227 protein-coding genes, 1 tRNA gene, 1 other RNA gene, 19 pseudogenes and 1 riboswitch (1 of these 249 running past the window's edge) are annotated in these 201,392 nt (G+C 39.1%); of the genes and pseudogenes, 66 read left to right on the top strand and 182 right to left on the bottom strand.

Annotated features, from left to right (window positions below; translation table 11 throughout):
- The 4 genes from KHQ79_RS22025 to KHQ79_RS22010 all read right to left on the bottom strand — a co-directional run.
- On the bottom strand, window positions 1-2,644 hold a 2,644-nt coding region (locus tag KHQ79_RS22025; RefSeq protein ID WP_225516925.1), incomplete at its 3' end, for a non-ribosomal peptide synthetase.
- A 369-nt stretch (window positions 2,645-3,013) separates the two neighbouring features.
- The gene (gene dacB, locus KHQ79_RS22020) at window positions 3,014-4,492 is read right to left on the bottom strand and encodes a D-alanyl-D-alanine carboxypeptidase/D-alanyl-D-alanine endopeptidase (RefSeq protein WP_225516924.1); all 1,479 of its coding nucleotides are present in this window, start codon (window positions 4,490-4,492) and stop codon (window positions 3,014-3,016) included.
- A 34-nt stretch (window positions 4,493-4,526) separates the two neighbouring features.
- On the bottom strand, window positions 4,527-5,504 hold the full coding sequence (gene galM / locus KHQ79_RS22015; protein ID WP_225516923.1) for an aldose 1-epimerase: 978 nt from the start codon (window positions 5,502-5,504) through the stop codon (window positions 4,527-4,529).
- Window positions 5,505-5,636: 132 nt separating this feature from the next.
- Window positions 5,637-7,028, bottom strand: a complete 1,392-nt coding sequence (locus tag KHQ79_RS22010; RefSeq protein ID WP_003241939.1) for an MATE family efflux transporter — start codon at window positions 7,026-7,028, stop codon at window positions 5,637-5,639.
- 287 nt (window positions 7,029-7,315) lie between these two features.
- Here KHQ79_RS22010 and iseA point away from each other — a divergent pair, with 287 nt between their 5' ends.
- Entirely contained in the window at window positions 7,316-7,861 is a 546-nt protein-coding gene (iseA, locus tag KHQ79_RS22005) for an IseA DL-endopeptidase inhibitor family protein (RefSeq protein WP_225516922.1), read from the top strand.
- A gap of 88 nt (window positions 7,862-7,949) precedes the next feature.
- On the opposite strand, the gene KHQ79_RS22000 is transcribed toward iseA, so the two are convergent.
- The 3 genes from KHQ79_RS22000 to KHQ79_RS21990 form a co-directional block, all read right to left on the bottom strand.
- Window positions 7,950-8,022: transfer RNA gene (locus KHQ79_RS22000), tRNA-Arg, on the bottom strand.
- A 52-nt stretch (window positions 8,023-8,074) separates the two neighbouring features.
- Entirely contained in the window at window positions 8,075-8,620 is a 546-nt protein-coding gene (locus tag KHQ79_RS21995) for a site-specific integrase (RefSeq protein WP_003241935.1), read from the bottom strand.
- A 315-nt stretch (window positions 8,621-8,935) separates the two neighbouring features.
- The gene (locus KHQ79_RS21990) at window positions 8,936-9,166 is read right to left on the bottom strand and encodes an excisionase family DNA-binding protein (RefSeq protein WP_225516921.1); all 231 of its coding nucleotides are present in this window, start codon (window positions 9,164-9,166) and stop codon (window positions 8,936-8,938) included.
- Between the two features lie 184 nt (window positions 9,167-9,350).
- On the opposite strand from KHQ79_RS21990, the gene ggt reads away from it, so the two are divergent.
- Window positions 9,351-11,114 carry a gamma-glutamyltransferase gene (gene ggt, locus KHQ79_RS21985; RefSeq protein WP_100274597.1) on the top strand — a complete coding sequence of 588 codons (1,764 nt, stop codon included), beginning with the start codon at window positions 9,351-9,353 and terminating at the stop codon, window positions 11,112-11,114.
- A gap of 191 nt (window positions 11,115-11,305) precedes the next feature.
- On the opposite strand, the gene yofA is transcribed toward ggt, so the two are convergent.
- Entirely contained in the window at window positions 11,306-12,163 is an 858-nt protein-coding gene (gene yofA, locus KHQ79_RS21980) for a LysR family transcriptional regulator YofA (protein ID WP_225516920.1), read from the bottom strand.
- Between the two features lie 128 nt (window positions 12,164-12,291).
- On the opposite strand from yofA, the gene KHQ79_RS21975 reads away from it, so the two are divergent.
- On the top strand, window positions 12,292-13,281 hold the full coding sequence (locus tag KHQ79_RS21975; RefSeq protein ID WP_225516919.1) for a zinc-binding dehydrogenase: 990 nt from the start codon (window positions 12,292-12,294) through the stop codon (window positions 13,279-13,281).
- Between the two features lie 56 nt (window positions 13,282-13,337).
- Here KHQ79_RS21975 and gltD read toward each other — a convergent pair whose 3' ends face one another.
- Entirely contained in the window at window positions 13,338-14,819 is a 1,482-nt protein-coding gene (gltD, locus tag KHQ79_RS21970; RefSeq protein ID WP_225516918.1) for a glutamate synthase small subunit, read from the bottom strand.
- A gap of 16 nt (window positions 14,820-14,835) precedes the next feature.
- Window positions 14,836-19,398: a glutamate synthase large subunit gene (gene gltB, locus KHQ79_RS21965; RefSeq protein WP_225516917.1), complete on the bottom strand. Its 4,563-nt coding sequence runs from the start codon at window positions 19,396-19,398 to the stop codon at window positions 14,836-14,838.
- A 146-nt stretch (window positions 19,399-19,544) separates the two neighbouring features.
- Here gltB and gltC point away from each other — a divergent pair, with 146 nt between their 5' ends.
- Entirely contained in the window at window positions 19,545-20,447 is a 903-nt protein-coding gene (gltC, locus tag KHQ79_RS21960) for a glutamate biosynthesis transcriptional regulator GltC (RefSeq protein WP_225516916.1), read from the top strand.
- Window positions 20,448-20,501: 54 nt separating this feature from the next.
- Here the strand turns inward: gltC and proB are convergent, their stop codons facing one another.
- The 4 genes from proB to KHQ79_RS21940 form a co-directional block, all read right to left on the bottom strand.
- A complete protein-coding gene (gene proB / locus KHQ79_RS21955) occupies window positions 20,502-21,617 on the bottom strand; it encodes a glutamate 5-kinase (RefSeq protein WP_225516915.1) in 1,116 nt (371 codons plus the stop codon).
- The gene (gene proC, locus KHQ79_RS21950; protein WP_080030916.1) at window positions 21,614-22,507 is read right to left on the bottom strand and encodes a pyrroline-5-carboxylate reductase; all 894 of its coding nucleotides are present in this window, start codon (window positions 22,505-22,507) and stop codon (window positions 21,614-21,616) included. The genes proB and proC overlap by 4 nt, the downstream gene beginning before the upstream one ends.
- A 148-nt stretch (window positions 22,508-22,655) precedes the next feature.
- The gene (rtp, locus tag KHQ79_RS21945; protein ID WP_003220337.1) at window positions 22,656-23,024 is read right to left on the bottom strand and encodes a replication termination protein; all 369 of its coding nucleotides are present in this window, start codon (window positions 23,022-23,024) and stop codon (window positions 22,656-22,658) included.
- A 298-nt stretch (window positions 23,025-23,322) separates the two neighbouring features.
- Window positions 23,323-24,039, bottom strand: coding sequence for a 3-ketoacyl-ACP reductase (locus tag KHQ79_RS21940; RefSeq protein WP_060398745.1), 717 nt, complete (start codon window positions 24,037-24,039; stop codon window positions 23,323-23,325).
- 150 nt (window positions 24,040-24,189) lie between these two features.
- Between KHQ79_RS21940 and KHQ79_RS21935 the strand changes: the two genes are divergently transcribed.
- The 3 genes and pseudogenes from KHQ79_RS21935 to KHQ79_RS21925 all read left to right on the top strand — a co-directional run bounded on the left by KHQ79_RS21935 (window position 24,190) and on the right by KHQ79_RS21925 (window position 25,913).
- On the top strand, window positions 24,190-24,495 hold the full coding sequence (locus KHQ79_RS21935) for a DUF948 domain-containing protein (RefSeq protein ID WP_003241913.1): 306 nt from the start codon (window positions 24,190-24,192) through the stop codon (window positions 24,493-24,495).
- A 68-nt stretch (window positions 24,496-24,563) separates the two neighbouring features.
- Window positions 24,564-25,336, top strand: a pseudogene (locus KHQ79_RS21930) (hypothetical protein).
- A 43-nt stretch (window positions 25,337-25,379) separates the two neighbouring features.
- Entirely contained in the window at window positions 25,380-25,913 is a 534-nt protein-coding gene (locus KHQ79_RS21925; protein WP_225516914.1) for a GNAT family N-acetyltransferase, read from the top strand.
- Window positions 25,914-26,099: 186 nt separating this feature from the next.
- On the opposite strand, the gene KHQ79_RS21920 is transcribed toward KHQ79_RS21925, so the two are convergent.
- From KHQ79_RS21920 to KHQ79_RS21905, 4 genes are read right to left on the bottom strand one after another with little or no spacing between them, the layout of a single operon-like run.
- On the bottom strand, window positions 26,100-27,092 hold the full coding sequence (locus KHQ79_RS21920) for an ABC transporter permease (protein ID WP_225516913.1): 993 nt from the start codon (window positions 27,090-27,092) through the stop codon (window positions 26,100-26,102).
- Complete coding sequence (locus KHQ79_RS21915) at window positions 27,086-27,832, bottom strand: ABC transporter permease (RefSeq protein ID WP_225516912.1); 747 nt, start codon at window positions 27,830-27,832, stop codon at window positions 27,086-27,088. The genes KHQ79_RS21920 and KHQ79_RS21915 overlap by 7 nt, the downstream gene beginning before the upstream one ends.
- A 9-nt stretch (window positions 27,833-27,841) precedes the next feature.
- On the bottom strand, window positions 27,842-28,780 hold the full coding sequence (locus tag KHQ79_RS21910; protein ID WP_225516911.1) for an ABC transporter ATP-binding protein: 939 nt from the start codon (window positions 28,778-28,780) through the stop codon (window positions 27,842-27,844).
- A gap of 13 nt (window positions 28,781-28,793) precedes the next feature.
- Entirely contained in the window at window positions 28,794-29,345 is a 552-nt protein-coding gene (locus KHQ79_RS21905; RefSeq protein WP_019258581.1) for a MarR family winged helix-turn-helix transcriptional regulator, read from the bottom strand.
- Between the two features lie 141 nt (window positions 29,346-29,486).
- On the opposite strand from KHQ79_RS21905, the gene KHQ79_RS21900 reads away from it, so the two are divergent.
- Window positions 29,487-29,630, top strand: coding sequence for a hypothetical protein (locus KHQ79_RS21900; RefSeq protein ID WP_225516910.1), 144 nt, complete (start codon window positions 29,487-29,489; stop codon window positions 29,628-29,630).
- Window positions 29,631-29,746: 116 nt separating this feature from the next.
- On the opposite strand, the gene KHQ79_RS21895 is transcribed toward KHQ79_RS21900, so the two are convergent.
- The 3 genes from KHQ79_RS21895 to KHQ79_RS21885 all read right to left on the bottom strand — a co-directional run bounded on the left by KHQ79_RS21895 (window position 29,747) and on the right by KHQ79_RS21885 (window position 33,601).
- The gene (locus KHQ79_RS21895; RefSeq protein ID WP_225516909.1) at window positions 29,747-30,991 is read right to left on the bottom strand and encodes an MFS transporter; all 1,245 of its coding nucleotides are present in this window, start codon (window positions 30,989-30,991) and stop codon (window positions 29,747-29,749) included.
- Between the two features lie 94 nt (window positions 30,992-31,085).
- Entirely contained in the window at window positions 31,086-32,549 is a 1,464-nt protein-coding gene (locus tag KHQ79_RS21890; RefSeq protein ID WP_225516908.1) for an FGGY-family carbohydrate kinase, read from the bottom strand.
- Window positions 32,550-32,566: 17 nt separating this feature from the next.
- Complete coding sequence (locus tag KHQ79_RS21885) at window positions 32,567-33,601, bottom strand: 2-hydroxyacid dehydrogenase (RefSeq protein WP_225516907.1); 1,035 nt, start codon at window positions 33,599-33,601, stop codon at window positions 32,567-32,569.
- 82 nt (window positions 33,602-33,683) lie between these two features.
- Window positions 33,684-33,775: riboswitch (SAM riboswitch) on the bottom strand.
- A 148-nt stretch (window positions 33,776-33,923) separates the two neighbouring features.
- On the opposite strand from KHQ79_RS21885, the gene KHQ79_RS21880 reads away from it, so the two are divergent.
- Together KHQ79_RS21880 and KHQ79_RS21875 are read left to right on the top strand one after the other, a co-directional pair.
- Window positions 33,924-35,966, top strand: a complete 2,043-nt coding sequence (locus tag KHQ79_RS21880) for a molybdopterin oxidoreductase family protein (protein ID WP_225516906.1) — start codon at window positions 33,924-33,926, stop codon at window positions 35,964-35,966.
- 109 nt (window positions 35,967-36,075) lie between these two features.
- Window positions 36,076-36,396: a hypothetical protein gene (locus KHQ79_RS21875; RefSeq protein WP_003241898.1), complete on the top strand. Its 321-nt coding sequence runs from the start codon at window positions 36,076-36,078 to the stop codon at window positions 36,394-36,396.
- A 69-nt stretch (window positions 36,397-36,465) separates the two neighbouring features.
- Here KHQ79_RS21875 and KHQ79_RS21870 read toward each other — a convergent pair whose 3' ends face one another.
- From KHQ79_RS21870 to KHQ79_RS21850, 5 genes and pseudogenes are all read right to left on the bottom strand, one after another.
- A complete protein-coding gene (locus tag KHQ79_RS21870) occupies window positions 36,466-37,920 on the bottom strand; it encodes a sugar porter family MFS transporter (protein WP_375294394.1) in 1,455 nt (484 codons plus the stop codon).
- A 39-nt stretch (window positions 37,921-37,959) separates the two neighbouring features.
- Window positions 37,960-39,125, bottom strand: a pseudogene (locus KHQ79_RS21865) (Gfo/Idh/MocA family protein).
- A gap of 17 nt (window positions 39,126-39,142) precedes the next feature.
- The gene (locus tag KHQ79_RS21860; protein ID WP_225516904.1) at window positions 39,143-40,072 is read right to left on the bottom strand and encodes a sugar phosphate isomerase/epimerase family protein; all 930 of its coding nucleotides are present in this window, start codon (window positions 40,070-40,072) and stop codon (window positions 39,143-39,145) included.
- Window positions 40,073-40,554: 482 nt separating this feature from the next.
- Window positions 40,555-41,550, bottom strand: a complete 996-nt coding sequence (locus tag KHQ79_RS21855) for a LacI family DNA-binding transcriptional regulator (RefSeq protein ID WP_225516903.1) — start codon at window positions 41,548-41,550, stop codon at window positions 40,555-40,557.
- A 228-nt stretch (window positions 41,551-41,778) separates the two neighbouring features.
- Entirely contained in the window at window positions 41,779-41,994 is a 216-nt protein-coding gene (locus KHQ79_RS21850) for a hypothetical protein (RefSeq protein WP_225516902.1), read from the bottom strand.
- Window positions 41,995-42,242: 248 nt separating this feature from the next.
- Here KHQ79_RS21850 and KHQ79_RS21845 point away from each other — a divergent pair, with 248 nt between their 5' ends.
- Together KHQ79_RS21845 and KHQ79_RS21840 are read left to right on the top strand one after the other, a co-directional pair.
- Window positions 42,243-42,365, top strand: a complete 123-nt coding sequence (locus tag KHQ79_RS21845; protein ID WP_003220370.1) for a hypothetical protein — start codon at window positions 42,243-42,245, stop codon at window positions 42,363-42,365.
- Between the two features lie 57 nt (window positions 42,366-42,422).
- Complete coding sequence (locus tag KHQ79_RS21840) at window positions 42,423-42,716, top strand: YozQ family protein (RefSeq protein WP_225516901.1); 294 nt, start codon at window positions 42,423-42,425, stop codon at window positions 42,714-42,716.
- Between the two features lie 111 nt (window positions 42,717-42,827).
- Here KHQ79_RS21840 and KHQ79_RS21835 read toward each other — a convergent pair whose 3' ends face one another.
- Window positions 42,828-44,513 (bottom strand): methyl-accepting chemotaxis protein, encoded by a 1,686-nt coding sequence (locus KHQ79_RS21835; protein WP_225516900.1) that lies wholly within the window; start codon window positions 44,511-44,513, stop codon window positions 42,828-42,830.
- Window positions 44,514-44,855: 342 nt separating this feature from the next.
- Here KHQ79_RS21835 and hpaB point away from each other — a divergent pair, with 342 nt between their 5' ends.
- Window positions 44,856-46,307, top strand: coding sequence for a 4-hydroxyphenylacetate 3-monooxygenase, oxygenase component (hpaB, locus tag KHQ79_RS21830; protein ID WP_225516899.1), 1,452 nt, complete (start codon window positions 44,856-44,858; stop codon window positions 46,305-46,307).
- A gap of 52 nt (window positions 46,308-46,359) precedes the next feature.
- Here the strand turns inward: hpaB and exlX are convergent, their stop codons facing one another.
- Complete coding sequence (gene exlX / locus KHQ79_RS21825) at window positions 46,360-47,058, bottom strand: expansin ExlX (protein WP_060398757.1); 699 nt, start codon at window positions 47,056-47,058, stop codon at window positions 46,360-46,362.
- A gap of 264 nt (window positions 47,059-47,322) precedes the next feature.
- Window positions 47,323-48,000 (bottom strand): YoaK family protein, encoded by a 678-nt coding sequence (locus KHQ79_RS21820; RefSeq protein ID WP_032732316.1) that lies wholly within the window; start codon window positions 47,998-48,000, stop codon window positions 47,323-47,325.
- Between the two features lie 173 nt (window positions 48,001-48,173).
- Between KHQ79_RS21820 and KHQ79_RS21815 the strand changes: the two genes are divergently transcribed.
- Window positions 48,174-49,211: a polysaccharide lyase family 1 protein gene (locus tag KHQ79_RS21815; protein ID WP_088112476.1), complete on the top strand. Its 1,038-nt coding sequence runs from the start codon at window positions 48,174-48,176 to the stop codon at window positions 49,209-49,211.
- Window positions 49,212-49,433: 222 nt separating this feature from the next.
- Here the strand turns inward: KHQ79_RS21815 and KHQ79_RS21810 are convergent, their stop codons facing one another.
- The 3 genes from KHQ79_RS21810 to KHQ79_RS21800 all read right to left on the bottom strand — a co-directional run bounded on the left by KHQ79_RS21810 (window position 49,434) and on the right by KHQ79_RS21800 (window position 51,719).
- Window positions 49,434-50,207, bottom strand: coding sequence for an acetoin reductase (locus tag KHQ79_RS21810; protein ID WP_003241875.1), 774 nt, complete (start codon window positions 50,205-50,207; stop codon window positions 49,434-49,436).
- 273 nt (window positions 50,208-50,480) lie between these two features.
- Entirely contained in the window at window positions 50,481-50,873 is a 393-nt protein-coding gene (locus KHQ79_RS21805; protein WP_225516936.1) for a hypothetical protein, read from the bottom strand.
- A gap of 126 nt (window positions 50,874-50,999) precedes the next feature.
- Window positions 51,000-51,719, bottom strand: a complete 720-nt coding sequence (locus KHQ79_RS21800) for an NPP1 family protein (RefSeq protein WP_225516898.1) — start codon at window positions 51,717-51,719, stop codon at window positions 51,000-51,002.
- Between the two features lie 263 nt (window positions 51,720-51,982).
- Here KHQ79_RS21800 and KHQ79_RS21795 point away from each other — a divergent pair, with 263 nt between their 5' ends.
- On the top strand, window positions 51,983-52,666 hold the full coding sequence (locus tag KHQ79_RS21795; protein WP_225516897.1) for an SOS response-associated peptidase: 684 nt from the start codon (window positions 51,983-51,985) through the stop codon (window positions 52,664-52,666).
- Between the two features lie 374 nt (window positions 52,667-53,040).
- On the opposite strand, the gene KHQ79_RS21790 is transcribed toward KHQ79_RS21795, so the two are convergent.
- The 3 genes and pseudogenes from KHQ79_RS21790 to KHQ79_RS21780 form a co-directional block, all read right to left on the bottom strand.
- Entirely contained in the window at window positions 53,041-53,343 is a 303-nt protein-coding gene (locus KHQ79_RS21790) for a hypothetical protein (RefSeq protein WP_003241865.1), read from the bottom strand.
- A 209-nt stretch (window positions 53,344-53,552) separates the two neighbouring features.
- Window positions 53,553-54,724 (bottom strand): annotated as a pseudogene (gene oxdD / locus KHQ79_RS21785) (oxalate decarboxylase).
- Window positions 54,725-54,821: 97 nt separating this feature from the next.
- A complete protein-coding gene (locus KHQ79_RS21780) occupies window positions 54,822-55,304 on the bottom strand; it encodes a DUF4944 domain-containing protein (RefSeq protein ID WP_225516896.1) in 483 nt (160 codons plus the stop codon).
- 235 nt (window positions 55,305-55,539) lie between these two features.
- On the opposite strand from KHQ79_RS21780, the gene KHQ79_RS21775 reads away from it, so the two are divergent.
- The 3 genes from KHQ79_RS21775 to KHQ79_RS21765 all read left to right on the top strand — a co-directional run bounded on the left by KHQ79_RS21775 (window position 55,540) and on the right by KHQ79_RS21765 (window position 57,321).
- Window positions 55,540-56,655 carry a Rap family tetratricopeptide repeat protein gene (locus tag KHQ79_RS21775; protein WP_225516895.1) on the top strand — a complete coding sequence of 372 codons (1,116 nt, stop codon included), beginning with the start codon at window positions 55,540-55,542 and terminating at the stop codon, window positions 56,653-56,655.
- The gene (phrK, locus tag KHQ79_RS21770) at window positions 56,652-56,774 is read left to right on the top strand and encodes a phosphatase RapK inhibitor PhrK (protein ID WP_019258603.1); all 123 of its coding nucleotides are present in this window, start codon (window positions 56,652-56,654) and stop codon (window positions 56,772-56,774) included. The genes KHQ79_RS21775 and phrK overlap by 4 nt, the downstream gene beginning before the upstream one ends.
- A 193-nt stretch (window positions 56,775-56,967) precedes the next feature.
- Window positions 56,968-57,321, top strand: a complete 354-nt coding sequence (locus KHQ79_RS21765) for a hypothetical protein (protein ID WP_225516894.1) — start codon at window positions 56,968-56,970, stop codon at window positions 57,319-57,321.
- A gap of 97 nt (window positions 57,322-57,418) precedes the next feature.
- Here KHQ79_RS21765 and KHQ79_RS21760 read toward each other — a convergent pair whose 3' ends face one another.
- From KHQ79_RS21760 to KHQ79_RS21750, 3 genes are all read right to left on the bottom strand, one after another.
- Window positions 57,419-57,613 carry a hypothetical protein gene (locus KHQ79_RS21760; protein ID WP_003241855.1) on the bottom strand — a complete coding sequence of 65 codons (195 nt, stop codon included), beginning with the start codon at window positions 57,611-57,613 and terminating at the stop codon, window positions 57,419-57,421.
- Between the two features lie 66 nt (window positions 57,614-57,679).
- The gene (locus KHQ79_RS21755) at window positions 57,680-58,174 is read right to left on the bottom strand and encodes a hypothetical protein (RefSeq protein WP_225516893.1); all 495 of its coding nucleotides are present in this window, start codon (window positions 58,172-58,174) and stop codon (window positions 57,680-57,682) included.
- Window positions 58,175-58,278: 104 nt separating this feature from the next.
- Window positions 58,279-59,190, bottom strand: a complete 912-nt coding sequence (locus KHQ79_RS21750; protein ID WP_225516892.1) for a VanW family protein — start codon at window positions 59,188-59,190, stop codon at window positions 58,279-58,281.
- A gap of 353 nt (window positions 59,191-59,543) precedes the next feature.
- On the opposite strand from KHQ79_RS21750, the gene KHQ79_RS21745 reads away from it, so the two are divergent.
- From KHQ79_RS21745 to KHQ79_RS21735, 3 genes and pseudogenes are all read left to right on the top strand, one after another.
- On the top strand, window positions 59,544-60,026 hold the full coding sequence (locus KHQ79_RS21745) for a DUF2975 domain-containing protein (RefSeq protein ID WP_225516891.1): 483 nt from the start codon (window positions 59,544-59,546) through the stop codon (window positions 60,024-60,026).
- Between the two features lie 10 nt (window positions 60,027-60,036).
- Window positions 60,037-60,293, top strand: a pseudogene (locus tag KHQ79_RS21740) (helix-turn-helix domain-containing protein).
- 91 nt (window positions 60,294-60,384) lie between these two features.
- Complete coding sequence (locus KHQ79_RS21735; RefSeq protein ID WP_225516890.1) at window positions 60,385-61,182, top strand: DUF817 domain-containing protein; 798 nt, start codon at window positions 60,385-60,387, stop codon at window positions 61,180-61,182.
- A 166-nt stretch (window positions 61,183-61,348) separates the two neighbouring features.
- On the opposite strand, the gene KHQ79_RS21730 is transcribed toward KHQ79_RS21735, so the two are convergent.
- A complete protein-coding gene (locus tag KHQ79_RS21730) occupies window positions 61,349-62,221 on the bottom strand; it encodes a LysR family transcriptional regulator (RefSeq protein ID WP_003241844.1) in 873 nt (290 codons plus the stop codon).
- A gap of 101 nt (window positions 62,222-62,322) precedes the next feature.
- Here KHQ79_RS21730 and KHQ79_RS21725 point away from each other — a divergent pair, with 101 nt between their 5' ends.
- Together KHQ79_RS21725 and KHQ79_RS22195 are read left to right on the top strand one after the other, a co-directional pair.
- A complete protein-coding gene (locus tag KHQ79_RS21725) occupies window positions 62,323-63,201 on the top strand; it encodes a DMT family transporter (protein ID WP_225516889.1) in 879 nt (292 codons plus the stop codon).
- A gap of 343 nt (window positions 63,202-63,544) precedes the next feature.
- Window positions 63,545-63,764: pseudogene (locus KHQ79_RS22195) on the top strand (hypothetical protein).
- A gap of 182 nt (window positions 63,765-63,946) precedes the next feature.
- Here KHQ79_RS22195 and KHQ79_RS21720 read toward each other — a convergent pair.
- The 3 genes from KHQ79_RS21720 to KHQ79_RS21710 form a co-directional block, all read right to left on the bottom strand.
- Window positions 63,947-64,399, bottom strand: a complete 453-nt coding sequence (locus tag KHQ79_RS21720) for a YoqH family protein (protein WP_019258613.1) — start codon at window positions 64,397-64,399, stop codon at window positions 63,947-63,949.
- 331 nt (window positions 64,400-64,730) lie between these two features.
- Window positions 64,731-65,636 (bottom strand): CPBP family intramembrane glutamic endopeptidase, encoded by a 906-nt coding sequence (locus tag KHQ79_RS21715; RefSeq protein ID WP_225516888.1) that lies wholly within the window; start codon window positions 65,634-65,636, stop codon window positions 64,731-64,733.
- Between the two features lie 270 nt (window positions 65,637-65,906).
- Window positions 65,907-66,539, bottom strand: a complete 633-nt coding sequence (locus KHQ79_RS21710) for a type 1 glutamine amidotransferase family protein (RefSeq protein WP_133489138.1) — start codon at window positions 66,537-66,539, stop codon at window positions 65,907-65,909.
- A gap of 372 nt (window positions 66,540-66,911) precedes the next feature.
- Between KHQ79_RS21710 and bla the strand changes: the two genes are divergently transcribed.
- Window positions 66,912-67,835 (top strand): class A beta-lactamase, encoded by a 924-nt coding sequence (bla, locus tag KHQ79_RS21705; protein ID WP_225516935.1) that lies wholly within the window; start codon window positions 66,912-66,914, stop codon window positions 67,833-67,835.
- Between the two features lie 52 nt (window positions 67,836-67,887).
- Here bla and KHQ79_RS21700 read toward each other — a convergent pair.
- The 7 genes and pseudogenes from KHQ79_RS21700 to KHQ79_RS21675 all read right to left on the bottom strand — a co-directional run.
- A pseudogene (locus KHQ79_RS21700) lies at window positions 67,888-68,144 on the bottom strand (SMI1/KNR4 family protein); the annotation flags it as partial.
- A 170-nt stretch (window positions 68,145-68,314) separates the two neighbouring features.
- On the bottom strand, window positions 68,315-68,935 hold the full coding sequence (locus KHQ79_RS21695) for a lytic polysaccharide monooxygenase auxiliary activity family 9 protein (protein WP_003241828.1): 621 nt from the start codon (window positions 68,933-68,935) through the stop codon (window positions 68,315-68,317).
- A 1,220-nt stretch (window positions 68,936-70,155) separates the two neighbouring features.
- Window positions 70,156-70,240: pseudogene (locus tag KHQ79_RS22460) on the bottom strand (PEP-utilizing enzyme); the annotation flags it as partial.
- A gap of 98 nt (window positions 70,241-70,338) precedes the next feature.
- Window positions 70,339-70,503: pseudogene (locus tag KHQ79_RS22475) on the bottom strand (Gabija anti-defense Gad2 family protein); the annotation flags it as partial.
- Window positions 70,504-70,954: 451 nt separating this feature from the next.
- Window positions 70,955-71,467, bottom strand: coding sequence for a GNAT family N-acetyltransferase (locus KHQ79_RS21685; protein ID WP_225516886.1), 513 nt, complete (start codon window positions 71,465-71,467; stop codon window positions 70,955-70,957).
- 307 nt (window positions 71,468-71,774) lie between these two features.
- Window positions 71,775-74,387 carry a phosphoenolpyruvate synthase gene (gene ppsA, locus KHQ79_RS21680; RefSeq protein ID WP_225516885.1) on the bottom strand — a complete coding sequence of 871 codons (2,613 nt, stop codon included), beginning with the start codon at window positions 74,385-74,387 and terminating at the stop codon, window positions 71,775-71,777.
- A 533-nt stretch (window positions 74,388-74,920) separates the two neighbouring features.
- A pseudogene (locus KHQ79_RS21675) lies at window positions 74,921-75,200 on the bottom strand (hypothetical protein).
- 100 nt (window positions 75,201-75,300) lie between these two features.
- Here KHQ79_RS21675 and KHQ79_RS21670 point away from each other — a divergent pair.
- On the top strand, window positions 75,301-75,651 hold the full coding sequence (locus KHQ79_RS21670; RefSeq protein ID WP_225516884.1) for a DUF2200 domain-containing protein: 351 nt from the start codon (window positions 75,301-75,303) through the stop codon (window positions 75,649-75,651).
- A gap of 379 nt (window positions 75,652-76,030) precedes the next feature.
- Here KHQ79_RS21670 and KHQ79_RS21665 read toward each other — a convergent pair.
- Together KHQ79_RS21665 and KHQ79_RS21660 are read right to left on the bottom strand one after the other, a co-directional pair.
- A pseudogene (locus KHQ79_RS21665) lies at window positions 76,031-76,311 on the bottom strand (T7SS effector LXG polymorphic toxin); the annotation flags it as partial.
- Between the two features lie 99 nt (window positions 76,312-76,410).
- On the bottom strand, window positions 76,411-76,965 hold the full coding sequence (locus KHQ79_RS21660; protein WP_225516883.1) for an SMI1/KNR4 family protein: 555 nt from the start codon (window positions 76,963-76,965) through the stop codon (window positions 76,411-76,413).
- Between the two features lie 143 nt (window positions 76,966-77,108).
- On the opposite strand from KHQ79_RS21660, the gene KHQ79_RS21655 reads away from it, so the two are divergent.
- Window positions 77,109-78,545 (top strand): flavin monoamine oxidase family protein, encoded by a 1,437-nt coding sequence (locus KHQ79_RS21655; protein ID WP_225516882.1) that lies wholly within the window; start codon window positions 77,109-77,111, stop codon window positions 78,543-78,545.
- 239 nt (window positions 78,546-78,784) lie between these two features.
- Complete coding sequence (locus KHQ79_RS21650) at window positions 78,785-81,205, top strand: peptidase G2 autoproteolytic cleavage domain-containing protein (RefSeq protein WP_225516881.1); 2,421 nt, start codon at window positions 78,785-78,787, stop codon at window positions 81,203-81,205.
- Window positions 81,206-81,869: 664 nt separating this feature from the next.
- Here the strand turns inward: KHQ79_RS21650 and KHQ79_RS22270 are convergent.
- From KHQ79_RS22270 to xynA, 3 genes and pseudogenes are all read right to left on the bottom strand, one after another.
- Window positions 81,870-81,998, bottom strand: coding sequence for a hypothetical protein (locus KHQ79_RS22270; RefSeq protein ID WP_258459135.1), 129 nt, complete (start codon window positions 81,996-81,998; stop codon window positions 81,870-81,872).
- Between the two features lie 929 nt (window positions 81,999-82,927).
- A pseudogene (adhP, locus tag KHQ79_RS21645) lies at window positions 82,928-83,074 on the bottom strand (alcohol dehydrogenase AdhP); the annotation flags it as partial.
- Window positions 83,075-83,500: 426 nt separating this feature from the next.
- Window positions 83,501-84,142: an endo-1,4-beta-xylanase XynA gene (gene xynA / locus KHQ79_RS21640; RefSeq protein ID WP_003241809.1), complete on the bottom strand. Its 642-nt coding sequence runs from the start codon at window positions 84,140-84,142 to the stop codon at window positions 83,501-83,503.
- 309 nt (window positions 84,143-84,451) lie between these two features.
- Between xynA and KHQ79_RS21635 the strand changes: the two are divergent.
- Window positions 84,452-85,056 (top strand): annotated as a pseudogene (locus KHQ79_RS21635) (ATP-dependent DNA ligase); the annotation flags it as partial.
- Between the two features lie 65 nt (window positions 85,057-85,121).
- On the opposite strand, the pseudogene KHQ79_RS21630 reads toward KHQ79_RS21635, so the two are convergent.
- From KHQ79_RS21630 to KHQ79_RS21595, 8 genes and pseudogenes are all read right to left on the bottom strand, one after another.
- Window positions 85,122-85,478 (bottom strand): annotated as a pseudogene (locus KHQ79_RS21630) (hypothetical protein).
- Window positions 85,479-85,702: 224 nt separating this feature from the next.
- The gene (csaA, locus tag KHQ79_RS21625; RefSeq protein WP_003241699.1) at window positions 85,703-86,035 is read right to left on the bottom strand and encodes a chaperone CsaA; all 333 of its coding nucleotides are present in this window, start codon (window positions 86,033-86,035) and stop codon (window positions 85,703-85,705) included.
- Window positions 86,036-86,099: 64 nt separating this feature from the next.
- Complete coding sequence (locus tag KHQ79_RS21620; protein ID WP_080030907.1) at window positions 86,100-86,825, bottom strand: AraC family transcriptional regulator; 726 nt, start codon at window positions 86,823-86,825, stop codon at window positions 86,100-86,102.
- 14 nt (window positions 86,826-86,839) lie between these two features.
- A complete protein-coding gene (locus KHQ79_RS21615; protein WP_225516880.1) occupies window positions 86,840-87,583 on the bottom strand; it encodes a GNAT family N-acetyltransferase in 744 nt (247 codons plus the stop codon).
- Window positions 87,584-87,660: 77 nt separating this feature from the next.
- Complete coding sequence (locus tag KHQ79_RS21610) at window positions 87,661-88,236, bottom strand: TetR/AcrR family transcriptional regulator (RefSeq protein WP_225516879.1); 576 nt, start codon at window positions 88,234-88,236, stop codon at window positions 87,661-87,663.
- Window positions 88,237-88,240: 4 nt separating this feature from the next.
- Window positions 88,241-88,942 carry an MBL fold metallo-hydrolase gene (locus KHQ79_RS21605; RefSeq protein WP_148981900.1) on the bottom strand — a complete coding sequence of 234 codons (702 nt, stop codon included), beginning with the start codon at window positions 88,940-88,942 and terminating at the stop codon, window positions 88,241-88,243.
- Between the two features lie 76 nt (window positions 88,943-89,018).
- Window positions 89,019-89,501, bottom strand: a complete 483-nt coding sequence (locus KHQ79_RS21600; RefSeq protein ID WP_225516878.1) for a GyrI-like domain-containing protein — start codon at window positions 89,499-89,501, stop codon at window positions 89,019-89,021.
- A 53-nt stretch (window positions 89,502-89,554) separates the two neighbouring features.
- Window positions 89,555-90,493 carry a helix-turn-helix transcriptional regulator gene (locus KHQ79_RS21595; protein WP_003241686.1) on the bottom strand — a complete coding sequence of 313 codons (939 nt, stop codon included), beginning with the start codon at window positions 90,491-90,493 and terminating at the stop codon, window positions 89,555-89,557.
- Window positions 90,494-90,701: 208 nt separating this feature from the next.
- On the opposite strand from KHQ79_RS21595, the gene csk22 reads away from it, so the two are divergent.
- Window positions 90,702-91,247 (top strand): mother cell-specific sporulation protein Csk22, encoded by a 546-nt coding sequence (csk22, locus tag KHQ79_RS21590; RefSeq protein ID WP_133487262.1) that lies wholly within the window; start codon window positions 90,702-90,704, stop codon window positions 91,245-91,247.
- A gap of 25 nt (window positions 91,248-91,272) precedes the next feature.
- On the opposite strand, the gene czrA is transcribed toward csk22, so the two are convergent.
- A complete protein-coding gene (gene czrA, locus KHQ79_RS21585) occupies window positions 91,273-91,596 on the bottom strand; it encodes a Zn(II)-responsive metalloregulatory transcriptional repressor CzrA (protein ID WP_019258638.1) in 324 nt (107 codons plus the stop codon).
- 234 nt (window positions 91,597-91,830) lie between these two features.
- On the opposite strand from czrA, the gene KHQ79_RS21580 reads away from it, so the two are divergent.
- Window positions 91,831-92,466, top strand: coding sequence for a lysozyme family protein (locus KHQ79_RS21580; RefSeq protein WP_225516877.1), 636 nt, complete (start codon window positions 91,831-91,833; stop codon window positions 92,464-92,466).
- Window positions 92,467-92,557: 91 nt separating this feature from the next.
- Here the strand turns inward: KHQ79_RS21580 and KHQ79_RS21575 are convergent, their stop codons facing one another.
- Entirely contained in the window at window positions 92,558-93,094 is a 537-nt protein-coding gene (locus KHQ79_RS21575) for a DUF420 domain-containing protein (RefSeq protein WP_003231280.1), read from the bottom strand.
- A 137-nt stretch (window positions 93,095-93,231) separates the two neighbouring features.
- Window positions 93,232-94,014, bottom strand: a complete 783-nt coding sequence (locus tag KHQ79_RS21570; RefSeq protein ID WP_225516876.1) for a VLRF1 family aeRF1-type release factor — start codon at window positions 94,012-94,014, stop codon at window positions 93,232-93,234.
- A 169-nt stretch (window positions 94,015-94,183) separates the two neighbouring features.
- Between KHQ79_RS21570 and KHQ79_RS21565 the strand changes: the two genes are divergently transcribed.
- The 5 genes from KHQ79_RS21565 (at window position 94,184) to desR (ending at window position 98,797) form a co-directional block, all read left to right on the top strand.
- Window positions 94,184-94,681 (top strand): N-acetyltransferase, encoded by a 498-nt coding sequence (locus tag KHQ79_RS21565; RefSeq protein WP_003241676.1) that lies wholly within the window; start codon window positions 94,184-94,186, stop codon window positions 94,679-94,681.
- Between the two features lie 63 nt (window positions 94,682-94,744).
- The gene (locus KHQ79_RS21560; protein ID WP_225516875.1) at window positions 94,745-95,722 is read left to right on the top strand and encodes a S66 family peptidase; all 978 of its coding nucleotides are present in this window, start codon (window positions 94,745-94,747) and stop codon (window positions 95,720-95,722) included.
- A gap of 164 nt (window positions 95,723-95,886) precedes the next feature.
- Complete coding sequence (gene desA / locus KHQ79_RS21555) at window positions 95,887-96,945, top strand: Delta(5) desaturase DesA (protein WP_225516874.1); 1,059 nt, start codon at window positions 95,887-95,889, stop codon at window positions 96,943-96,945.
- A gap of 121 nt (window positions 96,946-97,066) precedes the next feature.
- On the top strand, window positions 97,067-98,179 hold the full coding sequence (desK, locus tag KHQ79_RS21550) for a two-component sensor histidine kinase DesK (RefSeq protein WP_088110764.1): 1,113 nt from the start codon (window positions 97,067-97,069) through the stop codon (window positions 98,177-98,179).
- A gap of 18 nt (window positions 98,180-98,197) precedes the next feature.
- Window positions 98,198-98,797 (top strand): two-component system response regulator DesR, encoded by a 600-nt coding sequence (gene desR / locus KHQ79_RS21545; protein WP_060398819.1) that lies wholly within the window; start codon window positions 98,198-98,200, stop codon window positions 98,795-98,797.
- 972 nt (window positions 98,798-99,769) lie between these two features.
- Here desR and KHQ79_RS21540 read toward each other — a convergent pair.
- From KHQ79_RS21540 to KHQ79_RS21510, 7 genes are all read right to left on the bottom strand, one after another.
- Window positions 99,770-100,633 carry a LysM peptidoglycan-binding and 3D domain-containing protein gene (locus KHQ79_RS21540; RefSeq protein ID WP_003241667.1) on the bottom strand — a complete coding sequence of 288 codons (864 nt, stop codon included), beginning with the start codon at window positions 100,631-100,633 and terminating at the stop codon, window positions 99,770-99,772.
- Between the two features lie 247 nt (window positions 100,634-100,880).
- Complete coding sequence (gene recQ / locus KHQ79_RS21535; RefSeq protein WP_003241665.1) at window positions 100,881-102,656, bottom strand: DNA helicase RecQ; 1,776 nt, start codon at window positions 102,654-102,656, stop codon at window positions 100,881-100,883.
- A 141-nt stretch (window positions 102,657-102,797) separates the two neighbouring features.
- Window positions 102,798-102,984: non-coding RNA, 6S RNA (gene ssrS, locus KHQ79_RS21530), on the bottom strand.
- Window positions 102,985-103,216: 232 nt separating this feature from the next.
- Complete coding sequence (gene azoJ, locus KHQ79_RS21525; RefSeq protein WP_148981906.1) at window positions 103,217-103,843, bottom strand: FMN-dependent NADH-azoreductase AzoJ; 627 nt, start codon at window positions 103,841-103,843, stop codon at window positions 103,217-103,219.
- 150 nt (window positions 103,844-103,993) lie between these two features.
- Window positions 103,994-104,485: a TraR/DksA family transcriptional regulator gene (locus tag KHQ79_RS21520; protein ID WP_060398822.1), complete on the bottom strand. Its 492-nt coding sequence runs from the start codon at window positions 104,483-104,485 to the stop codon at window positions 103,994-103,996.
- A 241-nt stretch (window positions 104,486-104,726) separates the two neighbouring features.
- Window positions 104,727-105,071 (bottom strand): PH domain-containing protein, encoded by a 345-nt coding sequence (locus KHQ79_RS21515; RefSeq protein ID WP_003220141.1) that lies wholly within the window; start codon window positions 105,069-105,071, stop codon window positions 104,727-104,729.
- Between the two features lie 326 nt (window positions 105,072-105,397).
- A complete protein-coding gene (locus KHQ79_RS21510) occupies window positions 105,398-105,601 on the bottom strand; it encodes a DUF6501 family protein (RefSeq protein WP_003241656.1) in 204 nt (67 codons plus the stop codon).
- A 229-nt stretch (window positions 105,602-105,830) separates the two neighbouring features.
- On the opposite strand from KHQ79_RS21510, the gene dhaS reads away from it, so the two are divergent.
- The 3 genes from dhaS to KHQ79_RS21495 all read left to right on the top strand — a co-directional run bounded on the left by dhaS (window position 105,831) and on the right by KHQ79_RS21495 (window position 110,151).
- Entirely contained in the window at window positions 105,831-107,318 is a 1,488-nt protein-coding gene (gene dhaS, locus KHQ79_RS21505) for an aldehyde dehydrogenase DhaS (protein ID WP_003241654.1), read from the top strand.
- A 99-nt stretch (window positions 107,319-107,417) separates the two neighbouring features.
- Window positions 107,418-109,316 carry a terpene cyclase/mutase family protein gene (locus KHQ79_RS21500; RefSeq protein WP_225516873.1) on the top strand — a complete coding sequence of 633 codons (1,899 nt, stop codon included), beginning with the start codon at window positions 107,418-107,420 and terminating at the stop codon, window positions 109,314-109,316.
- Window positions 109,306-110,151, top strand: coding sequence for a superoxide dismutase (locus KHQ79_RS21495; protein ID WP_225516872.1), 846 nt, complete (start codon window positions 109,306-109,308; stop codon window positions 110,149-110,151). Before KHQ79_RS21500 ends, KHQ79_RS21495 begins: the two co-directional genes overlap by 11 nt.
- Window positions 110,152-110,183: 32 nt before the next feature.
- Here KHQ79_RS21495 and KHQ79_RS21490 read toward each other — a convergent pair whose 3' ends face one another.
- Entirely contained in the window at window positions 110,184-111,521 is a 1,338-nt protein-coding gene (locus KHQ79_RS21490; protein ID WP_088110760.1) for a sodium-dependent transporter, read from the bottom strand.
- Between the two features lie 230 nt (window positions 111,522-111,751).
- On the opposite strand from KHQ79_RS21490, the gene KHQ79_RS21485 reads away from it, so the two are divergent.
- Window positions 111,752-112,717, top strand: a complete 966-nt coding sequence (locus tag KHQ79_RS21485) for a bile acid:sodium symporter family transporter (protein ID WP_225516871.1) — start codon at window positions 111,752-111,754, stop codon at window positions 112,715-112,717.
- 50 nt (window positions 112,718-112,767) lie between these two features.
- Here KHQ79_RS21485 and odhB read toward each other — a convergent pair whose 3' ends face one another.
- The 8 genes from odhB to cdaS form a co-directional block, all read right to left on the bottom strand.
- Window positions 112,768-114,024, bottom strand: coding sequence for a 2-oxoglutarate dehydrogenase complex dihydrolipoyllysine-residue succinyltransferase (gene odhB, locus KHQ79_RS21480; RefSeq protein WP_225516870.1), 1,257 nt, complete (start codon window positions 114,022-114,024; stop codon window positions 112,768-112,770).
- 15 nt (window positions 114,025-114,039) lie between these two features.
- Complete coding sequence (gene sucA / locus KHQ79_RS21475; protein ID WP_225516869.1) at window positions 114,040-116,874, bottom strand: 2-oxoglutarate dehydrogenase E1 component; 2,835 nt, start codon at window positions 116,872-116,874, stop codon at window positions 114,040-114,042.
- A gap of 228 nt (window positions 116,875-117,102) precedes the next feature.
- Window positions 117,103-119,019, bottom strand: a complete 1,917-nt coding sequence (locus KHQ79_RS21470; protein WP_225516868.1) for a vWA domain-containing protein — start codon at window positions 119,017-119,019, stop codon at window positions 117,103-117,105.
- A 10-nt stretch (window positions 119,020-119,029) separates the two neighbouring features.
- The gene (locus KHQ79_RS21465) at window positions 119,030-119,920 is read right to left on the bottom strand and encodes an AAA family ATPase (protein WP_225516867.1); all 891 of its coding nucleotides are present in this window, start codon (window positions 119,918-119,920) and stop codon (window positions 119,030-119,032) included.
- A gap of 87 nt (window positions 119,921-120,007) precedes the next feature.
- Window positions 120,008-120,595 (bottom strand): superoxide dismutase family protein, encoded by a 588-nt coding sequence (locus KHQ79_RS21460; RefSeq protein ID WP_019258658.1) that lies wholly within the window; start codon window positions 120,593-120,595, stop codon window positions 120,008-120,010.
- Between the two features lie 93 nt (window positions 120,596-120,688).
- Window positions 120,689-121,924, bottom strand: a complete 1,236-nt coding sequence (gene cwlS / locus KHQ79_RS21455; RefSeq protein WP_225516866.1) for a D-gamma-glutamyl-meso-diaminopimelic acid endopeptidase CwlS — start codon at window positions 121,922-121,924, stop codon at window positions 120,689-120,691.
- Window positions 121,925-122,308: 384 nt separating this feature from the next.
- On the bottom strand, window positions 122,309-123,526 hold the full coding sequence (locus KHQ79_RS21450; RefSeq protein WP_225516865.1) for a macrolide family glycosyltransferase: 1,218 nt from the start codon (window positions 123,524-123,526) through the stop codon (window positions 122,309-122,311).
- Window positions 123,527-123,761: 235 nt separating this feature from the next.
- Entirely contained in the window at window positions 123,762-124,376 is a 615-nt protein-coding gene (gene cdaS, locus KHQ79_RS21445) for a cyclic di-AMP synthase CdaS (protein WP_225516864.1), read from the bottom strand.
- Between the two features lie 275 nt (window positions 124,377-124,651).
- On the opposite strand from cdaS, the gene KHQ79_RS21440 reads away from it, so the two are divergent.
- Window positions 124,652-126,010: an MATE family efflux transporter gene (locus tag KHQ79_RS21440; RefSeq protein WP_225516863.1), complete on the top strand. Its 1,359-nt coding sequence runs from the start codon at window positions 124,652-124,654 to the stop codon at window positions 126,008-126,010.
- 15 nt (window positions 126,011-126,025) lie between these two features.
- Window positions 126,026-126,874, top strand: a complete 849-nt coding sequence (gene rsbRC, locus KHQ79_RS21435) for an RsbT co-antagonist RsbRC (protein ID WP_003241625.1) — start codon at window positions 126,026-126,028, stop codon at window positions 126,872-126,874.
- 25 nt (window positions 126,875-126,899) lie between these two features.
- Here rsbRC and bshB2 read toward each other — a convergent pair whose 3' ends face one another.
- From bshB2 to rarD, 4 genes are all read right to left on the bottom strand, one after another.
- Entirely contained in the window at window positions 126,900-127,565 is a 666-nt protein-coding gene (gene bshB2 / locus KHQ79_RS21430; RefSeq protein WP_225516862.1) for a bacillithiol biosynthesis deacetylase BshB2, read from the bottom strand.
- Between the two features lie 18 nt (window positions 127,566-127,583).
- Window positions 127,584-127,934, bottom strand: coding sequence for a YojF family protein (locus KHQ79_RS21425; protein WP_019258663.1), 351 nt, complete (start codon window positions 127,932-127,934; stop codon window positions 127,584-127,586).
- Window positions 127,931-128,209: a hypothetical protein gene (locus tag KHQ79_RS21420; protein WP_060398833.1), complete on the bottom strand. Its 279-nt coding sequence runs from the start codon at window positions 128,207-128,209 to the stop codon at window positions 127,931-127,933. The genes KHQ79_RS21425 and KHQ79_RS21420 overlap by 4 nt, the downstream gene beginning before the upstream one ends.
- A gap of 75 nt (window positions 128,210-128,284) precedes the next feature.
- Window positions 128,285-129,181, bottom strand: a complete 897-nt coding sequence (rarD, locus tag KHQ79_RS21415; protein ID WP_060398834.1) for an EamA family transporter RarD — start codon at window positions 129,179-129,181, stop codon at window positions 128,285-128,287.
- 98 nt (window positions 129,182-129,279) lie between these two features.
- Between rarD and KHQ79_RS21410 the strand changes: the two genes are divergently transcribed.
- Window positions 129,280-129,738: an Hsp20/alpha crystallin family protein gene (locus KHQ79_RS21410; protein WP_003241616.1), complete on the top strand. Its 459-nt coding sequence runs from the start codon at window positions 129,280-129,282 to the stop codon at window positions 129,736-129,738.
- A 32-nt stretch (window positions 129,739-129,770) separates the two neighbouring features.
- Here KHQ79_RS21410 and KHQ79_RS21405 read toward each other — a convergent pair whose 3' ends face one another.
- Both KHQ79_RS21405 and KHQ79_RS21400 read right to left on the bottom strand, forming a co-directional pair.
- Window positions 129,771-130,007, bottom strand: coding sequence for a hypothetical protein (locus tag KHQ79_RS21405; RefSeq protein ID WP_003241613.1), 237 nt, complete (start codon window positions 130,005-130,007; stop codon window positions 129,771-129,773).
- Window positions 130,008-130,093: 86 nt separating this feature from the next.
- Window positions 130,094-131,428 carry a gluconate:H+ symporter gene (locus KHQ79_RS21400; RefSeq protein WP_225516861.1) on the bottom strand — a complete coding sequence of 445 codons (1,335 nt, stop codon included), beginning with the start codon at window positions 131,426-131,428 and terminating at the stop codon, window positions 130,094-130,096.
- 343 nt (window positions 131,429-131,771) lie between these two features.
- On the opposite strand from KHQ79_RS21400, the gene KHQ79_RS21395 reads away from it, so the two are divergent.
- Window positions 131,772-132,161: a tautomerase family protein gene (locus tag KHQ79_RS21395; RefSeq protein ID WP_084991920.1), complete on the top strand. Its 390-nt coding sequence runs from the start codon at window positions 131,772-131,774 to the stop codon at window positions 132,159-132,161.
- Window positions 132,162-132,220: 59 nt separating this feature from the next.
- Here KHQ79_RS21395 and KHQ79_RS21390 read toward each other — a convergent pair whose 3' ends face one another.
- Complete coding sequence (locus KHQ79_RS21390) at window positions 132,221-132,409, bottom strand: hypothetical protein (RefSeq protein WP_225516934.1); 189 nt, start codon at window positions 132,407-132,409, stop codon at window positions 132,221-132,223.
- A gap of 200 nt (window positions 132,410-132,609) precedes the next feature.
- On the bottom strand, window positions 132,610-132,948 hold the full coding sequence (gene yodB, locus KHQ79_RS21385) for a transcriptional regulator YodB (protein WP_019258668.1): 339 nt from the start codon (window positions 132,946-132,948) through the stop codon (window positions 132,610-132,612).
- Between the two features lie 129 nt (window positions 132,949-133,077).
- On the opposite strand from yodB, the gene KHQ79_RS21380 reads away from it, so the two are divergent.
- Window positions 133,078-133,686 carry a nitroreductase family protein gene (locus KHQ79_RS21380; RefSeq protein ID WP_084991922.1) on the top strand — a complete coding sequence of 203 codons (609 nt, stop codon included), beginning with the start codon at window positions 133,078-133,080 and terminating at the stop codon, window positions 133,684-133,686.
- A 42-nt stretch (window positions 133,687-133,728) separates the two neighbouring features.
- Here KHQ79_RS21380 and KHQ79_RS21375 read toward each other — a convergent pair whose 3' ends face one another.
- Both KHQ79_RS21375 and KHQ79_RS21370 read right to left on the bottom strand, forming a co-directional pair.
- Window positions 133,729-134,331, bottom strand: coding sequence for an alpha/beta hydrolase (locus KHQ79_RS21375; protein WP_100274535.1), 603 nt, complete (start codon window positions 134,329-134,331; stop codon window positions 133,729-133,731).
- Window positions 134,332-134,346: 15 nt separating this feature from the next.
- Window positions 134,347-135,258: a ring-cleaving dioxygenase gene (locus KHQ79_RS21370; protein WP_225516860.1), complete on the bottom strand. Its 912-nt coding sequence runs from the start codon at window positions 135,256-135,258 to the stop codon at window positions 134,347-134,349.
- Window positions 135,259-135,441: 183 nt separating this feature from the next.
- Between KHQ79_RS21370 and KHQ79_RS21365 the strand changes: the two genes are divergently transcribed.
- Window positions 135,442-135,642 carry a DUF3311 domain-containing protein gene (locus KHQ79_RS21365; RefSeq protein WP_003241600.1) on the top strand — a complete coding sequence of 67 codons (201 nt, stop codon included), beginning with the start codon at window positions 135,442-135,444 and terminating at the stop codon, window positions 135,640-135,642.
- Window positions 135,642-137,132 carry a sodium:solute symporter family protein gene (locus tag KHQ79_RS21360; RefSeq protein WP_225516859.1) on the top strand — a complete coding sequence of 497 codons (1,491 nt, stop codon included), beginning with the start codon at window positions 135,642-135,644 and terminating at the stop codon, window positions 137,130-137,132. The genes KHQ79_RS21365 and KHQ79_RS21360 overlap by 1 nt, the downstream gene beginning before the upstream one ends.
- A gap of 35 nt (window positions 137,133-137,167) precedes the next feature.
- Here KHQ79_RS21360 and ctpA read toward each other — a convergent pair whose 3' ends face one another.
- On the bottom strand, window positions 137,168-138,568 hold the full coding sequence (gene ctpA, locus KHQ79_RS21355) for a carboxy-terminal processing protease CtpA (protein ID WP_003241597.1): 1,401 nt from the start codon (window positions 138,566-138,568) through the stop codon (window positions 137,168-137,170).
- A gap of 153 nt (window positions 138,569-138,721) precedes the next feature.
- Here ctpA and KHQ79_RS21350 point away from each other — a divergent pair, with 153 nt between their 5' ends.
- Together KHQ79_RS21350 and KHQ79_RS21345 are read left to right on the top strand one after the other, a co-directional pair.
- Window positions 138,722-139,423, top strand: coding sequence for a class I SAM-dependent methyltransferase (locus KHQ79_RS21350; RefSeq protein WP_225516858.1), 702 nt, complete (start codon window positions 138,722-138,724; stop codon window positions 139,421-139,423).
- Between the two features lie 87 nt (window positions 139,424-139,510).
- Window positions 139,511-139,762, top strand: a complete 252-nt coding sequence (locus KHQ79_RS21345; RefSeq protein ID WP_019258673.1) for a hypothetical protein — start codon at window positions 139,511-139,513, stop codon at window positions 139,760-139,762.
- 82 nt (window positions 139,763-139,844) lie between these two features.
- On the opposite strand, the gene ldcB is transcribed toward KHQ79_RS21345, so the two are convergent.
- Window positions 139,845-140,666, bottom strand: coding sequence for an LD-carboxypeptidase LdcB (gene ldcB / locus KHQ79_RS21340; RefSeq protein WP_225516857.1), 822 nt, complete (start codon window positions 140,664-140,666; stop codon window positions 139,845-139,847).
- 82 nt (window positions 140,667-140,748) lie between these two features.
- The gene (gene deoD, locus KHQ79_RS21335; protein ID WP_003241589.1) at window positions 140,749-141,450 is read right to left on the bottom strand and encodes a purine-nucleoside phosphorylase; all 702 of its coding nucleotides are present in this window, start codon (window positions 141,448-141,450) and stop codon (window positions 140,749-140,751) included.
- A gap of 202 nt (window positions 141,451-141,652) precedes the next feature.
- Between deoD and KHQ79_RS21330 the strand changes: the two genes are divergently transcribed.
- Complete coding sequence (locus tag KHQ79_RS21330) at window positions 141,653-141,778, top strand: hypothetical protein (protein ID WP_003241588.1); 126 nt, start codon at window positions 141,653-141,655, stop codon at window positions 141,776-141,778.
- Between the two features lie 35 nt (window positions 141,779-141,813).
- Here KHQ79_RS21330 and yodL read toward each other — a convergent pair whose 3' ends face one another.
- From yodL to KHQ79_RS21315, 3 genes are all read right to left on the bottom strand, one after another.
- Window positions 141,814-142,131, bottom strand: coding sequence for a shape determination protein YodL (gene yodL / locus KHQ79_RS21325; protein ID WP_003241586.1), 318 nt, complete (start codon window positions 142,129-142,131; stop codon window positions 141,814-141,816).
- 60 nt (window positions 142,132-142,191) lie between these two features.
- Entirely contained in the window at window positions 142,192-142,803 is a 612-nt protein-coding gene (locus KHQ79_RS21320; protein ID WP_032732324.1) for a phosphatase PAP2 family protein, read from the bottom strand.
- A 79-nt stretch (window positions 142,804-142,882) separates the two neighbouring features.
- Window positions 142,883-143,059, bottom strand: coding sequence for a YozD family protein (locus KHQ79_RS21315; protein WP_003241581.1), 177 nt, complete (start codon window positions 143,057-143,059; stop codon window positions 142,883-142,885).
- Between the two features lie 120 nt (window positions 143,060-143,179).
- On the opposite strand from KHQ79_RS21315, the gene KHQ79_RS21310 reads away from it, so the two are divergent.
- Window positions 143,180-143,323: a hypothetical protein gene (locus KHQ79_RS21310; RefSeq protein WP_003241578.1), complete on the top strand. Its 144-nt coding sequence runs from the start codon at window positions 143,180-143,182 to the stop codon at window positions 143,321-143,323.
- Here the strand turns inward: KHQ79_RS21310 and KHQ79_RS21305 are convergent.
- The 4 genes and pseudogenes from KHQ79_RS21305 to KHQ79_RS21290 all read right to left on the bottom strand — a co-directional run.
- Window positions 143,320-144,000 carry a hypothetical protein gene (locus KHQ79_RS21305; protein ID WP_003241576.1) on the bottom strand — a complete coding sequence of 227 codons (681 nt, stop codon included), beginning with the start codon at window positions 143,998-144,000 and terminating at the stop codon, window positions 143,320-143,322. The genes KHQ79_RS21310 and KHQ79_RS21305 overlap by 4 nt on opposite strands.
- A gap of 150 nt (window positions 144,001-144,150) precedes the next feature.
- Window positions 144,151-144,375 carry a YozE family protein gene (locus tag KHQ79_RS21300; RefSeq protein WP_225516856.1) on the bottom strand — a complete coding sequence of 75 codons (225 nt, stop codon included), beginning with the start codon at window positions 144,373-144,375 and terminating at the stop codon, window positions 144,151-144,153.
- Between the two features lie 86 nt (window positions 144,376-144,461).
- Window positions 144,462-144,740 carry a YokU family protein gene (locus KHQ79_RS21295; RefSeq protein WP_019258677.1) on the bottom strand — a complete coding sequence of 93 codons (279 nt, stop codon included), beginning with the start codon at window positions 144,738-144,740 and terminating at the stop codon, window positions 144,462-144,464.
- Window positions 144,737-145,204 (bottom strand): annotated as a pseudogene (locus KHQ79_RS21290) (lysine 2,3-aminomutase); the annotation flags it as partial. The pseudogene KHQ79_RS21290 and the gene KHQ79_RS21295, both read right to left, overlap by 4 nt.
- A 93-nt stretch (window positions 145,205-145,297) precedes the next feature.
- Here KHQ79_RS21290 and KHQ79_RS21285 point away from each other — a divergent pair.
- Both KHQ79_RS21285 and KHQ79_RS21280 read left to right on the top strand, forming a co-directional pair.
- Complete coding sequence (locus KHQ79_RS21285; protein ID WP_225516855.1) at window positions 145,298-146,095, top strand: endonuclease/exonuclease/phosphatase family protein; 798 nt, start codon at window positions 145,298-145,300, stop codon at window positions 146,093-146,095.
- A 12-nt stretch (window positions 146,096-146,107) separates the two neighbouring features.
- Window positions 146,108-146,527 (top strand): hypothetical protein, encoded by a 420-nt coding sequence (locus KHQ79_RS21280; RefSeq protein ID WP_225516854.1) that lies wholly within the window; start codon window positions 146,108-146,110, stop codon window positions 146,525-146,527.
- Window positions 146,528-146,758: 231 nt separating this feature from the next.
- On the opposite strand, the gene KHQ79_RS21275 is transcribed toward KHQ79_RS21280, so the two are convergent.
- A complete protein-coding gene (locus KHQ79_RS21275; RefSeq protein WP_225516853.1) occupies window positions 146,759-147,346 on the bottom strand; it encodes a PDDEXK family nuclease in 588 nt (195 codons plus the stop codon).
- Window positions 147,347-147,420: 74 nt separating this feature from the next.
- Between KHQ79_RS21275 and KHQ79_RS21270 the strand changes: the two genes are divergently transcribed.
- Window positions 147,421-147,663, top strand: coding sequence for a helix-turn-helix domain-containing protein (locus KHQ79_RS21270; protein WP_225516852.1), 243 nt, complete (start codon window positions 147,421-147,423; stop codon window positions 147,661-147,663).
- Between the two features lie 2 nt (window positions 147,664-147,665).
- Here the strand turns inward: KHQ79_RS21270 and KHQ79_RS21265 are convergent, their stop codons facing one another.
- From KHQ79_RS21265 to KHQ79_RS21245, 5 genes are all read right to left on the bottom strand, one after another.
- On the bottom strand, window positions 147,666-147,851 hold the full coding sequence (locus KHQ79_RS21265) for a hypothetical protein (RefSeq protein WP_134818978.1): 186 nt from the start codon (window positions 147,849-147,851) through the stop codon (window positions 147,666-147,668).
- Between the two features lie 104 nt (window positions 147,852-147,955).
- Window positions 147,956-148,303: a hypothetical protein gene (locus KHQ79_RS21260; protein WP_225516851.1), complete on the bottom strand. Its 348-nt coding sequence runs from the start codon at window positions 148,301-148,303 to the stop codon at window positions 147,956-147,958.
- A 203-nt stretch (window positions 148,304-148,506) separates the two neighbouring features.
- A complete protein-coding gene (locus KHQ79_RS21255; RefSeq protein WP_225516850.1) occupies window positions 148,507-148,821 on the bottom strand; it encodes a hypothetical protein in 315 nt (104 codons plus the stop codon).
- Window positions 148,822-149,395: 574 nt separating this feature from the next.
- Entirely contained in the window at window positions 149,396-149,713 is a 318-nt protein-coding gene (locus tag KHQ79_RS21250) for a hypothetical protein (protein ID WP_225516849.1), read from the bottom strand.
- 319 nt (window positions 149,714-150,032) lie between these two features.
- On the bottom strand, window positions 150,033-150,872 hold the full coding sequence (locus KHQ79_RS21245; RefSeq protein ID WP_225516848.1) for a thymidylate synthase: 840 nt from the start codon (window positions 150,870-150,872) through the stop codon (window positions 150,033-150,035).
- Window positions 150,873-150,915: 43 nt separating this feature from the next.
- Here KHQ79_RS21245 and KHQ79_RS22190 point away from each other — a divergent pair, with 43 nt between their 5' ends.
- Window positions 150,916-151,278: a DUF1643 domain-containing protein gene (locus KHQ79_RS22190; protein WP_225516847.1), complete on the top strand. Its 363-nt coding sequence runs from the start codon at window positions 150,916-150,918 to the stop codon at window positions 151,276-151,278.
- Between the two features lie 226 nt (window positions 151,279-151,504).
- Here the strand turns inward: KHQ79_RS22190 and KHQ79_RS21235 are convergent, their stop codons facing one another.
- Window positions 151,505-151,801, bottom strand: a complete 297-nt coding sequence (locus KHQ79_RS21235) for a hypothetical protein (protein ID WP_225516846.1) — start codon at window positions 151,799-151,801, stop codon at window positions 151,505-151,507.
- A 4-nt stretch (window positions 151,802-151,805) separates the two neighbouring features.
- Complete coding sequence (locus KHQ79_RS21230; protein WP_225516845.1) at window positions 151,806-151,973, bottom strand: hypothetical protein; 168 nt, start codon at window positions 151,971-151,973, stop codon at window positions 151,806-151,808.
- Between the two features lie 133 nt (window positions 151,974-152,106).
- Here KHQ79_RS21230 and KHQ79_RS21225 point away from each other — a divergent pair, with 133 nt between their 5' ends.
- Complete coding sequence (locus KHQ79_RS21225; protein WP_225516938.1) at window positions 152,107-152,325, top strand: hypothetical protein; 219 nt, start codon at window positions 152,107-152,109, stop codon at window positions 152,323-152,325.
- 126 nt (window positions 152,326-152,451) lie between these two features.
- On the opposite strand, the gene dutA is transcribed toward KHQ79_RS21225, so the two are convergent.
- From dutA to nrdF, 3 genes are read right to left on the bottom strand one after another with little or no spacing between them, the layout of a single operon-like run.
- Window positions 152,452-152,880, bottom strand: a complete 429-nt coding sequence (gene dutA, locus KHQ79_RS21220) for a dUTP diphosphatase (protein ID WP_225516844.1) — start codon at window positions 152,878-152,880, stop codon at window positions 152,452-152,454.
- Window positions 152,881-152,925: 45 nt separating this feature from the next.
- Window positions 152,926-153,168, bottom strand: coding sequence for a thioredoxin family protein (locus KHQ79_RS21215; RefSeq protein ID WP_225516843.1), 243 nt, complete (start codon window positions 153,166-153,168; stop codon window positions 152,926-152,928).
- Window positions 153,165-154,208: a class 1b ribonucleoside-diphosphate reductase subunit beta gene (gene nrdF, locus KHQ79_RS21210; protein ID WP_225516933.1), complete on the bottom strand. Its 1,044-nt coding sequence runs from the start codon at window positions 154,206-154,208 to the stop codon at window positions 153,165-153,167. Before nrdF ends, KHQ79_RS21215 begins: the two co-directional genes overlap by 4 nt.
- 77 nt (window positions 154,209-154,285) lie before the next feature.
- On the opposite strand from nrdF, the gene KHQ79_RS21205 reads away from it, so the two are divergent.
- Window positions 154,286-154,720 (top strand): hypothetical protein, encoded by a 435-nt coding sequence (locus KHQ79_RS21205; protein ID WP_225516842.1) that lies wholly within the window; start codon window positions 154,286-154,288, stop codon window positions 154,718-154,720.
- Between the two features lie 51 nt (window positions 154,721-154,771).
- On the opposite strand, the pseudogene KHQ79_RS21200 reads toward KHQ79_RS21205, so the two are convergent.
- The 13 genes and pseudogenes from KHQ79_RS21200 to KHQ79_RS21140 form a co-directional block, all read right to left on the bottom strand.
- Window positions 154,772-156,162, bottom strand: a pseudogene (locus KHQ79_RS21200) (ribonucleoside-diphosphate reductase subunit alpha).
- A gap of 273 nt (window positions 156,163-156,435) precedes the next feature.
- Window positions 156,436-157,155 (bottom strand): annotated as a pseudogene (locus tag KHQ79_RS21195) (ribonucleotide reductase N-terminal alpha domain-containing protein); the annotation flags it as partial.
- On the bottom strand, window positions 157,118-157,513 hold the full coding sequence (gene nrdI / locus KHQ79_RS21190) for a class Ib ribonucleoside-diphosphate reductase assembly flavoprotein NrdI (protein ID WP_225516841.1): 396 nt from the start codon (window positions 157,511-157,513) through the stop codon (window positions 157,118-157,120). The gene nrdI and the pseudogene KHQ79_RS21195, both read right to left, overlap by 38 nt.
- Window positions 157,513-157,860, bottom strand: coding sequence for a hypothetical protein (locus KHQ79_RS21185; RefSeq protein ID WP_032721808.1), 348 nt, complete (start codon window positions 157,858-157,860; stop codon window positions 157,513-157,515). Before KHQ79_RS21185 ends, nrdI begins: the two co-directional genes overlap by 1 nt.
- A gap of 47 nt (window positions 157,861-157,907) precedes the next feature.
- Complete coding sequence (locus KHQ79_RS21180) at window positions 157,908-158,294, bottom strand: hypothetical protein (RefSeq protein WP_225516840.1); 387 nt, start codon at window positions 158,292-158,294, stop codon at window positions 157,908-157,910.
- A gap of 63 nt (window positions 158,295-158,357) precedes the next feature.
- Window positions 158,358-158,540, bottom strand: a complete 183-nt coding sequence (locus KHQ79_RS21175; protein ID WP_225516839.1) for a hypothetical protein — start codon at window positions 158,538-158,540, stop codon at window positions 158,358-158,360.
- 40 nt (window positions 158,541-158,580) lie between these two features.
- Window positions 158,581-158,775, bottom strand: coding sequence for a hypothetical protein (locus tag KHQ79_RS21170; RefSeq protein WP_213383928.1), 195 nt, complete (start codon window positions 158,773-158,775; stop codon window positions 158,581-158,583).
- Window positions 158,776-158,794: 19 nt separating this feature from the next.
- Window positions 158,795-158,929: a hypothetical protein gene (locus KHQ79_RS21165; RefSeq protein WP_114168545.1), complete on the bottom strand. Its 135-nt coding sequence runs from the start codon at window positions 158,927-158,929 to the stop codon at window positions 158,795-158,797.
- A gap of 31 nt (window positions 158,930-158,960) precedes the next feature.
- Entirely contained in the window at window positions 158,961-159,161 is a 201-nt protein-coding gene (locus tag KHQ79_RS21160) for a hypothetical protein (protein WP_225516838.1), read from the bottom strand.
- Window positions 159,162-159,243: 82 nt separating this feature from the next.
- Window positions 159,244-159,561, bottom strand: coding sequence for a DUF1653 domain-containing protein (locus KHQ79_RS21155; protein WP_225516837.1), 318 nt, complete (start codon window positions 159,559-159,561; stop codon window positions 159,244-159,246).
- A 17-nt stretch (window positions 159,562-159,578) separates the two neighbouring features.
- On the bottom strand, window positions 159,579-159,887 hold the full coding sequence (locus tag KHQ79_RS21150; RefSeq protein WP_225516836.1) for a hypothetical protein: 309 nt from the start codon (window positions 159,885-159,887) through the stop codon (window positions 159,579-159,581).
- Between the two features lie 100 nt (window positions 159,888-159,987).
- Window positions 159,988-160,149 (bottom strand): annotated as a pseudogene (locus tag KHQ79_RS21145) (hypothetical protein); the annotation flags it as partial.
- 427 nt (window positions 160,150-160,576) lie between these two features.
- Window positions 160,577-160,756, bottom strand: a complete 180-nt coding sequence (locus KHQ79_RS21140) for a hypothetical protein (protein ID WP_225516835.1) — start codon at window positions 160,754-160,756, stop codon at window positions 160,577-160,579.
- A 129-nt stretch (window positions 160,757-160,885) separates the two neighbouring features.
- Here KHQ79_RS21140 and KHQ79_RS21135 point away from each other — a divergent pair, with 129 nt between their 5' ends.
- Both KHQ79_RS21135 and KHQ79_RS21130 read left to right on the top strand, forming a co-directional pair.
- The gene (locus KHQ79_RS21135; protein ID WP_225516834.1) at window positions 160,886-161,026 is read left to right on the top strand and encodes a YjcZ family sporulation protein; all 141 of its coding nucleotides are present in this window, start codon (window positions 160,886-160,888) and stop codon (window positions 161,024-161,026) included.
- 481 nt (window positions 161,027-161,507) lie between these two features.
- Window positions 161,508-162,350, top strand: coding sequence for a glycoside hydrolase family 75 protein (locus KHQ79_RS21130; protein ID WP_225516833.1), 843 nt, complete (start codon window positions 161,508-161,510; stop codon window positions 162,348-162,350).
- Here KHQ79_RS21130 and KHQ79_RS21125 read toward each other — a convergent pair.
- The 4 genes from KHQ79_RS21125 to KHQ79_RS21110 all read right to left on the bottom strand — a co-directional run bounded on the left by KHQ79_RS21125 (window position 162,341) and on the right by KHQ79_RS21110 (window position 164,312).
- Window positions 162,341-162,538: a hypothetical protein gene (locus tag KHQ79_RS21125; RefSeq protein WP_225516832.1), complete on the bottom strand. Its 198-nt coding sequence runs from the start codon at window positions 162,536-162,538 to the stop codon at window positions 162,341-162,343. The two genes, KHQ79_RS21130 and KHQ79_RS21125, sit on opposite strands and share 10 nt — an antisense overlap.
- 14 nt (window positions 162,539-162,552) lie before the next feature.
- Window positions 162,553-162,780 carry a hypothetical protein gene (locus KHQ79_RS21120; protein ID WP_225516831.1) on the bottom strand — a complete coding sequence of 76 codons (228 nt, stop codon included), beginning with the start codon at window positions 162,778-162,780 and terminating at the stop codon, window positions 162,553-162,555.
- Window positions 162,781-162,819: 39 nt separating this feature from the next.
- Window positions 162,820-163,185 (bottom strand): hypothetical protein, encoded by a 366-nt coding sequence (locus tag KHQ79_RS21115; protein WP_225516830.1) that lies wholly within the window; start codon window positions 163,183-163,185, stop codon window positions 162,820-162,822.
- Window positions 163,186-163,760: 575 nt separating this feature from the next.
- The gene (locus KHQ79_RS21110; RefSeq protein WP_225516829.1) at window positions 163,761-164,312 is read right to left on the bottom strand and encodes a hypothetical protein; all 552 of its coding nucleotides are present in this window, start codon (window positions 164,310-164,312) and stop codon (window positions 163,761-163,763) included.
- A 142-nt stretch (window positions 164,313-164,454) separates the two neighbouring features.
- On the opposite strand from KHQ79_RS21110, the gene KHQ79_RS21105 reads away from it, so the two are divergent.
- Entirely contained in the window at window positions 164,455-164,883 is a 429-nt protein-coding gene (locus tag KHQ79_RS21105) for a hypothetical protein (protein ID WP_225516828.1), read from the top strand.
- A gap of 62 nt (window positions 164,884-164,945) precedes the next feature.
- Here the strand turns inward: KHQ79_RS21105 and KHQ79_RS21100 are convergent, their stop codons facing one another.
- From KHQ79_RS21100 to KHQ79_RS21010, 19 genes are all read right to left on the bottom strand, one after another.
- Window positions 164,946-165,443: a nucleoside/nucleotide kinase family protein gene (locus KHQ79_RS21100; protein ID WP_225516827.1), complete on the bottom strand. Its 498-nt coding sequence runs from the start codon at window positions 165,441-165,443 to the stop codon at window positions 164,946-164,948.
- Window positions 165,443-165,598, bottom strand: a complete 156-nt coding sequence (locus tag KHQ79_RS21095; RefSeq protein ID WP_225516826.1) for a tudor domain-containing protein — start codon at window positions 165,596-165,598, stop codon at window positions 165,443-165,445. Before KHQ79_RS21095 ends, KHQ79_RS21100 begins: the two co-directional genes overlap by 1 nt.
- Complete coding sequence (locus tag KHQ79_RS21090; RefSeq protein ID WP_019712328.1) at window positions 165,591-165,806, bottom strand: YorP family protein; 216 nt, start codon at window positions 165,804-165,806, stop codon at window positions 165,591-165,593. The genes KHQ79_RS21095 and KHQ79_RS21090 overlap by 8 nt, the downstream gene beginning before the upstream one ends.
- A gap of 11 nt (window positions 165,807-165,817) precedes the next feature.
- Window positions 165,818-166,534: a 3D domain-containing protein gene (locus KHQ79_RS21085; RefSeq protein ID WP_225516825.1), complete on the bottom strand. Its 717-nt coding sequence runs from the start codon at window positions 166,532-166,534 to the stop codon at window positions 165,818-165,820.
- On the bottom strand, window positions 166,531-168,255 hold the full coding sequence (locus tag KHQ79_RS21080; RefSeq protein WP_225516824.1) for a DNA polymerase domain-containing protein: 1,725 nt from the start codon (window positions 168,253-168,255) through the stop codon (window positions 166,531-166,533). Before KHQ79_RS21080 ends, KHQ79_RS21085 begins: the two co-directional genes overlap by 4 nt.
- A gap of 9 nt (window positions 168,256-168,264) precedes the next feature.
- A complete protein-coding gene (locus tag KHQ79_RS21075; protein WP_225516823.1) occupies window positions 168,265-169,326 on the bottom strand; it encodes a PD-(D/E)XK nuclease family protein in 1,062 nt (353 codons plus the stop codon).
- Between the two features lie 16 nt (window positions 169,327-169,342).
- Window positions 169,343-170,359: a hypothetical protein gene (locus tag KHQ79_RS21070; RefSeq protein WP_225516822.1), complete on the bottom strand. Its 1,017-nt coding sequence runs from the start codon at window positions 170,357-170,359 to the stop codon at window positions 169,343-169,345.
- Between the two features lie 21 nt (window positions 170,360-170,380).
- Window positions 170,381-171,862 carry a DnaB-like helicase C-terminal domain-containing protein gene (locus KHQ79_RS21065; protein WP_225516821.1) on the bottom strand — a complete coding sequence of 494 codons (1,482 nt, stop codon included), beginning with the start codon at window positions 171,860-171,862 and terminating at the stop codon, window positions 170,381-170,383.
- Window positions 171,859-172,410, bottom strand: a complete 552-nt coding sequence (locus KHQ79_RS21060) for a hypothetical protein (protein ID WP_225516820.1) — start codon at window positions 172,408-172,410, stop codon at window positions 171,859-171,861. The genes KHQ79_RS21065 and KHQ79_RS21060 overlap by 4 nt, the downstream gene beginning before the upstream one ends.
- 52 nt (window positions 172,411-172,462) lie before the next feature.
- Window positions 172,463-173,578 (bottom strand): AAA family ATPase, encoded by a 1,116-nt coding sequence (locus tag KHQ79_RS21055; protein ID WP_225516819.1) that lies wholly within the window; start codon window positions 173,576-173,578, stop codon window positions 172,463-172,465.
- A 59-nt stretch (window positions 173,579-173,637) separates the two neighbouring features.
- The gene (locus KHQ79_RS21050) at window positions 173,638-174,879 is read right to left on the bottom strand and encodes a hypothetical protein (protein WP_225516818.1); all 1,242 of its coding nucleotides are present in this window, start codon (window positions 174,877-174,879) and stop codon (window positions 173,638-173,640) included.
- Window positions 174,880-174,898: 19 nt separating this feature from the next.
- Complete coding sequence (locus KHQ79_RS21045) at window positions 174,899-175,273, bottom strand: hypothetical protein (RefSeq protein WP_225516817.1); 375 nt, start codon at window positions 175,271-175,273, stop codon at window positions 174,899-174,901.
- Between the two features lie 134 nt (window positions 175,274-175,407).
- Window positions 175,408-176,034, bottom strand: a complete 627-nt coding sequence (locus KHQ79_RS21040; protein WP_225516816.1) for an ETRAMP family protein — start codon at window positions 176,032-176,034, stop codon at window positions 175,408-175,410.
- Window positions 176,035-176,235: 201 nt separating this feature from the next.
- Window positions 176,236-177,927 (bottom strand): KAP family NTPase, encoded by a 1,692-nt coding sequence (locus KHQ79_RS21035; RefSeq protein ID WP_225516815.1) that lies wholly within the window; start codon window positions 177,925-177,927, stop codon window positions 176,236-176,238.
- Between the two features lie 96 nt (window positions 177,928-178,023).
- Window positions 178,024-178,404 (bottom strand): hypothetical protein, encoded by a 381-nt coding sequence (locus KHQ79_RS21030; RefSeq protein ID WP_225516814.1) that lies wholly within the window; start codon window positions 178,402-178,404, stop codon window positions 178,024-178,026.
- A gap of 179 nt (window positions 178,405-178,583) precedes the next feature.
- Window positions 178,584-178,979, bottom strand: coding sequence for a hypothetical protein (locus KHQ79_RS21025; RefSeq protein ID WP_225516813.1), 396 nt, complete (start codon window positions 178,977-178,979; stop codon window positions 178,584-178,586).
- 36 nt (window positions 178,980-179,015) lie between these two features.
- Window positions 179,016-179,288 carry a hypothetical protein gene (locus KHQ79_RS21020; RefSeq protein WP_225516812.1) on the bottom strand — a complete coding sequence of 91 codons (273 nt, stop codon included), beginning with the start codon at window positions 179,286-179,288 and terminating at the stop codon, window positions 179,016-179,018.
- Window positions 179,278-180,165, bottom strand: a complete 888-nt coding sequence (locus tag KHQ79_RS21015; protein ID WP_225516811.1) for a hypothetical protein — start codon at window positions 180,163-180,165, stop codon at window positions 179,278-179,280. Before KHQ79_RS21015 ends, KHQ79_RS21020 begins: the two co-directional genes overlap by 11 nt.
- Window positions 180,166-180,229: 64 nt before the next feature.
- Window positions 180,230-180,451, bottom strand: coding sequence for a hypothetical protein (locus tag KHQ79_RS21010; protein WP_225516810.1), 222 nt, complete (start codon window positions 180,449-180,451; stop codon window positions 180,230-180,232).
- 70 nt (window positions 180,452-180,521) lie between these two features.
- On the opposite strand from KHQ79_RS21010, the gene KHQ79_RS21005 reads away from it, so the two are divergent.
- Window positions 180,522-181,196 (top strand): SOS response-associated peptidase, encoded by a 675-nt coding sequence (locus KHQ79_RS21005; RefSeq protein ID WP_225516809.1) that lies wholly within the window; start codon window positions 180,522-180,524, stop codon window positions 181,194-181,196.
- Between the two features lie 69 nt (window positions 181,197-181,265).
- Window positions 181,266-182,078, top strand: a complete 813-nt coding sequence (locus KHQ79_RS21000) for an ATP-dependent DNA ligase (protein WP_225516808.1) — start codon at window positions 181,266-181,268, stop codon at window positions 182,076-182,078.
- Between the two features lie 65 nt (window positions 182,079-182,143).
- Here KHQ79_RS21000 and KHQ79_RS20995 read toward each other — a convergent pair whose 3' ends face one another.
- Both KHQ79_RS20995 and KHQ79_RS20990 read right to left on the bottom strand, forming a co-directional pair.
- Complete coding sequence (locus KHQ79_RS20995; RefSeq protein WP_225516807.1) at window positions 182,144-182,557, bottom strand: hypothetical protein; 414 nt, start codon at window positions 182,555-182,557, stop codon at window positions 182,144-182,146.
- An 849-nt stretch (window positions 182,558-183,406) separates the two neighbouring features.
- Window positions 183,407-183,538: pseudogene (locus KHQ79_RS20990) on the bottom strand (hypothetical protein); the annotation flags it as partial.
- Window positions 183,539-183,682: 144 nt separating this feature from the next.
- Here KHQ79_RS20990 and KHQ79_RS20985 point away from each other — a divergent pair.
- Window positions 183,683-183,907: pseudogene (locus KHQ79_RS20985) on the top strand (hypothetical protein).
- Between the two features lie 14 nt (window positions 183,908-183,921).
- Here the strand turns inward: KHQ79_RS20985 and KHQ79_RS20980 are convergent.
- Together KHQ79_RS20980 and KHQ79_RS20975 are read right to left on the bottom strand one after the other, a co-directional pair.
- A complete protein-coding gene (locus tag KHQ79_RS20980; protein WP_225516806.1) occupies window positions 183,922-184,212 on the bottom strand; it encodes a hypothetical protein in 291 nt (96 codons plus the stop codon).
- A complete protein-coding gene (locus tag KHQ79_RS20975) occupies window positions 184,209-184,769 on the bottom strand; it encodes a hypothetical protein (protein WP_225516805.1) in 561 nt (186 codons plus the stop codon). The genes KHQ79_RS20980 and KHQ79_RS20975 overlap by 4 nt, the downstream gene beginning before the upstream one ends.
- 120 nt (window positions 184,770-184,889) lie before the next feature.
- On the opposite strand from KHQ79_RS20975, the gene KHQ79_RS20970 reads away from it, so the two are divergent.
- Entirely contained in the window at window positions 184,890-185,264 is a 375-nt protein-coding gene (locus KHQ79_RS20970) for a YoqO family protein (RefSeq protein ID WP_216394154.1), read from the top strand.
- Window positions 185,265-185,277: 13 nt separating this feature from the next.
- Here the strand turns inward: KHQ79_RS20970 and KHQ79_RS20965 are convergent, their stop codons facing one another.
- Window positions 185,278-185,493, bottom strand: a complete 216-nt coding sequence (locus KHQ79_RS20965) for a hypothetical protein (RefSeq protein ID WP_101860478.1) — start codon at window positions 185,491-185,493, stop codon at window positions 185,278-185,280.
- A gap of 320 nt (window positions 185,494-185,813) precedes the next feature.
- Between KHQ79_RS20965 and KHQ79_RS20960 the strand changes: the two genes are divergently transcribed.
- Window positions 185,814-186,281: a hypothetical protein gene (locus tag KHQ79_RS20960; protein ID WP_225516804.1), complete on the top strand. Its 468-nt coding sequence runs from the start codon at window positions 185,814-185,816 to the stop codon at window positions 186,279-186,281.
- 116 nt (window positions 186,282-186,397) lie between these two features.
- On the opposite strand, the gene KHQ79_RS20955 is transcribed toward KHQ79_RS20960, so the two are convergent.
- From KHQ79_RS20955 to KHQ79_RS20835, 26 genes are all read right to left on the bottom strand, one after another.
- A complete protein-coding gene (locus KHQ79_RS20955; protein WP_217002414.1) occupies window positions 186,398-187,033 on the bottom strand; it encodes a DUF3920 family protein in 636 nt (211 codons plus the stop codon).
- A gap of 34 nt (window positions 187,034-187,067) precedes the next feature.
- A complete protein-coding gene (locus KHQ79_RS20950; RefSeq protein ID WP_225516803.1) occupies window positions 187,068-187,316 on the bottom strand; it encodes a hypothetical protein in 249 nt (82 codons plus the stop codon).
- A gap of 37 nt (window positions 187,317-187,353) precedes the next feature.
- A complete protein-coding gene (locus KHQ79_RS20945; RefSeq protein WP_225516802.1) occupies window positions 187,354-187,491 on the bottom strand; it encodes a hypothetical protein in 138 nt (45 codons plus the stop codon).
- Window positions 187,492-187,548: 57 nt separating this feature from the next.
- On the bottom strand, window positions 187,549-187,683 hold the full coding sequence (locus tag KHQ79_RS22265) for a hypothetical protein (protein WP_290368630.1): 135 nt from the start codon (window positions 187,681-187,683) through the stop codon (window positions 187,549-187,551).
- Between the two features lie 47 nt (window positions 187,684-187,730).
- Window positions 187,731-188,009, bottom strand: coding sequence for a hypothetical protein (locus tag KHQ79_RS20940; protein WP_225516801.1), 279 nt, complete (start codon window positions 188,007-188,009; stop codon window positions 187,731-187,733).
- Between the two features lie 57 nt (window positions 188,010-188,066).
- The gene (locus KHQ79_RS20935) at window positions 188,067-188,282 is read right to left on the bottom strand and encodes a hypothetical protein (RefSeq protein WP_225516800.1); all 216 of its coding nucleotides are present in this window, start codon (window positions 188,280-188,282) and stop codon (window positions 188,067-188,069) included.
- The gene (locus KHQ79_RS20930) at window positions 188,282-188,650 is read right to left on the bottom strand and encodes a YopX family protein (RefSeq protein ID WP_225516799.1); all 369 of its coding nucleotides are present in this window, start codon (window positions 188,648-188,650) and stop codon (window positions 188,282-188,284) included. Before KHQ79_RS20930 ends, KHQ79_RS20935 begins: the two co-directional genes overlap by 1 nt.
- Window positions 188,650-189,207 carry a dUTP diphosphatase gene (locus KHQ79_RS20925; protein WP_225516798.1) on the bottom strand — a complete coding sequence of 186 codons (558 nt, stop codon included), beginning with the start codon at window positions 189,205-189,207 and terminating at the stop codon, window positions 188,650-188,652. Before KHQ79_RS20925 ends, KHQ79_RS20930 begins: the two co-directional genes overlap by 1 nt.
- 35 nt (window positions 189,208-189,242) lie before the next feature.
- The gene (locus KHQ79_RS20920) at window positions 189,243-189,482 is read right to left on the bottom strand and encodes a hypothetical protein (protein WP_225516797.1); all 240 of its coding nucleotides are present in this window, start codon (window positions 189,480-189,482) and stop codon (window positions 189,243-189,245) included.
- 117 nt (window positions 189,483-189,599) lie between these two features.
- A complete protein-coding gene (locus KHQ79_RS20915) occupies window positions 189,600-189,839 on the bottom strand; it encodes a hypothetical protein (protein WP_225516796.1) in 240 nt (79 codons plus the stop codon).
- Between the two features lie 73 nt (window positions 189,840-189,912).
- Window positions 189,913-190,212 carry a hypothetical protein gene (locus tag KHQ79_RS20910; RefSeq protein WP_225516795.1) on the bottom strand — a complete coding sequence of 100 codons (300 nt, stop codon included), beginning with the start codon at window positions 190,210-190,212 and terminating at the stop codon, window positions 189,913-189,915.
- Window positions 190,213-190,631: 419 nt separating this feature from the next.
- Window positions 190,632-191,603: a phage lytic cycle repressor MrpR family protein gene (locus tag KHQ79_RS20905; protein ID WP_225516794.1), complete on the bottom strand. Its 972-nt coding sequence runs from the start codon at window positions 191,601-191,603 to the stop codon at window positions 190,632-190,634.
- Between the two features lie 18 nt (window positions 191,604-191,621).
- The gene (locus tag KHQ79_RS20900; protein WP_225516793.1) at window positions 191,622-192,968 is read right to left on the bottom strand and encodes a DNA sulfur modification protein DndB; all 1,347 of its coding nucleotides are present in this window, start codon (window positions 192,966-192,968) and stop codon (window positions 191,622-191,624) included.
- 84 nt (window positions 192,969-193,052) lie between these two features.
- A complete protein-coding gene (locus KHQ79_RS20895) occupies window positions 193,053-194,108 on the bottom strand; it encodes a tyrosine-type recombinase/integrase (protein ID WP_225516932.1) in 1,056 nt (351 codons plus the stop codon).
- Window positions 194,109-194,324: 216 nt separating this feature from the next.
- On the bottom strand, window positions 194,325-194,570 hold the full coding sequence (locus KHQ79_RS20890; RefSeq protein ID WP_225516792.1) for a hypothetical protein: 246 nt from the start codon (window positions 194,568-194,570) through the stop codon (window positions 194,325-194,327).
- Window positions 194,571-194,586: 16 nt separating this feature from the next.
- The gene (locus KHQ79_RS20885; RefSeq protein WP_225516791.1) at window positions 194,587-194,793 is read right to left on the bottom strand and encodes a hypothetical protein; all 207 of its coding nucleotides are present in this window, start codon (window positions 194,791-194,793) and stop codon (window positions 194,587-194,589) included.
- A gap of 150 nt (window positions 194,794-194,943) precedes the next feature.
- A complete protein-coding gene (locus KHQ79_RS20880) occupies window positions 194,944-195,099 on the bottom strand; it encodes a hypothetical protein (protein WP_225516790.1) in 156 nt (51 codons plus the stop codon).
- Between the two features lie 124 nt (window positions 195,100-195,223).
- Window positions 195,224-195,349 (bottom strand): lysogeny pheromone AimP family peptide, encoded by a 126-nt coding sequence (locus KHQ79_RS20875; RefSeq protein ID WP_142367098.1) that lies wholly within the window; start codon window positions 195,347-195,349, stop codon window positions 195,224-195,226.
- 30 nt (window positions 195,350-195,379) lie between these two features.
- Complete coding sequence (locus tag KHQ79_RS20870) at window positions 195,380-196,534, bottom strand: AimR family lysis-lysogeny pheromone receptor (protein ID WP_225516789.1); 1,155 nt, start codon at window positions 196,532-196,534, stop codon at window positions 195,380-195,382.
- 170 nt (window positions 196,535-196,704) lie between these two features.
- Window positions 196,705-197,307: a hypothetical protein gene (locus KHQ79_RS20865; protein ID WP_225516788.1), complete on the bottom strand. Its 603-nt coding sequence runs from the start codon at window positions 197,305-197,307 to the stop codon at window positions 196,705-196,707.
- Between the two features lie 49 nt (window positions 197,308-197,356).
- A complete protein-coding gene (locus KHQ79_RS20860; RefSeq protein ID WP_225516787.1) occupies window positions 197,357-197,695 on the bottom strand; it encodes a hypothetical protein in 339 nt (112 codons plus the stop codon).
- 62 nt (window positions 197,696-197,757) lie between these two features.
- Window positions 197,758-198,135, bottom strand: a complete 378-nt coding sequence (locus tag KHQ79_RS20855; protein WP_225516786.1) for a hypothetical protein — start codon at window positions 198,133-198,135, stop codon at window positions 197,758-197,760.
- Window positions 198,128-198,811 carry a hypothetical protein gene (locus KHQ79_RS20850; RefSeq protein ID WP_225516785.1) on the bottom strand — a complete coding sequence of 228 codons (684 nt, stop codon included), beginning with the start codon at window positions 198,809-198,811 and terminating at the stop codon, window positions 198,128-198,130. Before KHQ79_RS20850 ends, KHQ79_RS20855 begins: the two co-directional genes overlap by 8 nt.
- 52 nt (window positions 198,812-198,863) lie before the next feature.
- The gene (locus KHQ79_RS20845; RefSeq protein ID WP_225516784.1) at window positions 198,864-198,995 is read right to left on the bottom strand and encodes a hypothetical protein; all 132 of its coding nucleotides are present in this window, start codon (window positions 198,993-198,995) and stop codon (window positions 198,864-198,866) included.
- An 11-nt stretch (window positions 198,996-199,006) separates the two neighbouring features.
- A complete protein-coding gene (locus KHQ79_RS20840) occupies window positions 199,007-199,222 on the bottom strand; it encodes a hypothetical protein (RefSeq protein WP_160243827.1) in 216 nt (71 codons plus the stop codon).
- A 3-nt stretch (window positions 199,223-199,225) separates the two neighbouring features.
- On the bottom strand, window positions 199,226-199,477 hold the full coding sequence (locus tag KHQ79_RS20835; RefSeq protein ID WP_160243828.1) for a hypothetical protein: 252 nt from the start codon (window positions 199,475-199,477) through the stop codon (window positions 199,226-199,228).
- An 84-nt stretch (window positions 199,478-199,561) separates the two neighbouring features.
- Here KHQ79_RS20835 and KHQ79_RS20830 point away from each other — a divergent pair, with 84 nt between their 5' ends.
- Entirely contained in the window at window positions 199,562-199,741 is a 180-nt protein-coding gene (locus KHQ79_RS20830; protein WP_225516783.1) for a DUF8096 family protein, read from the top strand.
- A gap of 220 nt (window positions 199,742-199,961) precedes the next feature.
- Window positions 199,962-200,192: a hypothetical protein gene (locus KHQ79_RS20825; protein WP_225516782.1), complete on the top strand. Its 231-nt coding sequence runs from the start codon at window positions 199,962-199,964 to the stop codon at window positions 200,190-200,192.
- A 10-nt stretch (window positions 200,193-200,202) separates the two neighbouring features.
- On the opposite strand, the gene KHQ79_RS20820 is transcribed toward KHQ79_RS20825, so the two are convergent.
- The 3 genes in view from KHQ79_RS20820 to KHQ79_RS20810 are tightly spaced (at most 57 nt apart) and all read right to left on the bottom strand, a layout consistent with a single transcriptional unit that may run on beyond the window.
- Window positions 200,203-200,580 (bottom strand): UPF0715 family protein, encoded by a 378-nt coding sequence (locus tag KHQ79_RS20820; protein ID WP_225516931.1) that lies wholly within the window; start codon window positions 200,578-200,580, stop codon window positions 200,203-200,205.
- 57 nt (window positions 200,581-200,637) lie between these two features.
- A complete protein-coding gene (locus KHQ79_RS20815) occupies window positions 200,638-200,859 on the bottom strand; it encodes a hypothetical protein (protein WP_225516781.1) in 222 nt (73 codons plus the stop codon).
- A gap of 41 nt (window positions 200,860-200,900) precedes the next feature.
- A protein-coding gene (locus tag KHQ79_RS20810; protein ID WP_101501582.1) for a hypothetical protein crosses the window boundary here: on the bottom strand, window positions 200,901-201,392 show its final stretch. Its footprint extends 750 nt past the window's final position; the window shows 492 of its 1,242 coding nt (coding positions 751-1,242); its start codon lies off the right edge, out of view; its stop codon occupies window positions 200,901-200,903.

Raw genomic sequence — 201,392 nt, 5'->3', positions numbered from 1 at the left:
CTTCAATGCTTCTAAGCGCTGCTTCAATTTCTCCAGGCTCGATACGGTAGCCCCTGATTTTGACTTGATCATCCAAACGGCCGAGGAATTCAACATGTCCGTCAGGAAGCCAGCGCGCCAAATCCCCAGTTTTGTACATGCGTTCACTCGGGTAAAACGGGTCCTCAAGAAAACGCTCCTCCGTTAAGGCCGGCCGATTCAAATAGCCTCTGGCCACACCCGCTCCGGCTATGTACAGTTCGCCGGCGACACCGCAAGGCTGTACGGCTAAATGCGCATCTAAAACATACAAACGCGCACCGGGTACGGGCTTCCCGATCGGAATCCGCAAGCGATCCCTGTCCCGCTCTGGGTCCAACACGTAAAATGCCGCGTCAACCGTCGCTTCTGTCGGCCCGTAGCCATGAATCAGCGATACCTGCGGCAATAAAGAAGCAAAACGGGCTGCCACATGGGGCGCAAGCGGTTCACCTCCGGCGAATACACGCTTCAGGCTTGTCCCGTCACTCAGCCTTTCGATTTCCGCTTGATCGAGAAAGCTGTTCAGCATAGCCGGAATAAAATGGGCCGTTGTAATACTTTCCTGATGAATGGCTTGTACGATCAATGCCGGGTCTTTTTCCCATCCGGGCGGAAGCAGATAAGCCGAAGCGCCGGAAAGGGACCACCAAAACAGCTGCCACACAGACGCATCAAAGGAAAAAGAGGTTTTCACCATGACAATGTCATCTTCCTGAAGCGGAAACTGACGCTGCATGCCAGTCAGAAAGGAAACAGCCTGGCGGTGCTCAACCGCTACCCCTTTTGGCTGCCCGGTGGAGCCCGACGTATAGATGACATAGGCGAGAGAGCCGCTGTCAGCAGGAGCAAACACATGGCTTTCTGCTTCTTCGCTCGCAAGGGATGCCATGTCCACTTCAAGCGTCTCCCCGGAAAAGCTCGGTGCGGAACATCCCGGCTGCGTCAGCAAGAGCGCCGCCCCGCTGTCTTTCAGCATATAGCTCAGCCGTTCCTTTGGATATGCAGGATCAAGCGGCAAATACGCCCCGCCTGCCTTCAATACAGCAAGTACCGCTATCAGCATTTCAGGTGACCGTTCAGACAGGACACCGACGATGCTTTCCTTCGTGACGCCGCGTGCCGCGAGGCCCGCAGCCAGCCGGCTGGCATACATGTCAAGCTCAGCGTACGTCAGCGAACCGCTGGAAAAGCGGATGGCTGGCCGCTCCGGTGTGACAGCCGCCTGTCGTTCAAACAGACCGTGCAGGGTTGGGGCTTCAGGCGAAACAGCTTCCGTCTTATTAAACTCATACAACAATTTTTGTTTCTCTCTTATATTAGTCATATCTAATTCTTTTATGAAACTGTGCGGATGTTGAAGGGCGTTTTCCAGTAACGTAAGCAGATGGTTCTGTATTCGCTTAATATCCTCAAGAGAAAACAAGGTATTTTGATAGTCGAAATTTAATTGAATAGTTCCGGTGTCTGTCCGTTCCTGTATTTGAACAGAAAGCTCGTTCGCGGTGTATCCGCTGAAATAAAGCGCCGTTTCATAGTCAAAACCGTCTGCATTGTGCCATTGGAGCGGTTGATACTGCATAGATATACCGATAAGGTTGTGTAAATCCTTCTGTTCTTTTCTTAATTCATTTACAAGCAAATTATAAGGAAATCGTTGGTGACGCATAACGGAAAGCTGTTCCCTGCCTACTCTGCGGACAAAGGATAGAAAGTCCGCGTCAGGATCAACCGTTATTCTGATGGGAAGAGAACTGACGAACATGCCGAGCATTTCTTTTTCAGCCTTTGACCCTCTGTTGCCATAGTAGGTGCCGATGGCAAGGTCTTTTTTAGAAGTGATCCGGCTGATGCATATGTAAAATGAAGCCATAAATAAGGAAATGATATTGATCTTTTGTTCTTCGCAAAAGATTCGAATCGTTTGCCCTAGATGAGGTGAAAGGGTGATGGTGTCTCTGGATGCGGATGTGCTCTGTTTTTGTAAAGACGTCTGGCCGGCTAACGAGTGGTATCCCGGCGGATTCTGAAAGGTTTGAGTCCAAAATAAACGGTCCTTTGTAAAACGTGAAGACTGTAAATATTGACTCTCTTTTTCGATGTAGCTCAAGTAAGAAGGTTCAGGCTGATCGGGTAAAGGATCTTGCTTTTTCATTTTTTGATAAAGATCTATAATTTGATTTCCCATCACGTTTAAGGAGATGCCGTCCATTATAATATGATGGAATTTAGCAAACAGCCAAACCTCATGATTGTGGATTCTAAGGAGATAAAATTGATAAAGAGGCGAGTTAAATAGTTTAAATGGGATTCTCGCTTGTTCTTGTATCCATTGCTCTATTTCTATCATTTCAACATTTGAAAAATCTATTATTCCCAATGAAGTATATTTATATTCAGTAAGGTACAATCGCGGCTCAAGCTCTTCTCCTTCTAGCAGCTGAAACCTGATGGCATCGTTGCGGGAGATGGAATGATTCAGCGCGCCCTCTAGAACATCAAGATCAATATTGCCTCTGAATTTCACACAGGCCGTAAGATTGCAAATGCTGGTACCTGGCTCCAGCAGTTCGGTAAACCACACTCTCCTTTGGGCATGGGTTAAAGAATAAGTATGTTGGCTCAACGGATTCCCTCCAGTTCTCATAATAAGAGAGTAAGAAAAAAGTAAAAAAAGACAATAAAAGAAATTATATGACTATATAATCCATATATGCACTATATTAACGGATATTTTTTAAAGTACAATAAAAAATATTAAATTTTTATAACATTTTTTTGAATATAGTATTATTTCTTTAGTTTTGGTTTCTTTCTTCATCAAATTTTTTAATATAAAGTGATAAAAGTATCATTCTGATTCGGGTCTTACACACTAATTTTTCAATTGTGCTAATTTGCTGTTGCGCGTAATCTTTCTATTTGTTGGCAGATGCGACCGGAATATTATTGAAGACATAAAAAAACCTGTTTTCCTTGGAAAACAGGTCTGACGCTATGATTGATTTGCCAAGATGACAGCGATTTGATCCTCGATATCTTTTCCATCCTCGTCATCAATCAATCCGTTCAAAAGAATAGAAAAAACAAGGGTTTTTCCGCTCTTGGTTTCTGCGTACCCGGATAAAGAGCTGACTGTGCTTAACGATCCGGTTTTTGCCCTTACCTTTCCTTGTGCAGGAGTGTCTTTCATCCGGTTCCTCAGTGTTCCGCCTATCATCCTGTCACTATTGCCCGCAACCGGCAGAGAATTTAGATAAGCTGGGAACCATTTCTCATTTTGAATGTCATATAACAGCTGTGAGATTTGATCTGAGGATACAGCATTAATATGGGAGACACCTGATCCGTCTCTTAAGACAAGTGATTTGGGATCAACACCAAATTCCGGAAGCGCATTGTTTAATACTTCAAGTCCCTTTTCCCAGCTTCCTTCTTCTTTTTTCACTTTCCCCATCTCTTTTACGAGCACTTCGGCATGTCCGTTATTGCTTAATTTCATAAACGGCACAAATAGTTTTGACAGAGGCATTGAGCGATGAGAGATTAACACGTCTGAAGAACCGGGCGCAGCGCCTGTCTTGACGTGCCCCTTTACAGTAATTCCTTGTTTTTTTAGTGCCTGCTTAAATAATTCCAAAGCGTATCCAGCCGGCTCCCAGACAGCAATCCATTCCTTTGTCTTGCTTGCGTCAACCGGTACGCTCCCTTCAATTGTGATCGTGTTTGTTCCATGCTCTCTTTCGATCGTGAGGTCTTTCTTTTGGCCAGCCGCAGTCGTTTCGGCATCGTTCTTAATCGTTACATAATCCGTCTTCGGAGATACAGAAACGGCAGGCTTTTCCCCCTCTTTTTTACCCGGGGTGATCTCTACAATCACAGTGCCTGCATCATAATCTTCATTCGGAGACGCTGTTAAAGCGGAGATTTGCGCGCCGTAATATGTGTATTCATCACTCCACGGCATATCAGGCGATAATCGGATGTCATCATACCACGTATCATCACCGATCAGATTGCCTTTGATCTCTTTCACGCCGGATTGTTTCAATTTCTCAGCCATTTCTTCAAAATCAGATGGTAAAAGTGTCGGATCTCCTTTCCCTATCAAATAAAGGTTTCCATTCAGCTTTTTCCCTTTAAATTTGCCGTCCGTCCGGACCTCGGTTGTAAAGGAATAGTCCTCGCCAAGAACAGAAAGTGATGAGGCCGCTGTCAAAAGTTTTAAAGAAGAGGCGGGCCTCATTCGGATCTCTCCTGAATGCTCATATAGAACAGCGCCTGTTTCCGCAGAACGAACAGTGATGCCGGCCATTGCGCCTTCGAGTGCAGGATGATCAGCTAAAATCTTATCGATCTGCCCGGCAAGTGCACCTTGTTTTTCAGCCGCTTGCGCAGCCTGATGCATATAAGGGACCGAAGCAACGACGAAAAGCAGCAAAACAGCAACATAAAGCTTTATGCTTTTTTTCATTTTTTTACCCCGCCTCTCTGCGCCTCATCATGGGCTATTGATGATTCAGTTCAATGGTGATACTGCTTTTGGCTGTCGTTTCTTCTCCCGGCTCCAGCACTTGTACACCAGTGAGTGATGGAGACACATTAAGATTCACAGCGTTTGTCACCCATGTGTAAGGTTCAGGGCATAAATATCCCTGCTTTCCGTCCGCGTTGTATACAACCCAATGTTTAAATTGTTCATCTGCCTTATAAATAATGCTTATATGTGCATGCTGATGATAAATGACTGCCTGATTTTCTCCGCCCCTTTTCTGATAAGAAGATAAAAAGACATCATCCAGCTGCTGGCTGCGTAAATCCATCCCTTCATGCAAGGCTTCTTTATTCTGTACATCCATCAGTTTCCCGGTCGGCAGCAGGCGCTCATCCAACTCCCATTGCTGATCTGCTGTCAGGGAGAATAACGAGCTTTCTTCTGGAAATACAAATGTAGTATGATAGCCGATTCCCCAAGGAAACGCTTCCTTTCCTTTGTTCATGACCGTCGCATGTTTAAATAGAGTATTCCCCTTTAGCGTGTATGTCATCCGAACGACGGCATGATGCGGAAATTGCTTATACACATGGGGAAGCTCTGAAAGGTCAATTTCAGTTTCAACGATCACTTCTTCATCAGTTTGCTTCATGGTCACTACGTTCCATTTTTCCTGATAAAGAAACCCATGAAGATGGTTGTGTTTATCCTTTTCATTGATATCAAAATGATATGTTCTGCCCCGGAAACTGAATGTACCGTCACTTATCCGGTTAGGCGGAAACAGGATCGGAATGCCATACAATGTTGGTGTATCATGAAAGCTTTCTGCTGTTTCCGGTTCACGCAAAAGCTGAAGCTGTGTCGTTTTGTCCACAAGAGAAATGACGTTGCTCCCCCACTCGGGAACGACAATCATTTCTATATGTTCGTTGCCTGCTTTGATGGCAGGTGTTCCTAAATACGTAATCTTCTCAATATCGTTTGCCATGTGTACTCAACCTCTCCTTGATTCATTGCTTGTATAAGAATTCAATGTAATGTGCCATATTTCCTCCATTTATGTTTTCTCTTTATCAAACAAAAAACACCGTTCAAATGTTGAACGGTGTGATTCGGGATGCTATTGGATGAGACGTGTAATCTGTTTCTTTTTCCAAACGAATTGATAATACCCATAAATCAACAGCAAGCTGACGGCAAACGCAGCCGGATAGCCAACCCAGACGCCGAGTATTTCAAGATTTGTGTAGTGGGAAAGTACGAACGCGACAGGCACCTCTACTCCCCAGATGGCAAAAATACTGATAACGGTCGGCCATAAAACCGTTCCGCTTGCCCGCATCGTCGCAGAAATAATTTGGGCATTTCCAAAGAGTAAGTAACTCCACAATGTAATCATCAAGAGACGGTGCGCAATGTAAAGCGTCTCTTGTTCGGTTAAAAATAATCCTAAAATCTGATGTGAAAAAACATAGATCAGAATGATCAGCACACCGCCAATGATATAATTCAGCCAAATCCCGACACGAATTACCTGTTTTAGGCGGCCAAACTCGTTCGCTCCGATCGATTGCGCGGCGAATATAGACACCGCAATACCAAGGCTGACGGCCGGCATCTGCACATAGCTGGCTACCTGGTTGACCACGCCGTATGCAGCTGTCGCATTAGAGCCATAATGGTTGACGAATGAAATAACCGCTATCTCTGATAATGAGACGAGAATCATATTGATGCTTGATGGAATCCCGAGGCGCAGCAGGAGAGCCAGAAGTTCTTTATCCATTTTCAAATAACGGCGCACTGTTTTATCAAATTGCAGCGGATGGTTTCGTTTTCGCAAATACACCATTAACACAATAAAAGTCGCAATCGTGGAAATGACGGTTGCATATGCGGAGCCGTATATGCCCAGTTTCGGAAAACCGAACATGCCAAGGATCAAGACAGGCAAAAGCGCTATGTTAATGACCGTGCTCACAATCAGCGTATAAAAAGGTGTCTTAGAATCCCCAGTTCCGCGCAAAAATGTTGTATAAGCAAAATATAAAAACATAAACGGCATCGCGTAAAATAAAATACGTGCATAGCTGGCGCTGACATGAATTACATTTTCAGGCGTGCCCATTAAACGAAGAATATCCAAGGTGAAAATACTGCCGATGACGGCTAACACAACTCCTAATAAAAACGTAAACGTGAGCGTCGTCCCGACAACAGCCTTTAACCGTTCCTCATTTTTCGCCCCGTAGGCTTGTCCGATCAGGATTGAGCTTCCTGAACCGATCCCAATTGTAAATGAGATTAAAAGAAAAAATAACGGGAAAAAGGATGATACAGCTGCAACCGCATCAACACCAAGCCATCTGCCTACAGCCATCATCCCGACTAGCTGGCCGACTGATTGCAGTACATTGCTTAGCAGAAGCGGAACTAAAAAGAGTGACATAGACCGCCAGACAGATGGATTGCTTTTCTTCTGAGTTACAAGTTGTTCTTGTGATGTTTCCATATTGAAAGCTCCTTTATTTGAATTCGTTTGTAAACATGACCCTATTCTTTTGACAAAAACAGGATATGTAACATGTTATTATTCATCACTGTACATATGAAACCCTTCCCGATTCTTCTAATTTTACACATCTTTTTAGCTTATGAAGAATAAACTAGCAAGTAACAGCTTATTTTCTTGTGAGTAAAAGAATAAAAAAATAATTTATGCAAAAGTATTGTAATCTATCCGTAATTATTGTAACATTTGTAACATAAGAGAAAGAGATTTTGAAGGAGTGAACCACAATGAAAAAATGTTTTCTATTTCTAACAACTATTGCACTTATTCTGTCATTAAGCACAAATGCATTTGCGAAAAATACTTCAGGTGATTTATCACAAAAACAAGCACTGCAGCTGGCGTTATCAGCAAGAGAGCATTTTTGGAACACAATGAGCGGCCACAATCCAAAAGCGAAAAAAGCAGTTTGCCCATCAGGCACTTTTGAGTATCAAAATCTTCAATACGTGTACATGTGCAGTGACCTAGGCACTAAAGCAAAAGCAGTGAATTACTTAACTCCTATTTTCACAAAAACAGCAATCGAAAAAGGCTTTAAAGACTATCACTTCACTGTTTCAAAAGGAAAACTAGCCGTGCCAATCGGCGACGGTGACAACCTTTTAAATTGGAAAAAATCAACTGCTAAACTGATCTCTAAAAAAGGCGGCACAGTCACATACGAATTTACCGTTCCTACTTTAGACGGATCACCTGCAGCGAAACGGAAAGTGACATTTGTAAAAGAAAGTAAAAAATGGAAAGTCAATCAATTTGACGCAGTTATATAAGAAAAAACGCCCTGCATAAGCGGGCGTTTTTTTATTTGGCATAAAGAAAGACAACAGGCCAAAAGCCCATTGTCATTTTGTCATATAACGCTCTAGGAGAGATTCGAACTCCCGACCTGCAGTTTAGGAAACTGCTGCACTATCCGCTGTGCTACTAGAGCTTTTGGTATTTATATAGTAGCTCTGATGATAAATATTTTCAAGCGGTTTGTATTAAAGCCCTCCAAAAACCTTATACGCGGCCCTTGTCGTATCTTCATCAATACCGATATACCGCATTGTAATCGAGGGTGATGAATGATTCAGTATTCTCTGCAGCTCGGCAATGTCTTTTGTCCGCTGATAAAAATGATAGCCGAACGTTTTCCGCAGCGTATGGGTCCCTATCTCCTCGAGTCCGCACGCCGCGGCGGCCTCTCTTAAAATCCTGTAGGCCTGAATACGGGAAATCGGCTTCCTGGTCCGGACAGATTTAAAAAGATATTCGTTTTCCTTCATATTTTTCGTATACTCGTATATTTCCTGTTTCAGCGATTCTAAAATCAGTATCTTCCTTTTCTTTTTCGTTTTGCTTTCAGTCGCCCATAAATGATCTTTATTTTTAACGTCCTTCACTTGCAGCGGCAAAATATCAGAAATGCGGAGCGCGCTGTTGATGCCGAAAATAAACAGAAAATAATCCCGCTTGTTTTTGTTTAGCAAATACTGTTTTACATCTTGAATTTTTTCTAAACTGCGAATCGGCTGTACAATATGCATCCAAAAACTCCTTAAAAACCGTTATGTAACGTTTTGAGGTCTATGTTACTATTATAGCTGAAAAACGTTGAAAGTCAAAGTACGGCGGCATTTATGTAACATAATATACATAGTGTTACATAGGCGGGTGAAAAAGCTTTTCAGAACCTCCTCCCTCTTAAATGAGTTTTAAAGCCTCTTATAAAGCTTTTAACCTATTTGATACATATTCCCCTATCTATCATCAAAAAGCCTCTTAGAAAAAAATCTGACGCTTCGGTTTTTTCGCTGTTTTGAAAAAGATATACAAAAAAAGACACAATTTGAAATTGTGTCCTAGTCCTCATCCTTTACATCGATATCTTCCGGGATTGGTTCATTTAAGATTTCCTGCACGAGTGCTCTGTAATTCTCTAGCTGTTCGAGATGCGTTTTGAACTGTCCCTTATAAATCAAAAATTGCTCACCGTCATGAACGGCTCTGATTTTTCCTCCCTGCACCAAACTTTTAATATAATCCTCTGAAAGATTTGTATATTCTGCTGTTTCTTTAATCGTTAAATACATATAGCAGTCCTTTCTTAATCCGTATGCTGATTCTAATATAGCACATGGCTCATAACAATATAATCAATTTCACACAGAAAAGCGGGTGAATGTTCTATATAATATACCATTTGTCACTTGTGAAAACGCTGTAATTTTTTTACGCTAAGATTGTAACATAACAGCTTCATATAGGAGGGAGAACATGAAAAGAACGTGGAACGTCTGTTTAACAGCTCTGCTTAGTGTTCTGTTAGTCGCTGGAAGTGTCCCTTTTCACGCGGAAGCGAAAAAGCCGCCCAAAAGCTATGACGAGTACAAACAAGTAGATGTTGGGAAAGACGGCATGGTTGCTAGCGCACATCCTCTCGCATCGGAAATCGGTGCTGATGTACTGAAAAAAGGAGGAAATGCCATTGACGCGGCAGTTGCCATTCAATTTGCGCTCAATGTAACAGAGCCGATGATGTCAGGCATTGGCGGCGGCGGTTTTATGATGGTGTATGATGGAAAAACAAAGGATACAACGATCATTGACAGTCGTGAACGCGCTCCAGCAGGTGCAACTCCTGATATGTTTCTCGATGAAGACGGCAAAGCGATTCCTTTCTCTGAACGTGTGACAAAAGGTACTGCCGTCGGTGTTCCAGGTACGCTGAAAGGGCTGGAAGAAGCTCTGGATAAATGGGGAACCCGTTCAATGAAGCAATTAATCACCCCTTCTATTAAACTCGCTGAAAAAGGCTTTCCGATTGATTCGGTGTTGGCAGATGCGATTTCTGATTATCAGGAAAAGCTGTCACGGACTGCCGCAAAAGATGTATTTTTGCCAAATGGCGAGCCGCTTAAAGAAGGCGATACACTGGTTCAAAAGGATTTGGCAAAAACGTTTAAGCTCATTCGCTCAAAAGGCACTGACGCTTTTTATGAAGGAAAATTCGCCAAAGCGCTTTCTGACACTGTACAGGATTTCGGCGGATCAATGACGAAAAAGGATTTAGAAAATTATGACATCACAATCGATGAACCGATTTGGGGAGACTATCAAGGCTATCAAATCGCCACTACTCCTCCTCCAAGCTCTGGCGGTATTTTCTTATTGCAAATGCTGGAAATACTTGATGATTTTAACCTTTCACAATACGATGTCCGCTCATGGGAAAAATATCAACTGCTTGCTGAAACGATGCATTTGTCTTATGCCGACCGTGCGTCTTATGCAGGTGATCCCGAATTTGTAAACGTTCCTCTCAAAGGCCTGCTTCACCCCGATTATATTAAAGAACGCCAGCAATTAATCAACTTAGATCAAGTCAATAAAAAACCGAAAGCCGGTGATCCTTGGAAATACCAAGAAGGATCGGCAAACTATAAGCAAGTCGAACAGCCGAAAGACAAAGTAGAAGGCCAAACAACCCACTTTACAGTTGCCGACCGCTGGGGAAATGTTGTTTCCTACACGACGACAATTGAACAGCTATTCGGAACGGGTATTATGGTCCCTGATTACGGCGTCATTTTAAACAATGAACTAACAGATTTTGATGCGGTTCCAGGCGGAGCCAACGAAGTACAGCCAAACAAACGGCCTTTAAGCAGTATGACCCCGACCATTTTATTTAAGGATGATAAGCCTGTCCTCACCGTCGGATCTCCTGGCGGGGCCACCATTATTTCGTCCGTTTTGCAAACCATTCTCTATCACATCGAATATGGCATGGAATTAAAAGCAGCTGTTGAAGAGCCGAGAATTTACACAAACAGCATGAGCTCTTACCGCTATGAAGACGGAGTTCCTGAAGATGTTCTCAGCAAACTAAACGGCATGGGCCACAAATTCGGCAAAAGCCCGGTGGATATCGGGAACGTACAAAGCATTTCTATCGACCATGAAAACGGCACCTTTAAAGGCGTAGCTGATTCAAGCAGAAACGGCGCGGCGATCGGTATTAATTTAAAACGGAAATAAAAAGAAAAAACTGTACTCGCTTCAATTGAGTACAGTTTTTTTGTATGCAGACCTTTATATAAGAACGGAAATAACCTCCTCCTGCCTGATAACAATCCGAATGCCTTTAATACGGTTTGGTGATACTCCATATGCCGGCTTTCTTGACAATCGGCTAAGTTCTTAGTTCAGCTTATGCAGCGTAACAGTCTTCATCTTTTCATTTCGTTTACCTCATCAATAAATGTCTGAAACGCACTCGTCATAAAAAAGTCTTTTCTGTATATAAATACGATCTCTAAGTCTTGATACGCTGCTGGCAGCTGATGAATATACACATTTGCACCATGGGTAGAGCAGTCAACAGCGGACTTCGGAAGCAGCGCCGTACCCAAACCGGCGGATACTCCTCTTAAAATAGCTTCCAATGTGCCAAACTCTATGATTTTTTGATTTTGAATACCTGCTTCCTTCAGCAATCTCTTGACCCTGGCACGATGAGAACAGCCAGCTCCAAAAAAGAGCATCGGCTGCCGAAGCATGTCTTCTGCCGTCCCCTCCCGTGATGAAATCAAAACCAATTCATCACGGGAAACAGGGATTTGTCTGATATCCGTTTGCTCAACCGGTCCGTATACAAAAGCGCCATCAACCTTATGATCAAGAACCTGTTGAATCAAATTGTGTGTATCAGCTGTGTTCACTGATAAATCAACTTCAGGAAAACGCCTGAGGAAGGAGGCCGCATGCTCGGGCAGATGCGTTACCGCTGTTGTTTCCAACGATCCGATCCGCAAAGGCCCTTTCGGATGCTGGCCCACCTGTGCCGATTTTTCAGCTTTGTCCAGCAGTGATAATACTTGCTCTGCGTATTGCAATAGGTTTTCTCCGGCAGCTGTCAGCTTCATCCCGCGATTCGTTCGATGAAAAAGTTTGATCTTCAAATCTTCCTCAAGGTTATGTATTCTGGCTGTCACATTGGATTGAACATAATTCAGCATTCGGGCTGCTTTCGTTATACTTCCTTCACGGGCAACAGCCCGAAAAATCCTTAAATCTCCGCTTTCCACAGGCACTCACCTTCTTGCTATGATAAAAAGTGATATCGGCTATCATATTTGTTCATTTTACTCGAAGAAAACCGCTATGTAAAATATGTAAAGATATGAAAATACAATTCAATGAGGAGGCAGACAGCATGAAAGCTGTAATTCACAACGGAAAAACCGGACTTCAGGGGTTATCCTTTCAAGACGTTCCATCAAAAAAGCCTGGATACGGAGAGGTAAAAGTCAAATTAAAATCTGCAGGTCTAAACCATCGCGACCTGTTTCTTATGAATAACAAATCTGAACGAGATCCTCATGTAATACTGGGCTCTGACGGCGCCGGTATCATTGAAGAGGTTGGTGAAGGCGTGAAAAACGTTGCTGTTCAAACAGAAGTAATCATTTTCCCGACATTGAACTGGGATTTGACAGAGAATGTGCCGCCTGTTCCGGAGATTTTGGGCGGCCCTTCTGACGGAACGCTTGCTGAATACGTGATCATCCCTTCACAAAATGCAATCAAAAAACCTTCTTATTTATCCTGGGAAGAAGCAGGCGTTTTGCCTTTATCCGCTTTAACCGCATATCGGGCTCTGTTTACAAAATCCCAATTGAAAAAAGGCGAGCATCTATTGATACCCGGCATCGGCAGCGGTGTTGCAACCTACGCTTTATTCATGGCTAAAGCGATCGGGGCGAAAGTAAGTGTGACCTCTCGCAGTGAGGAGAAAAGAAAAAAAGCGCTGCAATTAGGTGCTGATTACGCATTTGACAGCTACAGCAATTGGGATGAACAGCTGCAGGGAGAAAAGGCTGATGTTGTTCTTGACAGCATAGGCCCCGCCCTCTTTTCGGAATACTTCCGCCATGTTAAACCGAACGGCCGTATTGTCAGCTTTGGGGCAAGCTCAGGCGACGACCTCAGTTTTCCGGTACGCTCTTTATTCTTTCCTCAGATCAATGTATTGGGAACCTCGATGGGGAGCTGTGAAGAATTTCATGATATGCTCGCTTTCATTGAAAAACATCAGCTGCGCCCTGTACTTGACCGCACATATCCTTTAGAAAAAGCGTGTGAGGCATATACCAGAATGCAGGAAGGCAGACAGTTTGGCAACATCGGAATCGTCATGGAATAAAAAAAGAAACCGGCTGATATTCAGACCGGTTTCTTTTATATAATAATCCCCTTTATTTACGGAAGAACTGAACTCCCCATCAAATATCGATCCACTTCGCGCGCTACTTCACGGCCTTCATTAATCGCCCATACGATTAAGCTTTGGCCTCTTCTTGCATCCCCTGCGGCAAATACGCCATCGATATTTGTTTGATAATCCCCATATGCTGCGCTGATTTTGTTATTTAAAGAATTGACACCGAACTGTTTCAACAGCGGCTGTTCTGTGCCTTCAAAGCCGATAGCGATAAAGACAAGCTGAGCAGGCCATACTTTTTCCGTCCCGGGCAGCTCGCGGAACTCGTACTTTCCGTGCTCATTTTTCACTTTTTCCATTTGAATGGTATGAAGCTCTTTCAGCTTTCCATTTTTATCCGCAACCATTTTTTTCGTTTGAATGGAGTATTCTCGCGGATCTCTTCCGAATTTTGCTTCCGCTTCTTCATACGCATATTCAAGCGTAAAGACGTGCGGCTGTTCAGGCCACTGATTGTCATTCGTGCGGGCCGGCGGAAGTTTCGGGTGTTTGCCGAATTGGTGCACACTTTTAGCTTTTTGTCGCAGAGCAGTAGCCACGCAGTCAGCTCCTGTGTCTCCGCCCCCGATTACGATGACATCTTTTCCTTTTGCATCAATAAACTTCTTGTCTTTAAAGTTAGAATCTAAATAGCTTTTTGTTGCGAGTGTCAGGTAGTCCATCGCGTAATGGACTCCTTTTGAATTGCGTCCTTCAATTAATAGATCCCGTTGTTTTTGTGCGCCTGTGCACAGAATCACAGCATCAAATTGCTCTTTCAGCTCATCAGCTGTAATGTCAACGCCAATTTCTGTGTTCGTGACAAAATCAATTCCTTCTTGCGTCAGCAATTTAACCCGGCGTTCTACAATGCCTTTCTCAAGCTTCATGTTCGGAATGCCGTATGTTAAAAGGCCGCCCGCTCTGTCTGAGCGTTCAAACACAGTGACGGAATGCCCCGCTTGATTCAGCTGGTCAGCACTCGCCAGTCCGGCCGGGCCTGATCCAACGATGGCCACTTTTTTGCCTGTTCGTTTTTTAGGAATTCTAGGCTGAATCCAGCCATTCTCAAATCCTTTGTCGATAATGGTCCGTTCGATATTTTTAATGGATACGGCCGGGTCTGAAATCGCTAATGTACATGACCCTTCACAAGGTGCGGGACATACCCGCCCTGTGAATTCAGGAAAGTTGTTTGTTTTCAAAAGGCGTTCCAATGCTTCTTTCCATCTGCCCCGGTAGACAAGATCATTCCATTCAGGAATTAAGTTGTAAATCGGACAGCCGGATGTAAATCCGTTAATGTCTGCACCGATCTGGCAAAACGGTGTACCGCAATCCATACACCGCGCCCCCTGCCGTTTCGATGCTTCTTCTGAAAAAGGAGCAGAATATTCTTTCCAATCCTTTAAGCGAGTGAGAGGGTCCCGCTCAGCAGGTTTTTCTCGTTTGATCTCCATAAATCCAGTTGGTTTCCCCATGTTCCTCTCCCCTTCCTTACTGTACTACCGCTTGTTTTTGTCCCGATGACGTTGTATTCTGCTTTGGCTTCGTGTTGGCTTCAAATGCGTACATGACAGCTTCTTCATCTGATAAGCCTGCAGCTTTTTGCTCTTCGATACTTGCGAGCATTTGTTTATAGTTTTTCGGAATGACTTTGATGAATTTTTTCACGCTGTCTTCCCACTGATCAAGCAGGTCTGTAGCTTTTTGGCTGTTTGTATACGCAGCATGTTTTTCAAGCATTGCTTTGATTTTCTGGGTTTCTTTTTCATCCTCTAATGATTCAAATAAAATCATCTCAAGGTTGCATTTGCGTTTAAACGCTTTTACATCTTCGGCCAGTACATAAGCGATTCCGCCGGACATACCTGCCGCGAAGTTTTTGCCTACATCTCCGAGTACGACAACACTTCCGCCAGTCATGTATTCACAGCCGTGGTCGCCAATACCTTCTACAACCACGTTCACACCGCTGTTCCGAACGGCAAAGCGTTCACCCGCACGTCCGTTAATATATGCTTCTCCGCTTGTCGCGCCGTAGAAAGCTACGTTGCCGATAATGACGTTGTCATCTGAAGCGGAATTGAATCCTTCCGGTGACTTGACGATGATTTTTCCGCCAGAAAGCCCTTTTCCGACATAATCATTTGAGTCGCCATCCAAATAAAGCGTCATTCCTTTAGGAACGAAGGCTCCAAAGCTTTGTCCGGCTGATCCGGTAAACTGCAGCTTGATCGTATCTTCAGGAAGCCCTTCTTCTCCGTAGCGTTTCGAAATTTCACTGCCTGTTATCGTTCCGGCTACACGGTTTGTATTGTTGATTTGAATAGAAACATCCGCTTCTTTTCCAGACTCGATGGCTTCTTGTACGGCCGGGAGAATCGCTGTAATATCAAGTGATTGATCAATCTTATGATTTTGCGGCGATTGGAACGTCCGTACGCCTTCAGGCTGATAAAGAAGGGTAGACAAATCAAGCTGGCTTGCTTTCCAATGCGCCTTCGCCCGTTCACTCACATGAAGTACGTCAGTGCGTCCGATCATTTCATCAAATGTCTTGAAGCCTAACGCAGCCATGTACTCACGAACTTCTTCAGCAATGAACAGCATATAGTTCACAATATGATCAGGATCGCCCATGAACTTTTTGCGAAGCTCTGGATTTTGTGTCGCTACACCGACAGGACATGTATCCAAATGGCAGGCACGCATCATGACACAACCGAGTACAACTAACGGAGCCGTTGCGAAACCGAATTCTTCGGCGCCGAGCAAGGCAGCCATCACAACGTCTCGGCCTGTCATGAGCTTTCCGTCTGTTTCTAATACAACACGGTCACGGAGTCCGTTTAGCATTAACGTTTGATGTGCTTCGGCAAGGCCAAGCTCCCACGGAAGCCCTGTATGTTTAATACTGGTTTTCGGAGAGGCACCTGTACCTCCGTCGTAACCGCTGATCACAATGACATCTGCGGTCGCTTTGGCAACACCTGCAGCGATTGTGCCTACGCCTGCTTTTGACACCAGCTTTACGCTGATTCTTGCGTCACGGTTGGCATTTTTCAAATCGTGGATCAGCTGGGCTAAATCCTCAATCGAATAAATGTCGTGGTGCGGCGGCGGTGAGATTAATCCGACACCAGGCGTTGATCCGCGGACATCGGCAACCCAAGGATATACCTTGTTGCCAGGCAGCTGTCCGCCTTCACCCGGCTTAGCGCCTTGCGCCATTTTAATCTGCAGCTCATCTGCATTAACGAGGTAATGGCTTTTGACACCGAAACGTCCGGATGCAATTTGTTTGATCGCGCTTCTTCTGTCATCTCCGTTTTTATCTGGAACAAAGCGTTTCGGATCTTCTCCGCCCTCACCGCTGTTGCTTTTCCCGCCAAGACGGTTCATTGCGATTGCTAAAGCTTCATGCGCTTCCTTACTTAAGGATCCAAATGACATCGCACCCGTTTTAAAGCGTTTGACAATCGATTCAGCGGATTCAACTTCCTCCAATTTCAGAGGCTTGCGGTCTCCGTCAAATGCGAACAAGTTCCGTAAAAATCCAATGCGCTCTTCATCTGCCGCTTTTGTATATTGTTTAAACAGATTGTAATCATTTCTTCGGCACGCCCATTGCAAGGTATGAATCGTTTTTGGGTTAAACGCGTGATGCTCTCCGCCGTTTCTCCATTGGAAGTCACTTCCCGGTTCAAGCGTTTTGCTGTAATCATCTTGATACGCTTCCCGGTGGCGGCGCTGCGCCTCTTCTGCAATTGTGTTCAAGTCGATGCCGCCGAGCTGTGATGCAGTTCCTGTGAAATAGCGGTCAATCACATCGCCGCTGATTCCTACTGCCTCAAAGATTTGGGCGCCTCTGTAGCTTTGTACAGTTGAAATCCCCATCTTGGACATGACTTTTACGACACCTTCAGTAATGCTTTTTCCATATTTGCTGACCGCTTCTTCATAGCTAATATCTAAACGGCCTTCATCAATTTCCTGCTTGTAGGTCGCATAAGCGAGATAAGGATTAATCGCATCCGCACCATAACCGATTAAAGCTGCAAAGTGATGCACTTCACGCGCTTCTCCTGATTCCACAATAATGCTGACTTTTGTACGCAGCCCCTTGCGGATTAAATGCTGATGCAGCGCGCTGACTGCCAGAAGCGGCGGAATTGGTGTCAGGCGTCCGTTCATCTTTTTGTCTGATAAAATTAACAGGCTTACACCTTGGCTGATGGCTTTTTCTGCCTGTGTGAACATGTCCTTTAATCCGCGTTCAAGATCCTCTGAAAACAGCACATCGATTTTTTGGCTTTTTAAATCAGGATGAACAATCGTTTTTAATGCGTAAAACTGTTCATTGGATAAAACAGGTGTATATAGTTTAATCCGACGAACGTTTCGCTCACTTGGGTGAAGAAGATCACCTTCTGCACCTAGCCAAGTCATCGTAGATGTCACAAGCTGCTCACGAATCGCGTCGATTGGCGGGTTCGTCACTTGTGCAAACAGCTGCTTAAAGTAGTTAAACAGTGATTGCGCGCGGTCTGACAGAACAGCAAGCGGCGCGTCATTCCCCATTGAACCGAGAGGATCTTTGCCTTCTTTAATGACAGGAATTAAATATTTTTGGATATCTTCATATGTGTATCCGAATGCCTTCTGACGAGTAAGAAGATCTGTAAATTGTTCTTCCTCTCTTGATTCCGGATCAGGATTCACTTGGACAAGCTCTTCCTCAAGCCACTTTTGGTACGGGAACTCAGTTGCAATTTGTGTTTTGACTTCTTCATCTGAGATAATCCGGCCTTCTTCCAGGTCGATCAACAGCATTTTTCCAGGTTCTAGACGGTTTTTATATAAAACGTTCTCCTGTTCAACTTTAATAACGCCTACTTCAGATGAGAAAATAATATAATCATCTTTTGTTACATAATAACGGGCCGGACGGAGACCATTCCGGTCAAGGATCGCACCGATTTGTTTTCCGTCAGTAAATGAAATGGCTGTCGGTCCGTCCCAAGGCTCCATTAGGGAACTATGGTACTCGTAGAACGCTCTCTTTTCCTTAGACATATGCGTATTTTCCGTCCATGGCTCAGGAATGAGCATCATCGCTGTATGTGCCGGTTTGCGTCCAGCCATTACAAAAAACTCAAATGCGTTATCCAAAATGGAAGAGTCACTGCCGTCAGCATTCAGAATTGGAAGAATCTTGTTCAAGTCCTCACCGAAGCTTTCAGAAACAAATTGCTGCTCACGCGCTCTCATCCAGTTAATGTTTCCGCGAAGGGTGTTAATTTCACCATTGTGAACCAAATAACGGTTTGGATGCGCTCTTTCCCATGTAGGGAATGTGTTGGTGCTGAAACGTGAATGGACAAGCGCAAAAGCAGAAACGAATGCTTCATCTTGCAGATCAGAATAAAACGCATCAACTTGTTCAGGTGTTAAAAGGCCTTTGTAAACAATGGTCTGGCTTGAAAGACTGGCAAAATAAAAATCAAGACCTTCCGTTACTCCCCAGTTTTCAGCCTGTTTACGAATGACATACAATTTTCGTTCAAAAGACAAATTGTCCTTCAGATCAGAACTAGCGCCGATAAATACTTGACGGACAAACGGACAGCTTTTCTGTGCCACTGTTCCGATTTTTCCGACATTTACAGGTACAGTTCTCCATCCAAGAACGGCTTGGCCTTCTTGTTCAATCAGTGCATTGATTTGCTTTTCGATTTTTATTCTTTCATCTTCCTTCTGTGAGAAAAAGACCATTCCTACCCCGTAACGCCCTTTTTCCGGCAGATTGATGTCTTTGCACTCTTTCCTAAAGAAAGCATCAGGGATTTGAACCAGTAAGCCGGCTCCGTCTCCTGTATCCGGGTCACTGCCTTGACCTCCTCTGTGGTCTAGCTGGCAAAGCATCTTAAGCCCCTGTTTGACGATGTCATGAGTCTGCTTGCCCTTTAAGTGCGCATATAGGCCGATTCCGCATGCATCATGTTCAAATTCAGGACGGTAGAGACCTTGAGCTTTTGGCATTTGATTGTACGTCATAATTCCTCTCCCCCGATCAATTTCCGATAATACCGGTCATAAAATCTAACAACTCTATAATCATTGTAGGTTTTCAAAACGATATAAACAATATATAATTTAGATCAAAAGAATCTCAAAATGAGATAGATGGATGTGAGACAAACATGGAGCTACGCCAACTGCGCTATTTTATGGAGGTGGCTGAACGTGAACACGTTTCAGAAGCCGCTGATCATTTGCATGTGGCCCAATCAGCAATCAGCAGACAAATTGCAAATCTTGAAGAAGAATTAAATGTGACTTTATTTGAGCGTGAAGGGAGAAATATCAAACTCACGCCGATCGGAAAAGAATTTTTGATTCATGTGAAAACGGCAATGAAAGCCATCGATTATGCGAAAGAACAAATTGATGAGTATCTGGACCCGCATCGCGGGACGGTAAAGATCGGCTTTCCTACAAGTCTGGCCAGCCAGCTTTTGCCGACTGTAATTTCAGCATTTAAAGAAGAATATCCGCACGTAGAATTTTTGCTGCGACAAGGCTCTTATAAGTTTCTGATTGAAGCTGTCAGAACCCGCGATATTGATTTGGCCTTATTAGGGCCGGTGCCGACGAACTTTCCTGACATAACAGGAAAAATTTTATTCACAGAGAAAATTTACGCACTTGTTCCATTAAATCATCCGCTTGCCAAACAAAAAACGGTTCATTTAATCGATTTACGCAATGACCAATTTGTTTTGTTTCCGGAAGGATTTGTGCTTAGAAAAATGGCAATTGATACTTGCAAACAAGCCGGCTTTGCCCCTCTCGTTTCTACAGAGGGTGAGGATTTGGATGCCATCAAGGGATTGGTGTCCGCGGGAATGGGCGTTACCCTTCTGCCTGAAAGCACCTTTGCTGAAACAACACCTCGTTTTACTGTGAAAATTCCAATTGAGTTCCCTCAAGTGAAACGGACTGTCGGAATTATTAAACCGAAAAACAGAGAGCTTGCGCCGTCTGCGAATGACTTTTATGAGTTTGTCATTCAATTCTTCTCCAAGCTGGAGCAGTATCAATAAAAAAACGAACCCGAGCTTCTATAAAGAAGCTTCGGGTTTTTTGCTCTTGTCAGATTAATATACAGGCAAAGATAAATCCACATGGCACACAAATGCTTCCTGATCAATTACTGCTTTGTTCATCAGCTCTTTTTTCTTATCGAGTTCTTGAAGCTGTACAGAAGAATAATTGACGATTCCGAGCCCGATTTCTGCCCCTTGAGAATCCATCAGCCGAACAACTGATCCGCTTTTGAATTTCCCTTTAATCTCCTGTACACCGTCCAGATATAAACTCGATTGCCCGTTTGTTATTTTTCGTGAATAATCATCTGATAAAATCATTTCACCTTCTGGGCCGGAATTAAAAGCGATCCACTGCTCTTTATGGTTTAACGGAAGCGTTCCCTCTGCTTCAAAATAGGTGCCTTCTGCCTCTTGATGAACAGCTTGATATAAAATATCTTCGGCATCTGCCTGACCAAGAAATCCTTTAATGCCAGAGGCCATTACGATTTTAAACGCATCAAGCTTAGAGCGCATGCCGCCGGTACCGACGCCGCTGCCAGTATCACCTGCGCACGCTTCGATGTCAGGCGTTATCTCACTCACCCGCTGCATCCTTTTTGCTTCTGGATTTGTGCGCGGATTGCCGTCATATAAGCCATCAATATCTGATAAAATCACAAGCATATCCGCATCAATTAATCCGGCGACTTTTGCCGCTAGTGTATCATTGTCGCCAAACTTGAGCCGATTGACGGTAACTGTGTCGTTTTCGTTTATAATTGGGATGATGCCGCGTTCGAGCAGTACATTCATTGTATTCCGGACATTGTTATATCGATATTCATCAGAAAAATCGCTTCTCGTAATTAAAATTTGGGACGCAACATAGCCATGCGCCAAGAACAGCTTTGAATAAGCCTCCATCAGCAGGCCCTGGCCGATTGAAGCTGATGCCTGTTTTTCTGGAAGCTTCTCGGGTCTTTGGATAAATCCGAGCTTCCGATATCCCGCCGCCACTGCGCCTGAGGAAACCAAAATCACTTCATAGCCGGCGTCTTTAAGTTTGGCGATCTGGTCGACCAACGCTTCTAATTTTCGAATGCTGATTTCTCCATGAAGGCTTGTTAATGAACTGCTCCCAATTTTCACAACGACTCTTTTCATGTTAGTATCGGACGTCACTTTATCACTCCTGATAGCGGGGCTGCTGTTTTTTCGATATCGTCGCTGATTTCCTTTGAACGCATAGCCGCATGCTTGATCGCTTGAGAAATGGCTTCTCCGCCGCCGCTCTTTTTCAAGGCTTGCAGCCCGGCAGCTGTCGTTCCGTTCGGTGACGTGATATTGTCCCTTAAGACCTCAGGCTGTTCGCCTGTTTCCATGAGCATTTTTGCGGCACCCAAAAGCGTCTGTGCTCCGATGCTTCGAGATAACTGTTTATCGAGTCCTGCTTCCTCGCCTGTCTTCTCAATGAATTCCATTAAATAGTAAAAATACGCGGGACCGCTGCCGGCAATTCCGGTGAAAATGTCCATTTGATTTTCTTGAATTGTATAGACTTCACCCATGCATCCGAGCAATGCTTCGGCCAGCTTTTTCAGGTCTTTTGACACATACTTGCCAAGCGCAATGGCCGTTGCAGAAGCGCCAATCATACTGGATGTGTTGGGCATCACTCTGACAACCGGCTGTTCATTAAGCAATGATTGTTCAATATAAGAGGTGGTTATGCCGGCAAGGACCGACAATATTAATTGATGGGGTTGAATACGTGATTTTAGTGATGACAGAGCGCTTTCAGCGTCTTTTGGCTTCATTGCTAAAATGAGTACATCCATGTCTTCAATACATAGTTCATTGGGCGTAGCGCCAGTAATTCCATATTGAAGTTCAAGTTCAGCTAATCGCTCTGTATTGCTGCGGTTTGTAACGCAGATGTTTTGTTTCGGGATTTTGTTGGCACGAACGATACCTGATATCATTCCTTCCGCCATAGATCCTGCTCCTATAAAGGCTACTTTCTTTTGATCAAAGATCGGTAACATCTCCTTTGTTCGCTTTTTTGTTCGCATTTTCACACGTTTAAAATGTTACCACGTGAGGAAATGATGTCAAGTTTGAAGGTCATCATTGATTTGTATTGTTTCTTTTCGACAAATATGTATAATGAAAAGCAGAAAACACCCGATGCATACTGCTGTTCCGGGTGTTTGTTTATATTTAAAAGTTATCTGAGAGCGCTTTTTCAATCAGTTTTTTACAGCGGTCCAGCTCAACTTTCAGCTGTTTTTTATATAGTTTGGCAGCCTCGTAATCTTTAAATTGATAGAGGACGACTTCCTGGAGCTTAGCCCCTTCTTTTTTTACTTTGATTTGCTTTAATATCCCGTCATCAAGAAGCTCATGCAAAGATCGGTATACTTCTGTATGATTTGGTTTAAAACCAATCTCTTTAAATTCAGACCTAAGCACTTCAAGCAGCTTCAATCCGTAGAGTCTCTCTTGCTCTGTCATCGTTATCATATAAAGTTTCAAAAATGCACGCTGTTTAACTAAAAAACCAGTTGAACTTCTTTTTTCTTCTTTCATCATATGCACTCCTTCTTCTGTCAACTGAGAACACTATGTACTAAATATTCAATTTAAATCTATTGGTTTCCTTCTTTATATTAAAGACTGATAATCCAAAAATCTAATGTTAGCTGTTTATATGTGGAGCGGAATATAAAATAACAAATGAACATTTAGTACATAGTTTATTTAGTTCTATTATAGCTGATTTTCACTATTATCTTCAATTAAAAACGATTGCTGGTTTTCACGTCTTCTTACCAGTGCGGATTACATTCAAATAAAAAAGCCTGTCGCAAGACAGGCTTCTCATTTTTTAGGGATTTGTTGACCATAATCCCGCTGTTTTGATGAAAATTCGCGAATCTAATTTCAATTGTGCCACCATGTATTCAGCAAGATCTTCTGGCTGCATAACCTTTTCAGGATTACCGTCTGTTAAGTTCAATTCGATAGACATATCACTAGCGACAGTGCTTGGCGTTAACGCACTGACTCTAATATTATGCTTTCTCACTTCTTGCATAAGAGACTCAGTTAACCCGAGAACCGCAAATTTAGAAGCGCTGTAAGCACTTGTCACAGCTGCTCCTCTTTGGCCCGCTGTAGAAGAAATATTAATGATGTCTCCGGCTTTGCGTTCGATCATTTCCGGAAGCACCGCGCGAGTGACATGATACACACCCATTAGGTTGACTTGAATAATATCTTCCCACTCATCAGCTGACAGATCTAAGAAACCGCCAAATTTGCTGATTCCAGCGTTATTAATGAGGATATCGATATCACCGAGCTGTTCTTTCACTTGAGCTACAGCTTGATTAACCTGGTCGGCATCTTTTACATCTGCAGCAGCAAATGCAGCTTTTACACCAAGTGCTTTAACTTCTTCAGCCACTTTTTCAACATTTGCGGCAGTCCGGCCGATTAACCCGATATTCACGCCTTCTTTCGCAAGCGCAAGAGCTGTTGCTCGGCCTATCCCTCTGCCTCCGCCTGTGATAAGAGCAGTTTTATTTTGTAAACTTTGCAATTGAAGCACCCTTTCTTTGTTTACATATGTACGATATCACATTATAAGTACAACAAATCCAATACGCAAATCAAACGACCTGTGCAAATATCATTTCTTTTGATTAAAAAAGCGGAAACAGGGTAATGACATAAGAAAAGGAGTGAACATATGGTTATTGTTTATATCAGCATCGCCGTATTGGCTATTTCTATCATTTTCTTAGGGGTTAATGTGATTCAAAACAAGAAAAAAATAGATCCCGCACTAAAAGAGCTCACCTCTGTTACGCAGGCAATGCAAAAACAAGTCGAAGGATTAAAGACGGAGGCGGAGCTGCTGACGCAAAAACAAAAGAAGATTCAGCAGGATGTCCAAATGAAAAAAAACGTATTTCAACAAACAACAGCTGAAGTGAAAGAAGTTCCTCAAGCAGTCAAAGAGGTGTGGAAGGCAGGACATTTAAATAGCAGATAAAGATGAATGATATCCCGTTGTTACGATCAGAATGGACAATGGGGTATCATTTTTAAGGAGGACTATGCATGATTGTAAACCGCCGCTGCTTAAAGGAGTTCGCAGAGAAGCTACATTCTCTTCCTTCATCTCCTACAAAGTCCGATTTACTCATTTCTCCATTTCGTCTCCATCAAGAAAACGAACTTGGCATCTATTATTCACCTCATAATGAATATATCAATCGTGCTGCCACAATTGTGATTGCGGGAATCACGCCGGGGTTTTTTCAGATGAAAACAGCATACGAAACAGCCGCAGAAAGTCTGCGGCGCGGCCGGTCTCTTGAGCAAATGGCGGTAGACACGAAAAAAGCAGCAGGTCTCTCCGGTTCGATGAGGCATAACCTGATCAACATGCTGGATTTATGCGGGCTGCCGCAGGCTTTAGGCATTCAAAGCGCCTCACAGCTTTTTGGAGACTTGCGGCATATGCTTCATACCACTTCTGTTATCAAATATCCTGTCTTCTTTCAGCTAAAAAACTATACCGGCTACAGGCCGGCTATTTCTCGCTCTCCTATCCTAAGCACCTATGCTTTTGAGCACTTCCTTGCGGAGTTCAATAAATTGACAGAACCGGCTCTTCTCATACCGCTGGGAAAAGCAGCCGAAACAGTATGTGATACACTGATCAGCCAGCACTGCATCCGGAATTTGTTTTGCCTTCGCGGCTTCCCCCACCCATCAGGCGCAAACGGCCACCGTTTGAAACAATTCAACAAAAACAAAGAGCAACTAGAAAGACAAATTCGTTCCTTTGCTGCCTCAGGTTTGATTTCACTATAGAAAAGAGGAAATAAAAGGGATATCATAAACGAAAACACAAACTTGGGGAGTGGTTGAATGTTTCCTGTATTAGAAACGGATCGGCTTACACTTAGGCAAATCACAGATCAAGATGCAGAAGCCATTTTTGCTTGTTTTTCAAACCATAAGGTGACACGCTATTACGGAGTTGAAAACATGGAATCTATAGAACAGGCAACCTCAATGGTTCAAACGTTTGCCGGCCTTTATCAAGAAAAGCGCGGTATACGGTGGGGAATTGAAAGAAGAGACACTAAAGAATTGATCGGAACAATTGGCTTTCATGCTTTGGCCCAAAAGCATAGGCGTGCAGAGATCGGTTATGAAATCGTCCCGGCGCATTGGCGAAACGGATTTGCATTAGAAGCCATTTCAAAGGTTGTATCCTACGGATTCTCTGCCCTTGGACTGACGCGTATTGGCGCAGTTGTATTTACCGAAAATGAAGCATCAAATCGCCTGCTCGTAAAAATGGGATTTCAAAAAGAAGGGGTCTTAAGACAGTACATGTATCAAAATGGAGTCCCTTATGATACAAATGTGTATTCTATATTAGAATCAAGAGAATGAACGGACGGCATTCTTTCGATCTGCATGTACATCCCCTTCCCTTTAAATGTCCGATTCAGGACCTGCACCAGCTATGACATCTTGATTCTTGATCACTTCCTTCAAGATTTTCACCTCTTATGCTCATATAACTTACAAAAATAAAAAAGATGCATAGTGGTCTATGCATCTCATGTTCTCTTTCCTCTATTCATAAATCCCTTTATTGGTCCTTCTTCTTGTGATAAAACCCCCAAGGAAACAAAACACAGCCGACCACATCAAAATATAGACAACCTGAGTTTTGTATTCCCACATTGAATGGCCCATTTCTACCCCGTGAATGAAAGTCATATACGCTTTTTGCGGCAGTATCGCACAAAGGGCATTCAATAATGGATGATGTGGAGCAAAAGAAATAAAACAGCCTGACAATACACACGTGATCACACTGATACCGCTCGTCATCAAACTGATGTTGCGATCCATCACAGAAGCCATAAAGATAGCGAATGCTGTTGCAAGCACTGTAAGAACACACAGTAACCCAGCAAGAATATCCAAACGGAAACCAATTTCAGCATGAAAGAGTACATGTGTAATCACGATGGCCAAGTAAGTGGGTATGTATAAACATAAAAACGTAAAGATAAACTGAACAAACAAATATTTCCCCACATGCACGGGAGACACTAAAATCCTTCTGAAGGTTTTGAGCATCCGGTCTTCTGGATATAACGCAGCTAATGCCACACCTTGCATCAATACAAGCATCACGATAAAGCCTAATATATTCGTTCCCGTTCCCCGTTCAGTCCTTAATTTATCCTCTCCCCGGTAGTTGCCTGGCATTTTTCCAGTCTCAAAAAATTGCTGAATCATTTTTTGATCCGCTTTACTTTTCAACGTGGTCACTTTGTAATGACGTTGATTTTTTTCTACGATGGCTGCATATTTCCCTAACACCAGATCAGAAAAATTCGGCTTCTGATGTACCGTTACCACTCTAAATGCAGAATCACTCGGCATATGTTGCACTTCGTCCTGTTCTGTAACAAAAGCGATTGTTTCTTTGAATACCGGCTTCCCGGAAAACATAATCGCAACGCCAATCATCAGAGGGATAATGATCACTGCAATGATGATAACGGCTTTTTTGGTCAGGATTCGCTCCCACCTGTTTCGGAATAAACTCAGCATACATATCCCTCCGGCTTAAATACAACATGCGAAACGGCAATACAAATGATTGAAGCCAATAATAGTCCTGACATAACAGGCAGCAGCATACTGAAATCGTGATCATAAATGAGGCGAAATGAACATTCTGTTACCCATTTAATCGGAGAAAGAAGCGATATCTGATTGACGGTATCTCCAAATCTATGAATTCCGAAAAATACGCCGCCAAAGAAAACAAAAAAAGCTATCGGAATTTGCATGATCCCGTTTGCCTGTTCTTCATTTTTGAACAAACAGCAGAACATTGTGCCAAAACAGCAGCCGAAAAATAAAAATACATACAATAAGAGCATGAAATACGGAAGATGTTGTCCTCCAAAGTTCAAATGAAAAATCGTTTGGGCGATCAACACATTCATGCTGTACATGATGACACTGAATATAAAGGTTGATAGTAATTTAGAAAGATAAATACTAGTTGTCGAAACCGGCGCATACACAATGCGAATGTTCGCTTTCTTCATCTTTTCCTCCATAAACGTATTAGAGGCCGTCATCGCAATCAGAGCTGCAGCAAAAATCATCATATTCACTCCGTAATAATCATACGAACTGACCCCGCCTGCTCCAAAGCTGTTTTTCGTAACAAAGCCCATGACCAGAATAAGAACGAAAGGAAAGGCCGTATTGGCGATCATAAGAACCGGATTCCTTAAAATATTCATAAAATCAAACGTTATCAATTTTAACAAACTCATTTTGCTCTCCTAATCTCTTAAATTTCTTCCCGTCAGCTCTAAAAATACCGTTTCTAACGATGCCTCTTTTTTGTTCATGCTTACGATGCTGCAGCCTTGGGCACCCAATTCTCCTATGATTTCACTCAGGTGATCTTGGTTCTGCTGAACGGTCACTTTTAGTTGATGGTCAGAGAAATCAACTCCTGTCACTCCTTTCATTTCTCTAATTGAGTTTTTATTTAATTGCTGAACATGCGTCAGTTGAAAAGCGTATGTTATGTCTTTATTCACTTCTCTGTACAGCTCTTCTTTTGTTCCATTGGCAATGATTCTTCCTTCATTCATGATCATAATGCGATCCGAAATCGCCTCGACTTCTTCCATATAATGTGTCGAGTAAATAATGCTTGCGCCTCTTGTTTTCAGCTCTTTTATTGATTCTAAAATGTGATGCCGAGATTGCGGATCGATTCCTACCGTGGGCTCGTCCATGATAATCAGTTTCGGCTGATGGGCAATCGCACACGCAATGTTTAATCTTCTTTTCATCCCCCCTGAAAACGTCTTAGGCTTGTCATCTTTCCGGTCGTATAACTGTACAAGCTCCAGAGCCTCTTTTACTCGGGCTTTCAGTTCTTCTCCTTTGAGAGAATAAAGACTCGCAAAAAAACGAACATTTTTCTCAGCGGAAATCTCCTCATAAATCGCGATATCTTGAGGCACAATCCCGATGCCTTTCTTCATTTCCTTTGGCCCTTTTTTCACACTATGGCCCAATATCGAAACGTTTCCGGAACTGGCCGACAATACCCCGGATAAAATATGAATGGTTGTGCTTTTCCCTGCACCATTTGGACCTAATAAGCCAAGCACTTCCCCCTCTCTCACTTCAAACGAAATCCCATCTACCGCCGTTTTGTTTCCGTACTGCATTTTCAAATTTTCTACTGCCGCCACGTTGTTCATAGTTTGCTCCTTTTTACATTCTCCGTTTTGCGAATTCCTGCAATAAATTTGTTTTCAAATTGTCTCGATTTTGTTCAATGTCAAAATCAGCAGCATCTTCTTCAAAACCATCCTGTTCTTCTCCGTCAAAACTGTACAGTTTCTTCAATAAAACCCACAATGTTTCCAGCTCTTCAGTCGAAAACCCTTTAAATAGATCTGCCATAAAGTACACCGCTTTTTCACCGCATTCCTCCATGACACGCTTTCCTGAATCAGTAATCTTCACATTAACTGCACGCTTGTCGCGTTTACTTGGTACAGTGGTGACATAACCTCTTTTTTCAATACCGCTGACAAGTCTGTTGATGTTTTGTTTTGAAGTGCCTAATTTTTTTGCAATGTTGTTGAATGTCGTTTCCTCTTCCGGTAAATGCAGTATGGCAACCATCGTCATAAATTGCCTTGACGTTAAGCTTTCATAATAATCGTCCCCGCGTGATTGGATTTTGTTCAAAGCGGAAAAAAGTGTAGCGTATGACTGCTGCATTAAAAATAAATCTTTCAGTTCTTTAGAATAATTCACGATGTTCCCTCCATAAAAAGACAATATATTGTCTTTATCATCATAACATTTCTTGCTCAATTGTCAACATGTTGTCTATTTTTCTTTAGAAAAGTTTAACAGCTCCCTTGATAATTCATGCAATAATAACATACAGTGTTGATGGCTCATCATCGTGAATTCAATGAAGAAAAAAGCATTGGAGACCGCTATGAATCTGTTTTGGGAGAACATTTGAGCGAGCTAAAACGTGAAATTAACGCGGAACAAACGGCTCTGACTTTTATTTTGTTTCGTATCGGCTGACAGTGACGATGAAATCCCATCCAGATCAGTCATTTGCGGCATTCCTTATCGGAAATCTTACATTGATTGCTGAACAAATGACGAAAAAAGCGCCCCTGAAACAGGGCGCTTTCTGATTAAGATGCATATTGAGGAGACGTTTCCTCCTGTACTGCTTTTTCCTCAGGTATATGAATGCATTTCGTCATGACCGCACTCGTAAGATAAAGGATCGCAAAGATCCAGACAACACCTTGCGCCCCGATGAGACCGATGAACAGCCAAGCGAGCGCAGGGCCGACAAACGCTGATAAACCTGCAGCCAAATTCAATACAGACATGGCCGCTCCTTTGTCTTTTCCGGCCACCGTCGGCACAATTGCACCAATCGGCACATAGCCTGCCAGCAAACCTCCCCAAATAAAGCCGATCACGCTGACAACCGCTAAACTTCCGCCGGAGAAAACAGGTGCATAATATAATAGGACGGTGAAAATGCCGCAGCCGACTCCGCCGAACCAAATAACGGTATTTTTCCAGCCGAACGTATCGCCGACAATTCCAAAGATAAGGTTGAACACAATATTCCCCAGAAAAATCGTTCCCCAAATCTGCAGCCACACATTGGTTGAAATTCCATGCTGAGCCATGTGCATCGGCAAAAAGACTGGGAAACCATATGTACCAATGCTGTTGATAATTCTGATGATTCCGCCTGTAAGCACCCGCGGATTTGTAAAAAGAATGGTAACTCCTTTTAAAAGCTCCTCAGCTGTTTCTGATCTTTTTCTTTTCTTCTTTTCAAAACGGTCTTTATTGATAAACAATGCGAAGAATGCACCAAGACATACCCAGAAAATAGAGCTCCAAAGCGTATTCAAATAACCGAACGCTTTGATCGCGTAGCTTGAGTACCAAGCACCGAACACAAACATGCCCAGGCAATATGCAATCCAAAACCAGCCGACAGCAGTGCTCAGTTTGTTTTGCGGTGTTCTGTAGATGACCCATGTTAAGAAAGAATAAGCAAAAAGTGGGTAGCCTAAACCCTTTACGAAGTAAGTCACATACATCACAGGAAGGTTCAGCTGTTCAAATCCAAACACGATAAAGGCAGCTGTACCGATCACATAAAACAACAGCCCCATAAACATCGTCCGTTTTGCGCCAAATGCTTCAAGACATACACCCGAAAACCAAGAAGCTATGGCAAGCGCAATTCCGTAAATGCTAAAAATTGAAGCGGATTGCTGAACGGTAAGCCCGTTTTCGATCAGAAAAGGGCTGAGCCAGCCTTGTTCAAGCCCGTCTCCCATCATAAACAAAACAACTCCTAAAAACCCCCAGGCAAGCCGCTTTGGTATTCCGATTTTATCAAACATATCTGTCTCCTCCTCAGATGCTAATATCAATTACCGTATTACCTCATTAAAGCTGAAAATTAGATAATTCCTCAAAACAGCAGCAAATGCCGCCTTATAACAACACTTTGCTTTCTGAACCTGAAAAAAAGCGCTGTGTTTGCTTCCATTCCTCATATAAAGCCAGTTCGGCCTGACTATCCTGCGGTTCTATTACCCGGACATTTGCTGACATCTCTTCCGTCAATTGAAAGGTTTCATTGCAAATGACTGCAGCCCCAACGACAGATGCCTGATGATATCCCTCTTGGATATAGATTTTTTTCTGAAGAAGGTCCGCGATATATTGAGTGAGCGCTTTGCTTTGGAATCCTCCTCCGCACACCCAAACATAGTCACGTTCAAACGGAGTAATCTCTGTTAATATATCAAAGTTCCATTTGATCGAAAATGCGATCTCTTGTAGCGCCGCACGTACAAAATGTGCTCTTTTTAAATGCGCTGAAAGTGGGGCATCAAAAAGAAAACCACCTCTCGTTAACGCATTCTTTTCTGCCGATAAATAAGAACCGAGAGCCGCCACACATGCATTGTCTTCTTTAGCAATTGCAGAAATCTCTTCCTCCATCACTGCGTACGATTCATTCGGGTAAAAAATCTGTTTTAATTTTTGATAATTCAGGCCGGTAATTCCCGGATTTGTTTCCACAAGCCATTGGCCATGTTCTGTATGGCAGTTCAGCCAGGCTTTATGTTTTGTGTCGTCATGATCAGCAGTAATTTTGGTTATTGGCGTTGTTGTCCCAGATACGATGACGATGTCCTTAAGAGCAGCGCCGGTGCTTTTCACAGCCAGCTGTGTATCTCCGCCCCCTGCTATAACCTTTGCATGTATAGAAAGGCCTAATTCGGACGCATACTCATTTGTTATCGTTCCAATCGCTGTTCCCGCTCTTACAAGAGGCGGAAGGATTGATGGGGAGAAGCCGAATATGCCGCACATCTCTTCTGACCAAGTGTTTTGCTTCACATCAAACAGCAGGGTTTCGATTGCCTGTGAGGGTTCATATGTCAATATTCCGCTCAGCTGGTACGTTACCCAATCACTGATGCTTGTAAAGCTTGCCGTTTTTTTCCATAAAGAGGGCTGGCGTTCTTTTAAACCATAAAGCTTGAGCGCAGAAAAAAGTGCGGTCGGCAGGCGGCCTGTGCAGCTGTATATCTCTTCCTGATTGGGTATGCTCTCCTCCCACTCACGGCCACAGTTATCAATGTTCGGCAGCCCTAGAAAAGAGTCGCCGTTCTGATCAATCAGAACAATCCCCTGTCTTTGACTCGTCGATGTCAAACCTATTATGTCAATATCATGCGAACGGGAAAGCGCACGTTTTGCCAATCTCATGACTTGCTTCCACAGCACCTGAGGAGAAAAATAACGGCTGTCCGGGTAAAGCGTCTCGGTGGCATACACGATGTCCTCCCGTTCAACCGTTTGAACACTGCCTGATACACTCACGATCGCTACTCTCGCATTGCCTGTGCCGATATCAAAAACGAGATAGCCTTTTTGTTTTTTCATTCCGTTAGCCTCCTTTCTTATGCCTCTGTTTTTAGCTTATCTTTGTTATACAATGTCGGAATATTAAGAGTTTTTTCAACCTTCCATTTTTTGAGGGCTTCATTCAGGATCGTCACGTGATGATCCTCCACTTCAAAGGTTGCTCCAGCGAGATGCGGTGTTGCCAGAACATTAGGCAATGAAATCAATTTGTAATCCGATTCCTCTGGAGGTTCATGATAAAAAACGTCTAAAATGGCTCCTCTGATTTTATGTTCTTTTAATACAGATAAAAGATCGTCACGGTTTACCACAACCGCTCTTGAAGTATTGACGAAAATCGCACTCTCTTTCATCAGATCTAAATATGCCCGATCAATCAGTCCAAGTGTTTCCTCGGTACGAGGCAGATGGACAGAAACGATATCACTGTCTGAAAAAACCGTTTTAAGAGATACTTTTTCATATTGAGGATGATCGTCTTGTACGTATGGATCGTAATACTTTATTTTACAGTCGAACGCAGTCAGCAGTTTTGCAATCCTTTGACCAACGGCGCCAAACCCAACCATGCCGACCGTTTTTCCCGTTAATTCATTTCCTTTAAATTTGACATAAGCCTGCAGGTAATCACTGTCCCACTTTCCATCCTTCAGCCATTGATTCGAGGTGCTGGTATGGCGGAGAAAGGAAATCACATTACCGATAAACATTTCAGCAACGGCTTGCGCATTCCGCCCGGGTGTATAAAAAACGGGAATGCCTCTTTTTGATGCTGCGGCCACATCCACATTGGAGGGCATTCCCCTGCACACACCGACAAATGAAAGTTCGGGAACAGAAGCAAATACGCTGTCTGTTACTTGATCAAGCTCAGTAATCAAGCCTTTTGCATTTGTTTCTTTTAATAGCTGAATGATTTCATCTTCCCGGTATGCCCGGCCTTGCTCCTTCCAGGTGTGATAAGCAACCGAGCCGAACAATTTTTCAAGCTCTTTGCGTCCTTCTTCGTTGTACGGCGCTGTAACCAAAACCGTCATGGTGCAAAACATCCTTTTCATCATATTTTTCATAAAAAAATCTCTTTCCGAAGATGGAAAGAGATTCATATATACGCGTGCCCTGTTACAGACAGACGCCGGTATAAACCTTGCTTTCCTATCTTTCAAGCTGACGCTTGCTGGAATTGGCACAATAATGTTGCCGAGGTTTCATAGGGCCAGTCCCTCCACCTCTCTGGATAGAAAATGTTGAGTATGTAATTTTCTGAATAAAGAATACGTTTATCATAAAGAAGTCTCAGATTGATGTCAATCTCTTTTTTTCAGAATTGACGTTATCATCCGAAATGTTATAATTCTTACAAAATATCTAACTAGAGAGAGGAACTGGGCCATGAAATCTTTTGCAACACAACAAAACGGCATTTTCAAATCCGTTTGCTCGCTGGACTGCCCGGATCAGTGCGGATTATTAATACATAAAAAAGACGGAAAAATTGTGAAAGTGCAAGGTGATCCCGACCATCCTGTTACGGCCGGAAACATATGCAACAAAGTCCGAAACATGACGGAGCGCATCTATGATGAAAAGCGGCTGACTGCACCGCTCAAACGGACTGGTGCGAAAGGCCAAGCAATATTTGAACCGATTTCTTGGGAAGAGGCGATCGATACCATTACCTCCCGCTGGAAACAGCTGATTAATGAAGAGGGAGCTGAAAGCATACTTCCATATAGCTTTTACGGAAATATGGGAAAATTAACAGCTGAAGGAATGGACCGCCGCTTCTTTTACCGCATGGGTTCAAGCCAGCTCGAACGGACGATTTGCAGCAAAGCGGGATCTGAGGGCTATAAATATACAATGGGTATAAGCGCTGGAATTGATCCTGAGGAAACCATTCATACGAAACTATTTATTTTTTGGGGAATCAACGCGGTCAGCACAAACATGCACCAAATTACAATCGCCCAAAAAGCACGAAAACAGGGTGCCAAAATTGTCGTGATTGATGTGCATAAAAATCAGACAGGGCGTCTCGCCGATTGGTTTATTCCCATAAAACCCGGAACCGACAGCGCACTTGCCCTTGGCATCATGCACATTTTATTTAAAGAAAACCTTCATGATGAAGCATTTCTGTCTGAATACACGGTCGGCTATGAGGAGCTCCGTGAACACGTGAAACAGTATGATCCGGAAAAGGTGTCACTGATCACCGGTGTCAGCACTGAAGATATTTATCAGCTGGCAAGAATGTACGGCGAATCCTCCCCTTCTTTTATCAGAATCGGAAACGGAATCCAGCATCACGATAACGGCGGGATGATTGTAAGGACGATTGCCTGTCTTCCGGCAATCACTGGCCAATGGCTGCACAAAGGGGGCGGCGCAATTAAGCATAACAGCGGAATTTTAGAATATAACACGAATGCCTTGCAGCGGCCTGACTTACTGAAAGGGCGCACACCGAGATCGTTTAATATGAATCAGCTTGGCAAAGTGCTTTTGGAAACAGATCCGCCTATTCGCTCTCTTTTTATTTACGGGACGAACCCGGCCGTTGTCGCGCCGGAAGCGAACAAAGTCAGACAGGGCTTGCTGCGGGAAGACCTATTTACTGTAGTTCATGATTTGTTTTTGACGGAAACGGCTGCATACGCAGACATTGTCCTGCCTGCAACATCCGCTTTTGAAAATACTGATTTTTATACCTCCTACTGGCACCATTACATTCAGCTTCAGCAACCGGTGATTGAGAGATATGGTGAAAGCAAGTCTAACACTGAAGTGTTCCGATTACTGGCTGAAGCAATGGGATTCACAGACCAAGAGCTCAAGGACTCAGATGAAGAATTGATTCGCCAGGCGCTTGATCATCCAGATAATCCGTATTTGGCGGAGATTGATTACGATTCACTTACTAAGCACTCATTTATGAAAGCGAAACGCAAAAAGCCGCTGTTTCCAGGCAAACTTCCGACTCCAAGCGGAAAAATAGAATTATATTCAGAAAAAATGAAACAAGACGGTTTCCCGGCATTACCGACATATACGCCTCTTGTATCTGATAATGAACATCCGTTTATGTATGTTCCGGCGCCAAACCATAATTTCTTAAACTCAACGTTTTCCAACAACGAAAAACACATCAGGCTTGAAAAGACGCCAAAGCTCTTTATCAATACAAAAGATGCTGATGAACACGGAATCGTTGATGGGGATCCTGTACGAATTTGGAACAGCCGGGGAGAATGCGAGCTGACCGCTGCAGTCGGGGAACAAGTGCTGCCCGGTGTTGTCGTCAGTCAAGGATTATGGGCGGATGAACCAGGAAAAAAACAGCTTGTAAACGCGCTTACCCCGGATCGCTTATCCGATATGGGCGGCGGCGCCACCTTTTTTTCAGGACGCGTGCAGATTGAAAAAGCATAAACGAAAAAACCGCCCAGAACATGTTCTGGCGGTTTTTTTTTGGTTGATAATGAAACCCGGAGTATGCCAAGCCCGTATAACATAACATCGACATAATGGAGGCATGCATATGGACGTTTTTTTAGGAATCGGTATTGCTTTGGCTGGCTATTTTATCGGTGAAGGCTTAAAGCAAATGAACCATCCAAAAGCATATGAAAAAAGTGATACCTTGCTTATAAAAGAACGAGATATTTACTTTTACATCGGACATTTTTTAGGAATAACGACAACTGAGGCAAAACAGTTAGCCGGAGACATGACAGACCTGCCTTACATTAAAATCAACGGGAAAAAGTATGTGCAAAAACAAAGTTTAATAGAATGGATATTTGCATTAGTCAAAAAGCAACAGGATGAAGTTAGTATTAAGAAAAACGGGATTTGCTAGTTGTTTAATGGAAAACATTTGAAAGGCTTGCTTCAAAAGCAACGCCTTTTTAATCATAAAAGAGAGCGTTTACATATTTATTTCTCCTTTGCCCGATGATGCTTTTCGAACACCTTGATTGCTTCTAAAGTCGTTTTCAAGCTCTTCTAGAGTACGATCTTTTGTTTCCGGCAGATACTTTTTCACGTAAAGAATCGCAGAAGCCCCCAGAACAACGAAGACGAAGAACGTTGACGACATCCCCAATTGATCTAGTAACACAGGAAACGTTAAGCCGATAAGAAAATTCATCATCCAAAGGAAAAACACTGAAATCCCCATTCCGAGCCCTCGCAATCTGAGCGGGAATATTTCTGAAATCATGAGCCACGTAACCACGGATACCGCTGACTGCTGAAAAGCCAGGAACGTAATTGTCAGGCCAATCACGATAAACGGCAGCACGGGAGTTCCTTGAAGTGTGATGGAACAAATCGCTATAAGCAAAATAGAAGCTGTTGTGCCTGCAAGTCCTGTAAGGAGAAGAGGCCGCCTCCCGACTTTACCTACAATCCAGATGCCGAATGTACAGGCTATCACTGAAATAACGCCATTTCCAATGTTTGCGACAAGTGCTGCGTCTCTGGCAAAACCAGCTTTCTGCAAAATTTGCGTGCCATAGAACATAATGGAGTTAACACCGGTTATTTGCTGCACTACAGCGATTCCTATTCCAAGACCTACAAGTCGGCGAATCCATGGGACTGACAAGTCTTTCAGTGTCGCCCGATTTATTTCAGTCTCTCGATTGATTGAAGCTTTGATTTCAGTCAGCTCAGCTTTGGCACAATTTTCTACCCTTACATGCTTAAGAACTCTGAACGCCTCCCCCACCTTCCCTTTCGATGCCAGCCAGCGCGGGCTCTCTGGTACAATAAGCATCCCGAACCACAGAAAAATGGCCGGCAGTGTTGCCAAGATAAGCATAAATCGCCAAACGTGCGCATATTCACCCATTGATGTACCAATGACTGCATTACATGTAAATGCAAGAAGCTGACCTAAAATAATCATCAGATCGTTCTGAGTAATTGTTTTGCCCCGCTGTTCCGCTGGCGACATTTCAGCTAAAAAGGCCGGTACCGTGACAGAAGCTGCCCCTACTGCAAGACCAAGTAAACTTCGGCAGATTATCATAACAGATGTGTTTGGTGCGAACGAACAACCAATCGTAGCAATAAAAAACAAGAAAGCTAGATTTAAGATGGTTTTTCGCCTGCCAATACGATCTGCTAACCGTCCTCCAGCCAGGGAGCCAAATGCGGCTCCGAAAAGGAGGGAACTTGTGATGAGACCTTCGGTGAAGGGTGTTAGATCAAGCTGATCTCTTTGTGCCATAAAAGGCAACGCTCCATTGATTACTCCTGTGTCATAACCAAAGAGAAGGCCTCCGAATGTAGAAATGATGGTAATCTTGCGGAAAAATTTTTTATGTTTACACGAGGTATTTCCGCCTGCAGTATCCATTTTTTCACGCTGGTCCATTTTTCCCCTCCTTTTAAAAGGACTTACAATCGCTACATGTTATTGATAGTCCACCCATACTGCGCCTTTATCCGCGGATCGAACGCAGTTTTCCACCCAGCGTACACCTTCCACACCTGCTTCAATTCCTGGATACCACATGTCATTCAATTCTTTCCCTTGATCTGCAGCCTCCATTGCTACGGCAAACCGTGAATAAAGATTTGACCACGCTTCAAACAGACCTTCTGGATGGCCGGCTCCAATCCGGTCATCTTGTAATGCTTTCGGATATAAATACCCCATTCCGCGCTCCAAAATCTGTACAGGTTTTCCCTGTATTTCAAAACGCAGCTGGTTAGGCTGTTCATCCCACCATTCAATACTTGCTTTGGAACCGATCACACGAATTTTCTGGCCATGCATTGATCCGGCATTTACACAAGAAGACCACACCATGCCGACCGCGCCATTATCGTATTCCATAATCGTATAAGCATTATCTTCAAGAGGCGCTCTGCTTTTTACAAAGCTCTGGCGAGTACATAACAGTTTGTTTATTTTCAGTTCCGGAAGCATGATTTCCGATAAAAATAACGGATGAGTTCCTAAATCTCCTAACACGTAGCTCGGACCGGCAAATTTCGGGTCTACACGCCATTTCGTGCTTGGATTATTCATTTCTACAGGATCTGAGTGAAAACCATGTGCAAATTGCATATTAATAATTCTGATGTCACCCAACTCTCCATTTGCGATCATCTGGCGCGCCTGTTCAATCATTTGATGCCCAGAATAACCATATGTAATGCCGACAACTCTGTTCTTTTTCTTTGCCAAATTCTCAAGCTCTTTTGCTTCTTCAAACGTGAAACAAAGAGGCTTTTCACATACAACATGCAAACCGGCATTCAGGGCCGCCTTACAAATTTCATAATGAGTGCCGTTTGGAGTTGCGATAGAAACAGCTTCAATACCGTCTTCTCGTTTTGCTTCTTCTTCAAACATTTGCTGGAAATCCAAGTAGCAGCGTTCCGGAGTAACATGAAGATTCATCCCAAAATCTTTTCCCCGTTCCGGATTGATGTCAAATGCCCCTGCAACCAACTGAAAGTGATGATCACGCAAGGCAGCCGAGCGATGAATGTATCCAATTTGACTTCCCCGGCCGCCTCCTACCATTGCCCAGCGTATCGGTCTATCTACCTTTTTTCACCATTAATCATTTTTGATTCCTCCCTCACTAGTAACCAACATTTTTTAAATAGGCAAGGCTTTGACTGACATCTCTTAAACTAGTATCAGAGTTTCTCGGATCACGTTCTTGCTCAATCGTAATATAGCCGTGATAGTGAATGTCTTTTAGCAACTTGTAAATCGCTTCATAATCAATAATTCCTTGGCCTATCGGACACATGACTCCTTTTGCGCAAGCATCAAAAAAGCGGATATGCTCACCCATTACTTGTTGATAAACATGTTCATCAATGTCTTTAAAATGGATATAGTCTACACGGTCCGCATAGTCCCGCAGCCATTGTTCCGGATCCATCTTTGAATAATATAAATGTCCTGTATCAAGACAAAGCCCCGCAATATCGTATGGTATATCTTTTAGTAATTGTTGAATCTCATCCTCGAATTCAATATATCCCCCTGCATGAGGATGGATGACGGCTCGTACGCCATATTGCTTCCACGCCCGTTCCGCAATTGTCCGAATATGAGACATCATACGGTTCCATTCTTTTTTAGATAACCGTTTCGCTTGATCAGGATGCCCCGCCTTATAATCTCTTTCGTCATGCCCCCAGTCAATCAGGACCAAATAAGGAGGTGAAAAGTGAAAGCGCTCCTCTTTATCCTGAAAAGAGAAAGGTAGTTTTGTAATCAGAGAACAAATCTCATCAACTTGCTCCAGCAAATTTCCTAAGTGCGACTCTGATACTAAATCATCAAAAATCGTACCGGCAATAATGGATAAATCGTTTTTCAAAAGCTCTGCTTGGACACGTTCGATATCCATCGGAATATAGCCGTATGGACCTAACTCAATCCCTTTATAACCAGCTTGTGATGCTTCTTGCAGCACTCTCTCCCATGGAGGAAGATAAGGATTTTTCGGATCGTCAACGCCCCAGCAGCACGGCGCGCCAGCAATGTGAATACTCATCCAAGACACCTCTAATCAAATGAATTATGAATCGCAACCAAAAAATAAAGCGCTTTCTTTTAACTGGATTTAAAAGTACATTCATTTCGGTTCTCCGAGTTGCTCTTCTCTTCTTAATCGTGCACTTTAACTAAAACCGGAAACAAATGATATAAAGCGCTTTACACTCCGTTTTTAAAAGCAAATAGATTTCTTTTTTACTAATTATATCCCTGTATATAGAAAGCGCTTTATATTTTGTGAGTTGATTGTATAATATTCAATATATTTTGTAAACGTTTTTTTGAAATTCCTTTCAGAAAATAATCAACAATATACCAATATATATACATCTTCAACTTTAAAAAAGGATATTCCGACCTATAAATATTGTTTTTTTGAGTTTTTTTTGCCTCCCTTTTGTCATTCTATGGTGAAACACAAAAAAAGCAGCGGGGAATTTCCAGCTGCTAAACAAATATATTGATTTGGAACACACATCTTTAATGAAAACGGCTTGTTGATTTTCGGACAATTAATTTCGGCAATACTAAAATTTTTTGTTTTTCTGAGGCTTTTCCTTCTATTTCATCAATTAGTAAATCCACTGCCTGTGAACACATGCTTTGCACAGGCACTTCAACTGTTGTCAAAGGGGGATCACTACTTTTTGATATCAGTGTATTATCAAAGCCTGTGATAGAAAGTTCTTCAGGAACCAACACATGTTCCTCCCTTGCTGCAAGGAGCGCACCAATTGCTAAGATATCATTACAACAAATCATAGCTGTGGGCGGATTTGAAGATTGTAATAATGAAGAGGCCAAAGACTGTGCAGACTCGGCCGTTGAATCTGTTACAACAATCAGATCTTCGTGAATATCAAGATCAGACTCTTGTAATGCCTGTGAATATCCGCGAATTCGTTCCCTGCTGCTTGCATTGTCTTCTGCAATCACCGCAATCCTTGAGTGGCCAAGCGAAATTAAATATGCTGTTAATTCATACCCTCCCAAGAAATTATCAACTGTAACCGTTGTAAGAGATGAGTATGGCTGTGATTCCGAAAGAAGGATAACAGGAATGTTATCGCTGATTAACTCATGAATAACCTGTTTATTCCTAAACCCCCCAGCTAAAATAAACCCGTCAACACGCTTCTGCCTTAATAATGAGACGTATCTCTCTTCCTTCTCTGACTTGAAATCCGTACTGCAAATGACGACATTGAATCCATATTCGTGTGCCCGATCCTCTACTCTCCGTGCCATTTCTGCAATCAGAGGATTAGCTATATCAGGTAAAAGAAATCCTATTGTCGAAGTCCGTTTCCCTGTTAATGCTGATGCGAGCACACTTGGCTTATAATTCAGCTCTTGCATGGCATCCAGCACTTTTTGTTTTGATTTTATCCCGACCGGCTGATGATTGATCACTTTTGAAACTGTTGAAATGGACACGCCGGCTTTTTCTGCAACATCGTAGATTGTAGTTTTCATTTTGCTAAAAACCTCTTTCTCCATACAAGTAACCAGCTAAAAAAATACACGATTTGGAAAGCGCTCTATATAGGCTATTGTAAAGATAACTGTGAAGATTTCAATAATCTTTTTTAGCTTTATGAAGCATTGCAATATCTTGTCCAGCCCCTATCTAACCCATTAACGGCTAAAGACACATTAAGCAAATAATATCGCTGCTAATCCTCTCAATCAAAACATCATTTTCTATTTTAAGTAAACTTGCAAAGATACATGACGATTGCCGTAAGACCAAACGGTGTTTTCAATTTTGAGGTTCTGGCTGAATGTTTCGATCCATACCTGTTTTGAGTGTAATAAAGCAGACAGCTGCGCTGAGTTAAGCTCAACTTCTTCAATCTGTTCGTTTTTTTGAAACACAAATACAACCTTTATCGAATCTCCATTTTTCACCAGACTCATCTCCCATATCTCCCCTTTATGATAAGAAAGAATGTTACTCACCTTAACAAATTTGTTCCCAGTTCTATACAGCCTCTTCATATACGCAATGTACTAACAAAAGGTTTCAAAAATCAAATGCACGCCTGGCATAACTGGCTCTTTTCCTAATGGGGAAGAGTCAACGAAAAAAAGCGAATGAATAGCTGCCGAACAGACAGAATAAGAAGAGTTGATATTTAAACACTTTTCGTAAAGGGGTGACATCAATGAGTAAAAAAGGAATTCAAAATTCAAGTATTGAACAAATAAGAAATGACCATGAGACTGAAACTGCTTTTAAAGTAGATGATCCTAAAAAACATGGTTCTGATCCAAAAAGAACGAAATAAGTTTTTGGCCTTAATGGCATAGACACAGTAAAATTTCAATAGTCTGGAGTGAGAAAAGTGACTCAAAAAAATGGAGCAGACAGACCGGATGATTACAAAAGATTTTCTTCATTAGACAAGGAATATGATTTTCAGCAATCTTTAAATGTAAGTGATGATACAGAGAATGTAAAAGCTGAAACCCAAGCTCATAATAAAGAAAACATCAATGACACCACGGATGTGGCTGGAAGATATTTTAATCCCTCAGATTATAAAGGAAGCACGCAATTGGAAAAAGGATTGGCTGAAACTCATGAGCAAGTCAGCGATGACTATTTTGAAGGGACAATCGATCAAAATTTGGACTAGTTTTTATAAAACGAGGCTAAAAGCATGTTAGCTCCGTTTTTAGAAACAACCACAGGAAGGTTAGTAAAAACCCCACCGAATAAGTTGGGGTTTTTACGTCATGTAACCACATTAAAATTTAAAACGATTAATGACGGTTTGAAGTTCTTCCGCCAATTGGGATAGAGATTCTGCAGCATAGGAGATTTCCTCCATCGAATTAAGCTGCTCCTGTGAAGATTTTGCAACCGCTTCTGTATTTGCTGATGTTTCTTTTGTACCAGCGGCCAATGTATGAACTGTATGCTGAATGACTTCAACGCCTGATGTAAGCTGCTGTGTTGCCGCTGCCACTTCTTGTATTTGAGAAGTGACCTGTTCCACCAGGTTCAGTATTTCATTGAAATTTCCTGTTGTCTCTTGAGAAAGAACAATACCTGAGCTCACATTTTCTTGAACAACCTTGATGTTATTCACCGTTTCAATGGATTCATTTTGGATAGTTGTTACCACCGATTGGATGTGGTTTGCAGATTTATTCGTTTCATCAGCTAATTTCCGAACTTCTTCTGCCACCACAGCAAATCCTTTTCCTTGCTCTCCGGCTCTGGCCGCCTCGATCGCTGCATTCAGAGCTAATAAATTTGTCTGCTCGGAAATATTTGTGATCAGTGAAGAAATATCGCTAATCTCAGCTGTGCTCTCTACCAATGCCTGCAATCCATTGCCGGCTGAATCTACAGATGTATCAATGAATTTCATCTGATCTAACATTTTGTTGACGGATTTAGACCCTATTTCAGCCTTGTCTCTCATCGAAGAAGAAAGATCCGCTATGTTACCTGTATTTGAAGCAACAGATGATATACTGTCTAATAATTCAGTAATAGATTCCGCACTCTTTTCTGTCATTAAGCTTTGCTTCACATTGCTGTCGGCAGCCATCTGCATTGCCCCAGAAATTTGTTCAGAAGTTGATTTCGATTCTTCCGCGCTTGCTGATAATTCTTCGGAAGATGCGGCGACTTGTTCAGATGAGCTGCTGATCTGCTTCACAATTTGAGTTAATGATTGGGTAAAAGAATTGAAAGATTGAGCAAGCTGACCAAATTCGTCTTTATTTTTAACAATGACTTTTTTGGTTAAATCAGCCTCTCCGTGAGCAATTTCCTCCAGCTGCTTATTCATACTTCTCAATGGAACCATAATGGACTTTAACAGCAATAAGCTTAAAACAATGCCTGCCATTGCTGATATCCCTGTGACAATGATGATGAACCATTGACTCATTTTCCCATTGCCGCGTATTTCGCCTTTTAGATCCTCCACCTCTTGATCCAGGCGATCTGTCAGTTTATCGACAGCCGGATCTACAACGTCTTTTCTTAACGTTCTTTCTTCTCCAAAATGGATGGTTTCTGCTTTTTTAGGATCTGAAGAGTAGGCTGTTAATACTTGCTGGTTTAAAGCTCTATACTGAGTGAAACTTGTTTTAATGTCTTCAATATTTGATTGATATTTCTCTTCATCAATCAAGCCATTGATCCGATCAAGGCTCTTTAAGACATCTTCTGCTTTTTCCTTCATTCCCTCGTCATATTCTTTGTCTCCGGTGATCAGGAAGCCTCTTTCATCATTTGATAACCCGGTCAATCGATATTGGATCTGCTTCATCTCTTTTTGGAATTCCATTTTGTCTTTAAGTTCTTCATTCTTTTTTACAGTAGAAGAAATCATAAAAACAGAGGAGCCTCCAATTCCAATCATTGAAACAACTAATATTGATATAATCCCCAGCAATTTTGTTTTCACTTTCATGTGTCGTTTTCCCTTTCTGCACGATGTAATGATTGACATAAAAAAGTTCAAGCGTTGGCATGCAATTCGCTTACGCCCATGACAATAATATCGACATGTTTTATAAAATTTTATAGTGATGTCTTACTCGGTCAATAAGCCAATTCTTTAATTTGCTGACTTGTCTGCGTAGTATTTGAATTTCTCTTTTTCTCTTTTTCTCTTTTTCTCTTTTTCTCTTTTTCGCTTTTTCTATTAAGGCATACTAAAAAAGGCTTTTCCTATCTCAAATTGGCTGAACAGGCTGTTCTTTCGAAAATATAATGACAATACGCAGTATGATTTGAAGGAGCGAAACGTCAAATGGGGATCATCAATGGAAAAGAATTCATTGACCGATTGAATAAACTGCAAAACGAAATATGGTATGATGGCGAAAAAATAAAGGGTAACATTTCTGATCATCCTGCATTTAAAGGAATAATCAAAACCAAAAGCTCGCTTTATGATTTGCAAACGAAGGATGAGTTAATAAATGAAATGACTTATTGCCTTCCTGGAGAACATGACCCAATCGGTCTCTCATATCTTCAGCCTAAAACCAAGAGTGATTTGAGAAAAAGAAGGAACATGATTGAACATTGGGCTAGACATACTCACGGAATGATGGGGAGAAGTCCGGATTATATGAATACGGTCATGATGAGCTTTGCATCCTCAGCAGAGCTTTTAAGAGATAAAGAAAATTGCTTTCCAGAACATATACTAGACATGTATAAACAAGCTGCTAAACACGATCTTTCCTTTACCCATACATTCATTACTCCCCAAGTGAACCGGTCACAGTCCTATTTTGGCTCCAGCGAAAAACCAATATCTGCTAAAGTCATTGATAGGACCGAAAAAGGATTAATTGTACAAGGCGCGCGTCTGCTTGCAACCCAAGGCGGGCTAACGGATGAAATCCTGGTTTTTTCGGCACCTAAATTTTTCTTTGAAACAGATGAAGCCTTTGCTTTTTCAATTCCATCTAATACAAAAGGCGTTAAATTCATCACAAGAGAATCATTTGTATTAAGCGAATCATCCTTTAATCATCCCTTAAGCTCAAGGTATGAAGAAATGGATTCAATCGTTGTTTTTGATCAGGTACTAGTGCCATGGAATCGTGTGTTTTTTTATGATAATGTTGAAGCAGCTAACGATTTTATGACAAAAAGCTCCTTTCATGCCTTTACCTTTCATCAGGTCGTCATTAGGCAAATGATAAAGGTTGAATTTCTATTAGGAGTTGCACAGCTTCTTGTCGACACTATTAATGTTTCTGAATATCAGCATATACAACAAAAACTCTCTGAAATCATTGTGGGGTTGGAAACCATCAAAGCACTCATTGAGAAATCAGAAAATGACGCTCAGTTAGATGAATTCGGCTATATGCGTCCCAGTTTAATTCCTCTTCAAGTCATCAGTACGATCATTCCTACTCTATATCCTCGATTCACTGAAATCATTCAGTTAATTGGCGCTAGCGGAATGGTGACGCTGCCGACAGAAAATGCGTTTGACTCAGAGATACGGGAAGATCTTGATCGATACCTCCAAGCAACCAATACAAACGCTGAAGAACGTGTGAAAATTTTCCGCTTGGCTTGGGATTTAACAATGAGTTCATTCGGAACAAGGGAAACTCACTACGAAAGATACTTTTTCGGAGATCCTATTCGGATTTCAAGCAGACTGTATACAAGTTATCCAAAGCAGCAGCAAGTGAACATGATTAAAGCGTTTTTACATGCGGATGTTGATGATTGATATCTATTCATACTAAAAAAACAGCGGGAAAAGGTCCGCTGTTTCGTATTTTTTATTCAGGAAACTGTACATGGCCCGGCACTGTATATGCATTGGACGTTCCGCTTTCAGGCAGCTTCGGAATCGTGTCTTTCACAACTTTTCCGCGGATGTCAGTGATTCTGACTGTGAGAGAGCCTGTCCCTAAATTAGTGCTGACAAAATGGTTATAGTCCATTTTCTCCATGTTGATCCACTTTCCGTCTTTATTATATTCCATTTTCATAACAGGATACTTGTGATTTCTGACTTGGATTGCAGCCCACCACCTGCTGCTGCCTTCTTTGATCCGGTACGTGAAATTGCCCGTGATTGGGGCTTTGACAACACGCCATTTAATATTGATTTTTCCGTCTTTGATATTGCCGATTTTACGGAAGGCATTAGGTGACAGATCGAGCGCTCCCCGAGCGCCTTCAGGATATAGATCGGTAACGTAGACAATTGTTTTTCCTTTTGGCCCTTGGACTTCCAAATAAGAACCTGCAAGTGCCGCTTTCACTCCTCCGTAATTGAGATCTGCCGGATTTATTGCAGTAATCTCCATATCAGAAGGAATGGGATCCAGCAGGAAAGCTCCTCCTGAATAACCTGACCCTGTATACGTTGCATAGCCTTCATGCAGGTCATCAAATGCTGCCGAAGCTTGCGGGGAAAAACAAAGGATCATCAACAAAACCATGCCAACAACTGCACTTATTTTCTTTTTCATACATGCCCTCCTCAATCCAGACTTTAAATGAGAATCATTATCATTGTAAGACTCAATCCATCTGGTTTGAAAGAGGAAATAGATTCATAGATATTTTATGACAGATTCTCTATCATACATATATCCAAGGAAGTGTTTGATGAAAAAATCAATACGAATGAACGAGTATGCTCATCCGCCGAATGACTTGTTTTTATTTGCTGAGCTATAGCAATAACCGAAATAAAACGAGTTTTTAGCCTGACAACAGCCAAGCAGGAAAAATTATTTTTCCCCGCTCAGTTTTAACTTAGCTGTCATCATGATGCCAAATATCAGCACGATCGGAACCCAAATGATGATGTAATAAAAATCAGGCTCAGCTAAAGCCACAATAATAGCCCCTACACAATATAAGATAATGGCCAGCGCTCTTAACACAGCATCTCTTAAAAATGTCTTTTTCTGCTTTTTAAAAAACAAACGGCCGGACAAATCCTCTAACAGAGAAGCCAATGTTCCGGTCAACACAGTTGAAGAAATACCTGCGATCCCCAGCTTTTTTGCTGCTATTGTTTGAATCCCCATGGAAATGCTCAAGAGAATAATAAGGATGTATACAGGAACAAAAGACGAATAAAAAGAAAGACAAGCAAAAACAAATAAAATGAATGCTTCAAGTGCAAGCGCTTTTGTCACAGCAGAAGGCCAAAGGGTATTTTCTGCCTTTCCGACCATCAGTGTTGAAATAATCACGCCGCATATAAATCCGATTAGCGCAGTCAAAGAATTAAAAACAGTAACCTGAAGGGATTTGCCGATAGCCAACCCCAATAATACAATGTTTCCCGTCATATTAGCTGTGAACACATGTCCCAAGCTTAAATACCCGATTACATCCACAATTCCAGCTGTTAAACATAAAAGCGAAAGCAAGGTGTTTCGATAAGCTGCTGCAGTCAACGGTGTATCAATCCTTTCCTATTTCAATTAAAAGTGTGTCTTTAAAACGCGATCGTATATTTTTAAATAACCCGGCTTTAATTTAGGAAGATAGAACCTATTATTCCTTTCCATTAACTGTAATAATAATCCCCACGAGGAAATTTATTAAAATTGAAAGGGAGCATATTATGATGAAACGATTTTGTTTATGGTTGGCCATGTTCAGTTTGTTATTGGTTCTTTTGCCTGGAAAAGCGTTAGGCGCCGTCGATTTTCCAAATACCTCAACGAATGGCCTTTTAGGATTTGCCGGAAATGCTAAAAATGAAAAAGGCATTTCTAAAGCGAGCACAACGGGCGGAAAAAACGGTCAGATTGTTTACATTCAAAGCGTAAATGATTTAAAAACCCATCTAGGAGGATCTACTCCGAAAATTTTAGTGCTTCAAAATGATCTTTCCGCATCTTCGAAAACAACAGTCACCATTGGTTCAAATAAAACACTCGTAGGCTCATACGCGAAAAAAACGCTAAAAAATATTTATTTAACAACTTCATCTGCCTCTGGAAACGTCATTTTTCAAAATCTGACTTTTGAACACAGTCCGCAGATTAATGGAAATAATGATATCCAGCTTTATTTAGATTCCGGCATCAACTATTGGATTGACCACGTCACATTCTCAGGCCATAGCTATAGTGCAAGCGGAAGTGATTTGGACAAGCTCCTGTATATCGGAAAATCAGCAGATTATATCACGATCAGCAACTCAAAATTCGCGAATCATAAATACGGTTTGATTTTAGGATACCCAGATGATTCGCAGCATCAATATGACGGCTATCCCCACATGACAATCGCCAACAATTATTTTGAGAACCTGTATGTAAGAGGCCCGGGTCTTATGAGATACGGATACTTTCATGTTAAAAACAATTACAGCAACAACTTTAACCAGGCGATTACGATTGCCACAAAAGCAAAAATATATTCCGAATATAATTACTTTGGAAAAGGCAGTGAAAAAGGCGGGATCCTTGATGACAAGGGCACTGGTTATTTCAAGGATACAGGCAGCTATCCGTCTCTCAACAAGCAAACCTCTCCGCTGACTTCCTGGAATCCCGGATCTAATTACAGCTACCGTGTCCAAACGCCGCAGTATACAAAAGAATTTGTCACGAAATACGCCGGATCACAAAGTACAACACTGGTATTTGGCTACTGACACAAAAGAGGCCTGCGTAAAATAACGCCGAGCCTCTTTTTTACTTATAGGCTATTTTTAAGCGGTCTTGTTCCCTCCATCAGATTGGATGAAGGTACTGAAACAATTCCTTTTGCTCCTCTTTATGACTTTTTCACGATAACTTCTCAACGGTTTTTATTATACCAGTTTGATACAAGTAAAAAGAATTCATATTATAAAGTTTCAATATATTGATTTTTATCATCTATAAACGAGACCGCCATCAGTTAATATGGCTTGACCTGTAATGTAATCTGAAGCATCTGAAGCTAAGAATGATACCAAATTAGCAACGTCCTCAGGTGTTTGATATCTTTTAAGGGCTATTTCCGAAGAAAATTTTTCAAAAGCTTCTCCTTGCTGCAAATCATCACTATGTTTCACCATTTCTTCATCAATTCTGTCCCACATTTTTGTTTTTGCGACTCCGGGACAATATGCATTCACTGTTATGTTATACTTCGCCAACTCTTTAGCAGCTGAATGTGTAAAAGACTTCACCGCATGCTTCGTCGCTGAATATGTGCCCAGCATTTCAAATGACTCGTGACCCGCTATACTGCATGCGTTAATGATTTTGCCCTTTGTTTCTTGTTTGATTAACTGGTCAGCGGCTGCTTGAGTGCCAAAGACAACTCCATTCACATTAACCTGAAATAATCTATTCAGTTGTTCTTCTGTGATTTCCAAAAATGGAGAAACAGCTTCAATCCCCGCATTGTTTACAAAAACATCTAAACGGCCAAACTGATCTACTGTTTCTTTAACCAAATTGAATTGGTCATCACGTTTTGATACATCACCTTTCACACCAATCACCTGAAAGTGTTTCTCTTTAAAATCCGAAAGCGTTTCATTTAGCAATGCTTCATTGATATCGTGCAGCACTACACGAAAACCATCTTTACATAGTCTCTCTGCGATGCCTCTCCCTAATCCGCCTGCAGAACCTGTAACTATCGCCGTCTTGGACATAAATAATCCCCTTTCGCAATGAGTTAACGTGACTATATATTTATTTTAACAAATCAATTTTTCTCCACATCATGTAAACTGCTTAGGTTTGCTCTTATTTAAAATCATTCGTCCGAACTTGCTCCCCACCCCAATTGCTATATCAGAGGGATAATTATGCCGGGCATGCTTTTCTACGCGAAAAAAACATTTCAATCAATGTCCTTTTCATCTTATCTTTAGACACGTAAAAAAAGGCCAAGTATTAGACCGGCCTTAACGTTCAATCTTTTATTAATATTCATATAACTCATCAAACTGATAACCATATAAACCTTTAACTTTCACTTCTCCACAGCCCTGATCTTTCGTTAACTTTAAATAATGATTCTTGTACGGCATCGCTTCTGTTTGATCAGTTGCGCTGAAATCAAAATGGTTGCCTGTGAAATTTTTCTCACTTAGTGTTATTTCATTTCCTGATAAAGAAAGGCGAAACAGTCTAGCATGAATTTTGCATCCTTCCGCATCAAAAATTGTGAATCTGTATCCGAACTGAGACGGAAACCTATTTGGATTTGAATCATCGGACATCATGAACTCTTTTTGATTTTCTGTCATCGTAAAACTTACTTTTTCCTCATTTTTTACAATAGCTGCTGAAGCATTCCCTGCACTGATTGTCATAAAAAACAAAGCTAAGATTAACGTGAAGAACTTTTTCACTTAGATTCCCCCAAGCCTTTTTATTTCAATATATTGGAATCTGAAGCTTTGATCAATATAAACTTTGATAAAAAAATGCTGAATTAATTATCTAAACCATGCCTTCACTACATGATTCGTGAAATTAGGATCATTAAAAGGAACATTTGCTTTACCGAAATCTGTTATATTTAAAGCATTTCTCGCTGCCGGAGTTAAGTCTTCCCATCCGATTAATGGTTGAGTGCCCCCTGCTGCATGATCACTAATATGTAATTCATGGTTTAAGGGCCATGTGCTGTCGTAAGCAATTAATGGATGTGTATCCTTCATATTGCTTTCATTCGGTTGAACATTTGTAAATTTTCCGTGTCCAGAGTATGCAATTGATAAAACTTGTGGATTTTGATTAGCAGGATTGTCGACCCAAACTACGATGCCTTCCCAGTCATGTCTATGACCCAAACTTGGAGAAGCCTCATCCTTCGGAAAATACCAAGAATACATGATGGCCCACACGCCATTGTACCAAGTTGAACGTGAATAAACTTGTCCGATATGCTTGCTGCACCCCCCTTCAGGCGCTCCAGTCGGCTGTAACCCGCCACTCGTATTGCCTTGTGCGTCTACTGCCGGAAAGGGCACACAGCCGCTATAAACCTTCAAATACGGCTGGAACCGTTTTGCGGCTTTTTGAGAAACAGTAGTTGGGGCAACTTCATTGAATCCTACTACTTTGTCATGATCAATGACAGCAGCATCGACTGTTGGAACTAAGCTGATAAAAGCGAAAAATAACATCAAAACAGCACACACAATGTTCTTCATTTCACTTTCCTCCTTATCGCATTCGTTATGTAAGGTCTAAGCTGCAAAGTCATTATACAAATAGTGGAACCTCTATTCAATCAAGTTTACAGAATCTTAAAATCAATAAACATAATCGGTACTGGCCTGTCCTTTTCATTAAACATTTTTTCCACCCTTTATTGCTTCTACCTTCAACCGTTAGCCTGCAGTGCATTTCGCCTTTTTGATTTTCATCTATCCAGCCTGTACAATATTCAAAAACCCCAAAAAGGATGATGGACATGTGCGGCAGGTTTACTTTATTCTCTGCATTTGAAGATATTATTGACCACTTTGACATCGATCAATTTTTACCTAAAGACGAATACCATCCAAGCTATAATGTCGCTCCATCACAAAACGTCCTGACAATCATCAATGATGGAGCAAATAATCGCCTAGGCAAAATTAAATGGGGTCTTATTCCTCCCTGGGCAAAAGATGAAAAGATCGGCTATAAAATGATCAACGCACGAGCTGAAACATTACCCGAGAAACCGGCCTTTCGAAAACCGCTTGTCAGCAAACGCTGCATCATTCCAGCCGACAGTTTTTATGAATGGAAACGGCTTGATCCCAAAACCAAAATTCCGATGCGGATCAAGCTGAAATCATCTGCTCTTTTTTCGTTTGCCGGCTTATATGAAAAGTGGAAAACAAACCAAGGGACCCCTCTTTACACCTGCACAATCATAACAACTAAGCCTAATGAACTCATGAAAGATATACACGACCGAATGCCGGTTATATTGACTCATGATCATGAAAAAGAGTGGCTGAATCCTCAACATACAAATCCTGATTATCTGCAAAGCTTACTTGTGCCTTATGATGCTGATGACATGGAAGCATATCAGGTTTCATCATTAGTGAACTCCCCTAAAAATAATTCACCTGAGCTTCTTGTTGCACAGAATCGTATGTAATGATTGAGTTTCTATATCATAAGATTTTGTAAATGAGCTTTAGTCCTAGTGCCGATCTATTCTAGTTTTAATGAATATTTAGTACACAGATCAATTAGTTGTTTAATACGATTGAAAATTTCATTACTGAAAAATAATATTATTATGTAAACCGTAAATAAATAAGCAATGTAAACCCCTTTACAACAGGGTTTACATTGCTTATTTAAACTTAATCCTTGCAGAAAATCGCTTTATTGATCAACTTTGTCAGAAAAATAACTGAACCACATTAAACTTATGAAGCCTGCAGCACCTATGATTGTAAATATGATATAAGCCCATGTGGGTAAATCCATACACTTTCCCTCCTAAGAAATAAATTAAGGGATTTTTTATCTTAGGCCTTCTTCTTTCTTTTTCTTATCCAATTTAATACCTATGAAAATGTTGATTATTGCAGCTGGGACATATAAAAATCCTACTCCCAGAATGCCTAAAATTGTACTTAAACTTACTATGTAGCTTTTGGTCATCACTTGACTGTCAATTAAAATAAGAAGTGTAATCAATCCAGCTAAAACACCTGCAAACCAGGCATTTCCAACAGCGTAAGAATCATCTAGCACTCCTAGTAATTGTCCAAAGATTGAAATTCCAAGAGCAGTAATACTGGATAATATCGTGAGTGCTTTCATTCTCGCCTCCGTAGACAATTAGATAATGGTTATCATTTCCACTTAAACATTTTAAAGTTCACAACAATACTATGCAAGCAGAAAAACCCTATATAACGTATCTTACATAGGGATTTAATATCAGTGTATCGTATTCTAATGAACATTCACCCCTACTGCAGCTTTTAACGTAACAATAGTGAAATCCATTTTGTGATCGGTTAACTTCTTTACGTGCTGGGATATTTCACAACAGGCACTTTCTTCTTACGCAGAGAATCGAGCATCACTGATCCAGCCTTCAAGTTGCCTTGCACTAATTCTTTAGGCGTCAATGCCATCCACTGATGGAGTGACACGTCTGCATAGCGGTCACTTTTGAACATTTCTAAAAACCATAACGTTTCTGTACCGGTGTTTTGTATATAATGTCCAGCATTGGAAGGCACGTATCCCACGTCTCCTGCTCTATAATCAAATGTGCGGGCAGTCCCATTCCCGATAAATACTGTCATGCGTCCCTGTCCTGTCAGATAATACTGCCATTCATCGCTATTGGGATGCCAATGAAGCTCTCTCATCGCGCCAGGCTCAATCTGAACAAGTGCTGCCGCTATGTTTTTTGAAATCGGGAAGTTAGAAGAGTCCACAATTCGTACGCTTCCCCCAGGCGTTTGAATGGGGGTTTGATTTAATAACTCGTATTTGAAAGTCAAGGGGACTTTTCCGTAAGGTGACTGAATGTCTTCACTGGCGACTGATCCCGGCACATTTCCTTGATAAATATAGACTTGTTCTGAAGGAAGAGAGTGAAAAGCATTCTCTGGGACACCAAAATTTGCAGACAGAACATCTTTTGGCGTGTGTGCAAGCCAATCTGAAATGGTTAACGTCGAAAACTCAGAAAAGTTTCCATCATCGAAGACGAGCAGAAATTCGCAATGTTCTAATCCTTGAATGGAGTGCGGAATTCCTGCGGGAAAGTACCAAAGATCGCCTGGACCAACATTAGCAATGAAATTTCGCCCCTCTTGGTCAACTGCGGTGATGCGGGCCCGTCCCAAAAGCAATAAGCCCATTCCGCTTGTTTATGCCAATGAAGTTCACGTACGCCTCCCGCAGTTAAGCTCATATTTACTCCTGCAATTGCGGTCGAAATCGGAAGCTGCCTAACGGTGATTTCACGTGACCAGCCGCCGTGATCTAATTTCATCGGAGCATCTGAGAATGAAAATCTCAAATTAGGAATCATACCTTCGTCTGTAACAGGCGGAACAAGTATATTTGGATTTTGAATATCTCGCATCATATTACGCGGTCCCGCATCAATAGCTCCGGCTCCATCACTTCGAATAGGCTGCGGCACGTTTCTGTCTTCATGATTGATTGGCTGCTTTTCCAACAGTAAACACCTCAACAAGTTTTTTATTTCAGCCTATGCAGGGGCTCATATTGCTGTGCCTAGAGATCCGCAAATAAAAAAGTGGCCATCATCACCGTTATCTTTTATACCATAGCTTCTTATGTAATTTGATTTCTTCTGTTTGTTTTTTCTCGTCTGTCTTCCACTCCACTTTAACTAATACATCATGTCCTATCACTTCATCTTCAGGCATAAAATCAAAGGTAGCGATATGGTCTTCCATGTGTCCTCCACCTGGCATTTCTTCGCCTGTATACTCTGATAAAGCATAATCTTCTCTGTCATCATACTTTTTCCCATCTATGAACAAGGTGATTTTTTCAACAACAGTCCTCTTTTCGTCTTTCTTACTCCCCTGCCAATACAAATTTAGAAAGTAATTAGGTCCAATTGACGTCTTGTCTGATTTTTCAAGGTTAGAAACCCACAGTCCGCTTCTTCCGCTGCCCTCATATTTCACTTTGTTTCCTGAGATCATTACAATGATTGCTACGATGCAGATTATTAAGAATGCAGCAATCATCAATAGCCATTTTTTAATGTTGGTCTTTTTTCTCATGATTTTCCTCACTTCCCTCATACTTAGTAGGAAAATGGGGTCAAAATGTTACTGATAAGAACTTAAATTAAAGCGTTACAGGGGCAAGATTAAAACTTATAACATGCTCTTTAATGCATTTTTTATTTCATTGAGTCAATTACCTTCAAAATGATTACATTCTTTAACAAAATTCCCTATGATTGTGGTAATATCTTTGTGAGATATTTTTGAATTTTAAGAAAGAGGGGTTTAGATGAGCAAGATTGCTTCAGAAGTTGTTGCTACTGCGCTTAATGATTGGTACATTGCTATAAAGAAACAGAAGGTTAATGAATCAATCAAGTATTACTCAGAAATAAAAAAACAATTTGATGATATGGAAGAAGATCAGGAGGTTCTTGCCTATTACAGTTTATTAGAAGAAAGACATAAGATGTTGTTACACTCATCACGAGGAGAACCATTACAAAAGCACACTTACTTTACTGAAGACAATCAAGCCTTTATTAAGAAAACCAACGACAAATTGGAATACAATTTTTATTTATTTGAAGCCATGTACGAAGCGTATAACAAAAATTACGATCGAGCTATTAATTTATACGGATTAGCAGAGAAAAAACTTGCAGAAATTCCAGATGAGATCGAAGCAGCAGAATTTTACTCCAAAGTCTCCTACCTTTACACTCTCGTTAAACAAAGTGTTGTATCGCAACACTACATAAAAAATGCCATCGCTATATATAAGCGATACCCTGATTACAAGTGCAAACTGGCTGTATCATTAATGATTGCAGCAGCAAACTATGCTGATATTAGACGATTTGAAGAGTCAGAAGAATATTATCTGGAGGCAATAAACATTGCTAAGGAAGTAAATGATGAATTTTTGGAAGCACAGTTATATCACAATCTCAGTATCGTTTATTCTGACTGGAACAAATCCAATGAGTGTATTAAGTCTCTTGAAAAGGCTTTAGAAGAGGAATCTTGGGCAGATTCAATTTATTATATCCATTCAATATTCATGATGATTAAAGAACAATTTAAAATTGACGAAAAAGCGAAAGCCATTCATTTTTACAATAAAGCACAGGAAAGACTCATATCAATGGAGAATAACATATACGAAGCCAAAATCAGCATCTTATACAACCTTTATTGCGGTGAATTAAAAAACAACTTTAAAAATTGCATAGATCATATTGAATTTTTGAAACAACAAAATGACCTTGAAAGTGTTGATGAATTAGCTTACTTAGCCGCAAAAAGATTTGAAACAATAGGTGCTTTTGAAGAGGCTGCAAGCTTTTTCAATGAAAAGATTTGGGCTGAACAGAAAATGAATCAGGTGGAGGGAATCTTATGAAAAAACTAGTGCTTTGCGTGTCTATTTTAACTGTGATATTAAGTGGAGTAGCTTTAACGCAATTGAGTACAGATTCACCATCTAGCATCCAAGTTGCTGAAAGGCCAGTCGGAGGTTAAGGAAAAGATCAATGAATATAGCCCACCTCATGAGAGTGGGCTTTTTGTTTTTTCATTACTCCAAACTCGCTACATCTTACGGCGAATAAGCACCTATTATAAGGCTATAATTAGACCCTTTAATTCTTATCAGCAGAACTACAAAATGATAAAATGTTATCATGACTTATTAACAGCTAAAAGAGGGATTAATTTGAAAGAAAAATTATATTCATGTTTAATTTGCGGATATAAGGGATTAAGTCAAAATCCTTTGTATAAAGGCGAGTATCAAAAAACGTTTGATATTTGTCCATGCTGTGATTTTGAGTTTGGCTACAGTGAGGATCATGATGTCAGATTAGGCTTTATTGTAACTCCGGATCATTTAATCGAGGCTGCATTTCGTAAACAATGGATTGAGTCTGGTATGAAAATTGCTCATCCTGAAGATATTCCTGAAGAATATAAAAACGATGATTGCTTAAAATTTGAAGTTTTGTTGAAACAATTGAAAAACCTAAATCTTGACATAGAAAATTTTGAAATTGACGGCTTTCATGTTTAAATGCGTTGCATGTTTTTCAAAGGTGTAACTGTCTTTTTCTTTGTAATTTTAAGCTGCAGGAAATGATCCAGCGGCTTGGTCATTTCGATACCTTTCTTTATTCGTATTCAATAAAGACTTTGTGATCATCGACAAACATTTCACTTCCATCGGATAAGTGTATCCAAAAAGCTTCCTCTGGTTCTTCTCTATAGTCATAAATCGCAGTAACTTTGACGTTTGACTCATCTTTGATTGGTTTTCCAACTGTTATTTTCGTTTTTTCCTCTGGCAAAGTAATGGATCTAATCATCAAAGCCCTCCCATCATTTTTATTTTACTCTCCCCTTTCCTTTCTGGAAGTATGCCGCTTTAAAGCCTAATTAACCCCATCTTCAGTAAATTTAAAGGTTTGTTTTAAGTGGCGTCCTTCTTTCCCCTTTTGTGTCCAAATAATATCAACTTCTAATTCAGAAGCCTTATCTGCCAGCATAAAATGCTTGAACCTCAACGGCGAACCATCGTTTAAACTGTCAGCTAACGTTTTAGAATCTTCTTTTTGTTTTATACAATTTTCATCAGGACAACCAAAAAGTGAAAACCTTGTGATTGAATCAGGGTCATTTCTATACAGTTGCACATCCACTGTAGCTGCTTTTTCCCCTATGTTTTTGACTTCCAAGGAATATACTTTATATTCCCCGTTTTCAGGTCTCGCAAATTCCTTTACATTCTTTGCTTCACTTACTTTTACTAACCACTGGTCTGTTTTTTGTGTAATGGGCAACACCCTAAAAGTCAGGGCTTGCGCTTTTGATTGAACAAAGGTAAATCCAAATATTAAAACACATAAGGAAAATAATACCTTTTTCACTTTTTTTATCCCTTCTTTCTTTTTCATTCGCTTTTCAATAAAAGTGTGTCTTAGACATGATGTTGAGCAGTTTACAAGCTCTTAACCATCTAAGGGTATGTGCCTTACCGCTCGTCATTTATTTCTTTCGGTATCTGAGATGGTGCTTTAGGAACTTTTCGCAGTTTGTTATTGATCACATCAGAAGAGTAGAGTGTAACAACCATACTCCCCCCATGCCGTTTTGCCCGAATGAGTATTGGTTGATTATATTGGTTTTGAAAGAGAAAGTCTGGACCTCCCCAGCTTACTGTAGCATCACGTCCGGGAGGAACATATGGCACGCTTCTTGTATGAGAATAGCGCTGAACAATTCGCAGCCCCGCACGATCAACAGCATTAAATAGTGTTGATGATACCTGACAAATTCCTCCGCCCACGCCTTCAGATAACTCACCTTTAACGATAATGGGCGCACTCTTATAGCCTTTGTCCCGTGTTCTCATTCCAACAACTTGATTAAATGAAAACGTCTCATTAGGAAAAACAACATGGTTGTCAATTGCTTTAGCAGAAAGTGAAATATTGTGGGAACGGCTTTCATTGCTCGAATTAAAATAAGTTACGTACTGACCGAGCTTCTGCGTACTGATGTGAGCAAGCAATTCGCTGTCAACTTTCGGATAAATATTCAATTCAGGCACTTCTACCTTGGAGGAGCCTTGGCCGTAGAAATAAGCATAAAACTTTTCCATAAACGCCTGTTGATACAGTTTGTAACCAACCCTGCCCGGGATGATGCTCCCCTGATCGTTAAGTGCAGCATTTATCGGCTCACGGTAAATTTGCTGATCGAGCTGCAAGATGAACTTACGGTACTTTTCATGGTCAATCAGCGGCGTACCGGGAAGAGGCATCGTAAAGTTTTCACGGTTAACAGTGGCAATCGTCCGTCCCTCTTGTGTGATCGTTAAGCTGTCAGGCTGTTCGCTCGGCTGAGCCAATAATAATAGGCCAGTGATCCAAATTTGTATCATAAGTCGGTTTACCTCCCGACCATTAGTATGAACAGCAGCTTATCCTTTGATGTATTTCTTCCCATCGTTTGTTTGAATATTTAGATGTTGATTTAAGCAATAAAAAAGCCCTCATAGAGAGCTATATCTTTAATTGTTCACATCAACCCGAGCTCACTGAAACACACGGTTTAAATCGTTGAACAAGTTTAAAATGATAGAGCATCTCCCTCGCATGAGGATGCCTTTTTATTCCTGTCTAAAAAAATCATTTTATAACAACAATAAAATAATCCTTTTCAATATTTTTTTATTGTAAAACGATAAATCGTGTGTTAAGTTCAATTTGACAATAAATAAGTGAGGTGCTTTTTATGAATCGAGTGTCAACACTCTTTTTAAAGATTGCTGTTATTCTAATTGGAATTCCGATTCTTGCTTTGTGCATTTTTGTGGTGCCTAAGATAGCCAATTATACAGCAGAATTATTTCCAAATATGGCTTATATACAATATCTCGTTTTCATCTTTTTGTATGGAGCGGCGATACCTTTTTACTTTGCTCTTTATCAAGCGTTTAAGCTTTTAAGCTATATCGACAAGAACAAAGCTTTCTCTAAAATTTCTGTAAGAGCTTTAAAGAATATTAAATACTGTGCGGTCACTATCAGTATCTTGTTTGCGGCAGGCATGCCATTCTTTTATCTCATGGCCGAGGTAGACGACGCCCCGGGTATCATTGTCATCGGATTGGTCATTATTTTTGCTTCAATGGTGATAGCAGTCTTTGCTGCTGTTCTTCAAAAACTTTTAAAAGAAGCGATTGATATAAAATCAGAAAATGACTTAACGGTCTGAGGTGATGAACATGGCAATTATTATCAATATTGATGTGATGCTTGCTAAAAGGAAAATGAGCGTAACAGAGCTTTCGGAGAGGGTTGGCATAACGATGGCTAATCTTTCTATATTGAAAAACGGAAAAGCAAAGGCCATTCGATTATCAACCTTAGAAGCAATTTGTAAGGCTTTAGAATGTCAGCCAGGAGATATTCTGGAATACCGAAATGAAGAAGACACACAGGATTCATAAAGAAAAAATATTTATCATCAAAAGAAAAATAAAGTGATTTGGTGGTGATCCTATGGACGTAACCCAATGTCCATCTAAGCGTGCCTTACATATATCCAGAAAAAAACTTTGGAGGCACACATCATGAGAGCCCTAAAACAACTCGTTCGTTTTGGTTGGGAACAGGCCCTTTCATGTTTGTTTCCTGTCGTTATTTTTGCCTCTTTGGCTATTACACAAATCATCCCTCTTCCCTTCTTGCCGCGGTATGACTGGCTGCTCATCATCTGCGTTCTCATGCAGTGGTGGATGGTGCGTTCCGGTCTTGAGACACGGGATGAATTAAAAGTGATCACCTTGTTCCACCTGATTGGACTTGCTCTTGAACTTTTCAAAGTGCATATGGGCTCCTGGTCTTATCCAGAAGAAGGATATTCCAAAATGTTCGGGGTGCCTTTGTATAGCGGCTTCATGTACGCAAGTGTAGCCAGTTATCTATGCCAGGCGTGGAGAAGGCTTAATGTTGAACTGGTTAAGTGGCCGCCGTTTTTTGTAGTTGTACCGCTTGCGGCTGCGATTTATTTGAATTTTTTCACCCACCATTATTCGATTGACATTCGCTGGTGGTTATCTGGACTTGTCATCATTGTCTTTTGGCAATCATGGGTCATATACGAGGTGAATGGAGCTCGCTACCGTATGCCGCTTGCACTTTCTTTTGTGCTCATCGGATTTTTTATATGGATAGCCGAAAATATCGCAACCTTTTTCGGGGCTTGGACATATCCAAACCAAACTGATGCATGGAGTCTCGTTCATCTAGGAAAGGTGAGTTCATGGCTTTTATTAGTGATTGTTAGCTTTCTTATAGTTGCAACGTTAAAACAAGTAAAGGAACAGAATCCTACAAAGGCAGAAACTGCCAATTTTTATAACTGTTAAAACCCTTTTTAAAAAAGTCTTGGTCCTACGAATGGCAGGGTCAAGACTTTTTCAGGTTGAAGCTCTCCTAGCGCACAAAGTTTCAATAAGATACTGGGAAAAAGCAACGTTCGAATTGTTGCTTTTTTCTTATGATTGATCGCCTTATGTTTTTTTGTGTACGGATTTAAATCACGTCTGCTTTCAAGACCTTGATAAACTCTTGCGCCGCCGGCGTTATTTCATCAAATGAATGCGCGATAACGCCAATATCGCGGGTGATCCGCGGAAAGATGTCTTTTTTGATCAATTGATGCGGAACAGATGACAGTGTAAAGTTTGAAATAATGCCTATGCCCAAGTTGTTTTTAACCATATTGATCAAGGTTTCGGCATTTTGCACAGTTAAGTTTTCCTTTAATTCAATGCGGTGCTGCTGAAACGTGTTTGACATCGCAATTTCATGACCGCCTTTGCAAAAAATAAGGTCATCTTGATATGTTTTGAGGTCGACATGCTTTTCTTGTTTTAATTCGTCATATTGCGGCGGGATTACAGCCACCATATAGTCTTTGCACAATAGTTGATGGTCAAACGGTTCAAATGGAGATGCTGCGACCCCAATATCAACCGTCCGATCCTCGACCCATCCTTTGATTTGATCAGAGGTCCCTTCGACCAATTCTATGCGGATCAGCGGGTAGTTTGATCTGAATGCCGCAATCGCCTGCGGCATGATAATTGTTGAAACAGCAGGAAATGAACCGATTTTCACCTTCCCGCTTAGCAGCTTGTTTTCCCGGTTGGCTACTTGATATATTTTGCTTTCAATCCCCTTCATTTGCCTCGCCAGCAGTAAAATTTCCTTTCCGACATCAGTCAGCATTAAACCATGATGTTTATCTCTGATCAATAATTTCAGCTGCAGCGAGCTTTCCAGATTTTTAATCGCTTTGCTAACCGCTGGCTGAGAGATGAACAATTCTTTTGCCGCTTCTGTAATATTCAATTTCTCCCCGACTTTTACAAATATGTGAAGATGGTTCATGTTCATAACCATTTGGTTATACCCCCGATAATAAAAATGTATTTCAGTTATATATAAATGTAACATATGATAGAAACCAGCACGAATATTTAAACAAGAAAGGCGGCTTTATAATGGTAAAAGTCATGCTGGGAATCATATCTGTCACACTTATTTGGGGCTATACTTGGGTAGCGATGAAAGTAGGAATACATGACATCCCTCCGCTTTTGTTTTCGGCTTTGCGCCTGTTTATCGGGGCGGTTCCTTTATTTCTTATTCTCTTCATTCAAAGAAAGAAACTTTCAATAGGAAAAGCACATGTCAAAAGCTATATCATCATGAGCCTGCTAATGGGTCTGGGCTATATGGGGATCTTAACGTATGGAATGCAATTTGTTGATTCAGGAAAAACCTCTGTTTTGGTGTATACGATGCCTATATTTGTTACGGTGATCAGCCATTTTACATTAAACGAAAAAATGAATGTGTATAAAACGATCGGGCTGATAAGCGGCTTCTTTGGACTTTTATTTATATTTGGAAAAGAAATGCTGCATGTCGATCAAAGCGCTTTATTTGGAGAACTATGCGTCCTTGCGGCAGCGCTTAGCTGGGGAATCGCAAATGTGTTTAGCAAACTTCAATTCAAGCATATCGATATCATTCATATGAATGCCTGGCATCTTCTGATGGGAGCCGTCATGTTATTGGTTTTCTCCTTTATATTGGAACCGGTCCATTCAGCCAAGTGGACATATCAGGCGGTATGGTCATTGGTGTTTAATGGTTTGCTTTCTACCGGCTTTACATTTGTCGTATGGTTTTGGGTGCTCAATCAAATCGAAGCGTCAAAAGCATCCATGGCACTAATGTTCGTTCCCGTATTGGCTCTATTCTTTGGATGGCTGCAATTGCACGAACAGATCACCATAAACATCATCATCGGCGCACTGCTGATATGCTGCGGCATCTTTATGAATACATTTAAATTCTCACGTCAGAAAGTGTGAATGCATATACATTTCTCGGGAGTGATATTTAGTAATAACAATTTGCCAAAGCCTTTAGAGAAAATGAAAGATTTTTATACAACGTTTTTCATAAAACCGAAAACGACAAATACATCAATCCAAAAAATAATTTGAAACTATTTCATACAGCTTCAATCAGGAACCCGGCTTGAGCAAATAAGACGGTCGGATCTGATGCAGGGAAAATGAAAAAGAGCATGTAAATTAATGCTCTTTTGTTTTAAATTTATTTAAAATACTTCTTTATCTTGCTCCCTTTGCCTCTACAATAAAAGAATGTAACGTGTTAAGGTTTAATAAAAACTTCATTAGGAGTGGTTCTTTGCTTAAAGCTTCAAAAATTTTTATTTCATGTGCAGCTTTGATACTATGTGTGTATTCTCTATATAGTCAAAGTGAATTCCTCTTGGTTTCTCTCTGCACTTCTCTTTGTTTTAGTGGGAGTGGAATCACTTTCAAATAAACAAACAAGGTCAGGGTATTTGTTGTTCGGATCAGCGGCCTTTATACTTGTTGTGAACGTTGTAAAATACGTGATTTAAGTTAAACAAAGGAATGTGGAGTCCCAGAACCAATACATTACCGCAGTGACAATGCTCATTATCGATTCTTCGCTTATCGGTTTTTCGAAAGTTATTTTTGCATTCTCTTCAGGCAAAATAATCGATTTAATCATTCACTTCATTCCAAGTTTGTTTTACACTGCTGCGTCCTCAAGTAACTTCTAATTACAAGATTCAATATTACTCGTTAATACACTTGGCCCCAACTTTTGAGTTCTAGAATGAGAAAGACGTACTTGAACTTTAACATTCTTCATTTCGGCTGTAATTAAGTCAAATCTTCCCGCCCAACTAGGGCTCTCTTCCTCAGGAGTGGGATAAAGTTTAAACCGCCAACTAATTTCACCGGGTTTAGAAGCAAATCCTTCATAACTGTCGTAATTTCCATAAGAAGATGGTTCGGGAAGGTGGACAGCAAGAATGCTTATATTCGTTCTGGCAGCACTCGGTGGATTTAATTGCACCTTATAGATTAATGCCACACCTTTTGCATTTTTAAGGTTTTGATCCACCGGTTCCAGTATTACACTACAAGGCATTGAATTAGCATTTACTTGAGTTGGATAAGCAACAACAGCAGACAATAAGGATATAACTAAAATAAATCGTTTCACTGGATATCCCTCACAATTTTTTTAGTTAATTTCCCTTATTTCTGGATTGATTATTCAGTGCTCGATGTTCACAGACTTTATCCATTATTTTGTTTATGTAGAAATCCCATTTATTTTCTTTTAACAATTATTTCGACTTCATCACCTTCAATAAGTTCAAAAACTGCTTGGCACTTTGTATTCTGTTAATATATCGATTCCGGTTCATAACTCACCTGCATCATGCATTACGAATTTTCATCTTTTACACACCATACTTCATTATCATTTTATAAATCATAGTCTAGTTGATTAAATTCGGAAGGATTAGAACTGATTCAATCTCAAATAATTAAACATCTTGGTCATCTCTCTTATTCTTGTTGTGCCTTTGAATAGTATTTCGGCGAGCTATTACTGCAGGTATTAATAGCAGAGTACCAACAATAAGCAACATAAAAAAGATTACAAACAACGCTCCTGTACCGGGCACAATTTCTTCATAGGTAATAAAGCGTTCATCCCCTTGCAGGACGAAGAACCTAGAATTTTCGAGAAAGGCTAGATGAAAGGCTATAGACGTCCATAAGCTTCCTGTTACAATGCGCAGAAGTTGAAGGATGAATCCAAAAGACAACAATAAAACAATGTAATCTAATGTGATAGCAGGTGATTCAATTCCTGCTATATATTGCAAACCACTGACAGTTAATGGTGCAAGCACAAACAGGATCGGCTGAAGGAGTAAAGATATGAAACAGTTAAACCGCCTGTTTAGAGCATTGTACACTGTCCCACGAAAAGTTAATTCCTCTGGAAAAGCTTCATAAAAGAAAGCGATAATCATGTTTAAGAGCAATACTGTAACCAAATGGGCAGAGAAGTGAAATTGTGCAACTTTGATCCAGCCCAATAAATGGGCAATAGTGAATCCGGATCCGGATAGAATAATCACATACATTGCTCCCATAATGGCTTTCGGAATGGCTTGCCGCCACCCAGACAGTCCGATAGAGTAAAATGGTCTACTAGAAAACCGCTTAAGAAGAATGTAGAGCAACGGGACAGTCATTAAGGTCACTAAACCTGCTTGGATACTTTGCTGCAAAAGCTTGGAAGCACCTGCTTGGCGGGCCATTGAACCGATTAATGTAGCAAAAAACAAAGCAAAAACGAACGTTCCCCAGCTGAGCAAGATAGTTACCAACCATTTTGGATGATTGTTTTGTTTTCCGCTTTGGGTATGATGAAGGTACATTTGGATACCCCTTTCACATCTTTATATAAGCACTAAACAAAAAAGCAAATTGTGCAACTTATATTTAAACTTTATTATCTCGATACGTTCCAGATGCAGTTATTGTTTCAAATTTCTGCACCCCCCTACTTCCTTCTGATTAAATTCAGCATAAAAAGCGATCTGCTATTATATGTTTTCCTAATAAAAGGACATATAACAACATTCCAGGTTATTTAAAAACTATAATAAAAAAATGCCCCATAAGTTCAGGGGCATTTGGCAATGATTCTATTCATTTATTGTATTCATTAACTCGAAGAAATATTCAGGTTTATGGGTCTTATTTAGCTTATACCATGAATGCAATGTATCCGGTGCAAATACATCTAATTTTTTCAATACTTCCATCGCAAATTCTAGGGGAGCTATTCCTGATGCAGTAACCAAATTTTCATCAGATACTGCAGGTCCCTTCTCATATAATTTTTCTCCTTTATAAGTAGGACAGACCATTTTCATATACTCTAAGTCATTGCTTGTATGCTTTCTAGAATCTAAGTATCCATAATTCGCGAGGCCTTGGGTTGCACCACAAATGGCAGCAACAATCGTGCCAAGCTCTAAAGCTTCGCCAACTTTTTTCAAGATCGGTTGATGAGTATCTTCTCCCCAAGTATTCCCTCCGGGTAAAATTAAGAGATCTTTACTCTCAAGCGTACACTCATCAAGGGACATATCTGGTTTTATGCTGAGCCCTCCCATTGTCGTAATCATTTCTTTATTAACTCCTACTGTAACTACTTTTAAAGGGGCTACATCTTTTTTGAAATATCTCCCTGAGTTTAGTTCAGCAATCAAATATCCATATTCCCAGTCTGACATTGTATGAAATACATAAAGATAAACTTTTTTTGTTTTCACTCATAACACTCCAATCCCAATTGATAAAGCCCATTAGAATGACTTCGTGCCCATCCTTTTAAATAATGCCATACGGGTGGCAATAGGAACAATTATAAAATCTCATGCTACACCTAACCTATTATCAATGATGTAACATTTCACATAATGTTTACCTTTAAAATTGGTGTTTTTCTATTTTCTTATTCCTCTCTTTCCCCTCGTTACCCTAGTTCTCTTAACATATTAAAAATAAGAAAACGAAATGAATGAAAAGAGTTTTGTTAAACTAACTGTCATGAGGAATATTTCATAGAAATATATCGATTTCACTCCTATTTTTGTGGTATTAATAGAAGGTGAATACAAAATCAATTGAATTAGGAGGCCTTGATTAATTTGAAAAATAAAGCGACATTAAAACTTGGAATATGTATTGGACTTTTATGTTTAAGCCTTACTGGTTTCAAACCCTTTGACGGATCAACGCATGCTGAAGCAAAAGCCATAGAAGACACAAAAATGACAAGCTGTATAACTATTAAAAAATTTGTTCAACTTGAGAAAAAATTTGATGCCAGGCTTGGCGTTTATGCAATTGACACAGGTACAAACAAGACTATCGCCTATCGGCCGAATGAACGGTTTGCTTACGCATCAACCTATAAAGTTCTAGCCGCAGCTGCTGTCCTGAAGAAAAACTCAATTGAAAAACTTAATGAAGTCATCCACTACAGCAAAGACGATCTTGTTACATATTCTCCAATCACAGAAAAACACGTAGATACAGGCATGAGCCTGAAGGAAATCTCAGAAGCTGCTATCCGTTACAGCGATAATACTGCCGGGAACATATTGTTGCAACAACTTGGCGGCCCTAAAGGTTTCGAAAAGTCACTGAAACAGATTGGGGATCATGTAACCAAGGCTAATCGATTCGAGACGGATCTAAACTCTGCAGTTCCTGGGGATATTCGTGACACAAGCACCGCAAAAGCACTAGCAACCGACCTTAAAGCTTTCACTGTGGATAACACTCTCACGACTGATAAGCGCACGATCTTAACTGATTGGATGCGTGGGAACGCTACTGGTAACGAACTGATTCGGGCAGGCGCTCCTATAGGATGGGAAGTCGGCGATAAATCTGGAGCCGGAAGTTACGGAACACGAAACGACATTGCTATCGTTTGGCCGCCTAATAGAGCTCCTATTATTTTGGCAATCCTATCAAACCGGTTTACGAAAGATGCTCATTATGATAATGCTCTTATTGCTGAGGCTGCAAAAGTCGTCCTTAACGATCTCAAATCGTAGATGAAGACTCCTTTTTGGAGTCTTCTTATTCTGAAACCAGTTTATAATACTCTTAGTTATTCGGACCCACTTCCCAATATTTCGTCCCGTTAACAGACACTAACGTGTCAAACCATATCTCAAAATTGGAATCTAAGTTAACCGCATCTTCAATATCATCAATTGAATCTAGATATAACATATAACCTAATCCGTTTTTTTGTTTGTGTCAATGACATATCTTCCATCATAATGATATCCAATTAGGACGTATCCCTCGGGGAAATCTTGAACTCCATTGTAATCAATAATTCCTTCTGTGCTAAGTAATGATTCTGTAACTTCCATACTCAAACACTCTGTGTTCTCCCGGTTCCGTTACATTTCCCTTCGTTGCTACAGTCAACACTTCACTAGCTGGTGATGGCTTACCTGATACACTTATCGCTTTCCGTATAGTCATAACTATTGTTAGCTATTAATACTGTAGAGGTTCAATATCATCGTATTAGGTTTACATCAATTACGTTATAAAAGGCATTAGAGGTATCCGCAACATCCCACACCCCTAGAATGACATGATAACCACTGCGATCAGTTGGTACATAAATCTTATGAGATAGATTAGTATCAGCCTTTGAACCATCGTGATCTACAGTTCCAATTAACTCAAACTCATCCCTTGTTAAAGGTTTGTTTGGATTCCAATCTTTCTTGGTTATATAATAGTGCCACTTTGATGTTGCGTGAGGAGCAGTATAGTGCCAAGTAAAGGTGTTTAGACCCCCACGTATGTTTTGTTTTACCCAATGATCTGCAGTCTGCCTGTCTAACCCAAAATCAATTTGACCCGAGCCTCCATTTGCTGATGCAATTTTCCCATCTGGTGGACCCGCGGACGGAAACCCTTTTGGTCCTTCTACCGATTGAGGATTATCAACTACGGAACCATATTTCTGAGTAGCTGCCGTCCAACCAATTATTTGTTTTTCTAATGATCCCATATACGCTCGACTAGCAGGCTCTTTTATATACCCGTGTGCAGATACATCACCTGCAAATAAAGTAGCACCAACACCTAGAACAGCAGTTAGAACAGCACCTTTGATAAAACCCTTCATTACTACCTCATTCCTCCCTTTGTTGTAAAATTTTTCTCTTTCCTACTATAATAATTCATTACATGTGAGGTAATCTCCTTCTTTATTTTTGTTGACGTTTAAAGAACTTCATGTTCCCCTGCTTCTTTGTTCTTCAGCTTATTGACAAACACTCTTTGCATACAGCTTTCCATTTCAGTCACAGATACCGAACACTTTATCAATCTCTTTTTGATCTTTTGGCAACTCTATAAAACACTTATCATCTCTAATATCATTTAACCCCATTTTCGTTGAGATCGGCTTTTCACATTGTTTACACTTTATGTGACCTCACCTTATTTTCTGATTAAAATTGTTGTTTTTATTGAGATTCCTCATTAAAAAAAGCGCTCTGCTTTCTGCTGCAGATGCGCTTTATCTCTCAATATATGGACATATACCATCATTCCAGATTATTCGGACTTAATAACTCTATCTTCTAGTTGCTGAATCTTTCTTAAAAGCTTCTAACTGCTCAAACTTTTAAAAACTAAGACGGTATACCTCCAATATAATTACAACATAAACTAAGAAATTTGCATATGGAGAGGAAAACTTAACAAGTCTTTTCGAATTCGAAATAAAATGATAGTTTTCTATTATTTTATGCGGAAAATTTTTGGTGAAAGATTAGCATTATTTATAGAAGAAATGAAAGAAATACTCAGCAAATATCCCAACCTTCCCAAAATTTAAATGGCTATCATCCGGGACATTGATAAAACCAATCATAAGAAAAATGCAACCGTTTATCATTGCGCTCTTTTACTATCAATTCCCGCTGAAGCAAAAGACAAGATACTTTGGTACTTCTATAAGTCTTTCTTGTTAACAGAAACCGCAGATATAGCAGCAGAAATAACTATCCGCTCCGCTTCTTATACACTCTCTGTAACATGGAGAATTAAAAAAGGGAGGTCGTTCATATACATAGGGGGAGCTTCCTGGATAAGTCCATGGATAAGGATTATATTCTTGTCGCTGATACAAATGGAAAGACGGGTAATAATACAACCTGTTCAACTCCTTTTTCAGTTTCCAATATTATACTTATCTATACCCTTTTTAGGTGATTGTCTCTGTATAATTGGGTGGTTGCCTAGTGGATTTTTATTCTACAAAGTCATGGGTGCATGTTCTATTTGACATTGCAGCTGAACTTAAAATCCATTCATCAAGATCTAGAATCTCACATAATCTTACGCACCATTCACCCTGATCCGCTGGCCATCTTTGATTTCTTTCGATGCGTTCTCTACTCCCGACGACGGCTGGAAGATCGTATTAACGGGCAAATCATCAGCCGTGGCGCTAGACCGGACGATTTTATATGTACCCTTCGTGATTAAAAAATTATATGTATTTAATTTCTGATGTAATTCATCTGGCTCTTTCACAGTTGCCTCCAAAATACTATGCATTGTCCCAGCACAAGCTGTGAACCCCTGATTAGTGTACTTAATTAACTTTCTCATGGGAGCAACGCCATATGTCAGTTTGTGAAGGGCTAATTTATTCCTTGAGAGATCCCACAAAGAATGCGTCATAAGCGAATTGAGTAATGGTAAAGTAAAATGTATCTAGTAACGATTCAACGTTTACATAAAAGCCGATCTTAACTAGTTGAATCACCCTTGGCTTATTTTTAATATCAATTAAGTAAGTCTCTGATGGGCAGTTTCATTAGATTATTTTCCACCCTCTTCTTTGATGTGTTTTTTAATGCTGCGAATGCTTCATTATTTGAAAAATAGAGATCATAATCTGAAATGGCTTTAAAGCATTAATTACCTCGAAAATCTCCATGTCCTCTGGATCATCCATATACCTTGATTAGTGAACTCACCTAAAAACAATTCGCCAGAGCTCCTTGAATCCGATTAAGTACCACTACCATATTGCTTTATTATGGTGATATTTTGTTTGTATCGCCAATGTTGCTGTATTCAATAAAAGAACCTTTTGTTGAAGAAGTAAGACTTAAAAATTCTTAATAGATCATTTCCACTCTTCTTTTAAAATAGCGTAATAATATTCATCCCACCATTCATTGCCTTTTGGAATACATTTTTTAAAAAAGCCTTCTCTTCTCATTCCAATTTTCTCCATAACTCGGTATGATGGAATATTCTCAGGTTGACACGTAGCTATAATCCTATGTAAGTTCATTTCTTTAAAACCATATTCCAAGATAGCTTGTGCTGCTTCAGAAGCATACCCTCTATTTTGATAATTTGGATTAAACACCCATCCAATCTCATATGTATGTTCACCAAAATACTTAAAAAAAACAATATGCCCTATAAGACAACCTTCATCTATTAGTACTACTGGAAATTTCTCAGCGTTATCACCTTTGTTTTCAATTACAAATTCTTTTGCATCTTCTTGAGTAAAAACCCCTTCTGGTATATACTTCATCACATTAATATCTGATGTATACTCATATACAGCTTGCCAATCTTTGAATTCAAATTCACGTATCAGTAACCTTTTTGTTGTTATATGCATTAAAGTAACTCCCATCCAAAATACTTAAACCCAATCTTTATTTCGATATTAAGACAACAATAACCTCTTTAATTACTATCCTTATTCAACAATATGGCTCCTTACTTGAACAACTCAAGAAATTTTGACAGTGAACAGGCAATGGAATATGATTCACCATAATAAAACCCCCGCCCTTTTCTTTATTGGGGTGGGGTTTTTTCGTTCTAAGATAATATTAATCTTCCTTTGCTAATTCCATCAGCCTGCAACTCCTGGTTAGGGCATATGGGGGGGATATCTGATGGCTCGCTACACACATCAGCCATTATAATATTTCAATGTAGCCTTCTGTTCCATGAACACGAATTCGTTGCCCATCTTTTATCAGTCGGGTCGCATTTTCAACTCCAACAACTGCTGGTAAGCCATATTCACGCGCTATAACTGCTCCATGAGTCATCAATCCACCAACTTCGGTGACTAGGCCTTTTATGGATACAAACAATGGTGTCCAGCTAGGATCAGTAAAGGAGGTCACTAATATATCTCCCTCTTCTAAAACAGCATCTTCCATGTTTAAGATGACACGTGCTCGTCCCTCTATAACTCCGGACGAAACGGGTAGACCTACAATGGCTTCGGATGGGAGATTTTCTCGTTTGTACTGACCTACAATGATTTCACCTTCAGACGTGATAACACGTGGTGGAGTTAGTTTTTCGTATAACTTGTACTCGTCTTTTCGTTTGCTGATGATCTGGTAATCCAGTTGATTTGTGCGTACGGCTTCGTGAAGTTCTTCAAACGTAAGATCGAATATATCTTCTTTTTCATGAATAACGCCCGCTTGTACGAGACGTTCGGCTTCTTTCAGTAAAGCCTGCTTATAAACGAAGTAGCGATGAACCATGCCGTATTTTGGATATTCCCGGTAACCGCTAAAATTTCGGATCAGGTCGATCATCCGTTTTGTTTCTTTGGCTTTTTGATCACCATCCGGTAATTGCTTCAATCGATCTAATAACTCTAGCTCTTTTTGTAAAGCTTCCTGTCGCCCTTGCTCAAATTTCCGATGGCTGGCATTAGGCTTAAAGTTTTTGATGTTACCAAGAATCAACGGGACAAGTGTAATAGGTTTCTCGCTCCAACGAGTTCTAGAAATATCGATTTCCCCGACACATCGCATTCCGTATTTGCTGAGATAATCATAGATAGCGTCTCGGGTTTCCTGGCCACCATCCAACTTAAGCAGTTCATCTAAAAAATGATCATCTTTTACATGTTGTAAATAATCAATGACTTCCGGATAAGGACGAATCACATCAGCGACATCTAATAGCGCCAGACCCATTTCCGAAGTAATATTGTTGGGGACAGATTGAGAAAGCGTATCTGCTGCGTTTTTTTCACCCAACCATTCGTTCATTTTTTCATTGATCCATGATGAAGCATTCATAGCAGCCATAATCACAGCCGAACTTTGCGGGTCAAACAAAATCTTCTTTAATTGCTGAATATCTTCCAAAATAAAATCAAATAAATCGGATCCTGATTTAATTTGGATGTCTTGTTTTAACTCTTCTATCGATATTTGACTGCGCTTAATCAGATCAGAAACGATGGTGGGGTCGTTTTCGATTAGTACTTGAGATCCCGCAGACGACATACTTTTATTACTTTTACCGAGACTCTGTTCTTTTTGATCATTTGGTAATGATTTTATAAAGTCTCGATCTACGATGGTCATAAGTGCGTCTTTTAAGAGCGGATCGTGTTGTCCCATGCCATTTAATAAAAATTTTCTGCTCTCAGGTGATGCCAGATTATGTGTGACATCAACAAATAACCTTCCACCAGCTTTACGCATAGGTGCAGAAGTCGTCAACAGAAAAAAAGACAATCCCAGTGGTTTTATGGGATCCGTCATCATTTGTTGATGACCGACAGAGATATAGACGTGATTTTCCTGATCATTCGCTTCAGGGATCGGATATAAAGTCGTGATGGGCCGACTCTGGACAATATAAAAAGTATCGTCAACCAAACACCATTCGATATCTTGCGGCTGGCCGAAATGAGCTTCGATCTGTCTTCCGATGCATGCCAGTTGTAAAATTTGTTCATCAGTCAGTGTTTGGGTCTTTTGCTGATCAGGATCGATCTGCTGTGTTTTTGTTCCGCCTTCTTTTCGTCCATAGATAGCCAATTTTTTGGCTGCTATCCTCTTATCGACGATTTGCCCATCCTGTACTTTATAACAATCGGCAGATACCAAGCCAGAGACCAGTGCTTCACCAAGTCCAAAACTGGCATCGATGGATAACATCTTTCGGTTGCAAGTAATTGGATCAGCGGTAAATAAAATCCCCGAAGTCTGCGGGAAAACCATCCTTTGAATGATAACGGATAAATAAACCTGGCTGTGGTCAAATCCATTTTGCATACGGTAGATCACCGCGCGATCCGTAAATAGGGAAGCCCAGCATTTGCTGATATGCTGCAAGATGGCATCAACGCCGATGATATTTAAATAGGTATCTTGTTGACCGGCAAAAGAGGCATGTGGTAAATCTTCAGCAGTCGCACTAGAACGCACTGCATAAGCATGTTCTTCCCCAAACCGGGAGATATTGTAAGCAACTGCTTTCACAACATCGGAAGGAATTTCCGCTTTTATAAGGATTTCCCGAATCTTCCCGCTGATTTCAGCGATTTGATCTCGATCTTCTACTTTTAACATGGTTAGCTGATCCAACAAAGCATGATACGTTTCGTTTTGTTCAATGGCTTTTTGAAACCCCACGGTTGTAACACAAAATCCTTCGGGTACTTGGATCCCTTCAATTTTTGATAATTCTCCTAAATGTAACCCTTTTCCGCCAACAACCATAAGCTGTGTTTTTTCCATTTCCTGAAAACCGAGAACCAATGAACTCATTCTACATCTCCCCTTCGAAAAAAATTGACAAGTGCTTCCCAGCATGATATAATTAAAATATATAATGGATATCTATGTAATTTTATAAGGAAACAGACGTAGTCTGATTATATCAGCGTGTCTGTTTTTGTGCAATATAAAAAGAACCTGAGTAATTTTACCAGGTTCTTTCTTAATTTCCTGCTACCATTAATTAATCACATTAAAAAACTTGGTTCGCGCCGACTCCGTTACTGCATAATCCCCTAAGGAAATCCTGAAGTTGGGTTCTTTTGAACTAACTTGCTTTGTTAGTTGAGTCCTTATTTATAAATTAATATTCCGACTTAGTTTTTGTATACGGAACTTTGAGTTATTTGAGACTCATAATGATTAAAATATATAGCCTGGATATACTTATTACGAGTAATAAGTTCCGATCCCTTATAGGAACTTTATCTAGAGAAAGAGCAATAAAAGTATTTACAAGAAAAAGATGATCAATAAACAAAGCAACACCCAACTTTTATACTAGGTGTTGTTTTCGCTTCGTTTCACAACAACCTATTATCTTTGTTAACCATGCTTAAGTTATAAACTTTTTTGATAATATCTAATACCTGCGAATCCATTACAGAAAGGCTGCCTCCACCATTCAATCTCGATTTCCAATAATCTAAAGACTTATTTAGGTCAAGTGAGCTTTTTAAGTTTTTCACAGAATTCACTAAAACCAATGGATCTACTAGGAGCTGTGTTATTTCCCCTAGCCAATCTGCAAAATGCTAAGAATTTTGGATCTTTAGTGATATCATAATTAGCTGTGCTAATCACCTTGTTCACTCTCTTTCAAGACGTCTGCAAACGGCTACTTTGTTTGTACTTAATATGTTTCGTGATATATTAAAGAAAACCATACAAGTGAGGATGTATCATGACAAAACATCAGATCTATACAATGAGTGTCGCAAGGGTCTATCCCCTTTATGTTACGAAGGTGGAGAAAAAAGGACGTATGAAAACAGAAGTCGATGAAATCATCCGTTGGTTGACAGGATATAGCCAGGAAGAGTTAGAATCGCAACTGGAAAAACAGGCAGACTTTGAGACCTTCTTTGCGGAAGCCCCCCAACTGAATCCTTCACGAGCTTTGATCAAAGGTGTGGTCTGCGGTGTCCGAGTGGAAGACATCGAAGAACCAACTATGCAGGAAATTCGTTATTTGGATAAACTGATCGATGAGTTAGCAAAGGGAAAAGCGATGGAGAAGATTTTGCGGAAATAATAATTAAAACGAATTCCGTATATAAAATATAAATGAAGGTGTTTTATTGTTGAATTGACAATAATCTTGAAATTTCAGGCAAGAAGCAGAAAATGATCAAACTTTATTCCAAACCAACATTATTTTGAAATTATAACGACTAGGGCATTTGTGTATAGTATAATATCCCCTGTATATTAGGTTTGCTCACCCAAGGGAGTCTTGCTCATCCCCTAATGAAAGGGGTGAGCTTATTTCCAGTATTGATGCTAATGCCTTGTTTATAATCGCCCTGTTGACGTATATAAACAAAAAATACACCCCTTTTGAACTTAGACACCTTGAATTATTAGGTCTCCCCTAGAACAACATTGAGATTGCGAAATACCTAGGCCAAAGATATGTAAGTATCAGACATCTTGGCGTCTTCAAATTTTGCAGAAACGCTGCTCAAGAAAGCAATTTTCATATCGATATGGTCAATCCATTGTCTGTAACACCGATATGATCATGATAAAATGCTTTGATGTTGTCAGCACCCTTGCCTGAGAACTCACTGTCATCCAGGTCAGCTACAGCTTTAAATGCTTTTCTGAGCGTAACCATCGTGACCTTAGTCCCTTATACTCTTTGGTTCTTTTATCTGCTTCAGAGTAATGAATCAGCTTCAAATACCTTCATATCATTCTCCTCTCATGCTTACTCTAGTAAATTTTACCATCATCATTTATTTGAATAACAGAAATAGACAGCCAAAAGTCGACTGCCTTATACATCGCACTATCTTGTTCTATAATAATTTTCTGCGGTATAATAGCGCCATTCCCAAAAAGCTTCCCCATTGGAGAGTATATACCGGTCTAGAAATAGCTCAAAATTTAAATTTAATGGTGTATACTCCCCTATTTCTAATATAAAAAGATAGTTGGGATCCCCTTTATCCAATTTATCTTTGTCGATCATCAAATGGCAACCTTCTAATAAGTGACCAATTGGGATACCATTGATGCCTTCAAACAAATCCTCATATTTCAATTCTTCTTCAATCTCTTCAAGGCTAAATAAATAAAGCCCTCCACCTATATTCTCCCCATCAGCAAGTATCTGAAAAATTTTCGCACCGTTATGTAGTGTAATAAACTTTTGATAATCCTCTGGAAGGGTAAGCTGGTGTTTAGCCTCAAAGCTTTGAATGTCATTCAGGGTTGCTTTGTTCGGTGAAAATGTAACAAGGCACTCCATGATATCTCCCTCAGAACAAAACAATTGAATGGCTCCTTTTTCATCTAAGAGACTTTTCAAACCGTTTACTGTCTTATGAACAAAGTTAGCCAAATACATCACCCCATTATTGTTCTTGTAACGAGAATAAATATCCCTTTTGGCATACAAATTCCAAAAGATATGAACAGATCGTGATAGAAGCCCATTTCATTGAATATAATGCAATAAATTCAAAAAAGAGGTGCCTCCCAAAAGTGAATTCTCTAATGAATGAAGACATGATGAAGATTATTAGAAATGGCCTTAGCGCATCGCATCATCCAAAGCATATTATTGTTGTGGGAGCTGGATTGGCCGGGCTTGTATCAGCATCTTTGCTAAAAAATGCCGGTCACAGAGTGACGATTCTTGAAGCGAGCGGCAGAGCTGGCGGCCGTGTCTGCACTTTGAGATCTCCCTTTAGTGATGGTTTGTACTTGAACGTTGGTCCGATGCGCATACCGAATAACCATTTGCTAACCTTAGAATATATAAAAAAATTCAGTCTGCCAACAAATGTATTTATCAACAGAACCCCAATGGACATCATTTATACGAATGGAATCCTAACACGTCTCCATATTTTTGAACGAAATCCTCAAATATTAAGATACCCTGTTGCACCGAACGAACAAGGGAAATCGGCTGAAGAGCTAATGCTTTCTGTATTGCAGCCAATATTAAATTTTATTAATCAAGATCCTGCAAGAAATTGGCGGATTGTTGAAAAACAATACAAGAATGAATCGTTAAGCTCATTCTTAAACACTTTCTTTTCATATGGAGCAATCGATATGATTGGTGTACTTTTGGATATGGAAGCGTATATGGGTATGTCCCTTGTTGAAGCGTTACGGGAATCAATCTTTTTTACATCGCCATCTCACTTCTATGAGATAACAGGCGGCATGGATCGACTTCCTCATGCGTTTCTTCCTCAATTAAAAACAAATATTCTATACCATCAAAAAATGATGAAAATTTCTCAAAATGAGAACAGCGTTACGATCCATTGTCAGCATCAACAAACAGCAGAACATGTAGCGTTCACAGCTGATCTTGCTATTATAACTATTCCTTTTTCAACATTGCGATTTGTAAAAGTCGAACCATACCATTCTTTTTCTTACTATAAACGGAGGGCAATCCGCGAACTAAACTATATAAGCGCAACAAAAATCGGCATAGAGTTTAAAAGCCGATTTTGGGAAAAAGCCGGGCAACGCGGCGGCAAATCAATTACTGATCTTCCGATTCGATTTTCGTATTATCCAAGCACTGGTATTGGAGCAAATGGACATGCTGTTGTTCTGGCGAGTTATACATGGGCAGATGAGGCACTGATGTGGGACAGTCTTTCAGAAGATGAGCGTATTCAGTATACTTTACTCAATTTATCTGAAATATATGGCGATATTGTATGGTCTGAATTTGTGTCCGGCGCCTCTTTTAGCTGGAGTCAGAACCCTTATTCTGCGGGGGCCTTTACAGCTTTCGAACCAGGACAAGAATTAGAGCTTTATCCTTATATCCCTGTCCCTGAGGGAAGAATTCATTTCGCTGGAGAACATGTCTCACTCACTCATGCGTGGATGCAAGGCGCGATTGAATCAGGAATACGTGCCGCTTATGAAGTCAATCGTTTATCTTAGATCCTGAATCCTGCGCACATCTAGTGTTAACGCTGGGTGACATAAAAAAATGTTGTTTTTTATACTATACCTGTTCTTCTCTATTTTTCTCTGACTTACATTTCTTGAAAACCAGTATAAATCCAAAAGGAATTTTGTAACAAATACAGAATTGGAAGTATAAGCGCAAAAAAGATGTCTAACCCCTTATCTCAAAGACAAAAACTGCGCTTATATTAAAAGAAAGAGGTGTCTTTAGAATGGTTCATTTTAAAAACTGCCCTGATCCTTCTCTAAACGCCAATTCTCAGTCTCACCCCGAATTTTCATCTGAATTAGAACATATTAAGGCAAGAATGCAAAACTTTATTAAGCATTCCGTTACAGATCAAAATATCGAAGTTACTGACGCGAGGGTGACGGCTGAAGGAGAGATCACCTCTCTTTTAAAAGAACGTCTCGACAAGGAGTACTTTAAACTTTTATCTAAGATCACCCGGGAAGTAAATGTGGAAGACTTCGGCGCTGTTCCAGATGGAAGAGATAATACGGAAGCTTTTCGAAAGGCAATCGGGAATGGTCGCGTCAAAGTGAACGTTCCCGCCGGAGAATACCTCGTTCAGGGGATTAAACTTCCATCCTGGACAACAATTGTCGGACAAGGTAAAGGGATTACTGTAATTAAATTGCATGAAGACACTCCAGCACATGAATGGGTGATTACTAATGATGATTATCAAAATGGGAATCGCAATATTTTCGTCCAAGGAATGTCATTAGACTGGAATCCAAGTAGACAATGCGGAGTGAGAAATCCTGGGGGACAGTTCTCCAGTTGTTTAACTTTTGCTAAGGTTGAATATGGATGGATCAAAGATGTGGAAGCTATTAACGCAGGTCTTCATGGTATTGATATCACATCGCCTACGTATGATCATTTGCCTGATACCGATTGGACAAAAGACGGATCAAGATATATTTGGATTGATAACTGTGTGACATACGGTTCAGGAGACGACGGCATTACCACCCATTACAGCGAATACATCTTTATTTCAAACTGCCATTCAGGAAATCCGCGAGGAACAGAGTTTGTAGAAGGTGTTTCTAACTCCAACGGAATAGAAGTTGACGACGGCTCTAGGCATGTGTGGCTTTTGAATAACTTTACAAGCGGAAACATCCGCGGAGTAGAAGTAAAAGCCCATGAACTGTGGCCGGCCTCTCAAAACGTCCATATCATAGGCCATGTTTCTTATCGCGATGTTCGTGCATTTGATCTTCGTCATATTGGTCACCATCAAATTACAGATCCTGAAAGCACAACGGCATACGATGTCACACTCATTGATTGCTCAGCAATTGAACCAGTTTTCAACTCACTTTATGATGCTGTGACACCTAGAGCGCTGGTTATTTCAGCATATAAAAACGTTAATGTAAGCGGATTCACAGCAATTGGTGATCCAGATTATGATTATAAAGGAAACCCTGTCGTGGCTTTGCAATATCGTAGTCAAAATATAACCATTAATGGTATTAAAATTCGCGGGTTTAAAAAAGCTGGTGTTGATATTAATTTATCCGGCGGATCAAATAAAACTGATTATATTAAAATTTCGAATTTCGATATTTATAAATCTGCTCCAAAAGGAATTTCAATTGGTGGCGGTCTCTATAATGTGAATATACTAAATGGAACGATGATTACTGATAATGGGACAGTTGGAATCCAGTCGCCCAATAATCAGGCCACAATTCTCGGTGTACAGTCAGAAGGTTATAGTGTAGCAGCCTCAATCAAAGGTCAAACATACCAACAAATCCCAATCAATTTGAAAGGAGGCATACAGCTTGCAACAACCTCTGGCTTTGCCGTTAACCAAACAAGTGCAGTTATAGCAGGTACCGGTGACATTACGGCGCGCGGAGAAAGAAATGCGGTCATTAGCTCGTCTGGTGGCTCCAGCACAGAAGGCTCTCGCGCATTAATCGCTTCTTCAAACAATGCACATATAAAAGGAAACCATGTATCAAGAACAATACTGTCTTCTGAAAATATTATACTTGAAGAACCATACACCGTGGCAGGAGGTCATCAATCAATAAAATGGCTTCTTGACTCTGTTAGGGGAAACGGGACGTTTGCCGGGGCGATCAGTTCTTCTTTAGGTGGATATGGAGAGTATTTTGAGAGTTCAACTGGACAATTAATCCATACTGGTACAATCGTGACTTTAAGAGGTGAAAAAATAGCACCCGCAGATGCAGGAGATTATATGCTTGGCGTTATTTCAGAAACTTCAGCTTTCATTTCAGGAGCATCCAGTTTCGTCTGGCAGGGACGTTATTTGACAAATGAGTTTGGCGGATTCATTTATGAGATGGTGACTGACGAGGAAAGCGGTGAACTCATACGTGTTCCCAAACAAAATCCAGACTATGATACAGCGCTGGAGGCAAATTATCATTCAAGGGCAGCAAGAGACGAATGGCATGTAGTAGGGTTGGTAGGCAAACATTATGTGCGTATAGACGAAACTGTCAGTCAAGGAAATTATCTTACGGCACATAATGGAATAGGAACAAAAGCAGCTGAAGGAAGCTGGAAAGTAATGAAAATAACCTCTGCTTATACGTCAGAAAAAGGGTATGGTATCGCTCTGACCGTCATCAAATAGTTGAGACTAGGACCAGTTCAATATATCCAAATGTTTAATCTATATCTAAGTGTTTTTCATTCCTTGTATGTTAATAATAAGTTTTTTCAATCTATCTTCATAACCTAAAAATTCGTTCATTTTCTGAATCTAAGACTTGTAATAAATCAACTTTAATATTATGGATCAAAAAGTTGAGAAAAGTTCCCCTTAGCGCTATTCATAAAACCACCACCTATTGAAATTTAGCAAATGGATAAATAATATTATATTTTAGTGATAATACCTTTGTATGTTTAATAAAAGTATTTTTTTAAAGATATGAAGGGGCAAGGTATAGAGTTTGCTAAGCTTTATCTTCGTAAAGTTTGTGAAATCCCAGCTGAACCTTTTTCAACTAATGAATGGAAGAGCATACTAACTTATAACACTTTAAGAAATGCCTTAGCACACAATAACGGTATTTTTGATAAATCTAATTTAATACTGAACCTCCAGGACTCACACTTGCAAAGCCCTCCCGTAAATAGGACAGCATATTATACTCAATCGAATTAAGAGATTTTTTTGATGAAATCTTTAAAACAATAAGGGAGCTCGGAAATAAACTGGAGCAGCAGTGAGATATTTCTTGCTGCTTTCTTTATTTCTTCAGGATGTAGACAATATAACACTAACAGTTTGGTTAGTTAGTTAATCCCAAATCAGCTCCATCAAACTTAAATTCAATTTCTTTATTGCTTCCTAAAGTTGAATCTAAATTGTTTTCATGTAGCACCTTCATTAAATCCTGAAATAATTTAACGTTGTTCAATTAATTGCTCCCCTAATTCAGCCGCAGTACAATAACCATCTGTTCAAATACGTCAGCTTTGGCAGATCCCAATTTATCAAATAATGATTGCAGTCTTTCTGCTACAGTTTTCACTTTTTCCAATGACTCTTTGGGAACTCATTGATGATCGGATAAAGGAAGGCGGAAGGCGATATTCTTGAGCTCAGATTAAAACTCAATCTGTTTCTTAATATCTTTAGGAATGTCTAGATCACAGAATTCCTTTACAATATTTAAACTAGGCAAGTCAAACTGTACTGAACTTACTCATATCAATGCCTTTTTCTTGTGCTTCTATTGGCCCTTTTAAGAAAATCTCAAACATCTTTTGCAGTTTGAGTAGACCAAAGTGAGGATAGATATATACATAGTATACTCATCATTCAGCCGAACCTTTTGTTTCTTATCAATATTCCTTGATAGTGTTTTAACTCCTGATGCATTTAATTTTTTGAGATGCTATCTTTAAAACCAAAATAAAAACACCTATTAAGATGGCACTCACGTTCTAAATCAACACTGACATTAATGAATGGTTTATCATAACTTCTACCTGTAATTTCGTCATACTCAGCAGGAGTAATATGACCTCGCGATAAATGCTTCTCCTTCTCCGACCTCAGTGCCTGAATCGTGAATGGTGAAGGGTGTAACTTTTGGTTATAGTCGCAAACTGACATTATACGCTCTACTTACATAAATCTGATTAAAACTTATACTTTATTTAAAATATATTATTTTATATAGTTTCTTAAAAACGTTTTCGCTATATGGATATTGAAGACCGAAAATGGAGGAATGGGGGAGACCTTCAAAGAGCACTTCATTTTTTAAAAAAAGAATGGAGACCAAAGGCTGCCGATAATTAGTCGACAGCCTTAATGATTAGGACTCTTATTTTTTATATATTACTCAGTAAAATCTATAACCATACGGCCGGTAATTTTACCTTGCTCCATTTCTTCAAAAATATCATTAACATCTTGGATTGGACGCTTTGTCACTTTAGGTACAACCTTACCGTCTGCAGCAAATTGGAAAGCTTCCTTCAAGTCTTATCTAGTACCTACTACTTGAATCTGCAGCTAGAGTATTGAGGCTAAGAGGTGCATTAATAAGAGGTGCATTAAATTGTTAGATGAAGAAGGATTATGTGTGAAGGTGTCTGTTGAGAGCAAGCGCTGACTACAAAAAATACCGCTATTAAACAAGAAATTGATAGCATTCTCATTTTATAGGGTAAGTTTTAAAACCTGATGGAGAATACCCTACCTCCAGCAATGCCAAGGCCGTTCGCCTAGTAGAAACGACCCTTTTAACCATTACTAACGATTTTAATAATCATTTACTATACCCGAGGCATATATTGGGATTCCAACTAAAAGACCGTCGCCTCTTAGTAACTCACAATAACAATGATTATAAAATTTCTCATGGAACGATCAGCAGCCCGTTAGCTACCCCTGATTAAAGATGATCTGTTACCACACTGTTACGTTAGAACTTCCACTACTTTGATATCCCTCTGTCGCTAAGACTTGGTAAGACCAATTACTACCCAGGTTCATTCCATGACTCTTCCATGCGTTAACATGATTGCTGAAAGTGATTGTAGCGTTGCTTCCAGTTGGTCTCTTTGACTGGCGAACACTCCAGTACTGCGTAAAAGTAGTGCTTGGGCCATCAATGGAAGGTGCGTTATAACGTGTAGTAGTATATATGTCATATGTACCCCCATCACTGTTTACAGTACCTTTATACGTTCCAGTAGGTCTATAAGTACCCCATGAATCCACTACATAATATTCTATGAGAGGAGATCTCGTCCAACCATATAAAGTCAAATATCCATTGCCGTTCGGCGCCCAAACTCCGGCATTATAGTTTATTGTCCTAAATGGCGAACCTGTAGTCCAACCTTTACCAACAACGAAATTTCCGGTATTAGACCAATTAACACTGTAATTCCCGCCAGACCCATTGACAGCGTTTACTATTCCGCCCCCATCGGTCCAATTTTGCCAGTAGTCTGTGCTAGCTGCAGAGGCGGTTGCCGAAAACAAGCTAATACTCATTAAAGCTGCCGTTAATCCAACTAAGAATTTCTTTTTAAACTTAAACATATGTTACCTCCCATAATATTTTTTCTGACTTTGACATGAGGTAGCACTCGTATATATTTAAAACATTCTTAATTACTAACGCCAAAGCTTTTGATCGTCCCCTTCAAAATAATACCACGAATTCATAAGTGAATATTAATAATATTTGTAATTTAATTACAAATACCTAAAAAATTTCATTATAAATGGTCTTGCTCCACCATAGCCTTATCCTTTTTTTCATAGAATCACAATTCTTGTTTCTAAATCTGATGGAGTAATATCTGTAATTAATCCGCATTCGAACCATTTCGTATAAAGGAGATATACATTAGAGATTGTGAAGTCGTTGTAGCTGCTCCAGGTGGTCTTCCTGATTTTGAAGCTGTTATGGAACGTTTTATGTCCAAAAGATCAGCCCATAAAGTTGTTTACTGTGTATTTGATGTTATCTACAAAGACGGTCAGTCAATTGCAGCTAAGCCGCTCACTGAACGTAAGACAATTCCAACTGACTTGAACTGAATCATCCTAAAGTCTTTGTTATTGAAGGAATTCAAGGAAACGGACTCGCTTACTTCAATCTGGCCAAAGAAAAGAATTTAGAGGGGATCGTAATCAAGAATGTTGAATCCCCTTATGAAATTAATAAACGTTCAAATAATTGGCTGAAAGTGATCAATTATGATTACACTGAAGTTCTCATAACCGGCTATACCAAAAAGGATAATCTGTCTTATCCTGATGGAACAGCAACTGGGTTTATGGAATTTATGCAACATGCAGAGCGAACTAAGTTCCACTCTATGAAACAAGTAAAGTCTGAATCTGACGAATATGTATTTATTGATCCTATCTTATGTAAAGTTAAGCACAGATTTAAGACTAAACATGGTAAACTCCGCATCCCTTCCTTCGAATCCTGGAGAGTATAATCTCTCCGTTACATACCTCCTTAGTGCAAAACCCTTTAAAGTTGAATGAAAATTTAGTACATGGATCAATTAGTTTTCATCCATTCATCGAAGGACCCTATTTCTTTTGCCGTCTGACGGGTTTTCATACATCCCTCATAGCTGTAAACCTAAATTTCTTTATAATCTCTTAATTCACCGGATTTCCCTGTGATGATGAAATGTCTAAAGCTATTGATTAGCCCCCAAATATTACCGCCATGTGAAAACCCATTTGCTCTATAGCCTAATTGGTATGGCTAAACGTCTTCCCCTGTGTAATCATCAACGAAGAACAGCTTTGTTTTAAATCTGGAATAAGCTACACGATCCTTTGACTTACAAAAGAAAATACGTCTATCAATGCTTCCGATAAGCTTTATCAGGTCGTTAATATCATTCATGCGTTTTATTTGCTCTTGATTTGGTAATATAGTTTTTATAACTATTTCACTCACAATTAAAAAGTTACCCTTGCATTCCTTCAGCCGCCATGCTATATTCATATAGCGATGAGCTGAATTGTGTAAGCCGATGTACATGCCCTTTGCGGCACACACGAATGTGGCGTGTGGTGCATCGCCTCAATACGCAAAGACGTTTGCCTAAGGCAAACGTCTTTTTTGTGTTATCCGATTTTTGTGCCGTTTGGGACAGGCTGCCCCGGCTGCAATAGGACGACGTCGCCCTGGCCGGGAATGCCGCCAAGGACCAGCACTTCCGATTTAAATCCGGCGATCCGGCGAGGCGGAAAGTTGACGACTGCTATAATTTGCTTGTTGATGAGATCTTGCGGCTGATAACGCTTCGTGATTTGCGCGCTTGATTGTTTCATGCCGATTTCTGCTCCAAAATCAATCACAAGCTTAATCGCCGGGACTCTTGCTTCAGGAAATTCCTCCGCTTTTACAATAGTGCCTGTTCTGATATCCAATTTCTCAAAATCTTCAATGACTGCCATATCAATAACTCCTTTTTCTCCTATTATAAAAGAGGTGTATGAGGTTTGTTTAACCAAAGGACCATCATTTTTTATCCGAATATAAGGTATTTCGATATAGCCGGGGCGGCATGCCTGTACTTTTCGTGAACCATCTTGTAAATGAAGATAGATTTTGAAAGCCCAGCGCCTCGCTCACGTTAGTAAGGGTTTCCTTTTTCTCTATCAGCATTCGTTTCGCTTCCTCGAGACGAAGATTGGCAATATAGCTCTGCGGAGACTTCCCGGTCTGCTTCTTGAACCAGCTTGAATAGTAGGCTGGGTGGTAATGCTCGATTTCTGCCAGCTTCTTAATCGTCAGCCGCTCAGATAAATGGCTGTGAATGTAGGCAATTGAGTCGTAGGTATGGGATTGCAGCTTTTCTTTTATGTATTGAACAAGCATATGCAGCGAGTTTGCTGTACCGGCCTTTGCTTCCTCCGTCAATAAGTACCTGATCGAAGACCAGAAAGGATCAAGTGAGGCTTCAATTCCCGACCCTGCATGAAATTTATCAATTTTCAACGCATATAGCGGAACATCCAGTACAAGACATTCATTTCTCCCGATTGAACGGAAACGATGCTCGCACTCAGCCGGAATATATAAAAACCGATCCGGCTTTAATGTCACCTCGCGCCCCTCCGTCTCAAGATCAATACTCCCTTCAAGCGGAAAAAGAAATTGGCTGTACGCGTGCTTATGTGAATGATAAAGTCGTGTATATGTCCGTTTTTCGCAAATAATCTCTTGAAGCGAGTCCATCAGCAAGCCCCTTCCTTTGGTCATTTTTTGATCCGGTAATGGTGTTCCGATATAGGTGAAAATCCGATTTTTTCATATAAAGAAACTGCCGCAAGGTTTTCTTTCAACACTTGCAGATACATGTGCTTCGCTCCGTTGCTGATTGCCCATTCAGTCAACACCCTGATTACTTGAGTTCCTGCCCCTTTCCCTCTATGCTTCTTGTCTACAACGATGTTACTGAGTCCTCCATAGCCATCAATGACAGAAGCCGTTCCAACCGCTGTCAGGCTCCCTTGGTCATACATCGTGAAAAAGGTTTTACACGGCGGCATGCGTTTGAAAATGTTTGCATAACCTCTATGCCGCTCCGGTGAAAAGTCTTCCAATTGAATAAAATTATCAATCCAATCAGAAGACGGCTCCCGCTCCCACTTGTATGTAAATCGGCTGTTGTCATCAGTATGTTTCATAATGTCCCAGCCCAATGCTGTCATCTGAAAACACTCGTCTGCCTTTTCATAGCCCCTGGCTGCCAATGCGTCATCAAGCCCTTTCGGAGATGCATTACTGATATGAAAACAAACAGGCAAGCCTAAGCTTTTATAAAAATGCTCGGCCTCTTGCTGGAAATCTCCTTCAGGCATACCCGCAGAAGTCCATACGCTGTTCGCCCTTTTGGTTACACCAAAGTTGGCTCTGAGAAGCCATTGTCCCATGCTTTTCTGAATATAAGACGGCCATGAAGCTGCCGCTAACTGCTCAATTTTGTGAATGTCAACCATAGCATAATGTCTCTCCCCTATGTATACTACCATGACATTATACAATATTCAGAAATATAAGACATCTATTTATTAGTTTACATAACATTTTTATTGTTAATTGACAATCCTGACAAAAACGTTCGAATTGAAAATGACAGACTTTCTGAAATATCCTCTTCACGTTCAAATGCTTCTTTTGCGATTAAAGCAGTAAAGCCATGAAGCAAACTTCTGAGCCCCCTTGTCGCATGAATAGCAGTCTTTTCGCATGCATATCTATTTTCAATGAGCAGATTCGTCACAAGCTGGACAATTTGGTCTGACACGATTTCCGCCCTGTTGTCCTGAACCTTAAGCAAAGCCGCCTCATAATATCCGGGATTTTCAACTGCAAAATCAACATATGCATGAGCTAAAGAAAGCAGAGCGGCATCTCCCTTTTGTTCGGTTACGGAGGCTGCCATTTGATCAAAAAGCTTTGTCAGCCCGTTGACAGCAAGCTCTGTTCTGATTGCTTGCAGCCCGTTGACATGATTATACAGCGATGGAGGGCGAACATTCATTTTTTTAGACAGTGCGGCAAGCGTGACACTATTCAAGCCTTCCTGATCGGCAATCTCCGCTGCCGCGTCTACAATCATTTTTTGGTTCAATCCTATTCTGGGTGACATGCTATCATCCTTTCTTTGCTTTTTGTATCGCCTGTCGCATCCGCTCTGAGGGTGATCTCAGAAAATTCCCATGTCCGACAGCGAGACAGGAAGGCGCCTTGTCGGCGAGCAATTGTGCGCTTTTGATGGCCTCCTCCTTATTCCATGTGGCGAAGGCAGGAAAAGGAAACGTCCATTTTACCTGGCCTGATACAGCGATTCCTCCGCGTAATTGAAATGCATCTCCTGCTATTATAATGCCGTTTCTTGTATCAAGAAATGACATGCTGCCCGGTGTATGGCCCGGTGTTGGAATTGCAAGCAGAGAACCAATTGTTTCACCGCCCGTCAGCAGATGGTGAGGCTTTGTTTGCACGTGTTTCGGAATACCTCCTTTTATAGGTGTCTGCGGCTCATCATGACGCAAGGATGTATCACCTTGCAGCAGAAAAGAATCCCGTTCTGAGATCATCACCTTTGCATGAGGAAACGCTTGTGTCAATGTATCCAGTGATCCGACATGATCCCCATGTGCATGGGTCAATAAAATATGCTGAAGCGGTTTTCCCAGCTGATTTACAGCTTGAATAATTCCTTTATAGCTGCCTGGAATTGCAGCATCAACAAGGGTGACTTCGTTTTCTTCCTCTACTAAATAGCAATTGACCGGAAACAAAACTGGAAAAAAAGTCAGCTGCCAAACCGTTTGATTCTGGGTAACTCTCATCTTTTTATTCCCCCTAACAAAAAACTAATGGTATTAGTTTCATTATAACTAACACCATTAGTTTTTCAAGAGTTTATCAATTTTTTATGGCGACATAAATATTAACTTTCGCACGTTGAGGTACTGCTGCACTTTGATCATACATCTCAAAGTCGCCTGTAAATGTGCGCAGATGACGCTTATCCCAAGTCCAAATTTCCTTCCACGTTTCATACACAATCTCTTCAATAGGGCCGATTCTGGAAGTGAAAACGGCATAAGCGGAAGCCGGCAAATCAATGTTTTCATACGGTTCCGGAAGAGTCCCGCTGTCCTCCTGAAACGCTCCGACTGAAAATGTGTAAAACCCATTCGTCTCCTGTTCGTAATTGGAATATAAGGCGATAATGCTTTGATCTTTTTCAGCCTGTGAGAAAAGAATTCTCATATCCTGCTGCCAGAATTGATCCCATAGGGCCGGGATCCGCCTTTCTTCTGTCATTTCCAATGCGTTGCTTGTCCGCTGTGATAGTCCGGCAAACCGTTTCTGTTTTAAGTCTGTTATATGTGAAAAACTCATATGTTCCCTCCTTTTTACCTAGATTATAAAAAAAGAAACCTGACAGCAGTGTGTCAGGTTTCATATACTTTTTGCATTTGATGAATGGTATCTTTTACTTTATCCCGTATATGAAGGGGTTCCAAAACCTCAATATCCTTTCCGAACTGCAGCAAAAAACCGATCAGCCATTGATCTTCTGGAAGAGAAATCACTGCCCGGCAGTTTTCATCTTCATCACAATGAAGAACCTCAGATCCGAACCATTCACGTATGCGCTGACGTGCTGGCTGCTGAACAAGAATAACCAGTTCAGTTAAACGGTCCTTTTCGTACCAATTCCTATCCCACGGCAAGGTATCCAGCTGAATGTCTTTTCTGATAAAGGAATTTTGTAAAATGGCCATATCTTTCATCCGGTTAAGTTTAAAAAAGCGAAAATCGTTTCTAACCAGACAATAGGCGTATAAATACCAGCGCCCTGCCTTGCAAACCAATGTGTAGGGTTCTGTTTCACGAAGAAGTGTTTCCCCGCTTGCGTTCGTATATGTAAATGATATCGTTGACAATTGATCGATGGCGGCACTGATTTTCTCACGAAGTGCCTTTTGATCCTCAGTATGGCCCCAAGCCGTCATGTCAATAAACCATTTTTCTGTTTGATGCTTAAATGCTTCAGCAGATTGCTCCGGTATGAGGTGCTTAATTTTTTGATAAGCTGTGCTGTGAGAAGCAGGTTCACACATGGAAGAGACACTCTGCAAAGCGGACGCAATCGCAAACAGCTCCTCCTCTTTCAGCCACTCTCTCTCAAGCCGATACGTTTCCATAATGCCAATTCCGCCCCCGGCGCCCTGTGAGGTCACAATCGGAATACCAGCTCTATTGATCGTATCAATATCACGGTAAATTGTTCTGACGGATACTTCAAATAGCTCAGCAAGTTCAGCAGCCTGCACTTGTTTTTTGCTGATTAATAACACAACAATCGCTAACAAACGTTCCAGTTTCATTCTGTGCACCTTTTCTTCTTTTCATTTCCAACAAATTCAATCATAACATTTTTATAAAGCTTGGGCATATCTATTATGCGGCCCAAAGACACCTCGCATATGTTATGAAAGCAGGGGTTTCCCCTTCTTTTTTATGTTCAGTATTTGATTTCAACTACTATTTCGAACCGGATAAGCATACACTTCTCAACGGAGGGGATTTCACATCATGCATCTTACACTTCAGAGCGTTTATCCTGCCATGATTATTATCTTTTTTCTGTATAAAAAAATTAAAAGGTCCATCGGATATCAGCCGCTGAAACCTCACTGGCTGTTCACCCGTATGATTCTTTTCTCGCTGTTTGCTTTTGGTCTTTCGGTCTTCAGCATCACTCACCCTTTTTTATATGGATCTCTCATTTTGGGCATTCTTGGCGGATGGCTCCTTGTCTTTTTCGCTAAGAAAAACATCTCCTTTGAAAAACGCAGAGGAAAAATCTATTTTCGGACTCATATTTGGGTAGAAATGATTCTCTTAACTTTATTTTTATCAAGATTTCTGTATCGAGTGACAGAGCTTTATCTTACCTCGCCTGATCTCAACAGCCTTGGATCTTACAGTCAGTCAATCGGAACTGATCCTCTGACAATTGGCGTCTTTTTTCTGATAGCCGTTTATTATATCGGGTTTTCTTCTTTTGTCATCAAACTCAGCAGAAACGAACTCGATCAGAACGGACACGATAAAGAAAAAGACATCCTTGCCCGCTAGCAGCGATTAAGCAAGGGTGTCTTTTTTAATCGTGTTGTGTATGATGGATCATTTGCTGAAGAACATCTAAAACGTGTTCATCCTCCGGAGAGTAATAAATAGATGTTCCTTCTCTGCGCGATTTTACAAGCCGGAGATTTTTTAAGAATCTAAGCTGGTGGGAAACTGTGGATTGCAGTAAATTCAGCTTTTCTGCAATTCCGTTTACAGCATGTTCACCCTGGGATAATAAATGGAGAATTCTGATTCTGGTAGGATCAGAAAGCGCTTTGAATGTTTGCGCGACGAGAAACAGCGTCTCCTCGTCCAGATCAGCAGCCGTCCGTTCCGTTTCTCTAAATTCAGTCATATGTATCACCTTTCTTTATTCATAGTTTTATCTTATAACAAATGTGCTTGAGTGCAAACCAGCTTGCTCGTGTTCCAATTCAATCTCATAGTTTAAATTTATGTTTCAAATCAGGTTTTTACTTGGTCTGATATACCGTTCTGTGTCATAATAAAAAGGTCATACTGCTCCAAACATTGAGGGTGAAACACAGTAAAGAAAAAGAGAAAAGGCTGTTTCGCTGCTGCGGGTTTTATGATGATTTTTGTCTTTGTCATCGCCTCTTTTTTATTGGTCTTGCTTTTTTTCAACCGGGATTTAATCAAAAAACTTCCGATCGATACAAAAACGATTGTTTTGGAACGTTTAACCGATTATAAACCGCTGGTGGAAGACGAGCTTGAAAACCAAGGACTCTCTAATTATACATCACTCATACTTGGCATGATGTATCAGGAGTCAAAAGGAAAAGGCAATGATCCCATGCAGTCCTCTGAATCTCTGGGGTTAAAACGCAATGAGATAACAGACCCTCAACTCAGTGTTAAACAAGGCATCAAGCAATTTACCCTCATGTACAAGTCCGGTAAGGAAAAAGGTGTAGATTTGGATACAATAATTCAAAGCTACAACATGGGGGCAGGTTATATTGATTTTGTAGCTGAACATGGAGGAACGCATACTGAGGAATTGGCAAAACAATACTCCGAGCAGCAAGTCAAAAAAAATCCCGAGCTGTATACTTGCGGGGGAAATGCAAATAATTTCCGCTATCCGTATTGCTACGGTGATTACACGTATGCAGAAAAAGTAAAAGAAAAAACAAAAACTGTTGAAGAATCTTTGCAGGTTGCAACACTTGAAACCATGGAATCAAAGGCTCATGAATAGGAGTCTATCAATTTACTGACAGAAGCCCAAAAACTGATTTGGGCTTTTGTCATGTTTACAAGCTCAAAAAAAGCCATACTCAGTATGGCTTTTAATAATACGGTGATATCATCAGATATACAATAACGCCTGTAAGACTTACATACAGCCATAGAGGCATTGTCCATCTGGCAATTTTTTTATGGCGCTCCACCTGCATGCTGAAGCCTCTGATCAGCGTAAACAGCGCAAGCGGCACAATGATTGCAGAAAGGCAGATATGCGTAATTAAAATAAAGAAGTAAATCGGGCGCATAATACCTTCTCCGCCATAAAGCGTATTCTCCGCAATCGAATGGTAAGTAACATAGCAAATCAAAAATAATAATGTTGTTGTGAAAGCGGCTAAAATAAAGCGTTTATGAGCTTTGATATTTTTCTGTTTAATCATAATCAGCGCGGCCAATAAGAAGATAAACGTAAAGCTGTTGAATATCGCATTCAGCATTGGCAAAATGTGAATATTCGCATGGCTGAACTGATCTAATTTAGGCATAAAAAACAGCACCGCGATTAAACCGTTAATCAGAACTGTCAGCGTAAGGACAATCCCCGTATAATTTTTCGGTTTATTTTCTGTTTGATTCATTTGATGACCTCTCCTAATTTGTACTGGCTATCCAAATCGTATGCAAATTCAAAGAAGATGTCAACGTTTTCGATTGCTTCGTCAGAAATTAGACACACTTCAAAGGCCGGCGGCTTTCAGCCCCGGCCGTGTTAGATTTATGCCTCCTTGATCAAATGCTCAACGACCTTATATTCATTTTCATTCAGCAGGTTCTTTTGGATTTTTGAATGAATCGGTTTATTCATATGCTGATCCAAGATATCGGCCGTTTCTTTATCACCGGCGATGACCATTCGTTCCCATCTTTTTGTGGCAGCTTTTTGATCAAGATTGGCAGCCAGACGCTTATACAGTCTCGTTTGATTCTCCGTTACATGTTCCCTCATTTGGTTCTCTTCAAATGGTGCCGCTTTGTTTACAGAGGAATGGCAATTCTCCCAAGACTCATTGATGATATCATACTCATAATGCTCCACCGCCTCAATTTTACCTAAAACGGTTTCAATAATTTTCACTTCATGCTGCTGAGTTAAAATAAACGCCGTACTTGGGTACGTTTGGCGCAGATCCTTCAGCTGATCCAGAACAGCTGTTTCTTCCCAGTAAAATCTTGTTTCTACAGGGATTTGAAGTTTAATTGGTTCCCATATGCCGCTGTCAGAAACAAAAAATACGAGACTGCGGGGCATGTCTTTTCCCATTTCATTGAGGTATTGGTCAATTTTCGTTCTGATTCCATCCAGACACTTCTCTTCCTCTGGATCACTTGCTGCCAAATACTCTTTCAATCTGCCGAATCCCGACTTTAAGACAATTTTCCATTCTCCCCCCTGCTGATCTGGATCCCTCATGTCTGTATTGAGATATAGGGAGAGAATTTTATCCGGCGGTTCCAATCGGACATACTGTAATTTCTTAATCAATGAATCAATCGCCATTCCGATTCCTCCTTTTTCACAGGTTAGTTTTCTTTTTCCTCTCTTAAAAACGGTCAAACCTTACTTTGCGCTAAATTCTAGTAATAATGGATTTGTTGTTTACAATGCCCTTCTCATCTAATACAATTGATAACTGTGTTTCTAAGCTGATTTTGAAAGGAGTTTGATCTTGTTTACTGCTGAAGAAAAAAATCGTCAAGAACTTGAAGAAGAACTAAATGATTTAGAATTTCAAATTTACCGCATGCAGGAGAATATGAAGGATCTATCTAAAGATGCCAAAGTGCTTGGTATTGATCAATCGAAACATGATGAGTGGATGATTGTTTCCTCGATTGATGATGGCCAAACATGCAAAATTATGCTTACCGATTGTAAAACGGCTTATAGAGGAAAAGGCTGTTTTTCACTTGTAGCCTCTTACAAGGACGATGTCATTCATATCGGCGACATAAAAGGCCCTCCGAATCACGGGTTTGGTTCCATTTGCATGAAATATTTAAAAGATATCGCCAGAGACCACAATATTCCGAAAGTCACCGGCGACATTGCCAAGCGGGACTGGAATCATGTAGACCGGCTGATTCATTTTTATGAAAAACATCAATTCAAAGTATGCGTTGATCATGATACACAATCAGGCAGCATTAAGTGGGTTGATTTGTAAAAAAGTCTGGAAGAATGAGCCAAGATGTGCTGTAATGGTGTAAAACCATTGATGGAGGATTCTATGTACGCCTCAAAACTGAAAAAGGGAGACGAAATCCGGATCGTGTCTCCCGCGACCAGCATGTCTATATTATCAAATGAAGCAAAAATTCAAGCAAAAACGGCGTTAGAACGCTTAGGTTATCGGGTGACTATCGCCGAACATGCAAATGAATGTAACGAATTTGATTCCTCTTCTATCGAATCAAGAGTTCATGATCTGCATGAAGCCTTTTTTGATCCAAACGTCAAAGCGATTTTAACGACACTCGGCGGCTTCAATTCAAATCAGCTGCTTCGTTATCTTGATTACGAGAAAATCAAACAGCATCCAAAAATTCTGTGCGGCTATTCCGATATAACGGCTCTTTGCAACGCCATTTATCAAAAAACGGGCCTTGTTACTTATTCAGGTCCCCACTTTTCAACATTTGCAATGAAAAAAGGGCTCGATTATACAAAAGAGTATTTTCTTTCTTGCTGCGCTTCGGACGATCCGTTTGAGATTCACCCTTCAAGCGAGTGGAGCGATGACCGCTGGTTTTTGGATCAAGAAAACAGGCGATTTTATCCTAATAACGGCCCTGTTGTGATCCAAGAGGGTTATGCGGAAGGCACTTTGATTGGCGGAAACCTTTGCACACTTAATTTGCTGCAGGGAACGGAGTATTTTCCTGAAACAGAACATACCATTTTATTGATTGAAGATGATTATATGTCAGACATCCACATGTTTGACCGCGATCTGCAATCACTCATCCATCTTCCCTCCTTCTCAAATGTTAAGGCAATTATGATCGGCAGATTTCAGAAAGCATCAAACGTATCAATAGATCTTGTGAAAGCCATGATTGGAACAAAAAAAGAATTATCCGGCCTCCCAATCATCGCAAATATAAATGCCGGACACACCTCACCAATTGCCACGTTTCCTATAGGGGGAACATGCAGGATTGAAGCTGTTTCTGGTACATCACGAATATGGATCGATAAACATTAATCAGCTTGTAAATTTCTTTTTTACAAGCTTTTTCAGCGTAAACATTTATGCAGACGCACGAGGACATGACAAATGTCATATATGATGCATGATGTGTGCTACTACAAAGGACTTCTCTCATTCGCGTATACTGAACTGAGACACACAATGAGAGGATACTTACTATGACTGAACAAACCATTGCACATAAACAAAAACAGCTTACAAAGCAAGTCGCCGCTTTTGCTAAGCCCGAAACAAAAAACAGCCTGATTCAGCTTTTGAACACGTTTATTCCTTTCTTCGGATTGTGGTTTCTGGCTTATTTTAGCCTCAACGTCTCCTATCTCCTTACGTTAGCATTAACAGTAATTGCCGCAGGATTTTTGACAAGAATTTTTATCATCTTCCATGACTGCTGCCATCAATCATTTTTCAAACAAAAGCGCTATAACCATATTCTCGGTTTTCTGACAGGTGTTCTGACTTTATTCCCGTATCTTCAATGGCAGCACAGCCATTCGATTCATCACGCAACAAGCAGCAACCTGGATAAACGCGGAACGGGTGACATCTGGATGTTAACAGTAAACGAATATAAAGCTGCATCCAGACGAACAAAGCTTGCATACAGACTTTATAGAAATCCGTTTATCATGTTTATTCTCGGACCGATTTATGTTTTTCTAATCACCAACCGTTTTAACAAAAAAGGCGCAAGACGTAAGGAGCGTGTAAACACATACCTTACGAATCTGGCCATTGCGGCGTTGGCTGCTGCTTGCTGTCTGATCTTTGGCTGGCAATCGTTTTTGCTGGTGCAAGGCCCAATTTTTCTGATCTCAGGTTCAACCGGTGTGTGGCTGTTTTATGTTCAGCATACATTTGAAGATTCTTATTTTGAAGCAGATGAAAACTGGAGCTACGTTCAGGCTGCTGTGGAAGGCAGTTCGTTTTACAAACTTCCGAAACTGCTTCAATGGCTGACAGGCAATATCGGTTACCACCACGTTCATCATTTAAGTCCAAAAGTGCCTAATTATAAGCTTGAAGTTGCTCATGAACATCACGAACCATTAAAAAATGTACCGACAATCACCTTAAAAACAAGCCTGCAATCACTTGCATTCCGCCTTTGGGATGAAGATAAAAAACAATTTGTGTCATTTCGGGATATCAAACATATACCTTTCAGCCTTCCGCCTGATTCAACAGAAAAACAGAAGCTGCGGAAGAACGCCTGACAATGAAGGAGGTCTTCTCTTATACACAAGAAGGCTTCCTTTTTATTGTTCGAGGGTGCATTCTGGCTTTCGCAATGATAAAGTTACATGTAAGATGAAAAGCAGAAAATGAGGTAATATTATGTTTAAAAAGCATTTTACATTTCAAAAACTAAGCGGGATTACGCCCTATATATGGACGATATTTTTCATTCTCCCCTTCTACTTTATATGGAAATCAAATTCAACATTTGTTATTATTGTCGGCATCATTTTGACGCTTTTATTTTTTTTGGTATATCGATTTGCTTTTGTCTCTAAAGGCTGGGCCATTTATTTGTGGGCGTTTTTGTTAATTGGCATTTCAACTGCCTCTATTACGCTGTTCAGTTATATTTATTTTGCTTTTTTTATCGCGTATTTTATTGGAAACATAAAGGACCGCGTTCCCTTTCATATTTTATATTACGTCCATTTAATAAGCGCAGCCGTCGCAGCTAATTTCAGCCTCGTATTAAAAAAGGAATTCTTTCTGACTCAAATTCCTTTCGTCGTTATTACTCTCATCAGCGCGATTTTATTGCCCTTTAGTATAAGAATCCGCAAGGAGCGCGAACGGCTGGAAGAAAAACTCGAGGATGCAAATGAACGGATTGCCGAGTTGGTGAAATTAGAAGAGCGGCAGCGAATTGCCCGCGACCTCCACGATACACTTGGGCAAAAGCTTTCTCTTATTGGTTTAAAAAGCGACTTGGCAAGAAAATTGATATACAAAGATCCCGAACAAGCAGCACGTGAACTGAAAAGTGTACAGCAAACAGCGAGAACTTCTTTAAATGAAGTAAGAAAGATCGTATCCTCTATGAAAGGCATCCGGCTCAAGGATGAACTGATCAACATCAAACAAATTCTCGAAGCAGCTGACATTACGTTTATCTATGAAGAAGAGAAATGGCCCGAAAATATCTCATTGCTTAATGAAAACATTTTGAGCATGTGCTTAAAGGAAGCTGTCACAAATGTCGTCAAACACAGTCAGGCTAAAACTTGCCGAGTTGACATTCAGCAGCTATGGAAGGAAGTTGTCATTACAGTGTCTGACGATGGAACATTCCAAGGAGAAGAAAAATTCTATTCAAAAGGTCATGGCTTACTCGGTATGAGAGAACGGCTTGAATTTGCAAACGGGAGCCTTCACATCGATACCAAAAACGGTACCAAGCTTACCATGGCAATTCCTAATAACTCAAAATAAACAAAAAGGATGGCTTACATGATTAGTATATTTATTGCGGAAGATCAGCAAATGCTGCTGGGCGCTTTAGGATCACTTCTAAACTTAGAAGACGATATGGAAGTCGTAGGCAAAGGTACAACCGGTCAAGATGCTGTTGATTTTGTCAAAAAACATGAGCCTGATGTATGCATTATGGACATTGAAATGCCCGGAAAAACAGGGCTTGAAGCTGCTGAGGAGTTAAAGGATACAGGCTGCAAAATTATAATCTTAACCACCTTTGCCAGACCCGGCTACTTTCAGAGAGCCATTAAAGCAGGCGTTAAAGGCTATTTGTTAAAAGACAGTCCGAGCGAAGAGCTCGCAAGCGCCATCCGAAGCGTCATGAAGGGAAAACGCATCTATGCACCTGAGCTGATGGAGGACATGTACAGCGAAGCTAACCCTCTTACAGATAGAGAAAAAGAAGTGCTTGAACTTGTGGCTGACGGTAAAAACACAAAAGAAATCGCTCAGGAACTCAGCATCAAAAGCGGGACGGTGCGAAATTATATCTCAATGATTCTGGAAAAGCTTGAAGTGAAAAACCGAATAGAAGCCATTACTCGGTCAAAGGAAAAAGGCTGGTTTAAATAAAAAGGATCTTGGCATCTGCCCAAGATCCTTTTTGTAACCCCAGCTTTACGTGTTTCAGGGTGTTAGATTCTCTTGCGGATTGTGATCGTGTTTATATTCTGTCAGAAGCATAACAACCATTGAAAATGGAAAAAGTACGGCAAGGATGTACAGTAAATAAATGTGTTCTAAATAGATTTTTGATAAGCCGTATAAAACAATATGGTCTGGTATCGCTATTTTTGCAGCTAAAGCCGCACTTTTTTGTAAAAAAACCGCTGACGACTGCTGCTAATAACGGTACTTTTAAAAGCCGTATATCTCTTGAACATAGCTGTATAGCCCTTGTGGGCGTATAAATATAAATGGTGCAATCCTATCGATACAATCCCAAGAACTGCAACGAAAAGCCGTCCTGTTTTGATGAGACAAGTTCATCTGCATGTTACATATACCGAGTTGTATGTGTCCAGAGTAAACATGCTAATGGTAATAGCTTAATATCGCGGCGAATACATTATGGCAATAAATCGGCAATCGGCGGAGACTATACACTGTCAGCGTTCTCAATTCAGCCCCATAAATTGAAAGGCAAGCACTCCGGGGACGACTAACTAAAACCGCCGATGAGTTTAAAGAAACCCTCTAAAAGATCGCCCTTTTGTCCTTCAGCTAAATTTTTCGCTCCTAATGCCCGCTTGGTTAACAGCCCTATAAATTATTAATAGCCCTATAATCGTCGGCCACTACACACCTTCCGAACTGCTGATATCAATTGAATTGAGTTTTCAGTATGGAAAGCCGTCAGTTGAGCAACTCCGCTCCCAAAGCGGCGAGCTTCTGATATAAGTCTTTCCTCCAATAAAACCTATTTATTACACGTGAAAACATCGGGACCACTTTTCTTTTATCAGCATATGATATAAAGATCTCTAAACAGAACGAAAAAAGACACAAGCCAAAAGCTCGCGTCTTTTCTCACAATCTATATGATTAGTTTAAGATTTTTACATTTACAGTTTTGACGCCCCAATTAGATGCATCACTTTTATTTGGTACAAATACGTCGATTTTATTTCCTTTAATAGCGCCGCCAGTGTCTGCTGCTGTTGCTTCACCGTAGCCTTCAACATAGACTTTAGAACCTAGTGGAATCACATTAGGATCAACCGCGATGACTTTCGCGTTCGGGTTCTTATTTAAGTCGATGCCTGTTGCCGTAACGCCGGAAATGCCACCGTCGTTAGCAGTGTAAGCAGTAGCAGTAACTGTTAGTTCTTTTGAAGCTTCTTGATTATTTGTATTTGATTGAACAGCCTTCTCTTCTGTGTTAACAGAAGTTTCTGCCTCAGCCTTTGTTTCTTGTTTAGGTTGCTGTTGTACAGCTTCTTGTTTAGGTTGCTCTTTTTGCACAGCCTCTTGTTTTGGTGCAGTTTGAGGTGCGCTTGTTTGCGCATTCTCAGTAACTGTGTTTGCTGCTGTTGCCTGACCTTTTACTGAAAGTGTAGATCCAGCATAGATCATATCAGAGCTTAGGTTATTCCAAACTTTCAGGTTGTTGACTGTCGTACCGAATTTTTGAGCAATCTTAGAAAGCGTATCTCCCGCTTTAATTGTATATTGCCCAGAAGTGGTTGTTTCTTCTGAAGAAATGGTCAGTTTTTCTCCTGCAAAGATTTTATCAGAAGTTAACTTGTTCCATTCTTTTAGGTCCTTTAGGTTCACTCCGTTTTTTTGAGAGATTCCCCAGAGCGTATCACCCTTTTGCACCGTGATTTCTTTTGCAGAAGCGTGAGCTCCGAATGCAGTTGTTGAAAGTGCAGCAACTGCTACAAAGGACATAATCGTCTTCTTCATAAGTAAATCCTCCCTTGTTAGCTTTTTATTGGCGGCTAACAGGTGATATCGTAACACACGTAAATGTCAAATCAATAACAAAAAGATATGATTTAGATTACAGTTCCTTTACATGAAGGATTTCTCTGTGTTGGAAAGACTTGCTGAACCCTTGATATAATAGGCTTCGCAAGTCTTTTTGATTTGAACCAAAAAAGAGAAAATAAAATGTGTTTTTTATAGAAAAAAAGGTTGATTTTCTTTTTTTTTAGTCTGTCATCCCTGCATAAGCTTGTATTTCTTGTAAAAAAAGCCGGCCGTATTTTGCTCTTTTTTGTTCTCCGACGCCTTTTATAGACAAAAGTTCCTCATCATTTGCTGGCTGTTTGCCTGACATTTCTTTTAACGTTTGGTCAGAAAAAACGACAAAAGGCGGAACCCCCTGCTCTGCCGCAATTTCTTTGCGAACCATGCGCAATCGTTCAAACAGCTCGTCATTTTCAGTAATCGCAACCGCTTTTAATGCTTCTTTTCTCGTTACTGATAATTCTCCTTTCAGCACATTCCTTCCTTTACTGCTGACAAAAAGAGTCGGAAATGTTCCGTCTGACATCCTGATGAAATCGTCAGAAATAAGAAATTCAATAAAATCACTGATTTCCCCTACTGATTGGTGTTTTAATATCCCGTATGTTGAGAGGTCGGAAAAGCCATTTTCAAGAACTTTTTTATTTTTAGAGCCGGCGAGCACCTGGGCAACCATCGTCTTGCCAAACCGTTCTTTCATGCGAATGATACAAGATAAGACCATTTGCGCCTCCCGTGTGACATCATGGGCCGTCCTTGTATCAGTGCAATTTCCGCACTGTCCGCACGCATCAGGCTCCTTTTCTCCGAAATACATAAGGATAAAACGCTGCAGACAATCTTCCGTGTGACAATAGTCGACCATTTGTCTCAGCTTTTTTAAATCCTGCTTTTGTTTCTCTTCATGTTCTGATTGTTCAATTAAAAAACGCTGCACCATAATATCCTGCGGTGAAAACAGGAGAACACATTCGCTGTCAAGACCGTCCCGCCCAGCTCGTCCAGCCTCTTGATAGTAGCTTTCCATATCTTTCGGAATTTGTGCATGCAGAACAAATCTGATATTTGATTTATCAATGCCCATTCCAAAAGCAGACGTTGCCACCATCACTTGCAGCTCATCATTAAGAAACCTTTCCTGCTGATCTTTTCTGACATCATCAGCCAAACCTCCGTGATACCGGCCTGCACTGATCTGATTTCGTTTCAATCTCTCATAAATCCGATCAGCTTCTTTTCTGGTCGCTGTATAGACAATGCCAGCTTCATGTTTGTTCTTTTGCACATATTCATCAATAAAACGATCCTTATTTTCTCCTTTTGCTACTTTAAAGGTTAAATTATCACGGGAAAATCCGGTATATACCGTGTTTTCTTTTTGAATATGCAGCTGTTTGCAAATATCCTCATGAACCTCGGGTGTTGCTGTTGCTGTTAATGCCATGATGACAGGTTTGTCATGTAATTCTCGGAACAAAATTTCAATATTTCTGTAGCTGGGCCTAAAATCGTGGCCCCATTGAGAAATACAGTGCGCCTCGTCTATTGCGACCAAAGGAACATCAATGCTCTGCAAAATCCGAATAAACTCCGTAGACGTTAATCGCTCCGGTGTAATGTAAAAAAGCTTATAAGCCGCTTCTTTGAGCCCGTTCAGCCTCTCATATATTTCCTGATTGGATTGTGTGCTGTTAATGTAGGCGGCGTTAATCCCCGCTTCTTCCAACGCATCTACTTGATCCTTCATCAAGGAAATCAAAGGCGAAATGACGATCGTTGTCCCTTCAAACATCAGTGCCGGGATTTGATAGCAAATCGATTTGCCTCCTCCCGTCGGCATAATGCAGACCGTGTTTTGCCTTTCTTCCGTCACCGAGCGGATCGCTTCCTCCTGGCCGATGCGGAGCTTTTCATAACCGAAATAATGGGCCAGAAGGGATTGGGCTCTATGTAACATAACGTGTAAACCTCGCTTTTCCTTGAATTTCTCCCATCATATCATAAAAAAGCGGCCTTCATTTCTTTCACACAGAAATTGAATTTTCACTATACCTACCTTTTTTAGATAAAATAAAAAGCCATTTCCAAAAAGGAAATGGCTTTCGCTACGTCTTGCCGTATGCAAGTAAGAAAGTTTTAAACCACCACTCCTCAAAGTGGGTGTTTGCAGAAACGTTCCTGTCGTCCTCTGCAATGGAGGCATGACATTCCGGCTTCGATATAAAACTCCCTATTACAGCTTAAAGGTTAAAACTTAATTAACAATACGCACAAAGTAGCTTCTTTTATATAGTACATCATCAGTCGTTTTTTATCAAGGGGCCAAAACAATTGTTTAGAAAAACTTTTTTCCAGCCATTAAAACTGTTATTTCGCTATTATATCTGATAATTCGACAAACAAAAAATATATCAAAATAGAAAAACAGCCATCATAGCGAAAAGGAATGATCACTTTCTTCTATATAATATATATATACAAAAAACTCCTATCGCATGGATAGGAGTTTTGACTTGATTAGAATTTTGCAGCAAGATCTTTTGCTTCTTGTAAACCTTTTTCAATGATTTCTTGTGCTTGATCAGGCGCTGCATTATGTCCTTCGATGACAACTGTTTGCAAGTCTTGAACACCCCAGAAACCAATAACAGTTTTCATGAAGTTTAATGACATTTCAAGTGCAGCCATTGGTCCTTCAGAGTAAACGCCGCCGCGAGCGTTAAGAAGCACAACTTTTTTGCCGCCCATTAAACCAACTGGTCCTTCTTGTGTGTATTTGAAAGTAACGCCTGCGCGAGACAGGTAATCAACATAAGTATGAAGCACTGCTGGCACTGTGAAGTTCCAAAGCGGGAATGCGAAAACAACTTTGTCAGCTTTTACAAACTGATTCAGATATTTGTCAGCAATTGCAGCTTGTTTTTTCTCTTCTTCTGTCATTTCCATTCCTTGGCCTGCTTTAAATGTTCCGTTAATCATATCTCTTCCAAGGTAAGGAAGGTTTTCTTTATGAAGATCTAATTCAACCACTTCATCATTAGGGTTGTTTTCTTTATAAGCAGCTAAGAAAGCTTCGTAAAGTTTAGTTGAAACGCCTTCTTCAGCTGTACGGTCGCTTGATTTTACAAATAATACTGTAGACATTTGTATTCCTCCCGGTAAACTTTTTATATTTACTTACAAATAGTATGTTACTTTCTTTTTTACTCGAAGTCAATCACTTTATTTTGAATATGAGATTTTTTTTCAAAAAAAAGCAAGTACACCTAATATCGGTGTACTTGCTTATCATTTTTACTTTGAATCTTGTTCACGATCCAAAATCTCATACGTCTGTGAGCTTTTTTGGTCAACTGTTTCTTTATTGGATAGATCCTTTACCTGTTCATGAAACTCTCTTTCAAATGACGGAGCATCTGTCTCTAATTCATCCTCCATATCAGCTTGAGCTTCAACTGTCATTCTTGCATAAGGAACAGCTTCGAGCCTTTCGTAGGGAATGTCTTGGCCAGTTTTTTCACACACTCCGTAAGTTCCGTCTTTCATCTTTTGTAATGCATGGTTGACCTCCTCTAACAGCTCCCGGTCTATTTCTCTCACCGTTTGGTCTGTCATTCGGTCTGTGACGAGCGTTCCGTGATCTGCCATGTGGTTGTCAACCCCATTTGAAAGCTCCCCCACTTCTTCCGTCATTGATTCTGTTTCCTTTTTCTCGCCAGACAATTCTTTTTGCATATCGAGCAATTTATGGTAGAGATGCTGTGTTTGTTCTTTTGTCAGTGACATGTGTATCCTCTCCTTTCTATCCTGTTTCCCGTTTCGCCCTCTGTCAAACATGGGAACTTTGATGGAAAGTTGAGCTACTGTCTTTTTGAACGGATTGTAACCGCCGGCGATGATGGTGTGGGATTTCTTTGGCACATTTTGTCCTTCTTAGTCGTGTAAACAGAACGAGCATGTGCGCATTGTTCTGTATTTATATAAAAAAAAGCCTAACCATTTTTTGAACGGCTGGCTCGTCAAATATTCAGCTGCACAAATGCTTTGTCAGCACCGCTTGAACTTCGCTTAAATCGGTGTCTTTTGCAAATTCTAATTCAAAGGTTTTGCTTCTTGTCATCAGTAAAAGCCCAGTGTCTGGATCAAACATGCCCGCTTCTTGGATCGCAAAGCTTTCAATTGTTTTATATGGAAGAAATACACGAACCTTCTTTTTAGAAAACATTTTATTGTCAAAGAAAATGATCCGTTTATTTGTAAAGCAAATTTGGTCAACCCGGAGCTTATAAATCGATTCTATTCTTTCCCCTTCAACGAGCAAAGCTTCAAGCTTCTTTGCGTCCGTTGATCTGCTAACAGAAAAAATACCCAATGAAGAACCCCTCTTTCTGCGTTTATCTATTTGTTTTATCATTCATTACATAAAAATAAGTCCTTTATCCCTATATAAGAATACGACATAGAAGACATTTAAACCATTACGAACAGATTACATTTTTCAAATTTTTGATTTGTTTTTCGTCTTTTAAGCTGTTGTCATCAAGTAATACGCACGTATAGAGAAAAAAGTTTCAATATTCAGCAATATTTTTTAAAAAGGTTTTAAAGTTTTCATTGTTTTGTTTTATTTTTCCTGTTTTAACCATAAAAAACCGCAGCTGAGCTGCGGTTTTTTATATCCTCGGCTTTATTCAGGCATTAAACCTCTTCGAAGTATTCTTTATAATAGCCGCCGACTTTATTCGTATTGTCGATCACAAATAGAAACTCCTCTGTTTCATTTTTCACTTCATATTCTTTTCCCGGAGTTAAAACGCGGTTCACGATATATTTTTTTGCGTTTGTCTGCACACATTTTACCTTTTTGATTGTTTCTTTTTCAAGCCAATTGTTATGAATCATGATGAAATCTCCTTTACTTATCTATAAGCTTATTGTAGCTTTTTTCTTTTGTAAATTGCAATATCGGTTATTCATTGATTTTGCCTTGTTTTCTATTATAGAATGTTTGTATACGCTTACTCTTACTGTAAATAACACAGCTTATTTCTGCTATTCAATCAAGGAATTAATGTGCTATCACCAAGAATCTCAAAACAGACCATAAAAATTGACTGGAGGTTTGTTACGGATGAGTTCTTTAACGATGCAAGTGACGAAAAGGCTGGAGACATTTTTACAGGGAACAAAGAAGCTTTATATTGATGGAAAGTTTGTTCCGAGTGCCTCAGGGGCAACCTTTGATACTCCCAACCCGGCAACCGGCGAAACCTTGATGACGCTGTATGAAGCCCAGGCTGCGGATGTGGACAAAGCGGTTAAAGCTGCCCGGAAAGCCTTTGACCAAGGCGAATGGAGAACAATGTCTCCAGCTTCGAGAAGCAGACTGATGTATAAGCTGGCAGACTTAATGGAAGAGCATAAAACTGAGCTTGCTCAGCTTGAAACGCTCGATAACGGAAAACCGATAAATGAAACGACTAATGGAGATATTCCGCTGGCTATTGAGCATATGCGCTATTACGCCGGCTGGTGCACAAAAATAACAGGACAGACGATCCCGGTTTCCGGCGCCTATTTTAATTATACGCGCCATGAGCCTGTCGGCGTCGTCGGCCAGATCATTCCATGGAATTTCCCTCTCCTGATGGCGATGTGGAAAATGGGTGCGGCTCTTGCAACAGGCTGTACAATCGTGCTCAAACCGGCTGAACAAACGCCGCTTTCAGCTCTTTATTTAGCAGAATTAATTGACCAAGCCGGTTTCCCTGACGGTGTAATCAATATCATTCCGGGATTCGGTGAAGATGCGGGAGAAGCGCTGACGAACCACGAAGCGGTTGATAAAATTGCCTTTACCGGTTCCACTGAAATCGGAAAGAAAATCATGTCCACCGCTGCGAAAAGCATTAAGCGGGTTACACTGGAGCTGGGCGGAAAATCACCTAATATTCTTTTGCCGGATGCGAATTTGAAAAAAGCGATCCCAGGCGCTTTAAACGGTGTGATGTTTAACCAAGGCCAAGTCTGCTGTGCGGGCTCGCGCGTTTTCATTCATAAAGACCAATATGATGAAGTTGTTAATGAGATGGTGTCCTATGCTGAATCACTTCGCCAAGGAGCGGGCCTTCATAAAGATACACAAATCGGGCCTCTCGTGAGCAAGGAACAGCACGAACGCGTTCTTTCCTATATTCAAAAAGGAAAAGATGAAGGAGCAAAAGCAGTGACTGGCGGAAGCTGTCCTTTTGAAGAAGGGTATTTTGTCGCACCGACTGTGTTTGCGAATGTTGAAGACGAGATGACCATCGCAAAAGAAGAAATTTTCGGTCCGGTGCTGACTGCCATTCCGTACGAAACTGTCGATGAAGTCATTGAACGAGCAAATCATTCAGAATATGGACTCGCGGCCGGTCTATGGACAGAGAACGTCAAGCAGGCCCACTATATCGCGGACCGTCTTCAAGCGGGAACCATCTGGGTGAACTGCTATAATGTGTTTGACGCGGCGTCTCCGTTCGGCGGTTATAAACAGTCGGGACTCGGAAGAGAAATGGGATCCTATGCCTTAGATAACTACACAGAAGTCAAAAGTGTATGGATTAATCTCGAAGATTAACATGCATGTTAAAAAAACTGCTGCCTGCCAGCAGTTTTTTCTTTCTGTAATGGCGGTAAATGACGCTGAATATATATGCTTCTGAAGGAGTTGAGCGTGATGGGCACACTTCAGGAGAAAGTGAGGCGTTATCAAAAGAAAACCATTGCAGAGTTAAGAGACAGGCAAAACGCTGACGGTTCGTGGACATTTTGCTTTGAAGGACCAATCATGACAAATTCCTTTTTTATTTTGCTCCTCACCTCACTTGATGATGGGGAGAATGAAAAAGAACTGATATCAGCGCTGGCAGCGGGCATTCGCGAAAAACAGCAGTCCGACGGCACATTTATCAATTATCCCGATGAAACGAGTGGAAATATAACGGCTACCGTCCAAGGATATGTCGGGATGCTGGCTTCAGGATGTTTTCACAGATCTGACCCGCACATGAGAAAGGCTGAACAATTTATCATTTCACATGGCGGCCTGAAACATGTTCATTTCATGACAAAATGGATGCTTGCCGCGAACGGGCTGTACCCTTGGCCTGTTTTGTATTTACCATTATCACTCATGGCGCTCCCCCCAACATTACCGGTTCATTTCTATCAGTTCAGCGCATATGCCCGAATACATTTTGCTCCTATGGCTGTAACACTCAATCAGCGATTTGTTCTTAAAAACCGCAATATTCCATCTCTTCATCATCTCGATCCGCACATGACAAAAAACCCTTTCACTTGGCTTCGATCCGATGCTTTTAAAGAAAGAGATCTCACGTCTATATTGTCACATTGGAAACGCATTTTTCATGCACCATTTGCTTTTCAGCAGCTGGGCTTACAGACAGCTAAAACGTATATGCTGGACCGGATTGAAAAAGACGGAACATTATACAGCTATGCGAGCGCAACCATATTTATGGTTTACAGCCTTCTATCACTTGGCGTGTCGCGCCACTCTTCTATCATTAGGAGGGCAATTAAAGGCATCAAATCGCTAGTGACAGAGTGCAGCCGGATTCCTTATCTTGAAAACTCTACTTCAACTGTTTGGGATACTGCTCTGATCAGCTATGCCCTTCAAAAAAACGGCGTGACCGAAACAGACAGCTCTATTACAAAAGCATCCGCCTTTTTGCTAGAACGACAGCATACCAAAATAGCAGATTGGTCTGTCAAAAATCCGGACGTACCTCCCGGCGGCTGGGGATTTTCAAACATCAATACAAATAACCCTGACTGTGATGACACTGCAGCCGTATTAAAAGCGATACCCCGCAGTTATTCTCCTTCAGCTTGGGAGCGAGGATTGTCTTGGCTTTTATCAATGCAAAACAATGACGGCGGATTTTCTGCTTTTGAAAAAAATGTGAACCACCCTCTGATCCGCCTTCTCCCGCTTGAATCCGCCGAGGACGCGGCAGTTGACCCTTCAACCGCCGACCTCACCGGACGTGTGTTGCACTTTTTAGGCGAGAAAGCCGGTTTTACAGAGAAACATCAACATATTCAGCGCGCTGTGAACTGGCTTTTCGAACATCAAGAACAAAATGGGTCTTGGTACGGGAGATGGGGGGTTTGCTACATTTACGGCACATGGGCTGCTCTAACAGGTTTGCATGCCTGCGGGGTTAACCGAAAGCACCCTGCTATACAAAAGGCCCTGTGCTGGCTCAAGTCCATACAGCTTGATGACGGCAGCTGGGGAGAATCCTGCAAAAGCGCCGAAATCAAAACGTACGTATCGCTGCATAGAGGAACCATTGTACAAACGTCCTGGGCTTTAGACGCTTTGCTCACTTACGAAAATCCCGAACACCCATCTATTGTGAAAGGTATGCAATACCTTACTGACAGCAGTTCTCATGGCGCCGATAGTCTGGCCTATCCAGCAGGAATCGGATTGCCAAAGCAATTTTATATCCGCTATCACAGCTATCCATATGTATTCTCTTTGCTGGCTGTCGGGAAGTATTTGAATGCTATTGAAAAGGAGACAGCAAATGAAACGTGAATCTTATCAAACGGAGATGTTCAATTGGTGTGAAACCCTGAAGGATCAGATTCAAAAACGAGGACAGCTTGATCAGTTTGAAGATCAAATCGACAAGATGATTGAAGCACTAGAAGATGATCAAACAACAGAAGAAGATTGGTATAATCAGGCTGCTGCCCTTTATCGGGATATTACAGAATCAGAGGATACAAGTGAAAGACGCGCTTATGTCCCTATAGGGAAACATGTGCTGCCAAAGCTGCCGTACAAATATTCCGCCTTAGAGCCTTATATTTCACGCGAGATTATGGTCCTTCATCATACGAAGCATCATCAAAGCTATGTTGACGGTCTGAACAAAGCAGAATTAGAGCTTAAGAAAGCGAGAGCATCAAAGAATTTTGATTTGGTCATTCATTGGGAAAGAGAGCTTGCATTCCATGGAGCAGGCCATTATTTGCACAGTATTTTCTGGTTTTCAATGCATCCAAACGGAAAAAGGCGTCCTACGGGCGCATTGTTCCAAATGATTGATCTTTCATTTGGAAGCTATTCCGCTTTTAAAGAACATTTCACGCAGGCCGCTAAAAAAGTAGAAGGTGTCGGCTGGGCCATTTTGGTCTGGGCACCTCGATCGGGACGGTTGGAGATTTTAACGGCAGAAAAGCACCAGCATTTCAGCCAATGGGATGTGATCCCTCTTTTACCGCTTGATGTATGGGAACATGCCTACTATTTGCAATATAAAAATGACCGGGCGAGCTACGTTGATCATTGGTGGAATGTCGTGGATTGGCGCGAGGCAGAAAAACGTTTTGAGCAAGCAAAAGAAGTTGTTTGGAAACTCTATTAAAAAAAGCCCCCTTTTCCTGGGGGCTTCTTGTTTTAAAAAATGCCTAACACATGTAAAAATACGATGATGATGGCAACAGGTGAAAGATAACGAATGAGCAGGAGCCAAACCGCAAACCACTTTCGTTTGAGGCTGGAACCGCTTTTCAGCTCGTCGAACAAATCCTGTTTCGGTATTTTTAACGGAACAAAAATAGAAATCAATAACGCGCCTAACGGCATTAAAATATTGCTTACAAGATAGTCTGCCGCATCAAAAATGGACAAGTGAAATATAGAGACGTCACTTAAGACACCGTATGATAATGCAGATGGCACTCCGACAATAAAAATAGCAATTCCGCCTAACCAAGCGAATCGTTTTCTTTTATTGACATCGCCTTTTGAAAGCACCGCGACCAAAATTTCCAGCATTGAAAAAGCGGATGTTAGTGCCGCAAATAAAAATAGAAGTAAAAATGCTAATAAAAAGATAATTCCGAACGGCATTTGATTAAATACAGTCGGCAGCACGTTAAATAACAGGACCGGCCCTTGGTCTGGTTTGAGGCCGAATGAAAAGACAGCTGGAAAAATCGCAATTCCGGCCATTACAGCAACAAGCACGTTCAATACCGTTACAGATACAGCGGATTGCACCAGATTTTCCTGTTTCTCTAAATAAGAGCTATACGTTACCATGACAGATACACCAACACTTAGTAAGAAAAAGGATTGTCCCATCGCATATAAAATCGTATTGGCATCAATTGCGGTTAAATCAGGCATCAGGAAAAACTTAAGGCCTTCCATTGCGCCATCAAGTGTAATGGAACGCACCATTAATATGACAAATAATATAAAAAGTGCCGGCATTAATACTTGGCTTGCTTTTTCAATTCCGCTGCTTACCCCTTTTGCAACAACTAAAATTGTCACCACCATAAAGAGCAGCTGGCCTCCTACAGCCAAATAAGGATTTGAAATCGTACTTGCAAATATCGTATCAAAACCAGATGTTTGCGATAAACCGCCAGTGAAGCCTTTGATAATATAAACTAAAATCCACCCGCCAACGACGCTGTAGAAAGATAAGAGAATAAAGCACGTCGCCATGCCTAAATAACCGATCCAATGCCACTTCGTTCCTGGAGCAAGTGTTTTATAGGACTGAACGGCATCTTTCTGTGTTTTTCTGCCTATGATAAATTCACCTAACAATAAAGGCAGTCCGATTAAAACCGTAAATAAAATAAAAATAAGTAAAAATGCGCCTCCTCCGCTGGTGCCTGCTACATATGGAAATTTCCATATCGCGCCAAGCCCGATAGCTGATCCTGCCGCGGCTAAAATAAAGCCGAGCTTCGAAGACCATTGATTCGCTTCCTTCACCCTATCACTCCTATTTTATCTAACCATTATAAAGATTCATTGTAAGAATATCTTCCTATATAGTCAAGAACATTTTAATTAGTTTACATAATATATCTACTGTCATCTATTTAAAGCCAATCCGTCTATTGATATTGAATTATTCAGATAATTAATTATAATAAGAGAATGTTTAAAATTTTGTGAGAATTTCCGCTGAAGTTCTTGATAAATGTGTAAGGAGTGTTTTTATGGACATCATTAGAAAAATAAGTCATTTCGCGGGACAAACCTTCGGCATATGGGTCATTGTTTTTGCCGTGCTGGGATTTTCTTTCCCGTCTTTATTTACGTGGATCAGTTCTTATATTACGATTTTTCTTGGCATTATCATGTTTGGAATGGGTCTTACATTGCAAGCCGATGATTTCAAAGAGCTGCTCAGAAAGCCTTGGCACGTCATCATTGGAGTGATTGCTCAGTATACCATCATGCCGCTCGTTGCTTTTGGATTGGCATTTGGACTGCATCTGCCAGCTGAAATTGCAGTGGGTGTTATCCTTGTGGGTTGCTGCCCTGGGGGAACTGCATCTAATGTCATGACATTTTTAGCAAAAGGAAATACGGCGCTTTCTGTTGCTGTTACAACAATATCTACCTTGTTGGCACCTGTTGTAACACCGGTTTTGATTATGCTGTTTGCAAAGGAATGGCTTCCAGTCTCGCCGGGGTCTTTGTTTATTTCAATCTTACAGGCTGTTTTATTTCCGATCATTGCAGGCCTGATCGTCAAAATGTTTTTCAGAAAACAAGTCGCAAAAGCCGTACATGCCCTTCCGCTTGTTTCTGTCATTGGCATCGTTGCAATTGTCTCAGCTGTCGTCAGCGGCAACAGGGAAAATCTGCTTCAAACAGGGTTGCTCATTTTTTCTGTTGTCATCCTGCATAACGGTATCGGCTATTTGCTTGGATTTCTTTGCGCAAAGCTTTTAAAAATGGATTATCCGTCTCAAAAAGCGATTGCAATCGAAGTCGGTATGCAAAATTCAGGACTTGGGGCGGCACTAGCCACAGCTCATTTCTCACCGCTATCTGCCGTACCAAGCGCGATATTCAGTGTGTGGCATAACCTTTCAGGTTCCATGCTTGCAACATATTGGTCAAAAAAAGCGAAAAAGAAACAAACAGCATCAACCAGCAATAATCTATCTCTTTAAATCCGCATACAAAAAAGGTACATCACATTATCGTGATGTACCTTTTTTTATTAGCCCTCTAATAAAAGCTGTTCAGGATCTTCCAGTAAATTTTTGATTGTCACTAGGAAACCAACCGCTTCTTTACCGTCTACAATCCGGTGATCATAAGATAAAGCGATATACATCATCGGACGGTTTTCGAAGCGCTCTTCATCAATTGCCACAGGGCGCAGCTGAATCTTATGCATGCCCAGTATACCGACTTGAGGGCTGTTTAAAATCGGAGTCGACATCAGTGAACCGAAAGTCCCCCCGTTTGTAATGGTGAAGGAGCCCCCCTGTAGCTCACTAAGGGTTAATTTATTGTTTCTTGCTTTTTTCGCAAGCTCGCCAATTTCTTTTTCGATTCCTGCAAATGTCAGGCGGTCCGCATCCCGTACAACCGGAACGACAAGGCCTTCATCAGCCGCAACAGCGATCCCAATATCGTAGAATTTCTTAACGATCAGCTCATCGCCTTGAATTTCCGCATTCAGCAGCGGATATTTTTTCAACGCAGCTACGACCGCTTTCGTAAAGAAAGACATGAAGCCGAGCTTCACTTCGTTTTGCTCAAAGAATTGATCTTTGCGGCGTTTTCTGAGATTCATGACAGCCGTCATGTCTACTTCATTAAATGTAGTCAGCATCGCCGATGTTTGCTGTACCTCTACAAGGCGTTTTGCAATCGTTTGTCTGCGGCGTGACATTTTTTGCACTTCAACAGGTTTCTCAAAGCTTTGCTGTGCTTTTTGAGCCTGAGGCTGCTGCTGTTTTTGCTGAGGAGCCGGTTTTGACGCTGGTTTTTCGTACGCTTCGACATCATGCTTGCGCACTCTTCCTAACGGATCTCCCGTTGGAACCTGAGACAAGTCAATTCCTTTCTCTCTTGCCAGCTTACGGGCTGAAGGAGAAGCAATCGTTCTTGATTTTGCTTCGGCTTGCGTTTCCTCGCTCACCTCTTGTGCCGCTGGTTCAGCTTGCTTCTCTACTTTTTCGCTTTCCTTGCTTTCAGCTTTCTCTGAAGGAGCAGGGGCAGAACTTTCACCCGCGCCTTCTGAAATCGTACCGATAATTTCTCCGACTTGGACGGTATCACCCGAATCTTTCAATACCTCTTGAAGTACACCCGATTCTTCTGCTGTCAATTCAACATTTACTTTGTCCGTTTCTAGTTCAAGCAGATATTCACCCTGTTCTACATAATCACCAGGCTGCTTTAACCATTGGGCTATTGTTCCTTCTGAGATTGATTCTGCTAATTCAGGTACCTTAATTTCCGCCATTTTTTCATTTCCCCCTTAGTTTTTGCGAGTCAAGCTATCAGATACAATACGTTCCTGTTCTTTTTTATGAACTGTCGGATCTCCCTCTGCAGGGCTGGATCGTCTTCTTCGTCCAATATATTGAACACTTACTCCCTGTGGTGCAATTTCTGTCAAATACGGGCTGATATAACTCCAAGCCCCCATGTTCTGCGGCTCTTCCTGCACCCAAACGATTTCTTGCAGGTTCGGAAGTTTTGCAAATAATTCTTTGACTCCTTTTGCCGGGAATGGATACAGCTGTTCAATTCTCGCAATGTGAAGCCACTCTTTACCATCTTCTAATTTATTGAAATGATCACTGATGTCTATGGACACTTTACCGCTGGATAATACAAGTCTGGTTACTTTTTCATAGTCATGAGAAAGTCCGGACTGTTCGTAAACAGGCTGGAAGCGGCTTTCGCTGAGCTCCTGCACTTCCGAAACCGTATTCGGATTACGAAGAAGGCTCTTCGGCGTCATAATGACGAGCGGTCTGATCTCTTCACGAAGCAGCATTTTCGCCTGTCTTCTTAAAATATGGAAATACTGTGCAGCGCTTGTCAGATTGGCAACCGTCCAGTTGTTCTCCGCGGCAAGCTGCAGGAACCGCTCGATTCTTCCGCTTGAGTGCTCAGGCCCCTGTCCCTCGTAACCGTGCGGAAGCAGCATAACTAATCCAGATTTTTGGCCCCATTTCGCACGTCCGGCAGAAATGAATTGGTCAAAATACACTTGAGCAGCGTTGGCAAAATCTCCGTACTGCGCTTCCCACATGACAAGCGTTTCCGGTGAATGCACGTTATAGCCGTATTCAAAGCCGAGAACCGATCCTTCAGACAGCGGGCTGTTATGAACAGCAAACGATGTGCCACAGTCAGATAAGTGATGAAGCGGCACAAATTCTTCACCCGTCTCACTGTCATGAAGCACAAGGTTTCTTTGGGCGAACGTTCCGCGCTCGGAATCCTGTCCTGTTAAACGAATCGGTGTTCCGTCTTTCAAAATAGAAGCAAACGCAAGTGATTCAGCCAAAGACCATTCCACTTTTCTGTCATCATCAAACGCCTTTGCGCGTCTTTCTAAAATGCGCTTTAGCTTGCCGAAAACGTTAAACGACTCCGGCCAGTTGACCAATTCGCCATTCAGCTTGCGAAGCACATCAAAATCAATGGAGGTGTCCACATCAGGGAAACCGTTTGAAACAGGCTCTGGAAGTTCAATTTCACAGGCGGTATGTTCCTTTTTAGCCGGCACTTTCTGATAAGCATCCTCAATGCGCTTCGTTACCGATTTTTCGATGTTTTGAACAACTTCCTCGGTAAGCACGCCTTCGTTCACAAGCTTTTCGGCGAAAATTTGTTTGACGGTCGGATGCTTTCTGACAGCATCATACAGCATTGGCTGAGTGGTTGACGGCTCATCCATTTCGTTGTGCCCGTAGCGTCTGTACCCGATCAAGTCAATTAGAAAGTCCTTGTTGAATGTTTTTCGGTATTCGACCGCAAACTTAACAGCTGAAAGACAGGCTTCAGGATCGTCTGCATTTACGTGAACAATCGGAATTTCATAGCCCTTCGCCAGGTCACTGGCATAGTTTGTCGATCTTGATTCAGCGCTTTCTGTTGTGAATCCGATCATGTTATTGGCAATAATATGAATCGCACCGCCTACTTGATACCCTTTTAAAGAGCTTAAATTCAATGTTTCAGCAACAATTCCTTCCCCAGGGAATGCAGCGTCTCCATGAATTAAAATGGCAAGCGATTTTGTTTCATCCTGCACCGGGTATCCGCTTTGTGTTCTTGTTTCTTGTGCCGCTCTTGTACTGCCTTCAACAATTGGATTGATAAATTCCAAGTGGCTCGGGTTGTTTGCTAACGTAATGCGTGCTGATTTTGTTTCAGCGTCTTGAAGCTCCCGATTTGCCCCCAGATGGTATTTCACATCCCCTGTCCATCCGTAGCTGATTCCGATTGATCCCTCAGACGGGACAAGGTCTTTGTTCGGCGCATGCTGAAATTCAGAGAAAATAATTTCATACGGTTTGCCGAGCACGTGAGCCAATACATTCAGGCGCCCCCTGTGCGCCATTCCGATGTTGACACTGGTCGTACCTGATTTGACAGATTGTGCAATAATGTCATCCAGCACTGGTACAAGCGCGTCCAATCCCTCAATGGAAAAGCGCTTCTGTCCGACGAATGTGCGGTGCAAAAACTGCTCGAAGCCCTCTACTTCTGTCAGTCTCTCCAGCACAGCCGACAGTTTTTCAGCTGAGTTCTTCTGGAACAGCTCGCCAGATTCAATCTTTCTCGTCAGCCACTCACGCTCTTTGAAGTCATGCACATGGTCAAATTCAAATGAGATCGTTCTTTTATAGGTATTTCGTAAATACTGAATGGCTTCTAGACCGTTCGTAATGTTTTTAGGAGCGTCTTTACAAATCACTGACGCAGGTATTGCTTTTATTTCTTCTTCTGTTAGCCCGTAATCGGATAATGGAAAGAGTTCGCTCTTTTTCCCATCCTTTCTGAGCGGATTGACGGAAGCGTTTAAATGGCCATAGGTTCGGATATCTTCTGCAAGTCTGACTGCGGATGCGATCTTTTGAATCAGATCGGCTGTAACACGTCCCTTTTCTTTTGTTCCCGAGGCCTCTTTTATATCGCTTGGCGGAGCACCGAGCTCGTCGAACATGTCCTTTAGATCCGGATCAATGCTGTTCGGATCCTGGGTATACTGATCGTAAAGCTCCAGCGCATAGCCGAGGTTCGGACCGTAAAAATCTTCCCAATTCATTCGTTGTTTCATACTATTTTGAAACATTTGAATATTACCCCCAACTTAGATAATCAAGTGAATGATTCACTATCTTAAAATAACTTTCGAACACTGTGTCCAAAATTATGTAATAAAAACGCTTCCAACGATATTTTACCACTGTTTGCAATTTGATTCTACCTTGATTGTTCACAAAATAGTAAAAAACCTTTATAAAAAACAAAAAATTTAATCATTTGAAAAAAGAAACGCCAAAAAGCATAGGATAAAGGGCTATCCTATGCTTTTATGGAGCAGTTTTTTCAGCAGCGGATACAGAACATCCGGGAGCTGATCGACATCCGGGACAAATATACTGAATTTTCCGTACATATCCTGAATGGTCTTCATTTGCGATTCTTCTATTTCTGAGTTGGAGAGAAAAACATTTATCACTTCTATTCCTCTTTTTCGGGCTTCAATAACCGCTTCACTTGTATCGACAATCCCGTTTTGTTCATAGCTAAATGCAGCCGGCTCTCCATCTGAGAAAACGATTAAGAACTTTTGTGCCTCGCTGCGCTGCAGCAATTTTTTCGTCATCTGCCGGATCGCATAGCCGTCACGGTTATCTTCCTCAGGCTCGAGCTGCATAATTGCAGGCCCAGCATCTTGTCTTAATGACGATTGGAAAGGAATAACCGTATTGAAATAGTTTGGCTGGCTTGTTTCGGTTGCATCGTTTGTGTCCTCCCAGAAGCCGACAATCTGATGCGGAACCGCTACCGATTTCAACGCTTCGTGAAACAACACGATTCCCCGTTTTGTTTCGTCCATTTTGTCGAACATGCTGGCTGAACAGTCGACCAGCAATGTAAAAACTGCGTCAATTTCTGAAGACGGTTCTTGCTTTTTGTAGAATAGACGCGGATTTCGCTCAGTGAAGTAGCGCAGAAGCTTATTGTTCAGCCGTCCGGCATGAAGGTCTGTTCTCGGCAATGTTTTTTTATGCTCCAGCGTTTTTTGAATCATTTGTTTTAAACGCTTTTGATACGACTCAATCGTTTTTGCCTGCTGTTTATAGGAAAGCTCCTCTTCACTGGTTGCCGGCTGAGGTTCTTTGTAAATCGGAAATGCGTATTTATTTTCTTTGCCGTCAGCCATACCCGCTCCGTTCGGCTGGTCTTTTTGGGACTCCAGCGCTTCCAGCTTGGAATAGTCTTTCCGTTTTGTTTGTCTGGCTGATCCTTGGACAGAACCAAGGGCTTGATCTCCATCGTCGCCTTCCCTTGAAGCGTCTTTTCCTAAATCTGATTTTGCGCCGTGTTCAATATCGAATTGAAGGAAGCTTTTAGCCGGTGCTTCTGTTTCCCGGTGCCACGTCGGCATTTCTTCTTCATGAATATCCTCATCACCGTCTGATTTTTTCGGAAGCGTGATGTCATCACTCAGCTTAGGCGCTTTTTTCTCTTCTTCAAATAACGGCTGTTCCGCAGCTTTTGCGTAATCAAGCTCAGGCAAAAAGAAGTAGGTGTTCAGCATATCCTTATCGAGCACCTCTTCAAGCCCGTCCATGAGGTCTTCAACAATTTTCAGAACCTGCCGTGTCGAATCTGCCTCATACACGCGAAGGAGCTGCTGCTCAATAAACGGGCGCATCAGATCAATATCTTCACGCATAGACGGAAGGGTCTCGAGCGGCGATTCCGTTGTTAGCTTGACATAGATCGCGCAAAAGAGCGCATCCGTAAAAATGCTTCGTTCTAAATTTAAGGTCAGCTGGGTAGAGAAGTGTTTTCTGTACATGTCTTTTCGCTTCGCAAATACATGTTTTGTACCCGGACGCTCGTGTTTGATGCATTCTTCAATTCTGATGTCCTCAAGCAGCATAAACAGCTGCTTGGCAAAGCTTTTGAACGTAAGATGCCGATGGATATCATCCAAAAAGTTCGCAAACTCTTGCAGCGAGCTATATCTCGTTCCGACCGAACGCAGGTAGACGTCGCTTTTCAGACCCGCCTCCATGTCCTCAGCTGCTCTGTCTTTCCAAAAGTGGCTCATATAGATTTTCTTTTCAAATGGATTGTAATAGGACTGAACGCCATACTCCACTTCTACCGCTTCACTCTTGGTAAGTGTTTTGGCCAAATCAGTCAGCATCATAAATAAAAACGAATCAATTGTGCTGTCGTTAAATTTGATAAATTTCATCGCAGCTCCCTCATTCAAACAGAGTTTCTGCAATATTTCGAACGGCCGCCTTTTCCCGGTCATCATCAAGCTTCTCTACAATTCCACGTTCGATGGCACGACGCGGCGGAATATAAGCGGCTAAATCACAGGTATCAATTAAAGCTCTGATGGATGCCGCTTCTTCAGACACCTGTCCGTTATTGGCCTGAACAATCAGGTCAGAGGAAAGCGTGATAAACCGGTCAATCAATTTCTCATCTTGCAGAGCTGACTGAGACATAAGCACTTGTTTCAGCAGCTCGCCTTTAATATAAGGCACATCGATGATGACAAAACGGTTTTTCAATGCTTCATTCAGCGGAACAGTTCCAACATAGCCTTCATTGATGGCTGCAATGACTCCGAATCCGCCTTTAGCCCGAATGACCTCGCCTGTAAACGGATTTGTCATCATTTTTCTGTAATCTAATACACCGTTTAAAATGGGCAGTGTTTCCGGCTTTGCCATATTGATTTCATCTATATAAAGAAAATGGCCTTCCTTCATGGCTTTTGTGACAGGCCCTGAAACAAACTCGATCGTCGCCTGGCCAGATTGATTTTCAATTGTTTTATAGCCGATCAAGGCTTCTGCATCCAAGTCAACTGAACAGTTGACACTGTGCATCGGTTTATGAAAATAGCTGGACAATGTTTCTGCCAGCTTTGTTTTTCCTGAGCCTGTAGGCCCTTTCAGCAGGACATTTTTTCCCATGGCTAATGCGATAATGGCGTCGAATAAAATGGCTTCATCCTCCGCCTCATAGCCTGATGTCCCGATGAGTGACTGAAACTCTGGGGAAATTGGCTGATCTTTATATGATAAAAGCTTTTTTTGTATATCTTCCGGCAATGTTAAGTGCTGTAATTGAGTTGTCATAGACAGGTTCCCTTTCCTATTCGTATTCCATTAACGAGTATACTAAAAAAGCCCCTGTATGCTCAATACAAAAGGGCTTGGATGATATTACTGCTTCTCGTTATTGCCTGAAAGGGCTCCGCAGACGATACGCGCACCTGAATTCCCGCTTGGATTCGTCAAATAATCGTCGGCATGTTCATGAATAATAAACGCACTCCCGTCCTGGTCGAGAATATTTAGTTTACTTCCTTTTTTCAGTGAGGTGTCCGGCGCATTCATAATGACATCTACTTTTCCATCAGCACCGACTTCAAGGTTCGGCAGATCTCCGGCATGATGCCCCATCGGATTGTTGAAGCCGTGTTCTTTGTTCAGCGGATTAAAGTGACCTCCCGCGGATTCAAAATCCGGCCTGACACATGAACCTTTCTCATGAATATGAAAACCGAGTGAAGCGCCGGGGCGCAGGCTGTTTGCGGAAATATGAATGTCGAGTCCTTCGTCTTCTGATTCTTTGAGTTCTATAAAACCGACTGCTTTGCCTTCACGATTAACCAGCTGGACATGATGACCAAACGCTGACGTTTCAACCGCTTCTTTTTCCGGTATCCGCTTAGGAGGGTCAGGAGGGTTTTGTCCGCATCCCGCAGCTCCCAGTGCCGTCACCATCATCAACAGCAAGAGACGGTACATACTGTCTCCCCCTTGTTTTTTCTAACAGTGTGGTCAATCATTGTCTGATATAAACAAAAAAGCCTATAAAAAGGCTTTTTGTTTTACTCATTTTTAAAAATAGCTTCTTGCGCCCAAGTAGCGCTGTTTCCAATACGAATTGCTGAGATTTGAAATGTCTACGCCCGATGAGCTTGCATGAATAAAATCTCCGCCGCCTAGGTAAATCCCCATGTGAGACGGGCCGGATTTATATGTGGTAAAGAAGACAAAATCCCCGACTGACGGCTGGCTGACTTTTTGCATGACATTCCAATACCCTGCCGTGCTCAATCTTGATATCGATGATACATTATTAATGAGGTAATAAATGAAGCCGCTGCAATCAAAACCGGCAGGCGTGTTTCCTCCCCAGCGGTACGGCACTCCGACATATTTTTTCGCTTCTGTTATCATTCTGTCAATCTTCGAGCCTATTTGAATGTTTGACCCTGAGTTATCTTTTGGCTTTGTCTGATTTGAATTGTTAGACTTTGTTGTTCCCGAAATAGTCAGAATCTGTCCGATTTGAAGCACATCAGATGATAAATTGTTTTTATCACGGATGCTTTGCACAGTGACTCCAAGCTGATTCGCGATTTTCCACAGCGAATCGCCTGCTTTCACCTTGTATGTAGTTGTTTTAGAGGAATTGGAGTTTGACGGCTTCTTGGAACCGCTGTTTCCGCTCTTGGGTGAACTGCTTCCTTTTATTTTGAGTACCTGTTTAGGATAAAGCGTATCCGATGTTAAGCCATTTAATGTTTTCAATTCAGCTACTGTCATATTTAAGCTGTTTGCGATTTTCCACAGTGAGTCACCAAGCTTAACTGTATATGTACTTTTGGACGAGCCTGAAGAATTGGAACCGCTGTTTTTCTTTGATCCATTTGAGCCGCTTGAACTGCTTGTCCCTTTGATCTTAAGCTTTTGCCCTGGACGAATCAGGTCACTGCTCAGGCTGTTTAAGTTTTTAAGCTCAGAAACACTCATTTTATGATTTTTAGCAATCATCCATAGCGAATCACCATATGCAACAGTGTACGTTGACGTTTTGCTTGAGTTTGATGAAGGTTTCGTGCTTTTTTTGCTGTTTTCGGGAATCTTAAGGCTTTGTCCGACATAAAGCACCGACGATTTCAATTTGTTTTCGGATTTCAGTTTGGATATTGTCGTATCATATTGGCGGGAAAGTTTCCAAAGAGAATCACCGCTTTTTACTTTTATCGTTTTTGCTTCCGCGGGCGCTGCTGTCATCGATGACCCAACAACTGCGGAAACAGCCAAGCCGGCTACAATCTTCTTTTTCATTCATTCAACCTCCTAAACTGTTTATTGCTCAAGAAACAGATAGTATTTTATTTCCAAAAATGGCGCACATCAGTTTTATCGTCACTTCTTTAAAAAGTTAAATCCTTTTCAAACATTCGGCAGCAATTTCAGCATCGTTCGACCTTTAAATCTTCAAATAAACACCTAACATTTTACATAACCTGCATCTATTTTTCGAAAGTCTAAAGAACTATTTAAGCGGGGGGGCAAAAATGATGTTTTTCTATTGATGAGCGAAGCAGATTTTCCTCCTTTCTTGTCTGTTTTTCTTATCAATTCTCTATTGGCGTGTCAAATCCCTTCCTCTGCTTCCTTACGAAAATTCCAAAATGCCTGTTCTTTTGATAAGAACAGGCATTTATATTATGCGTTGGCTGATTGAGTTTTGTGTTTCACAACTTCAAGAATGCTGTCGGCCGCTTTTTTAGAACCGCCTGCCGCTTTCAGTGATTGTCCAATTTCTTTCGCCTTTTCAGCATACACAGGATTGTTCATCACTTCTTGAATCGTTTCTTTCAGAAGGCTTTTAGATAGTTGATCTTTTTTCAGAACTTTCCCTGCGCCGATTTTTTCCACTTGATTTCCGACGGCAAATTGGTCAGCTCCCATCGGAATAACAACAAGCGGAGTTTCAAAATACAAACCTTCACTTGTGCTGTTCATTCCGCCGTGGGTCACAAATAAACTGGCCCTTTTCAGGATCTCAAGCTGAGGGACATACGGGCGTACAATGAAATTCTCCGGAATGTCGTTTAACTCATTTGCTTTGATATGCTTGCCGATGGAAAGCACAACCTTACCGTCAAAGTCTTTACAAACCTCAAGACATTGATTAAAAAACTGCTTTTGATTGTTAAAAATGGTTCCCATCGAAATAAACAGCACGTTTTCATTGTCAATCTGCTCAAATGGGAAATCATTGTTTCCGGCTCTTTCCGTAATTGAAGGACCAACAAATACATACTGATCGCCGAATTGCTCAGCCATTGGCTGAAATTCCCTTGATGTAAAGACAATCGTCAAGTCCCCCTCTGAAGAAAAAACGTCAAATGGCTTCTTGATCCCTGCCTGAAAATCAGTATTTAATGTTTCTGCAAGCTGCTTGTAAGATTCATAATGAGGTGAATCTTCAAATGATCCTCTCATGTATGCACCCATCATTTCCTTTAGAAATTCCTCATTCATCGCAAAGGTTGTACACAGTGAAAATCTCGGCAGCTTCAACAGGTTGGCAATGATTTTACCGGCCAGTAGGTGGTGATCATATATGACATAATCATACGACTCATGTTTGACTTCATCATAAATATGAGTCGCGATATCCTTACAGCCTTTCAAAAAAGCGCAGATCATTTCTGTGAAATCTCTTTCTTCATCTCCGGTTGCATTCTTTCCGAAGTAATCTTCCCGGAAATCATGATACTCACGAAACTCAATATCAAGAGCTGCAATTTTTTCTTTGTATTCCTTCACTGCGTAGTAGGTAATATGTTCTCCCCGTGATTTCAACTCCTTCATTACACCGATAGACGGATTAATATGCCCTTCACCGGGAAAGCCGATCATTAATACATTAGCCATGCGGCAACACCCTTCCTTTAAAAATTTATGTAATATTTTATACGGTACTATAAATACATAATTAGGTAAAGTATTTAACTTAATTAATATTCATTAGATATAACTTTTCTACCAGTTTATATTTCCTGCCTTCAAGACAAAAAGCATTCAGCTTGAAGTGAATGCTTTAAAAAAGATCCGAATTCAGTCATTTTGTCTCATGATAGGATTCATTATCAGGCCCTTATATTTATTTTTACGTTCTTGGCGAAATTAACGGATATAATACACCGTCTTTTGCAAACGACATCTTCCCTGTCTCCTCTGAAACAACAAGCACAAGCGCATCCGTATACCCCGACATTCCAAGAGCCGCGCGGTGCCGGGTTCCCAGATGGATATCCACATCCTTTGTTGTCAGTGGGAGTACATTAGCTGCTGATACAAGTTTATTTTCCCTTACCAATAAAGCGCCGTCATGAAGAGGATTTCCGGGGAAAAAGATGCTCTCAATTAATGAAGCGCTGATCTCCGCATGAAGGGATGTTCCTTTTTGAATAAAATGTTCAACAGGGTCCACTCTTTCAATCACAATTAAAGCACCATGCTTATGTTCCGATAAGGCTTTAATCGCCTTGGCCAGCTCAATAAATGCCGGCGTAAATTCCTCAATGTATGATTGCAAATAAAAGGATGATGCGATCCCCTGCATGTCCTGAAAAATATGCCCCAATTCATCTAATTCACAAAGGAGGCACTGGTCTTTTTCGTGAAGCGCCTTCAAAATTAGCGATGCATCACCTAATATTTGCTCTAAGTACACTTTTATTTTCCCCTTGAATGCATTTTCTGACATCTGCTCATAACGCATAGACCTTCATCTCCTTTTCAAATTTCCAACCTTTCACGCATGCTTATCTTATTGATGCACATTCTATTGGTAAAGGAGGGATGTAAAGAATGGAAATCGAAAGAATCATTCAGTATATTTGCACCTTTTTAGGCGTGATTTCGCTTTCTTTTATTTATGCCCAAATGTTTAGAAAAACGAAACCGACAAAAAAAGAATAGGCCTGGCGTTCATTGCTTTTTATACATAAAATGTTATAATTTCTCTCGTTATGAAAAAGAAACGGAGATCAATGTATGAAAGAAACTCGAAACGCCCGGCAGAAGATCAAACAGCTTTTGCACATTTTAATTCCGATATTAATTACCCAGGCGGGGCTATCTCTTATGACTTTTTTAGATACTGTAATGTCAGGGAAAGTCAGCCCCGCTGATTTAGCCGGTGTCGCCATTGGCTCAAGTCTTTGGACCCCTGTTTATACAGGACTTGCAGGCATATTAATGGCGGTCACCCCGATTGTCGCTCAGCTTTTAGGCGCTGAAAAAAAACAGAAGATTCCCTTTACTGTTTTACAGGCTGTATACGTGGCCGCGCTTCTTAGCATCGCCGTTTTAGCGATTGGATATGCTGCAGTTGACCTTATTCTTGGCCGATTAGACCTTGAGGCTCACGTGCATCAGATTGCCAAACACTTTTTAGGGTTTTTATCGCTGGGAATTTTCCCTTTATTTGTTTACACTGTTTTGAGATCATTCATTGACTCATTAGGGAAAACGAGAGTCACAATGATGATTACACTCAGTTCTCTTCCGATCAATTTTGTATTGAATTACGTATTCATCTTTGGAAAATTCGGAATGCCTGCCCTTGGCGGCGTCGGTGCCGGGCTAGCGTCCGCGCTTACATATTGGTGTATCTGCATCATCAGTTTTTTCATTATTCGTAAAGCCGCGCCATTTTCCGAATACGGGATTTTCCTTACAATGTATAAGTTCTCTTGGAAAGCGTGTAAAAATATGCTCAAAATCGGGCTGCCTATTGGGTTCGCCGTGTTTTTTGAAACGAGCATTTTCGCAGCTGTCACGCTTCTGATGAGCCATTTTGATACAGTGACCATCGCGTCCCACCAGGCGGCCATGAACTTTGCTTCGCTTTTATATATGCTGCCGCTTAGCGTGTCCATGGCTTTAACAATTGTTGTCGGTTTTGAAGCCGGTGCAGCCCGATTTAAAGATGCACGCTCATATAGCTTGATCGGCATCATGATGGCGATTGGCTTTTCTTTGTTAACTGCAGCCTGTATCCTGTCATTTAGAGCGCAAATTGCCGGCATGTACACTTCTGACCCCGATGTGCTCCTGCTGACACAGCACTTTTTAATTTATGCGCTGTTTTTTCAGCTTTCCGATGCTGTGGCCGCACCTATCCAGGGAGCGCTCAGAGGATACAAAGATGTGAACTATACGCTTGCGGCCGCATTTGTCTCTTACTGGGTCATTGGCCTTCCTGTCGGTTATGCGGTCGGTACGTTTACAAGCCTTGGCGCGTTCGGTTATTGGATCGGGTTAATTGCAGGACTCGCCGCCGGGGCAGTTGGGCTGTTTTTCAGGCTGGCTAAACTGCAAAAACGTTATTCGCAAAAACAATACAGTTAAAAGAGGTGATCATACATGGCAAAAAATAAAAAATTATACGAATATCTTTCTCAGCATGCGGAGACCATCAGTTCAACATGGTATGAAACAATTGAGGAGACTGATCCGAATTCCATATATGCATCAACAGACCCTGCTGTCATTCACAATTTAAAGAGCCAGAATCTTGCCTTCAACTATAAAATAAACCGTATTTTTATAGATGATGAAGATGTGTACCTGCCTATACTGAAAGAATGGGCCTTTGAAGTCACACAGGATCAAGAGCATTTAAAGACTCCTATCCACTATATTATCCGGGAGTTTGTCAGAGTGAGAGATTTATATGTTTCCTATGTGAAAGAATTTGTCCATATCAATCAGGACACTGTGAAAGGCGAAGAAGCCGAAGACCTTTATCACGCCCTTATAAAAGCGTTTGATCTTGTGATTCATATTTTTATAGAAGAAATGTACAAAAACACAAGTCTTCAGCTTCAAGCCCAAAAAGATATGATTACTGAATTAAGCGCGCCGGTCATCGTGCTGTTTCACAGCGTCGGGCTGCTGCCTTTAATCGGAGATATTGATACAGTTCGCGCCAAACTGATTATGGAAAACACACTGCATCAATGTGCGGAGAAAAAGGTGACACAGCTGTATATTGATTTGTCAGGAGTAGCTGTTATTGATACGATGGTTGCCCACCAGCTGTTCAGTCTGATTGAAGCGCTTCGTTTAATCGGCGTTTCATCAACTTTGTCGGGAATCCGCCCTGAAATAGCGCAAACAGCGGTTCAGCTTGGTTTGTCTTTCGAAGATATTTCCCTGAGATCCACCCTCGCTTCAGCGATTGCATCTGACTTGAAATTAAAAAAGGTATAAGGCTAAAGGCCTTATACCTTTTTTATTAATCATTCCATTGATACGTCCAATATACTTCTTCTTCAAACCATGTTGCCATAACAGGTTCATTGTTTTTCAATTTTTCTTCAAGCTCTCTGAGCATGCCTTCTGTTTGAGTGCGGTGAGCTCTTAACGCATTCATTTTAATATTAGCTACTTCTTTGATATCAAGTACGACATCTGCTTCGCCGAGAACTTCTTCCCTGTTGCGTGTAATGGCCATGCAGAGCGTACGCGGACGGTCTTCTTTCTTTTTACGGTACAATGCACGGATAACCGCTTCCCCGCATGCATCATGGTCAGGGTGCACGCCGTGTCCAGGATAAAATGTGACAATTAAACTTGGTTTTACATCATCTATGATCTCTTCCATGATATCAGCTAAATACTCATCGTCTTCAAATTCGAGCGTTTTGTCACGGAGCCCAAGCATCCGAAGGTCATTGATATCCATTTCTTTGCATGCGTTAATAAGCTCTTGTTTTCTTAATAGCGGCAACGTTTCCCGATTCGCAAAAAATGGATCGCCCATATTTCTGCCCATTTCACCTAAAGTGGCGCAGGCGTACGTAACCGGAATGTCTTTCTTTCTGTTTAAGGCAATCAGGCCTGCCACTCCGTATGATTCGTCATCAGGGTGAGGCAGGATTACAAGTACATGTTCTTTCATTATTTTTCACCCTTTTCTTTAAACTGTGAACGGTTTTTCACTGATTTGCAGAGAAATAGCCAGTTTACCGCCCGGCAGGTGTCCTGCCATTAATAAACGGTTGTCTTCATCTACCGTGTATTCAGTCAAGCCTTCAGCATAAATCCAGCCGTCTTCTGTTTTTAAACCAACCCGAAAAGGGCCGTTGCCTTTAATTTTCGCCTGATGATAGGTAACTTTTGCATTGCGGATGTATGCAACAACCGTCATGTTTTTTTCATTTAAGTGCGCTGAATAAGAACCGGTTGTGGTTTCTAAATGGATATATACAGGGCGGTCCGCATATCGTTCTAAAGATGCTTGCACATCTTCTTTTATGATTGCTTTCATGATTGCTCCCCTCTTTCTTCTTTTAAATGCTCTGCGCGTTCTGTATGTAATTTGACCAGCTGATATTTCACAGCCGGTTCGAGCTGTGAATTCACAATGCGCTGGATCGCAGCAAAATATTTTTCCAGCATCGGTTTCCGGAGTCTCGGATGTGTACGTTTATCCAAGAGCTCTAGATCAATCGCCTCTGCTACCGCTTCTGCGTCATCACTAGCGAAAGATCGGTTGTTCCAAAGTGAAGCGTAGGCTTTCACTATCTCTTTATCATTGTCCATCGTCTTGCTCCTTTATGTCTTACATACATGAAATGATTATACATAATATATGGTTCAGCTGAAAAGCCAAAGGCCTCAATGGCTTTTTGACGCCCGTTTCCACTTTACTTGTGAAAACGTAAACAAGAGCAGCGCAGCCCATATACAGCTGAATGTAAAAGCCTTCGAGCTTGAAAATGGCTCATGATAAACAAACAGCCCGATCAGCAAAGTAATGGTCGGTGCAATATATTGTAAGATACCAACTTGGTACAGCGGCAGCCGTTTCGCTCCTTCCGCAAACAATAATAGCGGCAGCGCCGTAAATACACCGGCAAAAAAGAGAAGCATCCACGTCCCCCCGCTTTCTGCACCCGCGGGCTGGATATGGCCGCTCAGCAGCAAATATCCCAAAGCAATCGGCATAATCATAAATGTTTCCAGCGTTAAACCAATGGCGCTTGACAGGCTTGTTCTTTTTTTGCTTAACCCGTACAGCCCGAAGCTGAATGCAAGCAGAAGCGCTACATAAGGAATGGAGCCGTATTGGAACGCCGAGATAATGACACCGGCCGCCGCAATCGAAACTGCCACCAATTGCAGGCGATTCAGTTTTTCCTTTAAAAATAAAATTCCAAGGAGCACTGATACAAGCGGATTAATGTAATAGCCAAGACTAGCCTCAAGCAAAAAGCCATGGTTGACAGCCCATATGTATACAAACCAGTTAATCGAAATCAGGATAGAAGCGAGAAATAAAGAAAGGATGCCGCCTTTCTTTTTCAAAGAGCGCAGCTCCTGCCACCCTGTTTTCCATTGCCGCAAGAAAAAAAGCACGATACACATAAAAACAAAAGACCATATAATACGGTGAGCCAAAATATCAAGGGCCGGCAGCTGTTCGAGAAGCTTCCAATAGAGCGGAAACAGCCCCCACATGAGAAAGGAAACGGCTGTGTAAAGAACGCCTTTTTTTGTTTCTGAGTATTGCATTTATATCCCCGCCTTTCTTTAGAGCATCTTATATTATATCACGTGAAAGATCGGGCGGGCATATACTATTTTGTCCGTGAAGAAAGGGTGTGATGACGATGTTTGAGTGGAACAAGTACTTTCCTTTCCACAATCAATTTTCCAAGGAAGCATTAAAAAAAGCAGATCCAAAAGAAGTTGAAACGTATGTAAATCGTGTAATGGAAAGTGTGTTCGGCAGTGATTATGCGGCTCAATTTCCTTTCCGCGATCCTCTCCCCCAAAAAGAACAGCCCGCCAAATCTGCTAAACCTGATATAGATATATTTGAAACAACAGACCATGTGTTTGTAAAGGTGCCAATCAGCGAAAGCCAGCTGGAACAGTTGAAAATCAAACACACTTCTCACGCATTAATGATAGAAAATTTTCCGAATTTGGATCATCCGAAAAAAATAAGCCTGCCTTGTTTAGTCAAACGCAAAGGAACAAAAGCCGTCTATAAGGATGGCCTTCTGGAAGTCATGTTTCAAAAGCAGCAAGACTACAATATGTCCGAGGTAGAAATCATCCGATAAAAAACGGCCTGCACCGATGCAGGCCGTTTTTGTTAATAGAAACCGGGATATCCGCCGTATGGCACGCCGGCACCAAAACCGTACGGTGCGCCTCCGTAACCATACGGGACAGGCGGATAAGCATAGGGACGAGGTGCGTTAAACAGAGCACTCCCGAGAAAACCGCCTAATAAACCACCGACTAAAGGAGCGCCAAACAAGAAAGGATTGCGCGCCGGATATCCGGCTGGATCTGGGTTCCCGCGATAATATGAATGATGAGGGTACATGATTTTTCCTCCTTTATATCTGCCTATACGTAAAGTATTCAACAAGGAAGAAAAACGATTGGGCTATGGACTGAATCTGGGTATTGTTACATCACAAGCCCTGCCAATAACACACAACCGAGCCCTGTTACTGAGAGAACTGTTGTAAGCAGCGTCCAGGTTTGAAAGGTTTCTTTCATGCTCAAACCGAAAAATTCCTTTACCATCCAAAATCCTGCATCATTTACATGACATGCGATGACACTTCCCGCTCCGGTTGCCAGTACCATCAATGCCGGGTTTACACTGCCTGCCTCCATAAGCGGAGCTGCCATTCCCGCAGTGGTAAGCGCAGCCACAGTAGCAGAGCCCAAACACAGGCGCAGAACCGCAGCGATAATCCATGCAACGAGCAGCGGCGACATGTTTGTTTGACTGAAAAGATCAGCAACATAATCACCGACCCCGCCGTCAATCAGAACCTGTTTAAACGCCCCTCCCCCTCCTATGATAAGCAACATCATCGCGATTTGTGAAATCGATTCGGATAACGATTTGCTAATCTCCTTCATAGGTATTTTACGCGCATATCCCATCGTATAGAGCGCAAGCAAAAGTGAAATGAGCATTGCCGTCCCCGGAGTGCCGATAAATTCTATGATGTCTTTTCCTCTTGAATGTTCTTTGAGTAATAAAGAAAAAACAGTCGCAATGGCCATAAAGATAACTGGAAATAAAGATGTGACAACACTGATCCCAAAGCCTGGTGTTTCATCCAGCTGAAATTCTTTCCGCGGCCCTAACGCCGATAAATTTCCGCGCTTTTGATACGCACCGGGAAACCGCTTCATCGCAAATTTATTAAATAAGGGCCCGGCAATCACAGTCGTCGGAACAGCGATGATGATTCCAAAAAGCAGCACCTGACCAATATGGGCGCCGTATGCAACTGAGATGGCAGTTGGCGCAGGATGCGGGGGCAAAAATCCGTGAGTGACATTTAAGGCGGCTGCCATCGGGATTCCCAGATAGAGAAAAGGCATTTTTAATTCTTTGGCAATCGCATAAACAATCGGAATCAACAGAACAAGACCCACTTCAAAAAACAGGGCTATGCCGATGATAAACGAGGCAATGACCACCGCCGCCTGTATTCGTTTCCTCCCAAATTTGTCAATCAGCGTAATGGCAATGCGATAGCCGCCCCCAGCATCTGAGACGAGCCTTCCGAGCATCGCACCAAGCCCAAACACTAAAGCTAAATGCCCGAGCTGCCCGCCTATACCCGCTTCAATTGAAAGAACGATTTTATTGATATCCATCCCAAGTCCGATGGCTACTAAAAATGAAACGACAATAAGTGAGACAAAGGTATTTAATTTTACTTTAATAATGAGAAATAACAGAATCAGCACTCCGACAGCAACGATTAAAATCGGCATGGTACCCCTCCAAATGTGTTTTAAAAATGAATTCGGCACTATTTAAGCCCAGCAAACAGAAAACGCTTTCACTAATAACCAAAAAAATGTTGGTTATATGATTGTTATATTTTGATCAACTAGAGTATTCATACTAATCTCCTAATCAATGACTGTCAATTGTTTTTATGAGTTTTTCTCAATTATCCAACGCCTATCCTATCGATTTGTTAGTTACATGTTGATTAACTTTTGGTTATATGTTATGTTTTTTATCAAGCTAGCAGCCAGTTTTCATATCTATCCATTGTCTGGAAGCAAATCGAACAATATGAAAACAGACTTCACAAGAGGAGGAATTCACATGCCATTATTACGTTTTGATGTAATTGAAGGGCGTGACGAAAAATCACTGCAATTGTTATTAGATACTGCTCACCAAGCGATGGTCGAAGCGTTTGGTGTTCCGGAAAGAGACCGTTATCAAATTGTCCATCAGCATCCGGCAAACGAGCTTATGATCCAGGATACAGGATTAGGATTTCAAAGAACTAAGGATCTGGTCATCATCAGTATAACGAGCAAAACAAGAACAGAAAGCCAAAAGGAAAAATTGTATGCCCTGCTGGCTGAAAAGCTAGAAGCAGAATGCGGTATTTCCCCAGAAGACCTAATGGTTTCCATTACCGAGAATGGTGACGCAGACTGGAGTTTTGGTCTTGGTGAGGCGCAATTTTTGAATGGAAAACTATAAAATAATGAAACATAGTAAAAAAGAGAGCTTCATCAGAGGCTCTCTCTTTTATAATTCTCTCATTTCTTTTTGATAAAAGCGGAAATCCCAAGTTTGGTGGATAGAGCCTGGATCTCTTTTTTAAATCCAGTTTCGATGCCAATGTAATTCCAATGGAAGCGGACTGGGTTTTGGCAGTAGATATAAAATCCAGGCAGATAGAGTTCCATTTTGACGATTTGCAAAACGAGATAAATGATGATCCCCATTAACAATAGGTTAGCTGCTAATCATTTTTTCACAAATTGAACATTTCCTATTTTTGTATATTCGCTTCATATTCACATTACTTTTGCAAACCTGTAAAAGCCATTTTGACAAATATAAAAAGTCATGTAAACGGTATGAACCACCACCCCTTACATGACTTTATTATCGAAATAAGACTCTTTCCCGGACGCCTCTTTCCTTATTTCTCTTCTTCGCACACTGTTTCACCGGGCTCGCAAAATTGATCGGCCCACGCCTGCATCTCTTGGAATACAGCTTGAAGCGCTGTTCCTTTTTCAGTCAGCGTGTAGATGACTTTGACCGGCGTTTCAGGGAGAACCTGCCGCTGGACGATCTCGTTTTGTTCAAGCTCCTTAAGGCGTTCCGCAAGCATTTTTTGGCTGATCATCGGTATTGTTTCCGTTATCTCTTTAAACCGTTTCGGCCCATCCATTAGCACATGGATGATCAGACCGTTCCATCGTTTTCCCAGCAATGAAAAAGCGGATTCCATTTTAGGGCACATTGTATTTCCCACAAGTCTTCATCCCTTCATCTATTGATTGACATGTATTCAATGATCCATTACAATAATCTTTCAAGTTACATTTAGTAAGTTTCTAACTTTTCTATTATCATACCACGTTTATCCGAAGGAGGAAACACTATGACGAATACTCTGGATGTTTTAAAAGCACGTGCATCTGTAAAGGAATATGATACAAATGCCCCGATCTCTAAGGAAGAGCTGACTGAGCTATTGGACCTTGCCGCTAAAGCGCCTTCAGCTTGGAACCTTCAGCACTGGCATTTCACAGTATTCCACAGCGATGAATCAAAAGCGGCGCTTCTTCCTGTAGCGTATAATCAAAAACAAATCGTTGAGTCTTCTGCTGTTGTCGCTATTTTAGGCGATTTAAAGGCAAATGAAAACGGTGAAGAAGTTTACGCTGAATTGGCAAGCCAAGGCTATATTACAGATGAAATCAAACAAACATTGCTCAGCCAAATTAACGGCGCCTACCAAAGCGAGCAATTCGCACGTGATTCTGCTTTCTTAAATGCTTCTTTAGCTGCTATGCAGCTTATGATTGCCGCAAAAGCAAAGGGTTATGACACTTGCGCAATAGGCGGATTTAACAAAGAGCAGTTCCAAAAGCAATTTGATATCAGTGAGCGCTATGTTCCTGTTATGCTTATTTCAATCGGAAAAGCATTGAAACCTGCCCATCAAAGCAACCGCTTATCGCTTTCAAAAGTGTCAACTTGGCTGTAAGGATATGAAAAACCTTAGTCCGAAATACGGACTAAGGTTTTTTTATACAATCGCATTTTTGTACCATTCACGAGCCTGTTCAGCTTCATGCTGCGTCAGCTGATGGCCCCCATCCTGCCAGAATACGGAGGCTGATGCCCCGCTGTCACGTAAATAGCTGTGAAGCTCTTCTGATTCTTCCTTCGTGCAGAGAGGATCGTATTTCCCGGCACCGATAAAAACTGGGAGTCCCGTCATATCAGGCAGCGTGATACCGCGAACCGGAACCATCGGATGATGCAGAATAGCCCCTTTTAAGACATCTTTATAATGGAAAAGCAGGCTTGCTGCAATATTTGCGCCGTTTGAATAACCGACTGCAATCACTCGGCCGCGGTCAAATTGATGCATTTCTGCAGCCTCGTCGATAAAATCTTTCAATTCTCTTGTCCGCTCCACGAGGTCCTTTTCATCAAAGACACCTTCACTCAGGCGTTTGAAAAATCGCGGCATTCCATTTTCAAGCACCGATCCTCTGACACCAAGCAAATGGGCATGAGGGTCTATAAATCGTCCCAATGAAAGCAGATCGTGTTCATTACCGCCTGTTCCATGCAGCAGCAGCAGTACGTTGTCAGATGTGCCTTTTTCATAAATATGCTTCATCGTAAATTCCCCCTTTTAAAGTTCAGGCAACATGTCTGTTATTTGTTGTCTATGTTTCTCCAGCCATTCAGGCAGTTTTAATGAAGTACCCAGCTCATCAAACGTTTCATCTGTCATAAAGCCCGGCTCATCTGTGGCGATTTCAAATAAGATACCGCCTTTCTCTCTGAAGTAAACGGATGTAAAGTATTCTCTGTCAAGGATTTCTGACGAAGGAAGGTGGTTTTCCGCAATAATCGGCAGCCATTTCGCCTGTTCCTCTTTCGTTGTCCGAAACGCTACATGGTGTACCGTGCCATAACCTCCCACCCCTCTTTTTTCAGGGTGTAAATGTACGTCAATGACGCCCCCGATGGCCGCTGAGGATGTCAGTCTGACAATCTGTTCTTCTTCCGCCGCTTTGGAGTATCCGAAGCTTTCCGTTAACAATTGAATGGTCGCCTGCGGGTCGTAGGAATACAGCAGCACGCCTTTCATTCCCGTAATCGCCTCATGTTTTGATATGCCGTCAGGTGTCCAGTCGCTTTTGTTGCTTTTCTCGTCCTCTATGATCGCTAATGGAAGGTCTTCTGTATCATGAAAAACAAGCGCCCTTTCACCGAATATCGTTTTTTCCTCCAGTTTCAGCCCGTTTTTCTCAAGACGTTCCTTCCAAAAAGACAAGGAGCCTTTTGGAACTGAAAAGTACACCCGGCCCGCTTGGCCTTTGCCTACCGTTCCCTGTCCGCTTCCTTGGAACGGGAAAAAGGTCATAATTGTACCGGGATCTCCATTTTGATTCCCGAAGTAAAAATGGTACGTTGCGGGATCATCGAAGTTTACTGTTTTTTTGACAAGCCGAAGCCCGAGCACTTCTGTATAAAATCGCAAGTTTTCTTGCGGATCTCTGGCGAATGCTGTGACATGGTGCAATCCTTCTGTTTTCATTTTCCCACTCCTATTTATCTCGATTTCAAGATATTTAATATTTTAAACCTTTATTGAGCAGGATGCAAACGATGTGTTTTGGTTAAATAATTGAAAAAATCATTTTTTTCTAATAATTATCTTGTGATCTTATCTTACAACTGCTATTATAGTGAGCATTATCATGTTTCAGGAGGAAAGTAAATGGTTAAAAAAGCACTTATTGTTATTCTCATTCTTTTGCCATTCGCCCAACTTGCGCTATTGCCGCTTGTGAATCGAATTGAACCGATTATGTTCGGCCTTCCGTTTTTCCACCTTTGGCTGCTGTTGTGGATTATCATTACGCCGTTATGCTCGTTTGGCATTTACCAGATGCAAAAAAAAGATGGAGGGCTTGAATAATGCAAGGGAATCTCACTGCACTTCTCATTACAGCTGTTATCGTTTTAACCGTTGTCTGTATCGGATTTCTCGCCGGAAGAGACAAATCCTCACGCACCTCGGTGGAAGAATGGTCTGTCGGAGGCAGACGCTTTGGCGGCCTTCTCGTCTGGTTTTTAGTAGGCGCTGACCTCTATACGGCATATACTTTCTTAGGGTTAACCAGTACTGCTTATACGGGCGGAAGTGTTGCATTTTTCGCCATTCCTTATTCTGTATTGGCCTACTTTATCGCCTACTTCTTCCTGCCGAAACTTTGGAAAGTTGCGAAAATTCATAAATTAACGACACTTGCGGATTACGCCCGGGAGCGTTTTGACAGTAAGCTTTTAGCAAGCCTTGTTGCCATTGTCGGTGTGCTGATGCTTATTCCGTACATATGCCTTCAGCTGAGCGGCATTCAAGATACGCTCCAAGTTGCCGGCACCGGATATATTAATGTAAAATTCGTTGTCATCATCTCATTTATTCTTGTTGCTCTTTACACATTCTTCAGCGGGATTAAAGGTCCTACATTTACAGCGATTATTAAAGACATTTTAGTATGGGTTATTATGCTGTTTATGGTGGTGTCCCTTCCTCTCATTCATTTTAACGGCTGGACGCCAATGATTGACACGTTAGTAAAGGAAGCGCCTCAAATGCTGACGATACCGGCTGATGGGCCAAAAGGCATTCCTTGGTTTATCACAGCATCTATTGTTTCCGCTCTTGCACTTTTTATGTGGGCACATGCCGCTACAGGAGTTTTCACAGCGAAAAGCGCCGATGCAGTAAGAAAAAACAGCATGTTTTTACCGCTTTATAATATTGTTTTAATTTTGGTCATATTTCTTGGTTTTATCGCATTTCTTGTTCTGCCGGAAGATACAAATCCAAGACTGGCGCTGCTGCATTTGATTCAAACATCTTACGGCGGCGTGGCACAAGGTTTTGCATATTCCACTATCGCTCTTGCTTCATTGATTCCTTGTTCCATCATGGCAATCGGGGCATCAAACTTATTTGCTAATAACCTATATCGGGATTTGATTCATCCGAATGTGTCTCAAAGCAAGCTGACACTTGTCACACGTTCAATGGTGTTTGTTGTCATCGGCCTTGCGCTTCTGTTTGGAATGCTGTTCCCGACTGCCTTAGTGACACTCCAGTTATTAGGCGTATCCGGCATGGTGCAAATCTTCCCGGCGATTGCTGTCAGCCTATTCTGGAAAAACCAAACGAAAGAAGCGACAGTTATCGGATTATTGGTCGGTCTTGCGGTTACGTTTATTGTGTATACCACTCAATCCGCACATGGCATTTATGAAGGGTTCTGGGGATTGGCCGCCAATATCATCGCTGTGGTTATTCTCAACCCGCTGTTCGTCAAAAAAGCAGGGTCCAATCCTGTTATTGAAGGTTTATTTGGTAATAAACAAGACCAAAACTCGAATCAAAAGGGTGCATAAAAAAAACCCATACGCGGCACCCGCGTATGGGTTTTTTACATTTCTTTTTTCAGTGTTTCAATTGCTTTTTCCATTTGCGTATCATTATTTGACAGCTTCTTTTGAAGTTCTGTCATTAATTTCGTTGTTGTATCGCCTGTCAGTACGCCTGTTTCTTTCAGCTTCTCTTTTTTCTGGAACTGTTTGACCACAGATGCAAAATCCTGATCATACGTACTGTTCACTTTCACCTGATAGCCAAGTGCTTTGAACATTTGCTGAGCTACTTTGACGTTGGTGCCTGAATCACCTGACTTGTACGTTTTATCCGCATCCAAATACGGCAGTTTCGCGTAATCAGGCAGCTCTGCTTTCACTTGAGGCTTGATGCCTTTTTTGTGAATCCATTCACCATCGGCAGTCAGCCATTTGGCGACTGTCAGTTTGACGGTTGAGCCATCATCATATTCTTTTGCTGTCTGCACTGTGCCCTTGCCAAATGTCGTTTCACCGATTAATGGTATGCCTGACGATTCGTGAAGGGCAGCGGCCATAATTTCGGCGGCGCTGGCTGTGCCGTCATTCACTAAAACGACGGTCGGTTTGGTCACTGTTCGTTCTTTTTCAGCCTTCATGACTTCTTTAGAACCGTTCTTGTATTCAACCTGCATGATGTTTTTCCCTTTATCAATAAACAGGTTGCTCATTGTAATCGCTTGGTCCATTAAGCCGCCCGGGTTGCCCCTTAAGTCTAAAATATAGCCTTTGGCGCCTTTTTTCTCTAAACTGTCAATCGCACTCGTCAGCTCTTTAGCAGTTGTTTCAGAGAAAGAAGTGATTTGGATTTCGCCGATGTTGTTGTCTTTCATCTCAGAATAGACGGTCTCTACAGGAATGGTATCGCGCTTAATGGAAAGATCGATATTTCCGACTCCCGCTCTGTTCAGCTCAAGCTTCACTTTTGTGCCCTTTTTGCCGCGGATTAAAGCGACAGCTTGATTTACATTCATGCCTTTGACGCTTTTTCCGTTCACCTTAAGGATTTGGTCCCTCGGTTTGATTCCGGCTTTTTCAGCAGGTGAACCTTTAATCGGCGATACAATAAGGATTTCACCGTCTTTCTCCTCTACTTGGGCTCCGATGCCTTCAAAGGATGCGGAAATCGTCTCATCGAATGATTTTGCTTCCTCTTGATCCATATATGTGGAATACGGATCATCCAGAGATTCAATCATTCCTTTAATTGCTCCGTCTACTAATTTGTCATCATCTGTCTTTTGGTAGTAATCACTTTTGATTTGCTCATACGCTTTATTTAATTTGTCGAACTCGCTGTCTCCCATGCTTGCTGATTTCTGGCCCAGGATGCTGGAATTGCCCGTAATAAATAAAGTAAGCGCTGAAGCGACAACCGCAGTGATCAGCACAATAAAAAACAGTTTTAATTGCCGTTTCAATTAAACACCACCTTTTTCTTCTTACATTATTATCATGGACGAATTCTTATTCGTCAACTCGGAGCAGAAATGAAAGAGAAAACGCCCTTCTTTCGCTTTTCATAAACCTATGTCTTTATACGACATATGATAAAGAAAAAGGAGGATTCGATATTGAGCCGATATTTAGAAATGCTGTCCTTATTCGGTGTCGCAGGGGCGCATCCAGGCGGGCTGGCTTTTTCAAAAGCGGTCTTGCAAAAAGCTGCCCCCTCCCCAGATCAGCCGATTCTTGATGCCGGATGCGGAACAGGCCAAACAGCGGCTTACTTAGGACATTTACTGTATCCTGTAACAGTCGTTGATAAAGACCCTATCATGCTAGAGAAAGCGAAAAAAAGATTTGCAAATGAAGGGCTTGCCATCACTGCATATCAGGCAGAGCTGGAACATCTCCCGTTCTCTTCTGAGTCCTTTTCCTGCGTCCTGTCAGAATCGGTCCTCAGTTTTTCCGATTTGACGCCCTCTCTTCAAGAAATTTCAAGAGTATTGAAGCCCGGCGGGATGCTGATTGGTATTGAAGCAGCTTTAAAAAAACCGATGCCGCCTCCAGAAAAAAAGCGAATGATGGATTTCTACGGTTTTACTTGTTTACATGAAGAAACCGAGTGGCATAAAACTCTTAGGTCTTATGGTTTTCAAAAAACGGAAGCGATAACACTTCTTCCAGATGACATGGAATTTGAACCGACCACAGAAATGGATTTATCGCAAACGATCGCTCCTATCTACTACGATACGCTTCAAACACATTATGAACTCATGCAGATATATAGCGAGTTCATGGGACATTGTATCTTTGTCGCGCATAAGTAAAACGGCGTATCGCCCCCTGTTTTCGTCCAACCTTTTTATCCTATCTATCATATGCTGATAGAAAGTCAGTATAGGAGGGAAACAATATTGGAGAGATATTACCATCTTTGCAGAAACCATCAAGGTAAAGTCGTCAGAATTACAGAGAGAGGCGGAAGAGTTCACGTCGGCAGAATTACACGTGTAACAAGAGACAAAGTTTTTATAGCTCCGACCGGCGGAGGGCCAAGAGGTTTTGGTTACGGATATTGGGGCGGTTATTGGGGATACGGAGCGGCTTACGGTATTTCCCTCGGTTTAATTGCAGGAGTGGCTCTGGCTGGTTTATTCTTCTGGTAAGCATAGAATAAATGTATGAACAATTGCTAGATTCACCAAACACAATAAAGCCCGCTTATCAATTGTAAGCGGGCTTTTACTGTTAGATTTTCTTCACTTTTTCAAAGTACTCTTCCAGCGTTAAATCATTATCATGGATGACCTTTGCGGCCTTTTTGCCTACATAGCGCAGGTGCCATGGCTCATATTCGTATTTGGTGATATCTTCTTTATTTTTTGGATAGCGAATGATAAAGCCATATTTATAAGCATTGTCCTGCACCCATTTTCCGTCTGCCGTGCTGCCGAACGCTTCATTTATCTGAAAGCCGTTGCTTCGGCTCGAGATGTCCATCGCAAGGCCTGTTTGGTGCTCGCTTTCACCCGGGTAAGCGACCGCTTCCCTTGCCTTCTTTTCCCCTTTTAGGCTGACTTCATTGTTAAAAATGACTTGCTGTCTGTCATACGAACGGTATCCTGAAACAGCTGCCAGTTCATAGCCTTCCTTTTTCGCAGCATCGAACATCGTTTTTAATGCGTCGGCCGCTTCCTTTCTGATGTAACGTTTTTGAATCTTTTCTTCAAAAGAGAACTCTACATCAGGTATGACTAGATCACTAGGTTCATAGTTTCCGGGCAGTGCGTATTCTTTATTGACAAGCGCGAGTATGTTTTCTGGATTTTGAATGGTTTCCAGACCGTCCACTTTTTTAATATCATTGAAATATTTGCTTTCCAATGAAAACGCACTGTCCTGAGTGTTTGCTTTTTTGCTGTCAGCTGTTTTTTGTTCTGTTTGCTTTGTTTCTGCTGTGGTTTTCGTATCCTTTTGAGCATCTCCGTTTGACATGCTGCAGCCGGCTCCGACTATTGCCGTTACACTCAGAGCGGCAGCCAGTGAAAACCATTTACCGGACTTTTTCATATTACATTACCTTCCTTTTATCAATCGTTTCCGCATTCATAAAGAAGAGGCTGCCGGCACCCAGCACGCCTCTTGATTTATTTTATTGTGATACGGAATGTAAAGCCACTTCTATCATATCATGAAATGTCGTTTGACGCTCTTCCGCTGTCGTTTCTTCTCCTGTTAATACGTGATCGCTCACGGTGAGAATTGACAGCGCTTTTCTTCCGTGCTTCGCTGCTAATGTATACAATGCAGTCGTTTCCATCTCTACGCCCAGGACACCGTATTTTGCAAGCTTTTCGATTTGCGAATCGTCGTTGTAGAATTGGTCAGCTGTAAATACGCTTCCTACAGTGACCGGCACGCCTTTATCCTTTGCGGCATCATAGGCATTTTTTAAAAGCTCAAAATCTGCGCAAGGCGCAAAATCAATGCTTCCGAAAGCGACTCTGTTCATTTGAGAATCAGTTGAAGAGGTCATAGCCAAAATGACGTCCCGCACTTTGACATCTTTACGGATAGCGCCGCAAGAACCTACTCTTATTAAATTTTGCACATCGTAGCTTTGAATTAATTCATTCACATAAATTGAAATCGACGGAACGCCCATTCCCGTGCCTTGCACGGAGATTTTTTTGCCTTTATATGTACCCGTAAATCCATACATGCCTCTAACTTCATTGTAGCATTCTACATTTTCAAGATACGTTTCAGCAATAAATTTTGCTCTGAGAGGATCTCCCGGCAAAAGCACTGTGTCCGCAATCTGTCCTTTTTCAGCACCTATATGTACACTCATCTCATATCCTCCTGTAAATCTAAATTATCATCCAGTCCGTTCATTTTACAACGAATGTCATGATGAGACAAACTTCAGCATTGATTATAAAGGAATATGGCGAAAAAAGAAATGTTCCGGGGCCGTTTGGGCACTTCCGGAGAAAAACGGGATAATTGAGGTGTTTATTTGAAAACCTAACCGCAGGAAGGAGGGATGGGACATGGGTAAAAAACAGCGTAACCGGATCACCGGCCAAAAAAAGAACAACCACATACCTGCAAAAGACGTGATTGCAGCTGAAGAGGCGCACGAGAAAGAGTATTCCGCTGCCAAACGCAAGCCTTAAACTGCAGAAAACTGCGGAAATCCGCAGTTTTCTTTTCATTTTGTCGTTTGTACAATCAGACGATTGATTTTCCTCCATCCGGCGGGAAGCAGTTTATAATATGTTTTCCCTTTTCTTCCTTCATCAATCAGAATCACGTCCCCTGTGGCCATAAATCTCGCATCATAATCACTTGGAACAGTGTCAAATACATTAAACAAAGAGAATGCTCTTTTCAGCACGTCTTGATGATCGCTCCCGTTCAGTTCAGTTCGATAGACGGGTCTGTAGCCCTTTTTTTCGCCAAACCGGGGTGTTTGAAATATTGTCACGTCATAGGAACAAGACTTCTTTTTAAACACGGATAACATCATCAAGATCCCCTCCCTTTTATTTCTTTAACATATTAGCGTTTTTGTCCGTTTTTCCTCTCTCTATTTTTGTCGAAACCGCTTAATCTTTTCGTCAAAACCTTTTACGAGGAAAAACAGAAGCAGGCCGAGACTAAAGCCCCCTAGCACGTCGGTTACAAAATGCACACCCAGATAGACTCTGCTTATGCCGACCAAAACCGTGATCACGCCGGCTATGGTGTATACCATTTTTTTATGTTTGGACAAAAACGGGAGGTGTTTTACTAAAAAGTAGGCAATAACAGGATAGACATAGGCAGCGTTCATAGCGTGGCCGCTCGGAAAGCTGAAGGATGATTCATGAACCAGCGGTGAAAAATCAGGCCTCACTCGCTCGATCCATTCTTTTAACACTTTGTTTAACAGTCGATCTGCACCGAATACCAAAAGCATCAAAAGCCCGTCCCATGTTTTTCTGTAAAAAAACAGCCCTATTCCAATGATCAGGATAAGAGGGAACAGGAAAGAAGAAGCTCCAAGATGCGTGATCCCAGCCATGGCATCATTAAGCCATGGCTGGCGAATCAAAACAGCTGCCTTGCTTATCATTTCATCTGCAGATTGAACAGCATTTGTATGAATGACCGCAGCTAGAAAAAGAAAGAAAAGAAACAGACTAACGGGCTTGTACAACATTTTAACCACCTCGATTTTCACAGAAGTCATAGAACATGAATAACAAAACCGGAGCTGGCCGCTCCGGTTTCAAGCCTCAATCATCTTCGTCCAGCTCTTCATCTATCATACATTTTTCTATCAAATAATCAAAGGTAATATCAGCGATTTCAAACAGCTCATCCTCACTCGGTATGTAGCCCCGTCTTGCAAGCTCTCTGTAAAAAAATTCAGCGATTTCTTCCGTATCAATCACAAGATCTATTTCTTTCATCTCCGTACCGCCTCCTTTTTTATGTTTTATGAAAAAACAGGCTGAATTATACCCGGTGTTCTAAACAATTCTTTCGGTCATATACATTGAATAAAAAACAAGCCATAGGAGGCTGACTATATGATCGCTAAAATGATGGAAGCACTGGACGGAGAAAGATTTGATATCATAATGGAAAAAACGCTCAAAGGAATGACGCAAGTGATGATTTGGGGCTGTCTGCCTTATTTTTTATATGTTTTGATCCGTATGTTCACAAACTAACTGAAGTGCTCTTTTAAACTTTCCAGAACAAACATCATCATATCTTTATATTCTTCATCTTGAAACATTTCGTACAGAATTTTGTAGTCATTATAAATATCCAGAAGCTCATCAACAATTGATACAGCAAGGATGTGAAGGGTATCTTGATCTTCATCATCACCTTCAAACTGAAGAAGAGCAGACGATGCGATATCTTCGCCGATCTCTTGGGCAGTTTCTCCGACATAGTGGACAAACAAAAGCTGATGTACAAACTGGTCCATTTCATATTTTCTTAGCACCAGCGTGAGATCCTCTTCCTCCGTTTCAAGCCACTCTCCATCCTTTAAACGGGTCAGCTCATAAATGATATCTTCCCAGCCATCTTCTAAATATCTCCAAATTTCTGTTCTGTGGCCGATAATGCGAAAGAGTTCTTTTCCATAATCTTTTACATAAACGACGTCCCCAATAAGGAATTCATACTCAATATCAAGTTTTTCCATGTCGACAATGACACCCTCATAATCTTTGTAAAGCTGAATGGACGACTCAAAGTATAAGACTTCATTATGATTGACTTCATATAGATAGTGTTTATCAATTTGGTGTACTTTTGTGATGGTGCCGACTGTTCCATACATAATGACGACTACGATATCCCCTACTTGGAATTTCGGTTTATTTTGCTTCACGGTGTCTCCCCCTCGCCGCAACATTTCTCATACGCTATCGTATGCCGGGTGACGCCAATTCGCATGGGCATGAAAACCAAAGGAAATATCCAATTCTGGTATGGGTGAGGACATAAAAAAATCCGCAGTGATCTGCGGATGAAACAGCTATTATCTGCCGTGAACTTCAGCCTCGTATTGATCCCAAGCTTCATCAAACGTAGCCATCGTGTGAAGGTAATCAGCGTTCAGCTCTAAATATGAACTGATTTCATGATAATTGGTTGAGGTTTTCGGAAAGCTGTGATCCTCATACGCCTGATTGGCAAATTCACTGATGCTGTCCTGCGGCTTAGGGTGTCTGTATTTCAATAAATAGTGATAAAAGGATTTCATGGGTTTCCCCTCCTGGTGTCTGTCTTTTGTTGTTCTATTATACAGTTCAAGTGTAAAATTACAACAAAAGAATACCGAAACATCATTCAGGAGAAGTCAAAATAGTTGCGTTTCAGAATTCTTTCTGTCTCCATGAGCTGCTGGTACGTCAGGCTTTCAGGCAGTTTTTTTGTTTGAATCAAAAGCAGCTGATCCTCAATCTCCTTAATCGTGTTTTCCTCTTGATAGGTCATTCCGCAGGAAGCACACACCATGGCGGGGGTGTCTGTCAGTTCTATGGCTCTTGTTCCGTCAGGGAGCTCCCAGTACACCGTGTTCCTGCCGGGTACTGCTTCAAGCTCGCCGCACCATTCGCATGTTTTCATGAAGAATCCCCTCCGATTTCAGCCTCTTTCTGTTTTTTCTGCTGCGCCAAAAATTTCTTTTCTTTTAGCTGGTCTCTTTTCTCACGCCGGTCTTTTAATGTTTCATGCTCGGGATTCGCTGTGTATGCCTCTCTCCTTTTGATTCTGGCTACATTTTCCGGTGTAAAAGAAACCTCTTTGTCGGCAAAAATGGCACTCAGCCCGATCGGTTCCTTTTTGTCAGCGATTTCAGGGAAAACGGACTCAAAATAGGCGTCAGCCTGGTTAGGGATATAATTCTCCGGTTCCGGATATGATGTAATGACGCCTTCAAAATTTCTTAAGATGACTTTGTCAGGGCTTTGCGACAGTACATAGTTTGGCTGCAGGGCGATTTTCCCCCCGCCGCCTGGAGCGTCAACGACAAAGGTAGGAACCGCATTTTTTATAGTCAGTATAATTATATTTTTGCTCAATGGACACCGCTGTTCAATTTATTGGATAATTTTTCTCAATATATCTAAAAATGTGATATTATATACACGAGCTGAAATTAATTATAAAAAGGGAAGAAATTAATGAATTGTTTTTTTTGGAACACAGAAAAAAAAGAAGTAAACAAAATACTAATTGAAGCTATTAACCATTATAACTTAGATGTTATTTCTCTAGCTGAGTATGACGACAAATATAGAGAAAATCTCATCAGAGAAATGATAAATCAAGAAATTGAATTTTATCATGTGCCACAAATAGGCTGTAAAAGAATACATATTTTCACTAAATATAAACCGACAAAAATTATACACTTAGCTGAAACAAGTTATTATACTATTAAGAAAATCCCTCACCGCAAACTTGGCTATTTGATATTCGTTTTTCTGCACTTCCCAAGCAAAATGCACTTGAACGAATTCGATTTTTACAACGAATCGATTCAATTTAGAATGGAAATTGAAAAAGTAGAAAATGAAAACAATTCAACCTCTACGGTACTTGTTGGTGATTTTAATATGAATCCGTTTGAAGAGGGTATGATGGCAGGCCCTGCTTTGCATGCGTATCCAACTCGTATTGAAGCTTCCAAAGAATCAAGGATTATCAAAGGGAGAAAATATAACATGTTTTATAATCCTATGTGGAATAATTTTGGTGATGAGACCTCACCTCAAGGAACCTATTATTATAGTGGATCCCACCATTACCAAATTTATTGGAATATTTTTGACCAGGTTTTGGTAAGACCTTCACTTGTTCCTTATGTTTCACCTAATAATGTTAAGATATTAACTAAAATCAATAACACTCAATTAGTCAATTTAAGAGGAATACCATCTATTAGCGATCATTTACCATTGCTATATAAGATTTCATAGGAGGCAAAAAATATGGATGATTTAAATTTGTGGCCTGAATTTTCTGAAGACCCTTCTCAATCTGCAAAAGAAATATTAGATAAGCAAGCCGATTTATTACCGGGACGAACTAACAACTTACTATACGCTGAAATAACTGAACTGAACATGAATTTAGAATTTCATTATGACAAGTATGATTTAGGTTATAAGTTTTTAATTAGAAGCAAACTACTGGAAAAGTATAGCTATGAAATGTTTTCTTTTTATCATAATATCACTTTATACCCCTTACAAATCAAACTAGATATTGATATAAGAAGAGAACTTAGCATTGAAGGTGCAATTTATATGCAAAACGAGAATGAGTTTAAAGAATTTCTTAGGAAGGTTTTTGCCACAGAAAAAGTAAACAGTGTAATTGGATCTTTAATGAAACTGTCCAAACAATAAAACCATTCCAATAAATTATAGTTATAAGTTATAAAAGCAGTGACTTCATTCACTCTCCTGTGTTGGAAGTCACTGCTTTATTTTACACTGTTTAAAAATCCTTTTTCTTTTCATTGTACAATTTTCTTTGATAGTCCAAAAATGCCCTTGCCATTAATTCCAAATTAGGCTCATTACAGTATGTGACGGTGCAATTTTCTAAGTTGTACTTTTCAATTAATTCTTTCTCAGTCACATAATCACCCTCTTTTTATCAGGTGTATGAGCATTAGGATTTGTCCTATTCGAGAATTTTTTTATCAATTCCCCGCAAAGATTGTTCAAATAATATGTATAATTCACTTTCTTTTTCATCCAACGTACTTCTGTACCGATCTCTTCACAAATCGCAATCGGGATACTGGACTTGTTAACTTTATTCTTATATGTATGTTCCAACTGTTTTTCAGCTATGTTCTTATATGTAAGGAAATCATCAATATGTACGAAATAAACCTTATTATTAGGCTCTCTATATTGAAACAGAAAGCCAGGAATTATGTTTGGGTATTGTGTTGCTTCCTTTAAATATTTAATCTGCTGTGGCTTTATGATCTTCTCGCTGAAGGAAATAGACTTGTCCTTTGTTGATTTAAGTTCAAAAGGAAACAAGTACCCCTTAAAGAACAGAAAGCAATCATATTTGTTTTTTGATACCGCTGCTCCCCTTTTTAAAAACATTGGATTAACATCTTTAATCCGGTAGAAGAACAACTTCTGATCTGCTGCTGATTTTTCAATGTTCGCTTCAAAAACTTTCCCTTGATTGATTGCTCCCAATCAATCACCCTCCTAATCTATATTGTAGGCAAAATATGTATGTGCTAAAATCGTTCCTGAGAGAGGTGTACATAGTGAAAAAACAATGGAAACCAGTTGATCCAAGACTCAATGAGCTCATGCATGAATATAACGTTTCAATTGATGACCTTGTTGAACGCACTGGATTACCGAAGCAACGAATTAATGATTATGTAAGTGGTTTTAAATCAGATATGAATATTAGAACAGCAATGACATTTGCTGATGCCATAGGTTGCTCTATCGAAGAGCTTTATGTATGGAATTTTAAAGAGCGCAGACAATTGATCAAATAAACTTACAAGGTGGTTCCCTTTTTGATCCACCTGATTTCCTGCATTAATTCCTCATTATTGTCAGCTAAGTTAATTAAATTACGATGTGCTCTTTGCAAATCTTTTTCTTCAATGGCCTCCTTTACTGTTTTCATTTGTCTATCCATTTTGTTATACAGTGTATGAATTGAATGATATGCCTCGTTAATCCCCTTACCCTCCACTAATTTTATTTTTATTGTAAATAAAAGACCGATTTTATCTATTACGAAAATTAAGTATGGCTTCAATCGTTGAAGCCATACTATTATTACTAGTTCAGTTTAAGGCCATAATTCACATTTTTCATTTTATACTTAATAGTTAGTTTTTCTTCAATAAACTCTAAGTTTACAAGAGAATCCACATTCCCCCGGTGTACCACATTATAAGAAGCTTTAACAGTGTGAGTGCATTTCCAAGTACGTTTCCCATCCCAGGTGGTATCAGTTGTAGTAGTTCTGTTTAGATCTTCAAAAGAAATGTCTGTTACTTTCCAGTCTACTCCATGTCTAACCTCTACCTCAGATTGACAAGCATCACATGCATTTTTAAAAGACCATGCATGATTTTCTGAGCTTGGCTTTTGTACCGACCATGAGTGAGTATATTCGTGATCCATTTTTTTCACTACCTTTCATTATTATTAACACACATATAACATGTCTCATTTTATAAAAATAATGTATCCTTTTTTTATTATTAGTATTTAACTCATTCCATTATTTGTATTGAATAAGAAATGGGCAAATTTCCATAGTATGATTCAAACAAGCTTGTTTACATTACACTTTAGGAGATGAATAAGAAAAGTTACATTAATTATTAAGGGCTTTCGCTCAACAACTCTATAAAAACACTATTACGTTCTTTACGCTCCTGTTCTTTTTCCTCAAGTTCTTTTTCCAGCTTGTTAATATAGTTGAGCAAAGCCGGAATATCCTGATGGGCGTTTGCAATAAATTCTGCATCCTCTTGAGTAACTGAAGCCGCTAAACCATCATCAAGAGTATTTATCCAATAACGAAGGTTTTCGTTACCAGAGCACTTGTGAACGTCTGCACTCCAAAATCCTTCTGTTGCTACTTCCGCACGCTGACGAATTTCTTTAAGTTGGTTTTTCGTTAGCTTTTCATTCATCAAGCGTTCACTCCCTCGATTTTGATTCCGAGAAGGTTCAGCGTTTTAATAATCGTTGCTTTTGCGATCTCAATTTCGTTAGTATCGCAATTGTCCGCCCACCGTCCTTCATAGTAACACCGTACTTTTTCCTCTGGCGTCTCTTTGATTTCGTATCCGTTGACCAATGCGGATGCTAGTGTTAGCAATTCAAGATTGTATAAGCAACGGCCATTATTATTGCCGACTGTTATGCTATCATTTATATATGAACGTAATATTCCTTCATCGCTATAGTTTGTTCGGAGATCTTCAATTGCCTCTGCCTGCTCCTTTGTGATTGTAGGCTTTCATTATTTACCCTCCTCTTCGAAGTACTTTTCTATCGCGAGATATAAGCTTCCGTTCCATACCCGTGCATACCATCGAGTGTGTCCGCTGCCTCAACGAGAAGACCCTCCGCCAAAGATAACCGATTTTTTAACCGTTCATTTTCACCAATCAAATCCGCTACAGTACAACGTAATTCCTTAACACCTTCAGTCATTTACTGGTCTCATTAGATATTATTTAATTTTTGTTTCAGCCCAAAGAATTAATCATGAAGAACTTTAAATTTATCCTTATTTATGTATGCTTTGTCGTTAACTAGTTCAAATAAATCAAAGTGCTTTCTTTTACTTCTTCTAATAACCCGTAAAGCAATTGTGGAGCTTACCCATTCTTCATTTTCAAATTGGGTTAAGATTTCACTTAGCTCAAATAGCAATTCCAGCTTCTCCTTGCTTTGCTGTGTTTCAAGTCTTAAAAGATCCCTCTGTTTTTCAAGTAATGTTGTTTCAATTTGATATTTCTTTTTCTCCAAGGCTGTTATCTGTTCGTTGGTGCTATGTATTTTGTCTCCTACCTCCAATGAATCACCTCCTTAAAGTTTGAATAAAATATCATTTTTAAAGTAACTTTATTTTTATTCTAAATACAAATAAAAAACAATCTAAGTAACTTGTCTCTATCTTATCACCTGACCACTATGCATGTCTATATGTATTTTATTTTTATTCTTTATTTTTGCGTTAACTTTATTAGCTTTTTGATATTCTTTTATATTCATAATCCCTCAGCACATTTCTAATCCAGATTAGCTCATCTTCTGTGAGCATAATTATCACCCTCCCATATACTCTAATCTAATCCTATAGGTTTCCCCTTTAATTCATAATAAAGAGGCAGCATTAAACTGCTACCTCAAATGAAAGCCTGTCCCCATGTTTATAGTTGATTAACTTGAAATCATCAATGGTAAAGTCATAAAAATCTTTAACTTCAGGATTGATCCATAGTTGAGGTGCTTCAAACTGTTCTCTTTCCATTTGGATTTTCAAATTGTCTATATGACGTGTGTACACATGGCAGTCCCCAATGTTAAAGATATATTCACCAAGCTCATAACCAGTCAATTGAGCAATCATGCGCTGCAAAACATTGTACTGGAATACATTGAATGGATTTCCCAATGCCATATCATTGCTCCTTGCTCTTACCTCTAGGTGGAGTTTTCCTTGCTTAACATACCACTGTGTCTCGTATACACATGGTGTTAAGGCCATTGCGTCTAATTCATCAGGATTCCATAGCATTGTAATGTGTCTGCGTGAAGATGGATTGTTCTTCAATTGATGAAGAAGATAATCAACCTGATCCACTTTTTCTCCATTTAGATTTCTGTTTTTCTTCCCCAGCTGAAATCCATATGCATGTCCGATACTGCCATCTTCTTGTTTCCACTGATCCCAAATATGTACGCCCATCTTGTTTAAATCATTAACATCGTTAGATTTTAGTTGCCAAATCCAGAGCAACTCTTTAATCGCTGTTTTCCAGGCAACCTTTTTTGTCGTTAAAATCGGAACCTCTGAGTTGTCGAATCTCATTTGCGTGCTGATGATGCTTAGTGTATGAGCCGGTGTTCCATCAGAATCCCACTTTGTTCTCACATGAAATTCTTCATCTGAGATTCCATTATTTATAATATCCTTTATAATTGAGTTGTATTGTTTATCAAATTGAGTCATGTTTTAATTCCTCCTATTATTAAGACTCGAAGGGTGTGAGTCAGTGGTTGATTATTGTCCTCGGAAAGTAATAATAAATAGAATTGATTGTGACAAAAACGTTTTTTCTGCTCCTAGTTCCATTATCACAAGACACTTTTTAGAAATCCCATTGAGAAATGAAGGCGATTTAATTTCTGTGTTTACACTAATGAACCCAAGTTGTGCTGATAAAAAAAGTTCAGATAACACTGTGAATTTTATTATTAATTATGCTTACGATATTCTAAAAGCATCAAAAATAATTATAACGAATATCCATCCTTTTTATGAGCCAGATTCAACTAAACTGAGGCCTTTATTGCAAGCAGCTCAGAAACTGAATCCAAAAGAGTTTGAACTAACATATGAAAAAATAGGTTTTTGATTTCTGATTACTATTCAAATGCTCATGAAATTTACATAGCGACAGGGAACTATATTAGAAAAAAGCCTCATGTTACTATAATAAGTATGCTAACACAACATAAAGAAAAAACATTTGGACTTGAGTACAATGGATGGAGTCACTTTAGCACAAAGAACTGTGTGTACCACCCCTCCCGCAAAGGGAAAGATCCTATTAAAGGTAGATTCCCATATTTTAAAACGAATTAAGGGAGATATTCTCCCCCTTTAATTTCGTTTAATTGCTCATTGATGCTTTCTTTTATTGTATGTGATAGCTGATCGATCCCTTTTCCAATTCGTTTCTGACCAGTTTTTCTGATTTTTGTAGTCATATCTTTAAAACACTCCAAGGCACCATCTGCAATTTCATCATATAGCCCCTGAATTTTCACTAATACACTTAAATATTCTTCGTCACCTTCTTCAAATAGTGACAACCCTTCTTCAAGTTTGTTGATCTTTTCAATACTCTTAACTATTTTATTTTTATCCTTTAACAATTAATCACCCACCCAGTTTATTTTGGTCATGCATTTTCATGAAGTTAGCTGCTGCCTTCTTGTATCTCAGGTCTTTCTCGTACTCAGCAACTTTTCTCATATGTTCAATAAATTGATCTTCAAGTCCTTGCAACTGAAGAAATCCAAAGCAAAGACCATTCCTATAAAGCATGTCGTCATATTTTGCTTGTTAAGCTCTTTCTTTGCTGTTAATGATCACTTTCCTCCTTAAATATTAGATAAAATTATTCTTTTATTTAAATGCTTAATCCATCGACACCTATATCCTAAATGTGGTAAAATCGATGTCAATTATTAAATCTGTAAAAATAAAGAAAGGAAGTATTGATATGTATTTGAGTATTATAATTTTAGCATCCATGCTTTTATGGGGTGCAGTAATCCATGAACTAAGTAAACCTTCAAAAAAGCAAAGCACAAGAAAAATTGTTTCTTTGACATCTTTAGGTTCTTTTTCGACTTTAGTTATTACTATTTCACTTTTTCAAAACTTCCCTTTTTAAAATTTGTTTTTAATTAAATCCTTCGTATTAAAATATTCATTTTAAACATAATATTTATATGTACCTTGGCTGAAACCTCCATTGTTCAGATCACAGCATGAATACAGCCAAGGTTTTTAAATTTGCTTATTTCGTTCCCGTAGAACCGAGTCCTCCTCTATCCTCGTTTCCCAAATGCTCAACTTCAACCAATTCAACCACCGGCATTTTCTTCATGATTCTAAACTGACAGATACGATCCCCTTTCTTAATCTCTGTATCACGCATTGCGTAAGCAGGAAAGAACCAGAAATCGTTGTCTCCTTTGTATGACTCATCGATAACACCCATTGAATTTGTTTGAATAACACCAAAGTTCTTATATGTGCTTGAACGAGGAACGACATGTGCTTCATAACCTTCAGGCAATTCCATGGCCACACCTAATGGGACAAGTTTAAATTCATCTTTTTTGATCGCTACATCTTCAGCTGCACGAAGATCAATCCAATCACCTTGCTCAATTTTGCTGATTCTTGTTTGTGTTTCATCTAAATATTTGATTTTAATTTGCATTATGTATTAGCTCCTTTTAATTTAAGTTTGTTTAAAATTACCCTTTTATCGGAATTCCTTTAATAACTCATCAAGTTCATCAGGCTTAAAACCAATACTTCGGTTTACTTCCTCTCCTTGATCACTCAGCAAAATGGTTACCGGTACTCCCATAACACCAAATCTAGATGCTACTTCTGGTTCCTGTGTAACGTCCACTGTCTCAAATTGAATATCTGCTTGTTCTAAGTAATTGGACACCATTTTACATGGATTGCAATTAGGCTGCTCTAATTTAATCAATCTCATTGAATACATCCTTTCTCGGTAAAAATGAAATCTGAATCCTTTAATGGTTCAACCGTTGCTTTTTTGTACCCATTCCCTTTAGTTGAAAAGAAGTCATGGGATTTGGTCTTTGTGCTTAACCCGTTGATAACAATTGGGTTAACATCTTCTTCCTCAAACCAATGATCAAAACCCAGGTTGTTTAAAGCTTTATTTGCGTTGTATCTGATGAATTTCTTCACATCTGGAGCTAAGCCAACCTGATCGTAAACATCTTCTGTATATTCCAATTCGTTTTCATAAAGCTCTTGGAGCAAATTTAAAGCCCATTCATGCATTTCCTTTTGCTTCTCTGGTGTTTGCTTCTTATAAATCTCCTGAGCTAACAATCCAACATAAGTTCCGTGAATCGCTTCGTCACGGATAATTAAATTTATGATCTCTCCACTTTGCATTAATTTTCCCTGTCCATAAAAATAAAGTGGGTAATAAAATCCAGAGTAGAAAAGGAAACTCTCTAGAAACACAGAAGCAACCATTCCTTTAAATAAAGAGATTTCGTCTTTTTTCTCAATTGCTTTATAAATTGAAACAATTAGTCGCGCTTTCTTTTGAAGAAACTTATTGTTTTTTACCCATTCAAATACTTCATTGATCTGCTCGGTCGGAGCCAATGTTAGAAAGATGTTGCTGTATGACTTTGCATGGACAGCGTTCTCCATCATCGCCATAAAGTTCAGCACCGCTTTCCGCTGATGTCCATCTACATGTTCAGCAATGATTGGCATGCCAGTGTTACCTTGTTCTGTATCCAACAACGTCAAACCAGCTAAAACTTTCATATAAGTGTCCTGCTCGTTTTTTCCGAGGTACTTCCAAGTGAGGAGATCGCCGTTTAAAGCAATCTCTTCCGGAAGCCAGAACTGCTTCACGTTTTGGTAATAGAACATTTGGGTAAAATCATCTTCATGCTTTGACCAGTTTGCTGCGGTATACAGCTTATTTTTGTTTAGTTGTGACAAAAATGTGACCTCCTGAATATTTTTCCTCCCTCGCAACATGTAAAAAGAAGGAAATATCTTATAAATGTTGTAAATTTTATAATGCAACATATTCACTATTAAGGGAGGATTATAAAATGAAAAAGAAACTAATTATTGGTGCTTTAGCTTTAGGGCTAATACCTACTATTGGCAGTACTACTGTTTCAGCTAAGCCGCTTCAAAATCCTGTGAAAGTCTTAAATCCTTTAGCAGATGCCAGATGTAAAGGTGGTGGCACTTTAATTTGTGAAACTGGAAATTTTACAGCTAAAGGAACCTTTTTCTTCGATTATTATGGAAGTGAAGACGACAAAATCAGAGTTTACATTGCAAATGATGGCAGCTACCCTTTTGAGTACAGAATTACGAACCCTGACGGTAAGAGAATAGCAGACGGAATTACAGTTAAACCAGGAAAGTCAACAGAATCAACCTTTTACGTAAAAGATATAGAAGGTACTTATAAAGTCCGTGTAACAAATGATGATGGTGAAGATATCAAAGCTTTTGTTAAAGCAAGGGGACTTTAATTAAGAAATCAGGAGTCAGGCAGAGTTATAGAGTGCCGACTCCTTTATTGTTTAAACAACGCAAGACAAACAGTTTTCTTGAGTAGTATCCTTTGTTCTCGCATAGTACAAAGTCTTAATTCCCTTATGATGAGCGTAGAGATCTATTCTATTTAGGTCTCTCGTTGTCAGCGTATCTTTCAGGAACAAGGTAAATGAAATTCCTTGATCGACATGCTGCTGAATCGTTGCAATAAGATCAACTACCTTAAACATATCCATGTCATAAGCTTCTTTATAAAAGAACCAGTTATGAGCCGCTAAACCTGGCATCGGATAATAAGTCTTACTGTTACCGTATGTACGTTCTTCAATTCGCTCCATAATTGGCATTACACCTGCTGTAGATGATTGAACATATGAGATGCTTCCCGTAGGTGCAATTGCCTGTCTATATGAATGGTACAGACCGTATTTCATTACATCCTCTTTAAGCTTCATCCAATCTTCAGTATTAGGAATATGTTGATCTCCAAATAGCTTTTTAACATTTTCAAACTGAGGGCTATAATCATTTGTTAAGTACTTTTCGAAATACTTACCAGTTTTATAAGTTGATCCATCAAACTTGTAGTACGTCTCCCCTGTTTCTCGTGCAATTTCCATTGAACGCTGCAGAGAGTAGAAGTTAACCATCATAAAGTATGTATTAACAAAATCCTTAGCTTCTTCACTTTCATAAGCAATATTATTTTGAGCTAGAAATCCATGGAGGTTCATCTGCCCTAGACCATGGATCTCATTAGTGTATTTGCTCTTGCAACAGCTGGAGCATTTACAATGTTTGTTTTCCTTGTGACAGTTGTCAGTGAGTCAATTGCTATTCTTACTGTTGAAGCAATTGATTGATTACTCATTACATTTACAATGTTCATTGAGCCAAGATTGCAGGAGATATCCAAGCCAATTTCATCCTCTTTATCGTAATCCGTATAAACTGATACTTGTGATGATTGGAGGACTTCAGAACACAAATTTGAAAACTTCACTTTTGAAATATGTTCATTTGGATGCACTTTATTTACATTGTCAGCGAACATAATATACGGATAGCCAGATTCGCTTCTTAGAATGGCCAATTGCTCTAACAGCTTCCGAGTATTCCCTTTAGCTTTTCTAACCCTAGGGTTTTTGACAAGCTCATCATACATTTCATTGATGCTCATCTCATCAAGATACTGTCCATATTCCTTGTATACTGAATGCGGATAGAACATGTAATAATCCTTGTCTTCCCTTGCAAGTTCAATAAATTTATCAGGAACAACTACACCAATAGACAGTGTTTTAACTCGGACATCTTCATCAGCACTTATTTTTTTGGTATCCAGGAAGTCTGTAATGTCTGGATGGAATACACTTAGATAAACTGCTCCTGATCCTTGTCTTTGCAGACCATTCAAACGTGTTCGCTAAGCACGCCCCGCCATATGGCTGCTTCATGTTACCATGAAGGTTAGACTATATCTTCACCCTCTACGGGCGCCTCCTGTTTCGACTGCCCATAGCTTGCAGCCTACGCCTTTCGGCTAGTCGTTGCACGTTCAAGACTTAGTCTTGCTTCGCTCATGATTGTCCCCCTTTATTTTGGCTTGTGATTGACCCAAACCATCTGAGGAGTTCCCATGAATTAAAGAGGTTTTCGATCGTCATTACTGACGAAAGGGGCCAAATCAACCCATTTGATCGGCATATCTAAAAGCATTATCCAAAAGTTTCATGACACCTACGACTCCCTTAGTCGCATTCTCTACGTCTTTGATCGCTTCACCTTTGGCTCTTAGTTTGTTTAGATTTAATGCTACTCCTCCACCTAGCTTAGAAAGCTGCATGGAGATATCAATGGCTCTAGAGATAGCATTCAAACTGTCATCCACTTCAAGTAAGAAGCAGCTCACCATTTCACCTCTTCTCTTACGTCCAGAATTAAGGAAAGTAGGTGTTGCCGGCTGATACTCTTGTTTCATCATAGTATGTACTTCCTCAACAGCTTTCTCGTAATCACCATCCGCGCAATACAAAGCCACAATTGAGACACGATCCTCATACCTTTCCAGGATCTTTGTTTTATCGTTTGTCTTTAATGCATAGTCATTGTAGAACTTAAACGCACTCATAAAAGATGGGAATCTAAATTTGTAACTGTAAGCAATCTTATAGATTGACTTAATCTGTTCAAATGTATATTGATCTAAGAATTCTTCTTCGTAATAATCATTTTTAATAAAGTAGTCCAGCTTCTCTTTTAGATCATGGAAAAAGACTGTGTTTTGATTAATGTAATCAACAAAGTAACTATGTACGGCCTCCTTATCCTTTTCGAATTGATACTTCCCATCTTTCTGAATCATGATCTCATTATTGAGGTTGATCCACTTTGGTATTGTGTTTGTCAATAAGTTGTACCTCCTGAATGATCTTCTGTAAGTCTTGTTTCGTTCCACTAAGTTCAAACTTTAATAACAATGGTGTTTGGAACTTAGCTGAAAGCTTGTCTCCAGCTAAACCATAGTTATCACCCCAAACCTTGTTACCACTAACAGCAACTCCTCTTATTTTATTTTTATTCTTATTGATAAAACTCAAAGTCCTTTCAGGTACTTCCCCAAAGCCTATCGTATATGTAATATGTATGAACTCTTGATTGATGATCGTATCATCAGTTATTTCAATGGTCTCAATATCTAACTTGTGTTGAAGCGCTTTTACAAACCTTCTTACATTACCAGTTTTACTCTCATATGTAATGATCACTAATCGTTATATGCCCCTGTAATTAATCTTGTAGTTGCAGATTCAGCTTCATTTTCAACATGGTAATATGCTTCAGCTATTTCACTATTAATGGCTCCCATCTCAGCATAACCTTTGGCCATTTGAGCCTCATAAGGAGACAACTCCTCTAATTCAACAGGGATATAGTTATCCTTTTGGCTTTGCGGGATAACCATTTGATGTCCTTCTAAGTCAGTTGCAATAAGTTCTCCTTTAAATACTGTAAATGACTCACCATTTTGCATATGTATCTTCTTATTTTCTTTTGCTTCTTCCATAGTCACCAGATCATTACGCTTTACGTATAACTGTCTAGCTGCCCCCATTTTACATCTCCTTATTATTTGTTTTTATTTTGAATATAATAGAAGTTTTAATCGTTAACTTTCTTTAATTCTTCCATACATTCATGGCATAAAGTTTTATCAAATTCTTCTCTATATTCACAATCCCATTCGTCTTGTCTATAACTTTCTTCACAATTATCACAAGATGTTTTAACGTACTCTAAGGGATTAAATCCGCTCCATTTACTTCCTAAAAATTGACTAACCTCTGCCACTGCTTCTGGTGAAATGTTTAACTTTTCAATATCTCCTTCTTCTAAAACACCATATACTTCACTATGTTTTCCTAACACTTCTCCAAAATAAATATCTTCGCCAATCGCAGAATTTACATCTTCTTCTGTTGCAGAAAATAAACCTTCCAAATAACCGCTTCTTCCGCAATCCCAAAAAAATCTGTACAAATATTTCAAAATTACCTCTCCCTTATAAAACTGTGATTTTATCTAGATTTAATCCGTATCTATTTGCCCTCCTCACTCTTCTTCAATCGTCCATCCATTTAATCTTGCGTACTTTAATTTTCTAGAATATCTATGTTTCCACTCGTCCCACCTTTTCGTTTCTCCGAGCGTAGCGAATGGATCTTGGTTTTTCTGTTTTAAGAGAATTTCACCAACCCATCTAGGAACTGACGGTTTATAGTTACTTTCCGACATCTATTCGTCCTCCAATTACAAATTTCTGTATCTTCCTTTTTTATTGTTTAGGCCATCCTTCTCCAAGAAGCTTTTTAGCCCCTTCAACATCTGTGAATCTCTCAATCTTGTGTCTATAATCATCGATCCATCGGTAAACACATACTGCATTTTCTTCAACTTTCATGACAGTATATTGCTGCATAGGATCTTCCAAAAGGTGAAGTTTCTGATCTTTATAAAATCCTTGAATCATATAATATCCTCCTCTTATTTTATTGAATTTCTCTTACTTCATGCGGTACTCCGCTTTCTTCCTGAGCATATACAGCATCATTATGAGCCTCAATTGCATCATCATAAGTATTAACAAGTGTTCCCATGCAAAAAAGTCCGTATTTTTTATTCACCTTTATCATCCTCTTAATTTATTTTTGTTCTTTAAAGTAAACTTCCATCCATAATCAAAATTCTTTCTTCATTACTTTGAAGTTCTTCGAGAACATCTGATATTGGGGACAGTTCTTGATCCTCGGTTACTGTTCGACTGTGTTTAACAGCTGCGTACAACATACCAACTTCTTTGATCTCATCTCTTAAGTTCCCGTCATCATCCGCAACTTCTTCTGTATATAGCTTCAATGCTTTTTCTTTTGTATTAGCTTTAATTAATGCATAATATGGGTCACACACCTCAAAAAATTTAATGTTATTATATCAACTCCTAATTTATTTTTGTGAACCTTTTGATCACTTTTCCATCAACAACAACTGTTCCAAAGAACATGTCTTTAGGTCTTGCCCACAAAATGCCATCCATGTCTTCATATGTAACGAGCTTCTCTTCTGTCTCAGTGTGAATAGCCTCTCCAAGAACCTTGTAAATGCCACCTTTATAATGTCTAAATTGGCAACCAGCTACTTTGTATGTATCCTTCAAGGCATTCAACAATTGCAGTGCATCTTGAGCACTTTTTGAACTGCTGTCATATTTGTTGAGATGTTTAACAGCTTCCTGCATATGCAATTTTATTTGAGTCACCTCTTCTTTTCTTACAGTTAGAGTTTTTTATCTACAATGCCTTTAATGCTTTGCAATGTTTGTTTATACTCGCTGTCTAAATCACTTACGTCTAATTCTGTTGAAACTCTAAATTGTGAGCTTGTTTCATACATAGTTATTACTGATTCAATCCCCTTTTCTTCAGCTATAAACGAAACGCCAAATACCTCAATATCATCCGCGCCTTGCTCCTCTTTAAGTTCTTCTAGAAAAATTGGCTGCATGAGATCAAACAGTTCTTTAGAAGTCTTGAATGTTTTTTGTTCAACAAAACTGTTTTCTCCATCAATTGAATCAAAAAGCAAATTATAGTCGATGTATCCTTTTACTGATTTCCCATGCTTAGTGTATTCCAGGCTTCATCATCCTTTTAATTTATTATTTTTGAATCTCTTATTCTCTTTAAGTCTGATACGTCCATTCGTTATGTATGTTTCGCTGACGGTCAGTTACTACCACATATTCATTGAACCCTGGGATGTATACTTTGCCTCCAACCTCAATTGGTTCTAAGTCAATAACTCCCTCAAAAAATGCTTGGTATTCATTTTGTTCAGCTACTTCAATTCTGTTATTTAAATTTAATCTCCAGCTTTTCTTAATTACCTTGCCTTTGAACTTTGCTCTGTGTCTCCCCACTTATTCACCTCCTTAGAAAGTCTCTTTAAAAATTGAATTTTATTTAGACCTTACTGTTAGCAACTCCTCGTTTTCTGTTTTGATTTGTCGTATACTGCGCTTGCCCGGGAAATTATGAATATTTCCTTCTGACTATTTCCCTTCACATTGTTCATTTCACTGTAAGAATAACTCCAAGAAGGAGTGAACATGCTCCGATTAAGAAAACAGTAAGATAAAATGAAATGTCTTCTTTAAAGTTCTTATTCTCAACTAAATATGCGAGGCCATTGCCTAAGAACGTTGAACAGAATAAGATTAGACCCAGTATCAAATATGAAATTTCATTCACCTCGATTCTTTCAGGTTTATTACCTTATAAATCCACCAGCAGTAGTCCATCTAATCCATAAACCTTATCTCTATCAGTTAACTTTCCGTTTTTTCTCATTATCTTCAATGAATTTTCTGCTTGTTTACGGTTTGAATAAATATGTGGGTGGTAACCATAAAGGTATTTCCCTTCACTCTTTGCAGCAATTACGAACATGTTCATTTATCAACTCTCCTTATTCCACTCTTAAATTTAGACAAAAACTTCATTTTTTCTTATTTAGACTTAAATCTATGTCGAAACTTATCGTCCGACATATCATGTACTATCTCCCTTAAAGGAGGTGGAAATATGGGATTCTTCGGTGGATACTCTAACGGAAATACTGGTTACTCAAACGGTTATTCGAGTGGTTACGGTAACTCCTTCGCTTTGATCGTTGTTCTATTCATTTTGTTGATCATTGTTGGAGCAGTTTTCTTTAATTATTAAGTTTAACTTTACCTACCTCCGCCGAAACAGCACCTCCCCCTGTTCGGTAGACGCCATAAGATGTTTTTATGGCGTTTTTATTTTTGTAAGGGTTATTTAAAACTAGATAAAAGGAATATTCCAAAGTAATATTATTTTTATTCTAATTGTAACTTCAAAAATTTCAATGTCTTTTCTAATTTCATGTCCTTACAATGATTCAAACATTTTTTCTGTAATTCTTCACCACATTCTTTATGTACCGGAAATTCTTTATGCTCTTTGTCGTCAGTAATTCTTATGAAATAAACGATCCCATCAATATGTTCTTTACAACATACACACTCCACAGCATCACCTCTCCTCTTATAAGACTAGCATACTCTTAATCACCGTATCGGTCAACAGATATTTTATTTTTACTCTTAATAATTTTTGTCTTCATCGGAATTAACAATTTTTGGGTTATCATCATATCTTACTTAAGAAAGGAGGAGAAATTATGTATACTTTTCCCGATATACATTTAAGAAATCAAATTTTTTGCTTTATCCCACATTTTTATTATGTACCATACTATAGCTGCCCTTATCCTTATTACGTAAATTCTGTTACTAGGAATGGGGGTTATAGACAGAAAGTGCAAATGGGTTATATACCTGGAGATAATGTGCCTATATGGAAGCTGCCAAATAAAAATGCTTTTTTCTTTGTTGGTAAAATGGCTATTGACGCTGATGGTTCCCCTAAAGCTTATCATCCTCAGAATAAAGGACTAGATGATTTAAAAAATGCTGGTCGCCCTGGTAATTGGTATGGAATATTAACTCACAACGGTAAACCTAATGGAAGGCCGCTTATTCAAAAACAAACAGATCCGGCTCCTGGATATTATATTTCAACAACTGCACTTGTAGATTCGTCAAAAGAAAAAACGGATCCTAGGGCTTACGTTAATTCTGAGGAAATTCCTTTTTTTGTTCTACCACCATATAACCCAATGGGGGCACAGCTTGGTGACTACGGTGTTGCAATTAATTTATTAAATAATAAATTGTCTTATGCAATTTTTGCTGATATTGGCCCAAGGAATAAAATTGGCGAAGGCTCAATTGCTTTAGCTAAGAATTTAGGAATAAATCCAGATCCAAGAAAAGGTGGAACAGAAAAAAAGAATATATTTTATCTGGTATTCCCGAAGTCAGGTAAGGGGAATGGTTACATTCCTAACCTAGATGAAATAAATAAAAATAGTGAGCAGTTGCTTACCGAATGGGGTGGTTTAGAACAAGTAAAATCAGTAATAAACAACCGTAATGATTATTCGAACTTAAATTATAAATAACCTAATATATCTTTCAATTCAATTGATTTAACAAACACATCACTGAATTTTTTGTCTATGATCCCCCATTGTTTCTCTGTGATAGGAGGCAGCTCATTTTCCATATAAATAAATAGTTCATTAATTTTACTTTCTAATTGATCCATAGATTGTAATACAGTTTCTTTAATTGAATCAGAAATATTCAAATGATCTTCCTCCTTTATGAAAATATGGTTATTGCTTTTCCATTTTCATTTTTTATGTACGGAGAGTGTTTTCGAGCAAGATAGTTTCTTGACGACCCTTCTCTCAGGCTTACATTATAAATATCCCCTACCTTATGTACCTCATATGCTTGTTCTTTTGCCTGTTCAGGTGATAGCGCCTCAATTACCAGAGACGCATTTTCACCTTTGATATCTTTACACCTTACATAATACTTTTTCAATAAACATCCCTTTATCCTTTCGTTTTTTCTTGAAACAATTTAATGAATCAAGCCTCGATGTGTATTTGGTTTAATATTGTGTAGATCGACTAAGTTGGTTAACCGCTCGATTTCCTTACTCATCGCATAACACTGATCAACATAAAATTTCTTTGGCATAATAACAAACTGTCCATCTTTAAACCCTTCCGCACCGGCTTCTTGCATTGCAGCAGGAAATATATCGATCAGATTCCATTTTTTAAAGCTCTCAATATACTCCTCTACTGAAATAGTGTGCAAAACCTTTGCTAATACTCCCTTGGTCTTTTCATCGTTATGTACGTAAATGCTTTGTGTATGCGGTTCAATAACTACAAAATCAAGAGCGTTTACCAAGTCAATTTTTTCTTGATCAGTTAACATATTCACTCCCCTTTTTGTCGTGATAACTCATCCTCAATCGTTTTTTTCCCAGCTTTGAGGACTTCCATAAAGTTTGCTGTCGCTTCAATTTCAGCTCCTAATGAATCTACATAACGCTGCGCTTGATCAGTTTCCCCATTACTGATTTTCTTTCTATAATCTTCGACACTTTGTTTAAACCGTTCAATTATTTGCTTGTTGTTAATACATCAACACTCCCACAAACATTATTTTTATTCTTAATAAAAGACAAATTTTATAGCGATTTATATAAAGGAAAAACAGTCCTGTCAACCTCATATAGATAAACCTCTATATCTCTTCTATCTAGATTCCAGAAGACATTTTTCACAATAAAGCACCTCTTATCGTTTATATCTGATGATAGATCTCCTCCTACAATATAGTCACCGGTACGAGGCACCATCGACTCCAATTTTAGGTGGTTTCCTTCTCTATCCTAACTATATGTAAGCTCACTCAAAGAACTGCCAGTTTTACAATCGTTAAAAATAACTAACCATTTAACTTCCATTTCTTAGCCTCATTTCGATAAAATTGATCTTTTATTTAGATTACCAACCATAAAATAATATCGTCTCTGTCTCAAAATCTATGGTTTTTAATAATCTGGTCAACTCAAAAATGCTGTATTCGTATTTCCAAGAATGTGATAGACATGAATCATTAACATCCGTATTTAACGCCCATCCTCTTGTCCACTCAAATAAGTTGTTCTTAATATGTTGCTCTTGTTTTACTGAAGCAATTCCATTTTTATCATCAATAAGTAAGTTCTCATACATTGAGATGACTTTGTTTTTATAGATTTCAATAGCTTCTTCAAGCCCTTCTTTACCAACAATATATGGAACATAATCCGATAATTCATTCATAACTTCTTCTTTTTCAAAGAGAGGGTATCCCTTTGAATAAATACGGTCAGCTGTATCATCCCAATACAACTTCCCAAACTCCCAAATTTCTTCTTTAGGCAGATTACCAATATAGAAATAGCCCTCTTCCCCTGTTAACTCAAACTTTTTGGACAATTCGTCGTAATTCATTGACTTTATTTCGTTTACAAGTTCCTTGCTGATTTTATACATATAATGTCTGTAACCCATACGGTCTCCCCTTTCTCTATAAAAGAGATATTTTATTGAAACTGAACTTCCTGCTTTTATAATCCTATAGCTCCATTTACATATTTTGGATCAAGAGTTAACATTAACATGTAACAACTAAATATCTAGGGGGCTATTAATTATGAAACTTAAGTTTGTCGCAATTGGTGCATTAGCTTTATCTCTATTAGGGTCTTCGTTAAATTCTGCTGAAGCCACAAGCTCAAGATCAATCGATACTCCTAAGAAAGACTCTGTAATCACTCCTATGGATGTCACCCTTTATAGTGGCACACCTACATGGAGCAACGGTGAAGCTTATGCTGTTTTTGACGCATCATACAAGGAAACAAGAGTTTTAATTAATAACTACAGTTCTAAGTCAGTTAAATATGATATTTCAATTGGAACAACCAAATTAGTGTCTGGCAAGACTTTAGATGGTAGCACTCATGTTTACGAAACACTTACAAGACCGCTTATATATAATGGTAAGTATAGTGTTAGATTATACACAAGCGACTCTTCAACTCGTAGTGTAGGTGTACGAGCTGTTGGCATTACTAATTGATCACAAGAGCACTCTAAAGGAGTGCTTTTTATTTTGCGTAATCCTCAAATATCACTATCTCACTACTCAAGTAAATGAATTAAATCCTCAACAATTTCATCACTGTCCCATTGACCTGTATCCCATGAATATGTATGTAACCCAGCATTGCTCATAACTTCACTGTATAAGTCTAAAATTGAATCGATATCTTTTCCTTCTATGTATTCATCACCTCGTATACTTAAGCGTTCCTTAATAATCTTTGGATCAGCATGTAAGTACGCAACTTTAGCTTTCGTTTTAATTTTACTCTCAATAATTCTTAATTGCTGTTCTGTTAGGATAGAGTAATCCTTGAATTTTTTTGCATAGACCAAATTTGAATAAGCAAACCGGTCAATAATCACATTGTCTACGTCAGCTAGTTTGTTAAAGTGTTCAAATAATTTCTCATTTCCACTTGTCGCCAACTCAAAGCTTGAGCCTTTGATAATTGGATACTTTAGTTCTTTGCTTAGATTTGCTGCAACTGTTGATTTAAAGCAGCAATCAGGCCCCTCCAAGATAATTAATGCCATTAATCCCCCACCTTTCTTATATTATGAAATCCAACAACCTGGTAAGTACCATCAGGAAACTTCACTTCTACCTGGTTGTATCGATAATCAACTTTCGCAACAGCTCCAATCTCATCTGTAAAAACAATAATTACCTTTTGACCTTTTTTAAACATAAGTTAAACCTCCCTTTAGTGGCGTTAATTCATGTTCTTTAAAGTAAGTAATGTCACCTGTTTCATCGCTAACTGCATAGTCATATGTAGCTGAATGCAAATGCTCAATAATTTTTCCTTTTCTACCTACATGATGTGGGCATCCGTACCGTGCATTATTGTTAATCTCTACAGCTAGTCCAACAGGATAACTCCAGTATTTAGGCAATTTAATACCCCCTAATTTAAAATTGAAACCGTTCCATACTGTCTTCCGAAGTTGATAGCATCCTGTTCATTTGAAACCAGCAAGTCCACTTTATAGCCAACAATAGCTCCACCTGTATCAACGGCTATGGCCTTAAATGAACTCCCTCCTACTTTTATTAATACTACGGAGTTAAGTGGAATAACACTTGGATCTGTAGCTATTACTCTATAACCTTTGTAAAAGATTGATTGTGTTACATCTACACCAGTTTTAGTTCGTCCGGTGCAGCCTTCACTACAGTTAGCAACATATGCGCTAAATTCGATATCCAGTGTCCTAACATCATTATCTTTTATTACGGTAATTTTATTTTTATTCTTAATTTGTTTATTCTTTTTCCTATCCTCACCTCCCTTCCTGACACTTTTCTTTTTCACTGGTTTTGGTTTTATAAGAGCAGCGTTAAGAATATCCTCTCGCCGCTTTTCTTGTTTAACTTTCTGTTTCTTAACAACTTCAGCGAACTTATTTAGTACCTGATTCTTGTGTTGAGGTAAGTTGATTTGCTTTGGTTTTCCATAAAATGATTCTTTTATAGAGTTTTTATTGTTTCCTGTATCTAAATAATGTTGCTCAGCACTTATGTATGAAAAGGTAACCAATGGAATTAAAATCATCATAGCACATTTAGTTTTTGATGTATATAATATAATATTATTTTTATTCTTAATGTTGATGCGTATCACTTCTCTTTCTTTGCTTTTTTCTTTCTGTTCGATATGCCAAGGTAATCATTGATACGTTTTTTGGCCATTTCAATATAATATTCTTTATCAAGATAATCAGGAACCTTTTCATTTTTAATATTATCATTATTAATAAAGCAGCGAGGTGGAGTATTACCAATCTTCTCAATACGATCTTCTGTTTTCACTTTAAATACACCTTTGGCATCCTCTTCTTTAGAAGCAAATACCCTCAATACTTTTTCAGGTAACTTATCTTCCCCATGGAGAGCATACATGTACTTGTTTGAAACCTTAGAAATCTTCTGGAATTCTCTAAGTTCATTACATCCATTGATGGTTTCCTCAACTGGAATTGCTTTTGTAAAGTACTCAATCATTGCTTTGTTAACAATAGGCAGGTCATAATCCAGGTTATTAAGTTTCTTTACATATGCCCCCTTGGATTTATACTTTTGATCCTTATCAATAATAATGTAATTGTTTACGTCCTTTTGATAAATCTTTTCATAAACATCCCACTCCAAGTCTAAACGAGTTCTTGTTTCCCATTCTTTAGCAATATCCTTAATCAAATCAATATCAGATTCTTTCTCGACTTTCATGAACAAACCATCTGTATTTGACTGAATCAACTTACAATACGGCTCAATTTTTTCAATTAAATCTAACAACAATAACTGTCCTGCTAAACACACATTATTAGCCATTAAAGGGTCATACAAAGGATTATACTGATCCTTCATAGCTCCATAAGTTGAATTTAAAACGATCTTATAAGGAGCTTGTTTAGGATCTTTTTTTCTTTTCAGATCTAAACGGGTATCTCTAATCTCCGTATACTTTAATGGATTTGTTACATTACGACTTATATAACCATATTCAATCATTATTGAGGGATACAGAGATGCTACATCGCAACATAAAATAATTCCCTCGTCTTTGTACTTTGGAAGTGCTCCATGTAAACCACCCCATGCGAATATATGAGGAACACCAGCAACATCAACCTCAAGCTTTTTAGAATAATCCAGATTCTCAGGATTCTTGTACCAATCCACAATATGTTTGTATTTTTCAATCTTCAAAGTATCCGGGAACACAAGATTAAACTCATCTCCTCGATTACCTTGTTTTTCAGCTCCTAGTATAAATGCTGATAATTGAGCCTTTGTTTTTGTGAACATAGACATCTTTAGATTAAACGCTTCGATTAATGCCAATTGACTTTCGAATTCCTCTTTTTTATTGTCAAATACTTCAATAGTCTGTTTCACGTCATGAATACAATAATCAATTATTTCTCTTATCTCTTCCTCAGTTAACTTTCTGTCAATATCAAAGGGTACAGATGACTCCTTGATTCTTGATCCCATAAAACCTTCAAGCTGCTTTAAACTATGAAAGCCCGTTGTTATATCAAAGTTATTTAAAGGAATCTTATATGCTTCTCTAACAACATTAAATGCTTTTACATTATCCTTAATGATTCTAGTACTGATAAAGTGAGGATTCATCCCCAATAAGATTCCTTTGAGAATATATTGATCATACATTCTTGAGTTATAACCAATCCAAATATCTTCTTTAAACATCCTATAAAACTTTTTAAGTTCTTCTGAATCGTTAACGATAACTTTTCCTTTTTTAGTATCATAATCAATCAAGACAACCATCCAGTCGTGCTTGAAGACTTCAAAGTCATAGAATATTTTTCTCATTAAATCCTCCTAAGAAAATAAGTTATCAAACATATCAGTTTTGTTCTTTTTCTCAAATTTATTTGACTCTAAAAACTCTTTATAGAACTTACATGTTTTACGATGTCCACATAATACACTGCAGTAAAAGGAATTATATTTATTTATTTTTACTGGCTGCCATTGCTTCTCATCTTCATGATCTTTATTTTCGATCCTCTCAACAGTCTCAGTAATATAGTTCTTCAACTCATTAACCTTTTCATCTGTGACCTCATATTCAACTGTACAATCTTCGAGCCAAAACTTATTCTTAACCTCTTCGGGTAAGCTGTTTAGGTTGTTTTCTTTTACTGCATTATCTAACATTAGCTCAATTTCAAAGTCGTCATATCTGAGGTTCTTCATTTGTTTTTCCAGTTGCTTGCGCATTTCCTTGACCCATTTACCTCTGTTACACATTTTCTTTATTACTTTGGTTTTTCCATGTGTACAAACATATACATACTTCACCATGAACCACAGGATTTTGTCCACTTTTAAATTTGTTGTCTGCTCAAGCGCAAGCTTGTACATTAACAATTGTCTTCCTGCCTCATTAAGTTTCTTTCCAGTAAATTTACTTGATGTCTTCCAGTCATAAATACTTACATACGGCTTACCTTTTTCACCTGGAAGAATAGCATCCACATAACCCTGAAGGTAAATTCCTTCTGCGATTTCAAATACCATTAGCTTCTCTAAAATCATTTTACTGTCGATCTTATTGAAGTTGTTCATGAAATGACCGACATCAGCTTTCCAGCTGTCTCCGATTGATTCACTTGGAAAACTAACTCCATTCATTTCTAATTCAATTAATCTATTTTCAAAGTCCTTTTTAAACTTCTTAATGTCTAATTCATTTTTATAAATCTTCTCAATTCCATTATGTAATTCAGACCCCATAAGGGTATATATGTTATCGATACCTTTCTTTTTCAAAACGTATGTATTGTAATATTCGTATTCACAGTTATTAAAAGTTCCAAGCTTGGAAAAGGAATAAATGTTTTTTCCTTGTTCCCTTAGTTCATTTAATTTATCTTTCAATCAATCATCCCCTCTTTTATATCCACACCGTACAGTCTCTTATTAAACATTCAAGACTCATTTTATCTAGATCAGCCGGAGCCATTTTTGAACCTTTCGGCAGGTACTTGTTCTCTCGATCGAATATGTATCCAACCTTATTCTTGAAAAAGTTTTCAAACTTAAGACTTTTAGCAATTGTTAAACTATGTTCTTCATCAAGCCCTTCATCCATCATTATTAATGACTTCTTTGGAAACATCGATTTTATATTATTTGCTTGAACTTCACTTAAGAAGCTACCTCCTAATGAAACCCCAACATTCAAACCTTTACTGGATAAAGCCATAGTATGTTTTTCTGACTCTCCAAGCATTATTATTCCTTTTTCTCTAATTGAACTGTAATTCTCAACAAATCCATACAGCGTTTTAGACTTGGGAAAAGGAATGATTGGTAACCACTTGGTCTCATCTTCACTAATGGTCTTTTTATTTAAGCGTCCCATAACACCACATAACTCACCACTAAATGTTTTCCAAGGAACGGTGATTCTACCCGTAACACTATCATAGCCAATCTGAAACACAGATTGAGTTTTTGGTAAAATGCCATCTTCGTAAAATAACATATTTGGAACTTGTTCAAACTGATCCAATATGTCTTCAGAATATGTTTCAAGATCTATATCGATGGGATTGCTAAATTTCCTTATCTTTTTATAAAATCCTCCAAATGGAATCTTAGGTGGCTCATACTGCTCTTCATCTTTGTAGTCAATTAATTCAGCTATTTTGTTAATTGTTTTAGGAAATGTTAAACCTAATTTGTCCTTAACAAGTGTAATTAAGTCGCCATTTAAATTCGTTGAGTAACATGTCGCACTTAAAGTTGTTTTATTGATTTTAACTGAAGTCGGGTTTCTTCCCTCTTTTCTTGCACACCTATATTCGTTTCCTCTGTTATCGATATTATAAAAACCTGTCTCTTCTAAAATAAGCTCTATGTATTCTGGTTTTTCGATAATATGATTTTTAAGATTATATACGTCCATGATCTCACCTTCCTTTGGTAATCATGTCCGCTCTGATGTTCGCTGATGCTTAGGGGTACAATAGCCAAGTTCAATCCATTTATTCCAGGCACCATCGAATTGATAAAGTAACACTGTATCTCCTTCATCATTCCGTGTCTTGTTCAAAAAGAATAACCTATATTTTTTGTTTGTATCTAACTGAATTTCTTCCTTAATGTTTGTATACTTTCCAGAAGAGTCTTTTTTAAATCTATATGGTTTAACATCAAACTTTCCGCCTGGAAACTCGTCATCCCATAATGGTCTTGTAAGTACTAACTCCGATACAATTTCTTTTACTGCCTTGGCATTGGAAAGACAAGATGCTGTTAGATATCTCGTGTTTTCCATATAAATTGCTAATTGCATTGTAATGATGACACAAATGTCTTCCTTCTCTGCAACCTGTAAGAGCTGTTTTGAAGCTTCAATTAGTTCCCCTGTTACATTATTAGAAGAAGCATCTTCTGCTTTAAATGTATCGTAAAGCATGTATCCGAACCCTTGTTTTGCCATTCTTCTCATAATTCTTTTTACATCATTTATGCTGTAATCATAAATCTTTGCAAACTTAATGTGTCCTTTATAATGTTTCTCATAGTACTCAACAGCTTTTTGCAGCATTTCTCTCTGCTCTTGTTTTAGATTACCCATTTTTTGTTTCTTCCGAGGTAAACCATAGTAACCAAGTTTATGACTTAATATTGTGGCCATAAACATGTGTTGCCAAGCTCTCTTGTTCATTTCATTGGCTATAATCGTTATCTTTTCTCCCTGATCTAAAATTGACATGACATAGGAAGATACACAAAAGCTTGTTTTACCAGTTCCACTGAACCCAGCAAAAATTTGAACATTGGATTTATGAAGACCGAGCGTATGATAATTTAATAAAGGACATGCAGCTGCATAACTCAATCCCATTTCTTCGCCGTTTTCAATAGATTCAATAAACTTATCATCCAAGTCGAGCTCTTCAATTTTCACTCCAGATCCTCGACCTAAGAAAACATTATCTAATTGAAATTCAAAGTAACTGTATAATTGCTGACTTGTCATTTTCTTGAATTTTTCAAGTTCATGTATTACATTGAATCCTTTATCATGAAGCTTGAGCAGCATATTATATTTAATAAGCTCATCATAATAGGTATCAACGTTTTCATCGTTCAATACGTTTTTGAGCTCATCTACAGTTTTCATACCACCTCTTCGGATAAAACCGTTCATTAATGTTTCTTTACCTTCTATATAGCTGAAAACACTTGCATCATCAAAGCTTTTGTAATTCATGTTACTCAGTTCCAAACCAAGAGAGTAATAAAACTTACCATCATCCGTCAAAAAATCTCTGTCTGCTCTAATTTCATCTTTATAGTCTTCATATAAGTCAGGATTTTTCCATAAGCAAAATATAAAACTTCCTTCAATTTGTCCTCTATTTTCCACTAGTTTAGCTGGATATGAATCTAAGTTGTTCAATAATTATCCTCCTCATCAAGAAACGCTGTTATATTTTTCGCGGAATTATTTTGTTTCAAAGATGAAGGTTTTGAATCATTAAATTGATTCATAATTGTTATATCAATTTGATTATTTTCTTCTTTATTTTTACGGTTTTGTTCCAGATACCATACCTTATAGAAATCATTGATATTACTTTCTATGATCTTTAAAATATAGCTGATCATTCCAAATTCATTGTTAAATTCTTTGTTGATCAACCAATATTGAATTGTTTCTTGGTTCTTCTCAAAGCATTTTTGTATCACTTCATAATCATAAAACTTATTAAGTTCACCTATCTTCTTTAGAAAAACAGGTGGCAGCACTTGTCCATCCTTATAGTGGAATACTTCTTTAGAAAGGTAATATAAAAGATTTTTGCGTTTCAGCTTTTCATTTTTAAAGTTCTCATATTCATCTTGGTTGCAATAATATTTATTCCTACCTTTTGTATCAGTAACCTTAAAAAAAACATCTACTGTTCCATTTGCTTTACATAATTGACATACACACTTTCTAGCCAAGAAAACACTCCCTAATTAATTTAATGGGGAGCTAAGCTCCCCTTATATGTGTTTAGTTAGACAACGCATCGACTATCTTTTCAAATGCATTAGTTGGTGTAGTGTCTACGCCTTTGAAATCCTTCATTTTAAACTGATCCATGATTTGTTTCATCTTCTCTTTTGCCTCATCACTGGCATTTGGAAACAGTTTTTTGATTTCGTCTGCTAATTTCTCATTCTCTTCTTGATCAACAAATGAAGAGTTATTAGCTTCATTCTGAATTTTAGTTTCTTTAAGTTGCTCTTGTTCTTTTCTTTCTTCCTCGAAATTGTTAGTGTTATTTTTTTGTTTATCAAAAGCTAAATGAATCGCTTCTTGAATAGCTTTGATAAACTCATTGTCATCTAGAGCAATTGAAGGTGTGATATCTGAGAATCTAGATTTAGAATCGATATTAAAGTTGTCATCTCTGAACGTAATAATTCGTGATTCATCCACGACTGTTCCAATTGTTTTGTCTGGGCCAATTTTTTGCTTAACTGTTTTCTTTTCAATTGAACGATTAATGGAAGCGACTCCTAAAACGTGGAGCTTTGTCTTAATTGCATTAAAGTACTTATGGGTCATGTTTGTTGTTAACATGTCATATTCTAGACCTGTAACTACGTCAGTCATTGTTCTTTTCTTTGTATGACCTAAGATAAACATGCTGATACCCACTTTTTTTAGTTCCCACATCTTATCAAGTATTAATTCAATAGCTTTATCTTCCCCTGCTTGAAACCCCCCAAAAGCAGCTTTGATTGTATTTACTCTTTTTTCAGGATTGGCTTTATTATGTAATCGAATAACCTCTGGTTCTGTGATTTTAATAAGCTCATCAAATGTGTCATATACTAAAACCTTTAAATCGGCATAGTCTGTTGTTCTGTTTTTGATAATATCTTTAGTGATTTCATTAAAAGTTATCCAATCAGGGACATCTTCATAAGAAGCATTGGGAATAGCATCAACGCCATCCTCTTTTCCAATATTCAGGATCATATAACCATCTTCACCAACTAATTTTTCACATACTTCTTTTGCCAAAGTGGTTTTACCAATACCTGATTCACCAATGAGTCCAATATTATAGTCCAACGGGCTAACTTTAATTTTATTCTTTTTACCGAATTTTCTTGCCATATGTAACAACTCCTTATGTATTATGTAATAACGATACCGAGGTAAAATCATTTTTTCATTTAAGAAAATAAATCATCAAATGCATTATCTTTTTCTTCTTCAGTTGCTTTACTTTCTTCTTTACCTTCTGATGGGGCAGTTTTTTGAGCTTGCTGCGGAATATATGTTAAATCTTCAACTTCATAGGTGCTTGTTATTGCACCTTCTGTAAAGTCATTGGAATCATTGACCTTTTTTAAAATAGGTTTTAAAAGTCGGTTTTCTTCACGGGATTCTCCTAACATTCCCCCTTTAGGTTTAAAATCATCCAATGTATTTAAACCGAGTGCAATCATTTCTTTTTGGTTTGGAGAAAGATCATCTTCAGTGAAATCTACTTCATCTGCTCCTCTAAAAATGTTAACTTCCCAAAGTAGGTGATAAACTCCACCATCATCTACTTTAAAAAAGTTCTTAAGTAATTCTAATCTCTTCAAATGAAGTTCATTATTGAAATCAAGTTTTTTCGCATTGATTACAAGTTGTTGTGGAAAGAAACGATCCCTTTTCGCCTGATTGTCATAACTAAGCACATATGCATCAATAAAGTACTTTTTTTCCTCATCAAATGATGTTTCATCCAATGAATCATTTGTATAAAACACATCCAAATTAGCTCTTAACTGTGATGGTGTATCATTGCTTACAATTTCAATTGTTTGGATTTTAAACTTTCTAAAATTACGGCCTTTCCAAGTGTTATATTCAACACTTCCAGTAATCTTGAATTTTTTATCCTTGTGTTTTTCTAGGTTTTCGGATAAGTATTGGATTGCATCATATTCGTGGATGAATTCTGCTCCATTTACGTTTAATTTTTTATATTCATCAAGAAGTTTTGACCGTGATTCTTTTTCCTCTTCAGTTAACGAGTCTTTATTATCTAAACTTCTTAATTTATATCTCAAGTCATTTAATTTTTCTTTTACAGATTCATCATTAAAATCAATAATAATTTTTGAAAAATCAGCAACCATATTTACTGTTTCATCTTTTAGCCGATCTTCCCAGGGGATTTCAAGTTTAGAACCCTTATTATTTTCTGTTCCCTTACTGAAAGAGTGCACTTTATTTGGTTTACTTTTTGAATACCCACCTTCTAATTCAACAAATACGCTGTTGGTTTTAGATTCTTGAACTGCAAAGCTTAATCTATTCTTTACCCAGCCACTATCATATTCCTTTATTTCATGGAATTTCTCTTTATTGTTTGAAATAAAAAGGTTACCGATAAATTCAAATTTATTATAAAGTTTGCTCAATATAACGCCTCCGATAATTTTATATTTTATTTTTATTCTTATTATTTCTATAATGAGACTTGCTGCTAAACTTACAATCTCTAATACCAAGTAGTTTGTTTAGCTCTATGTATCTCTTTTTAGGAAAATGCCAAGGCTCTGGATCGCCTTTAATGTTTCTTACTTTAATGATCGTATTATGTCTTACAGTAATCTTTAGATTTCCATATGAATATGTCTTTGAAATAAAACCTTTCTTAATTGCTTCAGGCCTAAATTCCTTTACCAACATTACATTCCTTGTTAATTTTCTTCTAGCCTGGTCTTCTTCGATGTCATAATTCCTTTTAACATCATTTCTATAGGCTTCTATTGCAGCTGGGCTAATTTTTAATATCTTCAATTCCTTTTTCACTTTACAACCTCCTTTCTCTCTGTGGGATATTCTTATCTTACATCACGCTTACATTATCGTCAATAGTAATTTTATTTTTATTCTAAATAATTTTTAAGAGAAGTTCCGTTCTAAACGGAACACCTTGGGCGAAGCTATTCATATTTCTTTTTAAGCTCTTTAAAGGTTACTTTCTTCAAATCGTAATCATCCATTGCAGATGAAGTAGCATTGTCGGTATCCAAAGCCTCTTGTTTATAAGTCTCAAGACTTCCCTTTGGTTCAATAGCCAAATCAGACAATTGCTTTACATTTTTATATATCTCAAGCAGATAATCATAATTATCATCGAACTCAGAAGGATGATTCTTCATTGATTTAATCTGTTTTTCAATTGTCTCTTGAGTATCTTCTAAATCAGAAATCTTACCTTCATCTTCATAACCTGCGTAAAGCTGAACTAATGCATCATTAAAATCGCTAACATATGTTCCATTTACTTTATGTAGGTCATTAAAAATAACATCATGCCATGTTGTCTCAACTTCGTTAATTATTTCTTCTGAACTTGCACCTAAGGAAGTCATATCAGTGACAAGACTTTCTTCTTTCTTAAAATATGCTTCTAGCTGCTCAAGTTTTTTGTTCTTTTTGTAAACTTGATAGCCATAGATTCCTCCAATTATAAGTGCAACCACCGCACAAACTGAAACAATCCAAATAACTTTTTTAGTTTTCCTTGGCTTTTCTAAAGGTAACTCCCCTGTAGCCTCATGATCCATGTTGTTTATCCCCCTATAGTAAAAAAGAATCATTAATTCAATAACATATTACCATGAGGGGAAAAACTTAACAATTCCTTTTGAAATTAAAATAAAATTATCACTTTATTTAAAAAGAAAGCCCAGTAACTAGTGGGCTTAATCAATAAAATAAAGAAATAAGCTTATCAATTCTTAAGAAATTTGTATGGTCTACAGAATTCAAGGTAAGTAATTTCTTATTCTGTAGTGCAGCATTTTGTCGTTTGAACAGTCTATTTTCTCAATATAATCCGCAAACTCCTCGTAGAAATCCGCGTTCCAATGTTTCCCTATATCTCTCATAACATGCTTTAAAAGGAGGCACCAATCCCAGTGGTCTTCTGTTATACTGCCTTCGGGAATAGGGAAAAAGAACTCATTTTCACGGAGTTTTTGAAGTACTCTCTGAGCAATCGTTTCATCTATATCACTTATAATTGATTCTTTAAGAATACTTAAGTACTTATTTGCGCTAAATAAACCCTGCTTAAAACAGTCGTCAATTTTTTGTAAAATCTTATTATAATACTCTCTCTCAATTGCATGGTTTATGGCCTTTAATAAACTTCTTTCTTTTTCGCTTTTAATAAGAATGTCATGCAAGTTGATTTTATTTCCATATAGATTTTTTTCAATGTTAATTTCATTTTCTATGTTTTTGTGTATTAACCTAATAATATCCTCATCTTTCATTCCATAATCTAATGATAACATTTTACACATTTCAAAAGCACTTGATAGTAAAGAAATAATATCTTTAAGTTTTTCAGTGCCATTTAACTTTCCAATAAACTCTTTAGAGGAGTTAATAAAACGAATAAGTTCTTCTTCAGACGAAAAGAAGATCTCAGCCTTATGTTTATATGAGTTTATAAAATTAATAGAATTGATTATTTTTTCTTTTGGAAATGTTCCGTACTCATACCATTTCTTAATGTGAAAAAGTACATTCTTGCACATCATATTATCTAAGGAATTTTTTAGAATCTTATCAACTAAATATTGTATTGTCCCACTCTCTTCACCATTCCTATAAAAATTGTTGATTGATTTATCATCCTGCAGTAACACCATTTCACTGTTATGTTCAGTAATGAATAACACTGTTGCAAAACACATTTTATATAAGTCGCTTTTTGTGAATTTATCGCTGAAAATATTTTCTCCAAGAACTTGGATTGTTTCATCTATAAATAATTTGGTTTTTTCAAATGTCCTTAAATTCTTAAAATCGAATTTTTTTGCAATTTCATTTAATTCTTCCCAAATTCCTTCTCCCATTATTTGAACTGGTGCAACGCATGCATAATTTTCTATTGTATAAGTACGATCAATAGCTTTTTCTTGATAATTTTTTAAGTTTTTTTCATCTTCGCATTCGAGCTGATCTGTTGCAGCAATAAGTACCGTTTTAATATTCTCTATTTTAGTAAGGCTATCTATCATACCAAGTATTTCTTTTATATTGAGTTCATCATGTTTTCTTTCTAAATCATCTAGTACAATAATAAATTTATCTTTGTGACTTAATTCTTTATTAACAATTTTAAATATATTCTCAATAACTGGTATTGATAAAGATATTCCCCAATAAGAAATGTCTAACGAATTCAATTTATTTCGTAAAACACTAAAGTTTTTTTTAACTTTTCCTCTTGGTGCTTTTTCAATAATAAAATAATATAATTCTTGTAGTATGCTATTAACATCCCTTTTACCAAATAAAGATATATAACAAGAGTTTGTATGACTCTTTATAAAATCAGACACGTATTTTGTCTTTCCAATCCCCCAGCTCCCATTAATCAACACTCTTTGATAACTTGACTCATTAAATGAATTTAAAACATCTATTATTTCATTTGCTTTCATTACAGCCTGCCCCCAAACATATACCAAAAAACTTAACTTTAGCCTATTATATCTCATTTGTAAGGATTAGCATAAAACAGAGGTCGAATAGAAAAACTAAATTATTTCGCTCCAATACCACATATCCATTGTTTGCAATGTAAAGCCGTCGGGCAGCTTCTTCATTTTCACATTTACATTGAACCTCTTGCCGGTTGTTTTATGTACAATAGCCAGTTCTTCTCCATTAAAGAAACGTACAATAGCTTCATCAAATGCAATTGGGCGATTAACCACATATCCCTCTTTTAATGCTCTGATAAACAAATAAGGGTCATTTTTATATAATTCGTAAAGAATGTTAGCATATTGTTCGTTCTTGTTCCTAAGTAGTTCAAAATTAATCAACGGTATGTATAAGTCTTTGTCTGATAAATTTAATTTGTTTCTAAAGTATTTTATTGCTTCATCTTGGTCTTTAGAAATGATGTTTGGCATTCAGTTAACTCCTTTATTTTTTTATGTAACATTGGGTTGAGCAGTCAAAGATTCCTCTGGATTGTCTAATCAATATCCTTCTAGACTAAAGTCTTTTGCACCTTCTTCAAGAAGTTTTTTATTTTCTATTTTTTGCTTTCTTTGAAAACGTCAATCTTTATCTAAATAAAAAATTACTTTTATGCAGACTCAATATTGATGCCAGTATCTTTTAACAATTCAATTTGTTCCGATGGAATATCCGATTTCACCATACTCCACCCGACTAACGTCATTCCGTAATAAAGATCGGTTAGTTCAACTTCATCATTCAACTCACCTTTTATTCGAATCATTCGATCTTTATATTTTTCATGACCAACAATATCAAAGCTCTGATTATAAATTGCATATGTTTTACCGTCTGCTTCGTTGTCTTGATATGGGGTATACACTGCCCTACCGTCAGACAAGCTCGGATCACTTTTCAACCATTCATATACCTCTTCATCAGATTGAGCAAGCAAGTATGTAAAGATACCCCGCTCACTTCCCTTGGGTGCAAAGTGCTCTAACATAATTTCATATAAGTTCATTTCATTACCTCCTGGATTCTGGTTAAAATATCGTTTTTATTCAGTTTCTTTTCTTACCCATTTTCTAACCTTCATTTCTTTTAACTCCACTTCATAACAATCCACTTGATCTTCATATTCCCAAGGGCTCTCACACTGACTTTCAGTGGCGCCCTTGCTATAGAAAGTTTCAAAAAAACGTCCATGATATGGAAATACAATTCTATAGTGAACGCTCCACCTAGACGTGTCAGTGATTTCTTCCAGTAGTGAAGATTCCGGCAGCCCCAATTCATTTACCATGTAGTCTTTGTCCAATTTAATTTTCATTTAAAATAACCCCTCTTCCTTTGCAGCATTTACATTCAACTAAAGGCTCGTTGATTTTAGCCATCAGATCATCTAAAAATTTCTTAATATTACTCTTTAAATCTTCAACGTCCTTACCACTAAAAGGCTCTACAATTGGGTAGCTCTGATAGGCTTTAGGTGCAACATTGTAAATTTCAACTTCCCTCTTTGTTTGAAATCTTTTCTCAAGTTTAGGCTTTCTCCGTTTGTACATTGCATTAAGATCCACTACATACTCGTGAGGTTTGTAAAGCTCCAAAACTTTGACCACAGTTAAACAGAAATCATAATCACTCGTGATTCTTGCAAACTTAGGGTTTATATTGGCTTTTATATGGTTTCTGATAATCTTATAGCTTTCTTCTCGGGACAAGTAACACGGCTTTGTTTCAAGAAGCATTGGATGTGTTTGAATTCTATCCAGTAAGTTATAATTCAAGTTAAAATTATGACTTTGTAGCTTAAGTTCTCCGTCAATTTCTTCAATTACGTTCATTTCAAACTCAATTTTTTCATTTTGTTGTGGGACTTCTTCAAATTTCAAATCATATAGACCTTTTACTTCGTAGTATTCACTTTCTTCATCTATGTAAGAAACATTAATTACTTGTGGTGTTAAATCAGTTTCCTGGAATCCCTCTTTTAATTCATACCTATGATTGATTTTTTTAGCTGGCATTTGCCTTTCAATGACCCTTGGCTCCTTATCTAACTTAAACCAGTCTGACTTATACGTTTCAGTTGCTCGTTTTCCATCGAAAAGCAATTCATCTAATTTACTATAAAAATATCTCTTGCCCTCAATATTGTCAGACACCAAAAAACAGTTGTTTGTTTTAATACCAATTAGCTTCATGAAAATTCCCCTTTTTAATTTTATTTTTATCCTAATAAAATCTCTGTTTTATCTAGATTTCTGTTTACTTACTTCTTCTAATTTTATTTTTATCCAACAAATCAATTATGTAAGTCTCGTACATGTCATCCCAATAAGGATCTGTTCTTGCTATGAACTTCTTTGTTCTTCCGTTTTCCTCAATCTTAAAGGTTTGCCCCTTTTGAATATCAGTGAACTTTTTCTTTCTCCACATTCCTCTGATTAACACTTCAACTTCCTTAACCTCAACTGTTTGCTGCTGCATTACATTCCTCCTTTTTGATTTTCGTGTATCTAGCCTGTACAATATTCAAAAACCCTAAAGGATGATGAACATGTGTGGCAGGTTCACATTATTCTCTGAGTTTGATGACATCATTGAGCAATTCAACATAGATCAATTCTTACCTGAAGATGAATATCACCCAAGCTTTAATGTTGCTCCATCACAAAACATCCTTACAATCATCAATGACGGATCAAACAACCGTCTGGGCAAACTTAGATGGGGTCTTATCCCTCCATGGGCTAAAGACGAAAAGATCGGTTATAAAATGATTAATGCTCGTGCTGAAACATTGTCCGAGAAACCCAGCTTTCGAAAGCCGCTCGTAAGCAAACGTTGTATCATACCGGCTGACAGTTTTTATGAATGGAAACGCCTTGATCCAAAGACTAAGATCCCTATGCGGATTAAGCTTAAATCATCCAATCTCTTTGCTTTTGCAGGATTATATGAAAAGTGGAACACACCAGAAGGCAATCCGTTGTACACTTGCACAATCATCACAACAAAGCCTAATGAGCTTATGGAAGACATTCATGATCGGATGCCGGTTATCCTTACTGATGAGAATGAAAAAGAGTGGCTCAACCCTAAAAATACTGATCCTGACTATCTACAAAGTTTACTGCAGCCTTATGATGCTAATGACATGGAAGCATACCAGGTTTCATCTTTAGTGAATTCTCCTAAAAATAATTCACCTGAGCTGATTGAATCCCATTAAGTACCACTGCCATATCGCTTTATATATCACCTTCGCTTAGATAATATGTTCTAAGTAGGAGGTGATATTTTGTTTGTATCGCCAATGTTATTGCATTCAATAAAAGAGCCATTTGACGACGAGAACTATTTCACTGAGCTCAAATTTGATGGAATCAGACTCATCCTTTCAAAATTTGATAATCAGATTAAGCTATACACTCGTCACAACAACGAAGTAACAAGCAAGTTTCCAGAACTCTTGGACTTAGATATTCCAGATGGAACAGTACTCGATGGTGAAATCATTGTAGCTGCCCCAGGTGGTGCTCCTGACTTTGAGGCTGTAATGGAACGTTTCATGTCCAAAAAATCAGCCCATAAGATTGTGTACTGTGTCTTCGATGTTATTTACAAAGAAGGTCAGTCAATAGCAACTAAGCCGCTCACTGAGCGTAAGACAGTTCTAAACTCACTTGAGTTAAATCACCCTAATGTCTTTGTACTCGAAGGAATTCAAGGTAACGGACTCGCTTACTTTAACCTGGCCAAAGAAAAGAACTTAGAGGGAATCGTACTCAAGAAAGCTGACTCCTCTTATGAGATCAATAAACGTTCGCATAATTGGTTGAAAGTGATCAATTACGATTTCACTGAGGTTCTCATAACCGGCTACACCAAGAAGGATATAAAATTCCTTTTATCCTATCCCGATGGAACTGCAGCTGGATTTATGGAATATATGCCCCATGCAGAACGTGGCAAATTTCATTCTATGAAACAAGTAAAGTCTGAATCTGATGAATATGTATTTATTGAGCCTATTTTATGTAAGGTTAAGCACAGATTTAAAACTAAGCACGGCAAACTCCGCATACCTTCCTTCGAATCATGGAGAGTATAATCTCTCCGTTACATAATTCCTTAGAGCATAGCCTATAAAAGCAAAGTGAAAACTTAGTACATTGATCAATAAGTTATCATCCAATCATCGAAGCTATAAGGATAATCAACACTCTCTATAAACCCTATTTCTTTTGCTTTCTGACGGATTTTCATGCATCCTTCATAGCTGTAAGCCCATATTTCTTTATAATCCCTCAGTTCGCCGCATTTCCCTGTTATAATGAACTTTCTAAAACTGTTGACCAGTTGCCACATGTTGCCTCCATGCGAAAAGCCGTTTGGACTACCGTACCCAATTTCATACGGGTAAACATCAGCCCCCGTGTAATCATCAACGAAGAACAGTTTCTTCTTAAACCTGAAATACGCTTTGCGATTCATTTGCTTACAGAAGAAAGTGCGTCTATCAATATCAGCAATTAGCTTTATCAAGTCATTAATATCATTCATGCGTTTTAATTGCTCTTGATTTGGCAATTTGGTTGCCTCCTTTCATTAAAATAAATATTTTATTTTGGTTTTAATTTGATCACCAATCCAGCCCTAAATCGTCCATAATACTTGTCATTGCCTCATCCTCTTCTTCAGTTAACCCGTAATCAGCAAGTCTGTTTAAATAGTCTTCTCTCTCGTGTTTGGTCAATTTCTTTCTCCCTTTAATTCCACATTAATGTTCAATACATTTGCAATACGCTTACCTACCTCATCGGAAACTGTTTGTGACACCCTTTCTTTAAATCCGTACAGTAGCCGACCGCCTTCCCTAAAACCTTCTTCAATAAGAGAGTCAACCTTTGCTCCCACAATTCTGTCCAGTTTTCCTGACTCAAACACCTTCTGAACTTCATTAGAAACCGCAACACTAATCATTTCTTGTATGTCTTGCCTTGTGATACCTAAGTCATTATGTATGAGATTTTTTATTTCTTTGTATCTACTATTTTTATTTTCAAATGTCTTTTCACATTTATCTAATGGAACAAGAACGAGGTAATCTTCATGTGGGACACGCCATGTGGCTGCCCTCGTTTCAAATCGAACATAAATATAGCGAGGTGGACTTTGATACCCAACAGTTCCAATCTCCCCTTTACTGTAAATATCACATTTAGTAATCGTAATAACTTTCTCGCCTACTTTTGCCTTACGATCGGCCATTTCGTAGCGCTGACCGTCAATGTGAACGATGTCGGTCGGTTCGAGTACGCGGTATTCATGATGATACAGTCCAATACCAGTTTCGTAGACACTTATTCCTGTACCGTCATACCACCTATTACGCTCTGTAACGGTAAATACTTCGCCCACTTCGAATTCTTTGCAAGATTCTACCATGATAATTTTCTCGCCGACCTCCGCCTTCCGATCGACCTCTACGTATTCGCGCTTGATGCCGCCAAGTGTTTCGTCAGCCAGTACGTGAATCTTTACATTTGAGTTCGCTTTAGTTTCCATCATTTACTGCACCCTTTATATTTTTTTATGTTTTTTTCAATTCTTTTTAGATTTTCATATTGGATTTCACTCTTTTATTTATAGAGGCGTGTCATACACATGCCATCTAAGAGAGATAGGACATTTTTGTCTTGGAGGTGAAAGCTAATGAATTTTCTTCTGGATCTTTTCACAAATTGGACTTTTGATAAAGTCCTGGATTATATGTTTGCCTTTGCAATTTGGTTTGTATTTAAATCCAGATCAAAGCAGAATAAGTATCCAGATTATTTCGAGAAAAGACGGCGCTATAGAGATTAACATCCCCTTCTGCGATCGTTATCGATGCTTGTACTATTACCGATAACGATCCATCCTTATATGTTTAGTTAAAAACTATCTTTTATTTAGATTTCATCAGCTTGTCTAATAGTGTCTAACAATTCTTTCTTCTTGAAATATGTCTTTTCCAAACGACTTACTTCCTTTTGCAATTCAGTAGCAGCATCATACTTAAGGATCCATTCTCCTACTCCACAGACTTCTCTTCGTTCTTTCTCAAACGTTTTTATGTGATGGCCTTCAAACCAAACCCTTACTCTTGTTCCGTTTTCAAATTCATTATTAAAAGCAGCTGCTTTCTCAGTCCCCGCATAAATACATTTATACTTGCTGTCATCGACTACATAAGTGTTCATTTTACTTTCTCCTTGTAGAGTGTATTGAGTTTCTTTAATTGATTGTCTTTAATTGAATCCCAATCAAACGTTTCAAGTATGTTAAGCAGCCGCTCAACTTTTGGTGCTCTCCAAGCTGTCATAGCGTATGTATGTGCTTCAGACGTGTAATGGTGCTTGTTCAATTTGATGTGGCTCTTTGCTTCTGTTTTGGTCAAAAACATTGTATTTGGTTGTATAATGTGAACCTTTCTTTCTGGAATTAATTCTGCTTCTTCATCAATGTATTTTTGAATCCACTCAATAGCATCGTCATAGTCGTCCTCGATTACTTGCAACTCTGTTAAGGCTTCCTTAGTCAGCTCACTATCTTCTTTTAAATCTTCTAAATAATCATCTAAAACATATGCTTCTGCAATATATGGCAGGTATACAGAATACCGTTCTGCATTTTCCGCTCGAGCTTCGACCCATTCATAATCACCAACTGTCCAGAAACGCGGTGCAGCTTGGCCGTCGCTGTCTTGATTTTTCAACTCTTGCTGAAGTTCTTTTAAAAACTGAATATCTTGATTCATTTGTTTCCTCCTATCTGGTTAAAATCACGATTTTAAGTTAACTTTAAAGTACATCGTCTTGAGAAATTTCCTCGTAATTGGTAAGCTGACAACGAGGTTCATATGTAAGTGGGTGATGACGTGAATAAAACAATCGGAATCATTGGCATAATTATCTGCTTAGCAGTTCAAGGATTTTCAGCTAATGATTCACAATTCCACATAATTACTACAGTTTTGCTATTTGTATTTTTAATGGTTTACAATCTTGAACATGCTAAGAAATACTCTAAAAAGTCACTTGTGATCCTAGGTGTTTCATATATTGCACTTATACTGGGTGTTTATCAACTCCTTTCCTTCACAAAGCATTACTTTAAAAATGCAGACTTCAGTGCTGGATTAACCATTTTATATGAAATAAGTATTATTATCGTATCAGTATATACTGCAGTGAATATTATGTGGTTCATTGCACATCGATTACGTAAATCGAGTGATGGTAAAGAGTCTTAACTCTTTGCCTTTTTTATGCTAAGTACCTCTTTCTATGTGGTCTTTTATGTATGAAATCAAATGCTAAATCAACTTTCTCCGGTTCCCTTTCCTCTGTTACTCGTTGAGTAACAACAATTAGTTGACCATTTTCTTGGCGATCAATACTCTGAACTGAATATCCTTTAGCAGCGTAATATTCTCCAATAATCTCATCAACGTGGTTGCTATGCAGATTCGTCTTTATCAATTGAATAACCTCCACTTATTTTATTTTCATCCTTAATTCGTCTATATGTATTCCATCCGCAGCTGTCAAATATGCTTATGTCCGCTCCAAGGTGCCATTTAAACCAAACTAAGTTAAACCAGACGGTTTCAATTATGTATTTGATGTACCCTATCTCTTTTGCCCTCCGTTCTGTTTAAAATAATCCTTTTATTGTGATTTTTCTCTCAAACCTTAATATTGACTAACGTTTACAGAATGTTAACAATTTCCAACAGGTAAAACCTGCTTTCGTGTCAAATATTTACTTCGTAACAAATTAATTGAAAGGGAGTGTTTTAATGTTTGGTAAAGTTATAACAGGTTCAATTATGTCAGTAGCACTGCTCGCCTCCGCTTCCCCTGCATTCGCTAGTACGGCAGAAAAACCAATTCAAATGAATGCTAGTATTACAGATTCAGTTTTTAAGCCTTCTGCAACAACAGTTGGTTATTGGAATACATCTCTTTCTGGGAACTCTAAGAAAGATTTAGACACTATAAAATTTGGGACTGGGTCTTCTTTTTCTATAGATGGCTATCAAACTGCTGGAAGTAGAGGAACCCCAGTTATTACTTATAGACTCTATGAAAAGAAAAGTGGCTCAACTAGAAGCAGCGAACTATGGTCAGCAACCAAAACTCAAAACGGATATATTTACCTCACATTTCCAAAGAGCATAATCGATGCAAACAAAGAATATTACCTAGAAGCAGAAAATCTTACTAATTTCTCAGTTGATTTAAAGGGTAATGCATATAAAAGCTAAAGCAAGGCAAGCAGATTTTTTCTGCTTGTCTTATTTTTTTAATTCAAAAATGTAATCGAGCTGCCGAAGTTATTCATCGCCACTTTTTTCTTTAAAACAGTCTTTTTATTTTAATTTTATTCATAAATCTCTAATCTTCCCCAGTAAGATTCCCATTTAAACTCTATTCCTAGAATATCATTAATATCATCATGAAACTTATTCATCATTCTAGTCGCAAAGTGTCTTGCATCTCGCTCGCTTTTCTGTGCAAAATAGCCAGGTTGACCTCCATCTATATATTTCGAATCTTTAAAAGTCATAAACTCATCTTGGTAAGCGTGTCTAAGTTCATGATACAGTGTTTCGAGAATAAAGAGCTTTATAGTCTGTCTGTAGCAAGTTAAATCTTTGGGATAATTGAATGGATAAATGTGAATAATCCCAAACCCATTTAAACCAACCAGTTGTTTTCTAAAGATACTTCTGATGGTTTTTAAGCAAAAAGGTGCTCCAAGTGGGTTCAAAAAATTAAGTAATGCTTGAACTTTATTTTGAAACACAAATATTCTAATCCCTAAGTTATGATAATCCTTATGTAGCAACTGTATACACTTCTCAATCTCTTTTGCACTTATTACAGATGATTTATTCTCTATCAAATTACTTTTTAAGTCCTGCCCCGTTATCAATCGAAAATGATCTTGATATAACCTTGCTATATCATCCTCTAAATACATCTTTACTGGGGCATTAGTTTTTTCAGCAATCACTGATCACCTCCTGTATTTTATTTAAAACTCAATTTTATTTTGATTTTATTTCAACAGTTAAACTGCCTGGATAGTTTTTCAAATCAAGTGCGTTTACATGGCAGTGGCCTACATGCCCTTCTTTATCAATAAAATTATAGATGAACTTTTCCCCATTATTGATGATAACTTCGCCATTATGTGTATACTCTATCTCTGTTCCTTTATACCAAGTTACTTGAACTTTGGTTCCAGGTTTGATTTTATTTAAATCAAATATTGTTATTTCTTTTAGCAAGTTCATTTCAACCCTCCGATTCTCATTAAAGCTTCAATTTTATTTAGTTTTCTAATGCTGCAATAATCTCTTCTAATCGATCCCTGCTGATCCGGTAATATCTAGTGCCATCTGTTCCCCTTTGTGAAATGTTATTTTCAATCATTTCCTTTAAATCAACAACCAGTACTTTATTTTTCATTATTGAGGCCCCCTATCTGATTGTCAGAAAGCTCTTAACAACTGTCCGAGTTCATCACTAATACATCTCCCAGTCAGCTCCTTCAGGCGTTCTAATACCAAGAGAAAAACCGCCACACAGTGTATCCTCAGCCAACCTTAAAACACCATCACTTGTTTTAAGTAGCTCATGTTTAACCATCCCTTTAATCATTTCTCCTCTTCCTTTCTCTTTAAAATTTTACTTTTATCCAAAGATTCTTAATTAGTGACGACAAAAACTTCTTTAATATGTGATTTGCCCTTGTCGTACCAGTCCCATCCTTGACACCATAGGTTCTCTTTCTTTTTATAAACTAATTCACCATGTTTGTTTATGTATACCCAGTGATCTGTTGTAGTCATTTGACCATCTTTATCAACTAAAATAATTGGTACTCCTGTAGTCCAGCGTTTCCTTTCATGATGCACATCCGATGTTTTTGGATCTTCATACTTAACCATATCCTCTAATTTTTCAATTTTAATTAAATTAACCATGTTCTGTTCCTCCTTTTTCCGTTAAAATGCATCTTTTATCTAGACTGTAACCTCAAATCACTCCGCTTCTTCCTCCTGGGAACTAGTTATAAAATATCGCACGACATGATTAAGGTTCAGAACCAAACTATCGTAGTGGGGCAAGTCGGATAAAACAACGATATTTTTATTTTGAAAGAATGCCATAGATATTTGATTGTAAACCTCATTAATCAATTCGCCAGTAATATTTATGACATCACCGCTTGTTAACTCGATCATTAATTTTTCCATCACTCCGCGCCCTCCAATAACTCAGGATTTTCATAAGGATTGCCGCCGATCTCGCATTCTTCCCAATCTACTGAATAATCGAAGTAGGCACTACCATCAAGGAATTTAAGTCCATAATGACCATTTTCCATAACGACTATCATTGGTTCCCTATCTAACATGTCGATATCTTTTTCATAAATCATTTTTTCGTTCTTATCCTTCAACCCTGTGCCCCACATGAGAACCGCGCAGGCTGTTTTATTGCTTGTGATGAATTTTCCTTTGCGGTATAAATACCAATTTCCGTCTTCAATATTCAGGCTTATCCCTTCATCATCCCAATAATGCATGTTCTCGCCGTCCCAAACCCTGTATGCTGTGTTCATCAATACCCCTCCTGTTGCCGCTGATGATTGACGGCGTTTTTGTCCATGTATGCAGCTTCGATCTGTTCCCATTTAAAGCCGAGCTTGTTGCCTAATTCAAAGAACGTTGTAAACAAGCTGATATATGTCCGCTTTTCCACATTGCTAAAATGGAATCCGTAAGCAATGGATAACAAGCAAGAGAATGTTTTTGCTGTGTCAAACCCTTTGTCAGATATTAAATGCTGTACGACTACATCATCTATGGTGTCAGTGTCATTCCAGCCAAGCCGATTCCCGATGCTCAAGATAAAATGCAGGCAGTCCACATATTCCTCAAGCAATGGGTTTTTATAATATTCTTTTGCAGTCTGTCCCTTTTTATCTATTACACAAGTTCTCGGCTCCCGGTCATTACTCCAATGCTTAAAGCCGCGCCATTCATTCGCACACTCGGCCAGCTCTACTTGTAAAGCAAGAATGAGGTTTGGCAGCAAGTCCTGACCTTCCAGCCCCTTTTCTTTGATGATCCGTTCATCAAGCGCCTTTTGCATTTCGAACATTTTTTGTAGATTCAAGCTATTCCCTCCTAAAATATAAGTCTGAATAAAACTTACATTTTATTTTGATTCTTAATTGTTTTATTCTTTTTCTCTTCATATGTAAAAACAATATCCTTTAAAATAAACTGTATTTCTTCGAGGTTGTCCTTAACGAAGTCCAAATCACCAATAGCCTTCCTTATTTCATCCTTATTCAAGTTATGTAAAGCTCTGTTGCATGAAGCAAAAACCTTTAAAAACTTTTTCATGACCATGTTTTTTATTTCTTTATTCTGCGGATAATTAATCAAATAAAAGCGACATCTCCTTTCTTTAGTATCTTTATGCTTTGAATTATACAGTTCATGGGATCATATGTAAATAGTAATTTTATTTTTATTCTTTATTTGGTTAAAAACAAGCTTTACTTACAGAGTAAAGCCACTTTTAACTAATGATTTTGCATCATCTATTTTCCACAGAGTTTCATTAATCTTGTCTCTAAGATCCAACAAAGCAGCCCTGTCAATCTTCAGCGTTAACTTATTGTCTTTGTTCTGAAAATCAATTTCTATGTAATATTCTCCACTTAATATGTTCTCTGATCCAACGCTAAAGATAATTGCTGCTAGACTTTCTCTCATGTCCATTACGATGTCCAGTTTCATTAAAAAAACTCCAGTCTGACTATAAGGTCATCAATTTTTTATTTCTCATGATGACTGACGAGATGTACTATTCTTACTTCGTTGCTAACAGTTCTGAGTTTCTGTATTCTTCAAGTGTGTCGTCAAACATTTCATCAATCTCTTCGACATAAGAAGCACTAATTTCAGCATCTTCAGTTGAGTTTATATCAACATCAAATAAATGATTATATTTTGTCTTTCCATTCTCAAGAAAACCAAACTTTCCACTTTTATTTTTTAATTTCTTTGTTAAAGCAGCAATAGTCAAAATTATAGCCTGTTCTTCATTTTCTGCTTTAATTCGTCCATGATAAGAAATACATAAATCCCCTTGAATAAAGAACTCCTTCATTAGTTTCCCTCTCTCTGGTGATAATTTACCAAACGCACGTTCCCTTTTATAATCAAACTCATTATAACGTTTTGCCTATTTATCTGCAATTCTTTTTTATATTAGTAATTTTGAGTGTAAAAATAAAATAAAGTAACTTTCCTTAATTGCTCATACGATTATCTTTATGTACAAAATCAAAAAGTCAAGAAAAGAAAATGGGTATTTTATCACTAATGACCATTATGAAATACAATTTATATGTAGTATTATTTTACCATATAAACTCTTGCATGTCCTTGTCTACTTTTGTCGAATTCTGAAAAATATGAACAAAATCCTACCATCTAATTAATAAATGCCACGATTTAGCTCACAACGAAGTCTAATATTTTATTTTTATTCTTTTTATTATGTAAGATTAATCCCTGAATAGGGATTTAATCAGTAATCTTTTCAGATTGTATACAGTATTTTTCTATGTTCTCCATATTGACAACTTTTCTTAGTGATTGTGAAGCAAACTTAACATTCTCATTTAAAAATCCATATTGAGCAGTTATTTTTTTATAATCTGGTACAGTTAGTTCTTTCTTTTCCTTAAATATTTTATATGCCATATTCAACTTCCCTGAATTAGCTAAGTTCTTCGGAGTAAAATAAGGCTCTTCCAGTATCTTCTGAAACGTTTTAAAAGACCTGTGTACTAAGAACTTATCCGCTTGCATACTTTGATCTGGACTTTTATATTTCAATCTAAAAATGTGTTCATTTCGTACTAAATTAGCAAATCTCAGCTTACCTGATGCTGATCCATTATTTAAATGGTAAGTGTTTTGCTCATATGCTAATTTAAGCAGCTCATGACATTTTTCGCTGACTTCAATTATTCGTTCACCATGTTTATCATCTTGAAGTCTTACCTTGTTGTCATCAAGTAAATCATTTATTGTTAAGTTAATTAACTCAGAATGCTGATATCCGTCTATGCCTTCATATACAGCTTGAACCATTGCTTTATCCTGGTTATTGAATAAATAGCTAACGTATTCCTCTACTTCCTTATTTGTAAACAATGTCTTTTTGTTCTTATCTATAAACTGTTTTAAATCCTCGTCCTTTATTTCGTATACTTTATTGATGTTACTATTTGCTAGGCCATGTTCCATTGCCCATGTAGTGTATTGACCAATAACAGCACGTGCGCCCCTTAATGATTCAAGAGATTTGCTATCTAAGTCAAAAAATAAAGTGCGTAGCTCCTCTAGAGAGAAATTAAATATGTCTTTATCCAAAATCCTTTCCGTAAAAGAAAAATCTCTGAGTTTTAATCGGTAAAGCTCTTTTGTTGCTTCACTTTCATATCTTTCTAAGAACTTTTCTTTAATCTCAGCATTGTATAGTTCACTCATATCTATTTCTCCTTTAGCCTAACGAACATCAATTTCATCATAAAAAACTTTTTTCAGTTTTTTCTTCATTGCAGCATTTAATTGTTCCTCATAATTTCTGCTGCTTAACTCCTTGAATGTTTTACCTTTATTAAAATCAACCTGTTGCAGGATCGTTTCTAATTTATCTAGTGGTGTGTGATTCTCTTGCATTTTTTTGGCCAAATAAATGTATCCATAAAATAAAGCATTGTAGTTGATATATGATTTATTTCTTGACTCACTAAGGTCATCTTCAAGGAAATCATCTGGAAAAGCATAGAAAAGCTCAGCAAAGAAGTCCCTTAAATACTTGGACAATTGAATAGCGTCTCTCCGTGAATTGATCTCAAAAGCATCGTCAATTGCTTCGGAAAGAGTATAATAAGTAACCAAGAATGGACTACTTATACCAATTTCACTTTGTACACTAATTTTGTCTTTGAGTTCACTATTATATTTAAGTTGCTCAACAATAGTGGAAGAATAGCGTTTTTGACCAAGTTCTTCAATCCTTGATTTCTCAACAGGATTTATTGTATTCATTTGGGCAAAATGACGTTTTGCTTTTTCTTCAGTATAATTTAAGATATTCAAAATAAAGGTTTGATCTAATTCTGGAGCTTCAGTAATAGCTTTAACAACTCCAGATATTCTATGGTAACCATCTAGAACATCAACCAATGTACCCTTAGTAACAGTTAAGCTTAGGTCGCTTGGATTGTACTCTATTTCTTCATCCTCATCTGAAGTGCCAAACCGTGCATTAAATGTAAACATAGACACGATTAAGTCGCCCTTTTTAAACAGTTCTTTAATCTCTTCAACTGATTTAGGATTAGTCTTTGGCACAGGTATTAAGCTGCCCTTAATGAATCTGCCTTCCCGTTGAGTATTATAGTTGTATTGTAGTATTGAGCTATTATATAGTTCACTTAATTCTTTTGCTGTAATTGAAGTCACATAGTTGTCTTCATTTATTTTTATTACGTTTTTAAATGTATAAGGAAGTGTTAGAACCTCTTCACCAGCAAAAATTCTTCCACCCTCTAACTCTTTAGCCAGCCTTGGTGGAAAATAACTCAAAGGGTCTAAAGCAGCTACGCCAGTAAGTTTATGTAGTTCTTTAGAAAAAATATAAACTTCCTTTTCATTCAAGCGTTGAATGTTATTATCATTGTTATTTAAAATTTCTTGCACATAACCAGGCAGCGTTTTATACTGCGCTCCCATAACCGCTTTTAATTCCCTTACTTTTCTGGAATCATGTTTTAAATCAGAAGCTACTTCTTCTATTTTATTTTTAAGCTTTAAAAGCTTATCCGTTGTCAACAGATCCTGAACCACAATATCACCTCGCACATAATCATATTAAATTTATCATTACATTAACGTACAAGTAAAGCATTTATATGATTATTTATATCACTTTTATTTTAATTCTAAAAATTTTTTGAGCTTCTTACAAATGGAAACATCACACTCTAAAAAGAACTGTCTAAACTGGCCTAACGTAACAGAATCCAGGAAATCAATATCTATATCTTGATCAATTAAAACCCCAGGGTCTTGAGAATAATCTCTTTCCTTGTTTAGATAGTGGTCATTTAGCACATTGATGTTTTTATGTCCTGAAAATGCTGCCACCTTTTTAATATCTCCGCTTACATTATAAGAAAAATTAGTGGCTGTATTACGTAAACTGTGCGGCCTAAGATTTCTTTCCTGCGGGATATTTAACACTCTGCAAACTCTGTGCCACATATCATTAATTGAGTCTACGGTTAATTTATGAAAGATCAACTCATGCTCACCATATTCACTCTTAAGTGTTAACAATTCTTCATAAAAGGAGTTAGAAATACCTACTGGTCTCGCTTTCTTCTGTTTAGTCTTCTTGAAATTGACTAAGTAACAATCGTGCTTTGATGAATACGTTATGTCTTCCCATTTTACTCGTAAGACTTCTGATTTTCTTGCGCCGGTACGCACACTGAATAAAATAAAAAGCTTTTTCATTAACCTGTTTTGTCTCTCATGGATAAATGCAGCTTCTGCAAACTCTTCAGCTTCAGGAATTCCCTCAAATGACCCAGCTGGATTCTTCTCTGTCGGCAATGGTCTAAAATTAAAAATACTTGAGTCACAATCGTGTTCAGACTCCAAGAATTTAATTAAACTTTTGAGTGCTGCAATTTTATTATTAATAGTTGCATTAGTATTATTTTTATTCTTAGCAAGGTAAGTCCTATAATCCATTAGATCATTCTTTTTAATTATTACATCATCTTCACTTAAATATTCAATATCCTTATCAACTTGATAATTAAAGAATTCTCTAATATGCCTTTCATAGGTGGTTCTAGTATTAGACTTTTCAATAAATCCTGATTTGTCGTCCCTATTTCTCAAATCTAATTCATCAAACCATCTATTTATGTCATTATAAATGGAGTAATCCCTCACAGATGGTGTTTGCATTTTCACTTCCAAGGTTTCCACCTCATTTAATTTTATCCATTAAATAATTATCTAACTCATACCACAAGTTTAACCATTCAGTGTTTTGATTTGAACTTTCACTTAGCAGCATAATATTCGCATTGCAGATTTCTATTTGCTTCATTAAGTCATGTACGTCTAGCATCTTAATCAAAATAGATAAATTCAATAAAGCACCTACTTTAAGTGAAATAATTAATCTCAATGAACAGCTGTGTATTGCTTTGTAACCTGCATCTCGTCACATACATCTATAACAGGCTTGCCAGTAAGCTCCTCGAAAAATTCATTTTCAAACCCTATCCATTCATCATTATTAATTTCTTTCTGCAAGTAATTAAAATACGCTTCTGATATTCCTGGTTGCTCTAAAAATTTCAAAACAATCATATGCTTTTTCCAGACTTTCTTTTTATTTTCCTCGGTAAAATATTTATTGTTAGTCATTTTATTTTTATTCTCCTTATATGCATTTAATTGTATTATTTTGATCCTTAATAAGCATATGCTCTTTATGATTTCTTCGCATTGTAGTAACATTATTAGGTGTAAACACATCTGGATCTTCTAAATGAAGATTAACACGAGTAAAGCTCTTAAGTTGTTTTATGTATTGATACTGTCTTAATGAAGTAACCTTATACTCTTCGTTTTTATTTGATTCTTCCATTGTCCCATCTCCCAACAACGTTATCTTATGTACCTTCATTATATCCGTTGCCAACAGATTATGCAATAATTAATTTTATTTTTATTCTAGACAAATAAACACATGTGCTCGATGTGTTTAAAATGTCTATTTTATTTAGTTTCATTTTGTTTATGAAGCCAAGGTTTTATATCGGAATCTAACCACTTCAGCTTCATTCTCAAGGTGATTATCCTCTTGTGCTATTGTTGAATTGATTGCAGCCATTTCTCCATAGCCTTTTGCCATTTCTTTATAAGAAAATGTTTGTCCTAATTGTTTTTTCATTCTAATTCCCCCGTGTTCTCATTTTTCATTTTTAGAATTCCTGGAACTTTCTCTTAAAATTAGAAAAGACGCCTAATCCAATGGATCAAACGTCTAAGACAGTATTATGTATTATATCTGGTTTTTACGCCCCACGACTAGCAGAGGCTACTGTTACATCTCCACTTGCAGTTTCAACAGATTGTTGACCACTTACGAAACCAACAGCTAATGCAAGTAAAATAACAAGGCCGTAGTAAATTTTTTTCATTTTCTCACCTCCTTTCAAGGATGTCAATATTTAGAGTGAAATTAAATTCAATATTTCATCTGTATATCCACGTTTTTTAAGTTCTATAAGAGGCAAATTTAAACAAAGTTTATCGCCTGATTTTTTGAACTTCTTTATACTTTCATGAAAGAAAGAGACATCGTCATACAGTAGACCTTTAACATGATTTAGAAATCCTAAGTCATCATCCAAAACATTCAATTTTTCGATTTTTTCTATAATTGATGCTGCTCTCTCTTGTTCCTTCATATTGACTAAATAATAGGCAACTTCAATCATATCCGGTATTTCGTTTGACTGAAAATCAACCCATTTATTATCTTTTGCCCAAACATTATTAAGAAAGCAAAGAGCCAACTCTAATTTGTAGACGTGATGAGGATTTTCTTTTGCGTAATCCATTCCCTTTTCATAACATAATTTAGCTTCTTCATAATCTTCAAATATAAATGTGTTTCCATATGTCAAATAACCAAATACAATTAATCTATTGTTATTTGTACTTTCAATAACTTTTTGACAATGAATCCTAGTCTCTTCTAATTCGTAGTCATTTAAGAAGATATTGGCTTTTAAAAGTTCAATTCGGCCATAATAACATTCTTTAATAAATCCATCAGGTAACTCTTCTATATCTAAAAATTGCGAAGTGCTTTTCATTAAGCCGAATTCACCAATTTTCAGATATTCGTACATAATTAATATGTTTGAAAATAAAAACATTTCAGGGGTTTTTATTCTGAATTTACCCGTTTCTCTTATGGCATCATTTAACGTAATTTCACTTTTATTTAATCTTCTATGTATAGAGTAAATCTGACCCCATTCACGGCTTATTGAATTAGACGATTCACAAAGATTATTAATAAGCCGGTCAGTAAGCTCATCCCATTGATTTAAATCGGAATATTCAACTGAGTGTCTTGCACATTTTTTGTTAGGATCTAATTCTAAGAAGTACTCACTTAATAGCTGTTTTTCATTATCAGGAAACAAGCTTTTTACGATGTTTATTAAACCTTCTATGTTTTCCATTTCTTTTTCTGGGGTGTTTACAAACTTATAAAAACCATTTACTTTTTCATAACCGGCCAATTTAGCAAGTCGAGTTGCAAGCTGATTATCTTTTTCGCATTCATTCTTAATCATCTGCTTTAATTTCAACTTGTCTCCCCCCTTTATTCACTTATCACTTCCCTTGTTTATAATATACCTTATATACGCTCCAATTACAATAAGTAATTTTATTTTTATTCTATATTCTAAAAAAACTTAATGAAATTCTTATTTTATTTAATATTTAGGAGGCGAAGATATGCCTCCCTAGTGAAGAGTCATTTAGAACAATTTCCTTCTTTTTTAACTGAAGGAGTTTTCAAGTAATCATGCTTATAAATGATGGTATCCGGCTTTGAATATTCATTGTATGTTACTTCAAAACCATTTTTCTGATAAAAGTGTACCAACCTATCATAGTGATCCATATCTTCCGGAGATATCCATCCTGTTATTGGCAATCTCTCTGCATGAGCTACTTTTTTTAAGTAACTCATAGCTATTGTTCCATAACCTTTTGAAGTGTTGTCATCATAAGTAATTATGTCCTGGATATAAATATTATCCTCTCGTATTTGTGTTAAAAATTTTATTAGAAAGAAATCAGTCCTTATAGGTTTTGTTAATTGATAAATTAAAATATCTAAATCAATCCCACCATACCCTTCTCTCTTGTTTTGGATTATAATGATATCATTTCCATATTTGTCTTTCGTTATTTCAAGTATATGGTACCTAGCATCTTTGGTAATTTTAATAATGTTTTTTATTATGATTTCTTTAATAGATAAGGTTCTTTCTGCTTCCTGATTTTTCTTAATCATAAAAGATAAATAGCCCTCTAGTTCTTTAATTCTGTTCTTTTTCTTACCCAAAAACATTTTGGAACCTCCTATATAAAACAATTATTTTACATAGACACAAAGAGGATTAATCCTCTTTGTGCATAGCCGGCCAAAAAAATTTCTCAATCTCCTTTTTCAAGTCTTCCTGTGCTTTGGGCTCAAGTTTATTAAATATGGATTTCATGAGAGAACGTTGCTCAAATATAATGTCAACGAGCTCATCCCTTTTTTGGCTTTTGTAACCGCTTCGTGTTGTAAGCCACTCATCATCATAACCAATACATTCTAATAATAATGTTTGCATATTTTTATTTCTTTTTTTAATATGTTCAGCACGTTTCATTCCTTCTTTAAATCCCCTTTTAAAAGCGTTCGCTTCTAATTGGTTTAATTCAAATTGTTTTTGATATTCCTCTATGCTCATGCGTATATCCTTTCTGATTAGAAATATTATCATTGTTGTACTATTATTTTCTTAAGGTATTATTAGTTTAACCACTTTAAATCTGTAAACGTTTTGAATTCATGTACACCACCGCTTAACGTAGAACTTACATTTAAATCAGTAAGCATAACCCTGGAGCCTTTTTCGGTATAACCAATAAGACTTAAGATTTCTGAATTCTCTTCAGTTAAAAACATTAAATCCATTTTTGCTTCACCGGTAAAATATCCTTTGTAATATGAGCTTAATTGAATACTTTCGCCTACCCACCCACTATCTGTTCTGTTAACTCTTACAGTCTTCTTCTCCTTAAAAAAGATAGCTTCATTAATATCATAATGGGCTAAACCTATAAATAAAGTGCATTCTCTTAATGTAATAGGCGATTTATATTTATTTCTAAATAGTGTATTAATCATTTTTATTCCTCGATTCGGAATGGATTGCAGCCAAGACGTGTTTTAAATCTTCCACCTGATCAACTAAATCATCCATATTCCGTTTGACCAAGTGAGATAATCCATATCTTTCTGCAAAATCAATCTCATATGAACGGACAATTTTTTTGGCTCCTCTACTTTCTTTTGGGGCAGTATAATAACTAATTAAAACATTTGATTTCATGGGTGAATTTGATTTTTTATATTGATCAATGGTATTAAAAAAGAAGCTAATTTCTTCTCCTTTTTCTAGAAGAGCAGTTCTTTGAAAAATGTTTAACTTATTTAATGACATATCACGATAGGGAATGTCTGGATCAAAAACAACATTTACATCATATGCTTGTCCTCCCCCAGTATTTTTAAGTTCTATGTTTAAACAACCTAAACTTTCTTTATCAGGCATTACTTTGACTGTAACAGCAGGCTCTTCCATCGCAACACGTTGTCGCCTAACCTCTGTATAAGATATATAAGTTACAATTAATAATGCCAGTCCTCCAATCGCTGCAACAGTTGTTGCTATTGCACTAAGACCTGATAACATCTCGTTGTCAAAGTCGTTTCCTACAAAATTATATAAATGTACTACTATCGCTAATGAAATACAAATAAATAAGATAATTGCTGCTATTTTTACATATGATGTTTTCACAATATCTCTCCAATCATATCAACAATAATTTTAAAAACACGATTACCCCTTTTCAAAGCCGCTTCCATTCAACATACACAAATCGCTTTTGATACAAGTCTTCAAGTATAGCAGCCCATTCAATCCATCCTTCAGCAACAATGCTCTTCTTTTCCCCACCTTCAATCCACTCTATCCAATACACATGAACACCCCTTACCGAGTCACAACTTGAATTTCCCTTACCTCACATTGCACATTACACTTCGTTTTAAGCTCACTTGCTACCTCGATGACTTCTAACATATTATGCATTTTAGAAGCTTCATGGAGGTCGCTAGATGTCACATAACCGTCCTCATCTAACTTAAATGATTTGAAGTATTCCTTGTTTTCAAACTGCAGTACATAAAAATAATCAAGCAAAGGCATAAATCAACCTCTTTTAAATAATTTTGTAATCCTCATTACTAATGGCAGCAAACCAATTAACATGAAAAAAGCAATCACATTAAGCTTATTTTTGAAGAACAGATTGGCTAAATCTCTTTCCATTCCAGCTGACGTTTCTTGATCCATGATCTCTTTAAACTCTTCATCGTAGTCCTGGTCAACAAAAATAAACTTAATTCCAGTTAATAATCCAACTCCAAGCCAGATAATTAAAAAATAAGCTAAACCAATCATTGTTTCCCTCCCTATATCGAACGGAATTTGGTATTCTTGAGTTGGTATTCTTGAGTATGTTGAATAAATTATGTGGGTGATCATGTGGAAGAGAAATACGAAACAAACGGGTATGATACTTCAATCGTTTATGATTACAAAGAGTATCCTGATGTAAAATACGGTCGCTGCGACAATCGGGATTACACTTTGTTCAAAAGCTCTGTGAAAATTGGTATATTCTTGCGCAAGCGCCGGCGTTGCGGAATGAAAAAGAGCATTTAGTTTAATGCTCTTTTTGCTCAAGCTCTTTCTTTCTATTCCTTCTATAACCTGCATATGAGCCACCAAAAATGGCAATGAACATTGCAATCCAGATAAAAATATTCAAGTCTAATCCCCCAATTTTAAATAAAACACTTCTTTTATCTTGATTCTTTATGCTCTCGGATTAAGACACGTAATCGTGTTAAGGTTACCTCATGACTGCATAAGGAGTGATACCTTGCTAAAAGTTGCAAAAATTTCGGTTTCTTGCATTGCATTAGTCTTGTGCGTATACTCACTGTTTAATCAAAATGAATTATTGTTGATTGTTGCACAATTATTTGTTGCAGCCCTTTTATCATTGGTCGGTGTTGAAGCGCTATTAAGCAAACAAAAACTTTCTGGATATTTACTGTTTGGATCAGCAGCCTTCTTACTTGTTGTAAACGGTGTGAAATTCATGATTTAAATTTAATGTGTTAATTCCGCAGGAATATAGAGTCCCAAAACCAATAAATGAGAGCTGCAACAATACTCATAATGTAATAATTTAAGCTTTTTAGCACAGCCAGAGCACTTGTTGGATTAGTCACAGCAAAAAACGATAACGTAGCTACAAAAGCTATTACTGTGTAAATAAAAAGATTAATTAAATTAAACTTTTTGCCCCTTCTTCTCAACCACATTTGCAAAGGAACGGCAAACACCAAGTAAGTGATTAAAGCATAAAATCCTATGATGCCAATAGTAACTAATGCGATTGCCATAAAACCAGAGTAAACAAACATATACAGACCAAAGATTAGACCATATGACAAACTAGAGATTATCAGAGTATAAACATAACTTTTTAACATTTTATTAGATAGCAAGTTTATCCTCCTGTCTTCGAAAAACCTTATTAATGCAAAACTTTACTTAAGCCATATGGCTTTAGCAGCATCCATTACTCTAGATTTTTCATCAAGATATGCATATTTTCTCTCCCACTCGCTCTTTTTCCAAGCCTCTTGGTTTGCAAACGTTGGTTTAATTGGTTTTGGATACTCATCCTTTGACCAGCCATCTTCAATATGGTTCAACTTAGGGTCATCATCATCGTAATACTTATACCAAACAGTAATCATTTTTAGCATTATTGTCCCACCTACTTCTCTTTAAAATCGTAGTTTGTCATTCATCTTTTTTTAAAAAGGCTGAGAATTTTTTTAAATATGTTGTCTTGTTTCCCTTTCGATTCACTTTTGGATTCTTTGCTTAGCGGTTGTTCCTTTTGCTCTTTTTCATGGCTTTCAAATAAAATGCCTTCTTGGTCCTTCCATCCTCCTGTTTTCTTTGGTTGCATATCAACAGGAGTAGTTGAGATTTCATACGTTTCATTTTTCATATTATTTTTAGTATCATTTTCTTTATTTTCAATAACAAACGTTGCCTTACTCTTTTTATTGTCAAATGTCTTATTATCATTTCTTACAATTATTTTTGCTGGATCATTTTTTATGTTACTTGTTTTTGGTTCATATTCGTAAATTCTATATTTAATGTCTATATCTTTCACTAACACTCTAATAATGTTACTGTCTTTATATTTACTTAAGAAAGAACCCTTTACAATAGCCATTTTTCGACTTTCTTTATTTCTATCCTTAATCCAATTTAAAAGAAACTT

Origin of the sequence: Bacillus sp. TSO22, assembly GCF_020223595.1 — a bacterium.
In the GTDB taxonomy this organism is placed as follows: Bacteria; Bacillota; Bacilli; order Bacillales; family Bacillaceae; genus Bacillus; species Bacillus inaquosorum.
The sequence above is the reverse complement of the archived record's forward strand: the minus strand, read 5'-3'. Positions and strand labels throughout refer to the sequence as shown.

Coding starts and splice junctions, on each gene's coding strand:
- KHQ79_RS21485 (WP_225516871.1), top strand. CDS start 111,752: ATGGACATCATTAGAAAAATAAGTCATTTCGCGGGACAAACCTTCGGC.
- KHQ79_RS21605 (WP_148981900.1), bottom strand. CDS start 88,942: ATGAGAGTTACCCAGAATCAAACGGTTTGGCAGCTGACTTTTTTTCCA.
- KHQ79_RS21400 (WP_225516861.1), bottom strand. CDS start 131,428: ATGCCGATTTTAATCGTTGCTGTCGGAGTGCTGATTCTGTTATTTCTC.
- KHQ79_RS21500 (WP_225516873.1), top strand. CDS start 107,418: ATGGGCACACTTCAGGAGAAAGTGAGGCGTTATCAAAAGAAAACCATT.
- KHQ79_RS21540 (WP_003241667.1), bottom strand. CDS start 100,633: ATGAAGAAGACGATTATGTCCTTTGTAGCAGTTGCTGCACTTTCAACA.
- csk22 (WP_133487262.1), top strand. CDS start 90,702: ATGCATCTTACACTTCAGAGCGTTTATCCTGCCATGATTATTATCTTT.
- KHQ79_RS21805 (WP_225516936.1), bottom strand. CDS start 50,873: ATGACAATCAGTGCAGGGAATGCTTCAGCAGCTATTGTAAAAAATGAG.
- KHQ79_RS21450 (WP_225516865.1), bottom strand. CDS start 123,526: ATGGCTAATGTATTAATGATCGGCTTTCCCGGTGAAGGGCATATTAAT.
- KHQ79_RS20875 (WP_142367098.1), bottom strand. CDS start 195,349: ATGAAAAAAATTTACTACGGCCTTGTTATTTTACTTGCATTAGCTGTT.
- KHQ79_RS21105 (WP_225516828.1), top strand. CDS start 164,455: ATGAAACTTAAGTTTGTCGCAATTGGTGCATTAGCTTTATCTCTATTA.
- KHQ79_RS21670 (WP_225516884.1), top strand. CDS start 75,301: ATGACAAAACATCAGATCTATACAATGAGTGTCGCAAGGGTCTATCCC.
- KHQ79_RS21185 (WP_032721808.1), bottom strand. CDS start 157,860: ATGGGGGCAGCTAGACAGTTATACGTAAAGCGTAATGATCTGGTGACT.
- KHQ79_RS20910 (WP_225516795.1), bottom strand. CDS start 190,212: ATGAAGGAGTTCTTTATTCAAGGGGATTTATGTATTTCTTATCATGGA.
- KHQ79_RS20840 (WP_160243827.1), bottom strand. CDS start 199,222: ATGCCTTTGCTTGATTATTTTTATGTACTGCAGTTTGAAAACAAGGAA.
- KHQ79_RS21005 (WP_225516809.1), top strand. CDS start 180,522: ATGTGTGGCAGGTTCACATTATTCTCTGAGTTTGATGACATCATTGAG.
- KHQ79_RS21810 (WP_003241875.1), bottom strand. CDS start 50,207: ATGTCCAAGACGGCGATAGTTACAGGTTCTGCAGGCGGATTAGGGAGA.
- KHQ79_RS21975 (WP_225516919.1), top strand. CDS start 12,292: ATGAAAGCTGTAATTCACAACGGAAAAACCGGACTTCAGGGGTTATCC.
- KHQ79_RS21845 (WP_003220370.1), top strand. CDS start 42,243: ATGAGTAAAAAAGGAATTCAAAATTCAAGTATTGAACAAATAAGAAAT.
- sucA (WP_225516869.1), bottom strand. CDS start 116,874: ATGTTTCAAAATAGTATGAAACAACGAATGAATTGGGAAGATTTTTAC.
- cdaS (WP_225516864.1), bottom strand. CDS start 124,376: ATGCGTTATGAGCAGATGTCAGAAAATGCATTCAAGGGGAAAATAAAA.
- KHQ79_RS21925 (WP_225516914.1), top strand. CDS start 25,380: ATGTTTCCTGTATTAGAAACGGATCGGCTTACACTTAGGCAAATCACA.
- KHQ79_RS21875 (WP_003241898.1), top strand. CDS start 36,076: ATGGACGTTTTTTTAGGAATCGGTATTGCTTTGGCTGGCTATTTTATC.
- KHQ79_RS20890 (WP_225516792.1), bottom strand. CDS start 194,570: ATGACTAACAATAAATATTTTACCGAGGAAAATAAAAAGAAAGTCTGG.
- ldcB (WP_225516857.1), bottom strand. CDS start 140,666: ATGAAAAAGTCCGGTAAATGGTTTTCACTGGCTGCCGCTCTGAGTGTA.
- KHQ79_RS21595 (WP_003241686.1), bottom strand. CDS start 90,493: ATGAAACTGGAACGTTTGTTAGCGATTGTTGTGTTATTAATCAGCAAA.
- KHQ79_RS21685 (WP_225516886.1), bottom strand. CDS start 71,467: ATGCATATAACAACAAAAAGGTTACTGATACGTGAATTTGAATTCAAA.
- KHQ79_RS22265 (WP_290368630.1), bottom strand. CDS start 187,683: ATGATTAAAGGGATGGTTAAACATGAGCTACTTAAAACAAGTGATGGT.
- KHQ79_RS21330 (WP_003241588.1), top strand. CDS start 141,653: ATGGGTAAAAAACAGCGTAACCGGATCACCGGCCAAAAAAAGAACAAC.
- KHQ79_RS21030 (WP_225516814.1), bottom strand. CDS start 178,404: ATGCCAAACATCATTTCTAAAGACCAAGATGAAGCAATAAAATACTTT.
- KHQ79_RS21815 (WP_088112476.1), top strand. CDS start 48,174: ATGAAACGATTTTGTTTATGGTTGGCCATGTTCAGTTTGTTATTGGTT.
- KHQ79_RS21725 (WP_225516889.1), top strand. CDS start 62,323: ATGGTAAAAGTCATGCTGGGAATCATATCTGTCACACTTATTTGGGGC.
- KHQ79_RS21295 (WP_019258677.1), bottom strand. CDS start 144,740: ATGAAAACATGCGAATGGTGCGGCGAGCTTGAAGCAGTACCCGGCAGG.
- KHQ79_RS21375 (WP_100274535.1), bottom strand. CDS start 134,331: ATGAAGCATATTTATGAAAAAGGCACATCTGACAACGTACTGCTGCTG.
- KHQ79_RS21205 (WP_225516842.1), top strand. CDS start 154,286: ATGAAAAAGAAACTAATTATTGGTGCTTTAGCTTTAGGGCTAATACCT.
- KHQ79_RS21010 (WP_225516810.1), bottom strand. CDS start 180,451: ATGCAGCAGCAAACAGTTGAGGTTAAGGAAGTTGAAGTGTTAATCAGA.
- KHQ79_RS21215 (WP_225516843.1), bottom strand. CDS start 153,168: ATGAGATTGATTAAATTAGAGCAGCCTAATTGCAATCCATGTAAAATG.
- KHQ79_RS21520 (WP_060398822.1), bottom strand. CDS start 104,485: ATGTCACTGACAAAAGAACAAACACAGCATCTCTACCATAAATTGCTC.
- KHQ79_RS21015 (WP_225516811.1), bottom strand. CDS start 180,165: ATGAAGCTAATTGGTATTAAAACAAACAACTGTTTTTTGGTGTCTGAC.
- KHQ79_RS21420 (WP_060398833.1), bottom strand. CDS start 128,209: ATGGACAATGATAAAGAGATAGTGAAAGCCTACGCTTCACTTTGGAAC.
- KHQ79_RS21610 (WP_225516879.1), bottom strand. CDS start 88,236: ATGTCACCCAGAATAGGATTGAACCAAAAAATGATTGTAGACGCGGCA.
- KHQ79_RS21890 (WP_225516908.1), bottom strand. CDS start 32,549: ATGAAAAAACAAAAAGGCTATCTCGTTTTTGATATCGGCACAGGCAAT.
- gltD (WP_225516918.1), bottom strand. CDS start 14,819: ATGGGGAAACCAACTGGATTTATGGAGATCAAACGAGAAAAACCTGCT.
- KHQ79_RS21860 (WP_225516904.1), bottom strand. CDS start 40,072: ATGAGTATTCACATTGCTGGCGCGCCGTGCTGCTGGGGCGTTGACGAT.
- KHQ79_RS21300 (WP_225516856.1), bottom strand. CDS start 144,375: ATGAAATCCTTTTATCACTATTTATTGAAATACAGACACCCTAAGCCG.
- KHQ79_RS21580 (WP_225516877.1), top strand. CDS start 91,831: ATGATGATTTTTGTCTTTGTCATCGCCTCTTTTTTATTGGTCTTGCTT.
- KHQ79_RS21410 (WP_003241616.1), top strand. CDS start 129,280: ATGTTTGAGTGGAACAAGTACTTTCCTTTCCACAATCAATTTTCCAAG.
- KHQ79_RS21260 (WP_225516851.1), bottom strand. CDS start 148,303: ATGGATCACGAATATACTCACTCATGGTCGGTACAAAAGCCAAGCTCA.
- KHQ79_RS20865 (WP_225516788.1), bottom strand. CDS start 197,307: ATGTTTTTGGGTAAGAAAAAGAACAGAATTAAAGAACTAGAGGGCTAT.
- KHQ79_RS21465 (WP_225516867.1), bottom strand. CDS start 119,920: ATGACAACTCAATTACAGCACTTAACATTGCCGGAAGATATACAAAAA.
- KHQ79_RS21370 (WP_225516860.1), bottom strand. CDS start 135,258: ATGAAAACAGAAGGATTGCACCATGTCACAGCATTCGCCAGAGATCCG.
- KHQ79_RS21995 (WP_003241935.1), bottom strand. CDS start 8,620: ATGCATATTGTACAGCCGATTCGCAGTTTAGAAAAAATTCAAGATGTA.
- KHQ79_RS21315 (WP_003241581.1), bottom strand. CDS start 143,059: ATGAAAGAAATAGATCTTGTGATTGATACGGAAGAAATCGCTGAATTT.
- KHQ79_RS21170 (WP_213383928.1), bottom strand. CDS start 158,775: ATGATTCAAGGATTTTATAAAGATCAGAAACTTCACCTTTTGGAAGAT.
- KHQ79_RS21575 (WP_003231280.1), bottom strand. CDS start 93,094: ATGAATCAAACAGAAAATAAACCGAAAAATTATACGGGGATTGTCCTT.
- KHQ79_RS21560 (WP_225516875.1), top strand. CDS start 94,745: ATGTACGCCTCAAAACTGAAAAAGGGAGACGAAATCCGGATCGTGTCT.
- KHQ79_RS20855 (WP_225516786.1), bottom strand. CDS start 198,135: ATGATTAATACACTATTTAGAAATAAATATAAATCGCCTATTACATTA.
- nrdF (WP_225516933.1), bottom strand. CDS start 154,208: ATGTTGCGAGGGAGGAAAAATATTCAGGAGGTCACATTTTTGTCACAA.
- hpaB (WP_225516899.1), top strand. CDS start 44,856: ATGGGGATCATCAATGGAAAAGAATTCATTGACCGATTGAATAAACTG.
- KHQ79_RS21070 (WP_225516822.1), bottom strand. CDS start 170,359: ATGGACGTATATAATCTTAAAAATCATATTATCGAAAAACCAGAATAC.
- desA (WP_225516874.1), top strand. CDS start 95,887: ATGACTGAACAAACCATTGCACATAAACAAAAACAGCTTACAAAGCAA.
- KHQ79_RS20950 (WP_225516803.1), bottom strand. CDS start 187,316: ATGAACTTGCTAAAAGAAATAACAATATTTGATTTAAATAAAATCAAA.
- KHQ79_RS21175 (WP_225516839.1), bottom strand. CDS start 158,540: ATGTCGGAAAGTAACTATAAACCGTCAGTTCCTAGATGGGTTGGTGAA.
- KHQ79_RS21910 (WP_225516911.1), bottom strand. CDS start 28,780: ATGAACAACGTGGCGGCAGTAGAAAATTTGAAAATGCAGTACGGAAAC.
- csaA (WP_003241699.1), bottom strand. CDS start 86,035: ATGGCAGTCATTGAAGATTTTGAGAAATTGGATATCAGAACAGGCACT.
- KHQ79_RS21920 (WP_225516913.1), bottom strand. CDS start 27,092: ATGCTGAGTTTATTCCGAAACAGGTGGGAGCGAATCCTGACCAAAAAA.
- KHQ79_RS20860 (WP_225516787.1), bottom strand. CDS start 197,695: ATGAGCATAGAGGAATATCAAAAACAATTTGAATTAAACCAATTAGAA.
- phrK (WP_019258603.1), top strand. CDS start 56,652: ATGAAAAAACTAGTGCTTTGCGTGTCTATTTTAACTGTGATATTAAGT.
- azoJ (WP_148981906.1), bottom strand. CDS start 103,843: ATGTCTACAGTATTATTTGTAAAATCAAGCGACCGTACAGCTGAAGAA.
- gltC (WP_225516916.1), top strand. CDS start 19,545: ATGGAGCTACGCCAACTGCGCTATTTTATGGAGGTGGCTGAACGTGAA.
- KHQ79_RS21390 (WP_225516934.1), bottom strand. CDS start 132,409: ATGGGGATCATCATTTATCTCGTTTTGCAAATCGTCAAAATGGAACTC.
- odhB (WP_225516870.1), bottom strand. CDS start 114,024: ATGGCGGAAATTAAGGTACCTGAATTAGCAGAATCAATCTCAGAAGGA.
- exlX (WP_060398757.1), bottom strand. CDS start 47,058: ATGAAAAAGAAAATAAGTGCAGTTGTTGGCATGGTTTTGTTGATGATC.
- KHQ79_RS21990 (WP_225516921.1), bottom strand. CDS start 9,166: ATGTATTTAACGATTAAAGAAACAGCAGAATATACAAATCTTTCAGAG.
- KHQ79_RS20975 (WP_225516805.1), bottom strand. CDS start 184,769: ATGAATCAAGATATTCAGTTTTTAAAAGAACTTCAGCAAGAGTTGAAA.
- KHQ79_RS21135 (WP_225516834.1), top strand. CDS start 160,886: ATGGGATTCTTCGGTGGATACTCTAACGGAAATACTGGTTACTCAAAC.
- KHQ79_RS20960 (WP_225516804.1), top strand. CDS start 185,814: ATGTTTGGTAAAGTTATAACAGGTTCAATTATGTCAGTAGCACTGCTC.
- KHQ79_RS20945 (WP_225516802.1), bottom strand. CDS start 187,491: ATGAAAAATAAAGTACTGGTTGTTGATTTAAAGGAAATGATTGAAAAT.
- KHQ79_RS20905 (WP_225516794.1), bottom strand. CDS start 191,603: ATGAGTGAACTATACAATGCTGAGATTAAAGAAAAGTTCTTAGAAAGA.
- KHQ79_RS21795 (WP_225516897.1), top strand. CDS start 51,983: ATGTGCGGCAGGTTTACTTTATTCTCTGCATTTGAAGATATTATTGAC.
- KHQ79_RS21380 (WP_084991922.1), top strand. CDS start 133,078: ATGACGAATACTCTGGATGTTTTAAAAGCACGTGCATCTGTAAAGGAA.
- rsbRC (WP_003241625.1), top strand. CDS start 126,026: ATGGCAAAAAATAAAAAATTATACGAATATCTTTCTCAGCATGCGGAG.
- dacB (WP_225516924.1), bottom strand. CDS start 4,492: ATGAAAAAAAGCATAAAGCTTTATGTTGCTGTTTTGCTGCTTTTCGTC.
- dutA (WP_225516844.1), bottom strand. CDS start 152,880: ATGCAAATTAAAATCAAATATTTAGATGAAACACAAACAAGAATCAGC.
- KHQ79_RS21650 (WP_225516881.1), top strand. CDS start 78,785: ATGGTTCATTTTAAAAACTGCCCTGATCCTTCTCTAAACGCCAATTCT.
- KHQ79_RS21495 (WP_225516872.1), top strand. CDS start 109,306: ATGAAACGTGAATCTTATCAAACGGAGATGTTCAATTGGTGTGAAACC.
- KHQ79_RS21040 (WP_225516816.1), bottom strand. CDS start 176,034: ATGGATCATGAGGCTACAGGGGAGTTACCTTTAGAAAAGCCAAGGAAA.
- KHQ79_RS20915 (WP_225516796.1), bottom strand. CDS start 189,839: ATGAAACTGGACATCGTAATGGACATGAGAGAAAGTCTAGCAGCAATT.
- KHQ79_RS21055 (WP_225516819.1), bottom strand. CDS start 173,578: ATGGCAAGAAAATTCGGTAAAAAGAATAAAATTAAAGTTAGCCCGTTG.
- KHQ79_RS21230 (WP_225516845.1), bottom strand. CDS start 151,973: ATGCTTTATAGGAATGGTCTTTGCTTTGGATTTCTTCAGTTGCAAGGA.
- deoD (WP_003241589.1), bottom strand. CDS start 141,450: ATGAGTGTACATATAGGTGCTGAAAAAGGACAGATTGCGGACACAGTG.
- KHQ79_RS21850 (WP_225516902.1), bottom strand. CDS start 41,994: ATGAGTCTGGTGAAAAATGGAGATTCGATAAAGGTTGTATTTGTGTTT.
- KHQ79_RS21835 (WP_225516900.1), bottom strand. CDS start 44,513: ATGAAAGTGAAAACAAAATTGCTGGGGATTATATCAATATTAGTTGTT.
- KHQ79_RS21915 (WP_225516912.1), bottom strand. CDS start 27,832: ATGAGTTTGTTAAAATTGATAACGTTTGATTTTATGAATATTTTAAGG.
- cwlS (WP_225516866.1), bottom strand. CDS start 121,924: ATGAAAAAGAAGATTGTAGCCGGCTTGGCTGTTTCCGCAGTTGTTGGG.
- KHQ79_RS20820 (WP_225516931.1), bottom strand. CDS start 200,580: ATGTTAAAAAGTTATGTTTATACTCTGATAATCTCTAGTTTGTCATAT.
- KHQ79_RS21310 (WP_003241578.1), top strand. CDS start 143,180: ATGATCGCTAAAATGATGGAAGCACTGGACGGAGAAAGATTTGATATC.
- iseA (WP_225516922.1), top strand. CDS start 7,316: ATGAAAAAATGTTTTCTATTTCTAACAACTATTGCACTTATTCTGTCA.
- desK (WP_088110764.1), top strand. CDS start 97,067: ATGTTTAAAAAGCATTTTACATTTCAAAAACTAAGCGGGATTACGCCC.
- KHQ79_RS21870 (WP_375294394.1), bottom strand. CDS start 37,920: ATGGACCAGCGTGAAAAAATGGATACTGCAGGCGGAAATACCTCGTGT.
- KHQ79_RS20940 (WP_225516801.1), bottom strand. CDS start 188,009: ATGGTTAATTTAATTAAAATTGAAAAATTAGAGGATATGGTTAAGTAT.
- galM (WP_225516923.1), bottom strand. CDS start 5,504: ATGGCAAACGATATTGAGAAGATTACGTATTTAGGAACACCTGCCATC.
- KHQ79_RS21440 (WP_225516863.1), top strand. CDS start 124,652: ATGAAAGAAACTCGAAACGCCCGGCAGAAGATCAAACAGCTTTTGCAC.
- KHQ79_RS21510 (WP_003241656.1), bottom strand. CDS start 105,601: ATGATTCATAACAATTGGCTTGAAAAAGAAACAATCAAAAAGGTAAAA.
- KHQ79_RS21035 (WP_225516815.1), bottom strand. CDS start 177,927: ATGAAAGCAAATGAAATAATAGATGTTTTAAATTCATTTAATGAGTCA.
- KHQ79_RS20885 (WP_225516791.1), bottom strand. CDS start 194,793: ATGGAAGAATCAAATAAAAACGAAGAGTATAAGGTTACTTCATTAAGA.
- recQ (WP_003241665.1), bottom strand. CDS start 102,656: ATGTTACATAGAGCCCAATCCCTTCTGGCCCATTATTTCGGTTATGAA.
- KHQ79_RS20980 (WP_225516806.1), bottom strand. CDS start 184,212: ATGAACACTTATGTAGTCGATGACAGCAAGTATAAATGTATTTATGCG.
- KHQ79_RS21285 (WP_225516855.1), top strand. CDS start 145,298: ATGAATTGTTTTTTTTGGAACACAGAAAAAAAAGAAGTAAACAAAATA.
- KHQ79_RS21080 (WP_225516824.1), bottom strand. CDS start 168,255: ATGAGAAAAATATTCTATGACTTTGAAGTCTTCAAGCACGACTGGATG.
- KHQ79_RS21885 (WP_225516907.1), bottom strand. CDS start 33,601: ATGAAAAATATGATGAAAAGGATGTTTTGCACCATGACGGTTTTGGTT.
- KHQ79_RS20880 (WP_225516790.1), bottom strand. CDS start 195,099: ATGAAAAAACAATTAGGACAAACATTTTCTTATAAAGAAATGGCAAAA.
- ggt (WP_100274597.1), top strand. CDS start 9,351: ATGAAAAGAACGTGGAACGTCTGTTTAACAGCTCTGCTTAGTGTTCTG.
- KHQ79_RS21935 (WP_003241913.1), top strand. CDS start 24,190: ATGGTTATTGTTTATATCAGCATCGCCGTATTGGCTATTTCTATCATT.
- KHQ79_RS21130 (WP_225516833.1), top strand. CDS start 161,508: ATGTATACTTTTCCCGATATACATTTAAGAAATCAAATTTTTTGCTTT.
- ppsA (WP_225516885.1), bottom strand. CDS start 74,387: ATGAGTTCATTGGTTCTCGGTTTTCAGGAAATGGAAAAAACACAGCTT.
- KHQ79_RS21600 (WP_225516878.1), bottom strand. CDS start 89,501: ATGAGTTTTTCACATATAACAGACTTAAAACAGAAACGGTTTGCCGGA.
- KHQ79_RS21570 (WP_225516876.1), bottom strand. CDS start 94,014: ATGGCGATTGATTCATTGATTAAGAAATTACAGTATGTCCGATTGGAA.
- KHQ79_RS21730 (WP_003241844.1), bottom strand. CDS start 62,221: ATGGTTATGAACATGAACCATCTTCACATATTTGTAAAAGTCGGGGAG.
- KHQ79_RS21880 (WP_225516906.1), top strand. CDS start 33,924: ATGAAATCTTTTGCAACACAACAAAACGGCATTTTCAAATCCGTTTGC.
- KHQ79_RS21460 (WP_019258658.1), bottom strand. CDS start 120,595: ATGTACCGTCTCTTGCTGTTGATGATGGTGACGGCACTGGGAGCTGCG.
- KHQ79_RS21280 (WP_225516854.1), top strand. CDS start 146,108: ATGGATGATTTAAATTTGTGGCCTGAATTTTCTGAAGACCCTTCTCAA.
- KHQ79_RS20930 (WP_225516799.1), bottom strand. CDS start 188,650: ATGAACACAGCATACAGGGTTTGGGACGGCGAGAACATGCATTATTGG.
- KHQ79_RS21425 (WP_019258663.1), bottom strand. CDS start 127,934: ATGAAAGCAATCATAAAAGAAGATGTGCAAGCATCTTTAGAACGATAT.
- KHQ79_RS21020 (WP_225516812.1), bottom strand. CDS start 179,288: ATGAAAATTAAATTGGACAAAGACTACATGGTAAATGAATTGGGGCTG.
- KHQ79_RS21780 (WP_225516896.1), bottom strand. CDS start 55,304: ATGAGAAAAAAGACCAACATTAAAAAATGGCTATTGATGATTGCTGCA.
- KHQ79_RS21405 (WP_003241613.1), bottom strand. CDS start 130,007: ATGTACCCTCATCATTCATATTATCGCGGGAACCCAGATCCAGCCGGA.
- KHQ79_RS21115 (WP_225516830.1), bottom strand. CDS start 163,185: ATGTTAACTGATCAAGAAAAAATTGACTTGGTAAACGCTCTTGATTTT.
- proC (WP_080030916.1), bottom strand. CDS start 22,507: ATGCGAACAAAAAAGCGAACAAAGGAGATGTTACCGATCTTTGATCAA.
- KHQ79_RS21760 (WP_003241855.1), bottom strand. CDS start 57,613: ATGATTAGATCCATTACTTTGCCAGAGGAAAAAACGAAAATAACAGTT.
- bshB2 (WP_225516862.1), bottom strand. CDS start 127,565: ATGAAAGAACATGTACTTGTAATCCTGCCTCACCCTGATGACGAATCA.
- KHQ79_RS22010 (WP_003241939.1), bottom strand. CDS start 7,028: ATGGAAACATCACAAGAACAACTTGTAACTCAGAAGAAAAGCAATCCA.
- rarD (WP_060398834.1), bottom strand. CDS start 129,181: ATGCAATACTCAGAAACAAAAAAAGGCGTTCTTTACACAGCCGTTTCC.
- yodL (WP_003241586.1), bottom strand. CDS start 142,131: ATGATGTTATCCGTGTTTAAAAAGAAGTCTTGTTCCTATGACGTGACA.
- KHQ79_RS21255 (WP_225516850.1), bottom strand. CDS start 148,821: ATGAATGAAAAGCTAACGAAAAACCAACTTAAAGAAATTCGTCAGCGT.
- KHQ79_RS21470 (WP_225516868.1), bottom strand. CDS start 119,019: ATGAAATTTATCAAATTTAACGACAGCACAATTGATTCGTTTTTATTT.
- KHQ79_RS21365 (WP_003241600.1), top strand. CDS start 135,442: ATGGTTAAAAAAGCACTTATTGTTATTCTCATTCTTTTGCCATTCGCC.
- KHQ79_RS21360 (WP_225516859.1), top strand. CDS start 135,642: ATGCAAGGGAATCTCACTGCACTTCTCATTACAGCTGTTATCGTTTTA.
- czrA (WP_019258638.1), bottom strand. CDS start 91,596: ATGACTGAATTTAGAGAAACGGAACGGACGGCTGCTGATCTGGACGAG.
- KHQ79_RS21750 (WP_225516892.1), bottom strand. CDS start 59,190: ATGATACAAATTTGGATCACTGGCCTATTATTATTGGCTCAGCCGAGC.
- KHQ79_RS21025 (WP_225516813.1), bottom strand. CDS start 178,979: ATGAACTTATATGAAATTATGTTAGAGCACTTTGCACCCAAGGGAAGT.
- KHQ79_RS21095 (WP_225516826.1), bottom strand. CDS start 165,598: ATGTTTAAAAAAGGTCAAAAGGTAATTATTGTTTTTACAGATGAGATT.
- KHQ79_RS20835 (WP_160243828.1), bottom strand. CDS start 199,477: ATGATTGGTTTAGCTTATTTTTTAATTATCTGGCTTGGAGTTGGATTA.
- KHQ79_RS21225 (WP_225516938.1), top strand. CDS start 152,107: ATGTCAATTATTAAATCTGTAAAAATAAAGAAAGGAAGTATTGATATG.
- gltB (WP_225516917.1), bottom strand. CDS start 19,398: ATGACGTACAATCAAATGCCAAAAGCTCAAGGTCTCTACCGTCCTGAA.
- KHQ79_RS21715 (WP_225516888.1), bottom strand. CDS start 65,636: ATGTACCTTCATCATACCCAAAGCGGAAAACAAAACAATCATCCAAAA.
- KHQ79_RS21800 (WP_225516898.1), bottom strand. CDS start 51,719: ATGAAGAACATTGTGTGTGCTGTTTTGATGTTATTTTTCGCTTTTATC.
- KHQ79_RS21895 (WP_225516909.1), bottom strand. CDS start 30,991: ATGTTTGATAAAATCGGAATACCAAAGCGGCTTGCCTGGGGGTTTTTA.
- KHQ79_RS20815 (WP_225516781.1), bottom strand. CDS start 200,859: ATGCTAAAAATGATTACTGTTTGGTATAAGTATTACGATGATGATGAC.
- KHQ79_RS21395 (WP_084991920.1), top strand. CDS start 131,772: ATGCCATTATTACGTTTTGATGTAATTGAAGGGCGTGACGAAAAATCA.
- desR (WP_060398819.1), top strand. CDS start 98,198: ATGATTAGTATATTTATTGCGGAAGATCAGCAAATGCTGCTGGGCGCT.
- KHQ79_RS21695 (WP_003241828.1), bottom strand. CDS start 68,935: ATGAAGGGTTTTATCAAAGGTGCTGTTCTAACTGCTGTTCTAGGTGTT.
- xynA (WP_003241809.1), bottom strand. CDS start 84,142: ATGTTTAAGTTTAAAAAGAAATTCTTAGTTGGATTAACGGCAGCTTTA.
- KHQ79_RS21855 (WP_225516903.1), bottom strand. CDS start 41,550: ATGAAAACTACAATCTACGATGTTGCAGAAAAAGCCGGCGTGTCCATT.
- KHQ79_RS21615 (WP_225516880.1), bottom strand. CDS start 87,583: ATGGTTGACATTCACAAAATTGAGCAGTTAGCGGCAGCTTCATGGCCG.
- KHQ79_RS21790 (WP_003241865.1), bottom strand. CDS start 53,343: ATGAAAGCACTCACGATATTATCCAGTATTACTGCTCTTGGAATTTCA.
- dhaS (WP_003241654.1), top strand. CDS start 105,831: ATGAGTTCTTTAACGATGCAAGTGACGAAAAGGCTGGAGACATTTTTA.
- rtp (WP_003220337.1), bottom strand. CDS start 23,024: ATGAAAGAAGAAAAAAGAAGTTCAACTGGTTTTTTAGTTAAACAGCGT.
- KHQ79_RS21110 (WP_225516829.1), bottom strand. CDS start 164,312: ATGGGTTACAGACATTATATGTATAAAATCAGCAAGGAACTTGTAAAC.
- KHQ79_RS21745 (WP_225516891.1), top strand. CDS start 59,544: ATGAATCGAGTGTCAACACTCTTTTTAAAGATTGCTGTTATTCTAATT.
- KHQ79_RS21100 (WP_225516827.1), bottom strand. CDS start 165,443: ATGGCATTAATTATCTTGGAGGGGCCTGATTGCTGCTTTAAATCAACA.
- KHQ79_RS21900 (WP_225516910.1), top strand. CDS start 29,487: ATGGCTCATCATCGTGAATTCAATGAAGAAAAAAGCATTGGAGACCGC.
- KHQ79_RS21735 (WP_225516890.1), top strand. CDS start 60,385: ATGAGAGCCCTAAAACAACTCGTTCGTTTTGGTTGGGAACAGGCCCTT.
- KHQ79_RS21775 (WP_225516895.1), top strand. CDS start 55,540: ATGAGCAAGATTGCTTCAGAAGTTGTTGCTACTGCGCTTAATGATTGG.
- KHQ79_RS21140 (WP_225516835.1), bottom strand. CDS start 160,756: ATGAACATGTTCGTAATTGCTGCAAAGAGTGAAGGGAAATACCTTTAT.
- KHQ79_RS21245 (WP_225516848.1), bottom strand. CDS start 150,872: ATGACTCAATTTGATAAACAATACAACTCAATTATAAAGGATATTATA.
- KHQ79_RS20935 (WP_225516800.1), bottom strand. CDS start 188,282: ATGGAAAAATTAATGATCGAGTTAACAAGCGGTGATGTCATAAATATT.